Origin of the sequence: Rheinheimera texasensis DSM 17496 (assembly GCF_000711985.1) — a bacterium.
Classification (GTDB): Bacteria; Pseudomonadota; Gammaproteobacteria; order Enterobacterales; family Alteromonadaceae; genus Pararheinheimera; species Pararheinheimera texasensis.
Genome location: NZ_KL544006.1, coordinates 1 through 230,686, shown reverse-complemented (window position 1 = coordinate 230,686; position 230,686 = coordinate 1). Strand labels below are relative to the sequence as shown.

Annotated in this window: 189 protein-coding genes, 1 tRNA gene, 1 rRNA gene, 1 pseudogene and 1 riboswitch (1 of these 193 cut by a window edge); of the genes and pseudogenes, 113 read left to right on the top strand and 79 right to left on the bottom strand. The window is 52.6% G+C overall.

Going from position 1 to position 230,686, the window contains the following annotated elements; translation table 11 throughout:
- On the top strand, window positions 1-1,004 hold the 3' portion of the coding sequence (locus Q399_RS0118085) for an AI-2E family transporter (RefSeq protein ID WP_031570976.1). 46 nt of this gene lie to the left of the window's left edge; only the last 1,004 of its 1,050 coding nucleotides appear in the window; its start codon lies beyond the left edge, outside the window; the stop codon is at window positions 1,002-1,004.
- On the opposite strand, the gene Q399_RS21755 is transcribed toward Q399_RS0118085, so the two are convergent.
- The 6 genes from Q399_RS21755 to Q399_RS0118055 all read right to left on the bottom strand — a co-directional run bounded on the left by Q399_RS21755 (window position 943) and on the right by Q399_RS0118055 (window position 6,682).
- The gene (locus Q399_RS21755) at window positions 943-1,782 is read right to left on the bottom strand and encodes a substrate-binding periplasmic protein (RefSeq protein ID WP_157836344.1); all 840 of its coding nucleotides are present in this window, start codon (window positions 1,780-1,782) and stop codon (window positions 943-945) included. The genes Q399_RS0118085 and Q399_RS21755 overlap by 62 nt on opposite strands.
- A gap of 80 nt (window positions 1,783-1,862) precedes the next feature.
- Entirely contained in the window at window positions 1,863-3,890 is a 2,028-nt protein-coding gene (locus Q399_RS0118075) for a TonB-dependent receptor family protein (RefSeq protein ID WP_051686159.1), read from the bottom strand.
- A 4-nt stretch (window positions 3,891-3,894) separates the two neighbouring features.
- Complete coding sequence (locus Q399_RS0118070; protein ID WP_031570973.1) at window positions 3,895-4,998, bottom strand: PQQ-dependent sugar dehydrogenase; 1,104 nt, start codon at window positions 4,996-4,998, stop codon at window positions 3,895-3,897.
- 10 nt (window positions 4,999-5,008) lie between these two features.
- The gene (gene gstA, locus Q399_RS0118065) at window positions 5,009-5,617 is read right to left on the bottom strand and encodes a glutathione transferase GstA (RefSeq protein WP_031570972.1); all 609 of its coding nucleotides are present in this window, start codon (window positions 5,615-5,617) and stop codon (window positions 5,009-5,011) included.
- Window positions 5,618-5,669: 52 nt separating this feature from the next.
- The gene (bcp, locus tag Q399_RS0118060) at window positions 5,670-6,131 is read right to left on the bottom strand and encodes a thioredoxin-dependent thiol peroxidase (RefSeq protein ID WP_031570971.1); all 462 of its coding nucleotides are present in this window, start codon (window positions 6,129-6,131) and stop codon (window positions 5,670-5,672) included.
- Window positions 6,132-6,154: 23 nt separating this feature from the next.
- A complete protein-coding gene (locus Q399_RS0118055; RefSeq protein WP_037046631.1) occupies window positions 6,155-6,682 on the bottom strand; it encodes a glycine cleavage system transcriptional repressor in 528 nt (175 codons plus the stop codon).
- A gap of 142 nt (window positions 6,683-6,824) precedes the next feature.
- Here Q399_RS0118055 and dapA point away from each other — a divergent pair, with 142 nt between their 5' ends.
- The 14 genes from dapA (at window position 6,825) to Q399_RS0117985 (ending at window position 23,617) form a co-directional block, all read left to right on the top strand.
- The gene (dapA, locus tag Q399_RS0118050) at window positions 6,825-7,700 is read left to right on the top strand and encodes a 4-hydroxy-tetrahydrodipicolinate synthase (RefSeq protein WP_031570969.1); all 876 of its coding nucleotides are present in this window, start codon (window positions 6,825-6,827) and stop codon (window positions 7,698-7,700) included.
- Window positions 7,701-7,738: 38 nt separating this feature from the next.
- Entirely contained in the window at window positions 7,739-8,797 is a 1,059-nt protein-coding gene (gene bamC, locus Q399_RS0118045; RefSeq protein ID WP_031570968.1) for an outer membrane protein assembly factor BamC, read from the top strand.
- Window positions 8,798-8,981: 184 nt separating this feature from the next.
- On the top strand, window positions 8,982-10,271 hold the full coding sequence (locus Q399_RS0118040) for a DUF2066 domain-containing protein (RefSeq protein ID WP_031570967.1): 1,290 nt from the start codon (window positions 8,982-8,984) through the stop codon (window positions 10,269-10,271).
- Window positions 10,272-10,282: 11 nt separating this feature from the next.
- The gene (gene hda / locus Q399_RS0118035; protein WP_031570966.1) at window positions 10,283-11,017 is read left to right on the top strand and encodes a DnaA regulatory inactivator Hda; all 735 of its coding nucleotides are present in this window, start codon (window positions 10,283-10,285) and stop codon (window positions 11,015-11,017) included.
- 114 nt (window positions 11,018-11,131) lie between these two features.
- Window positions 11,132-12,112 (top strand): phenylalanine--tRNA ligase subunit alpha, encoded by a 981-nt coding sequence (gene pheS / locus Q399_RS0118030; RefSeq protein ID WP_031570964.1) that lies wholly within the window; start codon window positions 11,132-11,134, stop codon window positions 12,110-12,112.
- Window positions 12,113-12,126: 14 nt separating this feature from the next.
- Complete coding sequence (pheT, locus tag Q399_RS0118025) at window positions 12,127-14,514, top strand: phenylalanine--tRNA ligase subunit beta (protein WP_031570962.1); 2,388 nt, start codon at window positions 12,127-12,129, stop codon at window positions 14,512-14,514.
- 2 nt (window positions 14,515-14,516) lie between these two features.
- Window positions 14,517-14,813 (top strand): integration host factor subunit alpha, encoded by a 297-nt coding sequence (ihfA, locus tag Q399_RS0118020; RefSeq protein ID WP_031570961.1) that lies wholly within the window; start codon window positions 14,517-14,519, stop codon window positions 14,811-14,813.
- Window positions 14,814-14,946: 133 nt separating this feature from the next.
- Window positions 14,947-15,921 (top strand): YbgA family protein, encoded by a 975-nt coding sequence (locus Q399_RS0118015; protein WP_245612929.1) that lies wholly within the window; start codon window positions 14,947-14,949, stop codon window positions 15,919-15,921.
- Window positions 15,918-17,384 carry a deoxyribodipyrimidine photo-lyase gene (phrB, locus tag Q399_RS0118010; protein ID WP_051686158.1) on the top strand — a complete coding sequence of 489 codons (1,467 nt, stop codon included), beginning with the start codon at window positions 15,918-15,920 and terminating at the stop codon, window positions 17,382-17,384. Before Q399_RS0118015 ends, phrB begins: the two co-directional genes overlap by 4 nt.
- Before the next feature lie 3 nt (window positions 17,385-17,387).
- Complete coding sequence (locus Q399_RS0118005; protein WP_031570955.1) at window positions 17,388-17,861, top strand: nuclear transport factor 2 family protein; 474 nt, start codon at window positions 17,388-17,390, stop codon at window positions 17,859-17,861.
- Between the two features lie 41 nt (window positions 17,862-17,902).
- A complete protein-coding gene (locus tag Q399_RS0118000) occupies window positions 17,903-19,156 on the top strand; it encodes an NAD(P)/FAD-dependent oxidoreductase (protein ID WP_031570953.1) in 1,254 nt (417 codons plus the stop codon).
- Window positions 19,156-19,914: a DUF1365 domain-containing protein gene (locus Q399_RS0117995; protein ID WP_031570951.1), complete on the top strand. Its 759-nt coding sequence runs from the start codon at window positions 19,156-19,158 to the stop codon at window positions 19,912-19,914. The genes Q399_RS0118000 and Q399_RS0117995 overlap by 1 nt, the downstream gene beginning before the upstream one ends.
- A complete protein-coding gene (locus Q399_RS0117990) occupies window positions 19,911-21,155 on the top strand; it encodes an SAM-dependent methyltransferase (protein WP_031570949.1) in 1,245 nt (414 codons plus the stop codon). Before Q399_RS0117995 ends, Q399_RS0117990 begins: the two co-directional genes overlap by 4 nt.
- A gap of 62 nt (window positions 21,156-21,217) precedes the next feature.
- Window positions 21,218-23,617 carry a bifunctional diguanylate cyclase/phosphodiesterase gene (locus Q399_RS0117985; RefSeq protein ID WP_031570947.1) on the top strand — a complete coding sequence of 800 codons (2,400 nt, stop codon included), beginning with the start codon at window positions 21,218-21,220 and terminating at the stop codon, window positions 23,615-23,617.
- 39 nt (window positions 23,618-23,656) lie between these two features.
- Here Q399_RS0117985 and Q399_RS0117980 read toward each other — a convergent pair whose 3' ends face one another.
- The 5 genes from Q399_RS0117980 to Q399_RS0117960 form a co-directional block, all read right to left on the bottom strand.
- Window positions 23,657-24,481, bottom strand: coding sequence for a CvfB family protein (locus Q399_RS0117980; RefSeq protein WP_245612928.1), 825 nt, complete (start codon window positions 24,479-24,481; stop codon window positions 23,657-23,659).
- Entirely contained in the window at window positions 24,481-25,050 is a 570-nt protein-coding gene (locus tag Q399_RS0117975) for a YaeQ family protein (protein WP_031571416.1), read from the bottom strand. The genes Q399_RS0117980 and Q399_RS0117975 overlap by 1 nt, the downstream gene beginning before the upstream one ends.
- Before the next feature lie 85 nt (window positions 25,051-25,135).
- Window positions 25,136-25,333 carry a DUF2061 domain-containing protein gene (locus tag Q399_RS0117970; protein WP_031570943.1) on the bottom strand — a complete coding sequence of 66 codons (198 nt, stop codon included), beginning with the start codon at window positions 25,331-25,333 and terminating at the stop codon, window positions 25,136-25,138.
- 120 nt (window positions 25,334-25,453) lie between these two features.
- Entirely contained in the window at window positions 25,454-26,974 is a 1,521-nt protein-coding gene (locus Q399_RS0117965; RefSeq protein ID WP_031570941.1) for a DUF3413 domain-containing protein, read from the bottom strand.
- Window positions 26,975-26,977: 3 nt separating this feature from the next.
- Window positions 26,978-27,202 (bottom strand): YejL family protein, encoded by a 225-nt coding sequence (locus Q399_RS0117960; RefSeq protein ID WP_031570939.1) that lies wholly within the window; start codon window positions 27,200-27,202, stop codon window positions 26,978-26,980.
- Window positions 27,203-27,271: 69 nt separating this feature from the next.
- Between Q399_RS0117960 and yejK the strand changes: the two genes are divergently transcribed.
- Window positions 27,272-28,309: a nucleoid-associated protein YejK gene (yejK, locus tag Q399_RS0117955; RefSeq protein ID WP_031570937.1), complete on the top strand. Its 1,038-nt coding sequence runs from the start codon at window positions 27,272-27,274 to the stop codon at window positions 28,307-28,309.
- 31 nt (window positions 28,310-28,340) lie between these two features.
- Here yejK and Q399_RS0117950 read toward each other — a convergent pair whose 3' ends face one another.
- From Q399_RS0117950 to Q399_RS0117930, 5 genes are read right to left on the bottom strand one after another with little or no spacing between them, the layout of a single operon-like run.
- Window positions 28,341-28,595 (bottom strand): hypothetical protein, encoded by a 255-nt coding sequence (locus Q399_RS0117950; RefSeq protein ID WP_031570935.1) that lies wholly within the window; start codon window positions 28,593-28,595, stop codon window positions 28,341-28,343.
- Window positions 28,588-29,283 carry a M15 family metallopeptidase gene (locus Q399_RS0117945; RefSeq protein WP_031570933.1) on the bottom strand — a complete coding sequence of 232 codons (696 nt, stop codon included), beginning with the start codon at window positions 29,281-29,283 and terminating at the stop codon, window positions 28,588-28,590. Before Q399_RS0117945 ends, Q399_RS0117950 begins: the two co-directional genes overlap by 8 nt.
- On the bottom strand, window positions 29,265-30,419 hold the full coding sequence (gene dapE, locus Q399_RS0117940) for a succinyl-diaminopimelate desuccinylase (RefSeq protein WP_031570930.1): 1,155 nt from the start codon (window positions 30,417-30,419) through the stop codon (window positions 29,265-29,267). The genes Q399_RS0117945 and dapE overlap by 19 nt, the downstream gene beginning before the upstream one ends.
- A 7-nt stretch (window positions 30,420-30,426) precedes the next feature.
- Entirely contained in the window at window positions 30,427-30,777 is a 351-nt protein-coding gene (locus Q399_RS0117935; protein ID WP_037046628.1) for an ArsC family reductase, read from the bottom strand.
- A 27-nt stretch (window positions 30,778-30,804) separates the two neighbouring features.
- Window positions 30,805-31,326: a PTS glucose transporter subunit IIA gene (locus Q399_RS0117930; RefSeq protein WP_157836343.1), complete on the bottom strand. Its 522-nt coding sequence runs from the start codon at window positions 31,324-31,326 to the stop codon at window positions 30,805-30,807.
- Window positions 31,327-31,828: 502 nt separating this feature from the next.
- Here Q399_RS0117930 and yfbV point away from each other — a divergent pair.
- Window positions 31,829-32,278, top strand: a complete 450-nt coding sequence (gene yfbV / locus Q399_RS0117920) for a terminus macrodomain insulation protein YfbV (protein ID WP_031570924.1) — start codon at window positions 31,829-31,831, stop codon at window positions 32,276-32,278.
- Between the two features lie 22 nt (window positions 32,279-32,300).
- Here yfbV and Q399_RS0117915 read toward each other — a convergent pair whose 3' ends face one another.
- Entirely contained in the window at window positions 32,301-32,927 is a 627-nt protein-coding gene (locus tag Q399_RS0117915; protein ID WP_031570921.1) for an energy-coupling factor ABC transporter permease, read from the bottom strand.
- A 4-nt stretch (window positions 32,928-32,931) separates the two neighbouring features.
- A complete protein-coding gene (gene xthA, locus Q399_RS0117910) occupies window positions 32,932-33,744 on the bottom strand; it encodes an exodeoxyribonuclease III (RefSeq protein ID WP_031570919.1) in 813 nt (270 codons plus the stop codon).
- A gap of 147 nt (window positions 33,745-33,891) precedes the next feature.
- Between xthA and Q399_RS0117905 the strand changes: the two genes are divergently transcribed.
- Together Q399_RS0117905 and deoC are read left to right on the top strand one after the other, a co-directional pair.
- Complete coding sequence (locus Q399_RS0117905) at window positions 33,892-34,605, top strand: M48 family metallopeptidase (RefSeq protein WP_031570917.1); 714 nt, start codon at window positions 33,892-33,894, stop codon at window positions 34,603-34,605.
- A 145-nt stretch (window positions 34,606-34,750) separates the two neighbouring features.
- Window positions 34,751-35,485 carry a deoxyribose-phosphate aldolase gene (gene deoC / locus Q399_RS0117900; RefSeq protein ID WP_031570915.1) on the top strand — a complete coding sequence of 245 codons (735 nt, stop codon included), beginning with the start codon at window positions 34,751-34,753 and terminating at the stop codon, window positions 35,483-35,485.
- Between the two features lie 236 nt (window positions 35,486-35,721).
- Here deoC and Q399_RS0117895 read toward each other — a convergent pair.
- Window positions 35,722-35,806: transfer RNA gene (locus tag Q399_RS0117895), tRNA-Tyr, on the bottom strand.
- Window positions 35,807-35,926: 120 nt separating this feature from the next.
- Between Q399_RS0117895 and Q399_RS0117890 the strand changes: the two genes are divergently transcribed.
- Complete coding sequence (locus Q399_RS0117890) at window positions 35,927-36,397, top strand: VC2046/SO_2500 family protein (protein ID WP_031570914.1); 471 nt, start codon at window positions 35,927-35,929, stop codon at window positions 36,395-36,397.
- Window positions 36,398-36,490: 93 nt separating this feature from the next.
- On the opposite strand, the gene Q399_RS0117885 is transcribed toward Q399_RS0117890, so the two are convergent.
- Window positions 36,491-37,072, bottom strand: a complete 582-nt coding sequence (locus Q399_RS0117885; RefSeq protein ID WP_084164501.1) for a YchJ family protein — start codon at window positions 37,070-37,072, stop codon at window positions 36,491-36,493.
- 144 nt (window positions 37,073-37,216) lie between these two features.
- On the bottom strand, window positions 37,217-37,645 hold the full coding sequence (locus tag Q399_RS0117880; protein ID WP_031570910.1) for a SulA-like leucine-rich domain-containing protein: 429 nt from the start codon (window positions 37,643-37,645) through the stop codon (window positions 37,217-37,219).
- Between the two features lie 199 nt (window positions 37,646-37,844).
- On the opposite strand from Q399_RS0117880, the gene Q399_RS0117875 reads away from it, so the two are divergent.
- The 7 genes from Q399_RS0117875 (at window position 37,845) to recD (ending at window position 51,298) form a co-directional block, all read left to right on the top strand.
- Window positions 37,845-38,555, top strand: coding sequence for a DUF3581 family protein (locus Q399_RS0117875; protein ID WP_031570908.1), 711 nt, complete (start codon window positions 37,845-37,847; stop codon window positions 38,553-38,555).
- A 204-nt stretch (window positions 38,556-38,759) separates the two neighbouring features.
- Window positions 38,760-39,059: a YciI family protein gene (locus Q399_RS0117870; RefSeq protein ID WP_031570907.1), complete on the top strand. Its 300-nt coding sequence runs from the start codon at window positions 38,760-38,762 to the stop codon at window positions 39,057-39,059.
- 9 nt (window positions 39,060-39,068) lie between these two features.
- Complete coding sequence (gene galE, locus Q399_RS0117865) at window positions 39,069-40,088, top strand: UDP-glucose 4-epimerase GalE (protein WP_031570905.1); 1,020 nt, start codon at window positions 39,069-39,071, stop codon at window positions 40,086-40,088.
- A 17-nt stretch (window positions 40,089-40,105) separates the two neighbouring features.
- A complete protein-coding gene (locus Q399_RS0117860) occupies window positions 40,106-41,989 on the top strand; it encodes a tetratricopeptide repeat-containing diguanylate cyclase (RefSeq protein ID WP_031570903.1) in 1,884 nt (627 codons plus the stop codon).
- Between the two features lie 20 nt (window positions 41,990-42,009).
- A complete protein-coding gene (gene recC, locus Q399_RS0117855; protein WP_157836342.1) occupies window positions 42,010-45,540 on the top strand; it encodes an exodeoxyribonuclease V subunit gamma in 3,531 nt (1,176 codons plus the stop codon).
- On the top strand, window positions 45,540-49,325 hold the full coding sequence (gene recB / locus Q399_RS0117850; protein WP_051686155.1) for an exodeoxyribonuclease V subunit beta: 3,786 nt from the start codon (window positions 45,540-45,542) through the stop codon (window positions 49,323-49,325). Before recC ends, recB begins: the two co-directional genes overlap by 1 nt.
- Window positions 49,325-51,298 carry an exodeoxyribonuclease V subunit alpha gene (gene recD / locus Q399_RS0117845; protein ID WP_031570899.1) on the top strand — a complete coding sequence of 658 codons (1,974 nt, stop codon included), beginning with the start codon at window positions 49,325-49,327 and terminating at the stop codon, window positions 51,296-51,298. The genes recB and recD overlap by 1 nt, the downstream gene beginning before the upstream one ends.
- Here the strand turns inward: recD and Q399_RS0117840 are convergent.
- The gene (locus Q399_RS0117840) at window positions 51,284-52,210 is read right to left on the bottom strand and encodes a LysR substrate-binding domain-containing protein (protein ID WP_051686154.1); all 927 of its coding nucleotides are present in this window, start codon (window positions 52,208-52,210) and stop codon (window positions 51,284-51,286) included. The two genes, recD and Q399_RS0117840, sit on opposite strands and share 15 nt — an antisense overlap.
- Before the next feature lie 117 nt (window positions 52,211-52,327).
- Here Q399_RS0117840 and Q399_RS0117835 point away from each other — a divergent pair, with 117 nt between their 5' ends.
- Together Q399_RS0117835 and Q399_RS0117830 are read left to right on the top strand one after the other, a co-directional pair.
- Window positions 52,328-53,572, top strand: coding sequence for a M24 family metallopeptidase (locus Q399_RS0117835; protein ID WP_031570895.1), 1,245 nt, complete (start codon window positions 52,328-52,330; stop codon window positions 53,570-53,572).
- Between the two features lie 91 nt (window positions 53,573-53,663).
- Window positions 53,664-54,488 carry an undecaprenyl-diphosphate phosphatase gene (locus Q399_RS0117830; RefSeq protein ID WP_031570893.1) on the top strand — a complete coding sequence of 275 codons (825 nt, stop codon included), beginning with the start codon at window positions 53,664-53,666 and terminating at the stop codon, window positions 54,486-54,488.
- A gap of 88 nt (window positions 54,489-54,576) precedes the next feature.
- Here Q399_RS0117830 and Q399_RS0117825 read toward each other — a convergent pair whose 3' ends face one another.
- Window positions 54,577-55,893, bottom strand: coding sequence for a flippase (locus tag Q399_RS0117825; protein WP_245612927.1), 1,317 nt, complete (start codon window positions 55,891-55,893; stop codon window positions 54,577-54,579).
- Window positions 55,844-56,923 carry a UDP-N-acetylglucosamine--undecaprenyl-phosphate N-acetylglucosaminephosphotransferase gene (gene wecA, locus Q399_RS0117820; protein ID WP_031570889.1) on the bottom strand — a complete coding sequence of 360 codons (1,080 nt, stop codon included), beginning with the start codon at window positions 56,921-56,923 and terminating at the stop codon, window positions 55,844-55,846. The genes Q399_RS0117825 and wecA overlap by 50 nt, the downstream gene beginning before the upstream one ends.
- A 219-nt stretch (window positions 56,924-57,142) precedes the next feature.
- Between wecA and Q399_RS0117810 the strand changes: the two genes are divergently transcribed.
- The 6 genes from Q399_RS0117810 to Q399_RS0117785 are packed head-to-tail and all read left to right on the top strand — an operon-like array spanning window position 57,143 to window position 63,257.
- Window positions 57,143-58,207: a glycosyltransferase family 4 protein gene (locus Q399_RS0117810; RefSeq protein WP_031570887.1), complete on the top strand. Its 1,065-nt coding sequence runs from the start codon at window positions 57,143-57,145 to the stop codon at window positions 58,205-58,207.
- Between the two features lie 5 nt (window positions 58,208-58,212).
- On the top strand, window positions 58,213-58,935 hold the full coding sequence (locus tag Q399_RS0117805; protein WP_031570885.1) for a WecB/TagA/CpsF family glycosyltransferase: 723 nt from the start codon (window positions 58,213-58,215) through the stop codon (window positions 58,933-58,935).
- Between the two features lie 33 nt (window positions 58,936-58,968).
- Entirely contained in the window at window positions 58,969-59,910 is a 942-nt protein-coding gene (locus Q399_RS0117800; protein ID WP_479691993.1) for a glycosyltransferase, read from the top strand.
- Window positions 59,907-60,704: a hypothetical protein gene (locus Q399_RS0117795; protein WP_031570881.1), complete on the top strand. Its 798-nt coding sequence runs from the start codon at window positions 59,907-59,909 to the stop codon at window positions 60,702-60,704. Before Q399_RS0117800 ends, Q399_RS0117795 begins: the two co-directional genes overlap by 4 nt.
- Window positions 60,701-62,026 carry an O-antigen ligase family protein gene (locus tag Q399_RS0117790; RefSeq protein WP_031570880.1) on the top strand — a complete coding sequence of 442 codons (1,326 nt, stop codon included), beginning with the start codon at window positions 60,701-60,703 and terminating at the stop codon, window positions 62,024-62,026. The genes Q399_RS0117795 and Q399_RS0117790 overlap by 4 nt, the downstream gene beginning before the upstream one ends.
- Window positions 62,013-63,257: a lipopolysaccharide biosynthesis protein gene (locus Q399_RS0117785; RefSeq protein ID WP_031570879.1), complete on the top strand. Its 1,245-nt coding sequence runs from the start codon at window positions 62,013-62,015 to the stop codon at window positions 63,255-63,257. The genes Q399_RS0117790 and Q399_RS0117785 overlap by 14 nt, the downstream gene beginning before the upstream one ends.
- A gap of 84 nt (window positions 63,258-63,341) precedes the next feature.
- Here Q399_RS0117785 and wecC read toward each other — a convergent pair whose 3' ends face one another.
- Window positions 63,342-64,559: a UDP-N-acetyl-D-mannosamine dehydrogenase gene (gene wecC / locus Q399_RS0117780; RefSeq protein ID WP_031570878.1), complete on the bottom strand. Its 1,218-nt coding sequence runs from the start codon at window positions 64,557-64,559 to the stop codon at window positions 63,342-63,344.
- A 167-nt stretch (window positions 64,560-64,726) separates the two neighbouring features.
- On the opposite strand from wecC, the gene Q399_RS0117775 reads away from it, so the two are divergent.
- Window positions 64,727-65,437, top strand: a complete 711-nt coding sequence (locus Q399_RS0117775; protein WP_031570877.1) for a YdcF family protein — start codon at window positions 64,727-64,729, stop codon at window positions 65,435-65,437.
- Window positions 65,438-65,526: 89 nt separating this feature from the next.
- Here Q399_RS0117775 and Q399_RS0117770 read toward each other — a convergent pair whose 3' ends face one another.
- A complete protein-coding gene (locus Q399_RS0117770; protein WP_031570876.1) occupies window positions 65,527-66,570 on the bottom strand; it encodes a Leu/Phe/Val dehydrogenase in 1,044 nt (347 codons plus the stop codon).
- Between the two features lie 209 nt (window positions 66,571-66,779).
- On the opposite strand from Q399_RS0117770, the gene Q399_RS0117765 reads away from it, so the two are divergent.
- From Q399_RS0117765 to Q399_RS0117730, 8 genes are all read left to right on the top strand, one after another.
- Complete coding sequence (locus Q399_RS0117765; RefSeq protein WP_031570873.1) at window positions 66,780-67,211, top strand: DUF4826 family protein; 432 nt, start codon at window positions 66,780-66,782, stop codon at window positions 67,209-67,211.
- Between the two features lie 64 nt (window positions 67,212-67,275).
- Entirely contained in the window at window positions 67,276-67,578 is a 303-nt protein-coding gene (locus Q399_RS0117760; RefSeq protein WP_031570871.1) for a hypothetical protein, read from the top strand.
- Between the two features lie 123 nt (window positions 67,579-67,701).
- A complete protein-coding gene (locus Q399_RS0117755; RefSeq protein WP_245612926.1) occupies window positions 67,702-69,795 on the top strand; it encodes a S9 family peptidase in 2,094 nt (697 codons plus the stop codon).
- Window positions 69,796-69,943: 148 nt separating this feature from the next.
- The gene (locus Q399_RS0117750) at window positions 69,944-71,209 is read left to right on the top strand and encodes an MgtC/SapB family protein (protein ID WP_031570867.1); all 1,266 of its coding nucleotides are present in this window, start codon (window positions 69,944-69,946) and stop codon (window positions 71,207-71,209) included.
- A 68-nt stretch (window positions 71,210-71,277) separates the two neighbouring features.
- Entirely contained in the window at window positions 71,278-72,186 is a 909-nt protein-coding gene (locus tag Q399_RS0117745) for a pseudouridine synthase (protein WP_031570865.1), read from the top strand.
- Window positions 72,187-72,338: 152 nt separating this feature from the next.
- Window positions 72,339-72,953 carry a DUF2238 domain-containing protein gene (locus Q399_RS0117740; protein ID WP_031570863.1) on the top strand — a complete coding sequence of 205 codons (615 nt, stop codon included), beginning with the start codon at window positions 72,339-72,341 and terminating at the stop codon, window positions 72,951-72,953.
- Between the two features lie 51 nt (window positions 72,954-73,004).
- On the top strand, window positions 73,005-74,402 hold the full coding sequence (locus tag Q399_RS0117735; RefSeq protein ID WP_031570861.1) for a hypothetical protein: 1,398 nt from the start codon (window positions 73,005-73,007) through the stop codon (window positions 74,400-74,402).
- A 90-nt stretch (window positions 74,403-74,492) separates the two neighbouring features.
- Window positions 74,493-76,466, top strand: a complete 1,974-nt coding sequence (locus tag Q399_RS0117730) for a sulfatase-like hydrolase/transferase (RefSeq protein WP_031570859.1) — start codon at window positions 74,493-74,495, stop codon at window positions 76,464-76,466.
- A gap of 5 nt (window positions 76,467-76,471) precedes the next feature.
- On the opposite strand, the gene Q399_RS0117725 is transcribed toward Q399_RS0117730, so the two are convergent.
- A complete protein-coding gene (locus Q399_RS0117725) occupies window positions 76,472-77,071 on the bottom strand; it encodes a DUF2799 domain-containing protein (RefSeq protein ID WP_031570857.1) in 600 nt (199 codons plus the stop codon).
- A gap of 176 nt (window positions 77,072-77,247) precedes the next feature.
- On the opposite strand from Q399_RS0117725, the gene Q399_RS0117720 reads away from it, so the two are divergent.
- From Q399_RS0117720 to Q399_RS0117685, 8 genes are all read left to right on the top strand, one after another.
- Window positions 77,248-78,159 (top strand): type 2 periplasmic-binding domain-containing protein, encoded by a 912-nt coding sequence (locus tag Q399_RS0117720; protein WP_031570856.1) that lies wholly within the window; start codon window positions 77,248-77,250, stop codon window positions 78,157-78,159.
- 50 nt (window positions 78,160-78,209) lie between these two features.
- Window positions 78,210-79,445 (top strand): class I SAM-dependent methyltransferase, encoded by a 1,236-nt coding sequence (locus tag Q399_RS0117715; protein WP_051686152.1) that lies wholly within the window; start codon window positions 78,210-78,212, stop codon window positions 79,443-79,445.
- A gap of 12 nt (window positions 79,446-79,457) precedes the next feature.
- Window positions 79,458-79,862 (top strand): acyl-CoA thioesterase, encoded by a 405-nt coding sequence (locus Q399_RS0117710; protein ID WP_031570852.1) that lies wholly within the window; start codon window positions 79,458-79,460, stop codon window positions 79,860-79,862.
- A 20-nt stretch (window positions 79,863-79,882) separates the two neighbouring features.
- The gene (locus tag Q399_RS21750; protein ID WP_051686151.1) at window positions 79,883-80,668 is read left to right on the top strand and encodes a substrate-binding periplasmic protein; all 786 of its coding nucleotides are present in this window, start codon (window positions 79,883-79,885) and stop codon (window positions 80,666-80,668) included.
- 461 nt (window positions 80,669-81,129) lie between these two features.
- Complete coding sequence (locus Q399_RS0117700) at window positions 81,130-84,051, top strand: TonB-dependent receptor (protein WP_031570848.1); 2,922 nt, start codon at window positions 81,130-81,132, stop codon at window positions 84,049-84,051.
- 129 nt (window positions 84,052-84,180) lie between these two features.
- The gene (locus Q399_RS0117695; RefSeq protein ID WP_031570846.1) at window positions 84,181-85,698 is read left to right on the top strand and encodes a tryptophan halogenase family protein; all 1,518 of its coding nucleotides are present in this window, start codon (window positions 84,181-84,183) and stop codon (window positions 85,696-85,698) included.
- 3 nt (window positions 85,699-85,701) lie between these two features.
- Window positions 85,702-87,261, top strand: a complete 1,560-nt coding sequence (locus Q399_RS0117690) for a tryptophan halogenase family protein (RefSeq protein ID WP_037046621.1) — start codon at window positions 85,702-85,704, stop codon at window positions 87,259-87,261.
- A 46-nt stretch (window positions 87,262-87,307) separates the two neighbouring features.
- Window positions 87,308-89,389, top strand: coding sequence for a glycoside hydrolase family 97 protein (locus Q399_RS0117685; protein WP_031570842.1), 2,082 nt, complete (start codon window positions 87,308-87,310; stop codon window positions 89,387-89,389).
- On the opposite strand, the gene Q399_RS0117680 is transcribed toward Q399_RS0117685, so the two are convergent.
- Together Q399_RS0117680 and Q399_RS0117675 are read right to left on the bottom strand one after the other, a co-directional pair.
- Complete coding sequence (locus Q399_RS0117680) at window positions 89,376-90,497, bottom strand: Gfo/Idh/MocA family oxidoreductase (protein ID WP_031570840.1); 1,122 nt, start codon at window positions 90,495-90,497, stop codon at window positions 89,376-89,378. The two genes, Q399_RS0117685 and Q399_RS0117680, sit on opposite strands and share 14 nt — an antisense overlap.
- Before the next feature lie 148 nt (window positions 90,498-90,645).
- Window positions 90,646-92,565, bottom strand: a complete 1,920-nt coding sequence (locus tag Q399_RS0117675; protein ID WP_031570838.1) for an amylosucrase — start codon at window positions 92,563-92,565, stop codon at window positions 90,646-90,648.
- A 415-nt stretch (window positions 92,566-92,980) separates the two neighbouring features.
- Between Q399_RS0117675 and Q399_RS21975 the strand changes: the two genes are divergently transcribed.
- From Q399_RS21975 to Q399_RS0117645, 6 genes are all read left to right on the top strand, one after another.
- Complete coding sequence (locus Q399_RS21975) at window positions 92,981-93,157, top strand: PspC domain-containing protein (protein ID WP_211253399.1); 177 nt, start codon at window positions 92,981-92,983, stop codon at window positions 93,155-93,157.
- A gap of 80 nt (window positions 93,158-93,237) precedes the next feature.
- Window positions 93,238-94,809, top strand: coding sequence for a M20/M25/M40 family metallo-hydrolase (locus tag Q399_RS0117670; protein ID WP_084164495.1), 1,572 nt, complete (start codon window positions 93,238-93,240; stop codon window positions 94,807-94,809).
- Window positions 94,810-95,173: 364 nt separating this feature from the next.
- Window positions 95,174-96,499 (top strand): tetratricopeptide repeat protein, encoded by a 1,326-nt coding sequence (locus tag Q399_RS0117660; RefSeq protein WP_031570835.1) that lies wholly within the window; start codon window positions 95,174-95,176, stop codon window positions 96,497-96,499.
- Window positions 96,489-97,730 (top strand): FecR family protein, encoded by a 1,242-nt coding sequence (locus Q399_RS0117655; RefSeq protein ID WP_031570833.1) that lies wholly within the window; start codon window positions 96,489-96,491, stop codon window positions 97,728-97,730. Before Q399_RS0117660 ends, Q399_RS0117655 begins: the two co-directional genes overlap by 11 nt.
- 11 nt (window positions 97,731-97,741) lie before the next feature.
- Entirely contained in the window at window positions 97,742-100,348 is a 2,607-nt protein-coding gene (locus tag Q399_RS0117650) for an Ig-like domain-containing protein (protein ID WP_031570831.1), read from the top strand.
- Between the two features lie 30 nt (window positions 100,349-100,378).
- Window positions 100,379-102,607, top strand: coding sequence for a CHASE2 domain-containing protein (locus Q399_RS0117645; RefSeq protein WP_031570829.1), 2,229 nt, complete (start codon window positions 100,379-100,381; stop codon window positions 102,605-102,607).
- A 588-nt stretch (window positions 102,608-103,195) separates the two neighbouring features.
- Here Q399_RS0117645 and Q399_RS0117635 read toward each other — a convergent pair.
- Window positions 103,196-106,144, bottom strand: coding sequence for an FG-GAP repeat domain-containing protein (locus tag Q399_RS0117635; RefSeq protein WP_031570824.1), 2,949 nt, complete (start codon window positions 106,142-106,144; stop codon window positions 103,196-103,198).
- A gap of 582 nt (window positions 106,145-106,726) precedes the next feature.
- Here Q399_RS0117635 and katG point away from each other — a divergent pair.
- The gene (gene katG, locus Q399_RS0117630; protein ID WP_031570822.1) at window positions 106,727-108,913 is read left to right on the top strand and encodes a catalase/peroxidase HPI; all 2,187 of its coding nucleotides are present in this window, start codon (window positions 106,727-106,729) and stop codon (window positions 108,911-108,913) included.
- A gap of 50 nt (window positions 108,914-108,963) precedes the next feature.
- On the opposite strand, the gene Q399_RS0117625 is transcribed toward katG, so the two are convergent.
- The 5 genes from Q399_RS0117625 to Q399_RS0117605 form a co-directional block, all read right to left on the bottom strand.
- Window positions 108,964-110,988, bottom strand: coding sequence for a tetratricopeptide repeat protein (locus tag Q399_RS0117625; protein ID WP_031570820.1), 2,025 nt, complete (start codon window positions 110,986-110,988; stop codon window positions 108,964-108,966).
- A 101-nt stretch (window positions 110,989-111,089) separates the two neighbouring features.
- Entirely contained in the window at window positions 111,090-111,530 is a 441-nt protein-coding gene (locus tag Q399_RS0117620) for a DUF3617 domain-containing protein (RefSeq protein ID WP_031570818.1), read from the bottom strand.
- Between the two features lie 71 nt (window positions 111,531-111,601).
- Window positions 111,602-112,489 carry an EamA family transporter gene (locus tag Q399_RS0117615; RefSeq protein WP_031570816.1) on the bottom strand — a complete coding sequence of 296 codons (888 nt, stop codon included), beginning with the start codon at window positions 112,487-112,489 and terminating at the stop codon, window positions 111,602-111,604.
- Between the two features lie 147 nt (window positions 112,490-112,636).
- A complete protein-coding gene (locus Q399_RS0117610) occupies window positions 112,637-113,563 on the bottom strand; it encodes a dioxygenase family protein (protein WP_031570814.1) in 927 nt (308 codons plus the stop codon).
- A gap of 285 nt (window positions 113,564-113,848) precedes the next feature.
- Window positions 113,849-115,456, bottom strand: a complete 1,608-nt coding sequence (locus Q399_RS0117605; RefSeq protein WP_245612925.1) for an amidohydrolase family protein — start codon at window positions 115,454-115,456, stop codon at window positions 113,849-113,851.
- A gap of 285 nt (window positions 115,457-115,741) precedes the next feature.
- On the opposite strand from Q399_RS0117605, the gene Q399_RS0117600 reads away from it, so the two are divergent.
- Window positions 115,742-116,035: a helix-hairpin-helix domain-containing protein gene (locus tag Q399_RS0117600; RefSeq protein ID WP_031570810.1), complete on the top strand. Its 294-nt coding sequence runs from the start codon at window positions 115,742-115,744 to the stop codon at window positions 116,033-116,035.
- A gap of 37 nt (window positions 116,036-116,072) precedes the next feature.
- Here Q399_RS0117600 and Q399_RS0117595 read toward each other — a convergent pair whose 3' ends face one another.
- The gene (locus Q399_RS0117595; protein ID WP_051686150.1) at window positions 116,073-117,722 is read right to left on the bottom strand and encodes a M28 family metallopeptidase; all 1,650 of its coding nucleotides are present in this window, start codon (window positions 117,720-117,722) and stop codon (window positions 116,073-116,075) included.
- Between the two features lie 129 nt (window positions 117,723-117,851).
- Window positions 117,852-118,595 (bottom strand): class I SAM-dependent DNA methyltransferase, encoded by a 744-nt coding sequence (locus Q399_RS0117590; protein ID WP_031570806.1) that lies wholly within the window; start codon window positions 118,593-118,595, stop codon window positions 117,852-117,854.
- A 158-nt stretch (window positions 118,596-118,753) separates the two neighbouring features.
- Here Q399_RS0117590 and Q399_RS22180 point away from each other — a divergent pair, with 158 nt between their 5' ends.
- The 4 genes from Q399_RS22180 (at window position 118,754) to Q399_RS0117565 (ending at window position 121,200) form a co-directional block, all read left to right on the top strand.
- Window positions 118,754-118,930 (top strand): hypothetical protein, encoded by a 177-nt coding sequence (locus Q399_RS22180; RefSeq protein WP_157836341.1) that lies wholly within the window; start codon window positions 118,754-118,756, stop codon window positions 118,928-118,930.
- 88 nt (window positions 118,931-119,018) lie between these two features.
- Entirely contained in the window at window positions 119,019-119,909 is an 891-nt protein-coding gene (locus Q399_RS0117575) for a 3-keto-disaccharide hydrolase (protein WP_245612924.1), read from the top strand.
- Window positions 119,910-119,972: 63 nt separating this feature from the next.
- Entirely contained in the window at window positions 119,973-120,725 is a 753-nt protein-coding gene (locus Q399_RS0117570; RefSeq protein WP_031570804.1) for an SDR family oxidoreductase, read from the top strand.
- A complete protein-coding gene (locus tag Q399_RS0117565) occupies window positions 120,673-121,200 on the top strand; it encodes a cupin domain-containing protein (RefSeq protein ID WP_245612923.1) in 528 nt (175 codons plus the stop codon). The genes Q399_RS0117570 and Q399_RS0117565 overlap by 53 nt, the downstream gene beginning before the upstream one ends.
- Window positions 121,201-121,209: 9 nt before the next feature.
- Here the strand turns inward: Q399_RS0117565 and Q399_RS0117560 are convergent, their stop codons facing one another.
- Window positions 121,210-122,340, bottom strand: coding sequence for a helix-turn-helix domain-containing protein (locus tag Q399_RS0117560; protein ID WP_031570799.1), 1,131 nt, complete (start codon window positions 122,338-122,340; stop codon window positions 121,210-121,212).
- 154 nt (window positions 122,341-122,494) lie between these two features.
- Between Q399_RS0117560 and Q399_RS0117555 the strand changes: the two genes are divergently transcribed.
- Window positions 122,495-123,616, top strand: a complete 1,122-nt coding sequence (locus Q399_RS0117555) for an alpha/beta fold hydrolase (RefSeq protein WP_051686149.1) — start codon at window positions 122,495-122,497, stop codon at window positions 123,614-123,616.
- A 24-nt stretch (window positions 123,617-123,640) separates the two neighbouring features.
- Here the strand turns inward: Q399_RS0117555 and Q399_RS0117550 are convergent, their stop codons facing one another.
- Window positions 123,641-124,888, bottom strand: a complete 1,248-nt coding sequence (locus tag Q399_RS0117550) for an MFS transporter (RefSeq protein WP_037046618.1) — start codon at window positions 124,886-124,888, stop codon at window positions 123,641-123,643.
- A gap of 142 nt (window positions 124,889-125,030) precedes the next feature.
- On the opposite strand from Q399_RS0117550, the gene Q399_RS0117540 reads away from it, so the two are divergent.
- The 8 genes from Q399_RS0117540 to Q399_RS0117505 all read left to right on the top strand — a co-directional run bounded on the left by Q399_RS0117540 (window position 125,031) and on the right by Q399_RS0117505 (window position 131,135).
- Entirely contained in the window at window positions 125,031-125,396 is a 366-nt protein-coding gene (locus Q399_RS0117540) for a GFA family protein (protein WP_031570793.1), read from the top strand.
- 72 nt (window positions 125,397-125,468) lie between these two features.
- The gene (locus Q399_RS0117535; RefSeq protein ID WP_031570791.1) at window positions 125,469-125,963 is read left to right on the top strand and encodes a GNAT family N-acetyltransferase; all 495 of its coding nucleotides are present in this window, start codon (window positions 125,469-125,471) and stop codon (window positions 125,961-125,963) included.
- 115 nt (window positions 125,964-126,078) lie between these two features.
- The gene (locus tag Q399_RS0117530) at window positions 126,079-126,675 is read left to right on the top strand and encodes an HD domain-containing protein (protein ID WP_031570789.1); all 597 of its coding nucleotides are present in this window, start codon (window positions 126,079-126,081) and stop codon (window positions 126,673-126,675) included.
- Window positions 126,676-126,749: 74 nt separating this feature from the next.
- Window positions 126,750-127,151 carry a DUF1761 domain-containing protein gene (locus Q399_RS0117525; protein WP_051686147.1) on the top strand — a complete coding sequence of 134 codons (402 nt, stop codon included), beginning with the start codon at window positions 126,750-126,752 and terminating at the stop codon, window positions 127,149-127,151.
- 25 nt (window positions 127,152-127,176) lie between these two features.
- Window positions 127,177-127,677, top strand: a complete 501-nt coding sequence (locus Q399_RS0117520; protein WP_031570784.1) for an LURP-one-related/scramblase family protein — start codon at window positions 127,177-127,179, stop codon at window positions 127,675-127,677.
- Window positions 127,678-127,694: 17 nt separating this feature from the next.
- Window positions 127,695-128,489 carry a lysozyme inhibitor LprI family protein gene (locus tag Q399_RS0117515; protein WP_157836340.1) on the top strand — a complete coding sequence of 265 codons (795 nt, stop codon included), beginning with the start codon at window positions 127,695-127,697 and terminating at the stop codon, window positions 128,487-128,489.
- Between the two features lie 149 nt (window positions 128,490-128,638).
- A complete protein-coding gene (locus tag Q399_RS0117510) occupies window positions 128,639-129,121 on the top strand; it encodes a GNAT family N-acetyltransferase (RefSeq protein WP_031570780.1) in 483 nt (160 codons plus the stop codon).
- A gap of 127 nt (window positions 129,122-129,248) precedes the next feature.
- Window positions 129,249-131,135, top strand: a complete 1,887-nt coding sequence (locus Q399_RS0117505) for a DUF885 domain-containing protein (RefSeq protein ID WP_031570778.1) — start codon at window positions 129,249-129,251, stop codon at window positions 131,133-131,135.
- Between the two features lie 115 nt (window positions 131,136-131,250).
- Here the strand turns inward: Q399_RS0117505 and Q399_RS0117495 are convergent, their stop codons facing one another.
- From Q399_RS0117495 to Q399_RS22535, 5 genes and pseudogenes are all read right to left on the bottom strand, one after another.
- Entirely contained in the window at window positions 131,251-132,408 is a 1,158-nt protein-coding gene (locus tag Q399_RS0117495) for a ribosomal protein uL16 3-hydroxylase (protein WP_031570776.1), read from the bottom strand.
- A gap of 45 nt (window positions 132,409-132,453) precedes the next feature.
- Entirely contained in the window at window positions 132,454-133,824 is a 1,371-nt protein-coding gene (gene purB / locus Q399_RS0117490; protein ID WP_031570774.1) for an adenylosuccinate lyase, read from the bottom strand.
- 10 nt (window positions 133,825-133,834) lie between these two features.
- Window positions 133,835-134,461 (bottom strand): high frequency lysogenization protein HflD, encoded by a 627-nt coding sequence (hflD, locus tag Q399_RS0117485; protein WP_031570772.1) that lies wholly within the window; start codon window positions 134,459-134,461, stop codon window positions 133,835-133,837.
- Complete coding sequence (mnmA, locus tag Q399_RS0117480) at window positions 134,461-135,561, bottom strand: tRNA 2-thiouridine(34) synthase MnmA (RefSeq protein WP_031570771.1); 1,101 nt, start codon at window positions 135,559-135,561, stop codon at window positions 134,461-134,463. Before mnmA ends, hflD begins: the two co-directional genes overlap by 1 nt.
- Window positions 135,562-135,803: 242 nt before the next feature.
- Window positions 135,804-136,043 (bottom strand): annotated as a pseudogene (locus Q399_RS22535) (NUDIX domain-containing protein); the annotation flags it as partial.
- Between the two features lie 368 nt (window positions 136,044-136,411).
- Between Q399_RS22535 and Q399_RS0117465 the strand changes: the two are divergent.
- Entirely contained in the window at window positions 136,412-138,640 is a 2,229-nt protein-coding gene (locus Q399_RS0117465; protein WP_031570769.1) for an NADP-dependent isocitrate dehydrogenase, read from the top strand.
- 260 nt (window positions 138,641-138,900) lie between these two features.
- On the opposite strand, the gene cspD is transcribed toward Q399_RS0117465, so the two are convergent.
- Window positions 138,901-139,122, bottom strand: a complete 222-nt coding sequence (gene cspD, locus Q399_RS0117455; RefSeq protein WP_031570768.1) for a cold shock domain-containing protein CspD — start codon at window positions 139,120-139,122, stop codon at window positions 138,901-138,903.
- Window positions 139,123-139,316: 194 nt separating this feature from the next.
- Here cspD and clpS point away from each other — a divergent pair, with 194 nt between their 5' ends.
- Both clpS and clpA read left to right on the top strand, forming a co-directional pair.
- Window positions 139,317-139,637 (top strand): ATP-dependent Clp protease adapter ClpS, encoded by a 321-nt coding sequence (gene clpS, locus Q399_RS0117450; protein ID WP_031570766.1) that lies wholly within the window; start codon window positions 139,317-139,319, stop codon window positions 139,635-139,637.
- A gap of 48 nt (window positions 139,638-139,685) precedes the next feature.
- A complete protein-coding gene (gene clpA, locus Q399_RS0117445; protein ID WP_031570765.1) occupies window positions 139,686-141,944 on the top strand; it encodes an ATP-dependent Clp protease ATP-binding subunit ClpA in 2,259 nt (752 codons plus the stop codon).
- Window positions 141,945-142,019: 75 nt separating this feature from the next.
- Here the strand turns inward: clpA and infA are convergent, their stop codons facing one another.
- The 4 genes from infA to trxB form a co-directional block, all read right to left on the bottom strand.
- On the bottom strand, window positions 142,020-142,238 hold the full coding sequence (infA, locus tag Q399_RS0117440) for a translation initiation factor IF-1 (RefSeq protein ID WP_008610216.1): 219 nt from the start codon (window positions 142,236-142,238) through the stop codon (window positions 142,020-142,022).
- 96 nt (window positions 142,239-142,334) lie between these two features.
- Entirely contained in the window at window positions 142,335-143,039 is a 705-nt protein-coding gene (locus tag Q399_RS0117435) for an arginyltransferase (protein ID WP_031570758.1), read from the bottom strand.
- Window positions 143,036-143,761, bottom strand: a complete 726-nt coding sequence (gene aat / locus Q399_RS0117430; RefSeq protein WP_245612922.1) for a leucyl/phenylalanyl-tRNA--protein transferase — start codon at window positions 143,759-143,761, stop codon at window positions 143,036-143,038. Before aat ends, Q399_RS0117435 begins: the two co-directional genes overlap by 4 nt.
- Window positions 143,762-143,766: 5 nt before the next feature.
- Window positions 143,767-144,723 carry a thioredoxin-disulfide reductase gene (trxB, locus tag Q399_RS0117425; RefSeq protein ID WP_031570754.1) on the bottom strand — a complete coding sequence of 319 codons (957 nt, stop codon included), beginning with the start codon at window positions 144,721-144,723 and terminating at the stop codon, window positions 143,767-143,769.
- A 224-nt stretch (window positions 144,724-144,947) separates the two neighbouring features.
- Between trxB and Q399_RS0117420 the strand changes: the two genes are divergently transcribed.
- On the top strand, window positions 144,948-148,211 hold the full coding sequence (locus Q399_RS0117420; protein WP_031570753.1) for a sensor histidine kinase: 3,264 nt from the start codon (window positions 144,948-144,950) through the stop codon (window positions 148,209-148,211).
- A 41-nt stretch (window positions 148,212-148,252) separates the two neighbouring features.
- On the opposite strand, the gene trhA is transcribed toward Q399_RS0117420, so the two are convergent.
- Entirely contained in the window at window positions 148,253-148,882 is a 630-nt protein-coding gene (trhA, locus tag Q399_RS0117415) for a PAQR family membrane homeostasis protein TrhA (protein WP_245612921.1), read from the bottom strand.
- A 123-nt stretch (window positions 148,883-149,005) separates the two neighbouring features.
- On the opposite strand from trhA, the gene Q399_RS0117410 reads away from it, so the two are divergent.
- Window positions 149,006-150,271, top strand: coding sequence for a glycosyltransferase (locus Q399_RS0117410; protein ID WP_031570751.1), 1,266 nt, complete (start codon window positions 149,006-149,008; stop codon window positions 150,269-150,271).
- The gene (locus tag Q399_RS0117405; protein WP_031570750.1) at window positions 150,258-151,016 is read left to right on the top strand and encodes a Nif3-like dinuclear metal center hexameric protein; all 759 of its coding nucleotides are present in this window, start codon (window positions 150,258-150,260) and stop codon (window positions 151,014-151,016) included. Before Q399_RS0117410 ends, Q399_RS0117405 begins: the two co-directional genes overlap by 14 nt.
- 18 nt (window positions 151,017-151,034) lie before the next feature.
- Here the strand turns inward: Q399_RS0117405 and Q399_RS0117400 are convergent, their stop codons facing one another.
- Window positions 151,035-151,790 (bottom strand): YdcF family protein, encoded by a 756-nt coding sequence (locus Q399_RS0117400; RefSeq protein WP_031570749.1) that lies wholly within the window; start codon window positions 151,788-151,790, stop codon window positions 151,035-151,037.
- A 6-nt stretch (window positions 151,791-151,796) separates the two neighbouring features.
- Here Q399_RS0117400 and Q399_RS0117395 point away from each other — a divergent pair, with 6 nt between their 5' ends.
- Entirely contained in the window at window positions 151,797-152,582 is a 786-nt protein-coding gene (locus tag Q399_RS0117395; RefSeq protein WP_031570748.1) for a methyltransferase domain-containing protein, read from the top strand.
- 43 nt (window positions 152,583-152,625) lie between these two features.
- Here the strand turns inward: Q399_RS0117395 and tamB are convergent, their stop codons facing one another.
- The 5 genes from tamB to Q399_RS0117370 form a co-directional block, all read right to left on the bottom strand.
- Window positions 152,626-156,447 (bottom strand): autotransporter assembly complex protein TamB, encoded by a 3,822-nt coding sequence (gene tamB, locus Q399_RS0117390; protein ID WP_031570747.1) that lies wholly within the window; start codon window positions 156,445-156,447, stop codon window positions 152,626-152,628.
- Window positions 156,444-158,195 carry an autotransporter assembly complex protein TamA gene (gene tamA, locus Q399_RS0117385; RefSeq protein WP_106389008.1) on the bottom strand — a complete coding sequence of 584 codons (1,752 nt, stop codon included), beginning with the start codon at window positions 158,193-158,195 and terminating at the stop codon, window positions 156,444-156,446. Before tamA ends, tamB begins: the two co-directional genes overlap by 4 nt.
- Window positions 158,196-158,291: 96 nt before the next feature.
- Window positions 158,292-161,156 (bottom strand): coiled-coil domain-containing protein, encoded by a 2,865-nt coding sequence (locus Q399_RS0117380; RefSeq protein ID WP_051686145.1) that lies wholly within the window; start codon window positions 161,154-161,156, stop codon window positions 158,292-158,294.
- On the bottom strand, window positions 161,149-161,697 hold the full coding sequence (locus Q399_RS0117375) for a condensin complex protein MksE (RefSeq protein ID WP_031570744.1): 549 nt from the start codon (window positions 161,695-161,697) through the stop codon (window positions 161,149-161,151). Before Q399_RS0117375 ends, Q399_RS0117380 begins: the two co-directional genes overlap by 8 nt.
- A gap of 3 nt (window positions 161,698-161,700) precedes the next feature.
- Window positions 161,701-162,945 carry a hypothetical protein gene (locus Q399_RS0117370; protein WP_031570743.1) on the bottom strand — a complete coding sequence of 415 codons (1,245 nt, stop codon included), beginning with the start codon at window positions 162,943-162,945 and terminating at the stop codon, window positions 161,701-161,703.
- A gap of 140 nt (window positions 162,946-163,085) precedes the next feature.
- On the opposite strand from Q399_RS0117370, the gene nhaD reads away from it, so the two are divergent.
- Both nhaD and lysC read left to right on the top strand, forming a co-directional pair.
- Entirely contained in the window at window positions 163,086-164,330 is a 1,245-nt protein-coding gene (gene nhaD, locus Q399_RS0117365; protein ID WP_031570742.1) for a sodium:proton antiporter NhaD, read from the top strand.
- Window positions 164,331-164,525: 195 nt separating this feature from the next.
- Window positions 164,526-164,698: riboswitch (Lysine riboswitch) on the top strand.
- A gap of 115 nt (window positions 164,699-164,813) precedes the next feature.
- Window positions 164,814-166,163, top strand: coding sequence for a lysine-sensitive aspartokinase 3 (gene lysC / locus Q399_RS0117360; RefSeq protein ID WP_031570741.1), 1,350 nt, complete (start codon window positions 164,814-164,816; stop codon window positions 166,161-166,163).
- Window positions 166,164-166,284: 121 nt separating this feature from the next.
- Here lysC and Q399_RS0117355 read toward each other — a convergent pair whose 3' ends face one another.
- The 8 genes from Q399_RS0117355 to Q399_RS0117315 form a co-directional block, all read right to left on the bottom strand.
- On the bottom strand, window positions 166,285-167,127 hold the full coding sequence (locus Q399_RS0117355) for an HDOD domain-containing protein (protein WP_031570740.1): 843 nt from the start codon (window positions 167,125-167,127) through the stop codon (window positions 166,285-166,287).
- A gap of 191 nt (window positions 167,128-167,318) precedes the next feature.
- Entirely contained in the window at window positions 167,319-167,825 is a 507-nt protein-coding gene (locus tag Q399_RS0117345) for a DUF3087 family protein (RefSeq protein WP_031570739.1), read from the bottom strand.
- Between the two features lie 22 nt (window positions 167,826-167,847).
- The gene (locus tag Q399_RS0117340; protein ID WP_031570737.1) at window positions 167,848-168,480 is read right to left on the bottom strand and encodes a glutathione S-transferase family protein; all 633 of its coding nucleotides are present in this window, start codon (window positions 168,478-168,480) and stop codon (window positions 167,848-167,850) included.
- A 124-nt stretch (window positions 168,481-168,604) separates the two neighbouring features.
- Complete coding sequence (gene radD / locus Q399_RS0117335; protein ID WP_245612920.1) at window positions 168,605-170,458, bottom strand: DNA repair helicase RadD; 1,854 nt, start codon at window positions 170,456-170,458, stop codon at window positions 168,605-168,607.
- A 3-nt stretch (window positions 170,459-170,461) separates the two neighbouring features.
- Window positions 170,462-170,710 carry a lipoprotein gene (locus Q399_RS0117330; protein WP_031570734.1) on the bottom strand — a complete coding sequence of 83 codons (249 nt, stop codon included), beginning with the start codon at window positions 170,708-170,710 and terminating at the stop codon, window positions 170,462-170,464.
- Window positions 170,707-171,876, bottom strand: a complete 1,170-nt coding sequence (locus Q399_RS0117325; protein ID WP_031570732.1) for a CsiV family protein — start codon at window positions 171,874-171,876, stop codon at window positions 170,707-170,709. The genes Q399_RS0117330 and Q399_RS0117325 overlap by 4 nt, the downstream gene beginning before the upstream one ends.
- A gap of 8 nt (window positions 171,877-171,884) precedes the next feature.
- Window positions 171,885-175,364, bottom strand: coding sequence for a transcription-repair coupling factor (gene mfd / locus Q399_RS0117320; protein ID WP_031570730.1), 3,480 nt, complete (start codon window positions 175,362-175,364; stop codon window positions 171,885-171,887).
- A 90-nt stretch (window positions 175,365-175,454) separates the two neighbouring features.
- On the bottom strand, window positions 175,455-176,054 hold the full coding sequence (locus Q399_RS0117315; protein WP_031570728.1) for a PilZ domain-containing protein: 600 nt from the start codon (window positions 176,052-176,054) through the stop codon (window positions 175,455-175,457).
- Between the two features lie 85 nt (window positions 176,055-176,139).
- Here Q399_RS0117315 and Q399_RS0117310 point away from each other — a divergent pair, with 85 nt between their 5' ends.
- The 3 genes from Q399_RS0117310 to Q399_RS0117300 are packed head-to-tail and all read left to right on the top strand — an operon-like array spanning window position 176,140 to window position 179,293.
- Window positions 176,140-177,330 (top strand): lipoprotein-releasing ABC transporter permease subunit, encoded by a 1,191-nt coding sequence (locus Q399_RS0117310; RefSeq protein WP_031570726.1) that lies wholly within the window; start codon window positions 176,140-176,142, stop codon window positions 177,328-177,330.
- A 54-nt stretch (window positions 177,331-177,384) separates the two neighbouring features.
- Complete coding sequence (gene lolD / locus Q399_RS0117305) at window positions 177,385-178,062, top strand: lipoprotein-releasing ABC transporter ATP-binding protein LolD (protein ID WP_031570725.1); 678 nt, start codon at window positions 177,385-177,387, stop codon at window positions 178,060-178,062.
- On the top strand, window positions 178,055-179,293 hold the full coding sequence (locus Q399_RS0117300; RefSeq protein WP_031570722.1) for a lipoprotein-releasing ABC transporter permease subunit: 1,239 nt from the start codon (window positions 178,055-178,057) through the stop codon (window positions 179,291-179,293). Before lolD ends, Q399_RS0117300 begins: the two co-directional genes overlap by 8 nt.
- Here the strand turns inward: Q399_RS0117300 and Q399_RS0117295 are convergent.
- Together Q399_RS0117295 and Q399_RS0117290 are read right to left on the bottom strand one after the other, a co-directional pair.
- The gene (locus Q399_RS0117295) at window positions 179,290-179,811 is read right to left on the bottom strand and encodes a DUF2062 domain-containing protein (RefSeq protein WP_037046614.1); all 522 of its coding nucleotides are present in this window, start codon (window positions 179,809-179,811) and stop codon (window positions 179,290-179,292) included. The genes Q399_RS0117300 and Q399_RS0117295 overlap by 4 nt on opposite strands.
- An 8-nt stretch (window positions 179,812-179,819) precedes the next feature.
- The gene (locus tag Q399_RS0117290; RefSeq protein WP_031570720.1) at window positions 179,820-180,344 is read right to left on the bottom strand and encodes a DUF2062 domain-containing protein; all 525 of its coding nucleotides are present in this window, start codon (window positions 180,342-180,344) and stop codon (window positions 179,820-179,822) included.
- Between the two features lie 25 nt (window positions 180,345-180,369).
- On the opposite strand from Q399_RS0117290, the gene Q399_RS0117285 reads away from it, so the two are divergent.
- The 7 genes from Q399_RS0117285 to tcdA all read left to right on the top strand — a co-directional run bounded on the left by Q399_RS0117285 (window position 180,370) and on the right by tcdA (window position 188,047).
- Entirely contained in the window at window positions 180,370-182,670 is a 2,301-nt protein-coding gene (locus Q399_RS0117285; protein ID WP_031570719.1) for a DNA internalization-related competence protein ComEC/Rec2, read from the top strand.
- 72 nt (window positions 182,671-182,742) lie between these two features.
- The gene (msbA, locus tag Q399_RS0117280; protein WP_031570718.1) at window positions 182,743-184,494 is read left to right on the top strand and encodes a lipid A export permease/ATP-binding protein MsbA; all 1,752 of its coding nucleotides are present in this window, start codon (window positions 182,743-182,745) and stop codon (window positions 184,492-184,494) included.
- The gene (gene lpxK, locus Q399_RS0117275; protein ID WP_031570716.1) at window positions 184,491-185,468 is read left to right on the top strand and encodes a tetraacyldisaccharide 4'-kinase; all 978 of its coding nucleotides are present in this window, start codon (window positions 184,491-184,493) and stop codon (window positions 185,466-185,468) included. Before msbA ends, lpxK begins: the two co-directional genes overlap by 4 nt.
- A gap of 33 nt (window positions 185,469-185,501) precedes the next feature.
- Window positions 185,502-185,699 (top strand): Trm112 family protein, encoded by a 198-nt coding sequence (locus Q399_RS0117270; RefSeq protein ID WP_031570714.1) that lies wholly within the window; start codon window positions 185,502-185,504, stop codon window positions 185,697-185,699.
- A complete protein-coding gene (gene kdsB, locus Q399_RS0117265; RefSeq protein ID WP_031570712.1) occupies window positions 185,687-186,442 on the top strand; it encodes a 3-deoxy-manno-octulosonate cytidylyltransferase in 756 nt (251 codons plus the stop codon). The genes Q399_RS0117270 and kdsB overlap by 13 nt, the downstream gene beginning before the upstream one ends.
- A gap of 2 nt (window positions 186,443-186,444) precedes the next feature.
- A complete protein-coding gene (locus tag Q399_RS0117260; RefSeq protein WP_084164491.1) occupies window positions 186,445-187,239 on the top strand; it encodes a TIGR01621 family pseudouridine synthase in 795 nt (264 codons plus the stop codon).
- Window positions 187,232-188,047, top strand: a complete 816-nt coding sequence (gene tcdA / locus Q399_RS0117255; protein WP_051686143.1) for a tRNA cyclic N6-threonylcarbamoyladenosine(37) synthase TcdA — start codon at window positions 187,232-187,234, stop codon at window positions 188,045-188,047. Before Q399_RS0117260 ends, tcdA begins: the two co-directional genes overlap by 8 nt.
- A 12-nt stretch (window positions 188,048-188,059) precedes the next feature.
- On the opposite strand, the gene Q399_RS0117250 is transcribed toward tcdA, so the two are convergent.
- The 3 genes from Q399_RS0117250 to Q399_RS0117235 all read right to left on the bottom strand — a co-directional run bounded on the left by Q399_RS0117250 (window position 188,060) and on the right by Q399_RS0117235 (window position 191,109).
- The gene (locus Q399_RS0117250; RefSeq protein ID WP_037046612.1) at window positions 188,060-188,473 is read right to left on the bottom strand and encodes a SufE family protein; all 414 of its coding nucleotides are present in this window, start codon (window positions 188,471-188,473) and stop codon (window positions 188,060-188,062) included.
- A complete protein-coding gene (locus Q399_RS0117245) occupies window positions 188,473-189,678 on the bottom strand; it encodes an aminotransferase class V-fold PLP-dependent enzyme (protein WP_031570704.1) in 1,206 nt (401 codons plus the stop codon). The genes Q399_RS0117250 and Q399_RS0117245 overlap by 1 nt, the downstream gene beginning before the upstream one ends.
- A gap of 141 nt (window positions 189,679-189,819) precedes the next feature.
- Complete coding sequence (locus Q399_RS0117235) at window positions 189,820-191,109, bottom strand: citrate synthase (RefSeq protein ID WP_031570702.1); 1,290 nt, start codon at window positions 191,107-191,109, stop codon at window positions 189,820-189,822.
- 326 nt (window positions 191,110-191,435) lie between these two features.
- Between Q399_RS0117235 and sdhC the strand changes: the two genes are divergently transcribed.
- The 8 genes from sdhC to sucD all read left to right on the top strand — a co-directional run bounded on the left by sdhC (window position 191,436) and on the right by sucD (window position 201,187).
- The gene (gene sdhC / locus Q399_RS0117230) at window positions 191,436-191,855 is read left to right on the top strand and encodes a succinate dehydrogenase, cytochrome b556 subunit (RefSeq protein ID WP_084164489.1); all 420 of its coding nucleotides are present in this window, start codon (window positions 191,436-191,438) and stop codon (window positions 191,853-191,855) included.
- Window positions 191,846-192,193: a succinate dehydrogenase, hydrophobic membrane anchor protein gene (sdhD, locus tag Q399_RS0117225; protein ID WP_031570698.1), complete on the top strand. Its 348-nt coding sequence runs from the start codon at window positions 191,846-191,848 to the stop codon at window positions 192,191-192,193. Before sdhC ends, sdhD begins: the two co-directional genes overlap by 10 nt.
- Window positions 192,194-193,966: a succinate dehydrogenase flavoprotein subunit gene (gene sdhA, locus Q399_RS0117220; RefSeq protein ID WP_031570696.1), complete on the top strand. Its 1,773-nt coding sequence runs from the start codon at window positions 192,194-192,196 to the stop codon at window positions 193,964-193,966.
- A 12-nt stretch (window positions 193,967-193,978) separates the two neighbouring features.
- Window positions 193,979-194,698, top strand: coding sequence for a succinate dehydrogenase iron-sulfur subunit (locus Q399_RS0117215; protein WP_031570693.1), 720 nt, complete (start codon window positions 193,979-193,981; stop codon window positions 194,696-194,698).
- A 214-nt stretch (window positions 194,699-194,912) separates the two neighbouring features.
- Window positions 194,913-197,717, top strand: coding sequence for a 2-oxoglutarate dehydrogenase E1 component (locus tag Q399_RS0117205; RefSeq protein ID WP_031570690.1), 2,805 nt, complete (start codon window positions 194,913-194,915; stop codon window positions 197,715-197,717).
- A gap of 118 nt (window positions 197,718-197,835) precedes the next feature.
- Window positions 197,836-199,023 carry a 2-oxoglutarate dehydrogenase complex dihydrolipoyllysine-residue succinyltransferase gene (odhB, locus tag Q399_RS0117200; protein ID WP_031570688.1) on the top strand — a complete coding sequence of 396 codons (1,188 nt, stop codon included), beginning with the start codon at window positions 197,836-197,838 and terminating at the stop codon, window positions 199,021-199,023.
- Window positions 199,024-199,148: 125 nt separating this feature from the next.
- Window positions 199,149-200,315: an ADP-forming succinate--CoA ligase subunit beta gene (gene sucC / locus Q399_RS0117195; protein ID WP_031570686.1), complete on the top strand. Its 1,167-nt coding sequence runs from the start codon at window positions 199,149-199,151 to the stop codon at window positions 200,313-200,315.
- Window positions 200,315-201,187, top strand: a complete 873-nt coding sequence (sucD, locus tag Q399_RS0117190; RefSeq protein ID WP_031570684.1) for a succinate--CoA ligase subunit alpha — start codon at window positions 200,315-200,317, stop codon at window positions 201,185-201,187. Before sucC ends, sucD begins: the two co-directional genes overlap by 1 nt.
- Before the next feature lie 74 nt (window positions 201,188-201,261).
- Here sucD and Q399_RS0117185 read toward each other — a convergent pair whose 3' ends face one another.
- A complete protein-coding gene (locus tag Q399_RS0117185) occupies window positions 201,262-203,313 on the bottom strand; it encodes a tetratricopeptide repeat-containing sensor histidine kinase (RefSeq protein WP_169739329.1) in 2,052 nt (683 codons plus the stop codon).
- A 223-nt stretch (window positions 203,314-203,536) separates the two neighbouring features.
- Between Q399_RS0117185 and Q399_RS0117180 the strand changes: the two genes are divergently transcribed.
- The 3 genes from Q399_RS0117180 to Q399_RS0117170 all read left to right on the top strand — a co-directional run bounded on the left by Q399_RS0117180 (window position 203,537) and on the right by Q399_RS0117170 (window position 207,803).
- Window positions 203,537-205,066: a S10 family peptidase gene (locus tag Q399_RS0117180; RefSeq protein WP_031570678.1), complete on the top strand. Its 1,530-nt coding sequence runs from the start codon at window positions 203,537-203,539 to the stop codon at window positions 205,064-205,066.
- A 144-nt stretch (window positions 205,067-205,210) separates the two neighbouring features.
- Window positions 205,211-206,872 (top strand): glutamine--tRNA ligase, encoded by a 1,662-nt coding sequence (gene glnS, locus Q399_RS0117175; RefSeq protein ID WP_031570676.1) that lies wholly within the window; start codon window positions 205,211-205,213, stop codon window positions 206,870-206,872.
- Window positions 206,873-206,972: 100 nt separating this feature from the next.
- Window positions 206,973-207,803 carry a transporter substrate-binding domain-containing protein gene (locus Q399_RS0117170; RefSeq protein WP_031570674.1) on the top strand — a complete coding sequence of 277 codons (831 nt, stop codon included), beginning with the start codon at window positions 206,973-206,975 and terminating at the stop codon, window positions 207,801-207,803.
- 9 nt (window positions 207,804-207,812) lie between these two features.
- On the opposite strand, the gene Q399_RS0117165 is transcribed toward Q399_RS0117170, so the two are convergent.
- Genes Q399_RS0117165 through Q399_RS0117155 form a run of 3 tightly spaced genes read right to left on the bottom strand, consistent with a single transcriptional unit; the run spans window position 207,813 to window position 211,499 of the window.
- Entirely contained in the window at window positions 207,813-208,301 is a 489-nt protein-coding gene (locus tag Q399_RS0117165) for a YfiR family protein (RefSeq protein ID WP_031570672.1), read from the bottom strand.
- Window positions 208,295-210,256, bottom strand: a complete 1,962-nt coding sequence (locus tag Q399_RS0117160; RefSeq protein WP_051686142.1) for a TonB-dependent receptor plug domain-containing protein — start codon at window positions 210,254-210,256, stop codon at window positions 208,295-208,297. Before Q399_RS0117160 ends, Q399_RS0117165 begins: the two co-directional genes overlap by 7 nt.
- Window positions 210,243-211,499, bottom strand: coding sequence for a sensor domain-containing diguanylate cyclase (locus Q399_RS0117155; RefSeq protein WP_051686141.1), 1,257 nt, complete (start codon window positions 211,497-211,499; stop codon window positions 210,243-210,245). Before Q399_RS0117155 ends, Q399_RS0117160 begins: the two co-directional genes overlap by 14 nt.
- Window positions 211,500-211,609: 110 nt before the next feature.
- On the opposite strand from Q399_RS0117155, the gene Q399_RS0117150 reads away from it, so the two are divergent.
- The 4 genes from Q399_RS0117150 to efp are packed head-to-tail and all read left to right on the top strand — an operon-like array spanning window position 211,610 to window position 214,306.
- Window positions 211,610-212,116 (top strand): hypothetical protein, encoded by a 507-nt coding sequence (locus Q399_RS0117150; RefSeq protein WP_031570666.1) that lies wholly within the window; start codon window positions 211,610-211,612, stop codon window positions 212,114-212,116.
- Window positions 212,116-212,490, top strand: coding sequence for a hypothetical protein (locus tag Q399_RS0117145; RefSeq protein ID WP_031570664.1), 375 nt, complete (start codon window positions 212,116-212,118; stop codon window positions 212,488-212,490). The genes Q399_RS0117150 and Q399_RS0117145 overlap by 1 nt, the downstream gene beginning before the upstream one ends.
- Before the next feature lie 19 nt (window positions 212,491-212,509).
- Window positions 212,510-213,727, top strand: coding sequence for an elongation factor P maturation arginine rhamnosyltransferase EarP (earP, locus tag Q399_RS0117140; protein WP_245612918.1), 1,218 nt, complete (start codon window positions 212,510-212,512; stop codon window positions 213,725-213,727).
- An 18-nt stretch (window positions 213,728-213,745) separates the two neighbouring features.
- A complete protein-coding gene (gene efp, locus Q399_RS0117135) occupies window positions 213,746-214,306 on the top strand; it encodes an elongation factor P (protein ID WP_479691992.1) in 561 nt (186 codons plus the stop codon).
- A 104-nt stretch (window positions 214,307-214,410) separates the two neighbouring features.
- Here the strand turns inward: efp and Q399_RS0117125 are convergent, their stop codons facing one another.
- From Q399_RS0117125 to Q399_RS0117110, 4 genes are all read right to left on the bottom strand, one after another.
- Entirely contained in the window at window positions 214,411-215,082 is a 672-nt protein-coding gene (locus Q399_RS0117125; RefSeq protein ID WP_051686140.1) for a 3'-5' exonuclease, read from the bottom strand.
- Between the two features lie 2 nt (window positions 215,083-215,084).
- Window positions 215,085-216,890: a putative nucleotidyltransferase substrate binding domain-containing protein gene (locus Q399_RS0117120; protein WP_031570657.1), complete on the bottom strand. Its 1,806-nt coding sequence runs from the start codon at window positions 216,888-216,890 to the stop codon at window positions 215,085-215,087.
- Between the two features lie 74 nt (window positions 216,891-216,964).
- The gene (locus Q399_RS0117115; protein WP_031570655.1) at window positions 216,965-218,677 is read right to left on the bottom strand and encodes a sodium:solute symporter family protein; all 1,713 of its coding nucleotides are present in this window, start codon (window positions 218,675-218,677) and stop codon (window positions 216,965-216,967) included.
- A gap of 10 nt (window positions 218,678-218,687) precedes the next feature.
- Window positions 218,688-218,954 carry a DUF4212 domain-containing protein gene (locus Q399_RS0117110; RefSeq protein WP_031570653.1) on the bottom strand — a complete coding sequence of 89 codons (267 nt, stop codon included), beginning with the start codon at window positions 218,952-218,954 and terminating at the stop codon, window positions 218,688-218,690.
- 276 nt (window positions 218,955-219,230) lie between these two features.
- Here Q399_RS0117110 and Q399_RS0117100 point away from each other — a divergent pair, with 276 nt between their 5' ends.
- The 3 genes from Q399_RS0117100 (at window position 219,231) to Q399_RS0117090 (ending at window position 225,559) form a co-directional block, all read left to right on the top strand.
- Window positions 219,231-222,746, top strand: a complete 3,516-nt coding sequence (locus tag Q399_RS0117100) for a PAS domain-containing hybrid sensor histidine kinase/response regulator (RefSeq protein ID WP_211253398.1) — start codon at window positions 219,231-219,233, stop codon at window positions 222,744-222,746.
- Between the two features lie 34 nt (window positions 222,747-222,780).
- Entirely contained in the window at window positions 222,781-223,833 is a 1,053-nt protein-coding gene (locus Q399_RS0117095) for an AI-2E family transporter (protein WP_031570649.1), read from the top strand.
- Window positions 223,834-224,002: 169 nt separating this feature from the next.
- Window positions 224,003-225,559, top strand: a complete 1,557-nt coding sequence (locus Q399_RS0117090; protein ID WP_031570647.1) for an HD-GYP domain-containing protein — start codon at window positions 224,003-224,005, stop codon at window positions 225,557-225,559.
- Here the strand turns inward: Q399_RS0117090 and Q399_RS0117085 are convergent.
- Window positions 225,556-226,233 (bottom strand): LuxR C-terminal-related transcriptional regulator, encoded by a 678-nt coding sequence (locus Q399_RS0117085; RefSeq protein ID WP_031570645.1) that lies wholly within the window; start codon window positions 226,231-226,233, stop codon window positions 225,556-225,558. The genes Q399_RS0117090 and Q399_RS0117085 overlap by 4 nt on opposite strands.
- 113 nt (window positions 226,234-226,346) lie before the next feature.
- A complete protein-coding gene (gene acs / locus Q399_RS0117080) occupies window positions 226,347-228,296 on the bottom strand; it encodes an acetate--CoA ligase (protein ID WP_031570643.1) in 1,950 nt (649 codons plus the stop codon).
- A gap of 208 nt (window positions 228,297-228,504) precedes the next feature.
- Here acs and Q399_RS0117075 point away from each other — a divergent pair, with 208 nt between their 5' ends.
- The 3 genes from Q399_RS0117075 to Q399_RS0117065 form a co-directional block, all read left to right on the top strand.
- Window positions 228,505-229,704 carry a DcaP family trimeric outer membrane transporter gene (locus Q399_RS0117075; protein ID WP_245612917.1) on the top strand — a complete coding sequence of 400 codons (1,200 nt, stop codon included), beginning with the start codon at window positions 228,505-228,507 and terminating at the stop codon, window positions 229,702-229,704.
- 73 nt (window positions 229,705-229,777) lie between these two features.
- Entirely contained in the window at window positions 229,778-230,065 is a 288-nt protein-coding gene (locus tag Q399_RS0117070) for a DUF6482 family protein (RefSeq protein WP_031570639.1), read from the top strand.
- A 525-nt stretch (window positions 230,066-230,590) separates the two neighbouring features.
- A 16S ribosomal RNA gene (locus tag Q399_RS0117065) occupies window positions 230,591-230,686 on the top strand; the annotation flags it as partial.

Below are 230,686 nucleotides of genomic sequence, written 5' to 3'. Positions count from 1 at the left end.
CGCCGTTTATGCTGCTACTTAACCTCTCGGTGTTGCTTGGGATCACGCTGTATTTCGCGGATGTCTTAATGCCGGTGTTTCTGGCGCTGGGTGCTGCTTATCTGCTGGATAGGCCGGTTTCGTGGCTACAGCGGCTGCCCATGCGCAGGGTTGATGCAGTGGCCCTGACCATGTTGGCCTTGATTGCATTGATGTGGTGGTTGATAGCCACACTGTTTCCACTGGTATGGCAACAAGCACAGGCGTTTTGGCAGGCTTTGCCCGAACTCACGGCGATCGGACAACAGTATCTGGACCAGCTGGGTTCGGCACAGCCTGGCTGGCTCAGCGAACGTCAGCTCGCTTTGTTGTTGCAGCGGCTGGAAGGGCAGAGCCTGAATTTCCTCAATACACTGCTGACTTCGTCGCTGACCGGTGTGGCCGGCGTGTTTTACCTGCTGGTGTATCTGGTGTTATTACCGATGATGATGTTTTTTCTGCTGAAAGACAAAACAGCATTGCTCACTGGTCTGCAGCGCCAGTTTCCAGCCAGCAGTGCGATATTAACACCGGTCTGGCGGCAGTTGGACCATCAGCTGCTTGGCTACATTCAGGGGAAATTACTGGAGCTGGTGTTGCTGGCGTGTTGTTGTTATTTGCTGTTCAGCCTGTTTGCGCTGCCATATGCCTTGCTACTGGCGTTGTTGGTGGGCTTGTCGGTGTTTATTCCTTACCTCGGCATCGCCGTGGTCACTGTCCCCGTAGTGCTGGTGACTATCGGTCAGTGGGGACTCAGCAGCACCAGCAGCTGGATTTTATTCTGCTATCTGTTGTTGCAAGTGCTTGATGCATATTTGCTGGTGCCCTGGTTATTTGGCCGTGTGGTCGATATTAACCCGTTTTATATTATGTTGGCTGTATTGGTATTTGGTGGTTTGTTCGGCTTTTGGGGTGTGGTGTTGGCTATTCCGCTGGCGTCGCTATTAAAGGTGTTGTTGCAGACTTTTGCGTCTGAGTCGGGATAGCCGGCAAGTGGTATTTTTGCCACAGCAGGTGAAACATACCGGCACGATATTGCTGTTCCAGCATTTGTTCCAGTTTAGCCGCTAACTGAAAATTGGGGGATTGGCGGGAAAATGCCAGATAACCGCGAATATGCTGATTCACATGATAAGGCTGGCGTTTTAAATCGGCGAGTGTAAGGCCAGCTTCCACAAATGAACCGGCGGCGGTTTGTTCGATGGTAATCGCATAGTCAGCCCGGCCTTTATAGACCAGTTCCAGTGCTTTTGCTTCAGAATTAACCGGAACCCTTTGAAAATCAGCGGCTTGGTCAAAAGCCGGGAAATAAGCAGCATCGCGCATAACGGTCACGCTGCGACCGGTCAGGTCTTTAACCGAATGGATGTCATGGCTTTGACTGTGCCGGCTGTAAAACACAAAAGAAGAGACAAAATTCATCATCGCCGGCTGGATAAAATGCAGGTAGCTTTCGCGCTCATCGGTTCTGATCAGGCCAGCCACAATATCAACTTCACCCTGTTCCGCCAGTTTCAGACAGCGTGGAAAAGGGCAAGTGACAATTTCAATCCGCAGGCCAAGCTGGCGCGCCGCCGGTTTCAGTAAATCGATCGACAAACCATAAGGCTCGGCAACGTTTTCGGTAAAGTAATAAGGTGGGCTGTGGTACATCGCAAGCTTGAGCACCGGCATGTCTGCCCGCAGTGGCGGTGCTGCGAACAGCGGCGTCAGCGCTGATGGCAGGATCCAGAGCAGCAGGACCAACAAGCATTGTTTTAACATAGTGAGCATCCGCATCTTACTTCTGAGTGGCCGCTGACTGTGTCTTGATCCTTGCGGAAATCTGTCCTGTGAAAAGGTGTTTAGGGTAACTGAAAACTGAGCTGGATTCCAGCACTCAGTTGGCGCGGTATTCCAGGCTCAAAGCTGCGGCCCGAACTCTGGTTCACCACCACGGCGCCGACATACTGCTCATCGGTCAGATTCTGCGCAGACAAATCAACACGCCATTGCAAAGCGCCGGCCTGACCTGACCAGCCGGTCTGCAGATCAAACAGGCCATAACCCGGTGCAAACTGTGCATGGCGGTCATCGACAGCAACCCGACTAAGCCGACGATAACCGGCCGCCGCAAACCAGTGCTCACCTGGTGCGAAACTAAGCCGCAGCGCGTGTTGGTTACTGGCAACACCGGGCAGTTGCAAGCCGTGGCTGGGATCAGACGGATTGTCATAAACCGCATCCAGATAGCTGAAACTATATTCGGCTTGCCAGCCAGATGCCCAGTGCCGTTGCAAAGTCAATTCTGTACCTTGGCGTCTGGTCCCCGCCGCATTTTTAAACACAGTACGGCCGCCGCTGCTGATGTCTACGACCAATTCATTGCTGCTGGTAAGAAAAAAGGTATCGAACTGGAGCAGGCTGCGTTCACCGTTGTGTTCCTGCCGCAGCCATTTCAGACCACTGTCCCATTGCCGGTTCTGCGCCGGTGCTAATTGCAGATTGAGGCCACTGCCATTGCGCTGATAGGCCATTTCGGTCAGGGTTGGGCTTTCAAAACCACGGCCTGTACTGGCGTGCCAGGATAATTCGTCGGTCAGTGCATAGGAAAAGCCAAGTGCATGGGCATGGCCTTGCTGGCTTTTGTCGCCACTGTCATCCGGATTGCCCGGCACAACAAAATAGTCCTGACTGGAAAATTTTAAAAACGCCAGTCGGCCTCCGGCGAATAAAGACAACGACGGTGTCAACGCATAACTCAGCCGCAGCGTCGCATCCTGACTTCGGCTGTCGCTGCGATCGTCGCGGCGTAGTGCGCCGGCCTGACCGAACTGATTGACATACCCCTGACGCTCATCACGGCTTTGTTCATGGCTCAATCCCCACTGCCAGGCCAATTCTTGCCATTGGTGTTGCTGTTGCCATTGCAAGCCGGCCATTTGCCGAGATAGCTGCACAATACCACCGCTGCTACTGATAGCTTCGCCGCTTTGCGTTAGCAACTGATTGATTTGCCGCGAAGTCAGATAACTGCTGAACTGCCAGTCGCTGCTTTGCACACTGATACCAGCCTGATGCTGACGGGTGCTTTTGTGGCTGTCAAACCGGCTGGCAAGCGCTGAAGTCTGCAAGGGGTTCGTTTGCCATTCGGTCAGCGTTAAAGCGCCGGGGTCATCGAGGCGTGGGTCGCGGCTCCAGTCGAAGCGGGCGTTTAGCCGGATATCATCCCCAAGCTGCCACTGATGTTTCCAAAGTGCGGCCTGACGTTCAGCACGGTTATGCGGGCGTATCCCCTGAAAGTCGGTCTGTTGCAGCATCAGGCTGCCAAAGTCGCTGTCCGCGCGCAGCAGTTGCTGACGCATGGTGCTGCTATGTTGTTGCTGCAGCTGCAGCAGACCCGGCTCGGTCGGTTTACTGTCAAAAGCCACCACACCACCGGCGGCATTGCCGTACAAAGCGGCAAAAGGGCCTTTGAGCACAGACACTGCGGCGAGATCGGCAGTGAATAAGGCACTGGGTTGGGTTTGCCCATCCGGCGTCGTCAACGGAATGCCGTCCAGCGTCATGCGCAGGCCTCTGACACCAAAGCTGCTGCGGCTGCCAAAACCACGCAGGCTGAGGCGGCTGTCCTGCGCCAGATTAGAGCGCACATCCACCTGCAAACCGGCGATACCCTGCAATAAGGCTAGTGCGTCGGTTTGCAGCGTTGGATTAAGCGGTTGCACACTGAGCGCGGCCGGGCTTTGCAGCCAGCTGACCGGCAAAGGGCCGGTAGACACGGCGATGCGCTCAATGGACTCAGGCGCAGCAGAGGCTGGTGGAGCCAGGCTGCCAGGCAATGCCAGATTGCCAAGCAAAGTCATACCGCCAACGGGTAACCACAGCAGCATGCAATCAGCCGGCTGGGGTCAGGCGTAACACGGCGCCTTTGTCTTCGTCAGTCAGTAAATATACGGAACCGTCCGGCGCGACTTCAACGTCCCGAACGCGGGCACCAATACGGATGCGTTCCTCGTGTGTGACTTTATCGTCTTTAATTTCAAGCCGCACCAGCTGACCGAATTTCAGCGAGCCAACCAACAGGTTATTCTGCCATTTACTGAACATCGCACCGCGATAAAACAACATGCCACTCGGCGCAATCGACGGCACCCAATAGTGCAGCGGTTGTTCCAGCCCGGTCTGGCTGGTTTTGCCAATCACACCACCGCCGTATTCTTCGCCGTACGTAATCAGCGGCCAGCCATAGTTTTTACCGGCAACAGTGATATTGATTTCATCACCGCCCTGTGGGCCGTGTTCGTGGGTCCAGAGCCGGCCATTATCATCCAGGGTAGCGCCCTGAATATTGCGGTGGCCATAGGACCAAATCAGCGGTTGGGCTTTTTTCTGTTCAGCAAGTATGTTGCCGGGGGCTGCAGCGCCATCTGGCGTGATGTGCGCGACTTTGCCTACTAAGGTTGACAAGTCCTGCACCAGTTCGCGTTGATTGCCGCGATCGCCCATAGTGACAAACAGGTTACCATCAGCTTGTTGTACCAGGCGGCCGCCGAAGTGATATTTGCTGTCAACTTTTGGTGTCTGGCTAAAAATGACTTTGAAATTCTTCAGCGTCTGGCCATCGAGCGTCGCGCGGGCGACAGCGGTGCTGTTGGTGTTATTGGCACCAGGTTCGGCGTAGCTTAAATAGATAGTCTGATTGCTGGCGAAATCTTTGTCGGTCAGTACATCGAGCAAACCGCCCTGGCCGGCCACGACAATGGCCGGCAGGCCAGTGATCGGCGCGCTGATCTGACCGCTTTTATCGATATAACGCAACCGACCGTCGCGCTCGGTTACCAGTAAACGGCCATCCGGCAGCACACTGATGCCCCAGGGATGCGCCAGGTCAGTAGCGACAGTATCAATTCGTAAATTGCCTTGCTGGCTCTGTATAAAAGCCGGGTCTGCGACAACGGCGCTACTCAGCATGGCCATTGCCAGTAAAGATATACGCATCAAGATCTCCTTAAACTTTCAGGCCTTCAACCAGCATTGCCCGTTGCACCGCGGGGCGGGCTTGTACGCGCTGCTGAAACTGTTGCAGCTGTGGATAGGGGGTCAGGTCAACCTGCACCATCCGCGCCCAGCCTAACACCGTAAACAAATAGGCATCTGCGACGGTGAAATAATCGCCGAGCAGAAAGTTTTGTGCGCCCAGTTGCGCTTCAGCCTGGCTCAGGCGTAGCGACAGCCGCTGACGGGCCGCATCCTTGGTGACATCTGCTGCAGTTGGGTCGAATAAAGGTGAGAAATTTTTATGCAGTTCAGTGGCGATAAAATTCAGCAGGGACTGCAGACGATAACGGCCAAAGCTGCCATTGGCCGGTGCCAGATTGGTCGCTGGCGCCTGGTCAGCAATGTATTGCAACAGGGCAGGGCCTTCGGTTAGCAGTTCGCCGTTTTTCACCTGTAAAGCCGGCACATAACCCTGCGGACAAATCTGGCGATAATCAGTACCATCGGGCAGGGTTTTGCTGCGCAGGTCGACCCGGATGGTTTCATGTTTAAGTCCGGCCTCTTCCAGCGCAATATGGGAAGCCAGCGAACAGGCGGCAGGGGCAAAATATAACTTCATAACATGGCTCCTGAGCCGGTGGCGGGCCACCGGGATAATAATGTAACAACGCTTACAGCGCCTTCAGCACCACCTCATGATGGTTGCTGGTTTTGAAGGTATCAAATACCTGGCTGATCACACCATTCTGCTCGATCAGAAAACTGATGCGGTGAATGCCATCATAGATTTTACCCATAAACTTCTTCTCACCCCAGACGCCAAAAGCCTCAGCCAGCTGGTGCTCCGGGTCGGATAACAGCATAAAATTCAGTTGGTCGCGCTCGACAAACTTCGCCAGGCTTTTCACCGGATCTGTACTGACACCGACCGCCACGACATTTTTCGCTAACAGTTCCGCCTTGATATCGCGCAGGCCACAAGCCTGCACAGTACAGCCCGGCGTCATGGCTTTTGGATAGAAATATAACAGCACCCGATGATTGGCCAGCAGGCTTTTCAGGGTCACTTGCTCACCAGACTGATTCAGTAAAGAGAATTCCGGTGCGCTCTGACCGGCAGTTAAAGTTTGCATAAACACTCCTGTGTGTAAGGCGCTTAGCTTTGCAGCTCAAAGCGACCCTGCAGTTGCATCTGATTGAATTTGGCCTGCAACAAGCGTTTGATTTTGTCACTGTCGAGGCCTTGCGGTAACTGCACTGTCATCACGGTATGCGTTTGTGGCGGCTTGGCCGGGTCTGGTTGCAGCGTCTGAGATTTCAGTGCGCCGATATAGACCTGATGTTCTGCCAGCAAACTCGAGATAGCGCCTAAAGTGCCGACGCGATCAATACCTGTGTATTCGACGATATAAGGTGCCGACAAGGTCGGCAATGTGCAGGCGCTGGTACGTTTGGACATCGTCAGCAGATCAAGCTCAAAGGCCGAGCTTGGCAGCAGATATTCGATTTTGCTGATCGCAGCGGCGTCACCGGACAACAGCATGATAAAGGTAAATTCATTGCCAAAAATCGCCATCCGGCTGTCGACAATGTTGCAGTTGCAGTCAGTGACCAGCCGGGCCAGCTGACTGACAATCCCTGTGCGGTCTGTACCGATGGCTGTAACGACCAGTTGTTGCGGCATGAGCGTGCATAAATCCGAAATCAAGAAGGCCCGGAGTGTAACATAATCCCTTGAAATTTCATCAGGAGCGGAACGTGCGCTTGTGTTAAGACCCCGCCGTCATTAATATGAGCAGCCTGATTTTTATGGAGCTGTAGTTAAAATGTTCAGTGGTAGTCACGTCGCCCTAATTACCCCGATGTTTGAAGATGGACAAGTGGATTACCCAAGCCTCAAGCGGTTGCTGGATTATCAGTTAAATAACGGCACCGATGGCCTGATCATCATGGGGACTACCGGCGAAGCTGCCACTATTGATTTCGCTGAACAGTTAACTGTACTGCAGTTTGTTATTGACCACGTCGCTGGCAATTGCCAGATCATCGCCGGCAACGGTTCTAACAGTACGGCCGAAGCGGTCGAAAAAACCAAAGCGCTGGATAAAATGGCGATTGATGGTTTCCTGACTGTCACGCCTTATTACAACAAACCGACACAAAAAGGCATGCTGGCGCATTTCAGCGCAGTAGCCGCCGCCACCGACAAACCGGTGCTGCTGTATAACGTGCCGGGCCGAACCGGCGTTGATTTACTGCCGGCGACTGTGGCGGAACTGGCCAAAATCAGCAATATCACCGGCGTTAAAGAAGCCACCGGCAGTCTCACGCGCTTACGCGACATCCAGGCGTTGGTCGGGTCGGATTTTGCGCTTTTGAGCGGTGATGATGCCAGTGCCTGTGATTTCTTGCTGCAGGGGGGCCATGGCGTGATTTCTGTCACCACCAACGTGGCACCAAAAGCCATGTCCGCGATGATCCGTGCAGCCCGCGTCGGTGACAGTGCTACAGCGAAAAGCGTTGACAGCACTTTGCAACCGCTGCACCGTGACCTCTTTATAGAAAGTAACCCGATCCCGGCCAAATGGGCGCTGCTGCGCTTAGGGCTGATTTCGTCGGATTTTGCCCGTTTACCTTTGACGCAACTGGAACCAATTCACCAGAGCGTAATCGAACAAGCGCTGCAGGCAGCGCAGCTGTAACCGATTTTTTTGACAATTTCTTCAGTAGGAGTGCTTAGGTGCATTATTGGATCCCTGGCGCAGTAGCAGCCACTTTGTTGTTATCTGGCTGTTCTTTGTGGCCCGCCACAGAAAAAACTGCTGTCAATGAACAGCGTATCGCCGAATTAAAAATTCCGGCCGGCTTAAAGGCGCCTAAAAAACCAGGTCAATACGATTTACCGCCAAAAGTAGCAGCGGGCGTAGCGCCTGAGCAAATGGACCTGCGGGCACCGATGCAGGTGCTGGCAGTAGCGACCAATGCACGGGTGGAAGAAGAAGAAAAAGAAGCCAGGGTCTGGTTTGAACGCTCAGAGTTCACCGGCGACCTGATGCCGTACTTACAGACCAACATCAGCGGTTATTTCACGAAAAATACCATTGAAGTCAGCCAGCCAAAACAGCTGGAATGGCAAACCGGCTGGGTCAGCGAATATCAGGAAACCGGCTGGTGGTTATGGAAAGGGCAGGAATTAACCCAGCAAAGTAAATTCAGCGTGCAATTAGAGCCGCGCAGCCACGGCCGCACTATCGCAGTGCAGGTTAAACTGCTGGAACATAAATACACTGACGAGACGCAAAAACTGACTCCAATTAGCCAACGCCGCGAAGAAGTGCATTTTCTAAACCGCATCATTGACCACATAGCAACTGTGGAACTGGCTGCCATTCGTGAAGCCAAAGCCAAACTGCCGGATGTTCTGCTGACTCGCGCCGTCAACGACAAACAGGAACCAGTAATGCTGACCACTCAGCCAATTGATGTGGCCTGGTCGCAGCTTGAACTGCTGCTGGAAAAAGTAGGTCTTGAAGTGACAGATCTTAACCAGTCGGATTATGTCTATTACGTTAAATACGTCAAAGCCGAACAAGGCTTCTGGGACAGCATCTGGGGCGATGAAGATCTGCCAGAGTTGCCGCTCACTGCCGGTGAATATCAGTTATCGCTGAGCAAAACTGACAAAGGCACAGCGATTAAGATCAAAGACAAAGATGGCAAAGTGTTGGATCAAACCACCTTAGATGCCGTGTATGAAGTCTTTGCTGCGGCGATCCGCCAGGGCAAACTGGAACTCTGATCTGAAGTTCCGGTAACAAAAAAAGCGCGAAGTCTCTGACTTTGCGCTTTGTTTTTTGGCAAAACCAAAGGTTTTTGCGGCACAATATATGTTGTTTGTTACAGCTGGTCGCCTTAGTTTGCAGGTAATTGACCAGCCCCGAGCTGAGCGCTGCTCACTGGACTGATTCAGCGGAGTTTTTATCATGCCATCCTTAAAATTGCCGCGTTATTTTCAACGTCTGACGCCTGCTGTGCTTCTGGTTTCTGCGTTTTTGATTACAGTATCAAATGCGGCAGAGCTGACAGATTTGTATCAGGCCAGAGTCGCAGCCGGGCAAAGCCAGCCGCAGTGGCAAAAGCAGGCGCTGCAGGACGTGTTAGTCAAATTGACCGGTGGTGAGGCAGTATTCGCTCAGCCAGGCATTGCGGATGCGCTGAAGAATAGCGGTCAGTTTGTCGTGCAGTTTCAGCAAGTGCAGCAGGACGGTCAGCCGCAGTTATTAGTGACGCTGGACGGCCAGAAAATAACCCGTCTGCTGCAAAGTCTGCAAATCCCGGTGTGGGGGCCACGCCGGCCTGATGTGCTGTTATGGCTGACCGAGCGTCCGGTCGAGACACCGCAGTTTGTGATAAGTCCTGAGCATCCGCTGCGAAAAGCCTTGTTACAGCAAGCTGGCCGTTATGGCCTCAGTCTGCAATTTCCGTTATACGATGAAACCGACAGTGCGCTGGTCAACGAAGCTGCCAGCTGGGGCGGTGACTGGGCATTACTGCAACAGGCGTCCGGCCGGTATCAGGCCACTGAAGTGTATAACCTGTTGTTTGATCAGCTGACCGATGCCAGCGGCTTAGTGCAATTCCGTCTGACCTGGCAGCAGCTGGTGGATGGTGGCGTGCAAAGCAAAGAGCTGCTGAATGCTGACGCCATGGCGCTGGCGCAGCAGTTTTGTGCCGAACTGGCTGCGGCGCAGGCGTCCCGTTATGCAGTGCGGATAAGTGCCAGTGGTGACACCGCCGCAGGTAGCCTGCAACTGACCTTTGACGGGGTCAGCAGCTTGAGCGACTTGGTGGCGCTACGGCAATTGTTCAGCAGTATGCTGACCGTGCGTGACCATCAACTCACGCAATATCAGGCAGGTCAGGCTGTGTTGCAACTGCAGCTTGCGGCTAGTCCCGATGAATTTTACCGTGCTTTGAGTCTGGTCAAAGAACTGACGCCACAACCAGATGCTGTTGCGCCTGAAGCTGTCTCAGCTGATACCGGCACCGGTGAACCAGCAACAGAAGCGCCTGCTGCGGAAAACCCTGTAACGTCACCTGTGCAGAGCTCAGGCGAACTGACCGATGCTGAAGCGGCGATGGAAGCCGCCTTGGCGGGCGGACAAACTGATCCGGCGGTCGCGGCAGAATCGACATTACCACTGTCCGCCGGACAGAACTCTGCCAGTGCAGCGCTGGTGATCAGCAGCCGTTATTTGTTCCGTCGCCAATAATGCAAACGCCGATGCAGCCGACGCAATTTACGCTGGCAGTGACTTTGCCAGACGACGAAACTTTGCATAGTTTTTATGGCGCGGATAGCAGTCCGGCTGTGGCTTTTATCCACCAGTACCTGCAGCCTGAAACGGCAAATACCGGCAAGCCGCAACCGCCGGTATTTGTGTTTGGCGCATCGGGCAGTGGGAAGTCGCACTTGTTATATGCTGCCTGTGTGCAGGCACAAGAATTAGGCCTCACCAGTCAATTACTGGCGCTGGATGAATTTGCTCAGTACAGCCCACGAATGCTGGATAATCTGGAGCAGCTCGACTTGGTGTGTCTGGATAATATCGGCGCGGTAGCCGGCGATTCGCACTGGCAGGTGGCGCTGTTTGATTTGTATAACCGTCTGGCCGAACATGGCAAAAAACTGATTATCGTCGCCGACGACCAGCCGACCGCACTTGGCTTTACCTTGCCGGATTTAGTCTCGCGCTTACAGGCTTGTACTGTGTTTCAATTGCGGCTGCTCAGCGATGACGACAAACAAAAACTGCTGCAGCAAAAAGCCCGGGTGCGCGGCTTAGATTTGCCCGACGAAGTCGCACGTTATCTGCTAAACCGCCAGCAACGGGATATCCGCGCGCTGGTTGATACGCTGGATGTACTCGACAAAGCCTCGATGGTGCACCAGCGCCGGCTGACCATTCCTTTTGTCAAAGACGTGCTGGCTGCGACTTTCCCCGCCACAGAGCTCTGATTTGCTGGTTTTTCCGGCAATTTGCTAAAATTTTCCTCGCCTTAGCGCGCCCAAAAGCGGCGAAATTGTTGTAAAATCACCGGTTTTAGCAAACTGGCTGGTCTGAGGAAAATCATGAACCTATCTGCCATCTTAGACAGCGCATTACAGGCGGTTGCCAACGCCGCAGATGTGAATGCACTGGAAGACGTCCGCGTTGAGTATTTCGGCAAAAAAGGCAGCATCACCGAGCTGTTAAAATCCTTAGGCGCGATGGACGCCGAAGCCCGCAAAGTTGCGGGTGCACAAATCAATGAACTGAAACAACAAGTACAAGACGCGTTAAACGCTCGCCGTGATGGCATGCAGGCTGCAGTGCTGGCGCAAAAACTGGCGTCTGAGCAAATCGACGTCACGCTGCCGGGGCGCAGCATCGAACAGGGTGGATTGCACCCGGTGACGCGCACGATTCGCCGCATTGAAACGTTCTTTGGCGAACTGGGTTTTGAAGTCAAACATGGCCCTGAGATCGAAGATGATTTCCACAACTTTGATGCACTGAATATCCCTGAGCATCACCCGGCCCGTGCTGATCACGACACATTCTATTTTAATCCTAAGCTGATGCTGCGTACTCAGACTTCCGGCGTGCAAATCCGCACCATGGAAACTGAACAGCCGCCGCTTCGGATCATCTCGCCAGGCCGCGTTTATCGTAACGACTACGACATGACGCACACGCCGATGTTCCACCAGGTCGAAGGCCTGATGGTCGACAAAAATGTCAGCTTCACCGAGCTTAAAGGCATTCTGCACGATTTCCTGAACAACTATTTTGAAGAAGACCTGCAAATCCGCTTCCGTCCATCATTTTTCCCGTTTACTGAGCCTTCGGCCGAAGTGGACGTGATGGGCAAAAACGGTAAATGGCTGGAAGTATTAGGCTGCGGTATGGTGCACCCGAACGTGCTGCGTTCGGTCGGTATTGACCCGGAAGTCTACAGCGGTTTTGCCTTTGGCATGGGCGTGGAGCGTCTGACCATGCTGCGCTACGGCGTTACCGACTTGCGTTCATTCTTCGAGAATGACCTGCGTTTCTTAAAACAATTTAAATAAGCCGGAGCAAAACAATGAAATTCAGTGAATCCTGGTTACGGGAATGGGTCAACCCGGCGTTATCGACGCAGGAACTGGCCGAACAGATTTCAATGGCCGGCCTGGAAGTCGACGGTATTGATGCTATCGCAGGTGAATTCAGCGGTGTGGTCGTTGGCCATGTGGTTGAATGTGGCCGTCATCCTGAAGCGGACAAATTACAGGTTACCAAAGTGGACATCGGCAGCGGTGAGCTGCTCGACATCGTCTGTGGCGCAGCCAACTGCCGCCAGGGCTTAAAGGTCGCAGTGGCCACTGTTGGCGCTGTGTTGCCGGGTGATTTTAAAATCAAAGCGGCCAAGTTACGCGGTCAGCCGTCGAACGGCATGTTGTGTTCATTGTCTGAACTTGGCATGGCCGAAAGCTCAGAAGGTATTATCGAACTGCCGGCGGATGCACCGCTTGGTAAAAACATCCGCGATTATCTGCAGCTTGATGACAATGCCATCGAAGTCGACCTGACGCCAAACCGTGCAGACTGTCTCGGCATGCTGGGCCTCGCCCGTGAAGTCGGTGTGCTGAATAAACTGGACGTGACACAACCGGTTATTGCTGCAGTGACTCCTTCTATTGACGAGACGCGCACTATCACGTTACAGGCGCCAAAAAGCTGCCCGCGTTATTTAGGCCGGGTGATCCGCAACATCAATGTTGGCGCTCAAACGCCACTCTGGATGGTAGAGAAATTACGTCGTAGTGGTATTCGTTCTATCGACCCGGTCGTAGACGTCACCAACTATGTACTGGTGGAACTGGGTCATCCGATGCATGCCTTTGATTTGGCGAAAATCGACGGCGGCATTGTGGTGCGTCTGGCCAAACCGGAAGAAAAACTGGTACTGCTGGATGAAAGCGAAGTGACGCTGAATCCACAGACTTTAGTCATCGCTGATGAGCAAAAAGCCTTAGCGATGGCTGGTATTTTTGGTGGCCTGCACAGTGGCGTGACGAAAGACAGCCGCGACATTTTCCTCGAAAGTGCGTTTTTCGCACCAACAGAGATGGCTGGCCGCGCCCGTCAATATGGCTTGCACACCGACGCCTCGCACCGCTATGAACGTGGTGTAGACCCTGAACTGCAACGCACCGCGATGGAGCGGGCGACCTCGCTGTTACTGGACATCGTCGGTGGCGAAGCTGGCCCAATTGTTGAAGCCAAGTCCGATGAATATCTGCCAAAAGCGGCACAAATCACGCTGAGCCGGCAGAAACTGGACCGCATTCTCGGTATTCATATCGACACCGCGACCGTCAGCGAGATTTTCACGCGGTTAGGTTTTGCCGTGAACGAGCAAGCGGACAGCTGGCAGGTCACAGTGCCGACCTATCGCTTCGATATTTCAATCAGCGAAGACCTGATTGAAGAAGTGGCGCGGGTATACGGCTACAACAGCATTCCAAACGTAGCACCAGTGGCATCGCTGGCGATGCGTGACCACCGCGAAGCGGATATTTCGGTGCATAGCCTGCGTGACTTACTGGTCGACCGCGGTTATCAGGAAGCCATCACGTATTCTTTCGTTGACCCGAAAGTGCAGCAAGTGCTGTTTCCAGGCGTCGAAGCATTAGTGCTGCCAAACCCAATATCTGCCGATATGTCCGCCATGCGCTTAAACCTGTGGCCAGGTTTATTGCAGGCTGTTCAGTACAACCAAAACCGCCAGCAAAACCGGATCCGCCTGTTTGAATACGGCCTGAAATTTATCCCGGATGCCACCGCGGAAGGCGGTGTACGGCAAGTGCCGGTGATTGGCGGTATTATCGTGGGCTCTTATGGCAACGAGCACTGGACTATCGCTGAGCGCGCGGTAGATTTCTATGATGTCAAAGGCGATGTGGAAGCACTGCTGAGCAAAACCTCAGCTGCTGATGAATTCAGTTTTGCAAAAGGCGAGCACAGCGCATTACATCCGGGCCAGACGGCTGCGCTGCTGCGTAACGGTCAGCCAGTTGGTTTATTAGGAGCGCTGCATCCGGAAGCTGAACGTAAGCTCGGTATTAAAGGTAAAGCCTTCCTGTTTGAATTGGAGCTTGCAGCCTTTGGTGACAAGCACATTGTTTCTGCACAGGAAATCTCAAAATATCCGGCAAACCGCCGCGATTTGGCAATTGTAGTGAAATCTGATGTGCGTTTTTCAGATATCCTTGCTACTATAAGAAAAGTTGGCGGAAATCAACTAGTTGACCTAAAGTTGTTTGACGTGTACACAGGTCAGGGCGTGGCAGACGGCATGAAGTCTTTGGCTATCGCTTTGACCCTGCAGGACAAGACGCGGACCCTGGAAGATAAAGACATCCAACAAGTGGTGACTTCCGTGGTGCAGGCCCTTGGAGATGAGTTCAACGCAACGTTGAGGGATTGAGAATGGCGCTTACCAAAGCCGATTTAGCAGAACGTTTATTTACTAAGTTTGGCATCAGCAAACGCGACGCCAAAATGATAGTAGAGGCATTTTTTGAAGAGATCCGGCTCGCCCTTGAAACCGGCGATCAGGTCAAACTGTCAGGCTTTGGTAACTTTGACCTGCGGGTGAAAAATCAGCGGCCGGGTCGCAACCCTAAAACTGGTGAAGACATTCCAATTTCTGCCCGCTGTGTTGTGACGTTCCGTCCAGGCCAGAAATTAAAAAGCCGGGTTGAAGTCGGCACTGCCAAAAAATAACGGCAGATACTGCAGCAAAAAAAGCGCAATGGCTATGCCAGTGCGCTTTTTTTTTGCCGGAAGATGGGCGGCAACTCGCTGATCTGCTTAAATATTTCTGAACTTAGTGATCCAATAGCCCGGTACGATTGTAATGAACTCATCTTCTGAATTGCTCCACGTGACTATGAAACTGAAAATTGGTATCAGTGCCTGCGTACTCGGCCAGAAAGTCCGCTTTGACGGTGGCCATAAACAATCCGAATTTTGTACTGCAACTTTATTACCTTTCGCCGATTTTGTGCCGTTTTGTCCGGAGCAGGCGCTGGGTATGGGTGTGCCCCGTCCGGCGATCCGGCTAATGAAAAACGCTGCTGAACAAATCCGTTTGGTTAATAACAAAGACGCCAGCATTGACCATACTGATGCCATGCAGGCGCTCTGTGCAGAACGGCTACCGCAAATGGCGGATTTTTGCGGTTATATTGTCTGCGCTAAATCACCCAGTTGCGGCATGGAGCGCGTGCGCTTGGTTGATGAAAAAGGAGCACAGCTTGGCAAAGTCGCGGTCGGGCTATTTACCCGCGAACTGATGCAGCGTTATCCCTGGTTACCGGTGGAAGAAGACGGCCGGTTGCTCGATGCCGGCATCCGCGAAAGTTTTGTCACACGGATTTACGCTCTGGCTCACTGGCAGCAGCTGATGGCGGATGGCTTTAGCATTGGTAAGCTGGTGAAGTATCACAGCCAATATAAGTTTGTGTTATTGGCGCATCACCCTGTGGCGTATCGCGAATTAGGCCGTTTAGTTGCGCAAGGAAAGCTGTTTGCGCCAGAGGAGTTGGCAAACCGCTATCTGGTCGCAATGCAGCAGGCGCTGGCACAACCAACGACGCGGAAAAATCACGCCAATGTGCTGATGCACCTGCAAGGTTTCTTTAAAAAAGTGTTGTCGAGCGAGGCCAAGGCTGAGCTGCTGCAGCTTATTCATCAATACCGGTTGGGGCATATTCCGCTGTTGGCGCCACTGACATTATTAAAACATCATCTGCGGCTGCATCCGGACGATTACGTGGCTTGTCAGCGCTATTTACAGCCATTCCCGACTGAACTTGGAGTGCGGGTATGAATGCTTTCCAGCTGGTTTGGCTGCGCAACGACCTGCGTCATTATGATAACGCAGCACTTTTTGCTGCCGCACAAACCGGGTTGCCGGTTGTGGCTGTTTTTGTAGCCACGCCACAGACCTGGCAGCAACATGATATGGCGCCGATCAAGCAGGATTTAATTCGCCGCCGGGTACTGGCGCTCAAAAATGAACTGGCCACGCTGGGCATCCAACTGCTTGCTATTGAAGCGCAGCGTTACAGCGACTGTGCCGCTATTTTGCAAAAACTTGCCGTGCAAGGTGCGGCCGGGCTTTATGCCCAAACCGAATACGAACTTCGCGAGCAACATCGTGATCAGACGGTCACCCAGGCGATGAATGGCATCGGTGTGTCTTGTTTCTGGTATGACAGCCAATGCGTGATGCCGCCGGGTTCCGTGCGCAGTAAAACCGGCGACATTTATAAAGTCTTTACCCCTTTTAAGAAAACGTGGCTGGCACAGCTGCAACACAAAGGTTTACAGGTGCTGGGCAAACCTGTTGTTAAAAGCAGCATTCAACTGGATGACAGTGGCTTGCCCCAGATGCATCCTGGTGACAACAGCTCAGCAGCCTGGCCGGTAGCAGAACAGCAAGTGCTGGATTTATTGCGCAGTTTTTGCCGAGAGCGCGTACAGGACTACCAGCAGGCGCGTGATTTCCCGGCGATAAACGGCACTTCAACGTTGTCGCCGTATTTTGCTATTGGCGTGATTTCAGCGCAGCAGGCGGTGGCTCGCTTGCAGGCAGAAGCCAATACAACGATGTTGCAAGACGGCAGCGGCGCTGCGGTCTGGCTGTCCGAGCTTATCTGGCGCGAATTTTATAAACACATTCTGATAGCGTATCCGCAGCTGATTAAACATCGGGCCTTCCAGGCGGACACTGAAGCTATTGTCTGGGGCAATAACGAAGCATGGTTTGCCGCATGGTGTGAAGGCCGTACCGGTTATCCGATAGTCGACGCAGCAATGCGTCAGCTGAATCAAACCGGCTGGATGCACAACCGGCTGAGGATGATCACGGCCAGTTTCCTGGTGAAAGATTTACAAATCGACTGGCGCTGGGGCGAGCGTTATTTTATGTCAAAGCTGATTGATGGCGAATTTGCCGCCAATAACGGTGGCTGGCAGTGGGCCGCTTCCACAGGCACAGATGCCGCGCCTTATTTCCGTATTTTTAATCCTGTGACACAAAGCGAAAAATTCGACCCTAAAGGTATTTTCCTGCAAAAGTATCTGCCAGAGCTGAAGGGGCTTAGCAGCAAACAACTGCATTGGCCGCACCCGTTACCGATGTCGGTGCAGTATTTCCGGCCTGTGGTTGATCATGCCAAGGCCCGGCTGCGTACATTAGCAATGTTCAAAGCTGCGCGCGGTGAATCAGCAGATAGTTTGCCTGACGAACCCGCTCAGCTGGCACTGGGCTCTTCGGACGGACTTTGAATAATGCAAACTGAATCATCAACAGTATTGGAGCCTCAGCCGTCGGCATCAGAGCGGCTGGCGCTTTTTGTTGATTTCTACAATCAACTGAATTTCGACAATCTCATCACTTTAAAAAATTTGTATGCCGATAACGTCGAGTTTATCGACCCTGTGCATCACATTTCGGGTCTGGTAGCGCTCGAACAGTATTTCGCTCATGCCTACCAAAACCTGCAGCAATGCGAGTTTGAAATGGGTGCGCACGGGGTGGGGCCGCATTGGGGCTTTGTCAGCTGGCAGATGCGGTTTCGTCATCCGGCTATAGGTGCCGGTGAGTTGATAGTCGTCGATGGCAGCACTGAGCTCACCTATGACGCCAATGGCAAAATTGTGCGGCATCGTGACTATTACGATTTGACCCAAATGGTTTATCAGCATTTGCCGGTGATTGGCTGGCTGACCGGGAAGGTTCGCAGCCGGATGGCACAGGCCTGATCTCAGGCCTTTTCACCGACTTTATTTCAAGGAAAAACTACATGCGTATTGCAGTGATTGGCGGTGGCATCGCCGGCATGATGAGCTGGTATTTATTGAGGCAGCAACATCAGGTCACTTTATTCGAAGCTGGTAATTACCTGGGCGGCCATACTGCAACTGTTGATGTCAGTGTGAATGGCCGTCAGTATGCCGTCGACACGGGTTTTATTGTGTTTAACAACTGGACTTATCCGCTGTTTAACCGATTTATCGCTGAGCTTGGTGTACCTTTTCAGAATACAACCATGAGTTTTGCGGTGACAGACAGAGCTGCCGATTTTGAATACAACGGGAATAACCTGTGGAGCCTGTTTGCACAAAAGCGCAATCTGCTGCGGCCATCGTTTTGGCGCATGCTGCGTGACATTGTGCGTTTTAACAAAATCGCCAAGCAGGCGGTGGCCGATAACAGTGCGGATTTAGATTTGCCTATCGATGCCTTTTTGCAGAAACATCAGCTTGGCACCGACATGCGCGACAAATATCTGTTGCCGATGGGGGCGGCGATTTGGTCGGCTGGTTTAACTGCAATGCCAGATTTTCCGCTGCGATTTTTCCTGCAATTCTGCAATAACCACGGTCTGCTCAACATCAACGACAGGCCGCAGTGGGCGGTGATCAAAGGTGGCTCGCGTGAATATGTCACAGCCATGCTGGCCAAATGTGGCAGTGACGGTATCCGGTTGAACAGTCCTGTGGCCAAGGTGCGTCGTTTTGACGAGTCGGTTGAAATTGCTTTAGCGGATGGCAGCACTGAACATTTTGATCAGGTGGTGTTTGCCTGCCACAGCGATCAGGCGCTTAAAATGTTGGCCGATGCAACACCGGCTGAGCAGCAGGTATTAGGTGGTATTGCCTATCAGGATAATGATGTGGTGCTGCATACCGACATCCGGCTGTTACCCAAACGCAAAGCGGCCTGGGCGGCCTGGAATTATCTGTTAGGCGAAGATGCAGCCAAGCGCGCCACGCTGAGCTACAACATGAATATGCTGCAGGGTATTCATAGCGATACCACTTTTGTGGTGAGCTTAAATGCCAGCGATCGCATCGCGCCGGAGCAAGTGCTGCGGCGTTTTACCTATGCCCATCCCGTTTACAATCAGAGCACAATGCAATCACAGGCACGGCGTGGTGAAATCAACGGCCAGAACCGTAGTTATTTTTGTGGCGCTTATTGGTATAACGGTTTCCATGAGGACGGGGTGCGCAGCGCTGTCGATGTTGCAGCCATGCTTGGGGTGAAGTTCTAATGTCGACACATGCTATCTATCGGGGCCGGGTGGGGCATCAGCGCCTCAAACCGAAACCGCATGGGCTGCATTATGATATTCAGTATTTCTGGCTCGACTTATGTGCGCTTACTGAGTTGCCTGCGCAAATTCAGCGCGAGGCCTTTGGGGCTTTTTCCCTGCGCCGCCGCGATTATTTTAAAGGCTGCGCTGCGGTCACCGGCATTGACGATTTAGCAGAAGCCGCTCTGGCGCGTGCTGCACAGCTTGGCGCGGATGTCAGCGGTATTGATCAGGTGTTTTTGTTATCGCCGCTCGCCAACTGGGGCGTCTATTTCAGCCCGCTGACACAGTATTATTTATATCAACAGGGCCAACCGCGTTATCTTTTGGCAGAAGTCAGTAATACACCCTGGAACGAACGCCATCATTATTTGGTGCCGCTTGAAGCGGATGGCGTGACTGAATTCAGTCACGCGAAGAATTTTCATGTCTCGCCATTTAACCCTTTAGATATGCAATATCACTGGCGTATTGAAGCGCCCACGACACAATTTAACCTGTTGCTGCAAAACAGCCGGCAAGGCGAAAAAGTGTTCTCGGCCTGGTTTCGCTTGCAGCGCGAGGCGTTAAACAAAAACAGCATTCGCCAGATGCTGATCCGCCAGCCATGGCAAAACGTACAGGTTGTAATACGCATTTATTGGCAAGCGTTGCAGTTGTTAGTCAAAGGTTTGCCATTTTATTCTCATCAAAAGCCAAAGGATCAATCGGTATGACATTAGCACTCAGTCAATCAGGTGATTATGCAGAGCCAGGGCTGCTGGACCGGATTTGCCGTCGTCTGGTACAGGGATATCTCGCCGGTCTGCAACATGGCTGTATTGAACTGGTTGATCATAAAGATGAGCTGATCCTCGGCGACGCCCATGCCGATCTGCGCGTGCGGCTGGAAGTGCGCGACCCGCGCTTCTATCAGAAGCTGGTATTGGAAGGCTCGGTTGGCGCTGGTGAAGCTTACATGGACGGCTGGTGGCATACCGACCAGTTGACGGCATTAGTGCGCATTTTTGCCCGCAATATGGCGTTGTTGGATTCACTGGAAAGCGCCTGGGCGCGGTTAAGTAAACCGGCGCTGAAGTTACTGGACTGGAAAAACCGTAATACGCTGGGCCAGTCGCGCAAAAACATCGCTGCACATTATGACTTAGGGAATGCCTTATATCGCTTGTTTCTGGACGACAGCATGATGTACTCAAGTGCGGTGTATCCGGCGCCGGATAGCACACTGGAGCAGGCGCAGCAGCACAAACTACATTTACTCTGTGAAAAGCTGCAGCTGAAGCCGGGTGATCACTTATTGGAAATTGGCACCGGCTGGGGCAGCCTGGCGATTTATGCGGCCACTCACTATGGCGTGAAAGTCACTACCACCACTATTTCCAGAGAACAATATGACTACGCGGCTGAGCGCATTGCCGCCGCAGGTCTTACCGACCAAATTACATTGTTATTTGAGGACTATCGTTTACTGAGCGGTCAATACGACAAGCTGGTATCGGTTGAAATGATAGAAGCTGTCGGCAAAGAGTATCTCGACAGCTATTTTGCCAAATGCAGTAGCCTGCTCAAAGCTAATGGTTTGATGGTGCTACAGGCCATTACCATTGCAGATCAGCGCTTCGAGCATTACAGCAAAGAAGTCGATTTTATTCAGAAGTTTATTTTCCCCGGCGGCTTTTTGCCGTCGGTCACCAAAATGGCCAGTGCGGTTTGTAACCACACGGATTTGGTGATCCGTCAGCTCAGCGACATTGGTCTCGACTATGCCCGCACGCTGGCCGACTGGTTTGAGCGCTTTGAACAGCAAAAAGAGCAGGTGCTGGCGCTTGGCTATGATCAACGTTTTATCCGTATGTGGCAGTTTTATTTATGTTACTGCGAAGGTGGATTTTTAGAGCGCGCTACCAGCACTGTCCATCTGGTACTGGCAAAACCGGGATTTAAACAGCCGGTCTGACAATTTACTAAAAATCTGACATTGTGTTATAACTTTCAAAAAGTTATCAAAAGTCAGGTGACATGGAACCGCAGTTCAATCAGCAAGATGGTGGCGAAGCCGCGGTAGTTGCTGCCGGCGAACAGTCTGAGATCAGGCAACTGCGTCAGGAAGTTGCCACCCTGCGTACTCTGAACACGCTGGCGCTGGATCTGCAAAGTGTCGCCACAGATCAGGCGGTATACCAGCAGGTGGTACAGCTGGTCAGCGAAGCGCTTGGATTTGCCGATTGCAGTTTGTTTGTGCCGGATGCGACCGGATTGCTGCGGCGTGTCGCTGCTTGCGGCTTAAGGGCCTTGGATTTACCACCGCCGCTTTATCTGGATAGCGACAGTCTGATTGCAACGGCGGCCCGCCAGCAACAAATTATCTGTGTGGCGGATACCTCACAAGACCCACGGTACGTTTCTGGCAATAGTCAGTTTGCCTCAGAGTTAGCTGTGCCGGTGCTGTGTGCAGGTAAACTAATGGCTGTGCTGGACTGTGAACATCCGCAGCAAGGTTTTTTCGCCGATAAAATCGCCCTATTGACTCAGGTTGCTGAGGTGCTCGCCCGCAAAATGGAGCAGCTGGCCGGGCTTGCCCATATTCAGCATTCAGTGACTCAGCTGGAATACGCCAGCCGTTTGCAGAAAGTGTTATTTAATATCGCCTCACTGCAATATGACGGAGAAGCACCGGGCCAGTTTTATCAGCAGCTGCATCAGAATGTGAACTCGCTGATTTATGCTGAGAATTTTTTTATCGCGTTGTATGACAGCGATACAGAAGTGCTGCATTTCCCTTATTTCGCCGACTCGCATGAGCACATTAGTCCGGACCAGTTTTATCCCAAAGAAATTCTCAACCATAGTCTGACCGGTTATGTGTTTCGCACCGACAAACCTTTGTTAGCGGATAAGGCCATGCTGGCAGAGCTTGACCGTGAGAATGTCGTCAAAGCCTATGGCGAGCAACCGGAATATTGGCTCGGAGTGCCGTTTAAGTCGGAAGATCGGGTACAGGGTGTAGTGGTGGTACAAAGTTATGATGTCACCCGGCATTACCAGCAAACCGATTTAGATTTATTGCTATTTGTCAGCCAGCATATTTGCAGTGCATTGGAACGGGTTTTTGTGCAGCAGCGTCTGTTGCATCAGGCTCTGCACGATGCGCTGACCAATTTACCGAACCGCGTGTTGTTTTTGGATCGGGTGCGGCAAGGCTTTAAACGCCGCCGCCGCTATCCAAACCATGTTGTTGCCGTCGCTTATCTGGATTTAGACCGCTTTAAGATGGTGAATGACACTCTGGGTCATCAGATTGGCGATGAGTTTCTGGTGGCTGTCGCTCAATTGTTACGCCGTTGTCTGCGCCAGAATGACACGCTTGCGCGGCTTGGTGGTGACGAGTTTGCGATTTTACTCGATGACGTGCATACGGAATCTGATGTCGCGGAAGTGATGCAACGCATTAGCCTGCAGCTGAGTCAGCCTATCCTGCTGAAGCAACATAAGCTGCAGACATCGGCCAGTATAGGGGTGGCACTGGCTGATCCGCACACAGTGCTGGACGACACCGACGAGTTGATCCGGCGTGCCGATATTGCCATGTACCAGGCCAAACAAGATGGCCGAGGCGTTTGCCGGTTTTTTTCTGCTGAAATGGACCAACGTGCGGTGCAGCATTATCAACTGGAAATGGAGATCCAGGCTGCGCTCAGCACGCAGCAGTTTGAGTTGCACTACCAGCCGGTGGTGAATTTGGACAATGACGACACTGTCGGTTTTGAAGCTCTTATCCGCTGGCAGCATCCAGAGCGCGGTTTTATCCCGCCCAATGATTTTATCCCACTGGCAGAAGAACTTGGGTTGCTGGGTGATATCGACCGTTATGTCGTGCGCCAGGCGGTCAGCCAAATTAATTTGTGGTGGCAGAACTACGCCACGCCGTTTTATATCAGCGTCAATATTTCCGGGCGCAGCTTTTCGCAGGCTGATTTCGCAGATGTCGTGTTGCAACAACTGGCCGACGCACAGGTTCCGGCCCGTTATCTGGCGATTGAAATAACCGAGCGGGCGCTGATTGATAAAATTGATCAGGCCAAAACTACTATTGCTCAGCTCAGATCGGCGGGCATTCGGGTGTTTCTGGATGATTTCGGCACTGGTTATTCCAGCCTGAGTTATCTGCATGAATTTCAGCTCGATGTACTGAAAATCGACCGTAGTTTTATCGCCGGGATCCGGCCGCGTATTCAGGAAAATGCCGTGGTCAATACCATCATCACCTTAGCGAAGACGCTGAAATTACAAGTAATTGCCGAAGGTATTGAAAATAGCCTGCAACGGAAGATTTTGTCTGAGCTGGGTTGTGAGTCGGGACAGGGTTATTGGTTTGCTGCAGCTTTACCGCCGCGTCAGGCGGTGGAGTGGCTGAGATAAGCCCGGCCTTGAGGGATTTAAGGCCGGGTGAAGTGGCTGTTACTTCAGCTCGATCTTGCTGTCGCTGATATTGATTTTGCCTTCCTTAAACAAAGCGCCAATCGCCTGTTTATAGACTTTTTTGCTGACGCCAAACAGCGCGTAAATAGCTTCCGGTGAGCTTTTATCCGATAACATCAACACGCCGTCATTTTCATTGAGTTTTTGCAGGATCTGGCCGGTTAAATCCAGGGTTTTGCCATAACCCGGTTTATCCAGCAACAGGTCAATTTTGCCGTCGCTACGCAGTTTATTGACATAAGCTTTGCATTGGTAACCGCGGCGCAATTGCTTAAAGACCTGATCTTTATATAAAAGCCCCCAATGTTCGTTATTTACCACCACTTTAAAACCTAAATCGGTTGGTTCAGCGACGACAATGGACACTTCATCACCAGCTTTGAGTTGTGGTGTGGTTTTACCAATAAATTTATCCAGCTTGCTGGACGCCACGATGCGGTTACTTTTATCAACAAAACAGTACACCAGGTAGCTGTAATCCTGCTGCATCGGCACCGCCTGTTCGGCAAATGGCACCAGCAAATCTTTTTTCAGCCCCCAGTTTAAAAAAGCGCCGACTTTGGTGACGGCGACGACACGCATCTGTGCCACTTCACCGACTTTGATCAGCGGGCGCTCGGTGGTTGCGATCAGCTGATCTTCAGAATCCAGATACAAAAAGACGTCAATGCTGCTGCCGATATCGGCAGTTGCCGGCACATAGCGTTTTGGTAACAGAATATCGCCCCATTCTTTGCCATCGAGATAGACACCAAAATCCACCCGTCTTTTCAGCACCAGCCGATTGGTTTTTCCGAGAAACATTATGACTCCAGTTGAAACAGGGGAGGATTGCTCTGCTGCAGCAGGCGCGGATTCAGTACGACCGAGTGATTTGAATCGGCAAACCACAGCTGGCCTTCCTGAATTGTACATTGTAGCTGCATGGTGCGCTGGCACAACTCAGCCAGGGCTTGTGACTCGGCGGCATCAATAGCAACCACGGTCAGATTAGATAATTCGCGGGCAGTTTTTTGTGCGTCTTTCCACCATTTATCGATGACAGTGCCGCCATAAGCCAGCACCATGCCTTGCTGCGCGCGGTGCGCGGCGCGGCGTAGTAGTTTGTCATCCGGCAAACCCAGTTCAATCCAGAGTTCGATATTGCCGCCATAATCGTGTTGCCACAGATCCGGTTCTGCGTCTTCCGAAATGCCTTTGCCGAAGATCAGGCGTTCGTGCGCGCACAGGGTAAATGCCACCAGACGAAGCATCATGCGTTCAATCGTTTCAGAAGGATGCTGTGCCAGCGTCAGACTGTGCGTCTGATAATAGTGCCGCGTCATATCGGCAATGGCCAGTTCAGCTTTATAAATGGTGGCTTTGAGCGCCATGGAAGATACCAGAGAAAAAACGGGGCGCCAGTGTAACGGTTTTTGCCGTTGAATGCGACAGTCACCCTGCGCTGCTGTCTTGTACTCAGGCCAGCAGTTGACTGGCTTGCTGGCGATGTTGCAACCGTTGCCAGACTTTTTCGTGAATGATGTAACCGACAGTATTCACTGCCGGTTCGACCATGGCAACCAGACCGCCGACCAGTAAATCACCGGTCAGCAGGTAAGCCACAGTAAAGGCGATACTAAAATGCATAGTGGTAAAGCTTAAGGTTTTTAACATGATGGTTTCCTTCAATCTGGTGCTGTCGCGCATAGAACCAGCTTAAAGGTGTTTATTCATCAGTTAAAACAAATAAAAATGCGAAGGATGTTCGATAAAAGAGATGAGAACCGACGGCGCCTAACGCGCCGTCGCCGCAATCGCCAGCCGGTTTAATGCATCGGTCAACAAGGGTAAATCAGGTTTCTGTTCCAGCGGCACAAAAGTACCGGCGGACCAGACGCTGTATTGGCCGTCCGCCTGTACCAGTAGCATTTTGTCTTTGCGAAAGGCGTAAATTTCATTGCCAATCACGTTCAGCCGGGCGTTTTGACTGGATGCTAACCAGTTTTCACCGACCCAGGCTTGCTGGTTGTAACAGCCGGCATAGCCTAATAAAGTAGGCATTAAATCCAGATGCTGACTGACCTGGTTGTAACGTTGTTGTCTGAGTGCCGGCCAGTGAAAAAAGATCTGCGCCGGGCCCAGTGCAAAACGTTCACCTTTACCTGCCAATTCAATCACCAGCAGTTGCTGGTCGGCTGACCGTTGTTTCAGTACTGCCGTCAGCAGGCTTTGGTCCTGTTGCAGGTGAATGCGCACTGCAGCTTGAGCCGGTTTTTGTGTCGCAAGCCAGGGCAGTTGTTGTTGCCAGTGACTGTCGGCGTCAATTTGCAGGTAACCGGCAGGCAACTGTTTAAACCAATCCGGTGCTTGTGTCAGTGGCATTTGCGCCAGCTGTGCGTGCAATAAATTTGTCAGCGCCAGTGTGGTATCACGCGGTGCCAGATGTTGTGGCAGCGTTTTGAAATTCTGTAATTGCAATAACTGCAGCTGTTCAGCACTGAGCTGTTCGACCAGCCAGACGTCCAGCGGCGCAGCTTGCGGTGCTGCACTGCAGGATAAATGCACGGGCTGTGGAATCGTTGTCGCCTGTTGCAGCCAACTAAGTTGTTGGGCATCAGTGCTTGGCGTGCTGATAATCTGATAGCGGTTCAGTACAGTGCGCGCCGTTGCCGGGTAGCTAAGCGGCAAGGTGTTGTCCTGGCGGGTGATGCTGCTCACTTCCGTCGCGTCTGCCCAGATATGCAGCAGATGGCTGCTGATAAAACTACCTAACAATACAAATAGTGCGGGCGCACCGATACCGGACCTTTTCAGCCGTTCGATTTTTTTCCAGCAAAAATTGCTGCACAGCAGCTCAATCGCCAGCAACAGCAAACCGACCGATGCTGTGATTAGAATAAAATTGCGTAAATTAGTGACGACCTGCTGGCGTAATAAATCGACAGTTTGCTCCCACGACGCACTGCCGGCGTGATATCCGAGGCTGTGATAAACATAAGCATCAAAAATCAGTACGACCAGGCCACAGCTGGCCAGCAAGGCGGCCACACCGCGCACATGACGCTGCGATGGAAAAATCAGGCTGACCGGAAAAATGGTCACAATAAAAAACAATAAGCAGATAAAAGCGGTGTGACCCAGCCAGTTCAGTACCAGATAAATCCAGCCGGCGGCATCGGGCGGCAAAGGATCTGCGAGGAAAAAACTCAAGGTAACAGGTAAAGCGAGCAGCACATTAAAAAAAGTAAACCAATGGCCCCAGCGCAGCAGCCGGTTGACTTTATTGACAAGCGACAGGTCTTGCTCGAGAACCATAACTCAGTGCGACTTCGCCGAAATGGAATCAACCAGCACCTGGGCGAAGGATTTGGCTACATCTTTTTGCTGCGCCGCTGGCACATGCGTCTGGATAATATGGCTGATGGTATTGCCAAGGCACATCAGGCTCAGTTCGGTATTGGCGTCCTGCTCACGCAGCGTGTCGAGCAGCTGGTTCATGATAGTTTCAATCTGGGCGGTGCTGTACTTGGACTGGATCGGCATGAATTACTCTGAAATGAAGGCTGTAAAACAGGTAGAATGGTAACAGAATTCGGTTAAACAGGAAAATTTATGTCTGTTGATGTTCATGCGCTGGCGATTAATTTTATCGAAGCCAACGAGTCTGCGCAGTTAACCGCGCATTTCCGTCAGGACCTGCTTAGTATCACACCGCATGTCGCTTTATTACTGGAGCAATTGCATCTGGCTTACAACGGCAAACCGGCCAAAGGTTATGCCAGTTTCCACAGCGACAAAGTGGAGCAAATGCTGGAACCAATGGGGCAATGGCAACACGGCGAAAAATCATTTTTAAGCCTGGCTGAGCACGCCACAGCGGCTCTGGTGGTGGAACTGACTAAACACCAAATCCCGGAAACCGGTTATCTGATGTTGTGTCATTACCGTTATCTGGCCAACGAATATCTTTTTGTCGCTTTGCTGGGCAGTAAAGAACATTTCAGCCTGACGTCGGACTTGCAGCTCGCCAGCAGTAAACATCTGGATATTGCCCGGATGCAGCTGGCGGCGCGGATTGATTTGACAGAACTGGCCAGTGCGCCGGAGCAGGGCAAATATATCTCTTTCATTCGTGGCCGTGCGGGTCGCAAAGTAGCGGATTTTTTCCTCGACTTTTTAGGCGCTGCCGAAGGGGTGGACCCTAAAGCCAGCAGTAAAGTGGTGTTGGCGTCGGTTGAAGAGTATTTAAGTGCATCCGATTATGACGCCGGCGAAAAAAATGACGTGCGTAAGCAGGTATACCAATACTGTGAAGAGCGGGCCAAGCAAGGCCAGGACGTGCGGCTCGATGAATTATCCGCCACCGTCGACAGCTCGGATGACAATGCTTTTATCCGTTATTGTCAGGAACAGGATATCGCTGTGGCCGAAGAATTTCCGGTCGACGTCAAGGAGCTGAAAACGCTGGTGAAATTCTCCGGTGCCGGTGCCGGTCTTAGCCTGAGTTTTGAGCAAAAACTGCTCGGGGAGCGTGTGCAATATGATGCCGAGCGCGATGTGCTGATCATCAAAGGCACACCGCCGAATCTACGTGACCAGTTGCAGAAATTTATCCGCGGATATTCCAGTTTCGACAGAAAAGGCGAATAAGCGGCACTGAGTGACGCTAAAGCGGTGCTGTCTAGTCAGCGCCGCCATCGCTATCGCCAGATGCATCGGAAGTGGATTTACTGGTGGGCGTATCGACCTGATTTTTCTCACTTGCTGTGACCACAACCGGACTGGTTTGTACTGCGGCGGCCGTTTGTGCCGGCTGTACCGTGCGGCTGACCGTGGTTTTGCGTTTGAGCTGTTGTTTACTATTGCGTTTGAGCAGCCATAAATTACCTATCAGCAGCGCTATCACCAGCACTACCATCCCCCATAAATCAGTCATCATTTTCTCCATCGATATTACAGATATAACGTTGATACAGCTCGGGCAGCATGGCGGCAATCTCGTCAGGCTCCGCGAGTTCACTTTGTAAAATGGCAGCTTGCAGCACCGGCAGACTGAGTTGTTGCAGATACAGGCTGGCGAGCGGCCGGTAACTTAAATGCCAGGGCTCAACAGCCACACCGCCACGAAAACTGCGATAAGGCCGGAAAAAACCAAAGCGGCCGGCATGCTGACTTAACCAGACGGAAAGTCGGGCAAAAGGCCCGTCTGGTGCATATTCGGCTGCGCTTAGCTGCAACACATAATCGGCCGGCACCGCGGCTTGATCCCATACATCAAGATCCGTGCCCCAGTGATGGCGGCTGGCTCCCGGCAAAGCGGAATACAGCATAATGGCGTGTAATTTGGCTGCCAGTGACATTCCAGCCAGCGTTACCGCTTGTTGTGCTGCGTCGTACACCGGGCGCTCTCCATTAAGTTTCGCCTTGAAAATCGCTTGCTGGCGCGAAAAGTCGCGCCAGCCGGATGCGATGCGAAGCGTGATGCCGTCGGCAGCCGCAGCCTGTTGCATGGCCTGATAGGCCGCAGCCACTGCGGGCTGCAAAAAGCGGCCTGGTTCAGCTTCTACCAATCCTGGCGCATCAAGACCGGTCAGTTGGCGGGCGGTCAGGTCAACAAGTGCCACAAAATGGCCTCATACATGTCAGTCAGCAGCTCTAAATCGGCGACCCGCACATGTTCGTTAATTTTATGAATAGTGCCGTTACAGGGGCCAAGTTCCACCACCTGAGCACCGGTTGGTGCAATAAAACGTCCGTCTGAGGTGCCGCCGGTAGTTTCCAGCGACGTTTCAAAGCCTTGTACCTGACGCACTGCTTTCACCGCAGCCTCGACCAGTGGGCCGCGATCGGTCAGAAACGGCAGACCGTTCAGCACCCACTCAATATCGTATTGCAGCTTATGCTGATCTAATAACGCCAGTACCCGCTGTTGCAGCTGTTCAGCAGTCACTTCAGTGCTGTAGCGGAAGTTAAAGGTCAGGCTAAGCTCGCCCGGCACGACGTTGGTGGCACCGGTTCCGGCATGAATATTGGAAATCTGAAAACTGGTGGCCGGGAAAAATGCATTGCCATGGTCCCAGACTTCAGTACTGAGTGCGGCGAGTGCCGGTGCCGCTTTGTGAATAGGGTTGTCAACCAGATGCGGGTAGGCCACATGGCCCTGCACACCTTTAATTTTCAGATAACCGGTCAGACTGCCGCGCCGGCCATTTTTAATCACATCGCCGACTTGCTGGGTACTGGACGGCTCACCGACCAGACACCAGCTGATTTTTTCCTGACGCGCTTCCAGCGTTTCGATGACTCTTTTGGTGCCATTGATAAATGGGCCTTCTTCATCGCTGGTGATTAAAAAGGCGATATCACCGGTAAGCAGCGGATTTTTCGCTAAAAAGCGTTCAGTCGCGACGATCATCGCCGCCAGGCTGCCTTTCATGTCCGCAGTACCACGGCCGTATAACAAACCGTCGCGGATCTGTGGTTCAAATGGCGGGCTATGCCATTGCTCGAGCGGGCCCGTCGGCACCACATCGGTATGACCGGCAAAACAAAACAACGGTTTACCCCGGCCACGCCGTGCCCATAAATTCAGGGTATCCTCAAAAAACATCGATTCGATGTCAAAGCCAAGCGCGGCAAGGCGGTCAGCCATTAATTGCTGGCAGCCCTCGTCCAGTGGTGTGACGGACGGGCGACGGATCAGTGCTTCGGTCAGTGCCAGCACGGCAGATTTTTCAGGCGTTACAGATTGTTCAGACATAAGAGACTCAGAGACAAAATTGCTGATAGAGGCCGGCGTCAAAGCCAAGCAGGAATTGATCGCCACGTTGCAGTAACGGGCGTTTGATCACGGCCGGATGCTGTTGCATCAGCGTTAATGCTGCTTCGGCGTCGACAATATTTTTTTCGCTATCTGGCAACGCGCGCCAGGTAGTACCACGTTGATTGATGAGCTTCTCATAGCCAAGGACTGCCATCGCCTGGCGCAGCACGTCAACCGGCACGCCGTCCACCCGGTAATCATGAAACTTCACTTTAACCGGCATCTGCTCCAGCAAACTGCGGGCCTTTTTCATCGTGTCACAATTTTTGATGCCGTAGATCACACAAGATGTCACGAAAACTTACTCCTGTCAGAACGGGGTTTAGCTGGCTACCGCCGGGGTAAATTCCAGCCAGAACAAAGGGTCCACACCGGCGGCTACATAACCGCTTTTACTATGAATACGTTGAATTTTTGGATGGTCAGACAGTGCCAGAATACAATACAGCGGCTGACACCATGGGGTCAGGCGGGCGGCGTCAAACTGCAATAACGGCTGGCCGGCGCTGACTTTGCTGCGTGTTGCAACCAGCCAGCGAAAGCCCAGAGTTTGCTGTGCTGCTAGTGGCGGGAAAGCAATTTCCAGTTTCAGTCCATTTGGATGATGCAACAGGATGCGATGGCCGCCGCGATCCAGACTCGTAACGACGCCACTAAAAGGCGCTACCAGCTGGTGCCCCTGCAACTGCACCTGGACCGCATCCGGCATTAGTCCGGACTGGTAAACCGGCCCGGCTAGTTTATCTGGTGTATTCACCAGACCGCTAACGGGGCTGCGGATCTCTATGCCGCGTCCGGGATGCTGGTCTGTGTGCATGGTCAGTTTACTGAATGCCGAAGTCATATCTGCGATTTCCTGCGTGGTCGCTTGCACTGATAGTAACAAACTCCTTGTCTGCACTGCAGCGCTTCAGTGAAAAAAGCGCTGAAAAAAAGTTGGAGAAGAAAAGTGGTAAAAACGAAGGCTAGGTAAGAATTAATTGCACAAGCTGGTGTTTTTATTAGTTATGTTTAGGATGAAAACGCTGCGATCCGTTTGTTTTATGTCTTAAGGTTGTCCACAGATTCTGTGGATAACTTTGTGGGTTGTTCTGTTTATCTGCTTTATCTGTATGAAAGTATTAAATTAATTCAAATGGCACAAATTTTGTTACCATGTGACACTTCGATGAATCCTATCAAAGCTTCGAAAATCTATGTTTGCTGGCTCTGTCCGCATATATGCAGTATTTTCTTTCAACTGTACTATGCGGCAGCCGGCTGTCAGGTTTTTTTGTTGCCGCACAGACCCGCGCACCGGCACTTTATGCTAGTGTTGCCATAGATAGCTTGTTCGGAGTTAAGTCATGCGTACAGATGTCGGCCATACCCTGCAGTTGGGCGTTGTCTATAGTCAGACCTGGCCAAGATTGCAGGAACTTAATCTGATGTTTCCGGAGAACCGGGTGATCCGTCTGACGCTGCTGTTAAAAATGTGGATGCCGCCGTTGGCTGTACTGTCTGTCTGTGTGCAGTTGCAGTACTTTGGCAGCAGTTATTTGTGGTCGGCCTTAGCCTGTGGGCTGTTTATGCTGGCGCTGCCGTTGCAGGGTTATTTCTGGTTGGGGGTGCGTTCGCAAAGCCAGTTGCCGCCGGCGATTAGTCATTGGTATCAGGATATCCGGGCTCAGATGCAGCAAGCCGGTGTGCAAGTCCCTCAGGCTGCAACCGGTAAACCCTGTTACAGCGACCTCGCTAATGTGTTGCAGTCAGCACTTCGGCAGCTGGATAAGGCGTTTTTCCATCATTGGTTTTGAAACCAGGCAAATTGCACGGTTGTCATGTCTGGCGATACGCCGCAACCCAATGTGGTTTGTACACCAACAACAACGTCAGAGCCATGCCATTTAATAGTGCTTCCGGCATGGCCAACAGTGGCATCACCAGCAGGAAGTCGCTGATCTGACTGCTTTCCCCAACAGCCAGCACGCCAAAAAAGCCTAGCGCCAGCAAGGCAACAAAGGTCAGGGCACTCAATAAACCATTCAGAAATCCGCTGACAAAAATGGCTACAAACATATGTTGTGGCAACTTATGGCTGGCGAGCAGGTAACAGCCATAACTTTGTAATGCAACCAGCGTCAGCGCGGTCCACTGCAACAGGATGGCGTTGAGTTCTGCCACAGGCTGGTGCAGCAGCAATGCAGCCAGTTGCGGTAACAACAGCGCCATTGGGATCACCAATATCGTCAGCCGCAGACCCAGTAACAGCGCGACTGTGGTGATGCCGAGAAAATGTACTGGTGGTAAATCCGGCAGTTGTGCTTTGAGTTGCCACAGCACACAAAGCGCTAGCAGAGCGCCGACGCACAGTGCCTGTAATAGCGGCTGACGCAACAAGTGCCAGACTTTGCGGTCCAGCACCAGGTAGTACACCAGCATTAACAGCGCGCAAAACCACCACATGGGATCAGGCCAGTTTGAATTCCGACCAGACCGGCGCGTGATCTGAAGGCCGCTCCATAGCGCGGATGTCATAATCGACATCACTTGCAGCACATAAAGCCGCCAGCGGCGCGGTTGCCATTACTACATCAATGCGCAGGCCACGGTTATCATCAAAACCTTTTGAGCGGTAATCAAACCAGCTGTAGCGTTCAGTCCGATCCGGGTAGAGCTGGCGGAAGGTATCAATCAGGCCCCAGTCTTTGATGGTTTGCAGCATGTCGCGCTCTTCCGGTAAAAATGAACATTTGCCATCTTTTAACCAGCGTTTGCGGTTGGGTTCGCCAATGCCGATGTCCAGATCGAGCGGAGAAATATTGATATCACCAATCACGGCGATGTAGTCGTCCGGCGTATGGTGCTGCTGCAAATAGTTCAGCAGGTCGGCGTAAAAGCGTTGTTTCGCCGGGAACTTGACCGGATGGTCACGGCTTTCACCTTGTGGAAAATAGCCGTTTAGTAAAGTGAATTTTTTGCCGTTGGCCAAAGTCCACTGGCCGATTAACATGCGGCGCTGCGCGTCTTCGGCATCGCCGGGAAAACCATATAACATCTGGTCGGCCGGGGTTTTACTTAAAATCGCCACGCCGTAATGGCCTTTCTGACCAAAATGATAAGTGTGATAACCAAGCGGTTGCACTTCGTCATGTGGAAATTCATCATCGTGGACTTTAATTTCCTGCAGGCCGATAAAGTCCGGCTGATGCTGCGTGACCAAAGCTTGCAGTTGATGAGGTCTTGCACGCAGGCCATTGATATTAAATGAAATGATTTTCATAGCTAAAGCCGTATCCTTGAAAATGCCGCAATTGCAGAAGATGGCCATCATAGCATCGACCAGCGGCGACTGTCTAAAGCGGACTTGCAGCCGGCGGCTGGCCTTGGGTATGCTGCGCCGGCTTTTTTTAGTTAACCGGAGCAGGCAGTGAACGAAGTCTGTCAGTTCAGCAGTATTCCATATCAGTTAAAACGCTCGAGCCGCCGGCGCACACTGGCGTTGCAGGTCGGACAAAAAGGTCTGACTGTGCTGGCGCCTTTATATCTGGAAAAAAACCAGATTGACGCATTTATCGCTAAAAAAGCGTCCTGGATAGAGCAGCATTTACAGCAGCAACAGCAAAGACCACAGCAAGGTTATCCGGTCAGTGGTGAACAACTGATACTGCGGGAACAAGTGCTCAGATTAAGGGTGGTCGAGGATGCGGTGTCAGCAGTAACGCTGGAAGGCCCGACGCTTTGGGTGCAGTTATCGCGTCGGATCAAAACAGAAAACCGGCAAAAACATTTGCTGGGCTTGCTGGAAGACTGGTACCAACAGGAAGCGCAGCGTTACTTCAATCAGCGGCTGAGTTTTTGGAGCCAGCGGATGGACTTATCCTGGCGGCAACTTTTAATCAAAGGCTGGCAAACGAAATGGGGTAGTTGTCACAGTGACGGCACTATTTGTCTGAACTGGCGTTTGTTACTGGCGCCGGATTGGGTCAGTGATTATGTCATCGTGCATGAGTTGGCACATTTGCGGCAGATGAATCATTCACCGGCATTCTGGACTTTGGTTGCTGAGTTCTATCCGCGCTGGCAAGAGGCCAAACTTTATCTGAAACAGCATCAACAGCAAATGACGCTGTCGATAGACTGAGTGGACGCTGCGAAGTTGCTGTTGTTGTATGCCACTTTGCAACGGCCACGCTTTCTGTTTTAATCCGCCGGCATCAGAGCCCGCATCTTAGCCGGTATTAAACTTAGAAGAGTGCTCAAACGCACCAGCAACAGGAATCAATAACATGACCAGTCCCCTGCGATTACACCAATTACTGCGTTTACTGGATTTAACCCGCCTGACCGAACAGGACACGCCGGCAGATATGGCGCAGTGGCTACAACAAACCGCCCGCCCAGACGCGATGCCGGCGGCTTTTTGTGTCTATCCGCAATTTATTCAGCAAACTCTGCATCATCTGGCACAGCAGCAGATGCTGGTTCCTGTCGCAACAGTGGTGAATTTCCCCTCTGGTGATTTGGCCGTGGATACTGTAGTGCAGGAAATTGAAACTGCGCTGTCTGCGGGTGCCGGCGAAATCGATGCTGTGCTTCCTTACAAAGCACTGCTAGCCGGCGATTATGGCCGGGTGAAGCATTTTATGTATGACGTCCGGCAAGCCTGTGGCGGTACGCCGTTAAAAATTATTATCGAGTCTGGCGAGTTATTGACCGCACAACAAATTTGCAAGGCAACTGAGCTTGCCATTGAAGGCGGTGCAGACTTTGTTAAAACTTCGACGGGTAAAGTACCTGTGGGCGTGACCCTTGAAGCTGCCCGCATCATGCTGACAGCCATTGCCGGTGCCGGCCGGCCTGTTGGCTTTAAAGCCTCCGGTGGCGTCAGGACTGTCGCTCAGGCGCTGGAACTGATGCAGCTGTATGAAGACATCACCGGCGAGTTGGCCAATCCGGCGGGGATGCGGATTGGTGCCAGTGCGTTACTAACTGAATTACTGCCACTATTGCAGCAAGCCTGATACCCATAATGCTGGCGGAGGCTTGGAAGGCCTCTGCTGCACAAACACTTTTTCAGCACTGCAGACCAGCGAAACTGGTTTAAGTGAGCCTGGTGCGGCACCATTTCTCGTAAAAATGTTGAGTCAGAGGTGCTGATAACGTGGCTGCAAATAGAAGGTTATTGCCAACGTAATAAAATATTGAATTTAGATTTAACTAGTCAGATACCGCAAGGGCGTCGAAGGAAAGGCGAAGATGGTGGAGGGGGAAGGATTCGAACCTTCGAAGGCAGTGCCGGCAGATTTACAGTCTGATCCCTTTGGCCACTCGGGAACCCCTCCACGTGGCGGGCATATTATCAAAAAAAGTGCTGTTGTAAAGCAAATATCTCAAGTTTGCTGACTGACTGCCGATAATCTCAGCAATTCTGTGTCTGGACTCCTCACCAGTAAGCGACTGACATGCTGATCAATGAATGGCAATTGGGTAATGAACTGAACCGGTCTGTGCAGCAGCATTTGCATGCTGATTTCCGTTTATGGTTAGCATTTTTATCACCGGCAATTGAAGAACAAGCCGGATTTTGTCTGGCCGACCCACAAGCCACTCCTCAAACGACCGATCTGCGTCAGCAACTGCAACTCGTGCCACATCGTGGCTATGGTTTGCAACCCGATGAACTGCCGGCATTACAGCGACATACTGAGCTGATGCAACAAGGCGGCTTTGCCGCGATGCGGCTTGGTATGCTGCTGCAACCGCCGCCGCTGGTGGTACGGCACGATGCGAAAAAACTCAGTGCAGATTTAACAGACAATTTATCTCTGCATTGTCAGCGCCATCTGGCCAAACAGCAGGTGCCAGAGCAGAGCACTGATGCCACCTTACTTTACGACGTCCTCGAACAATTACATACCGCGGCAGCCGCCTGAACAAGGTTTATGGATTGGCTAGCGGCAGTCGCTTTATTGCCGGGTCTGCGTCATGAAGCCGATGCTGTGCCTGTGCTTGCCTCTGTTTTCCGATCAGCGCGGGGGCGAGGCTGGTGCCGGTTGATGGTTCAACCAGTGCGGGCGGCAGGCTTTAAACTTTTTACCACTGCCGCACGGACACAGATCATTGCGACCGATTTTCAGCACCGGGTGCGGTAACAACACTCCATCGACGTAACCCCAGTGTCCATCTATCCGGACAAAACGCGAATGTTCTTCCAGCAGATGCAATTTATCCGCGATGAGGAACCATACCTTAAAATGTACGTAACTCAGTGCCGGTTGTGCTGCTAACAAGTCATTTACTGCTGATAAATTTACCGCCGGTGGGAAAGCCGGGAACTGGCCAAGATCTATAGCTGGCGAGTCGCCAAATGCCAGGACCTGCAGTGCCAGAAAGTGTGCATCACCCGCAAAGGCTGCAATTTCGGCAATGGCGTCTGCCGATTGCACAGCCGGGTAATACGTTTCTGCAATATAGGGCACCAATTGCAATACATAAGCACTGAACCTGGAGCGCATCAATTGCTCTGCAGTCTTTGCCGGACCAAGCCCGGAGTGACAGGGCTGACAGCAATCCTGATAACGTTTTGGTTGCCCGCAGAAACAATTCATTTAATCATCCGACCCATCAGCGAAAGAACGCGATTGTACCGAATGCTTCCCGGCAAAGGTACTGTTACCTTCGCGAGGGCTGTGTCGCCAGTTGTCGCCAGCGGCGGCGGTGCTTGTTACAGGCGTCCGATCTTATCAACAGGTTTAGTGGGTCTTCACTTCGCGGGTATTGTGATTAATCAGCTGTGTCTGATATTTGTTAGCCAGATACTGATAATCGACCAGTTCTGCACAGTCGGCTGGCAAAAAACTCACCACGGCGCTGCAGGTAGAGCAGGTCAGCGCATCCCGCATCAAATTGTCGTAACGGTGAACTTGTTTGTGACTGATCAACAGCAGGCGCTGACAATCAATCTGACACTGCTCAAGCACTTGTTTACTCAGGTGCAGTTGCGGTGCCAGCACCAGTATCCAGCCTTGTTGCTGCCCACCGGCGGAGGTCAAGGCAGCCAAAGTCTGGCAAACCGCCGCTAGGTGTGCCTCACCGACTTCGCGGAAATAGCTTGATTGCTGTAATTTCAGCTGCGGTTGCAGAGGACGGACGGCTGATGATGTCAAAGCATATTGGCGCATAAAAACCTCGGGTACTGGTGATGCATACAGTGTATGTTCATACAGTAGTCAGCTTCCGGATAAAAAGCAAGCATTAACTGTGTGGATATACAGTATTTTTGCTGTGCTGGTTTTAGCGCAGAGATCATACTGGTTATACCATCCAAACCACCGGATTCGGTTAGACTGCAGGGCTAATTGCTGCGTTTATGGGTTCCAGATGTTTCTTGATGCTTTTGTCAGCCGCCAGGGCGAACAATTCGTTTTCAGTGCCGAGCAGGCTAGTCAGTTTGCCAAAAATGTGGCTGAAGATTTTAATCCTATCCACGATGCCGACAGTAAGAGGTTCTGCGTGCCGGGCGATTTGTTGTTTGCTTATCTACTGAGCCGCTATGGACTGTCCGCTGAGCTCAGTTGCCGTTTTGAAGGTATGGTGGGCGCCGATGTGTTACTGCACTGTGTGGAGCAGGGCGATGAAGTACAAATTCAGGACCAGAACGGTAAAGTCTATTTGTCGCTGACTCAGTCGGGCGAGCGTCAGCAGCAATGCCACTTTATTGAACAACTGGTGCGGGACTATGTCCGTTTTTCCGGCCAGAATTTCCCACATATTTTGCAGCCGTTGATGCAGCAGCATGATGTGATGATCAACCCGCAGCGGCCACTGGTGATTTACCAGAGCATGGCTTTGCATTTCAGCCGTTTTAGTCAGCAATGCCCGAGCCTGCGTTTAGTCGAATCGACTTTAACCCAAGAGGGTAAACGCGCTCAGGTAGTGTTACGCTTTGAGCTCTGTGATGGCGATGAAGTCATTGGCGTGGGCGAAAAACGTCTGGTGCTGGGCAGTCTGGTGCCATACGACGCAGAACAGATGCAACAGATGGTCGATTTTTACAATCAGCGCAAACAGACCTTGGGGCACGCCGCCTGAGTCTTTTGTGTTGTTGCGAACTGTTTGAAAAACGCCCGCCCGGGCGTTTTTTTGATCTGATGTTCGGCTGAAAAAGTGCTTCTGAGCAGGCACTGGTCCAGAATTGTGCAACCAGCTTTTGGCCGCACTGCCGTTGAAAAATCAATATGCTATCTGTTATCTTCGCCAACAATTCCCGCCTTCTCTGCAGCAAGTGAGCCTGACATGTATTACATGATTTATTCTGAAGATATTGCCAACAGCCTGACCTTACGCTTACAGCACAGGCCCGCCCATTTGGCCCGTTTGCAGGTACTTGCCGAAGCAGGCCGGTTGCTAATTGCAGGCCCGACACCGGCGATAGACAATAACGATCCAGGCGATGCCGGCTTCAGCGGCTCTTTGGTCGTCGCAGAATTTGCTTCATTAGCCGAAGCACAACAGTGGGCTGCACAGGACCCGTTTATTCTCAATGGCGTCTACGCCCGCAGTACCGTCAAACCTTTTAAGAAAGTATTGCCATAAGGATGTGATATGTCATTGATTTTATTAACGGGTGGCGCCGGCTATATCGGTAGCCATACCGCTATCGTGCTGCAACAGGCAGGTTTTGATGTTATTGCGCTGGATAACTTGTGTAACTCGTCAGCTGAATCATTGCGCCGAGTCGCCCAAATCACTGGCAAAGCAGTACCACTGATAGAAGCTGATATCCGCGATGAAGCTGCGTTACGCCGGGTATTTGCCGAGTATCCGATCACAGCTGTGGTGCATTTTGCCGGGTTAAAAGCGGTTGGGGAGTCCACCCAATTGCCGTTGAAGTACTATGACTATAATGTGGCGGGCACTGTGACTTTGTGCCGCGTGATGGCTGATGCCGGCGTGAAGCAGCTGGTGTTCAGCTCGTCGGCAACTGTCTATGGCGCAGCTGCAGAAGTGCCGATCACTGAAACTTCGGCGCGCTCAGCGACCAATCCTTATGGTCAGAGCAAGCTGATGATTGAATATATTTTGCAGGATCTGGCGGCGGCCGACGCAGAATGGCGCATTACGTTGCTGCGGTATTTTAACCCGGTCGGCGCACATCCGAGTGGCCTTATTGGTGAAGATCCAAATGGCATTCCGAACAATCTGATGCCGTTTATTTCTCAGGTCGCCGTTGGCAAACGTGCACATTTGTCGGTATTTGGCAGTGATTATCCAACAACAGACGGCACCGGCGTGCGGGACTACATCCATGTGATGGATTTGGCGCGCGGCCATTTGCAGGCACTAAAGTACCTGCAACAGCATCAAGGCATCGAAGCGGTAAATTTAGGCACAGGTCAGGGTTACAGTGTGTTACAGATGGTCGAGGCTTTTGCCCGGGAAAACAACGTGGCAGTGCCTTATCAACTGGTCGACCGTCGTCCCGGTGACGTCGCAGTCTGCTACGCTGAACCGGCTAAGGCCGCCCGTCTACTGGACTGGCGTGCTGAACATTCGCTGGCAGACATGGTACGGGATGCCTGGCGCTGGCAACAACAAAATCCGGATGGCTATCACCAGCGCTGAGCTGGCACGGAGGTTTGATGCGGCAAATTGCGCGGGCTTTGCTTGGCAGTGTGTTGTGGCTTGGTTGTTGCGGTACGGCTGCTGCCGCCGATGCTGACGCCTTTGACGAGTTGGTGCGTCAGCTCGAACATGGCGAACAGGTGTTTTATGACGCCAAAGCCGCCAATGCTTTTCTCAGCCAGTTAAAGCAACAATTGCCGCCAAACGATGAGCCGCGGCTGCGCCGGTATCAACGCGAAGCTTGTGCTATCGAGTTTGCTGAAGATCCCAAAGCCGGTATTGCGTATTCGGAGCGATTTATTACTGATCCGGCATATGCATCCGACTACTTAACGCTCAGTTATTTTTACTTATGCCGTGCTTCTTTTTTCGGCATCACCGGCGACTCGGCGCGACAGGAGGCCGATCTATCACAAGCGCTGGCGCTCGCCAACAGCAGTGAAGATGTGCTGGCGCAGGCTAATGTATTATCCGCACAGGCAGACCTGCATTCCACCCGCGGTGAACATGCCGAGGCCTTAATTCAGTTGTTTAAGGCTTATGAGTTATATCAGAAAACGGCTAACCGCCAGGGCCTTGGGTTAGCGCTGGAAAATATCGCTACCGCTTTTCGTCGTATGGCGGAATACGACAAGGCGTTGGAGTATCTGGAAACTAGTGAGCGAGAATACATTGCGCCAAACGACAGTTACCGGCAGGCTTTTGTTCTGACGCAAAAAGCTTTTATCTTCGCCGAAATGGGGAAAACACCACAGGCCAGAGCTGTCCTGCAGCAAGTGCAGAAAATCTATCAGGACATTAATGATGAACGTTACGCCGTCGCTGCTGGCATTGAGCTGTTATGGATCAGTAATCTCGAACAGAAATTTACCCAATCGCTGGAACTGATTGCTGCGCTCGAACAACAGATCCGGCGAATTCAGGCCAAAGATCCGGACTTTCTGCCCTACAACAACACTTTGTATCAGCTGTATCAGGCCGAGGCGCTGGCAGAAACAGGAAAGTCCGCACCGGCTGCGCTGAAATTTGCTGCTGCTGATGCCTTGTTGGCCCAGCAAAATAATCCACGTTACATGTTGATGTTACGTCAGGCCTGGTCGCGGGCAGAGGCGAAAGCCGGGCGTTATGAACACGCCTATCAATTGCAGACCGAGGCGGTGGTGCTGCAGGACCAATTAAATTCCCAGGCCAAACTGCAGCGCGAAGCGCTATTAAAGTTCCAGTTTGACAGCGAATTGCAAACGCAAAAAAATTCGCAGTTGCAAGCCGAAAATCGGCTGACCGGCCAGCAGCTGGCCGTGCTTGAAGCGGCACAACGCTGGCAATATACCGCTATTGGTTTGTTTGTGGTGTTGGCGCTGATCGCATTGTTTTATGCGATTTCGCAAATTCAGCGCAACAGGCGTCTGCATAAACTGGCGATGACCGACGAACTGACACAGGTTGGCAATCGCCGCGCTATTCTGGAGCAATGCAACCGTGTCCAGGAGCAGGCCAGACACAGTCAGCAGGCCTGGAGCCTGATGATTGCGGACATTGACCACTTCAAACAATGTAACGATTTATATGGCCATGATGCCGGTGACGAGGTACTGCGCGGCGTGGCGCAGGCGATGCAAAGTGTTTTAAGAACACAGGACCGGATAGGCCGCAGCGGTGGTGAAGAATTCTTACTGGTGCTGCCTGACACCACAGAGCTCCAGGCGACCGCGATTGCGGAGCAATTACGTCAGGCCGTAGCTGCGCTGCGTTTTGCTGCTTATTCTGAGCTTCGCATCAGTATCAGTATCGGTCTGACGCAGGCTGGCCGGCATGAGCAGGTGCGTGAAGTCATCACCCGCGCCGACAGTGCTTTGTATCAGGCGAAAAATCGCGGACGTAACCAGGTGGTCAGCTGCTGACACCAAGCAAGGATGTAGTTGTGTTTATATCGAATCCCACACCATTGACCCCGGGCTTTATGGTGGTCCATGCCAATTTGCCGGAACAACTGCGCGCCTTGTGTACTGCCTGGATGGCGGCGTATCCGCTGGATGTGTTTGAATCTGAAACCATTCTGGTACAAAGCAACGGTATCGCGCAGTGGCTGAAACTGGCGTTGGCGGCGGAACCCAAGCCTGACGGCAGTGGCGGCCTGGGTATTGCCGCCGGTTTATCGCTGACGATGCCACACCGTTTTGTCTGGCAGCTGTACCGCTGGCTGTTACCCGATCTGCATATTCCACAACACTGTGCTTTTGACAAAGAGCAGCTGCACTGGCGCTTGCTGCGGTTATTGCCTGAATTAGTGCAACAACCCGATTTTGCCACACTGGCTTCATATCTGGCAGACGACACGCAGCAGCGCAAAACCGACCAGCTGGCGCTGAAGCTGGCGGATTTATTTGACCAGTATCAGGTATATCGCGCCGACTGGCTGCTGTTATGGCAACAGCAGCTGGATTTGCTGACGGACGCTCAGGGCCAGCAGCGGCCGTTACCAGAAGATTTCCGCTGGCAAAGTGCCTTGTGGCGCGCCATTCTGGCCGACCTGCAACCTGAGGAGCGCCAGTTTAGCCGTGCTTCTCTGCACAAGACGTTTTTGCAGCGCGCAGCTACATATTCGCAGGTGAAGCGGCCAGTGCAGCTGCCACGCCGCGTGATGTTATTTGGCATCAGCAGCATGTCGCAGCAAAGCCTCGAAGCGCTGGCTGCGATTGCACCTTATACGCAGATTTTGCTGGCCGTGCACAATCCCTGTCAGCATTACTGGGCGGACATTATCGCCGACAAAGATTTGTACCCGCAGTCGCAGGGGGGCCGGACTCGCCAGCAGGTCAAATCCGGTGCGGCCGGTCATCCATTGCTGGCAGCCTGGGGTAAACAGGGACGTGACTATATCCGGCTGCTTGATCAGTTTGACCAGACCGAGCAATTTCGCCAGCTGTTTCGCGGCGAGCGCATTGATCTATTCAGCGACTATGATACGTCGCACTTACTCGGACAATTGCAGCAGGACATACTCGATCTGCGTGATGTACCAGACAGCCGCCAGCACTGGCCGGCGCTGGATCTAACCGCTGCCCGCTCGTTATGTTTCGCCCGTTGTCACAGTGTCGTGCGTGAACTTGAAGTGTTGCATGATGACCTGCTGGCGCAGCTGCAGGCCGACCCGACACTGAACTTCAGTGATTTTATGGTGATGGTGCCGGATATTAACGAATATGCCGCGGCGATTCATGCGGTGTTTGGCCGTTACCGCCGTGACGATGACCGTTATTTGCCGTTTACCATCGCCGATCAGGCCGCTACTGTGCAGCAACCGCTGCTGCAGGCGCTGCATTATCTTCTGAATATCCGCCAGCAGCGCTTTTATGTCAGCGACATCATCGACTTATTACAGGTGCCTGAACTGGCAGCCAAATTTGCGCTGGATGCGCAAGCAGTGGAGCGGCTTAGCAGCTGGTTGACGCAGGCTGGCGCGCATTGGGGGCTGCACAGCGAACAGCGGCAGAGCCTGGGCATTCGCTTTGATTATCAACAATTTAGTCTGATGCATGCTTTAAAACGCATGTTGCTGGGCTACGCCTGTGGCGACGCAGCGTCGCTTTCGGACTTTGGCGCCGATGCGGTTGCACCGCTTAGCGCTGTGCAGGGACTGGAGGCGGAATTTGCCGGTCAGCTGGCATTGTTACTGCAACAGCTGGATGACTGGTGGCAGTTAAGTGCCGGTGCGAAAACGCCTGAACAGTGGTATCAGACCTTATTGCAGCTGCTGGAAGATTTTTTTGCCGCCGATACCGAACAGGGCCTGCTACTGCGCCGTCAGCTCACAGAAGAACTGGTCAGCTGGTTGCAGGCTTGCCAGAACGGTCGGCTCGACACGCCGCTGGCGCTGCCGGTGGTCGCCAGTGCCTGGCTTGGCCAGTTTGAAAAAAACAGCCTGCAGCAGCGCTTTTTATCCGGCGCAGTGAATTTTGCTTCTTTATTACCGATGCGGGCTATTCCATTTCGCCAGGTACATTTACTCGGCATGCAGGATGGTGCTTTCCCGCGCGTGCAGCGGCGGCAGGATTTTGATTTGATGGCGCTGCAGCACAGGCCTGGCGACCGTTCGCGGCGTGACGATGACCGTTACCTATTGCTCGAAGCTTTGTTGTCGGCCCGCGAGCGGCTGCGGATCAGTTGGCTCGGGCGCAGCATTCATGACAACAGCGAACGCGAACCCAGTGTGTTAGTGGCCCAATTACGCGCCCATCTGGCCCGCGGCTGGCGGCTTGCCGATGACAGCGATTTGCTGGCGGCGCTGACCGAAGATTTTCCGTTAAAACCTTACAGCGAGCGTTACCGGCGTGGCGATCTACGCAGCTGGCAGCGTGAGTGGCGCAGTTTTTATCAGCCGGCACCAGAGGTTCAGGACCACAGTCCCTTGCCATTGCAAGTGCCGGAGCAACCGCTGGACCTGACACAGCTGCATGATTTTTTGCGCGATCCGGTGCGCTGTTTTTTTCAGCAGCGGCTGAAAGTGACTTTCCGTGCTGTGGCTGAAACGCAAAGCGACGATGAAGCTTTTGTGCTCGATGCTTTGGCGCACTGGCAGCTGCAGCAGCAAGTGTTTGGCAATCTGGCGCAGCAGCTGCGTGAACAACAGCTTCCCTCCGGTGACGACTGGAGTTTGCTTATCCGTCAGCAGCTGCAACAGGCCGATGCCGCCGGTTTATTGCCGGTTGGTGCGGCCGGGGTCTTGGTCAGCGACGCACTGGTACAGCAACTACCGGAACAATTGCAGCGCTTTAGCAGGCAACTGGCAACAACCTCGGCATTGCCGCGGGATTTCCAATTGCTACGTTATCGTTGTGGCCTGATCTTGCCAGCGCATCACATGGAGGAGCCGGCGGAAGGCGCAGTTGTTGCCACCGTTGTTATTGAATGTACGGTGCAGGACTGGCTCAAACAACTGCGACAAGCGCCGGATGGCAGCCTGTGGCAATTGCATCTGCACAGCGAAGCCTTACAACGCGACGGTGAATGGCGGCTTGGGCCATTGCTATTGCCCTGGCTGATGGCGTTGCTGTCAGCCGCTGCCGGCCAGCCGGTGCGTCAGCATATAGTGGCACCGGATGGCGACTTAGTGTTGCCGCCACTGAACGCCCAAGACGCCGCAGCGCTGTTGCAGCGTTTGCTTGGCCGTTATCTGCAAGGCATGCAACAGCCGCTGCCTTTTGTGCTGAAACTGGCAGGTGCCTGGCTGCAAAGCAAAATGGATGATAAACAGCTGCAAAAACTGCAGCAGATGTACGACGGCACAGGTTTTACCGCGGGTTTGGTGCAGCACAATCCGTATTTGCGCCGTGCCTATGCTGATTTCTCCCTGTTCTGGCACCGCGAATTATCGCCGGCGTTGGCCGAGGATTTATTACAACCGCTGCTGCAGGCTTTAGGTGCAGCGCCGTTGAATGCAGGAGCCGTCTGATGCAGCCACTGAATTTTATGCATCTGCCGTTACAGGGTACTTCGCTGATTGAAGCCAGTGCCGGTACCGGCAAAACTTATACTATTGCTGCACTGTATTTGCGCCTGGTGCTGGGACACGGCCTGACGGCGCCATTGCGGCCGGACGAAATTCTGGTTGTTACTTTTACTGAAGCCGCCACTGCTGAACTCAAAGGCCGGATCCAGCAACGGTTAAGCGATGCTGCACTGGTGTTTGCCGGTGAATTGCCGGCAGAAGACGCGGCGCTTCAAGCCTTGCTGGCGGCTTTTACGCCGGAGCAACACGCAGCATGCGCCCGGCAGCTCGACTTAGCGGCGCAGTGGATGGATGAAGCGGCAGTCGCGACAATTCACGGCTGGGCCAAGCGCATGCTCAGTGAACACGCTTTTGCCTGTGGCAGTCAGTTTGAACACGAGCTGGTGACCGACCAGAGCAGCTTGCAGCAACAAGTGGTGATGGACTACTGGCGCTCAGAAATTTATCCGTTGCCGCTGCCGTTATTTGTGCGTTATCAGCAGAGTTTTGCCAGTCCCGAGCAGTTGTGGCAGGCGTTGTTGCCGCTGTGGCAGGAAGCGCTGGTCGCGCCGTCTTTGCCTTTGGACACGCTGCTGGAGCAGGAAATTACTCAGCGCCGCGAGCAGCTCGCTGCGTTAAAAGCGCCATGGCGTGGCTGGCTGCCGGAACTTGGCGCGCTGATTGAACAGGGCCGGGCGGCGGGTCTTACCAACAACACCAAACTACGCGCCGATTATGTGGCGAAATGGCTACAGGGGCTGACGGATTGGTGTGATAACGCTGAATTGGTTTGGCCTGAGATAGGCAAAGGCCTGGAGCGGCTGACGCCGGACGGCATGGCTGAAGCCTGGAAAAGTGCGCCGCCACAGCACCCGGCTTTTGATGCCATGGCGCGCTTACCACAGGCGTTAACCGATTTGCCTGATGTCAGCTTCACGCTGCGCCTGCATGCGCTGGCGCAGGTGCGTCAGCAGTTTGAGTTATTAAAACAGCAACGCGCTGAGCTTGGTTTTGATGATTTACTCAGCCAGCTTGATAACGCTTTGCAAGGCGACAATGGCGACGCGCTGGCGGCGATTATCCGTCAGCAATTCCCGTTAGCGCTGATTGACGAATTTCAGGACACAGATCCGCTGCAGTGGCGTATTTTCAGCCGGATTTATCAGCCAGAAGCACAGCGCGATGATTGTGGTTTATTGCTGATTGGCGACCCGAAACAGGCGATTTATGGTTTTCGTGGCGCTGATATTTACACTTATCTCGCCGCCAAACAGCAAACACAAGGCCGGCATTTTTCGCTCGGTACTAACTTTCGTTCCACTGCAGCTATGGTCGAATCGGTCAATCAGTTGTTCCAGCAAGCCGAACAGCGCGACAGTGGTAAAGGCGCGTTTTTATTCCGCGACCAGCCGGATTTACTGCCGTTTTTGCCAGTCAACGCCAAAGGCCGGGCTGAGCAGCTGGTGCTGGATGCAAAGCCGTTGCCGGCGCTGCAATGGCTCGTGCTCGACAGCAGCGAAAAACCACTCAGTAAAGCCGCGTATTTGAGTCAAAGTGCCCGCTACTGCGCCTGGCAAATCGTCAGTTTATTGCAGGCGGCCCGCGAGCAGCGCTGTGGTTTTTTAGCGCCGGACGGTGTCTTGACCCCGCTGCAGCCTGCCGATATTGCCGTGCTGGTGAACAATCAGCAGGAAGCGGATGTTATTCGCGCGGAATTGGCGGCGCTCGACGTGCGGGCCGTGTATTTGTCGGACAAAGGCTCGGTGTTTGACAGTGTACTCGCCGGCGAATTGTATTTATGGCTGAGCGCCTGCGCTGAACCCCGCCATGTCGGCAAACTCAGAGCGGCATTGGCGACCCCGGCGATGGGCTGGACTTATACGCAATTGCTGGCGCTACAACAGGATGACTGGGCGCTGGAGCAAATGCAGCTGCGGTTTATCGGCTATCAACAAATCTGGCGTAGTCAGGGCGTGCTGGCGCTGGTGCATCGCTTGCTGCAAGACTTTGCATTGGTGCAGCAACTGGCGCGCCGGCCTGATGCCGAGCGTCAGCTCACTGATTTATTCCATTTGGCGGAACTGCTGCAGCAAGCGGCCCGTCAGCTCGATGGCGAAGCGGCATTGCTGCGCTATCTGCAACATCATTTGCAGGGCGAGGGTGAATTAGGCGCCGATGCACTGAAACTGCGGCTGGAATCCGATGAAGCTTTACTGAAAATTGTCACTATCCACAAATCCAAAGGCCTGGAATACCCGCTGGTATTTTTGCCGTTTTTACTGGCCGCGCGGGAGCTGGATTCGAAAAAACTGCCTTATAGCTGGCACCGGCCCGATGGCACCCGCGAGCTCGCGACCCGGTTTGACGAGCAAAGTTTTGCCCGGGCAGAGCAGGAGCGGCTTGGTGAAGATCTGCGAAAACTTTATGTAGCGCTGACACGGGCGCGCCACGGCTGCGTGGTCACATTGGCGCCGCTGAAAGAGCGCAGTGCGCTAGGTTACCTGCTGTGCGCGGACGGCGTGCTGGCGCCACAAACACAGTGGCTGCCTGAGACGCTAACTGCTGCGCCAGCTTTTGGGCTTGGTACTTTACAGACTGAAGCGCCGCCGCGATATATCGCTGCTTCGCAGCAAAACGCGGCTGCGGATGGATTTGAGTTGCAGGGCATAGCGCCAAGGCCGGCCTGGGTCATCAGCAGCTACAGCGCGCTGGCAGCGCCCGGCACTCAGGCAACTCATCCGCAAACAAATAGCCAGCAAGTCAGTAACTCACCAACCAGCAGCCCGGATGACAGCGCCAGTGGCGGTAAAATTGCTGAGTTGATGGTGGGGGCTGCTGAGGCGACTGCCTTTAGCCCAAGTACAGATCAAACCGGCTTTGCCCAACAATTTGTCCGCGGCGCGGGTCCCGGTACTTTTTTACACGCGCAGCTGGAATGGGCCGCAGCGCAGGGCTTTGCTACTGTTGTCGCCGAGCCGGCATTGTTGCTGGAGCAACTCGTCGCTGCGGCAGCGCAGGAGGGATTGATCCGACGCCAGCATGATGGCCGCTGGCAGCGGCTGATGCTGCAAAGTGACAAAGAGCAGCCGGTGTTATTTGCCGATGCGGCACAGGCTGTGGCGGAGCTCGCAAGCTGGTTAATGACGCTGTTGCAACAACCATTACCGGTTGCAGAAAATGCGTCGCTGGCGACAGTGCCGGCTTGTATCGCCGAACTGGAGTTTCTGCTGCCGGCAGCGCGGGTGGATATCCGCTTGCTGGACGCTTTAGTGCAGCAGCAGTTATGGCCTGGTATGGCACGGCCTGAACTGCAGCCGCGGCTGCTGAACGGCATGTTAAAAGGCTTTATCGACCTGACGCTGTTTGATGGTGAGCGTTATTATGTCGCTGATTTTAAAAGTAACTATCGCGAAGATGGCCGCTACTATGCCAAAGAGCTGCAACAGATGATGCTCGAAGCGCGTTACGATTTACAGGCCGCTCTATACGGCCTGGCGCTGCACCGCTTATTGTCGGCCCGTCTTGTGGGCTACGAACCGGCGCAGCATATAGGCCCGGCTCTGTATTGGTTTTTACGCGGCAGTGCTGTACCACAAGAGCAGGGCCAAGGGGTGCTGGCAGTGCCCTTTGCTGCCGAATTTATCCACGCTTTGGATGCATTGTTTCTTGGCGACACCAAGCCGGCACGCCTGTTACTGCAAGGCTCAGATCTTCACACCGGTGTCAGTGCTGCAGAGGGAGTTGGCTGATGTTACTGCGTTTTTCTGCTGAATTTGAATTACAGCTGAGCTTGTGGCAACAGGCAAAGTTACTGCGACCGCTTGATGTCGCGCTGCTGCGGGCTTTACCGCAGGCAGCGACTTTACCTGAGCCGCTGCTGCTGTACCTGATGCTGGCAAGCAGCCAGCTGGCGCAAGGCCACTTGTGTTTAGACTTACAAAGCGCAGCTACTGAGCCTTTGCAACTATTGCCGTTGGCGCTGCGGGAGCGCCGTCAGAGTCAGTTGCTGCTGCAGTTCTGCTTTGAGCATCCGCCAAGTCAGGTTGCTGCTGCGCTGGCGCAGTATCCAGCATTAATTGCCAACGATACTTGTGCAGGCGAGCAGCCTTTTGTACTGAAAGGCCAGCGCCTCTATTTACGCCGTTATGCACAGGACGAAGCCGTCATCGCTGATTTTATCGCCAGCCGGCGCGAGGCCGATAAGGCTTTGCGCCAGCAACTTGACCCTGGCAGTGTGCGCCAGATGTTGGCGATGCTGTTTCCAGCTTCAAACGATGACATCGACTGGCAGCAACAAGCCTGTGCTTTGGCTGCCAGTAGTTATTTTGCGGTGATCACCGGTGGCCCCGGCACCGGCAAAACCACCACAGTGCTGAAATTACTGCTGTTGTTGTTGCAACAAGCGGCTGATGGCTTACACATAGTGCTGGCGGCGCCGACCGGTAAAGCTGCCGCGCGCTTAACAGAGTCACTTGCACAGTCCAGGCCAAAGCTTGCGGCCGCGTTGCCGCAACTGGCCAATCTTTTGCCGCAGTTGCCGCAGCGCGCCCAGACTGTCCACCGCTTGCTCGCGCCCAAACCGGATGGCAGTGGCTTTCGGTATCACGCCGGTCAGCCGCTGCCGGCTGATGTGGTGATTGTCGATGAAGCCTCAATGCTTGACGTCAGTTTATTTGCCGCGCTGGTGCGCGCTTTGCCGCCGCAATGCCGGCTGATCTTACTCGGCGACAAAGACCAGCTGGCATCGGTTGAAGCCGGCGCTGTGCTGGCTGAGATTTGCCGTCATGCCGAAGCTGGCGGATACAGCGCAGACAGCGCACAGTGGCTCGAGGCGTTAACCTCTCAGGTATTGCCGCCGGCATTCCTCTCGTCCCGGCCAGACCCACTGGATCAGCAGGTGGTGATGCTGCGTCACAGCCATCGTTTTGGCGCCGACAGCGGCATTGGTCAGCTGGCGCGGGCAGTAAATAACGGCGCCCCTCAGACACTGCCGTGGTTACAACAATTATCCGCCAACGTAGACCAACAACATGATGTCGCAGTGCAGCTGCTGAGCACGCAGCAGCCTGGCCCCGGCGTTTGTGCCAGCCTCAGGCCATGGCTGAACCCATACCTGGATTTATTGCAAATACCGGTTGACGCAGCAGAAGCCGACCAGCAGGCGCTGTTGCTACATCAGCAGCTGACACAAGTTCAGCTGCTGTGCGCAGTGCGGCAAGGGCCGGCCGGCGTGGAGACGATGAATCAGGCGCTGGAGCAGTATCTGGCCCAGCAGCATCTCATTAAGCGGCAAGGCGGCTGGTACCATGGCCGGCCTGTGATAGTGCTGCAAAATGATTACAGCACAGGTCTGATGAATGGCGATATCGGCATTTGTCTGTCGGTACAAGGTGCTGCTCAGAGCGGGCAGACTGAACTACGCGTGGCGTTTTTGCAGCCCGATGAGCAACAGGGTTATAAAGTCCGCTGGTTTTTACCGGGCAGGTTGCCGCCGCTGGAAAGCGCGTTTGCCCTGACGGTGCATAAATCACAAGGTTCGGAATTTCAGCATGCCATTTTGCTGTTGCCACCCAGCGACAGCCCGGTGCTGACGCGTGAACTGATTTATACCGCCATCACCCGGGCGAAAAGCCGCTTCAGTTTATATCTGACCGACTGGCAGGTACTCGGCGCGGCTATTGGGCGCCAAATTGTCCGCAATGGTGGTTTACGGCTGGATTAGCGGCGTAGGAGCGCTGCCATCGGCTGCCAATAAATCACTGTGTTGCATCTGCGTACAAAACCACTGGATAAACTGATTAATCTGTTGCTGCTGCTGGCCACCGGGCCGGTAGTGCAGCTGATATTGGCCCCAGGGTAGCTGATACCGCCACTGCAGCAGTGCTTTTAGCGTCCCGGCGCGCACCGCATCACCGGCGATCCAGCTGTTGCTGAGCGCAATGCCTTCACCACTGCTGACAGCTTTGGTCGCCAATAATGCCAGACTCACTTGCCGTTGCTGCAGTGTTGCCGGGGCACTCAGCTGCATCTGCTGACGCCACAGTTGCCAGTCCTGGCCTTGTTCTGAGCTGTACAGCACAACCTGAAACACCGACGCCGGGTCCTGCAAATCAAGCTGCTGATACTGCGCCGGGCTACAGACCGGAAACCACCATTCTGGCCTGAGCGCGACTGTGGCAAAACCAGACGGGCAGGGCCAGGTGCCGAGAATTAAATCAAATTGGCCCGCGTCCAGACTGGCGGCGTTGGATTCCATGTGTAACAGCGTTTCGATATGTGGAAAAGCGCTGCGAAAGGCGTTGAGCCGCGGCGCCAGAAATTCCACCGCAATTGAGGTCTGCGCTGCAATGGCCAGACGCCGGCCTGGTTGCTGCACTAAATGCTGACAAACCGAACGCATGCGGAAAAAACTTTCCTGTAATACCGAGAACAAAGTAGCTCCTTGTTCAGTCAGCGCCAGCGGTTGCTGTTTGCGGTTAATCAACACGCAGCCGAGTTGTTGTTCCAGCAGCCGGACCTGGTGTGAAATCGCACTCTGGCTGACATACAGCTCCTGAGCGGCGGCGCTAAAGCTATGTAAGCGCGCGGTGGCTTCAAAGGCCTGCAGCGCTTTGAGTGGTGGCAGTGCTTGCATTGGTATGAATCCAGCTCATGGTGTGGTGAAATCATATCATTTAAATTCATGTTGTGCGCTTGGCATACTGACAATCACGAAGCGGTTTTATTGAATTTTCCAAAGGAGTTTTTGTAAATGTCGCAAGCATCGATACCAAATGCCAGCCTTCAGATTGGCGGCGCCGACCCGGCACAGGTGTTAGCAAGTCTGACCGATATGCGCGCAGGCGTCAGCCCCATTGCGTTACCGGAATATCAGGCCAGGATGCAGCGCGCCTGTGCGCTGATGCGGGAGCAAAATATCGCGGCCTTGTATTTAAATGCCGGCAGCAGTTTGTTGTATTTTACCGGCACCGCCTGGTACGCCAGCGAACGGCTGGTCGGCGCCATTCTAACCGCAGACGGCGTGCTGAAATACATAGCTCCCGTATTTGAGATTGGGACATTGTCGGAGTACCAGCAAATCAAAGCCGAAGTGGTCGGCTGGGAAGAAGACGAAAACCCTTATCAGTTACTGCTCGCGACCTTAGCTAATTTGGGTGTAGCCGCAGATGCGAGGGTTGGCCTTGATGAAAGCTGTGCCTTTTTTATTGTTGATGCACTGCAGCAACTCGCGCCATCCATGCAGTTTATTAATGCCGCCGCAGTAACGGCTGCGTGCCGGCGGCAGAAATCCGCAGCGGAGATTGCCATTATGCAGCGGGCGATGGACATGACGCTGACGGTGCACCAGGCGGTGGCACAAATTTTAAAACCCGGCATCAGCACGCTGGAAGTCGAAGCTTTTATCAACGAAGCACACCGCCGCGTTGGCGCCACGGGCTCGTATTTTTGTATTGTGCTGTTTGGTGAAGCCACAGCATACCCGCATGGTGTCAAAGATCCGCAGTATCTGCAGCGCGGCGATATGGTGCTGATCGATACCGGTTGCCGGCTGCATCACTATGTTTCCGACATTACACGCAGTTATGTGTTTGGCGAGCCAAGCGAGCGCCAGCGCGAAATCTGGAACCTGGAAAAACAAGCGCAGGCGGCGGCTTTTGCCGCAGCTCAGCCCGGAGTGCCTTGTGGTGCGGTTGACGATGCAGCCCGTGCTGTACTCACTGCTGCGGGTTTAGGCCCGGACTACCGGCTGCCAGGGCTGCCGCACCGCACCGGTCATGGCATAGGCCTAGACATCCACGAGTGGCCTTATCTGGTGCGGGGTAATACACTGCCGCTGGCCGAGGGCATGTGTTTTTCTAATGAACCGATGATTTGTATTCCGGGCGAATTTGGCGTGCGGTTGGAGGATCATTTTTACATGACGCAAAGCGGGCCGCGCTGGTTCACTGAACCGGCATTTTCCGTCACAGATCCGTTTGGCTGGCAGCAGGCTTAACAGCTTCAGCAGAGAAAGGCCGGAAAGTAGTTGGACGGACAGGGAAAAGTCCGGATAATAACCACCAGTTTCAGTATTGATTGGAGTCAACATGGATTGGTGGTTGTTAATTCAGGCCTTTATTCTCGGTATCGTCGAAGGTCTGACCGAATTTTTGCCGGTCTCCAGTACCGGCCATTTAATTGTCGTCGGCGATTTAATCGGTTTTCACAATGATGGCCGCGTGTTTGAAATCGCCATTCAGCTCGGCGCTATTCTGGCCATAGTGTTTGAATACCGGCAGCGTTTTATCGGCGTCGCGACCGGCATCGTCAGCGAACCCAAAGCGCAGCGTTTTGTGCTGAATCTGCTGGTGGCTTTTTTACCCGCCGCCATTATCGGTCTGATGTTTATCAAAACTATCAAGTATTACCTGTTTAACCCGGTGTCGGTTGCCATCATGCTGATTGTCGGTGGCCTGATTATCCTCTGGGCTGAACGGCGTACTCATCAGGTGCGGGTACATGATGTTGACGATATGAGTCTGCTGGATGCGTTTAAAGTCGGCTGCGCTCAGGTTGTGGCGATGATCCCGGGGACTTCGCGTTCCGGCGCCACTATTATCGGTGGGTTGTTTATTGGCCTGGACCGTAAAGTTGCCGCCGAATTTTCGTTTTTCCTCGCGGTACCAACGATGTTTGCTGCGACTTTCTATGACATTTATAAACACCGTGATTTATTGCATCTGGACGACGCACCTATGTTTGCCGTCGGTTTTGTCACAGCTTTTATCAGCGCATTACTGGCGGTTCGGACTTTGGTTCGTTATGTTGCAAATCATAGTTATGAGATTTTCGCCTGGTACCGCATAGCATTTGGTGGCTTGATTTTATTGTCCTGGCAGCAGGGATGGGTAAACTGGGAACTGCCGTCTTAAGTGCCGCTATAAAAAAGCCTGACAGACAAAAAAGCCGCCCCAATTCGTCGCAACGAGAGGGCGGCTTTTTTATTTATGCTTTGGCTAATCAGGTTTTTAACTTCAGCATTTCAAAGAAATGTGCCCGGGTCTTTTTCGAGAAGAAGATAAAGAAAAACGAAGCATAGGCATAAGAAATCAGTGTGGCCCAGGCCGCACCTTCAATGCCCATGCGCGGAATCAGCAGAAAGTTCAGACCGACGTTTAATACGGCGCCGACCAGATTGCTGGATAAACTCAGTGGCTCCATCCCCGCAATGATCAGATGCTGGCTGATTAACGCCCGCACAAACACAAAACAACCGGCCCAGACATGGATTTGCAGCACCGGGGTTGAGGCCGTGAAATTCGCGCCATAGGCCAGTAACATGATCCAGTAGGCGCAGATCGTCATCATGACTGCAATAGCGGTCGCCAGCAGGAAAAACTGCAGGCCACGCCGGCGCAAAATAAGCAGATATCCGGTCCAGCTCTGCTCAAAGGCTTTTAACATGTCCGGGTAATAACGGGCCGCTAAAGTAGTTGGGATCACGTACCAAAGCTCTGAGATCCGCGCCACTGCGGTGTATTGGCCGGTAGCCGCATCCCCCAGCATACTGGCAATCATCACCGTATCTATCTTCAGATAAATCACCGAAATAATGCCCGACAGCCAGAGCCAGGAAGAGCGTTGTAATAGTTGTCTGGCGGTCGGCCAGTCAAAAAACTGCCAGTGCCAGCGTGGGGAATCGGCGGCATAACGACGATACCAATAATATTGCAAAGCACCGGTCAGTAAGAATTCTACACCGACAATAAACAGCAAAAAGCTCACGCCGGCGCCATTTAACAACCCGACGACCCGGGCCGTCAGTGTCAGTGCCGATACGATAATTTTACCCAGGGCTACTGCGCGGAAATGGCCCAGATAGTTCTGTTGGTATTCAAACAGAATCAATGCAAAAAAGGTCTGTAGCAGAAACAATGTAGAGATTTGCCAGGGCGCACTGGCGAAGTACTGCGGAAAAAACCAGGCGAAACCAAGAGTCATTAGCCCGCCCATCACAACGCCGGCAATAACACGCAGCCAGACGGCGGTTTGCAGAAATTGCGTGGCCTTGACGGGGTCGTCCTGACTACTTGCCAACTTCTGCACCAGATTATTCATGCCAAGATTGGTCAGTGGTGCCAGAAATGCCACCCAAACCATGACAAAACCATAAACACCCAGTGCGGCGTCACCCAGCATTCTGGCAACCATAAAGGTCACAACTGCGCCGGCGCCTAACCGGAAAAAGCGTTCAATCAATAAGATGATTGAACGCGCGGCTAATAATTTACGGATTTTGTTTAGCACGTTGTCTGGCTTTATAACGTTTGATGGCACGGGTGATCCGCCAGATGTATTGCAATGACAGCGAGTACAGTGCAAAAATCAGCAGGAATAACAGCAACATAATGAGGTCTGGCACCATCAGATACTCACCGACCACACCGATAGTGGCAAGCATCGCCGCCAGTGTGGTGATGACCACCAACGCCTGACGTGAATTGAGGCCAAGCCGCAAAAAGATATGATGCAAATGTTCGCGGTCAGCCATAAATGGCGATTGCCCTTTGCGGATGCGGCGGATCATGATCGCCACCATATCCATCAGCGGTACCGCAATCACCCATAACGCTGTGACAGGTCTGAAGCTGGCGCTGTCGCTTTGACTGCCGATGATCAGTAGCCAAATCACCGACAGACCGATTAGCATACTGCCGGCATCGCCCATAAAGATTTTGCCTTTGCCTTTGCCGACTAAATCGAGGTTAAACATCAGATAAGGAATGAGCGCAAACACCAGCACCATCGGTAACACTGCGTGTTCCAGCTGACCGCCGATGCCCATCATCAGTGTCAGCGAAACAAAACTAACACCGCTCAGCATGCCGGCCAGACCGTCGATGCCATCAATCATGTTAAAAGCGTTGATGGCGGCGATGACCGCTATCACAGTAAAAGGAATGCCGATATAACCGAGACTGACGGCGCCAAGGCCAAATAAATCACCCAAATCGGCGACATACAGCTTGAGGCCGTACATCATCACCAGCGCAATGAGCACCTGCGCAACCAGCCGTAATTTCACACTTAAATCGAGGAAATCGTCGAACACACCCAGTATGACGATAGTGCCGCCGCACAGCAGGTAATACCAATGGGTGTCGCCCGGCAGACCAAAATAACTTAAGGTCAGCGCCACACCGGTGAAGACTGAAATACCGCCAATCAGCGGGATAGCGCCGACATGCTGTTTGCGGCCATGAGGTTTGTCGACCAGACCAATCCGGTTGGCGACCGGGATCAGGATAAAAATGGCCAAGAGGGTTAACACAAATGTGGTGATAAATAACACCATATGTTCGCGCATAAGCAGATCCCGCAATGACATTGTTGTTCTTGTTTTGTTATCGGGCGATTATAGGCGAACAACCGGATGCTTACTATCAGGGGTATGTGAAATCAGCAGCTTAACTGCGCTTTATTTCAGCACTTGGGGTAAATGCATGGCAGCATGCCGGCATATTGGTTGTGGCAACAGCCGGTTTGCCAGTATGATCATTGTACTGACCGACTTGCAGGATCATTGATGTTACAGCGTCTGTTAATTCTCACGAATATGGGCCCGAAACCTTCGGCGCCATTTCAGGGCGTGTTTGTCCGTAATCAGGTCGATGCACTGGCATCGTTAAAGCCCGCTTATTTTCAGATGGAATGGCAAAGTGATCGGATGCCTTGGCGATTGTTGCGATATCCGATTTTTTGGCTGCAATTTGTCTGGCGTTTTGTGTTCAGCCAGCAAAAATTCGATGTCCTGCATGTACATTTTTTCTACCCAACCATCTGGTTGGCACTGACTTACCGCTACCTGCGAAATCCCAGGGCAAAAATAGTGGTGACCTGTCATGGTTCTGATGTCTATGCCTACGACCCTCCATCGCGCTGGTACCAAAGGGCTGCGGCCCAGGTCGACCAGTGGATTTTTGTCAGCGAACAACTGCATCAGCGGTTTTTTCGCCAGGACATCAAGGCTGAAGTGCTGCCGGCTGGCATTCATGCCGTGTTCGGTCAAGTACCGGCGCTGGCACACGACAAAAAAGATATTGACCTGCTGTATGTCGGCACGCTCGATTTGAACAAGGGCATGGACCGGCTGATTGCTTTATTGCCGGCATTGGCTGGTAAAAAGGTCGTAGTGATAGGCCATGGGCCCTGGCATGACAAACTGCAGGCCGCTGCCAGCCAATACCCGCAATTGCAGCTGGTTGCGGCGCAGGGCGCTGAGCAGTTAAAAGGCTATTATCAACGCAGTCGTGTCTTTGCCAGTTTATCCCGCAATGAATCTTTTGGTCTGGTGATGACCGAGGCCATGGCCTGTGGCACGCCGGTCGTCGCCACCAAAACCGACGGTTCAGTCATGCAGGTACGCGATGGCGAAAATGGCTATCTGGTCAGTGCTGACACAGAGCAGGCACTGGTGAGCGGCCTGGCAGAGAAAATTCAGTGGTTGTTAAGTTTGCCGGCAGCAGATTATCAGCGACTGCAGCAGTCTTGTCAGACCAGTGCAGAGCCCTATCTGCTCGACAAGATCGCAGACCGATTAACTGCAATATATCAGCGGCTGGAGACAGCCGAATTCGCAAGCCCGGAGTGATGAAGATGCAACAACCTGAAGTGGTGAATGTCGGAGGTCTGGATGTGATGGCGTTTGCCAGCATGCAGCAACTGGTGGAATTTATTGTGCATGACGATGGTACTGTCTTCGCCGGTTCTGCCATCGCCATCAATCCGGAAAAAGTGATGAAAGCGCGCGAAGATGCCGCGCTGAAAACCATGCTGAATCAGGCCGAGATCCGCTATGCCGATGGTATGGGGGTGGTCAAAGTGATGCGAAAGAAATTAGGTCGTCACGTCGAACGGGTGCCGGGCTGCGAAACCTGGGAAGCCATTATGTATCGCGCGGCCAGTAAACAAGTGCCGGTATTTCTGGTGGGGGCCAAACCGGAAGTGTTGCAACAAACCCGCGATAAGTTGGTGGCAGCCGGCGTCAATGTAGTTGGCGCGCAGGATGGTTATTTTAAAGACGAAGCCGCGCTGTTGACTCAAATCCAGCAAAGCGGTGCCCGCATTGTCACTATCGCCATGGGCTCGCCGAAGCAGGAATTGCTGATTGAACGGGCGAAAAAAGTCATTCCGGATGCTTATTTTATGGGCGTGGGTGGCACTTATGACGTGTTTACCGGCAATGTGAAACGGGCGCCTGAACTGTGGTGCAAACTGAATCTGGAATGGGCGTATCGTCTGCTGAGCCAGCCAAGCCGCATCAAACGACAGTGGAGTCTGGTGGAATACCTGTGGCTTTATCTGACCGGCAAGTTATAGAATCACGTTTATAAAAAGCCTCCTGCCAACCCATTGACTGAGAGCGATATTTTGACAGCTGCAACGCCTGAATCTGCTGGACATCCAGCGCCGCTGATAAGCGTATATATGCCAACCTACAACCGCAGTGAGATGATGCAGCGCGCCGTCAACTCAGTGTTGGCGCAGGATTACCCGAATTTTGAATTGCTGATCGTCGATGATTGTTCACCGGACAATACCTGGCAGGTGTTGAATGACTTGTATGGCGAACATCCGCAGATCCGCTTGTTCCGCCAGGAAAAAGGTCAGGGCGCCTGCGCTGCCCGCAATATGGCGATCAAAGCAGCCTCCGGTGAGTTTGTTACTGGCATTGATGATGACGACGAATTTCTGCCAAACCGCCTGTCCAGCATGATGGCTGCTTATGACGATCAATATTCCTGTGTGGTGACCGGCTATTTCTGGGACTATGGCTCAGTACGTAAAGCCTTATACACCGAACAAAAAATTGTCCGTTTACCGGAAGTGCTGGACGCGCATTGTTTGTCGAATCAGGCGCTGGTGCGTACCAGCCGGATGCTGGCGCAAGGTGGTTTTGATGAAACTCTGGCCGCTTTTCAGGACTATGATATGTGGCTGCGGATGGTCGCGGCATATGGTCCGGCGTTGCGGCTGGCGGAGCCGACCTATGTGGTGCATGTTGGTCATGAACTGGGCCGCATCACGACATCGCCGAAGCGCCTTAATGCACAAGCACAGTTTGTCGAAAAACACCGCCACCTCATGAACGAGCGCAATCTGCATAATCAGGCGTTTTACCGCCGCACTATGCAGCAGGAGCCGTTGTCGATCGGTGAATTACTCAGTTCCTGTCGCTATGGCCTGGTGGAAACCAAGGTGCGTTATTACCTGAAACACCGCATGCTGTGGCTGATAAAAGTCAGAAAGCAGCTGTTATCCAAAGGCATTAAAGGCTTATTCGGACCCAAATGATGTTCAAAACCGAAGTTGAATTCAGTGGCCAATTATATCTGGTCATGCGCCGGCTGAAATGGTGGCTGTTAGTCGTCGCTGCTGCCTGTGCTTTAGGCGGGGCTTTTTATGCCAAGCAACACCGGCTGTCGGCCAGCAGTCAGGGCCATTTTTCTTTATCTGAGACCCGGGTCAGTTTGCTGGCGTCAGATTATCGCGCCATCGCTGCCAATACTCAGCTGTTTATCGGCGCGCTGGAAGTGGACGAGCTGGCCCGTTTTAGTTTGTTGATGGACAGCAGTGCCGTCTGGTCGCAGTTGTGGCAGAATGCGGACTGGTGTCAGTCTCAGCCGAAGCTCTGCGCCCGCAGCGCCGATGAAGCGTTGGCCCTGACCAAACTGTGGCAACCGGCTTTCTCACAGGAACATAAACGGCGTGGTAACTTGTTGTTTTTCCGGTTAAAAGCACCAGAATCAGCCCTGGCGGAAGCTGTGCTGAACCAGTTGATTGCTCAGGCGGAAGCGCTGGACCAGCAAATAAGGCTGCAGCGATTGCAGCAACAGCAACAGCAATTGCAGCAGGCGATGGAGCAGGCGGGCACCGTGGGTGAACGCTCATTGTTGGCACAGCAGCTGGACCAAAATCTTGCAGCGCAGAATTTGTGGCGTCAGGGTTATTATCCGGCATTAAAGCCGGTTGCTGCTTTGCAAACTCAAGCTGCTAAATCACCTTCATTGCTGCTAAGTGCTGTCGCGACCGCGCTGCTGGGCACTTTACTGGCCCTGACGCTCGCTTTGCTATTCCTACGCCGATGAACCAAGTCTCCGGCCAAAGCGCCCCGCAAAGCCTGTTTCTACCGCAGGTCCGCACGTTGGATTTGCTGATCCTGATGCTGGTAAAAACCTACTTGCTGATTGATGCACTGCAAGGCTTTTTGCAGCAGCAATTGGCGCTGAATCTGCCGTTGTCTGCCGGCTATAAATCAGCGCTGATGCTGTTAATGCTGCTGAGTTGTGGCCTGACGATGGGGCGTCGTATCGCGTTACTACCGGCGTTGCTGCTGTTGTTGCTGCTTGGCCCGGTGTGGAGTTTTTTTAGTCTCGGGCATAGCCCCGGTTTGTCATATGATATAGGTATGGCACTGAAGCTGGTGGCGCCGCTGCTGGCAGCCTGGTATTGCTATGGTTTGTGTCAGCGCGACGCAGCGCTGGCCCGCCAAAATCTGCATCAGCTGATGTGGATTGGTTTTGTGATTATTGTCATTAACTTAATTCTTGGACGGCTCGGCTTTGGTCTGTCCGCTTATTTGCCGAGCGACTATTTCCCCGATCAGCTTTTGGGATCAAAAGGCTTCTTTAAAGCCACTAACGAGTTGTCTGCTCTTCTGCTGGTGTTTAGCGCCTATCTGTTCGCCTGGTACTGGCCGCGGCAAAAAATCATTTTTGCTGCAGTACTGGGGTTAAGTTTATTTTGCAGCAGCACTTTGCTCACCAAAACCGGCAACGCCGGCGTGTTGCTATTGGCTATTTTTATTCCATTGTTACAGGCAAGAGCGCATTGGCTGCCGTACCGTCGTTTGATCCAGCTGGCACTGTTGGCTGGTGTCTCGGTGTTATTGCTGCTGGCCTGGCAGTTATCCGCGGTTCTGCCTTATTTGCCGCTGTCAGAGAAACAACAGCTTGTGCTGGCGCAGCAAGGCGCTATCGGCATTGTGCTGTCAAACCGGGACTTGTTTGTTACTGAGAACTGGTTTTATGTCGCGCGTTATTTTCCGGATTGGCAGCAGCTAATTGGTGTTGGCAACGCAGGACTGGCTTTATATAGCAGTAAACCTCTGGCCGAAATTGACCCGGCCGATTTGTTTATCTGGTTTGGGGTAGCCGGGCTTGGCTGGTATGCGCTGTGGTTTGCCGGCGTGATCCGGCTGGCACTGCAGGCCTGGCGTCAGGCACCGCAATCGGTCGCTGCCGGTGTATTACTGCTGAATTTGTTGTTGCTGGTCGTTGCATCGATGGCCGGTCATGTGCTGACCTCCGGCATGCTCTGGATCCCCTGGGGCATGCTCAACGGCGCTTTTTTACTGTGGCAAACTGCTGCGGACACAGCATCGCCGGAGGCTAGTCATGCTGCGCAGTGATTTTGTCCGCAAGCTGATGAGTAACAGCGTGGCGCAGGGCTTGAATTTCGGCTCCCGCTGGTTACTGAATCTGGCGCTGGCCCGGCATTTACTTGAACAGGAATTTGGTGTGTTCAGCTTTATCTATATGCTGGCCAACCTGTTTTTCCCTGCGATTGCCTTTGGTGCCAATTTTTATCTTATTCATCATGCCGCGCAGCAGCGCAATATCAGTCAGTTGCTGCAAAGCCTGCGCATCAGTCTGTTGGTGTTTGTGGTCTTAACCATCTGCAGTGCTTTGTTGCTGTGGTGGACGGACGCGACTCTGTCCTGGACTCTATATTTGCTGAGCTTGTTGATTGGGCTCAGCTGGGCGCTGAATCAGGCCTGTTTCAGCTATTTAAAAGGCGCGCAGCAGTTTGCACTGGAAGTGCGCAGCCAGCTTGTCAGTGTTGCGCTGACACTGTTGCTGGTGATCGCAATCTTTGCCGGATGTTTCAGTCAAACTGCGCCGGTATTGTTACTGATTTTGTTGATCAGCTTGTTTCCACTGATGACTGCGCTGCGGGCTCTACTGCCTGAGTACCGGCACTGGCAGGGTGATTTACAGGAAAACACGCCAGGCTTGTGGCAACAGCTTAAACAGCGCTTTAGCTATGCCTGGCATGATGTGTTTGCTATTTACCTGACCAATATTCCTTTTGTCTTTCTGGCGCTGTTCAGCAGCTTGTTGGCGCTTGGCCAATTTCGTAAAGCCTTTGTGTTGTTTATGCCGGTGACTTTATTGCCGGTGGTGTTTTCGCAGGTGTTGCTGGCGAAACTCAGTCACCAGCCTTTGCTGGATGACAAAATCCGTTTATTTAAGCGGGTATTTTTGTATAGTTTTCCGTTGCTGAGCCTGCCGTATTTTGTGTTGTTGTTGGCGTGCCCCTGGCTGTATCCCTGGTTGTTAGCAGAGCCATTAAGCGCACAGGCGCAACTGATTTGTACTCTGGTACTACTGACTTTATGGCTGACTTTGCTGAAAACTTATTTTGAAGTCTGGATCACTGCGCTGGGTTTGAATAAATGGCGCGCAGTCAGTGTCACCGTGGTGGCGCTGCTGGGTTCTGCGGCTTATTTAGTGGCGAACAAACAGCTCAGTGCTGAAGTTGCTGCCTGGATCTTCTTCTCAACGAATGCGCTTGCCGTTTTATCGCTGATGGGGCTGAGCCTGCCTGCGGTGCAGCAATACCGGCGTCGTCAGCCATAAAACAGCACAGGTTAAGACATCAGGTGGCCGAAAGAAAAAGGCGGGTGAAACCCGCCTTTTGCATCTTTCTGCATAAAACAGCTGTTATTGACCGACCACGTTAATGATGGTTTTTCCGCTGAAATCACAGTCAGCAAAAGCTTTATGTTTCACCAGGATCACGATGATATCTGCTGCGAGGCCTTGTTCAATCGACACCAGCTGCGCTTTGCTGTTCAGCTTATTGGTGCTTTCCACATTCGGCTCCACCGCCAGCACTTTGCCTTCGTAGGCATCAGCCAGTTTGTTGACAATGTGTAGTGCCGGGCTTTCGCGCAGGTCGTCAATATCCGGCTTAAATGCCAGACCAAAGCAGGCGACTGATGGTTTATTCAAAGAGTGGTTTGCAACTGTGGTCATCACTTTTTGCAGCACCCATTCCGGTTTGAAGTCGTTCACTTCCCGTGCGGTACGAATGATGCGCGCCTGCTCTGGCGCTGAGTGCACGATGAACCATGGGTCGACCGCGATACAGTGACCGCCAACGCCGGCGCCCGGGGTCAGGATGTTGACGCGTGGGTGGCGGTTGGCCATCCGGATCAATTCCCACACATTGATGTTTAACTTGTCACAGATCAGCGACAGTTCGTTGGCGAAAGCAATGTTGACATCACGGAATGAGTTTTCCGTCAGTTTTGACATCTCGGCCGTGCGCGCATCTGTTTCCAGCAGTTCACCGGCGACGAAGGTACGGTACAGCTGCTTGGCCATTTCAGAACAGGCTGGCGTCAGGCCACCGACGATACGGTCATTGGAGATCAGTTCCTGTACCACTTTGCCTGGTAACACCCGCTCCGGGCAGTAAGCAACGTGGATATCCGGGCTGTTTGAATCTGTTGGTAAGGTCAAATCAGGGCGGACTTCTTTAATCCATTTGCACATGAGTTCAGTGGTACCAACCGGGCTGGTGGATTCCAGCACGACCAGATTGCCTTTTTGCAGCACTGGTGCAATCGATTTGGCTGCCGCTTCGACATAAGACAAATCCGGAGATAAATCGTCGAAAAACGGCGTTGGTACTGCAATCATAAAAGCGTCTGCTGCAGCAGGTTTAGTCTGCGCTGACAGATAACCACCGGTGACGGCCGCGTTAACCAACAAATCCAGATCAGGTTCAATAATGTGGATTTTGCCCTGATTGATAGTGTCAACTGCGTGTTGATTGACATCAACACCGATAACCCGCAGTTTGCGTGAGGCCAGCATGGCCGCTGTAGGCAAACCGATATAACCCAAACCGATGACTGAAACAGTCTTTAACATAGCGTCACTCCGATTGTTTGCTATTTTTCGCTTATGGTATCACAGCTTAACGCTGGCGCACCTTGCTTCGCCAGCCCTGACCGGCATTTTTTCTGCGTAATTCCTGCTTGTTTCTGCAAAGGGGCAACTTCATACTAATGCCGCTAATTGGGCAGACGGAGTGGCTGGTGAAAGACCTGATTGAACCTTTTTTATATCCGCATAATCTGTTTTTTTGGGGCTTAGTGATCGCAACTATCCGTTACCGGAAATGGGGCTTGTGGCTGTTGCTCGGCTGGTTTTATCTGTTTGGCAATGGCTGGGTGGCCAATCAGGTGCGGTACTGGTACAACGCCGAAGTGGCTTCGACAGCTTTTCCTGTCGATTTTAGCGGTAACTTTGTGTTGCCTGGCTGTGGCGGGGATGAGCAAAATATCCCGGATTGTGCCAAAGCCCGGCTGACGCAGTTGGCAGAACTGGTGAATCAGACCTCGCATCAGGCACCGCTCATTCATATCACGACTTTGCATTGCCAGCCTTATCTGGATTATCTGCAGCCGCTACTCAACCGCGAGACCCGGCTGGATTGTTTCCACGGCGGTGCCACTACTTACCATGAGTTTTATACGCTGAACAGCCGACTGGACCATCAGGTGCCGTTGTGGTTTGTCACCAGCGACTATCACGCTTACCGCGTGCATCAGCTGGCATTACAATATGGTTTTCATGCCAAAGTTTATGCCGCTCCCAGTTCAACGTTTCGCCCGGTGAATTGTGGTGCAGTGTGTTTTCTGACGGTCAATCTGTCGAATTTCGATTTGTTTGCCAAACTCAGCGCGGAGATGTCGAGCTTTTATGTTTACCGGCTGACCAAGGGGTTTACTGACTGGTCTAAATGAAAGAACAAATATTAGACCCGGCACTTTGTGCAGGCAGAAAAAATCCACCGCATTGCGGTGGATTTTTTTTAGCAAAACAGCGTCGAGGCTTAGTTTTTGCCGCGGGCAATAATTTCCTGCGCCATCTGGTCCGCCACCAGATTGGTTGGCTGACCGTTTTGTTCGGCACGGCTGAAGATGGTCAGCAGCGTGTCGTAAATCGCCAGCACTTGTTTGGTGGACTGGGCTTCATCGTAGCCCTCAGGGCGGATCTCCATCGACACGTTGATAATACCGCCGGCGTTGATGACGTAATCCGGCGCATACAAAATGCCTTTTTGCCGCAGTAGCTCGCCGTGGCGGGCTTCTTTGAGCTGGTTATTGGCACAACCAGCGACAATAGCGCACTGCAGGCGTGACAGCGTGTCGTCGTTGATGGTCGCACCCAGTGCGCATGGGGCATACACGTCACATTCGACGTCATAAATGGCATCAAGACCTACAGCTGTGGCGCCAAACTGGCTGACAGCACGGTCCACTGCGGCCTGATTAATGTCGGTGACAATCAGCTTCACGCCTTCTTTGTGTAAATGTTCACACAGATAAAAACCGACGCTGCCAAGGCCTTGTACTGCAACAGTACGGCCTTTAAGGTCATCGCTGCCAAACTTATGTTTCACAGCGGCTTTGATGCCGCGGTAAGTGCCAAGGGCGGTAAATGGCCCCGGGTTGCCGCTTTTGCCTTCCAGACCGGCGACATAAGGCGTTTCCTGGTTAACGACAGAAATATCCGCGGTGGTGATATTGACATCTTCGGCGCTGATGTAGCGGCCACTTAATGAGTGCACATATTGACCAAATTTACGGAACAGCGCTTCAGATTTGATGGTTTTGGCATTGCCGATAATGACTGCTTTGCCGCCGCCAAGTGCGAGGCCTGCCATGGCGTTTTTATAGGTCATGCCGCGGGATAACCGCAACACGTCGACCAGTGCTTCGTCATCAGATACGTAATCCCACATGCGGCAACCGCCACAGGCGGGGCCTAATGCAGTGCTGTGGACGGCGATAATTGCTTTGAGACCCGTTACCGGATCACTGCAAAATACGACTTGTTCATGGTTGTCAAACTCAGGGTGGTTAAATACTGCCACTTACTTATGCTCCGATTTATGCCAGCTGTGCGCTGGGGTAGGGCCGGTTTTTTCGCGGCGGAATTTATCATTTCGGCAAGGCTTGTGCTATCAAATCCAAATTAATTCATCTGGTCATTCCAGTGGATTGTCGACAATTTTTGTTGAAGGTTGCGTAATCCAGCTTGCTGACATAAAGTGCGGTTTCAGATTTTTTGCAGGTAAGTAGTATGGACAAGCAACAACAAGCTGCCGAGCCAATGACCGAGCAGCAAACCAGCGAATGGGTCCGCGCCCAGTTTCAGAAAGCCAATTTATTTTTAGCCGAGCAGGGCGTGGTGATGGATACGGTCGCAGTGCAGGACTCGCGTTATTTGCCACCGTTCGTCGCCATCTGGAAAATCAACGGCATCGATCGGAAAAGTTACTGGGCCATTACCGGTGATTTGCCGACAGACGTGATGGCGTTCAGTGGCGCTGCCAATGCCCGGGATGCACTGCGTGCCTTTTCGTTCCGCTGGCAAATGCAGGCGCAGCAGCTGATGGAAGCTGGTGTGCAGGACCAGACTGGTGCCGATTACGTTAAGTTGCTCGTCAACAGAGCCGAACAACTGTATCAGCTGTTTGAAGCCGACGATTTCTGGAATCAGCAACCGGCTTAAATCAATCACCAAACCCCGGTATTACACCGGGGTTTGTGTTTGTGGCTGGCGGCACGGAGGTGCTGTGGATCTTTTATTTGGTTTTCTGCTTGGCTGCAGTTTACTCGGTGGCGGCACTTTATATTGGCATTTGCTCAGCCGCAGCTTAGCGCCGCGGCACAGTTATCCGCTGTGGTTGTCGGTGCCGGTGCATCAGTTGTTGACGCTCGCTGTAGTTGTTGGTCTTGGCGTGACGCCGGCGCAAGGTTGGTTTAGTTTTACGCTGTTTTGTGTGCTTGTTGCGCTGCTACTGGGGCTGCTGTTGTTACCCATCTTGATGTTTCTGCGTTACGTCGAACGCTGCCGGCCGCTGCAGGACAAAATCTGAACGCGCTTTAACCGGCAAAATCAGCTGTTGGACTGGCATTGCCGACAATCTGCTTGTCAGGCGCAACGCGCTCTTTTAGTGTGGACCTCTGAAAATTCTGTCAAAAAACCCAGAGGTTTATTCGTGTTGACTACCAAACCCAATAAGGCCAATGTCTGGTTATTGCTTACTGGTCTGAGTGTCGCTGTCAGTGCTACAGCCAGCGCAGCGCCCTCAGCCGCCCCAACGCAGGCCGCGCCGCTAGTGAACCCGTCTTATTTTGAATCGGCCGATATTTTTGCGCTGGAATGGGCCAGCGATCCGCAGTTATCACCCGATGGCCGCACTATTGTTTATGTGCGTAACAGCAACGACATTATGACCGATCGCGCCCGTACGGCGCTTTGGCAAATCGACGTGGCAACCGGCCAACATACACCTCTGTATGCGGACAAATTTAATTACAGCCAACCGCGCTGGGCGCCGGATGGCGGCCGGCTGGCGTTTATCTCTGACCAAAGCGGCAAAGCGCAAATTCACCTGCATTGGGTCAAAACTGCACAAAACACTCAGCTGAGTGCTTTGGAAAAAAGCCCGTCTAATCTGGCCTGGTCACCGGATGGCAAACAGCTGGCCTTCACCATGAATCTGCCTGCGGCGCCGTCGAAGCTGTCGACGCTGGTCAAAATGCCGAAAAAACCTAAAGATGCTAACTGGTCTGAGCCGGTGATTGTGATTGACCGGGCGCAGTATCAGGCTGACGGGCAGGGTTTTCTGAAATCTGAATACCGGCATTTATTTTTACTCAGCAGTGACGGCGGCACTGCCCGCCAGCTCACCAGCGGCGATCGCAGTTATGGCGACGGCCTGACCTTCAGTCCGGATGGCAAAGCGCTGGTGTTTTCGGCCAATCTGGCGCCGGACTGGGAGTATCAGCCGCGTGACAGCGATTTGTATCAGCTGGATCTGCAGTCCGGCGCACTGAAACAGTTGACTTCAGTGCCAGGTCAGGAAACCAGCCCGGTGTTTTCACCCGATGGCAAGAAACTGGCGTATCTGTGGGGCAGCAATGCCAAATTGCCTTTTGCCAACAGCAAACTGAAAGTGCTGGATGTCTCGTCGGGGAAAAGCCGTGATATCGGCGCTGCGCTGGATTTGGATCTGAACGCGCCAGACTGGTGGTCCAATGACGAACTGACGGTGCAATATGATGAAAAGGGCCTGCGTAAAGTCGCGCTACTGGATTTAGACGGGGAGTTGAAAGTACTAACCGACCAGTTATCCGGCACAGGTTTGCCGCAGCCGTATTTAAGCGGTGAATATCAGCAAAGTGCCGAAAAACTGGTGTTTACCAAAGGGGATGCGTCACGCCCGGCCGATGTTGCGTTGTGGCAGGATGGCAAAGTGCGGCAGCTTACGCAGCTGAATGAAGACTTGCTGGGCCATAAAAAGCTCGGGCAGGTGCATGAAATCAACTACAAATCGTCGTTTGACGGTGAACCTATCCAAGGCTGGTACATCACACCACCGGATTTTGACCCGAATAAAAAATATCCGATGATGCTGGAAATTCACGGCGGCCCGCATCTGGCCTATGGCCCACATTTCAGTGCTGAAATGCAGCGCTTTGCCCGTGAAGGTTACGTGGTGTTTTACGACAATCACCGTGGCAGCACCGGTTATGGTGAACGCTTTGCACTGTTGTTACACAACAAATACAGTTCGCCGGAAGATTATGCTGACCATGATTCCGGTGTGAACGCGATGATTGCCAAAGGTTTTGTTGATGCAGACAACGTCTATATCGCCGGTGGCTCAGCCGGCGGCATCGCCACCGCTTATGCCATTGGTCTGACCGACCGCTACCGCGCCGCTGCGGTGATCAAACCTATTATCAACTGGGTCAGTAAAGTGCTGACCGGGGATAGTTATTTGTATCAGACCTATCATCAGTTCCCGGGTGTGCCATGGGATAATCTGCAGCACTACTGGCAGCGCTCACCTATTGCCAATGCCGGTAAAATCAAAACCCCGACGCTGATCATGACCGGCGAAGCTGACCGGCGCACGCCAATCAGTGAATCCGAACAGCTGTATCAGGCGCTGCAATTGCAGCATGTGCCGACTGCGCTGGTGCGGGTACCGGGCGCGCCGCATGGCATTGCCGGCCGGCCGAGCCGGATGATTGCCAAAATCGAACATACGCTGGCCTGGTTCGAACTTCACAAAAAGCAATAAGCTCTGCTGGTACAAAAAAGGCGCTGCGGCGCCTTTTTTGTCTGCGCCAGATAGCGACACCGGTTAAAAATATTGCGCCAGCTCATGGCCTTAGCACCAGAATAATGCTGAAATCAACGAATAGTCCTGAAAAGCCACGTAGGTGTTGATGCAAACCGAGCTGACCATCCTGCAAAACTTCGCCTATGCCCTCGCTATTGGGGTTTTAGTCGGGATTGAGCGTGAAAAACACAAAGTAAATAATCTCAGCAGCTTTGGCGGCGTGCGAACTTTTATGTTACTGGCGCTGCTGGGGGCTGTTGGTGCCTGGCTTGGTCTGCAGCTGCAACAGCCCTTATTGGAGCTGGCGGTGCTGGCGCTGATTTCGACGCTGGTGCTGGCCGCCTATAAGCGCAAACAACGCGAAGAGCCGCAAATGCCGGGGTTGACCACAGAGCTCAGCGCGATGCTGGTGTTTCTGCTCGGTGGTGCTGTCATGCACGGCTATGCGGGTATTGCAGTCGCGCTGGCGATCATCACTTCAGCCATTCTGGCGTTTAAACAGCCGCTGCACGGATTAGTCGACAAAATCGGCAATGAGGATTTGTATGCTGGTCTGAAGTTATTGATTGCGACTTTTATCGTGTTACCGCTGTTGCCAAATCATGCTCTGGACCCCTGGCAGGCCTTTAATCCCTATAAAATCTGGTTACTGGTGATCCTGATCTCGATGCTCTCTCTGGTTGGTTATGTCGCAACCCGCTTGCTGGGGCCGGCGCGCGGCACTGCGGTCGCGGGTCTGGCTGGTGGTCTGGTGTCGTCCACTGCGGTGAGCCTGAGTTTTGCCCGGCTGAGCCGGCAGCAACAAGGGGGAGAAAATCAGGATGATGCACTGGCCTGTGGCATTCTGCTGGCTTGGGCGGTGATGTCTTTGCGGGTGCTGCTGATGGTCGGTATTGTTTGCCTGCCGTTGCTGGCGCCGTTGTGGCCGGTGATCAGTGCGATGGCATTAGTAACGCTGGTAATGGCGGCATACTTCTACCGGCGGGCCCCGTTGCTGCAGGCCAATTCCGCGACCAGCATCAGTAATCCGTTCAGTTTATGGGCCGCCAGCCAGTTTGGTTTGATGTTTGCGCTGGTGCTGCTGGTGGTGAAACTGACCGAGCATTTTGCACCGGCCGAGGGGCTCTATCTGGTTTCAGCCATCGCCGGTACGACGGATGTGGATGCGATCACACTGTCAATGGCGCAATACGCGCAGCAAGCCGGTCGCGAACAATTGGCGGCAACCGCGCTGGTCATTGCCGTGATCAGCAATACCTTAGTGAAAACGGCGCTGGTTAGTGTGGTGGGCAGCGCCGGACTGCGCCGGCGGTTGTTTGGCGTCAGTGCGCTGGTCATCATCATTGCTGCATTGTTGCTGTGGGCGCTGTAGCCTTAATTTGCTAAGATGCGTGACCACGAGCACTGCGGCATACGCCGCTGCTGTTGTCAGGAGTCATGATGTCAAAAGCGGCGCGGCCTTCCGAAATTACTTTACCGCCGGTCAACCAGGGCTGGGACAATCTGTACCAGTTTCTCTGTGCACAGTTTCCCCGTATTGCGCCACAGATTTGGGCCGCGCGCCTTGCTGAGGGCAAAGTGCATTGGCACAGCGGCGAAATCGTCAGTATGCAGACGCCTTTTCTGCCAAGCCGGCGTTTATGTTATTACCGCGAGGTCGTAGCAGAGCCGGTCGTGGCTGCCGCTCATCAGATCATCTATCAGGATGCGCATATTCTGCTGGCCTGCAAACCGCACGGCCTGCCGGTCATTCCGGGTGGCGAATTTGTCAATGAATGTCTGCTCGAGCGGTTGCGGCGTGACACCGGGCTTGATGATATCGCGCCGGTGCACCGGCTGGACCGCGACACTGCAGGGCTGGTAATGTTTTCGCTCAATCCACAGAGCCGTCCGGCTTATTATCAACTGTTTGCACAAGGTCGAATTGAAAAGACTTATCAGGCGGTTGCCCACTTGCCGGAACAGCTGCAGCAGGCGTCTTTACCGCAAGAATTCACAATGCAAAACCGGCTGGAAAAATCCCAGCCCAGGTTTTTAATGCAGCAGGTTGATGGGGAGCCAAATACGCACTCTACGTTGCGTTTAGTGCAGCGGCAACAGCAGCTTGGTTTGTTTGCCCTGACGCCTCATACCGGTAAAACCCACCAGTTGCGGTTACATATGCAGGCGATAGGTTGCCCAATTTTATTTGACCCTTATTATCCGGCACTGCTGCCGAAAACCCAGACGCTGGCCGGGCCTTTGCAGTTGCTGGCGCAACAACTGCGGTTTGTTGATCCGATCAATGGCCAGCCGCAGCATTTTTGTTCCTCCCGGCAATTGAGCAGCTGGTCGGCGTCAGTCTGCTGAATGCTGCCGCGTCTTATCAGCTTTGCATCATAAAAAACTTAATATTTATCCATTATTTATCCATTATTTAACCCGGTTTACCTGAAAGCAGGCTTTACCTCGGCCTTGTAACTGCTTACATTGGTTCAGTAACTGCTGATATTGGTGAACCCATGCTGTTAAACCAACATTTTTATACCGGGTCTGCGGCGCTGCTGCTGCTGTTGCTGTGGTCTGCAATTGCGCCTTTTGACCGCACCACCTGGTTACTGGAAGTTTTTCCGGTGTTACTGGCCTGGCCGCTGTTGTGGCGGACCCGCCAATCCTATCCGTTAACGCCTTTGTTGTATGGTTTGATTTTTTGTCATGCGCTGGTGTTGATCCTTGGTGGCGCATATAGCTACGCCCGGGTTCCGCTGGGGTTTTGGTTGATGGACTGGTTCGCGTTAGACCGCAATCCATATGACAAAATCGGCCATCTGATGCAGGGCTTTGTGCCGGTGCTGGTGGCGAGGGAAATTCTGCTGCGTGGTGCATACATTCAAGGCCGGCGGATGTTGCAGTTTATCCTGCTCTGTATCGTGCTCGCGATCAGTGCGGCATATGAGCTGATTGAATGGGCTGCGGCCGTGATGCTCGGGCAGGGCGCTGATGAATTTCTCGGTACTCAGGGCTATGCCTGGGATACACAGGCAGATATGGGTTTTGCGCTATTGGGGGCCATTCTTGCGCTGCTGTTGCTAAGCCGCTGGCATGATCGCCAGTTAGTGCAGCTTGCAGCAGCATAAAATTACCTATATGTTAACCAGATGTGTTTGTTTTGTGGGAAAGGATGCCGAATGAAGTTGCCGCAATTATGCGCCTTTTTTTTAGCCTGCCAGCTGCCCGTGCTGCATGCTGAATCACTGGCTCCGCTGGTCGACTTGTTACCGGAGTGTAAGCAAGCCGAAGTGGTGCCACTGAAAACTGTGCTGAAAGTGCGCAACCATAACTTGTGGCGTTTTGCCTTGTTAAGAGATGTGCCTGAGGTTGCACGTTATCTGCAACAGATCCGTGAAAATGCCACGGCGCGGCGTTTTGATGCTGTACTGGTGCAAAAAATCAAACAAAGCGAACATAAACTGCCCGGTAATTATTCCGAAGTATTGGTTCAGCTGGAATTGTTCCGTTTCTGTGAAGGTAATAATGCGTTGTCGGATAAAAGTGCCGACATCAGCGCGGCCCGCCAGATCAAAATTGATTTAGGCAGTACGCAAATCAGGACTGCAGTGACCACAGTGATTAAACGGCAGGATACCGAGGAATATCGGGTGATAGTGCCGCCAAATCATCATCTGTCGTTACAGGGGGGGGCCTTTGGTCTGAAGCTGAAGATGACCGCAGAGCAGGTCTTTACCCTTTGGGGCTCGCCCTCTGCCGATTTAACTTTAACGGATGGCGCCCGTTTATTAGGTTATGGCCGCCGGTTGTGGGTTTACCTGGATCCGCTGGTCAAAGCCGTGTTTACCGACAGTGAAATCCTCAGCGGCGTTGGCCGGAATTTACTGGAGTTCCATCCCGAATTTGATGACAAACCCTGGCTGGTCGAAGGTAAAGTAGCCTACAAAACAGATATGGCACAGGCTGCCGGGAAACTAGGCTCCTGGCACAAAGTAACCCCACTGATCTGGCGTAAACAGCAGCCTGGTCAACAACTGAAACTGCAGTTTGAAGAATTTAACCCGGAATCTGTACATCAGACCACAGCCATGTTAACCGGTTTTTACTACAGCAGTGCTGCGACTTTGCCGGCACAGATGATTCTGCAGCAACAACCGTGGCAGGATGTGCTGGCTTTCGCTGAAAGTGTCAGCGTACGCAATCTGCAGCAACAACCTGCTGCCAGTTTGTTTCCGCCACATTTGCGTCTGCATCAACTGGTGCAGCGGCGCAATCAGGGTTGGTGGCTACCAACCAGTCAGCTGCATGTGATGGTGGTGAAAGACGAGATCCGCCGGATTAAGCTGACCGCTCCGGTGATGCGAAAGTCCGATCAGCCGAATCAAATCCCGGCGCTGCTCAAGGCCTTGCAAATCCCTGTCACCAAAGCCGGTCTGCGGCTGGCTTTTCCGGATATGCAGGATATTGGTGATCGTTTTCAGCTGTATCGTGATGATTACGACATTTTGATTGAATTCAGTTCGGATGAGGAGCAGGCTGAAATTGAGGAGCTGGAGATCATGTATCACTTCACCTGAGTTCTCTGCCCGGATTGCAGCGCGGCTGCCGGCAGGGCATACTGCCTCACCTTAGATATTTCCGAACTTTGCTGACACAAGGTAGTGCCGTTGTTGCCTCGTCCTGATCGCCGTTCCCTGCTGCTTGTGATTGCGCTGAGTCTGTTCTGTTCAGTGTTTGATGCTGTGGTGTTTCAACACAAATATCAGCTTTTCACTGGCGGTGGTTTTCTGCAACCCCATACTTTTCTGCTTTTTTCCGAACGACTGCTTTATGTTATGGCCGGCTGGCTCGCCGACCTGACGGCGGTAACCTGTGCTTTTATGCTATACAACCTGATTTGCCGGTTGCGGACCAGCAGCCGCAGCCACTTATGGTTTGCGCTGATGGTGGTGCTGCTCCAGCTTGGTCATGGCTGGGTTGGCGGCGAGTTGTACCAGTATTTTGGTGACAATCTGGACTGGCAGGTATTGGCGAATTTGGGCGGCGGCAGTGTGCTGGCGGCCATCAGCATGGTGTTGACTGAGCTCAGTTTGCATCTGTTGCCGGTATTGGTGGCGCTGGCGACCGGTCTGATGTTGTTATATTGCGTGCATCTGGCTTTTCGGCGTTACCGCAGCTCGGTGGCCGATGGCGCCCGCTGGTGGCCCTACAGCGCTTTGTTGATGCTGTTGTTATTTCCTTTGCAATGGCAACTGCTTGCAACAGAGCAGCCATATCGGTTTGGACTGGAGAAAAAACTGTCGCAGCAGCTGATGACCGGGCTGTTAAATCGGCTGACTGATCTTGATCTCGACGGTTACGGCGCGCTGGGGGGGCAGGCAGACACCGCGCCTTTTCATGCCGCTTTATACCCCGGCGCCATGGATATTCCGGCCAATGGCATGGATGAAGACGGGCTCGGTGGTGATTTGCCGCCTTTGCCAGTTGGCGAGCCGGACGCGCTGAAGAATTTACCCCTTCGCGCCGGCCAGCATATTTTTCTGATAGTACTGGAAAGTGTGCGCGCTGATGTCTTGTTTGCAAAGCAAGACGGCAAAGCCGTGATGCCGCATCTGGCGGCATTGGCACAGCAGGGCAGTTATAGTGACAACGCCTATAGTCATACCGGTTTTACCACCAGTTCACTCAAAGCACTGTTTAACCGCAGCCTGAGTTATCACCCGCCACAACAAAATTTACTGGATGCGCTGCAGGCGCGGGGGTATCAGCTCAATGTATTGTCAGCGCAGGCGGAACGTTTTGGCGATGTGTTAAGCAGCACCCGATTAAAACGGCCTGGCCAGTATTATTTTGATGCCGACTCCGCGCTGGCTGACCGGCTGGATCCGTCGCTAAACGCCGGCTCTCTGCGGATCAGTGAACAGCGCCTGTTGCGTCAGTTGCAACAACGTTTTGCCGAAGTCGACTGGGCGCAGCCGCAGTTTTTTTATCTGAACATTCAGGCGGCGCATTACCCTTATCACCACAAAGAGATGTTGCCACTGCTGACCCGTCAGGCAATCAGCCGCCAGCAAATGCAACCGGCAAATAAAGATTTGCTAAAGCTCAGTTATCTGAACGCGGTGGCCAATGCGGACTGGTTGGTGGGTCAGCTGCAGCAGCTGCTCGACAGCTATCAGCTCACCGGACACAGTACTCAGCTGTTTACCTCAGATCACGGCGAATCTTTATTTGATGATGGTTTTCTCGGCCATGGTCATCAGCTCAATGACACCCAAACCAAAGTGCTGATGGTCAGCAACCGCCGGATCGCTTTTCCGCCGGTGCTTGGTCACGCTGACGTGGCGCCGTTGTTGCTGGCAACAGCGCAGGGCGCGCCATTGCCACCGCCACCGCCAGCAGTATTACAAGTGGTGGGGCTGGTGCGTGCGCCACAACAAATCGCCCGTATCGATGTTCATGGACGTTTGTTATATGACTTCCGGCAACGGCATTTTCGCGCCAGTGATGGTGCGGCCTGGGCAGACTTCACGCAGTTGTCGGTCGCCGACCAGGCCAGAGCGTTACAACTGGTGCAGAGCTGGGGCATGCTGCGGTATCAGCAATCAGAGCTGTACCAGCAGCAGTTGCAGCAACACTGAACGTTTTAGCGGTTTAGCGGGGCGAAATTGGCTTCAGCTTGCGCCAGTCGGATCTGCAGCCGCCCAATCTCCTGATTGTATCCTTCCATCTGGTAGCGCAGCCGGTCGGCTTGGTTGAGCAACGCGGCACGGGCTGAAGCGTTTTGCTCCACAGCGATGCGCTGATTAATGGCGTAAATATCTTCACGCAGATTCAGATTGCGGTTTTGTAAGTCGGCGATAGCCGCGGCAATATCATCGACAACTTTTTTGGCTTTATACCAGCGTTGACCTTGCTGGAAACCTTGCCGGAATGAAGGCTCGAGTTTACCGGTACAGGCTGTGTTGTAATCTTTACCGGCGCGGCCCCAGGCTTCGCCATGCTGGAAATCACAGAAAAATACCAGGCCCTGGCTATGGCCCTGCTGATAAGTTTTAAAATCCGGCATCACGCCATGGTCGGCGCAGTCTTTCTGATATTCGCGGAATTTACTGCTGAGTTCGCCGGCTTTACCGTCATTGACACCAAGGCTATACCAGTCGCCCTGCAAACATTCATCTTTACTGATACTGGAACAAGCAGCTAATTGTGAGAGCAAAATCACCATCAACATCCGGCGTAACATAAGGATCCTTTTTTTCAGAATGTTTCTGCAGTGTTGAGCACCGCAACGTTGCTGCATGCTAATCGTCGGTTATTGCTTTGTAAAGCCAGCTACGAATTGCAAAGATGACGCTGCTTGCTGTGGTGCAGCCAAGTCCACTATAGTGAGCAAAAACTACTGACAGAGCGGGGACACGGATGCGGCTGTTGACTGGATTATTGCTGTGCTTTGGCGTCTGGAGTTTCAATGTACTGTCAGAACAACCACAGCATATCCGTGTGTTGGGACTGCAATCGCCGGGTGAAGCCAGTGTCAGTTATTATCAGGACCTGCTGCAACTGGTATTGAACCGGACCAAAGCCGATTATGGGGCTGCCCGGGTTCAACTACTGCAACCACCGCCTTTGGGCGACTACCGTTATCTGCTGATGAAACAGAATTTTATCGATGTTCATCATTTTGGTACCTCGTCGGAACTGGAGCAGGACTTATTTCCAATACGGGTTCCGCTGTTGGGCGGCGGTTTGGGTTGGCGTGGTTTTATCATCCGCAAAACTGACCGGCAGGCGTTCAGCCAAATCCGCCTGCTCAGTGAATTAAAGCGCCTGACCGCTTGTCAGGGCGAGCTATGGCCGGACAGCGATATTATGCGCGCTGCAGGTCTGAAAGTGATGACTGCAGAGCGCCACGACCAGATGCTGGAGTTATTACGCCGCAAACGCTGTGATTATTTTCCGCGGAGTATTTTCGAAGGACCGGTAGAGCAAAAAGCCTTTGCCGCGGCTTATCCGGATTTGGAATACAACACCAGTGTGCTGCTGCACTACCCATTTGCTATGTACTATTTTGTGAATAAAAACAATAAGGTATTGGCTGAACGGCTGTTCCGGGGGCTGGACAAGCTGGCGCGCAGTGGCGAGTTACAGGCTTTTTTGCAGGCTCATCCAATAGCGCAGCAGGTGTTTCCGCTCAGTCAGTTCAGTAAATCCGTGGTGTTTCAGCTGGAAAACCCGTTATTACCGGCCGAAACGCCGCTACAACAGCAGGAATACTGGCTGAAAGTACCAGTGGAGCTAGCCGTGGTATCCAGTGCACGGCAGCCGGAATAACCCCATTCTGATATACTGCGCGCCAGAACCTTTAGCCCTCGGACTGATTGATGAGCCAAGCCGAAATAGCTGTACCACTGGCCGGTTTTATCCGGCAATTTCACGATGCTTTTAGCCAAAACCAATTGCTGCGGCTGGTGTTGTCGCGTTATGCCGGCAACCAAAGCGAACTAAATCGCATCCAAATCCGGCCGATTTTGCTGAAAACCGGCACCCAGCTTAGTGTGTTATTTGAAAACAAAACCTTTGATCAAACCAAAAACTTCAGCCCGGACGAACTGACGCCGCTGTTAACGCAATGGCTGACCACCGACTTTAGAGCCGCGTTGCTGGAATGCAACGGCAGCGAAACTCAGCTGACGGTATCGAAAAAAGGCAAAGTGCTGCTCAATACGCGTAAAACCGCCACCGCTGCTTTGGCGCCGGCGCAAAGCCATAACCGGGAAAAACAACGTTTTATCGATAGTCAGGCGCCATTTTTACGCGAGCTTGGTATTGCCGGTAGTGATGGTCAGATTGCGCCCACCATGCAGAAAAAATGGAAGCAAATCAATAAGTTCATCGAGATTTTTGCCAGGGCGCTGAAAGAGGCTGGTTTGCTGGAACGCGGCAATTTGACCATCGCTGATTTTGGTTCCGGCAAAGCGTACCTGACCTTTGCCGTGGCGCATTATCTGCAACAACTCGCGTTGCCAGCCGAGGTTATTGGCGTCGAGTTGCGCCAGAGTCTGGTGGACTTGTGTAATACCACCGCGGCACGGCTCAACCAACCGGGCATTCGCTTTGAGCAAGGTGACGTGCAGCATTATCAAAGCACAGGCCTTGATGTGATGATCGCTTTGCATGCCTGTGATACGGCAACCGACCATGCCATCCATATGGGCATTCGCGCCGGTGCCAGTGTGATTATGTGTTCGCCCTGTTGCCACAAAGAGATCCGTCCGCAGTTACAAAGCCCGGCGGTATTATCGCCATTATTACAGCATGGGATTCATCTCGGCCAGGAAGCGGAAATGCTGACCGATGGCATCCGTGCTTTGCTGTTGGAGGCGCATGGTTATGATACGCAGGTGTTTGAATTTATCGCGCTGGAACATACCAGTAAAAACAAAATGATTCTGGCGGTTAAAAGAGAAGGCTCAGTGGTTGCTGCGCGGCAACAAGCGGTTCTGGCACAGATCAGCGCGCTGAAGCAGTTTTATGGTATCCGACAACACTGTCTGGAAGCGTTACTGGTGCAGGGATCTCTCTCGCCAGCAAGTTTGTCTCCACCTGAGGCGATATAAAAAGGACAAAACATGACTGAGTTGTTTTCTGTTGATTTTAAAGTGCGCGACTACGAATGCGATATGCAGGGCATCGTCAATAACGCGGTGTATTTCCATTATCTGGAGCACGCGCGACACGAATACCTGCTGGCCTGTGGTCTGGATTTTGCCAAACTGACGCGGGAAAAAATTCATCTGGTCGTGGTACGTTCTGAGATGGATTACAAAGCGTCATTGCAAAGCGGTGACAAGTTCTTTGTCACAGTACAATATCAAAGTGTGTCTAAATTGCGTTTTGGCTTTCGCCAGCAGGTACGGCGCAGCGCTGATGGCAAACTGATGCTGGATGCTCTCATTACGGGCACCGCGCTCAATGCACAGGGTAAACCATTTGTTCCCGATTTTATTAGCGCTTTGGCGGCTGTGGCAGGTTAGCGTATTGGCAGGTGAGTGACATGGTACAGATGCACAAACTCCGGCTCTGGTTTGCAATATTCACTTGCCTGGCGCTGCCGGCACAGGCCGCCGCGCTGCGTATCTGCGTGCAAAATATCGATTATTATCCGCATTATGATTTCAGTCAGTTGCCAGGCCGTGGTTTTGCCGCCGATTTGTTTGCCTTGTTTAGCGCAAAAACAGGTCAGCACATCAAACTGATACCGCTACCGGTGAAGCGTCTGCAGGACAATCCGGATTGCCAGCTGGTGTACCCGGATAATCCGCAATGGCACAGTGCCAAAGGTGAAACCGAACCGTTATTTTTCAGTCAGCCGCTGACCGGCATTATCGGTTCGACTTTGGTACGGCAGGGTGATGCACAGCTTGAACTTGCTGAAGTGCGGGCTATTGCAGTGCCGCGCGGTTTTACCCCAGATCATTTATTGGCTGTCCAAAAAGGCTATAATTTTGAACTGGTTGAGACTACAGATGCTACGGCAGCAATTCAAATGTTGTTAAAGCAGAGGGTTGATGCGGCTGATGTGGAATGGCATGTTGCCAGACATTTGCTACAGAAGCTCGGCCAACCACAAGGGGCGGAGATCGGGCGACAGTTACCGCTTGCCAGTGTCGGGTTTCATTTGTCCAGTCGGGATCACGGTGAAATGCTGCGCCGCTTCGACCGGTTTTTACTGCAGTATCACGCTGAAGTCATCAAGCTCAAAGCACGCTATCAGTTGCAGAGTCCAGCAGATCTGCAGTTGGAGGCGACAGTGCCCGTAGCCGACACATCACACCCCTAAAGCCCTTGTCGATTTTTCCACAGCGCTGAAACGCAGTGCCGGCAGCTAAACTGGCTGATTCGGTACAGAGATCCGATCTGTGCTTCAGGCCACAGCAATCAACGGCCTGTTTGAAAAAGTTCAAAACTTTATCGATTATTTTACGCGCAATGCTTGACGGCGAAATCGAGATCATCTAAAACGATTAAGTTAAGAGGCGTTAATTTTCTTCACCCATCACAACAACATCCGGAGATACCGAGTATGTTGTTTTTTTGGTAAAGAAACTTAAACGATTAAGATCTCAATAGAAGCTAACATTCAACGTGATTCGATACACAAGTCGAAATATTTGTCTCCAAAAATGCTGCAGAGACAGATGGAGCGACTAGCCTGATACAGGTCTGCCGAACCCCATTGGATGTCAGCTTCAGGCAAGACAACACACAAATAAGCAACACCAATCGACAAGGGATAACCAAATGAGAACACAATTATTTAAACCCGCGTTACTGTCACTCGCAGTCTCGTCAGCCATCTGGTCGGTGGCGGCAACAGCAGCAGAGCAGCAGGCTGCAGGCACTGCGGCAAAATCAGGTGAAGAAGTCGAAGTGATCGCCGTACGAGGTATCCGCGGCTCCTTGATTCGTTCTCAGGCGGAAAAAATGGATAACTCGTCCATTGTCGAAGCCATCTCTGCCGAAGACATCGGTAAATTACCAGACTCTTCAATAGCAGAATCTTTATCACGTTTACCAGGTCTTGCCGGTGAGCGCGTCGGTGGCCGTACTTCGGGCATTTCGGTGCGTGGTTTTAAAGAAGATTTCACCGGCACCTCGTTAAATGGCCGGGAGCTGATTGGTATCGGTGACAACCGTGGTGTTGAATACGACCTGTACCCATCAGAAATCATGACCGGCGCCACCATCTACAAAACCACAGATGCCACGCTGATGGTGCAGGGCATTGGCGGTACTGTCGATTTACGCACAGTACGCCCGCTGCAGGCGAAAGAAACTCTGACGGTCAACGGCAACTATGAATCGAACAGCCGTGATTCTGATAACCCGGAATTTGACAACAAAGGCAAACGTTATGCACTGTCTTTTGTTGAGAAATTCGCCGATGACACTCTAGGCCTGGCCGTTGCGCTGGCATCAACTGAATCGCCGAACAACCAGCGTAAATATGGTGTCTGGGGTTACAGCGCCAATTCTGCTGGTCAGGTGTTGCCAACCGGTTTAGATATTGCGTCTATCAGCACTAAGCTTGAACGCGACACTATTTCTACCGTGCTGCAGTATCAGCCGAACGACAAACTGAACATCGTGTTTGACGTGCTGGATATCGATTATTCTGATTCCGGCGTATTACGCGGTTTTATTGAACCGTTCTCTTCTGCCAATGTCACCGGCAGTGGCACCAGCACCACTGGTACTCAGGTGGGCGCCAACCCGGTACTGCGCACCGACCCGCTGAAAAAAGACGGTGACTTACAGACCTTTGGCCTGAATGTCGAATATCAGCTGAACGATGACTGGCAGGTTGAATTAGACGTTGCCAGCAGCGAATCGAGCAAACGTGATTTACGCGGCGAATCCTATGCAGGTTTGGCCCGCTCTGGCGCGCTGAATTCATCGCAGTTGGGCTCACGTGAATTTACCATGAGCCCGGATGGGGTGTTTTTCACCAAACTGACCGGCCTTGGTGCGTTTTCTGATGCCAAAGCGCTGCAGCTGACAGGTCCGCAAGTATGGGGGGGCGGTATGGCCAACATTGCCAGCCAGTTTGTTACCAATGTGAAACAAGCCAACGGCGACCCGTACAGCTATTTTAACGCGCAGGACGGTTTCCTGAACTACGCCGATTTCAGTGAAGAACTGAAGACCTACCGCTTAGAAGCAGTCGGCAATATCGAATACAGCATCTTTAACAAACTGACGGTGGGCGTGAATTATTCTGATCGCTTCAAAGATAAAGACAATAAAGGCTTCTTTGCCACTGCGACGTCTTATCCGTTCTCAACCGCTATTCCAACCCAGTACCTGTATGGCGGCCTGGCGGATTTAACCTGGGCAGGTCTTGGCCAGGTGGTTGCTTATGATGGTTTTGCGCCATACAACGATGGGACTTACAAACTGAATGACGCCGGTTTGTTAGAGCCGGACCGTCTGGGTGATACTTACGATGTGAACGAGGAAGTGACCACGCTGTATTTCAAAACAGATTTTGAAACCCAGCTGGCTGATTTCCCGGTCACCGGTAATATCGGCATGCAGTATGTCAAAACTGACCAATCTTCCAGTGGTTTCATTGGTATTGTCGGTGCTAACTTTGCGGTTTGCGATGATAACAGCGACAAACAAGTGGATGCCGACTGTATTACCGAGCAAGGCGACAGCTACAGCCATGTGCTGCCAAGCCTGAACCTGAGCATGGAAGTGTCGGACAATAACTTTGTGCGTTTTGCTGCCAACAAAACCATCAGCCGCGCCCGTATCGACCAAATGAAAGCGTCCGGTTTTGTTAAGTTCGACCAAAACATCGACCTGATTGCGATCCCAAATACCACTGCCGCAGTAGAAACTTATGGTTCACCCTGGTCGAAATTTGCCGGTAACCCGCTGTTAAAACCGCTGGAGGCCAATAACTTCGATTTAGCTTTTGAAAGTTACTTCGAGGAAGAAGGTTATTTGTCGGTCACCGCTTTCTACAAGGATTTAGTCAACTGGACCCGCGACGGTAACAAGCTGATTAACTTCACCAATGATGAAACCAACAGTGGCGCCAACTATTTTATCCCTGGCTTCCACGACCGTATCATCGACCAGGCTGGTACTTATGGCCCGGCTGATATCTTCTACGCTGCTGGCGCTAAGGTCACGCCACCAAATTACGGCTACTTCTCATACTTCGAAGACGGTCTGACTGGCCGTGTGCACGGGGTAGAAGTGACTGCCAACGTGCCGTTCAGTAAGTTCTCTGATGTGCTGGAAGGCTTTGGTGTCGCCACATCGGGCACTTTGATTGACGCCAAACTCAATGACGGCAGCCGTATTCCAGGCCAGTCCGACAAAGTGTTCTCGTTAACAGCTTATTACGAGCGAAATGGCTTCGAAGTGCGGGTTGCCGGCACGGACCGTTCGGACTTCCTGACTTATGAGCGTGGCGGTTCGAACAAAATTTCGACCGCCAGCCGTAACGGCGTAACGCTGGTCGATGCGCAAATCAGTTATGACTTCTCTGAAAGTAACTTCACGTCGTTGCATGGCCTGCGAGTTTCCTTGCAGGGCACCAACCTGACCGATGTTGATGAAGAAACCGTCAACGACGACGGCATCGTCACCACGCGCCGGCAGTTTGGCCCGACTTACATGCTGAACGTGAACTACGCGTTCTATTAAGAAGTAAACCGACCCGGTGTAAAGGCCTCAATAAGTTCTTGGTATTGAGGCCTTTTTTTCTGTATTGGTGTAGGCTTTTTTGTAGCGTAGAGAGTCCAGACCCATACTTTGTTCTGCAAGGGAGTTGTTATGCATCAGCCATCTGAGTCTGTTGTTGCCGGTAAACCAATTCGCAAAGTCGTGATCGCCGGTGGTGGCACCGCCGGCTGGATGACCGCAGCTCTGCTGAAAAAAGTGCTGGCAGACAGCGTAGAGATTGAACTGGTGGAGTCGGACGATATTGGCATTGTCGGTGTCGGCGAAGCGACCATTCCGCCTATTCAGATTTTTAATCAGTATTTGGGCCTGGATGAAAAGGCGTTTTTGCGTGACACCCACGCCACGATGAAACTGGCGATCAAATTTGAAAACTGGCGTAAACCCGGCGAGAGCTATTACCACACCTTCGGTGCGCCCGGTGCGAGCCTGGGTTTTTGTAACTTCCAGCATTATTGGTTACGCGCGAAGCAAGCCGGTTTAGCGCAATCCTTGTGGGATTACGATTTAAATTATCTGTGCTGCGAAGCCGGCAAATTTAACATCATCAAAACGCCAAATCCGGTCTATGAAATGCCGTACGCTTATCATTTTGATTCGGCGTTGTATGGTCAGTTTTTGCGTAAAATCGCTGAAAACGCCGGCGTCAAACGCACCGAAGGTATGATTGAAACAGTGCAGCAACATGGTATTTCTGGCCATATCGAAGCGCTGCAGTTAAAAGATGGCCGCAAAATTCACGGCGATTTATTTGTCGACTGCACCGGTTTACGCGCCTTGCTGATCCGTAAAACTTTGGGTGTGGCCTATGAATCCTGGTCCAAATACCTGCCAGCCAACAGCGCTTTGGCGGTGCCAAGTGAGCGTTTTGAGAAAACCTTGCCATACACCCGCAGTATTGCGCACAAAGCCGGCTGGCAATGGCGCATTCCGCTGACCCATCGTAACGGCAATGGGATTGTCTACAGCTCGGATTATTTAAGTGATGACGAAGCCCATAGCACTTTGATGGGGAATCTGGACAGCAAAGCGCTGGCCGATCCACGCAAAATCAGTTTTGAAACCGGCCGCACCAGCACGCAGTGGGCAAAAAATGTGGTGGCGATAGGCCTGTCCAGTGGTTTCCTCGAACCATTGGAATCAACCAGTATTCACCTGATACAGTCTGGCATTGTCCGCCTGCTCAAAGTGTTCCCGAATCAAGGCATCACAGACGCAGTAGTCGATTATTACAACGCTGATTCCAAACAAGAATTTGAAACTATCCGCGATTTTATCATCCTGCATTACCACGCCAATGAGCGCGATGATTCTGCGTTCTGGCGCGATATGCGCAACATGGCAATACCAGAGCGGCTTCGCGACAAAATGGCGTTATTTCGGCAGTCGGCACAGGTATTTAATGACCACAACGATATTTTTCGCGACGCCAGCTGGATCCAGGTGATGCTAGGGCAAGGCATTGTGCCGCAGGATTATCATCCGGCGGCCAAAGTGCCAACTGAGACAGAGCTGCTGGCGACGCTGGCCAAAGTGCAAGACGCCAAACAGCAGCCGCTGGCGCAGATGTTGTCGCATGATGAATTTTTAAGCCGCTACAGCAAGGTCTGAACCATGACTGCCTCTTTGGGTTCGACAGCACAGCCGTTTCATTTTGTTATTCTCGGTGGCGGCACCGCCGGCTGGATGGCGGCATTATTGTTTGCCGACAAATGGCTTAAACCTGCCGCAGCGAATCAGCGCGCGGTAACAATCACGCTGATTGAAGCGCCGGATATCGGCATTATTGGCGTCGGCGAAGGTTCGACGCCATCTCTAAAACGTTTTTTCCAAAAACTTGGTATCCCTGACTGCGAATGGATGCCGGCTTGTCAGGCCACATACAAGACCAATATTCGTTTTGTGAACTGGAGCCCAGCAGCCCAGGCGATGGGGCTTGGCGCTGATTACAGCCATCCTTTTATCTCACAGCCGGATTTGCACAGCGAAACAGCGTTTTACAGCAATTGTTTTAAGCGCCGGCTGGGGCTTGCGGTCGAAACTGCGCCGGAAAAATTTCTGCTCAACGGTTATCTGGAGGCAGACAAGCTGGCACCGTTGCCAAGTGCCAATTTTCCGTTTCGTATCGAATATGGCTATCACTTCGACTCGGGGTTGTTGGGCCAGTTTTTAAAGCAAAAAGCGCTGGCGCTTGGTGTGCAATATCAGGCGATGACAGTGACGCAAGTCAATCAGTTACCAGATGGCCGCATTGCTAGCCTGGTTGGCGAAACGCCAAACGTTGAGGGCAAAATCATGCAGTCAATCAGCGCTGATTTTTTTGTCGATTGCACGGGCTTTCGCTCCAGCCTGCTGCAGCAGACGTTGCAGGTGCCTTTTGAGTCTTTTGCCAGCAATCTGTTTAATGATGCCGCTGTGGTGCTGCCGACCGATGCTCTTGCCATACCGCCGGTGGAAACCCGCGCCACCGCGCTATCAAATGGCTGGGCCTGGCAAATTCCGCTTCGGCATCGCACCGGTAATGGCTATGTCTATAGCTCCGCCTTTATTTCCAAAGACGCCGCCGAGCTGGAATTGCGCCAGCACCTGGGGTTGCTCGATGACAGCATCAGCGCCCGCCATCTGCAGATGAAAGTTGGTCAGGTCAGCCGAAGCTGGGAGAAAAACTGTCTGGCGCTTGGTTTATCACAGGGTTTTATTGAGCCATTGGAGGCCACAGCGCTGCATCTGGTGCAAAGTTCGATTGAGCAGTTTATCGACGCTTTTGCCGATTTTTCTCATGAAGGGCAAGCCGAATTTAACCGCCAGGTGCATCAGCGCTTTGAGGCGGTGCGCGATTACATCGTCGCGCATTACAAACTGAGCAGTCGCAGTGACAGCCATTATTGGCGCGCCAATAGTGCCAATCTGCAGCTGTCTGAATCACTGCGGCAAATTCTGGATGTCTGGTTTCGCCAGGGGGACCTGGCGAGCGAACTCTCTCGCCAGCAAATCGACAGTCACTTTGGCGCCACGTCCTGGCATTGCCTGCTGGCAGGGTACGGCGTATTTCCGCCACTGCGCCAACCGCAGCCGGCTGGTGTCAGTGACGCCTTTGTGGAGCTGCAACTGGCGGCGTTTTTTCAAGGTTGCAGCTTGAATTTCCAGCCGCAGCATTTGCTGTGGCGCAGTTAAAAATCCAAGGGAACAATCCAATCCGATGAACATAAATGGAGCAGCTATGGCGTTTTATCATCACATCGGCCGCGTGTTGTCTTTGAGTGTATTGCTGCTGATTGGCGTAGTACAGGCCGAAGAGCAGCTCACAACACCGCAAAAGTGGCAGTTGTTATCGCCGGACCAGCAGATTAGCGTGGAGCTGGTGTTATCTGCTGAAGCCCTGACTTATCAGGTCAGTTATCGCGGCAAATCGGTGTTAAAACCGTCAGTGCTGGGGCTGGTATTCAAAGGCCAGCCGCCGCTAAAAAGCGGCTTGTTGGCGGACAAAATCAGCAACCGGAGTCAGGATACAAGCTGGCAGCCGGTCTGGGGCCAACGCAGTAATATTCGTGATCATTTTAATGAGTTGACGCTACACCTGCGAGAGTCCAAAGTGCCAGGCCGCCAGTTCACTGTGGTGTTCCGCAGTTACGATGACGGTGTGGCGTTTCGTTACCTGTTGCCGGCGCAACCTGCGTTGGCGGGCGATTTAGTCATTACCGATGAGCTGACTGAGTTTGCTTTTGCCCGTAACTTCTCCACCTGGTGGATTGAGGCCTACCGCAACTTAAGTTTTGAATATCAATATATGAATTCGGCGTTATCGACGGTGTCGGTCGCCCATACACCGTTGACGCTGACCGATGATGGGATTGCGGTGGCGGTGCATGAAGCAGCGCTGGTCGATTACAGCTCGATGACGTTGCGCAACATCACTGATAACCACATCACGCTTAAAGCCGATCTGATGCCCTGGGCCGGTGCCAATTCTGGTAATGATACTGCAGCACAGGTCGAACGCGTTTATACCAAAGCACCGTTCCAAAGCCCGTGGCGCACGATTCAAATCGCACCGACCGAAGCGGCACTACTGAATTCCAGCCTGATTTTAAACCTCAACGAGCCGATGGCCGCAGGTACTGACACCAGCTACATCAAACCCGGCAAATATATGGGCATCTGGTGGGAGATGCATATTGGTGAAAAAGACTGGTCGCCGGGCCCACTACAAGGTGCAACGACAGCACGTGCGCTGCAATATATTGATTTTGCCAGCCAACATGACATCGACGGTTTGTTGGTCGAAGGCTGGAACCAAGGCTGGGAAGGGCAGTGGTGGCAGCGGCCACCGACCTTTAGTTTCACCAAACCGGTGAAAGGTTTTGATATCGATAAAGTCGCCGCTTATGCCAAAGCCAAAGGCGTTGGCCTGATTGGCCATCATGAAACAGCTGCTGGCATCAGCTATTACGAACAACAAATGGCCGATGCGTTTAAATACTATCAACGCCTGGGTATCCATAGCGTCAAGATGGGCTATGTCGGTAAACGGCTGGACGGACGCGAGTGGCATGACGGCCAGTACATGGTGCAGCACTTTAAAAAAGTGGTCGATACTGCAGCGGCGCATCAGGTGATGGTCAATGCGCATGAAACGGTCAAAGACACTGGTTTAAGCCGCACTTACCCCAATCTGATGACGCGTGAATCGGTGCGCGGCATGGAATATAACGGCGGCAGCCCTGATACCGGCAATGCGCCGAATCACACGGTGATTATTCCATTCACCCGCGGTTTGTCCGGGCCTATCGATTTCACGCCGGGCATTTTTAACTTTAACTACCAAAAACACCGGCCGAATAACCGAGTGCCGAGCACTTTAGTCAATCAGCTGGCGCTTTATGTCACACTGTATAGCCCGCTGCAGATGGTGGCGGATTTGCCGGAAAATTATGCGCCGGGCGGTAAGGTGCATCCGGCTTTTGCTTTTATTGACGCGGTGCCGACTGACTGGCAGCAAAGTATTGCACTTGACGGCAAAATTGGTCAGTACCTGGTGGTCGCGCGCCAGGACAAACACTCTGAGCGCTGGTTTGTTGGTGCCACCAGCAATGAGCAGGCACGAACACTGCAATTGCCGCTGCAGTTTTTGCAACAAAACCGCAGTTACGACGCTGTGTGGTATCAGGACGCCGCCGATGCGGATTGGCAAACCAATCCGATGGCCTATCAAATCAAACGCCGCACAGTAAGCAGCAAAGACGTGCTTGAACTGAAGCTGGCGCCGGGCGGTGGGGCGGCTATCGAGTTTATACCGCGGTAACTTCGGCTGCTTTTGCCGCAGACAGCGCCAAAGTGCGTTGTTCGCGGCTGCTCTGCAGCGCCAGCTCCATCAACTGAAGACCTAAAACAGCGTCTGCCAGTGGTACCGGAGCCGCTCCCCTGTCATGAAGAAAAAGCCCCAGTTGTTGATAAAAACCAGCGTAATCGCTCTGTGGCATGGCAATGGATCGGCAGCCTGCGGCATCACAGATTTTGCCGCGACGTGCCTGCTGACGTTGCTGCCAGCGGGCTGACGTGAAAACTGCGGTCGGTTTGGCCGGACTTTGCTGCAGCGCATCACGCAGGATTTGTTCCTGCGGGTCCAACCCTGAACTGATAAAACTCCCGCCACTGCCATGTAGCTCAAAACGGGGGGCCGGGTGGGCGCAGTAAGGTGACGAGCTTAAGACGAGCTGACGCGGCGGTTGTGCCGCCTTACCAGGCGATGCCGCTGTGGGCAGATAATCCAGCCGCAGCTGAAAATAATCGACAGCACCGGCGCTGCCACCGTCGCGTAAACTCTGGCACGAGGCAGTGATTTGATCCGGAGCGCCAAACAGCGCAATCGCCTGATCCAACAGATGCGGTGCTAAATCGTATAACACGCCATTGCCTGGCTCCGCCGACTCTTTCCAGCGCTGCTGCACTTGCGGCCGGAAGCGGTCAAAACGCGAGTACATTAGCTGCACAGTGCCAAGCCGGCCTGACTGCAGCAGTTGTTGCAACGCGACAAAATCGTCGTCAAACCGGCGGTTATGATACACCGCCAATTTGCGCTGCTGCTGCGTTGCCAGCTGTTGCAGTTCATTAGCTTCGGTCACAGTAACGGCCAGCGGTTTTTCCACCAACACATCTTTGCCGGCAAGCAAAGCAGCTTTGGCGAGGCTAAAGTGTGCGCGGTTTGGCGCCGTGATCACAATCAGACTGGCGTCAGTATGCTCAATGAGGCTGGCGGCATCGGCGTAAATCTGTACGTCTGGCCAACACTCAGCAGCTTCCTGCTGTGAGGTACTGATGCCGACCAGCTTAAAATCGGTATTGCTGGCGATAAAAGGCAGGTGGAACACCCGGGCGGACAGGCCAAAGCCAATCACTGCAGTTTTGATCATCAGGCACTCCGGCAGATCTGTTACAAATGCTGCAGATCATACTGTGCTGATAGGGACTTGTCCCTTTAATTCCAGTCAGGTTTTACCAACAACATCGCCGGCGCGTTTTCGCACTGCTATCCGGGCCGGCGCTTTAGCTGAACCACCGTTAGTTTGTCAGCCACAACACCTGATAAGCGCTGAGCGCAACAGCGCCTGCCTGTAGCTGCTTGCCGGTCAGAGCATCGGTGAAGCTGCCACTGCTGTCGCTGTGCCAGTATTGCGGGTGTTCACTGAAATTCACCACGACCTGCAGCTGCTCGCCGTTCAGTTCCCGTTGATAACAGAACAGGTGCGGATTTGTACTGTGCAGGATGCTTGTAGTGCCATTACCAAGCACCGGTAGTCCAGCCCTGGTTTTGATCAAATGCTGTAGTTGCTGGTAGATGCGGCCGGATAAAGTACCGGGCTCTGTTGCATGAGCCAGTTGCGATTCAGTAACCGCGACACGGTTGACCCAGCGGCTGTCGTTTTTTTTTGCCGGATCTTGCAGATAGCTGTGATCGTTGCGAAGACCCAGTTCATCGCCCATATACAGCAGTGGCAGGCCACCAATACTGAGGATGACGCTGTTCAGCAGATAGATCCTTGCCAGCGCGTGTTCAAGATGTTGCTGGTTTTGTTCAGCCTCAGCTTTGTCGACGCCGGCGAGGGACGCCAGCATGCCGGCGACGCGGCAGTCGCCGGTGACCGGGTTTTGCTGAAAGGGCACACCGCTGGCAAAACTGCCAGGGAACTGGCCGGTATAAAAATGATTAAGGAACTGACGGTGATGATCCGGATTAATGCCAAGCTGCCAGGCGATAGTGTCGTCAAAGGTCCAGCCAATATCGTCATGGCAGCGGATGTAATTGACCCAGCTGCAGTGTGGATCAATGGCAAAACGCCGCTGCAGCGATTCAGTCAGCAACCGGGTTTTGCGCGTGGCTAATGAGTTCCACAGCAGAGCCATCAGCAGCGGGTTATAAGACAGCTGACATTCATTCGGCGCAATGTATTTCACCACTTCGTCCGGGTGGACGATCGCTTCGGATTTAAACTGCAGCGCCGGTGCTGCAATGCGCGCTACGGCATTAAAAGCTTTGATCAGTAAGTGCGCCTTTGGCAGGTTTTCGCAATTGGTACCAGCTTCTTTCCAGACAAAGGCCAGCGCGTCGAGTCGCAACACCGCGGCGCCCTGATTGGCCAAAAATAACATCTCTTCGGCCATGGCAGTGAAAACCGCTGGGTTGGCGTAGTTTAAATCCCATTGAAAGCTGTTAAACGTCGTCCATACCCAAAGGCCAGAGCTTTTGTCCTGGGTAAAACAACCGCGACGGATCTCTGGGAATATTTCACGTAAGGTGGGCGCATAGCGGTCGCGCTCGGCTTCAGTGAAAAAGAAATAATAATCTCGATATGCCGGGTCGCCGGCCTTGGCTTTTTCTGCCCAGCGGTGTTCGTCGGAAGTATGGTTAAAGACAAAATCCAGTACAGGCCGGATGCCTTGCTGATGTAGTTCCCGCATCAGGCCGGACAATTCGGCCATAGTACCGAGAGAGGGCATAGTGCTGCGGTAATCCGACACGGCATAGCCGCCGTCACTGTTGGGCTCTGGCGCTTTGAACAGTGGCATCAGGTGCAGGTAATTAATACCGGTTTGTTTTAAATACGGAATACGCTGTTTTAAGCCGTCGAAATTGCCGGCAAATAAATCGACATAGCAGGCAGAGCCAAGCGCCTGATGGCTTTTGTGCCAGGTTTGCGGCGCTGCATCTTCGGCCTGCAGATAATCCGGCCGCTGTGCCGCGCTTTTGGCTAACAACTTCAGCAGCTGTTCCAATTGATGATAACAGTCAAACAAATCGCCATAGAGCTGCAGATAAAGCCCTAGCAATTCCGGCAGTACTTGGGCTAAACGCGGTTGCAGCGCAGGCCAGCTGTTTTTAGCAGCGGTTTTTAAACTGGCGCTGTGGCGCTTGAGGATAGTTTCCGCTTCGCGCTGCAGGAGTGCCGGCTCAGCCAGCAACTGGGCAATAGTGTTTGGCATATCGTCTGGTCCGGGTTTGGCCTGGTCGGCACTGTTTTTTTATCTGTTTTGAGATCGCAGCTGCAAAGGCAGCAGATGCTTGATCTTCAGTTTTACACAGGTGTAAGCCCCGTGCATAGCAGAATCTTAATCGATTTAGATAAAAACACAAGAGGGAGCGATACAAAGCCAAATACAACAGGTTGTGGCCTCTTGGGCGAATGAGTGCACAAAGTCCACTGGGCGGGAGGATCAACAGGTGAAACTTGGATTAGCCAGCTCTGGCACGATGTGCCGGGCTTGTCTGATCTGACATGCGTTTATGCGGGGTGGTCACTGCGAATATGGTTGTCGCAGATAAACTTATATTATTTAAAATTGTGTTAATGTGCTTCTTTTCGGTAATTTGAGAACCTGAATGCACGGAAATCGTAAATTGACTCTGTCAACTGATCGGGTACTGGCCGGGGTTTGTGGTGGTATTGCCGATTTTATCGGCTGGGAGCCGCGCGCAGTCAGGCTGCTTTGGCTGGGACTCAGTTTTGTCTCCTGCGGGTTGGGATTTGGGGTTTATACGGTGCTGGCTATTGCGATGCCAAGGCCAGAACGTTAATGCGAACAATCGACTAGCCAAGTCTCGGTGGAACAATCCCTGAACATATAAAACTTCAACTCTGAAGTCGGGATAAAACAATGTATAAAAACCATTTTCAGCAAATATTCTTCAGCCTCGCCGTTGCTACATTTTGTGCCAGTGGCCATGTACAGGCCCAAACCAATCCAGCCTCTGACCCGACTCAGGTTTCTGGTGCCGCGTTTCCCGCAGATATACAAGTGTTGCAAGCGGCGCAGCATAGTTTTACCGAGTATTTTCAGCTACTGGCGTTGCCCAACGATGCGGTGAATGCGGCTGATATCCGCAGCAATGCTGACTGGCTGAGCGCTGCTTTTCAGCGCCGGGGGTTTCAAACGCAGCAGTTAGCTAATCAGGGCAAACCTTTGGTGTTTGCCCATTACCACAGCGCACAAAAAGATGCCGCGACTTTGTTATTGTATCTACATTTTGATGGTCAGCCGGTCATGCCAAAGCAATGGGCGCAGTCTAGTCCCTGGCAAGCGGTGGTGAAGAAACGCGACGCGGGTGGTCAATGGCAGACAGTGGACGCGGCATTACTACAGCAGAACCCTCTGGATGCCGAATTACGTGTATTTGCTCGGGCAGCGGCTGACGACAAAGGCCCCATTATGATGCTGCTGGCGGCTTTTGATGCGTTAAAAGCTGCGGGTCAGTCGCCGGCTTTCCATGTCAAAGTGTTGCTCGACAGTGAAGAAGAAAAGGGCTCTCCGACCATAAATGCGATAGCAAAAACCAATGCAAAGCTGCTGCACAGCGATGGCTTAATTATCCTCGACGGGCCGCAGCACCCGAGTAATCAACCAACACTGGTTTTTGGCAACCGTGGCGCGACCAGTCTGACACTGACCGTCTATGGACCCAAAACGCCACTTCACAGCGGTCATTATGGCAATTACGTGCCAAATCCGGCGCAGCGGCTGGCAACCTTGCTGGCCAGTATGAAAGACGATGATGGCCGGGTTACTGTGGCCGGCTATTACGATACTGTAAAGCTGAGCGCGGCCGAACGTCTGGCACTCTCGGAAGTACCGGATGATGACGCCGCGCTGCGTCAGCGCACCGGCATCGCCCGACCAGACGCTGTAGGCCACAGTTATCAGGAAGCGCTGCAATATCCGTCGTTAAACATCCGCGGCATGCAAGCGGCTGCGGTCGGTGACAAAGCTGCCAATATTATTCCGCATCAGGCGGTTGCAGAGCTGGACCTGCGCACCACGCCCGAGGCTGATTCTGCTTATCTCACAGGCTTACTGGAGCGTCATATCAAAGCGCAGGGCTGGTATTTGAGCCAGGGCGAGCCGACGGCTGACGAGCGCGCCAAATACCCAAAAATCGCCTCATTAACAGCGGGTGCTGGCGGCGATGCGGCGCGCACACCAATGGATTCAAAGCTCGGTAACTGGGTGTACGCAGTGCTGCAACAAGATGGCCGTCAAGTCGTGCGGATCCGCATGATGGGCGGCAGTCTGCCAACCGCGCAGCTGGTCAGTGCGCTGGAGATACCCTTTGTGATTCTGCCGCTGGTGAATGCTGACAATAACCAGCACAGTTTCGACGAAAACCTGCGGATTGGCCACTATGTTGATGGTGTTCAAACTTTGGTGCGGCTGCTGCGCACAGCATACTAAGCCTACCTTTGTTCAGCCATACCACTCAGATGTCATAGGTCAAAGCCTGTCTGACTGTATAAAAGTGCTGCAGCAGCAAAATTTATCTGATGAATTTCAGCTGGTTGTTTCAGACCTGTGCAAGTCAATGTGATAGTACAATTTGTCAGAACTGCACTGATTTTGCTGCTGTTACATCAGCACACCGCTGTCTGCAGACTCACGCGGTTGTGCCTGCAAAAAGCGCCTGCAATGTGCTGTGCGGCAGTTGCCTGCCGCGGTCCCACCAGCTAAACATGGCCGAACAGTTTTTTTGACTGAACATTCCTCATCCTGCACTTCGTGACTAGACTAAAACAACCTCACCACTTACCCGGTCATCTATATGCCCAATACTGGTCTGAAATCCCAGCTCTGTGGCGGTCTGATGTTGCTGTTGTTATCTCCCTTCGCTGTCGCGCACCCGCCAGGCTCTGATCTATCTGTCGATAGCCTTGAAAGGCTGTTGCAAAAACAAGACAAAGTCGCCTGGCAGCTTGCCGCTGCGTTGCAGGCAACACATGAAGGTGAACCACGCTTTGATTATCTGTATGCGTTAGCGGCTAGGCAGGCAGGTCAGCTGCATCAGGCGGTCTTTGCCTTAGAACGAGCGGTGCAATCTGTACCGCAGGCCGCAGATTTGCGAATACTACTGGGTGTAACATATTTTGAGTTGGGCAATTTACCCGCCGCAGAACAGGAGTTTCTCGCGCTACAACAAGCCAGACTACCGGAGCGGGAAACGGAACTCGTTCAAAGCTATCTGTCGCGAATAAGTAAGGTGCGGGACCCGTCACAGGGCTACTGGCAAAATTGGCTGCAACTGAGCAGTGGGTCGGACAGTAATCCAAATAGCGGCATTGATGATGAATTTGTCTTTGTCCCTTTGCTCGGTCAGGTGCGGTTATTTGCGCAGAATCTCGAGCAACGCAGCAGTTTTCAGGAAGTGCAGGCTCAGCTGAACTATGTCTTACCGCGCAATCAACACTCTGCATTTTACGCATCGGCTGGCTGGTTAAACAGCAATTACCGGCATGATGCTGTGTACAGCCGCTCTTATCTCAGTGTGTTGGCGGGCTATCAGTCACGCTGGCGCAGCATGCAATGGTCGGCAGAGATTTTTTACCGGCCTGTGGAGTTGGACAGCAACAGTTACCTTGATTATCAGGGGATTAAAACTGCCGTCAGCCGGGATTTTGGCGAAAGTATCAGCATGGGGCTGGACCTGACCTGGGCTGATTTTGCTTATGCCAATCTGCCGACTTTAGATAAACAACAATGGCTGCTCGAAAGCTGGATGGCGGTGCAGGCCGGCGCTGCCGAGCATCGTCTGATGCTGCGGTATGGTCAGGAAAGCAGCGATTTGCAGCGCAGTGAATTTAACAGCCGTGATATTCGTGGCGTCGGATATCGCTGGCTGCAGCCGCTGACTGCACAATGGCACAGTAGTCTGCAGCTGGACTATTCGATGGGGGACTATCAGGACATCCATCCTTTGTTCGCTGCCGAACGTCAGGACCGCTATTTGCGTGCTGAACTGGAGTTCACCTACACCATCAGTGCGCAATGGCGTCTGCTGACCAGTCTCAGTCATCTGCGTAACACCAGCAATCTGGCGTTATATCAATACCGGCGCAACCGTGCCTGGGTAGGAGTCCGTTATGCATTCTGAACAGTTAGTCCGGCGGTTAACAGTGACGCTGGCCGGTGCTTTGCTGCTGGCTGCCTGTATCGCCATGCCGCTGTTGGCCCAGCCGGTTGCCGCCGGCAAAACCATTATGGCCCGCGGCACCGTTGAGGCGCTGGCTGAACAGCAGCGGCGCGCGCTGCAAAGGCAATCGCCGGTGTATGCCGTGGATCTGGTCACAACGGGACCGGTGAGCGCCAGCCAGTTGCGGATGAGCGATGGCGGTTTGCTGTCGTTGCAGGCCGACACTGAGCTGGCGATCCGCGACTACCGGTCAGATCCGGCTCAGGGTAACAGTCAGGTCAGTCTGGAACTGGTCAAAGGTGGTTTGCGCACTATCACCGGTGTTTTACCGACTGAGCAAAAAAACTACCGGCTTAAAACGCCGGTGGCCACTATCGGGGTCCGCGGCACCCACTATGAAGCGGTGCTGAAAGACGGTGATTTGTATCTGGCTGGCTGGGATGGTGTGATTGATGTCGCAGTGACAGTGCCTGGCGTCAGTAATGGATTTTCGCTGGGGCCGACTGAGGCTTATCGGTTTGCAATTGTCCGGGCCAATGGTCAGGTGGAGCTGGTATTGCGTCCACCATTTGTTTTTAGCGGTACTCCGGCACAGCCTCTGTTAGACAACACCAATTTGCAGACGGACATTACGGCCGGCACAGCAGCGGCATTGTCCGGGTCTATGCGAACCTCTGGCGGGTTTTTCAGCGCCGTGGATTGGATAGTTGGCCAAGACCACTGGGCGGCAACACGACGAGGTCTCAATGTGGATGCCGGTGGCATGAGTTTTTATGGCATTGGTGAGCTCAGTGCCAACTGGAGTTTACAGGGCATGGATAGCGTCGGACGCAGCGGCACCGTCAGTTTTGACTTCATCAACAACCATAGTCTGGTAAGCAGCAGTGGCCTGATCACGGACCTCTCGATGTCGATGTTGATTGACTTTGACGGGGCCTGGGTGCCGGAAGGCCAGTTGTCATTCACCGATAATGGCGGCGAGTGGTTTGCAGTGTTCAACGGACTGATCAGCGGCGCGACATTGGATCTGCAAATCAATTTTGCCAGTCATGGTAATAACCTGGCGCAGGGCAGTATCAGCGGCCTGTTACTGGATGATGCCAGCCGGGTGCTTGGTAACCTGCAGCTGACCGAGCTGGATGATCCGGCCGTGCGTATCGATGGTGGTTTTGAATTAACCGAACAACCCTGAGGAATTGCAGCATGCAACCAAGATCCTTGTGGCATGTCATCCGGCGTTTCAGCCAGAAATGTTGCCCGCAGTTTGCCGCGCTGTTGTTGTTCCTGGCATCGTTGCCGGGTCTGGTTCTGGCTGCTGACAGCAGTGGCCGCTTTATTCAGCCGTTAGCTGGCAGTACCGCCAACGGTAATCTCTTTTTGGCCATCGAAGGGAGCGATGCCGATGGGATAGCCAAAGTCCACCTCAGTCTGAACCAAAATGCTGAACTGGTGTTGTGTCAGGGCGAAATTGCTTGTGGCGGTACGCAATTTTCAAAACAGATCAGCAATTTAGATCCTGGGACATTCCAACAGGTTCCAGGGGCGTTGCAGCTGCAGCTCTGGCTGACCGACCGTCTGGCGAATACAACCAGTATCGCAACTGTCAGCCTGAGCTGGCAGCCACCGCAACCCGGTGATCTGCAAACGGAGCGCAGTGCCGATGGTAAGCAGCTGACAGTTAAGTGGGAAGCCAGTCCAACAGCACTGCGTTATAACCTGTATCTGGCCAGTGTCTCTGGCGTCAATCGCAGTAATTACCGGCAGCTGACCGACGGTCGGGCATTACTGGCACAGAAACAGACCACAGCTCAATTTAACGGATTGGATCCGTTAAAACCTTATTATCTGCTGTTGACGGCATTGACCGGTGCCGGCGAGACGGCGCTGGCACCTGAAATAAATATTGATTCTCCGCTGGCAAATCAGCCGCCGGTAGCAGTGAATGACAGTTATTCATTGCAGAATAATCAGACGCTGACGGTCAGCGCCGCTCAGGGCCTGCTGGCCAATGATATCGACGCCGACGGCGACTCTCTGACAGTCAATCTCACTCCACTGACTCAGGTTCAGTCCGGTACCTTGCAATTATCGGCTAACGGCAGTTTCAGCTATGTGCCGAATGCTGGTTTTAGTGGCACTGACAGTTTTGTTTATCAAATCAGCGATAATCGTGGCGGTTTGGCGCAGGCCAGCGTGCAGCTAACGGTCCTGCCAACCATCAGCGGATTGGCCGGTGACTCACTGAGTATCAGTGGAGAATTTAATTATCTTGGCCAGGGTGAAGAGCCGGCCGGCAGTCAGCTGGGGACAGGTCTGTACCGGATTGGTGATTGCATCCGGCTGGTGGATACCCGTTGTTCAGTGCAGGGCCGTTATGTTGAATCGGCGCAAAGTGGTCATGTGCCGGGACAACAAGGCAATTATGCGCTGATACTGACTTATCCTGGCATCGGTCCTTCACCTGTAGTGGCAAGGTCCGTCACAGCGAACAGCAACAGTGTGCAGTTTATTCGTCTCGGCCAGGCTCGCTTTGATTTAAGCTTATTTCCGGATAGTGGCGGACAGTACAACGGCACTTTTCCGGCCGTGCCTTTTGCCGACTCCATTGGCTTTGGTGCATTTATCGGTACAAGCGCCAGTTGCAGTGGTTTAGCAAGCAATCAAAGTTGCACAGTGGGACAAGTCGGGCAGGTCCCTGGCGCAGAAATGTGGGCACCGCTGGACCGGCTCAGTTTCAGTATACCGGGGAGCGCACTGATCCCGCCACAGAATGCGGCCCCGACCGCGAATAACGACCAGTACCAGGCAAGCAGCAGCCAGAGTCTTGGCGTGGCTGCGCCCGGCGTGCTGGCCAATGATACAGAAGCCAGGGCTTTGTTGCAGGGCGACAGCCTGAACCTGCGGCATCGGTATAATCCCGGCTTAGGGTCACTGGTTGCACTTGCCGCCAATGAATACCAGCAGCTGTTATATCTATATCCGTCATTTGGCAGCGACATTCACCGGATTGACCGCAGCGGAGCGATCTTTGGACTTCTCCCTCGCCAGGGTGAAGCGGCCAATGACGCTGACCTTGATATCGCCGCGCAGTCGTTCCAGCTCAAAGATGTGCGGGTACCGCAGGGTAGCCTGTTAATGTTTAATGGCGAAACTAATACGACTGAAATTTATGCACTGGATCCGCACAGCGGAGTTTTGTTGAGCCGGTTAGATGCAGCCTTTGGCAGCAGCCACGTGGTTGGTGGCGCTTATAATGCTAAAACCGGCACTTTGTGGTTGTTGCAGGACAATGTGCCGGCCAGTGGGGTTGGTGATAAAGTCGCTCAGCTCGACCCGGTAACAGGACAAGTTATCAGCAGCTTTAATCTGGTGACCGCGGCACATTCTTTTTCCGTTAGTTTTGGCGATTTACATGTAAATCCGCTCAATGGCAACTTACTGATCGCCAGCAGTATTCAGGGCGCAGTCGCTGAGTTCAGTCAAAGTGGTACGCTGCTCAGGCAATTCGCATTGCCGGCCGGCGTCGGCAACATCAGTGGCATGGCGCTCAGTGCTGATGGCAAAACCTTGTGGCTGGCTTCCACGTCCGGTGAAGTGGCTGAGTTGGGTTTTGCCAATCAGGGGCTCTGGCCCAGTCTGACAGCCACTCTGCTGCAGCCGCCGGTGCATGGCACTGTAGATCTGAAGCCGGACGGTAGTTTTATCTATCGGCCAAATGCTGGTTACACCGGTCCGGATAGTTTCACTTATCAGCTGAGCGGCGCCTTTGGCGGCGTCAGTACAGGGACAGTGCAGCTCGATGTGCGTTAAAGTTGGTGCTGCATTGGCATTGGAGCATCGATGCGCCTGAAATTGCGGTCGATGCGCCAGTCCTTACATTTGTTACCGCTGGCGATATTGTTGTTGCTGACGTGGCTACAGTTGTCACCACCGTCAGCATTGCAACCGCATCTGGAACGGTTGGAAGCGGTTTTTTATGACGCCAGATTACAGTTTCTGCCGCCCTGGCCAAACAGCGTCAGTAACATTCAAATCGTTGATATCGATGAAGCGAGCCTGGCGGCAATAGGCCGGATGCCATGGGATCGCCGCCATTTTACCCGTCTGACCCAGCAACTGCAGCAGGCGGGGGCAGTGCTGGTTGTTTACGATGTGTTATTTGCCGAACCGCAGCCCAATGTGCTGCTCAGCAGTCTGGTGCAATGGCCGGATTGGCAGAAAGTCCCGGAGGCTGTCCGGCAGAACTGGCAAGACTATGCGGAGCAGCAAGATCAGGATCGGCAATTTGCTGAAGTCATGCAGCAAGGCGAAGTGGTGCTGGCAAATTTACTCCATCATCACCCCGGCCCGCTGCCGGATGATAGGGTGCCGTCATCGTCAGTAAAACAGCATGATCAGGCTGAAGGCATTAGCTTGTCGTCGTTCCGGGGTATAACAGGCCCTGTTGCTGCGTTGGCCGATGCCGCTGCAGGTCAGGGTTTTATCAATGCTGAGGCTGATGCCGACGGGTTGGTGCGCCGCACCGCTTTGGTCCAGCAATTTGACGGTAAGCTATATCCGGCGCTGGCATTGGAAGCGTTCCGTGTTTACAGCCTGATTGAACAGATTGAAACTGACTGGATTTTGCAGGGACAGCGGGCCACGCTGCAGGGGGTGCTGTTGGGGAATCAGCTGATCCGCACTGACGACGTGGGGCGGATCTTGCTGCCATTTCGCGGGGCGGCCCGTCATTATCCTTATACGTCCGCCGCACAGGTGATCGCAGGCGATTTTGCCGCGGCACAGTTCAGTGAAGCTGTGGTGTTTGTCGGCACTTCGGCGGCAGGCCTGACGGATGTGCGGGCAACACCGACGGATAGGTATATGCCTGGTGTTGAGATACATGCCACGGTGTTTGAAGCACTAATGGCACCGGCCTATATTCCATACCGGCCTGACTGGTGGCGTGGCGCCCAGGTCCTGCAACTATTACTGCTCGGTGGCCTTGCCATTGGCTTGTTGCCGAGGCTCGGAGCGGTCGGCAGTATTGTGGTCAGTGTAGCGGGGCTGGCAGGTGTATTGGCGGCTAATTTCTGGTTCTGGACGACAAAGGTCATCGACTTACCGCTGCTATTGCCTTGTCTGCTGTTGCTGGTGCTGGCGGCCTATTATCTCAGTGCCGGCTTCTGGCTGGAGAGCCGTCGCCGCACGCAGATGAAAGCAGTATTTGATCAGTATTTGCCGCCTGCGCATATCGAACGCCTGTTGCATGACCCTGATTCGGTCAGCCTGGACGGTGAACGCAAGCTGCTCACCGTGTTGTTTTGCGATATCCGGGGTTTTACCGCCATCTCTGAAACGATGACTCCGCAGCAATTAAAACGCTGGCTGAATCGGGTACTGACGGCACTCACCGCTGAGATCCAGAAATACGATGGCACCATCGATAAATATGTCGGCGATATGGTGATGGCATTTTGGGGCGCACCGCTGCCTGATGCAGATCATGGTCAAAAGGCGGTACAGGCAGCGCTGGGTATGCAGCTGGCGCTGGATGATTTGAACCAACAGTTTGCCAGCGAGGGCCTGCCATTAGTGCAAGCTGGTATTGGTATCAACAGCGGCGAGATGAACGTTGGTGATATGGGATCAGATTTCCGGCGCAGCTATACCGTGATTGGTGATGCGGTCAATTTAGCTGCCCGACAGGAAGCTTTGACAGCTTATTACGGCGTACCGATACTGGTTAGTGAATCAACTAAAGCGCTGGCAGACCAGTTGCAGTATCTGCTGGTGGATAAGGTGCAGGTAAAGGGTAAACAGCAGGCGGTCCGGATCTACTTACCATTGTCACCCACATTAGCGCCAGATGATATGGCCAGGTTCGTCCAATTTAGTCAGGCACTGGATCGCTACTATTGCCGAGATTTCCCAGAGGCGCTACAACGCATGCGGGCGCTGCAGCAAGAGACGGCAGATAAAGTGCTCAAACATTTGATTTTGTTATATATGCTTCGAATCGAAGCGCTGGTCAAACAAACTCTGCCCCCTGATTGGGATGGCAGTTTCCGACATCAGACAAAATCCTGATGAGTGGATTTTGCCGTGGAAAAACCGGATCACACCAATCAGGCTGCAAAATTAACCAGTGGTCTCAGTCCGGCTCGTTGCCGATGCGCACATCTGCCACTGTGATTTTTTGTGTTTAGTCAAAGTAGTAGCTGTAGCCAGCAACAGCATGGTCTGCAGCATGATGAACTAAAACTTCTACCCATGTGTGGCTTTGGTTCCTCGGTCGATTTCGCCAAACTCCGGGGTTTTGTACAATATCTCTGTGTGTAGAAACTAATGCAAAACCCGTTTTATAGCGAGTTCTGGTCAATGCAGACGGTTGACCATTTGATGGTAAGCCGCAAACTGACAGTACCGGCCATGCTGTTTGTGGGCCAACGAGATCTGGAAGATTCTTATGGGGCTCCGGCAGTGTTCAGCAATGAGTCTGCTGCTGGTCAGTCAGTAAGCGCTGCTACAACACATAAACCTGTGTAAGTCGCTGGTTTATGAGCGTTTTCTGCCAATAGTGGCGAACAGAAATAGATAGCTACCTGAAAAAAAGCCCGCAGTATCTTGATCCTGCGGGCATTTTGACCTGAGTAGTATGACGATTAGCAGACGTCGTTACGACAGTGACCGCCTGCGAGCCATTGCCATAACCAACAACATCGAACTGAAAATAAATGCAAAATTGCCACCTGATTTCGATTCAACCGGTTTTGGTTTCCCTTTTACCTGAATGCTGACGGTCTGGCTCTCTGAGGTCGCAAACTTATCTTTGACCTGATAACTGAAGTTGATTTGCTGATCAGTATCGCCGGACGGTGTATACACAAAGAGGCCGGTTTTAGCATCAACAGTCACAGTGCCCGCAGCAGGTTGGCTGGCAAGACTGTAAGTCAGTTCATCACTATCATCATCCGCGCCCTTTAACGCACCATTCACCGGCGTTTCATAGGATGTGACATAACTTATCTGCGTCGCTTTGGGCGTCGTGTTAGTCAACGAGATCACCACATTTTTGGTTTCAGATGTCGCCAGCGTATCTTTCGCATGGAAACTAAAACTCACCGGGCTGAGAGTCGCGGCAGATGGTGTGTACGATACGTTCTCAGACGTACCGTCCATCAACACTGTACCTTGCTCCGGCTGGCTCAAAATATAGAACTTCAGGGTCTCACCATCATCATCTTTCGCCGGCAACTTAAAGCTTACAGCCTTATTCCAGTGTGTACTGATATTCAGATTACTCGCTACAGGTGCCTGATTCGTTACATCAACGGTCAGACTGGCAGCTTCAGAAAATGCAGTCCCTTTGACTGCATAAAAGCTGATACTTTCTTTGCCGACATTCCCTGACGGAACATAACTAAAAGTACCGGCCTTGCGGTCCTCGACATTAAACTTGCCGAACTGTGGTGTGCCTTTTAACACAAAATAATCAGCATCACCGTCCACTTTTAAAGTACCGGTGACTTTTTTCTGTACATGTGTTGTTAATGCGACCGGAGCCGGTGTCGGTAAGACCTGCTGCGCGCCAGACTGTAAAACTGACACTTTATTGCCCGGGACTATATAAAAATCTTTCTGCTGATGTCTGACGACCACTGGCGCGGCACTGATGTCACCACCGACATAATGCCGGAAAATTTCTTCCTTTGTGTCCAGATTATATTCGACAATTTCACCTGAGCAGCCGTAAACCAAACGCGCCGGCCCTGCAGTGTTGAGACCCTGGACTGAAGAATTACATAACTTGCCTATGCTTGTGATGGTGCCGGAGTCATTAATCCGCACCAGCTGGTTGTTGTCTGCGATTGCAAACAAAGCCGGCTCTCCCTGAGTTGTGGCGGCGGTCAACCCTGACAGGTTCGTTTGCGCCCCTACTTTCTTAATAGCATTAGTTGTGAAACTGTATTGATAGAGTGCGCCATCTTGCAGTCCGAACACTTCATCTTGTCGTCCGGTAAAACTAAAGGCCGTCAATGAATGCATGCCATTCCAGCTAAAATCGACCACTGGTGAGGTTTTCAGCTTTTTGCCATCAACAGGGCTATGCACGGTCAGAACAGTGCCGACAGAGCCAGTGTGCTGCGCACCGGTACTATAGATGATTTCTTCAAGACCATCGCTGTTAACATCTGCGAAGGTCATACCGCTGATTTTGTCACCATCACCCAAGGTTTGCTTGGCTTTAAGGCTGCCATCTTTGCCGTTATACAGCCACATGGTCGCGGTATAAATTTCAGATGCGCCAACAGCAATATCTGTTTTTCCGTCTTTGTCAAAATCGCCGGTCCGGAACTGGATGGTCCGGCTCCAGTTGTTTGGCGCAGCGCTGATTTGCCACAGCATTTTTTTGCTTGTCAAATCATAAGCCAGCATTTGGGCACCGTCGTAGCCGCTACTGCTTGAAGCCGTTGCATACAATGCGTCTAAATCGCCGTCATTATCAACGTCTGCCAGCTGGACAGCCTGCGCCGGGAAATCAAGAGATGGGCTTGTCCATTTAACAGCCCTGGTTTTCACATCATGGATATAATAATAATCACCACCGCTGGAGGAATAGCCACCGCCCCAACCAATATCCAGCGATTTGTCATTGTCTAAGTCGGCGACGACAATCCCGGTCACGCCATGATTTGGATTGCTGATGGTCCAGAATGTTTCAGTGGTTTGCATATTAAACGCATGCAGCGCCCCCCACTGACCATCGCCATACACAACGTCTGTCTTACCGTCCTGGTCAGCATCTGCCAGGATTAGCGTGGAAATATCGTGACTGGTGGATTTAGTCCAGAGCACACTATCGCTGTTCAGATCTAATGCAGCAATACGGTTCCAGCCATAAGACAGGATCAGGTCATCGAGCCCGTCTGTATTGACATCAAATTTTTGCGCCTGGTAACCCATACCAGTACTGAGCTTTTTTTCTAACTTCGCAGTGTTATCTTCAAGCCGGTAAATACTGCCATCCTGTAATACCAGTTCAGATTTGCCTTTTGCGGTGAAACTACCCGCGGCGACAAATTTGCTGTTTATTCCGGACAAGCTCGTCAGCTGTTTCATCGCAACAGGGTCATATACTTTTACCGCGCCGCTATTGGTATGCACCAACAGTTCTGGCGTGTCCAGACCGTTAAACTGTGCCAGTATCAGGCTGTCTGCACCTGCTACAGTTTCGATGGCTTCAATTTGCCGGGTAACAAGGTTTAATTTAAACACGTTGTTGCCGGTGATAAAAAAGAGATAGTCGTTGTCCGTACCGGCGTCATGGAATTGCACCAGGCTTTGCATCCCATTAGGAAAATTTAGTTGTGTGATTGGCGTGAATTGTTTATCCCGGAACTCCACCACACTGATACTGGTCGGGCCCGCCAACACCAGTTCTGTGATGCCATCGTCGTTGTAGTCACCGCTAAAAGCCCCATTAATACCAATACCATTGCCCAAATCAAAAAGTTCAAGCACTGAGGTCAGTTTGTTTTCAGCTGCAGCCTGGAGGTCTGACTGACTGAATAGTTTTTCAGGATCCGTAACGAGGGAAGTTGAAGGCACAAATCCTGTTGACATGTCCTTTCCGGTGAAATAGTCCTCAGGATAGTTGATCTTCTCAGCGTGACTGAGGATTGGATCTTTAAATTGATTTTGCAATTCAGTTTGTGGTGCTGCCTGAGATTCTATGCAAACTAGACTCAGTGCCAGCAACGAGAGCGGGAATGATTTCATCCTGAGGGACATCCTTTTTTAGTCAATAAAAAAATCCGGCCAATGCCGGATCCATCGAAATGGTACCTATAAAAACTATTAGGGTAAATTAGTTTGTTTGCTTTTTGTGTTTATGTAAATTTTAATTATCTAAGATATACACATGGTGACACATTTTGCTATGAACGGTTATTTGAATTGCGCTCGAGTTATCGGGCATCAATAAACTGCGGCGTCAGTTCTGATGAGGAGCTGGGCAGGCTTAACCCTGAAATCGCAAATAGCGGTCGGCCATTCGCGATTAATCAATAAAAGTGATGAAGTCGACTAATTTAAGTCAGTTTCCTAAATAGCAATTCGCGACTACCTTTATTCCAACTGAACAAGAGCAGCCTGCTGCTTCGTCATTTAACCCGCGAATTGAACCCAAAAAGAAGGAACATTCAGATGGATAGCAATAAAACCACAGGCGGCAAATGCCCGGTGATGCACGGCGCGAATACCACGGCATCCAATGCCACTATGAACTGGTGGCCCAACGCACTGAACCTCGACATCCTGCACCAGCATGACAGCAAAACCAATCCAATGGACCCGGGCTTTAATTACGCCGAAGCCTTCAAAACGCTGGATTTGGCAGCTGTTAAAACCGATTTAAAAGCCTTAATGACCGACTCGCAAGACTGGTGGCCGGCCGACTGGGGCCATTATGGTGGCCTGATGATCCGCATGGCCTGGCACTCCGCCGGCACTTACCGCATTGCCGACGGTCGTGGTGGTGGTGGCACCGGCAGTCAGCGGTTTGCGCCACTGAACAGCTGGCCGGATAACGGCAACCTCGATAAAGCGCGGCGTTTGCTGTGGCCAATTAAACGCAAATACGGCAATAAAATTTCCTGGGCGGATTTAATGATCTTGGCCGGTAATATGGCATATGAATCGATGGGTCTGAAAACCTTTGGTTTTGCCGGTGGCCGCGAAGACATCTGGCATCCGGAAAAAGACATTTACTGGGGCTCGGAAAAACAATGGCTGCAAAAATCCGGCGGTGAGGGTAGCCGTTACAGCGGTGAACGCGATTTAGACAATCCGCTGGCGGCTGTGATGATGGGCCTGATTTATGTCAATCCGGAAGGCGTGGATGGCAACCCGGACCCGCTGAAAACGGCGCAGGACATGCGGGTGACTTTTGCCCGCATGGCGATGGATGACGAAGAAACGGTCGCGCTGACCGCTGGTGGTCATACCGTTGGTAAAGCGCATGGCAACGGCAATGCCGAACACCTCGGGCCGGCACCGGAAGGCGAAGACATTCATGCGCAGGGCTTTGGCTGGCTCAACACCAAAGGCCGTGGTATTGGCCGCGATACCGTGACCAGCGGCATCGAAGGTGCCTGGACCACCAACCCGACACAGTGGGACAACGACTATTTCCGCTTATTGTTCAGCTACGACTGGGCACTGACCAAAAGCCCGGCCGGCGCCTGGCAATGGGAGCCGGTGAATATCAAAGAGGAAGACAAACCGGTGGACGTGGAAGACCCGTCTGTCCGCAAAAATCCGATCATGACAGACGCTGACATGGCGCTGAAAATGGACCCGGCATATCGCAAAATTTCCGAGAAGTTTTATACCGATCCGGCTTATTTTGCCGATGTGTTCGCCCGCGCCTGGTTTAAATTAACCCACCGCGATTTAGGGCCAAAAAGCCGGTACTTAGGGCCTGACGTGCCGGCAGAAGATTTGATTTGGCAAGACCCGATCCCGACGGTGGATTATTGTCTGACCGACGCCGAAATTGCTGAATTAAAAGCGAAGACGCTGGCGCTCGGTATTCCGGCGCAGGATTTGATTGCGACCGCCTGGGACAGTGCCCGCACTTTCCGCGGCTCAGATTATCGCGGTGGCGCCAACGGTGCCCGTATCCGGTTAGCGCCGCAAAAAGACTGGGAGGCCAATGAACCGGCACGCTTAGCCAAAGTGCTGGCAGCGCTGGAAACTATGCAGCAAAGCCTCAGCAAAAAAATCAGCATCGCCGATTTGATTGTGCTGGCAGGCAGTGCGGCGGTTGAGCAGGCTGCCAAAGCAGCAGGTGTCGATGTAACTGTGCCTTTTGCACCGGGCCGCGGTGACGCATCAGCTGAGCAAACCGATGTCGAATCTTTTGCGGTGCTTGAGCCATTGCACGATGCGTTCAGAAATTATCTGAAAAAAGACTACAGCGTTGCGCCGGAAGAAATGATGCTGGACCGGGCGCAGCTGATGGGGCTGACTGCCAACGAGATGACGGTGTTAATCGGTGGCATGCGGGTCTTAGGCACCAACTTCGGCGGCAGCTCGCACGGTGTGTTCACCAACAGAGTTGGTGTATTAAGCAACGATTTCTTTGTCGCGCTGACCGATATGGCCTTTAGCTGGAAGCCGGTTGGCAAAAACAAATACGAAATCATCCGCCGCAAAGATGGTCAGGTGCAATGGACCGCTACCCGGGTTGATCTGGTGTTTGGCTCCAACTCAGTACTGCGTGCTTATGCCGAAGTGTATGCGCAGGATGACGGTCAGCACAAATTTGTGCATGACTTCGTCAAAGCCTGGGTCAAAGTGATGAATGCTGATCGGTATGACCTGAAATAGCCAGCTCTTTCATCAACGGAAAACGCCGGCAGCAGCCGGCGTTTTTTTGTTTACAGCACAGCGCCACTGAGACTACTGCCGCTGTCGCCGCTATAACCTGCATTCCAGCTCCAACTACTGCTGCTTGAGGTCTCCAGTGAAGCTTTCCCAGCTTCGACAGCGTCTGTTTTTACTGCGGTGCCGCTGGCCTTGATGCTTCCTTCAGCATCGACGCGGACATCAGTCACACCACTGCGGTCAAATTCCACAGTACCGCTGACTTCAACACCTACGCCGATTTCCAGCGGCCCACGGCCTTCGCTGACGCCGGTACCACCACTCACACTGATCCCACCGCTGCTCCAGCCGTCTTCGGCAAACTCGCTGTGGCCTGAAACTGTGACACCATCGATACTAATAGCAGCAGTTGCCTGTACCAACGCTGTTTCGCCGCCCCGGCCGGTATCCCGGCTGGTCCATCTGGCGGATACCGGCATCAATGCAGGTTCAAATTCATAGGTGACTTTATTGCAGTGAATGGTCATTAGCGCGAAACCGGGCAGACCGAAACGACCCGCCTCTTCGCAATGGGTATCCTCGTAGTCGCTGAGGCTAAATGGTTTCTCATCGGTGTTTTTTGCCTCGGTTTTTGGCCAGCAGGCTAACTGTCGTTGCTCTACCACACCTGAGACTGCATTGCTCAGCCCACGCGCACCATCTGGATCCCGAATTAAACCAGCTTGCAGCATCAGTTGCGTTCTCTGCAGTTCGTGATCTGTCATCCGGTACTGCGCTATGTTGATTTGTTGGCGGGCCTGCTGGATTTGCAGATCGGAGAGCTTTATCTCCGCGGCGCGATACGCATGCAAATGTGCACTCAGAAAGCCACTGATGGCCGCTTTCACTTCCTTACAGCTGTAATTAAACTGATAGCCGCCCGGGATACTCTGATATTTTTTCTCACCAGCCCGGTCTATTGCAGCAATTTGTTCACTCAGTTGCTGCGCAGAAGCGCCTACTTGACGCAGCACAGCAGCCAGTTGTTGCTCCCCATCGTCGAGCTGACGCTTCAGCAGTTCGGTCTCACCCTGGCTCAGCAACTCAGCTTGCGCTGAAAAGGGCATCCGGCTGATTTGCTGCAAATCAGCCATAGTAGGCGGTGGAATTGCGCTTGCGCGTTGTGCCAGTTGTTGCCGCTGCTTTGCGCGTTCGTCACGCAGCTGTTTAGTTTTTGCAAAGAGTTCCGGCAGAGCTTCAACATCTTCCGGGTACAAAGTGGGGGTGGCAGCATCGAGCCGGAAGCTATGCTGAGACCGTGGTCTGGACCAGCGCACATCCTGCGCATCCGGCTTGCCGCCTGACCTGCGTAGCTGTTCAGTTTTACTGTTGCTGTAGCCGTGCCGGAGCGCAACTCTGGCTGATTGCTGCGCACCGGCTTCATCGCCCTCTGCCAATTGTTGGATAGAACGTGTCATATTGGCTTGTGGATGGGTAGGGCTACGATGGAGGGCGGCCAGCAGAAATGTTTTTGCCTGCTTGGTATCGCCAGCCTGATAGTAGGCCTGACCCAGATTGTTCAGGATAGTTGAATTATTCGGGTAGCGGGCATTTAAGGTATGTAGCAGAGGCAGTGCAGCGGGCTCTGCTTGTTGCATTACCAGAAAAGCAGCCAGATTACTGATATCCTGCGCCCCGCCACTGGCGAGGGCAACTTCCGCCTGAAGTGCTGTCGCTTCTTCCCAGGCTCCAATGGTCGCAAGCGTTTGTGCGGCCGCTCGTCGTTGCGAGGTGTTCGTTAGTAGAGCCTGTAGTGTTTGTAGTCGTTGACGGCTCGGAGCGGCGAGTGCCGCTGGAATACTGGCGCTAAGCTTGGTCAAATAAGCTTTTAGCTCGTTGCCTGTCATCGGGTTAGTATTAATCGCAGCCAGTGACGAGCTTTTATCAGCTGGTGTGCTGTGTACAGAGGCTGCCGGTGTTTTTGGCACAGCTTGCATCATCTGCTCAAGTTGGGCTTTGGCGGCAGGGTCAAGATTGTTCAGGATCTGCTGTGCATCCTGCATCCCTTGCTGCATTTCTTTGAGCTCTTCAGCACTCAATGGCGGTGTTTGCTGGGCCTAAACCGACAAAGATGCCAGCACCAAAAGCAACCAGAGCGGGTTGGATCGTGTTTGCATTTCGCCTCCATGCACGTTGCTGATTACTGTTGACCGCGCTTTTTCATGGCTTCAACGGATTGTCCGTCGATGGTGGTGCCTTCGGCCGGGTCACAAGACGGACCTTTGGTCGCTTGGATCGTGACAGTACCGCTTCCGTCTGCTGTTTCCAGACTGTAGCTGCCGGTACGACTGTTTTCTGTGGTCGTAAACTGGCCAGTTCCCTTTGCGGCATCCTCGCCGACACAGACAAATTCAAACTTCGTGGTATTTCCTGAAGTCGTTATCTGCTCGTAACGACAGTCACCATCCATCGGCGGTGTTGGACTCACCTGAGCGGTCTCACATTGAGTCACTGGCTTCATTGCCAGTTTCATCCCCATCATGTCGAGTTCAGACAAATAGGTCCAACGCACACCGGTCAGTTCGGTCGCAGCAATGGCAAAGGAACAGCAGCATAAAATGCTGAGCAGGCTTTTTTTCATCTGAGATTTCCTAGGCAAAATGAGATTCAGATGATGAGCATAGAAGAGCCTCCGGCAGATGCAACTGCGTATCAGTCAGCAGTGTTAGTGGCGGCAGTTTTGTTCGCATGATTGTCTTGATTTGTGCTGGCCGCGAGCCACAGCGACAGCATGATCAAGCCGGAACCGGTCGAAAAGGTCCACCAATTCACTGCATGTTGCCAGAACACAAAATTCACCAGCAGGCCGGCCGGGATCAGCACATTGTTCATCACGGCCAGCTGGTTGGCACTGACCTGCCGCGCGCCGGCGTTCCACAGCCAATAACCAAGGCCTGAAGCGACGAGACCCAGCCACAGCAAAATGCCATATTCAAGCGGGGTATCGGGTTGGCGCTGCCAGTTGGCGAATAGGGCTGTGGCGAACAGGCTGACGATAGTAGCCCCGACAAAAAACCAACCGAAGTGTTGTTTTTGTGAACCAACATTGCCTACAGCCAGTCGGCGGTAGGCGACCTGACCAAAGGCAAAACACAGATTCGCGCCTTGTATGAGCAACAGCCCAAGCCGGAAATCACTGCTTAGTTGCTGGTAGCGCATCACCAGTGCGCCAGCGACGGCCAAGAGCGCCGGACCCAGCCAGCGCCAATGCAACTTTTTGAAGCGCCAGTAATAGTCCAGTATTGAGATATACACCGGCGTCAGAATGGTGAATAACAACACCTCCGCCACGCTTAAATACAAAAAACTGTGATATAGCAGCAAATACATCAGGCCAAGCTGCACTGCACCAATGCCGGCAAGTTGCAGCGCCAGTTTTGGTGCCGTGCGGTATTTCAGTAAAAACGGGCTGAATAACAACAGCGCCAGCAACATCCGGCTGCTGACCGCTAAATAAGGGTCGACCGTTGCAGCGAGAAACTCACCGATCAAGGAAAAACTAAAGGCCCAGATAGCTGTCACCAGCCAGAGTAAACGCATGCCGAATTCCTGACAAACCGAAAAACCGCCGCAGCATAGCGGTTGAACGGCCGGCGCGCAAATGTAGTGAAAGTAGCGAAAATGTGCGGCGTGATGAAGTAGTAGGCACGGCAAGCGCAGCGTCGCCGTGCGTCCAAAACGACAGTGTTAACTGAGCCGGATAGTTTTCCACGCTAACAACGAGCCGTCGCTGTTTTGTTGCGTGCTGAAGATAAAATCAGTGGCGTTGCTGCCAAATACCGTATCCCGGCCGGCGGCCAGCGTGGTGTCCTGCACACCGCGACTGCTGTAATTTGCGTGCGTGGTGCAAATTTCCTGCGTCAGGGCATCGGTAAAACAAAACTGCGACACGACCTGGTCATTGTTGTTATTGCGCACGCGAAAATGGATATGAATAGTGCGTCCCGAATACCAACCCGGGAAACAGGTTTTAAAGTTGACCCGGCCGTTGCTGTCAGTGACTTGCGTGCCACGATACCATTTTGCTTTCAGTGCGTTGGCGTTGTTACTGGTACAGAAAGACGAGTTAAACCCGGAACTGTCACTGCTGCCACTGGTATCCCCGGAATAGAGACCGGCGACATCACAGTGCCAGACTTCCACTTCAAGGCCAGACAATGGTTTACAGCTGCTGTCGACCACCCGCAGACACAACTGCATCGGCAAGCCGACCTGACTTTCGGAGATATCATCGCGATTGGTCACCGTGAAGTAACAAGGCCCTTCGGTCAGCGCTTTGGTCAAAGCCAGGCTACAGCTGGTGCCCAAATCGAACAAACTATCGGCCGGGAAATTCGCGGTCAGCGCGGCAGTGCCGCCGGTGGCCCAGGACCCCGAACTGCCAGTACTGCCACCAGTACTTCCGCCGGTGCTTCCGCCGGTGCTACCTGTGCTGGTATCTGTGGAGCTGGTCGAAGTTTCAGTGCTACCACCGCCACAGGCGACAATGCCCACCAGCGGCGCTGCAGCCAGCGCAAAGCCCATGTGTTTAATAAAATTGCGGCGGCTTTGGGCTGGTGCTGCTGGTGACTCTGTGATTTGTGATGGAGTTAAGGGGGAGTTTGGTTTGGTCATCATGCGGTTCCTGCGTCTGCTTCAATGGACAATCTGTTAATTCTGAGCGCAAAAACGGATGGAGGTTTCAATCTGTACAATACTTTACCCAGCCTGGGTGGGTGAAATCACATAGATAGGTTTAATTCTTTAATTAATCAGTGTGTTACGGAGTTTTTTCTTGTATGCAATTGTTTCTGAAACGATACAGATTGCAGCGGAATTAGCAAAACTTTACTGTTAGCGAACGCTTCTTGAGTCCATCGCCGACCATGCGCAGCATGATGCCGCGCATGGCGTCACAGCCTAGCGGGGGACCGCCGTAGCAGATTTGGCGTTACTGACCATGGTTCGGACATCGCTGAGCAATTGCTGCGCATCGTAGACCACACCATCTTTGATGGTATAACGCACGCCTTTGGTTCGTTCCGGCTGATTCTGATCGTTTAATTGATAATGGCCGTTGCCGTATAACACTTTAAAGTTCGCCAGCGGGTTTTCCGCAACGATGACCATGTCGGCTTTTTTGCCCGGCACCAGACTGCCGATGTCTTTATCAAGACCTAATGCTATGGCGCCATTGAGTGTGGCGGCCTGGATCACTTCCAGCGGGTTAAAACCGGCTTCACGCAGTAATTCCAGTTCCTGAATGTAAGCAAAACCATAAATTTTGTAGATATAACCGGCGTCAGATCCAGCAGTGACGCGGCCACCGTGATTTTTATAGTCGTTTAAAAATTGCATCCAAATCCGGTAGTTTTCGCGCCAGGCAATTTCCTGCTCTGTGGTCCAGTTAAACCAGAAAGAGCCATGCGCGTAGCGGTTGGGTTTGAAAAATTCGGTCAGGACCGGCATGGTGTAATCGGCGTGCCAGGGAGCATTGCGCTGTGCTTCGGCATTGCGGGTGGCTTCATAAATGGTCAGCGTCGGATTGATGGTGAAATTGAGGCTAATTAGTTCATCCCTTACAGCGTTCCACTTTTCCGAGCCAGGTGCTGCAGCCTGTTGCCATAATTTGCCGGCTTCGCCGAAGCGATCCTGTTCGTTCTGGTAGTTGTAATCGGCTTTGTAGTTCTGTACCACTTGATTAGTGAATAAGGCCTCAGGTAAACCGTACCAATGTTCCATTGAAGTGAGGCCAAGCCGGGCACTGTCCAGCGCATTCATCCGCATCACATTCAGCTGGGCATGGTGCATCATAGTGCCGAGCTGTTGTTTTTTCGCTTCATCAAGTGCTGCCGCCATAATGGCTGGCGGTGCACCAAAAAACTTAATGCCGGCAGCTCCGGCTTTTTTAATGTTTTGCACCCATTCCCGTGCTTGTTGCGGGCTGAACACCGGTTTGCTTAAACCCTGACCAAAACCGACATAAGGCACGATGCGCGGTGCGACGATTTTGTGCGCGTTGGAGGCTTTGGCATGTTTTAATGTCCAGTCGAGGCCATTAAAACTGCCCGGTTCGCGCACTGTGGTGATGCCGTGCGCCAGCCAGAGTTTAAACACGTACTCGGCCGGCGTGCCGTTGGCAGAGCCGCCGATATGGCCATGCATATCGATAAACCCCGGCAGGATATACATGCCGCTGACGTCCATTTCTTTGTCACCGGCTTTGGCTTTAGGCCGGCCTTCCGGCAGTACTGGCACTCCGGGATTGCCGACAGCGGTAATTTCACTGATGCGGTCATTTTCGATGACGATATCTACCGGACCAACCGGCGGTGCACCTTCACCACTGATAAAAGTGCCACCACGTAAAATCAGCCGGCTGTAAGGGCCTTCGCCCTGATCGGCTGCGGGGGCTGATGGCGTGCGTTCAGTCGCGGCAGCCAGTGCTGTGTGCGGCATGCTGGCGGCGACACTCAATGCCAGCAGCGCGGCAGGCAGCATCAATCGGGTCTTGGGTTGAAATTGCATAGTTGTTCCCGGGATGTTGTGGATCAGGCTTTGCTAATCCTCATTGTTTTTGTTTGTTTTTTATCGTTTTGCCAGGGTGGTTTTTAACCGGCTCAGTGCAGTGTGGCAACAGGGAACGCGCGTCGCAAGCGGATCCGATTAACTCACACGCAGCTGCGACAACAAGCGATGACAAAAAGTAGTACGGGAATTGGTAACAGTTAAGAGAAAAGCACTGATTGTGCCAGCACAAGCTGGCTTTTATAGTGGGTTCACCACATCGTCAGCTAAATCAGGGAGTACCGCATGCATCCGGATAAAGTAAACCGCAACCATCTGAAGAAATTTACCGACCTGCCCAATATCGGTCCGGCCGGCGCCAAAGACTATCAGCTGCTGGGTTATCAACACCCGCTGCAGCTGGCTGGGGTTTCCGCATTACATTTATATCAGCGACTGTGTGAAATCACCGGTCAGCAACATGATCCCTGCGTGTTAGATGTGCTGTTGTCAGTTGAACGCTTTTTGGCCGGCGATGCGCCGCAGGTTTGGTGGGCTTACACCGCCGAGCGCCAGCAGTTGCTGGCGGCTGCGGTTTGATGGAGCCTGGCAGCATAGGCCGGGCCATCTTGTATTGTTATTGCTTGCGCGACAAATCCCGCGCCGCTTTAAACTCTTTACCCTCGTACCAGTTTGGCCAGAGTACGGAGTTAGCCAGTTCATTGCCTACGGAATAGAACAACCATAAATCCTGCTGTGAACCGCGTAAATCCCAGGCCGGATTGAATTCGTCGTTGACCTTGTGATAGTAATTCGCCGTGTAATCACGCCGCTGTGCCAGCCCCCAGTCTTTGCCATGCTGGACGCTGTCGACACCACCGCGGGCATACAACATCGGTACGCCATGACGCGCCAGCTGGAAATGGTCTGAGCGGTAATAAAAACCATCTTCCGGTGTCGGCTCCGGCGCAATATAGCGGCTTTGCGCCTTGGCGTATTTGTCGAGCATGGGTTCGAGTTCGGATGAACCATAACCAAACACCTGCACATCCCGCATCGGACCATACACGTTCATTACGTCCATATTGATGCCGGCGACTGTTTTACTCAGTGGAAACAGTGGGTGAGCCGCATACCAGCGTGAACCTAACATACCGCGCTCTTCAGCGGTCACCGCAATAAACACCACAGAACGTTCTGGTGGCGGTTGCTGTTTATAATGTTCGGCCAGCGCGATTAAGCCGGCAATGCCACCGGCATTGTCCTGCGCACCATTAAAGATTTTGTCCTCTTTACGGCTGAAATCAAGGCCAAAGTGGTCCCAGTGCGCCATGTACAGCACGGCTTCATCCGGTTTTTTTGTGCCCGGAATATAACCAATGACGTTGCTGGAATCGATTTCGCGCAGCTGGTTTTTGATGCTGATAGAGGCGGTGCCACCAAGCGGGAACGCCTGAAAATTTTTCGCCAGCGCTTTTTGCCGCAGGCTCTGGATGCTCTGGCCTGAGGCCGCGAACAGCTGTTCGGCACTATCGCGGGTTAGCCAGCCTTCGACGGCGGCTTTATGTTGATTTTTATTTTTATCCGCCAATTCAAAGCGAATTGGGCTGGTGCCGGACACCACATTCCAGCCATAAGCGGCGGCGTCGGTTTCGTGCACAATCAGCGCCATAGCTGCACCCTGACGTGCGGCCTCTTCGAATTTATAAGTCCAGCGGCCGTAGTAAGTCATGGCTTTGCCGGTGAAAAGTTTGCTATCGCCGGAGGCAAAACCCGGGTCATTGACAAACATCACCACAGTTTTGCCTTTGACATCGACGTTTTTATAGTCGTTCCAGCCATATTCCGGCGCGACTATGCCGTAACCAACAAACACCAGTTCGCTGTTTTTGACGTCAACCTGCGGCTGCATCCGCGTCGACCACGCCATCATGTCGGTTTTATACGCCAGACTTTTGGGCAGTTTGTCTCCGCTGAGACTCAGCGCTGACACCGCCACCGGGTCGATTTGCACCACAGGCACGGCCTGGCGGTAGCTGTCTTTGGCAAATGGTGTTAAGCCAAGCCGCTGAAACTGCTGTTCGATATAACTCACGGTGCGTTCTTCGCCGATGGTCGCGGGGGCGCGGCCCTGAAGCTCGTCGGAGGCAACTTCGGCGAAGTAGCGGCCAAAGGACGGGTTAAATTCGGTTTGTGGCAGCGGTGGATTGTCAGCGGCCAATGCGCTGCTACTCAGCAGTACAGCGCAAAGCGGAAGAAACAGGGAACTGCGATGCAATTTTGTCATAAGCAACTCTCAAGGTGACGTGCAGGCCTTCAGCTGGCGAACGTCGGGAAGTGGAGTCGTTATGTTGCCACGCCGTCGGGTTTCACGCCTGTCTTTTTCGTTTAAGCTGCTAAGCCGAAAGATAAATGGTCAGGCTTTGACACAAACAAACAGTGCATTACCAGAATGGCCATCCCAAGCCACGAGCTTGTCGTAGTCGTGTTGCAGCATCTGGACGTCGAAATAGGGCGCCAGTAGCTGGTGCAATTCAGCAAAAGTGACAGCGACCATCGGATGCGCGTCCTGCCAAATCTCGGTGCGGTCCTGTTCAGTTTTTTCAATGCGCAGGCGTAGGAGTTGCTGCTCACCCTGGCCTGAATAAAACCAGCCGGAGCTGAACTGAAACAAGCTGTTGGCCTGACGGGCCTGATGTGACACGGCGGTGTTGTTGTCGATTTGGCTTTTGTCGACCGCATTAAAACAAAACACACCGCCCGGATTCAGCGCCTGATGCGCCTGACGAATACAGGCTTTGAGGCCTGCGATGGTTTGACTGTAATGCAGTGAGTATAAAAAACAGGTGATGAGGTCTACCGGCGCATTAACCTCAAATTCGCACATATTCTGACAGGAAAAACTGGCTTCCGGGCAGCGTTGCTGCGCCAGGTTCAGCATCGGCTGATTGAGGTCGAGGCCGGCGCTCTGATAACCTAAATCCAATAAATAACGGATATGTGGGCCTGTGCCGCAGGCTAAATCCAGATGGCGTTTACCACCGTTACCAAAAAACTGGTCGATGCGGTGCACTGTCGCGCTTTGCGCCTGATAATTGATGTCCGCGCACATCAAATCATAATAACCGGACAAATCGGTGTAGAGGGCAGTGGCAGTCATGGTTGGTCCGGTTGGCGCAGGAAGAACGGCGCGCACAATAGCATAAATCGCTGCCTGCTGCGACCTGTCTCATGCACCGCTGCCATGGCCGGTTTTGTCGCAAAACTGCCGGTCGCGGTTGTCATCATTCTTGACCACAACTACGTGAGGGGGCTGCTGTGAGAATCAAACTAATACTGACGCAATTGCTGTTATGGGCGCTGGCAATTGGTGCTGCGGTGTTAACCGGAGCGCCGGATTTTTATGCGTTGCTACTATTGCCAGTCATTGCCACCATCGCCATGGTGGCCTTATGGCGTGGCACTGCGCCCAAAACCGACTGTTGTAATTCATAATCTCTGCAGCAGATCTGATAAATGTAAGCGCTTTACAAATGAAAGGCAGGCTGGTAACTATCTGAGTAACTGATAAAAGGAATCTCAGATGATGAACAAACTTTACCGAAGCGCTGCGCTGTTGATGACGGGCCTGCTGGCCGGTTTTACCACGTTGCCGCTGGCTGCCAGTCCCGCGGTTTCATTGCTGGACCCGACGCTGAGCCAATGGGAAACTTATCTGAGCTACCGCCATCAGGAAAATTATAATGGCAGCCAGCCAACTGATGCGGCAGGGAAACCGCTGACGCCGCTCGGAGTTTTTCCGGGGCTGGACCCGCATGGCGTGTTCACGCTGCTGCAACAGGATGGGGAGACGGTGCTGCGCGTCAGCGGTGAGATCTATGGCGCTTTGACCTCGAAGCAATCCTTTCGCAATTATCACCTGACGCTGCAATATCGTTTTGGTGAGAAAAAATGGCCACCGCGGCTGCAAAAACTCAAAGACAGCGGCATTTTGTATCACGCCAACGGGCCGCATGGGCAAGAGTACTTTCGCTCCTGGATGCTGTCGCAGGAATTTCAGATCATGCAGGGCCATACCGGCGACTATTGGCAGCAGGCTGATTCAGCCATTGATATCCGCGCTTTTCAGCCAGAGGGCGAAATGAACGCAGTGGCAGATGTGACGCAGCCGTTCCTGAAAACCGGCCGTGGCACCGGCGGCCCGGGCTTTGTGCTGCGTCAGCGCAATGCCGAAAAACCCGGTAACCAATGGAATACGGTGGAACTGATTTGTTTTGAAGGCCAAAGTCTGCACATTGTGAACGGTCAGGTGGTGATGGTGCTGAAGAACTCCCGTTATCATCGGGACGGCCGTGATGTCGAGATGTGGCAAGGCAAAATTCAGCTGCAAAGTGAGGCAGCTGAAGTGTTTTACAAGGATATCCGCCTGCAGCCACTGGATGCGCTGCCGGCGCAATATCGCGGCTATTTCTGAGCAGCTATTGTGCCTGACAAAGATCAGGTATAAATCGGCTCTGGGTCTTGAACTGGAGTTTGTATGTCTGCATCTGCTATAGCGCTTATCACCGGAGCCAGTCGTGGCATCGGTGCTGCAACCGCGCGGCTGTTTGCCCGGCAAGGATATGCGCTTGGGCTGAATTATTTGCAGGACCACGCCGCCGCAGCCGCGCTCGCCAGCGAGCTTCGTGCCATTGGTTGCCGTTGCATTCTGCTGCAGGCGGATATAGGCAACGAAGCACAAGTACTGGCGATGTTTCAACGGTTGGATGCTGAACTCGGCCCTTTGTCGGTGCTCGTCAATAACGCTGCCATTTTAAAGCCGCAAAGCCCCATCCGCGGTATTAACGCGACGCGTTTTGCTGCCATTTTACAAACCAATGTGATCGGCACCTTTTTGTGCTGCCAGCAGGCAGTGCTGCGCATGAGTACGGATTCAGGCGGGCGGGGCGGCGTTATAGTGAACGTCTCTTCAGGCGCAGCCAAAAGCGGTTCACCCAACGAATATATTGATTATGCTGCCTCTAAAGGCGCGGTGGACACCCTGACCCGGGGCCTGGCGCTGGAAGTGGCGGCGCAGGGCATTCGCGTCAACGCAGTGCGGCCGGGTTTTATCTATACCGACATGCACGCCACTGGTGGCGAACCGGGCCGGGTCGACCGGCTGAAAAGCCGCATTCCACTGGGGCGTGGTGGTGAAGCAAGCGAGGTGGCGCAGGCGATCGCCTGGCTGGCATCAGATGCCGCCAGTTTTACCACCGGCAGTTTTATTGATGTTTGTGGTGGTGTTTAGCCTGCTGAATTTATTAAGGACTGTAACGATGTTACCACGCGGAATATTTTTGCTGGCCTGCATGTGCATGTTGGCGCCGGTACAAGCCATAGAACAAACCAAAGCGGTTAAAGTCACAACTATGCTGAAAACTCAAACCAGCTGGGATGGCCAGCCGCTGCAATATCCGGCAGGCCAGGCTGAAGTCACCGGCATGTTGATTGAAATCGCACCCGGTGGTGAAACCGGCTGGCATCTGCATCCGGTACCTTCATTTGGTATGGTGCTTGAGGGTGAACTTGAGGTGACGCTAAAAGACGGACGGAAAAACCGCTTAAAAACCGGCGACGCTTTGGCTGAAGTCGTGAACACCGCACATAACGGCCGTAATGTCGGCCCTATGCCGGTCAAGCTGGTGGTGTTTTACGCCGGCAGCAAAGGCCAGCCGTTGTCACAGAAAACGGGCTCAGAGCCTGCGGCCGCGATAAAGCACTGAGCGTCAATATCAGTCAGGCTGCGCCGGCGTAATTGACCGGTAAGCGCTTGGCGTCATCCCGGTCACGCGGGCAAACTCTTTGTGGAAATTCGATTTAGTGGCAAAACCGGCTTGATACATCACCTCGGTGACCGGCAATGGCGGGCTTTGCAGTAACAGCTGTTTGGCTTTTTCGATCCGTTTGTCATTTAGCAACACAGAAAAACTGGCGCCATAACATTGATTGACCGCCTGCGACAATTGCCGTGCCGGTACTTGTAGTTTGCGCGCGGCTTGCGCCAGCGTAATACCAAATTCAAGCTGGTACAGCTGTTGCTGCTCGAGCAGAGCCAGCCAGCGTTGATACACTTCCTGCAATTTTTCAGCGACAGCCGGTGTTTCGTCAGCAAGCGGTGCCGGCCCTTCGACAGGGAGAAACGAGCCCTGGCTTTTGGAAACTTGCGCTTGTAACTGTGGTTTCTGGTCACTGCGTTGATACAACCATTCCAGCAAAGGGCTGCGCTGCAGCGCGAATAACAGGGTCAACAGGTGTAAGAGCAGAAAAAGTGCTGCAGCCGGCAGCAGCATGGCCGATTGCGAGGGACTGCCGCCTTGTTGCAGTTCCAGATAAAGCGCAGCTTCTATCAGCAGATTGCTGCCCAGCAAAGCCCCCTGCAGTTGCAAATAACGTCTGGCCACCGGGGCCGCATCCCCCAGCGGAGCCAGCAGCGCCGAGGACCGTATCAGCTTGAGCGCGACGGCAGTTAAATACGCGGCGTAACTTAGCAGTAAAAACAGGTCGAGATAATCCAGTAAGGCGGAGCCGCTCAGTAACAAAAAAAACGTCAGGGCGGCCGGGACCAGATGCCAGAGGTCGTGCCAGCGCAGCTTCGCATTGGGCCGCTGCAACAGCTGAAAAAAACACCAGAATAAAGGCGCCAGCAGCAGAGCGCCGATGGGCCTTAATATGGTTTGCCCGGCAAATAATTCAATATGCAGCATTGCGAGCACTAACCAAAGGCTTTGGCTGCCATAAAGCAAATAAGTCGCACCAGTGAGACGCGCTGGCCACGGGCGACCTTGAGCACTCAGCAGAAAATGCAGCCCCAGCAGCAGGCACAACAATGCGATAGCGCTGTGCAGCATAACTAATTCATTCATCAGAAATATCAGTGTCGTCGAACCCGCAAAACAGCAGTGTAACGCGCTCACGCAGGCGGCAACAGGCGAATTTAACGTCCTCAAGCGTGTTTCAGGACGCCACTACGCGGGAAAATGCTTAGTCTGGCTGCAGTCAAACTAATGAGGAATTCTGATGCACACAACATCACAACAAGCCCGCAGCTGGATGCTGGCGCTATCAATCCTGCTTTGCTGGCTGTTCGCACTTCTCGTCCATGCGACAAATCAGGCGCAAGCCGGTGAACTGCTGTTTGGCGGCACGCGCACAGCGCAATGTAAAACACCGGCTACGATGGACCAGCAGGGTTATGTTCGGCTTGGTGGTATAGAGCAGTGGGTCAGTATCAAAACCAGCAACTGCACTTTTCCGCTGATCCTGTTTTTACACGGTGGGCCTGCAAATCCAATCAGCCCTTTTGCCGATGCAATTTACGCCGGCTGGGAGCAGCAGTTTACGCTGGTGCAATGGGACCAGCGCGCCAGCGGCAAAACCTGGCTACGCAATCAACCGGCGGCGGGCGAGCGCCTGACGCTTGAGCAAATGACGCAGGATGGTCTGGAGCTGGTGCAGTATCTGCAACAAATCCTGGGCAACAGACCGCTGATTTTGATGGGTAGCTCCTGGGGCTCGGCGCTCGGAGTCAACATGGTGCAGCAACAACCCAAGTGGTTTGCCGCCTATGTTGGCAGTTCGCAGCTGGTCAGTGGGTTGCAAAACCAATTGGCGAGTTATCAGGCAGTTTTGACACTGGCCACTGCAGCACAGGATCAGACCGCTTTGGCTCAACTGAGTAAACTCGGCCCGCCGCCTTATGCCAAGCCAAACGGTATTTTGCGTCGTCTGACCAGTCAGTATGAAGCAAAAATGGCCACACCAGCCCCTGCGCATTGGTGGCAAGCTGCGCCTGCTTTTGCCCTAGAAAAACAGGCGCCGGCCTATGAAGCAGCAGAAGAATATTCGTTTTTGCAGTTTATGGGGTTTGATGCAGACACGGGCCAAACAACAAGTGGCATGTTCCACGACATTGAATTGCAACGCGATGCGACTGTGCTGCAGCTGCCGGTATATTTTATTCAGGGCGAAGCCGACCTCGTCACTGTACCAGCAATGACCCGCGCTTATTTTAATGCTATTCAGGCGCCATATAAGGAACTGATTATGGTGGCCAGAGCCGGGCATGGTCCGAATGCGCAGAGTATTGCCGCTGAGTGGCAACTGCTACAGCGCATCCGTGCGCAGCTTGTTAGTCAATAGGAAATCATGCCACCAGTTGCCGGATCAGCCCGGCAACTTCAGTACAGAAAAATCTGGCCGGCGGAGACGGGGCGTGGCGGCGTAACAGCCCAGCACCAGCGCACAAAGGCCGGCACTGATAGCAAAGAGCGCCGGTCCACCGAGGGCGTCGATAATCAAGCCGCCAATAAAGGGTGACAAGCTAAAACCAATGGCATACAGGCTGGCAGCGCCAAAATAACTGCCGCGTAGCGCCGGGTGCGCTAGTTGGTCCAGGTGCACATTCATATTGGCAAAAAGCACCGCTTCGCCAATGCTGAGTACCGCCATTGCCCCAAGCCAGCCCCAGAACCAGTCGACCGGATTCAAAGCAAACCAGATTTGTGACAACCCCAATAACACCACGCCCAGATAAATGCGTTTGATCACCGGCCAATGGCCCAGCAGGCGAAGCAACGGAAATTGGCAAGTGACAATAATCAGCGAATTCACCATCACCAGACTGGAAATAAGCGTCACCAGCTGTGGGAAATCGGCCCGGGTCAAATATTGGATCAGGCTTGAATCAGCGTGGGCGTAGATAAAATTAATCAGAATATTGGCCAGGATAATCACAGCAAACAGCTGGTCTTGCCGAAGCAACTGCAAAATAGCCGCGAAGTTCAGCGTATGAGATGGCCGGTCATTCGCTGTGTTGCTGGCAAGTTTGCCCGGACGATATAACCACAACAGGCCTAAGCCTAAGGCACCGTATGATGCCGCAGTAATAAAAAAACCATGTGGATTGCCGCTGAGGCCCGCCCATAACCCCAATACCGGGCCACAGGCCGCGCCGGCGTTCACCATAAAATACAGGCCCTGCAGCGCCAGCTCGCGGTCTTTGCTGTCGGGCAATAAATCGCCGAGCCAGGCTTTGCTGGGTGCGTCCCATAAGGCGCGGGGCAGGGTCGCAAGAAATATACAGCAAAGCATCATTGGCAAGGTGTCAGCCAGTGCTAGCGCTGAAAACGCGAGCACGCCGCTGCCGGCGCCGGCCAGCATCAACGGCTTGCGACCAAAACGGTCAGACAAATGGCCGGCATAAAAACCGGCGACCACGGCAGTCAGCGCCGCCGCGGTCAGCCAAAAACCAGTTTCGGTCGCGCTGAGTGCGTAACGCTGGTACAAAATCACTGCCAGAAAAGGCCAGACCATAAAATAGCTGCCGCGGACAAAAAAATTGCCCCACAGCAACAGCCAAACCGGTGCCGGCAGCTGTTTCACCCGCTGCCACGACAACACTTGCGCGGACATTGTGCCTCCTGCATATTGAAGCTCATCAGCATGCCGAAAAAGCAGCGTGCAAACCAGTATCTAATTCTGCAGATTCAGAAAAGCTTTGTTTCCAAAGGTAACGTGATTGCGGCGTGATGCTGCCGCAAGCTTGGGAGGCGGTATGTATCAGGGCAGTTGTTTATGTGGTGCCGTGGTCTATCAACTGCACGGCGAGCCGCGACGGGTGTCACATTGTCATTGCCGGATGTGTCAGAAACAGCATGGTGCGGCTTTTGCAACCTATCTGAGCCTGCCGGCGGCGGAATTGCAGTATACGCAGGGGGCGGATACCATCAGTCGTTACCAGTCTTCGGCGACGGTCACCCGCGGCTTTTGCCGGCATTGTGGTTCAACGCTGGAATGGCGGGACGCCGTCGAAGCGGACGGTTATGTTGCGCTGACAGTGGCTACACTGGACACGCCCATTCAGCTGTCGGATATTCCGCATATCTGCACGGAAAGCAAAAGCAGCTGGTGCCCCTGCTGAACTCCGCTTATGCCTCAGATCAGTTTTTTTGCAGAGTCAGAAGTCCGAAGTGACTTCATCAGGGAGGAACTTTTGTCTTATCGCATTCGTGTCGCGGCGGCCTCAGACCATCAGGCCATCAGCGCGCTGCTATTACCACTGGTTGAAAAATTCATTGCGCCGGATTGTTCGGCTGACGGCACTGCGCTACTGCTTGGGTCGATGCAACCGCAGGCGATTCTCGGGTATCTGCACGGTGATTATCGGTATTGGTTAGCAGAAGACGCAGAAGGCCTGGGGGGCGTCATTGCCGTGAAGGGCAGCAACCATCTGTATCATTTATTTGTGGCAGAGCGGGCGCAGGGGCAGGGACTGGCACGGCAGTTGTGGTCGCACATGCTGGCGGAGTGTCAGGACCAGGATGAGTTTACCGTGAATGCTTCCTTATATGCCTTGCCCGTATACCTGCATTTGGGGTTTGTCGCTGAACAAGGTCCGCGCGAGCGGATGGGTATTGTAGATGTGCCGATGCGGCTCATCCTGCGGTCGCGCTTTGCGGGAGATAACGCCCTTGCGAACTTGGGTTAGTTTATCTGGCGCGGCTGGTTGAAAAACCGCTAAAGCGACTTCTGGCTGCGATCGTCGGGCACGACCAGCCTGTGGCCTTTTGTTATGCTGCGTTTTTTCTGCAACCGGAGCCTTTATGCAGTCTGTGATAGATTTTGTACTGGAGCTCGACAAGCTCAAAACCGTCACCCGTAAAACTAAAACCCTGCATAGCGATCGCTATGAAAATTCGGCCGAACACAGCTGGCAAATTGCCATGCTGGCCTGGTCACTGGCGCCTTATGCGCCAGCCAATACCGATATCAACCAGGTGATTAAACTGCTGCTGGTGCATGATATTGGCGAAATTGATACCGGCGATACCATTGTTTACGCCAATGCCGACTGGGATGCGCTCAAGGCGGAAGAATTAGCGGCGGCACAGCGGATTTTTGGTTTGTTGCCTGCCGGCGCGTCGGCAGAACTGTTAGCGTTATGGCAGGAGTTTGAGGACGGCGAGACCGTCGAAGCACAATTTGCCCATGCTTGCGACCGTGCAATGCCGGTGTTGCTGAATCTGGCCAACAACGGCCAGAGCTGGCGCGAAAACGGCATCAGTTATCAACGCGTCGTGGCACGGATTGAAGCACCGATTTCGCAGGGGTGTCCGGCGCTGTGGCAGTACCTATCCGGGCAGTTGGCTGCTGCACAACAGGCAGGTTGGTTTGGCAGCGAAGATGCAATAAAGATGTAATTTTACTCAGGTTGCGCAGCGTCGGCAGAACGCCTAAGCTGGAAGTTACATCTTTGAAATTCCGGTGATTAATCATGGGTATAGGTTCTCAAATTGGCATGATCGCTGCGATGGCGCTGTCGGTCTTTGTCATTGGCGGCTTGTGGTACTCAAAGCTTTTGTTCGGTGCACGCTGGTGTGTTTACGCTGGTATCGATATGGATAAACCGCAGGGCCATCCGGCACGGGTGTTTGGTGTCAGCCTGTTGTTGTCGGCGCTGGCCGCCTTTGGATTTGTGTTTTTATTCGGCGAGCCGGCGTCATTGCATTTATCGTTGCACAATGGGCTGATGGTCGGTTTCTTTTTTGTCTTTACCAGCTTTGGTATCAATTATCAGTTCGCCAACCGGCCCTGGCCTATGTTGCTGATTGACGGTGGTTATCATTTGCTGCAGTTTACAGCCTATGGCTTGATCGTTGGTTTGTGGCCACGCTGACAGCACTCAATCAGAGGGATCTGTGATGAAATTTCGGATAGAACAAAAAATACTCAGCCTGACCGACAGCTTTGATATCGACGACGAAGACGGCAGATTGGCGTTTACCGTCAAAGGTAAATTCTTCAGTATTTCCAGCAGCCAGACCATGTACGACCTGCGCGATCGAGAAGTGCTGAAAATCAAACGAAAATACCTGAGCATTCTGCCAGCATGCCGGCTGGTGGCACCTTCCGGGGAAGAATGGCTGGTGCGAAAAAAGTTCTGGCCATTCTGGCGCGCGGCTTTTTCAGTGCAAACGCCGCAGGGTACTTTAGAGATTGACGGCAATCTGTGGCAACGCGAATACCGCATCACACAAAACGAGCAATTAGTGGCGCGGGTGTCCAAAGCCTGGTTCAGCTGGTCTGACAGCTACGGCATAGAGATTTACCGGCCCGAATGGGCAGTACCTTTGCTTGGTGCTGTCATAGTCATTGACCGCATCCAGCATGCCGGAACTAATTCAGTGTTAAGCGACGATTGATTATTTCGGTGGCCACGATGCGCAATGCTCAAAGATGCCTGTTATTTACTGCCAGTGTAGTGCTGAGTATGGTGGCCGCGGTCAGCAGAGCCACCACAGAATTGTGTGGCCCGGGTTGGGTTGAAGCGACAGAAGCAACGCTGGCTGTCACTGATGGTGCCGGTCATGGTCCGGATCTTGGCTCGGCAGAGTGGGCCGCTGCACTAACCCGACGTCTCGGTGGCCATCAACAACCCGGCACTCAGGCCTGGTGTGACTGGGTCAGCCAGCAATTGCAGCGAAAAAATAGCGGGCCGGCGTTTGATTGTAAGCAAGTGCCAGCCAATAGCGCTGAGGCGTTGATCTGTCAGAACCCTCGTTTAAGTCAACTCGACCAGCAGCTCGCGCAGGTATTTGCCAAAGCTTCTACGTTGGCTGCCAATGAACATCCGCCGCAACTAAAAGCTGAACAACGTGGCTGGTTGAAAGGGCGCGATGAATGCTGGAAAGATGCCGCTCAAATCCCCTGTATGCAAGATGCCTATCAGCGTCGAATTGCCGAATTACAGGCGCGCTATCGGTTAGTCTCAATGCGTGGTCCGTTGATTTATCAATGTGGCGTCACACCGGCGGATGACCTGGTCCTGAGTTATTTTGCTACTGAGCCCGCCACAGTGATTGCCGAACGTGGCGACAGCGTCAGCCTGATGTTCCTGCAGCGAAAAGGTGGCTACTATATTGGCCGTAATGAGACCTTGTGGCCGCAGCAAGACGGCGTCCGTTTGCAGTGGGGCTATGAAGCACCTGTCTTCAGCTGTCGTCCGGTACCCTAAGCAGTCTGCGAGGCTTTGCATTTTGCAGTCAGTCTCCTGCATTTCGTCGCAACTTTGAGGTTGCTGGTCGCTGTCTGGCGCAGTAGCAGTCCCACCGGCTGATATAAACAGCCCATCAGACTGAACAGCCTATTCTCGCAGGAACGACCATGTTTATTATTCGCCGGGACGATCTACAAGGCCCGGAAATTGCTGCCTTACTGACCGCACATATGGCGGATATGCAAGCCACTTCACCACCGGAAAGTGTCCATGCTCTGGATTTGGCCGCACTGCGACGAAAGGATATCCAGTTCTGGACTTTATGGCATCAGCCAGATATCACTACGCCTGCGTTACTGGCCGGATGTATCGCATTGAAGCTACTGGATGACCAGCATGGCGAAATTAAATCAACCCGGGTGGCCGATGCTTTTCGCGGCCGGGGCTGTGGCCGGCGGTTAGTCGAGCATTTACTGGCTGAGGCCCGGCAGCACGGTTTGCTGCGTGTCAGCTTAGAAACCGGCTCCATGGCTTTTTTTCAGCCAGCCCGCTCGCTGTATCAAAAATTCGGTTTCATTGAATGTCCGCCTTTTGCGGATTACCAGCAAGATCCGAACAGCGTTTTTATGACGCTGGCGCTTCGACAGTAAGTTCTGTTTACAATTTACCTTTCGACGCTGAAAACATTTAAGCTTAATTTAGCGCAACGTGCCGCAGGCACTTCGCAACAAAAAATGAGAACCGGCCTATCCGGACCCAACACAGAGGAACACGCCAGTGCGACATACTATATTAGCCCTTTCTATCGCTGCCATTCTGACCGGTTGTAATCCGGCACCGGAAAGCAAAGACAGTACCACCACGACACCGGCGCAGACTGAAGCGGCCAAACCAGCGGAAACCGCTGCAGTGCAGCAATCAGAATCCGAACGGATTAATCAGTGGTTTGAACAGAAATACGAAGAACAATTGCAGATGAGCCCGCTGCAGATGACCTTTCAGGGCCGCAAAGACAAAAACGACCAGATTGATGATGTGACCGAAGCCGGCGAAGACAAAATGTTGGCCTGGTACGCCGCCACTGTGGAAGAACTGAAGAGCAAGTTTGATTACAGCAAACTCGATACCGAAGCCAAAACGTCATACGATTTATGGATTTACCAATACGAAGAAGTACGTGACGCCGCACCGTTCCGCGTCAATCAATATGTGTTTAACCAGATGCAGGGCATCCATGCGCTGTTGCCGCAAGTCATGATCAACTTCCACAAAGTGGAAGAAGTCAAAGACATGGAAGCTTATATCACTCGCCTCGGCGGCATCGCCAAAGCCATCGCCGAGCTGCAGCAGCGGGCAAAAAAATATGCTGAGGCTGGCGTGCGGCCACCACGATTTGCTTATGAAGGTGTGATTGAGCAGGTTAATAATCTGATTGCCGGCGCACCTTTTACCGAATCTGACAAAGAGTCGCCGCTGTGGAGCGACGCTAAAGGTAAAATTGAAGCGCTGAAAAAAGCCGACAAGCTGGACGACGCTACGGCACAGAAACTGACTGATGATGTCAAAAACGCGCTGACCAGCCAGTTCTTACCGGCTTATCAGAATCTGGCGGCCTTCCTGACCAGCGAACTGGATAAAACCGTAGTGAACCCGACCGGTGTGTCAACGCAACCGAACGGTGTGGCCTATTACAATCTGCGGCTGAAGCAGTCGACTACGACAGATTTAACCGCTGACCAAATCCATCAGATTGGCCTCGATGAAGTGGCGCGTCTGACCAAAGAGATGAACACCATCAAAGAGCAGGTAGGTTTTAAAGGATCGCTGCAGGAATTCTTTAAGTTTATCAAAACCGACAAGCAGTTCTTCTACGAAGACACCGACGAAGGTCGTCAGGCGTATTTAAAAGACTCTGAAGCCTTTATCCGTGAAATTGAAGCCAAGTTACCGCAATACTTCGGCATCCTGCCAAAAGCGCCTTTGATCATTAAACGGGTGGAACCGTTCCGTGAACAGCCTGGCGCGGCGCAGCATTATTTCCCGGGCACGCCGGATGGTCAGCGCCCTGGCATTTATTACGCGCATTTATCCGACATGAAAGCGATGCCAAAAAATGAAATGGAAGCCATTGCCTATCACGAAGGCAGCCCGGGCCACCATATGCAAATTTCGATTGCACAAGAGCTGACTGGCGTGCCGAAATTCCGTACCCAGGCCGGTTTTACCGCCTATCAGGAAGGCTGGGCGCTTTATACTGAAACTCTGGCCAAAGAAATGGGCCAGTATAAAAACCCGTACAACGATTTTGGCCGCCTGATCACGGAGATGTGGCGGGCGATCCGGCTGGTTGTGGACACCGGGATGCATGCCAAGGGCTGGACCGAACAGCAAGGTGTTGAGTATATGATGGCCAACTCGCCGGTCGCCGAAGGTGCTGTGAAATCTGAAATACGCCGTTATCTGGTATGGCCGGGTCAGGCTACATCTTACAAAATAGGCATGCTGAAAATTTTAGAGCTGCGCGCCAAAGCCAAAGCCGATTTAGGCGACAAGTTTGATATCCGTGGTTTCCATGACACTGTGCTAAGTGGCGGGGCATTGCCGCTGAAAGTGCTGGAACAACGGGTGCAAAACTGGGTGGACACTGTGAAAAAGCAAGGCTGATGTAAAGCCAACAGCGTTGAATAACACTTTTGACGAACACCAAGAAGAAAACCCCGGCAAACGCCGGGGTTTTGTTTTTACTATGCAAAACGGCCCGTGAGGCCCTTGCTCGGTATCATTCAATAAAATACCAATAACCGAGATTAATCAGCTCAGTCATCAAGCCTGCTTTATTCGCATCAGCGGCAATCCACTGACAGGCATCTTCGTTGAGCTGCACCTGTTCCGACAATAACTGCACAAAGGGCAGTGCTTCAGCCGGCAGCGTGATGGTCAGGCCATTGATAAATAACTGGATATCAGCATCGATATGCGATTGGTGGTAACAGATCCGCAGTCCGCCTAAACGACCCAGTACTGAACCTTCAGCCAGATACTCGATGATCTCGTCGGCCGCGTAATGGGGGTCAGGTTCGCTGGCATCCAGCTCATGTTTGGCATGGCTGATGTACTGGCCGAAATAGCTCGCCAGCAGAGAGCGGTTATTGACCAAGCCGAGTAATAACTGTTGCACCTGATCCAAATCAGCGTCGCTGATGCGGCCGATATCGCTGACCGGCTGGCGATGGGGGTCGGTATAACGGGCGCCGCTCTGGTCTTGTTCAATCAGAAAATCGGCAAGGCCGGTCAGCAAATCTTTTTGGGCTGGTGCACGGAAACCGACGGAATAACTCAGGCTGGCGTCGACCGAAATGCCGTCATGCGGGCAGCCAGGCGGAATATACAAAATATCGCCAGGTTCAGTGATGACATCAATGCAATCTAAAAAAGGCGTGATTTGCAACAAACGCGGATGCGGGCAAATTTGCTGCAGGCTGGCGTCCGGCATACCGACGCGCCAGTGCCGTTTACCCATACCCTGAATGATAAACACATCATATTGGTCGAGGTGCGGGCCGACACCGCCACCGGGCGTCGAGTAGCTCACCATCAAATCGTCAATCCGCCAGTTCGGGATAAACCGAAATGGCTCAATCAGCTGCGCCGCTTCGGGGTGCCAGTGATCAACAGCCTGCACTAACAAGGTCCAGCCTTGTTCACCGAACGCGCTGTAATCTTCAAAAGGCCCGGTTTCTAACTGCCACTGGCCGTCCGCTGTTTTGGCGACGACACGGGACTCAATGTCTTCTTCAGTGGCAAGGCCAGCCAGTTCGTCCGGCGTCAGCGGATCGGCGAAATCAGCAAAGCCGCCTTTAAGCAGCACCGGTTTTTTTTGCCAGTACTGCGCCATAAATTCGGCAACCGTTAATTGGCCTAGATGCAATTGATACATAAAAAAATCCTTAAACAAAAGGGCGGTAAACCGCCCTTGTTGTGCTTATTGCAGGCTGTCGACCAGCGCGATGGCGGCACCGATATAATTATCTGGCCGCAGCTGTTTCAGTTCAGCTTTGGCAGCATCCGGCAGTGCCAGATTGTCGATAAAGACGGCCAAATCTGCCGGCGAAATCCGCTTGCCACGGGTCAATTCTTTCAGTTTTTCATATGGCTTTTCAATGCCATAACGGCGCATCACGGTTTGCACTGGCTCAGCCAGTAATTCCCAGTTCTGGTCCAGCTCAGTCAACAGATTCACTTCATTGACTTCAAGTTTGCTGATGCCTTTGAGCGTAGCGTGATAAGCAATTAAGGTGTAACCAAAACCGACGCCTAAGTTACGCAGTACGGTCGAATCCGTCAGGTCACGCTGCCAGCGCGACACTGGCAGTTTGCTTGCCAGATGCTGGAAAATGGCGTTGGCGACACCGAGGTTGCCTTCGGAATTTTCGAAATCAATCGGATTGACTTTATGTGGCATCGTCGATGAGCCGATTTCACCAGCGATAGTACGCTGCTTGAAATGGCCCAGTGCAATATAACCCCAGACGTCACGGTCAAAGTCGATCAGAATCGTGTTAAACCGCGCTACCGCATCAAACAGCTCGGCGATGTAATCATGCGGTTCAATTTGCGTGGTGAACGGGTTCCACGTCAGGCCCAGGCTGGTGACAAACTGCTCAGAGATTTGGTGCCAGTCTAAAGTCGGGTAGGCTGATAAATGCGCATTGTAGTTGCCGACAGCGCCGTTAAATTTACCGAGCATTTCAACCGCAGCCACCTGATTGCGCTGGCGCTGTAAGCGGATATAGACGTTGGCCATTTCTTTGCCAAGCGTGGTCGGCGATGCTGGCTGGCCATGGGTGCGGGCCATCATTGGAATGGTTTTGTACTGCACCGCGAGCGCTTTGATGGATGCCAGCAACTGGTCCATCAGTGGCAACAGCACCTGATCGCGCGCCGTTGTTAACATCAGGCCGTGAGATAAGTTATTGATATCTTCGGAAGTACAGGCGAAATGGATAAATTCGCTGATGGCGGCTAATTCAGCGTTGCCGGCCACTTTTTCTTTCAGCAGATATTCCACCGCTTTGACGTCATGGTTGGTGGTGCGCTCAATTTCTTTCACGCGCTCGGCATCGGCCAGGCTGAAATTGTCGACAATTGAGTTCAGCAAGGCATTGGCGCTGGCAGACAATGCCGGCACTTCGTTGATTCCAGCGATGGTCGCCATCTGCTGCAACCAGCGCACTTCAACGGTGACGCGGAATTTAATCAGGCCGAATTCACTGAAAATGTCCCGCAGTTCTGTAGTGCGGCTGCCGTAACGCCCGTCCACCGGAGAGATGGCGGTTAATGCGTTGAGTTCCATGACGACTCCCTTAAGCTAATTGTTGTAAAACCTGCTGAGTTTCGCGCAGCAAAGCTTTGCGCTGAAACAGAAAATGATAACGACGGCCACCGGCCTGACGCCACAGCACCGCCGAGCGCACTGCGGCCAATAACAGGGCACGGATTTTTTGCTGCACCGCGCTTTGTTTTAATTGCTCAGGCACGCCGGCGATCTGAATGCGGTTACCCAGTGGACTGATATGTTCGACATAAATATCGGCAATGCTGGCGATGATATTGTCATCAGTAACCTGAAAATGCTGCAGCTGTTGCTGCAGTCGTTCGATACGTTTACCGACGGCGCCTAAGCTGTCTTTTGACTTATTCAGCAAACGTTCCAGCACCAGCACCGCCATCACATAACGGGTCAGTTCCAGATCTTTACGTGGCTGATCGCCGAGCTGCGCCGCCAGAATATGGTAACCGCCGGCCAGATTCGTCAGTTTGCCGCCATAGATATCGACTGCTTCAGCCGGACTTTGCTCGGCAATACTTTGCAACAGAGTTTGCAGCACGCCGGATTCCAGTGCTTCACCACGGGCAATTTGCTGTACTGCGCGCACAGCCAGACAAATCGCGGACAGTGCCAGCACTTGCGTAGAAATTGATTGATTCATCACTGTAAAGCCTCATCAATGATGCCGCCGCCAAGGCAGATTTCATTCAGGTAAAACACCGCGGACTGGCCCGGCGTCACCGCTTTTTGCGGTTCATCAAACAGCACTTCCAGCCGGTCCGCACCGAGGCGGCGTAAGGTGCAGGGAATATCCTGCTGGCGGTAACGGGTTTTGACGGTGCAGCGCAGCGTTTCAGACGGGCCTTGCCGGTCGACCCAATGCAGTTGAGTTGCTGTCAGGCCTTTGGAGAGCAGACTAGGGTGGTCGTGACCCTGTGCCACAATCAGCTGATTGTTAATTAAATCTTTACTGACCACATACCAGGGCTCTTCGCCACCGTCTTTGGTGCCGCCAATACCAAGGCCTTTGCGCTGACCAAGGGTGTGATACATCAGGCCTTCGTGGCGGCCAATTTTTTCACCATCAACGGTGATGATGTCGCCTGGCTGTGCCGGCAGGTATTTTTGCAGGAAATCTTTAAATTTACGCTCGCCGATAAAACAAATGCCGGTGGAATCTTTTTTGTTGTGCGTGATCAGGCCCTGTTGTTCGGCGATGGCGCGAACAGCTGGTTTTTCCAGATGACCGACCGGGAACAGCGTCTGGGCAACGTGTTGTTCGCCGATGGTGTAGAGGAAATAACTCTGGTCTTTGTTGGTATCGAGGCCGCGCAGTAACTGCCAGTGGCCATCCACTTCGCGGCGCTGCACATAATGGCCGGTTGCGATATAGTCGGCGCCAAGCGCTTCGGCAGCAAATTCAAGGAAAGCTTTAAACTTAATTTCCTTGTTACACATGATGTCCGGATTGGGCGTGCGGCCGGCTTTGTATTCGGCGAGGAAATACTCAAACACATTGTCCCAGTATTCGGCGGCAAAGTTGACTTTGTGCAGCTTGATGCCGAGGGTGTCGCACACTTGCTGCGCGTCTTTTAAATCTTCTGCTGCAGCGCAGTATTCGTCATTATCATCTTCTTCCCAGTTCTTCATAAACAGGCCTTCGACCTGATAGCCCTGCTGGATTAACAAGTAGGCTGAGACTGAGGAATCAACGCCGCCGGACATGCCGACAATGACTTTTTTGCTGCTGTTTTCTGACATAACCTGCGCTTTGTGGAAAAAATGAGGCGCGGATTATAGCATCATTTCATGGCCAACACAGCCCGTGCGCAGCATGCAAAAGCTCAGTGCGGATCTGTCATTGGCTGCAAGGCATGAAGCGGCAAGCGGATGCCTTGTTGGTAAGCGTCGATCGCTGCAGTCACTAGCTTGCTGCGCACCGGCAATGCTGCCTCTGCCAGTTCATCGACGCTGAACCAGTGCAGCGCCAGGATATCCGGGTCCTGTGGCGCATAGCGGGTTGGTAATGAGACCGGTTCAAAAATAAAATTCACCCGATAATAAAAATGACCGTTGGCGGCACGTAACTGCGAGATGCCAAGCCAGCCAGTCGGCGTTAATTCCAGGCCGGTTTCTTCGCGCAGCTCCCGGCGCATCGCATCAACTAAGTCTTCGCCGTGCTCAACGTGGCCAGCCGGCTGGTTCAGTACCAAAGCGCCGCTGTGTTTGTCGCGCTCTTCCACCAATAAATAACGCTGCTGATAACAGACCACCGCGGCCACTGTCAGATGTAAAGTTGAACGATCCGGCACCGGATGCCTCCTGTAGACTTTTATTTGTTATACGGATTCTGCACAGGTCAGTCCAGAAAAGGTTTTGCCGTGCGCTTGAAAAGCGTACACTGAGACGCCATTGCCTGAATTCTGCAGCAGCCGCTGTAGCAACAGGGTTGGTCGCTGCGGGCACTTCTGCTGCGCGGCCTGTTGCTGATACACTGTGACTGATGTTTCGGACCCATTTTAATATTTACCGGTGTTTCGCTGCGATGTACCGCTGGATGTACGTTGTGGTTGGGATAACGGTGCTTGTCGAAAGCTAGCCAGGACCTGATATGACCACTGAAATTTCTAAAATCATCTACACCAAAACCGACGAAGCGCCAGCGCTTGCTACTTATTCTTTTCTGCCGATAGTCCAGACTTTTGCCAAAGCCGCTGATGTAGTGGTGGAGACTCGCGACATTTCGCTGGCAGGCCGCATTATTGCAGTATTCCCTGAATTCTTAAAACCTGAACAGCAACAATCCGATGCGCTGGCAGAATTAGGCGAATTGGCGACCAAACCTGAAGCCAATATCATTAAATTGCCTAACATCAGTGCTTCAGTCCCGCAATTAAAAGCGGCCATTAAAGAACTGCAGGCGCAGGGTTATGCACTGCCGGATTATCCGGAAGAAGCGCAAACCGAACAGGAAAAAGACATCAAAGCGCGTTACGACAAAATCAAAGGCAGTGCGGTAAACCCGGTACTGCGGGAAGGCAACTCTGACCGTCGTGCACCATTGTCAGTCAAGCAATACGCGCGGAAAAACCCGCATTCAATGGGCGCCTGGTCAAAAGATTCCAAATCCCATGTTGCACACATGACACACGGTGATTTCTATGGCAGCGAGCAATCGGTGACTGTCGCCGCTGCCGGCCCGGTAAAAATCCAGCTGGTGCAAGCTGATGGTACTGTCAAGATACTGAAAGAAAAGACCAATCTGTCTGCCGGTGAAATTATTGATGCCGCAGTATTAAGTAAAGCGGCTTTGCGTGATTTCCTGGCTGCTGAAATTGCAGATGCTAAAGCTAAAGGTGTGCTGTTCTCCGTGCACCTGAAAGCCACCATGATGAAAGTGTCTGATCCAATTATGTTCGGCCATGTCGTCACTGTGTTCTTCAAGTCAGTGTTTGATAAACACGCGGCCTTGTTTGCCAAACTGGGTGTCGATGTTAACAACGGTCTGGGTGATTTACTGGCGAAGATCCAGCAATTGCCAGAAGCACAGCGTGCTGAAGTCGAAGCTGATCTGCAGGCTGCTTATGCCGCGCAGCCAGGTGTTGCGATGGTCAACTCAGACAAAGGCATCACCAATCTGCACGTACCAAGCGATGTGATTATCGATGCTTCTATGCCTGCTGCAATTCGCAGTTCTGGTCAGATGTGGAATGCTGCCGGTAAGCTGCAGGACACCAAATTTGTCATTCCGGACCGTTGCTACGCCGGTGTTTATCAGGAAACTATTAATTTCTGCAGAGAAAACGGCGCTTTTGACCCACGCACTATGGGCTCGGTACCAAACGTCGGTCTGATGGCGCAAAAAGCCGAAGAGTATGGTTCACATGACAAAACCTTTGAAATCCCAGCCGCTGGCACTGTGCAGGTATTGGATGCTGCCGGTACTGTGCTGATGAGCCATGTGGTGGAAGCCGGTGATATCTGGCGCATGTGTCAAACTAAAGATGCGCCAATTCAGGATTGGGTAAAACTTGCGGTTAGCCGTGCGCGCTTATCGAATACTCCGGCAGTATTCTGGCTGGATGCCAAACGTGCCCACGATGCGCAGGTGATTGCCAAAGTTGAAACTTATCTGAAAAACCACGACACCACTGGCCTGGATATTCAGATCATGTCACCGGAAGCGGCGACCCGTTTCAGTCTGGAGCGGATCAAGCAGGGTCTGGACACTATTTCAGTGACCGGCAACGTGCTGCGTGATTATCTGACCGACTTGTTCCCAATTCTCGAGCTGGGTACCAGCGCCAAGATGCTGTCGATTGTGCCACTGATGAACGGTGGTGGTTTATTCGAAACCGGCGCCGGTGGTTCTGCGCCTAAGCACGTCGAACAGTTTGTCGAAGAGAATCACTTACGCTGGGACTCGCTGGGTGAATTCCTGGCACTCGCCGCATCGCTGGAGCATTTAAGCCAGGTGTCCGGCAATGCCCGCGCGCAAGTACTGGCCGAAACTCTGGATGCAGCGACAGCCAAGTTCCTCGACAACGACAAATCGCCTACGCGTAAACTGGGCCAGCTGGATAACCGCGGCAGCCATTTCTATCTGGCGCTGTATTGGGCTCAGGCTGTGGCAGCACAAAGTAAAGACGCTGCGCTGGCCGCTCGTTTTGCACCACTTGCGAAAACTTTAAGTGAGCAGGAAGCGGCTATTGTGGCCGAATTGAACACAGTGCAGGGTAAAGCAGTGGACATCGGCGGCTATTACCGTCCGGATGATGCCAAAGCGAGCGCTGCGCTGCGGCCAAGCGCTTTGTTTAATGCGGCTTTAGCGGCTGTTTAAGCTGTTTTATGACTTGATGCAAAGGCACCTGCGGGTGCCTTTTTCTATGCGGCGAACTCAACTGGCGAAATGGCTCAGCGATCCAGCTGAAAAATAAGTGGCCATCAATGAAAAGGCAGCATTTGAAAGATTTTTAGCATGTTGCAGAAAAACAAAAACGGCCGTGATATCGGGGGTATCACTGACCGCTTTGACAGGCATTTCGCCTGGAACCGCACCCTTGGAGTCTGACGCCCTGCATCGTCAGCAGTTGGGTGGGTTTATTCAGGTTTTTCACCTTCTGGCAGTGCAATATTCACTGCGTGCAGGCCTTTTGGCCCTTCTGACAGTTCAAACGTTACGTCCTGACCCGCTTTGAGAGTCCGGTACCCATCCATGCTGATGGTGGAGTAGTGGGCGAAAATGTCTTCGTCACGACCCTCTTCACGGATAAAGCCAAAACCTTTGGCGTTGTTGAACCATTTTACTTTACCGGTAGCCATACTACTTACTTCCTTCTCTTCGTTAGCTAAAATCTGTATTCTAGGTCCAGAGCATTTGCTGTGCGCAAAGCTCCAAAAAATACTGTAGATAAATTGTCCAACTAGTCAAGTTTTTTAGAAAAGTACGACCACTTGAAATACGGCAGAATCAACACAACATCCTTTGATGGAAGCAACAGGCGTGACTATAGTCTATGAGCAACACTAAATTTGGTGACGGACAATCCGAAGGGCTGGCGGAACTGATACGACAGAAAGTCGAACCTCCGCCGATGTATAAAGTGGTGCTGCACAATGATGATTACACCCCGATGGATTTTGTTATTGATGTGCTGACCCGGTTTTTTAATATGCAGTACGAAAAAGCCAGCGAAGTGATGTTACAGGTTCATTACGAAGGTAAAGCGGTCTGCGGTGTGTTCACTGCAGGAATTGCCGAAACCAAAGTTCAGCAGGTCAGTGAATATGCCAGAGAACATGAACATCCGTTACTTTGCACTATGGAGCGTGCCTGACAGCAGTCTCTCAGCTTTTTATAACTCAGGTGGATTGGGAGTTGTCTTATGTTAAATAAAGATCTTGAGTTAACGCTGAACCTGGCGTTTCGCTTTGCCAGAGAGCGCCGCCACGAATATATGACCGTCGAGCATCTGCTGCTCGCACTACTGGATAATCCGGCCGCCGGCGATGCATTAAAATCCTGCGGTGCCAATATTGAACGCCTGCGCCTTGAGCTGGCGAATTTTATCGATTCCACCACGCCACTGATCCCGGATGGCGATTTAGAACGTGATACCCAACCAACACTTGGGTTTCAGCGAGTTTTACAACGTGCTGTTTTTCACGTGCAATCCTCTGGCAAGTCTGAAGTTACCGGGGCTAATGTGCTGGTCGCTATTTTCAGTGAGCAGGAATCACAAGCCGTTTATCTGTTGAAAAAGACTGACATTAGCCGGCTGGATATCGTCAATTTCATCTCTCATGGCGTGATTAAGTCTGAAAAGCTTGATCAGTCAGACGAGCAGCAGCAGGATGAAAACGGCGAAATCACTGTCGAAGACAATAAATACCTGGAAAATTTCACCGCCAATCTGAATGTCTTGGCCAAAAATGGCCAAATTGACCCGCTGGTGGGTCGTGATCTGGAACTGGAACGCACCATACAGGTGTTGTGCCGTCGCAAGAAAAATAATCCGTTGCTGGTTGGCGAAGCCGGGGTTGGTAAAACTGCAATTGCCGAAGGGTTGGCCTTCCGTATTGTGCAGAATCAGGTTCCGGAAGTTATCGCCAACGCCACTATTTATTCGCTCGACATGGGCGCTTTGCTGGCAGGCACCAAGTATCGCGGTGATTTTGAAAAACGGCTGAAGTCGTTATTAAAAGAAATTGAACGCGAAAAAGACGCCATTTTATTTATCGATGAAATCCATACGGTCATAGGTGCCGGTGCTGCCAGCGGCGGCGTGATGGATGCCTCAAATCTGATCAAACCATTACTGTCCAGTGGTCGCCTGCGGTGTATCGGCTCGACCACTTATCAGGAATTTAAAAGTATCTTTGAAAAAGATACTGCGCTGGTCCGGCGTTTCCAAAAAATTGATATCACAGAGCCCAGCGTTGATGACACCACGCAAATCCTGCTGGGGCTGAAAGAACGCTATGAGCAGCATCACGGCGTGCGTTATACGCAAAAAGCGCTGCGTGCTGCCGCAGAGCTGTCGGCGAAATATATTAATGAACGGCATTTGCCGGATAAAGCCATTGATGTGATCGACGAAGCTGGCGCCAGTCAGCGTATGTTACCGGCGTCAAAGCGCAAGAAAGTAATCAATGTACCGGAAATCGAGCATATCATTGCCAAAATGGCGCGCATTCCGGAAAAATCGGTGTCCGCATCAGACAAAGATGTGTTGGCCAATCTGGATCGCAATCTGAAATTGGTGGTGTTTGGTCAGGATGCACCGATTGAAGCCCTGACTTCTGCCATCCGGTTATCGCGTTCAGGCTTAGGCAATGAAGAAAAACCCATTGGTAGTTTTCTGTTTGCCGGTCCGACCGGTGTCGGCAAAACCGAAGTTACTAAACAGCTGGCCCGCATTATGGGCGTCGAGCTGCTGCGTTTTGACATGTCAGAGTATATGGAACGGCATGCGGTCAGCCGTCTGATTGGCGCGCCGCCGGGTTATGTCGGTTTTGAACAGGGTGGCCTGCTCACAGATGCGGTGTCCAAACATCCGTATTCTGTAGTGTTGCTCGATGAAATCGAAAAAGCTCACAGTGATATCTACAATATTTTGTTGCAGGTCATGGACCATGGCACTTTAACTGACAACAATGGTCGCAAAATTGATTTTCGCAATGTTGTGCTGGTAATGACTACCAATGCCGGCGTGCAGGAAACCGTGCGCAAAACCATCGGCTTTAAGCAGCAGGACCACAGTCATGATGCGCTGGCGGAAATCAACCGGACTTTCAGTCCTGAATTCCGCAACCGCCTGGATGGCATTATCTGGTTCCAGCATTTAAGCCGTGACATTATTCTGCAAATCGTCGACAAGTTTGTCTGTGATCTACAGGTGCAGCTGGACAAAAAACAGGTGCAGTTGGAACTCAGTCCGACCGCGCGGCAGTGGCTGGCGGATAAAGGGTACGACCAGGCGATGGGCGCGCGGCCGATGGGGCGCGTGGTGCAGGAACAGCTGAAAAAACCTTTGGCCAACGAAATTTTGTTTGGCCGACTGAGCCAGGGTGGCGAAGTGCGCATTGATCTGCAAGGTGATGAGCTGTCGTTTGATTATCATGAAGATGAGGTACCGGCCTGATCGCCGGTACGCGCATAAAACAAAACCCGGGAAACCGGGTTTTGTTTTTACTGGATGCTTGGAGCCTGGCTGCGATTAGCGCTGACGGAAAACAATCCGGCCCTTGGTTAAATCATAAGGCGTCAGTTCAACCGTCACTTTGTCACCGGTCAGGATACGGATATAGTTTTTGCGCATTTTGCCTGAAATATGCGCAATCACCACGTGGCCGTTTTCGAGTTCGACTTTGAACATGGTATTTGGCAATGTATCAAGGATGGTGCCTTGCATTTCAATCACGTCTTCTTTCGCCATTCAGCGTACGAGCCCCTTCGGATTTAATTTTAAACAGAAAAAAACAGCGCAGATTTTGCCTAAAAGCCGGCGATAAGTAAAGCGACAAGCCGTTATTTAGCAAAATGATTGCCATTGGTCGAGGATCAGCCGTTGTTGCGGCCGAAATTGGCTCTTATAACGCATTTTCTCCGACTCGCTGACCAGATAACCCAGGTAGAAATAGGGGAGTTGTTGCTGAGTGCACAATTCAGTACCTGCCAGTACCGCAAGAATTCCCAGCGCCAGTTTGTGGTCAGGCTGATAAAAACTGTAAACCGCTGACAAGCCCTGCGGTAAATGGTCCAGCACCAGCACGCCAACCAGCTGGTCGTCCACATACTGTTCGAGCGTAGTGACCTGCAGCCAGCTGCAACTGAGCAACTGTTGCAGATGTTCTGGCTCGGGCGGGTACATGACGCCATCGGCATGGCGCTTACTGATATAGGCCTGATAAAGCGGAAAGTAATTTTGCTGCAGTGGTTGCTGTTGCCAGCGCCAGTGCCAGTTCAGCTGATGGGCCTGCTGTTGTAACCGCCGCTGACTGCGGCTCAGCTGTAAAGTACTGACATCGAGCCTTACTGCCTGACAGGCCTGACATTGCAGGCAATAGGGCCGGTACAGCTGTTCACCGCTACGGCGAAAATTATGGTCCGTCAACCATTGGTACACTTCGGCGGAGAGCGGTTGCTCCGGCAGGCTAAAAAGCAACCGTTCTTGCTGGTCCGGCAGGTAACTACAGGGATGAAGCGGACTGACGCCTAATAAGAATTTGTCACTCATCGGTTTTTAATCAGGGCGGGTAACGGACCTGCTTGCCATAAATCTGCAGGCACAGGTAAGGCTGCTAAAGCTTGCAGCAGTTGCAGGTAATCGGGTCTTGGCATTTTTTGCGCGCCACATTGCAGTAAAAATGGATTAGGCAACTGGCAGTCGATCCAGCCGAGGTCAAAACTCTGCAGGTATTGTTGTAACTGCACTAAGGCAAGCTTGGCAGCATTCGGCACACGGTTAAACATCGACTCACCGCAAAATAAACGGCCAATCTGCAGGCCGTAGAGGCCGCCGACTAATTGGTCTTGCTGCCAGACTTCAATACTGTGTGCGATCCCTTGTTGATGCAGCTGATGGTAAGCCGCGCGAATGTCGGCGCTAATCCAGGTGCCTGGTTGATTGGGCCTCGGTGCTGCGCAGCCGGCGACCACTTCAGCAAAGGCCAAATCACAGCTGAAATGATATTGGTGTTTTTGCCAATCTTTGCACAAACTACGACCCGCTTTGAGACTGCCGGGCGCAAACACCGCCCGGATTGCCGGAGACCACCATAACAGCGGGTCGTCTTCGCTGAACCAGGGAAAAATACCCTGATGATAAGCTGCAGTTAACCGCTGAGGCGATAAATCACCGCCAAATGCCAGTAATCCATCTGGTTCGGACAGCGCCGAGGCCGGCGCCGGGAACCAGTCTGGATCTGTGCTCAGTTCAGGTAACCACAGCACAGTCACAGCGTTTATTTGTCCAGCGCGTCGAGGTAACGCTCGGCATCTAACGCAGCCATACAACCTGTACCGGCTGAGGTGATCGCCTGACGGTAAATGTGATCGCTGACATCGCCAGCGGCAAAAACGCCCGGAATACTGGTTTGGGTGGCATTGCCATGTAAACCGCTTTGTACGACCAGGTAACCACCGTTCATATCCAGCTGACCTGCGAAAATATCCGTATTTGGTTTATGACCAATGGCAATAAATACGCCCTGTAAATCAATTTGCTCGTCAGCCTGACCTGCAGTTGATGACAGCCGGACACCGGTAACGCCGGCATCATCACCTAATACTTCAGCAAGTTCGCGGTGGGTGTGCAATACGATGTTGCCGGATGCCACTTTGGCATTTAAACGGTCGACCAGAATTTTTTCGGCTTTAAAGCTGTCACGCCGGTGGATCAAATGCACCTCGGATGCGATGTTTGAGAGGTACAAAGCCTCTTCAACAGCAGTATTACCACCGCCCACCACGGCAACTTTTTGATTGCGGAAAAAGAAGCCATCGCAGGTCGCACAGGCCGATACACCACGGCCACTGAATTTGGTTTCAGACTCCAAGCCCAGGTACTTGGCTGAAGCGCCTGTGGCGATGATAAGCGCGTCACAGCTGTATTGACCATTGTCGCCTGTCAGCAGAAATGGCCGTTGTTGCAGATTAACGGTGTGGATATGGTCAAACACAATCTCAGTGTTAAAAGTTTCGGCATGCTCACGCATGCGCTCCATCAGCGCCGGGCCAGTCAGACCGTGCGGGTCACCTGGCCAGTTTTCGACTTCAGTCGTCGTGGTTAATTGTCCGCCTTGCTGCATGCCGGTTAACAAAACTGGCTTGAGGTTGGCGCGGGCAGCGTAAACAGCGGCGGTGTAGCCGGCTGGGCCTGAACCCAGAATAAGCAGGCGGCTGTGTTTTGGATTTGACATGAATTTCCCCGGAAATGCTCTACAGAAATAAGCGTTGTCTGTACGTGGGGCCGATTCTATTGGATTGCAACCCGAACGCAAAGTCGGGTACTAAAATTATTTCTGCCGCAATGTAAAGTCGGCGGTGCTGTGCTAATTTAGCCACAAACAGACTGCGTGAATTGCAGCACACGTCAACACGCATTTCCTGCGCGGAGGTTTACCTGAAACTGTTGGTTTTCCTGATGTTCATTTGGTTATGGTTGCCCTTTGCGCAGGCCAATGACGCTTTTTTCAAACGGATTGGTGTCGATGACGGTTTGCCAAATGCAACTATTTACAGCGTGTCACAAGATTCCGACGGCTTTATCTGGTTGAGTTCAACCAATTCAGGGTTACTGCGTTACGACGGCTATCAGTTTGCTGAATTTCAGGTGCTGACCGCAGAAGAGCAAAATACTTTGGGGTCGCAGGACGTTGGCAGCCTGCTGATTGACCGCAAACAAAACATTTGGGCAGGGACCTGGGGTTATGGCCTCAGCCGGATTGATGCAAAAACCGGTGAACTACGCCGGTTTAAAACTGATGCCGGAGATGTAAACAGCCTGGCCAGTATGCAGGTTCAGGTGTTGTTTGAAGACAAACAACAAAATATCTGGATCGGCACCACGGGCGGCCTGAACCGGATGAGCGCTGACGGACAATGGCAACGCTTACAGTTTTCTGATCGTCAGCTGGCTCATAACCGGATTTGGAGCCTGAGTCAGACTCAGGATAACACCCTGTGGATTGGCACCTCGGCTGGTTTGCATGCCTGGCGGGAAGACAGTGGTTTGTCAGAAGTGCTATTGCCATTCCCGCAAGGCAGCGGCCGTGATAACGAGATCCGCGCTTTGTTCAGCAGCGGCGACAAACTCTGGGTTGGCACGCGGCAGGGGTTGTTTGTGTTAGATCCGGCCACTCGCAGTTTCCGGCAGGCAGAGTTTTTCACTGGGCGCCATACACCAATCATCAACGTCATCTCCGCCGATCAAAATGGCATGCTGCTGGTTGGCTCTTATAATGGCTTGTTCCGCGTCCATCCGCAGTTGCAGCAGTTTGTGAAGTTCCGCGAGCAGGAGTCATTGTTACCAACAGTCAATATCCGCTCTTTGTTTCTCGACCGCACCGGCGTACTTTGGCTGGGATCACGGGAAAATGGTCTGTATTACACCCGGCATAGTAAGTCGGCTTTTGCATCCTTACATGAACTGGCGCCACATACCAATCCTGCACAGTTCCGTTTCACGGTCACTGCAGTATTCGCAGACCCTGAATCGATTTGGTTAGGCAGCGCTGAGCATCTGCATCGGTTTGTCCGGCGCACCGGTGCGATGACCAGTTTTTTAACCGGTGGCAGGGTCAATGCGATCCGGCGCGATCCGTCCGGTCAAATTTACACCGCTACGGATGTGGGTTTGTTTAAAGTGACGCCGGATATGAAAAAGTTGCTGCCTGTGGCTGAGCCATTTCAGCAAAACCCACAGGTCGCAGCCAATATCCGTGATTTGAGTATTCAGTCCGATGGTAGTTTCTGGATTGGCCTTTGGGGCGATGGTGTGATCCATTGGGACCCGGTGCAGCAAGTTTCAACGACCTATCTGCAGCCCGAGATCCGGCATAAAACCGGGGATGCTGTGCAAGCGATGCTGGTGGATGATGATTATACCTGGGTCGGCACCCGATACTCCGGTGTGTTTCGCATCAGGCACGGCAGTGGTGAAGTCGAGCATTTCAGTCAGGCTGATTCAAATGGGCTGGAACTGCCCAGTCAGGATGTGCAGTGTCTGGAAAAGGGCCCAGCCGGCAGCTTGCTGATTTGTACCCAACTGGGTTTAGTGTTGTACGACGTGCAGCAAGACAGCCAGTATTTGCTGGACGTCCGCAGCGGTTTACCCAGTAGTAATATTATTGGCGCCTATGCCGATCAGCAGCAAAATATCTGGTTATTGTCGGCCAAAGGCCTGAGCCTGAAACACAGTGACAGTCAGCGCTTAATCACATTTACAAAGCAAGACGGGATGGTCGCGACAGAACAGGTGTTTAAGTCGTTTTTTGACGACCAGCAAGGTACGTTTTACATCGGCTCCATCGATGGTTTGACTGTGATGGAGCCGGCCTTGATTTGGATTAACCAGATTGAACCCAAAGTGGCCGTATCACGCATTCTGGTAAACAACACGCCGCTGCCGCTGCAGGCAAACACAGCCCGTTGGGCAGAAATTGTACTAAAACCGACTGATACCAGTCTGGAGTTTGAGTTTGCCAGCCTGGACTTTCATGATCCCTCGCGTAACCAATATCAATACAAACTAACTGGTTTTGATCCGGACTGGATTTTGCAGCCGGGCCGGCGCAGTGCCTATTATTCAAATCTGCCGGCCGGTGAGTATGAGTTGGAATTAAAAGGCTCCAATAACCATGGTTTGTATAATCAAGTGCCGGAACGTGTCCGTGTCCGTGTATTGCCGGCCTGGTGGCAGCAAAGCTCTGTACAGGTGTTGGGCTTTATCCTGACCATGTTGTTGATCCTGACTTTTCACCAATATCGGTTACGCCATATTCAGCAGATCAATAAACTGCTGCAGAACTCGGTCCAGGAAAGAGCCAAAGCACAGTTAATTCTGGAAACCAAAGTGACAGAGCGGACCCGGGCACTGGAAGAGAGCTCAATGACCTTGTCTTTGCGTACCCGTCAGCTGGAAAAGAGCCTGACTGAAATTGCCAAAGCCAACAAAGAGCTGAAGCGGCTGGATAAACTTAAAGATGAGTTTATTTCCACTGTTTCGCACGAACTGCGAACCCCATTAACGTCAATTCGCGGCGCCATAGGCCTAGTGGCGCAGAATGTAGTGCCTTTGGGCTCAGATGCCTACCGCCAGCTGGTGGAGACCGCATTACAAAACTGCGAGCGGCTGTCGCAGCTGATTAACGATTTACTGGATGTACAAAAATTTGAAGCAGGTAAATTTGCGCTACAGCTGAAGCCGGTTGAGCTCAACGAATTATGCCGCCAGGCGGTTGACGGTATTCAAAGTTATGCGCTGCGCTATCAGGTGACTGTCGAGTTGCTCCTGCCGGCAGACCCGGCCGTGCTGACTCAGGCGGATCCTCTGCGCCTGCGTCAGGTGCTGGATAATCTGTTGTCAAATGCAGTGAAGTTTTCTGCGCCGCAACAGTCGGTGGTCCTGCGTCTGGTGACTCAGTCCGAAGCGATCCGTCTGGAGGTGATTGATCAGGGGCAGGGCATCCCGGAACAATTTAAGTCGCGGATTTTTGAAAAGTTTTCGCAGGCCGATGCGTCAGACAGCCGCTCAAAAGAAGGCACCGGGCTGGGGCTGACCATTTGTAAGCGTATTATTGAAAGCCACGGCGGCCAAATTGGCTTCGACAGCACTGAGCATGTCGGCACCACATTCTGGATCCGTTTAAACCGTCTATCGAACGTGTTGCCGCTGGAGTCTGCCTGATATTACTTTGCGATGCACTGCAAGGCTCAAACCAGCCAGACTTATAATACATAGCGATAGACTGACCAAAAGTGACAAGCACTGCCGGCCATGACAAAACAGTGCCAAATCAGGTGATGAAAGCGCAGACGGTGCCACAGGTAAAACACCACACCGCCTGAGTAACACAGGCCACCGGCCAGCAACCACCACAAGCCACCTGATGGGACGTGTTCAAGCATCGGCTGTGCGGCGATGACCACCAGCCAGCCCATTACCAGATATAACATCAGGCTGAGTTTTTTAAATTTCAGATGGGCGATGAATTCCAACGCGACGCCAAGCAGGGCTATACCCCAGATCACCAAAACCAGATAAAAACCCCAGCTGTCTTTGAGGCTAATCAGTGTAAAGGGCGTGTAGGTTCCAGCGATTAGCAGATAGATTGCACTGTGGTCCAGTTTGCGCCAAAAAGCTTTTTGGCGGGCGTCGGTACAGGCGTGATACAGCGCCGAGCAGCTGTACAACAAAATCAGACTGGTACCAAATGCGATAACAGCGCCGAGAGTCGCCGGGGCCTCTGCCGGCACCAGCTGCAACATCAGCCACAGCCCAATCACGCTTAGCAACGCACCTGTGGCATGGCTGAGTGCATGGAAGAACTCGTCATGCCCCTGATATCTTAAGTCCATCGAAATCATTCTTATTCAGTATCTGGTCTGCTCAGTTTACCACAGTTCTGCTATGTCACGACAAGCCGGCGGATTGCTCCTGCAGCCAAAACGGTTACAATGCGCGGCAAAAGGAGAACATCTATGCCGTTATTGCTGGTGCTGGGCTATGTCTGGCCAGAACCAAATTCTTCTGCCGCCGGCTGGCGCATGGTGAGTTTGTTGCAGTTGTTCCAGCGTCAGGGCTGGCAGGTGGTGTTTGCCAGTGCTGCCGACAAATCACCACATCGGCTTGATTTAAACCAGTTCGGCATCGAAGAAGTCACCATTGCGCTGAACTGTGACAGTTTCGCCGAGCAGCTGCAGCAATGGCAGCCGGCGGCTGTGCTGTTTGACCGCTTTATGCTCGAAGAGCAGTTTGGCTGGTGGGTCGATGAGATTTGTCCACAAGCGCTGAAACTGCTCGACAGCGAGGATCTGCATTGTTTACGGGCGGCCCGTCAGCAGGCGTTTAATGAACAGCGCGAGGTAGATCACGCCGATTTGACTGGTGAACTGGCGCTCAGAGAAATCGCCGCCATTCATCGTTGTGACCTGACCCTGACTATCTCCCGCGCTGAGCTGCAGCTGCTGACTAATGTTTATCAGGTACCGGCTGCGCAGTTACTGTATTGCCCGTTTTTTATCGAAAACTGTCAGGTGGATACCAGCACCGGGTTTAGTGAACGCCAGCATTTCAGTTTTATTGGTAATTTTCGCCACGAACCCAACTGGCAGGCGGTTCTGCGCTTAAAACAGCTGTGGCCGCAACTGCGCAAACAGCTGCCGCAGGCAGAATTACATATCTATGGTGCTTATCCACCGCCTAAAGCTACGCAGTTACATGCGCCCAAACAGGGCTTTTATATCAAAGGCTGGGCGGCAAATGCGGCTGATGCCTTTGTGAACTACCGGGTTTGTCTGGCGCCGCTGAGTTTTGGCGCGGGCTTAAAAGGCAAGGTTATCGATGCGATGCGTTTTGGCACGCCGGTGGTTACGACAGAGATCGGCGCTGAAGGCATCAGCCATCAAGCAGATTTTCTCGACTTCCCCGGTATTGTAGCCATCGACGATCAAGCGCTGATTGACGCGGCGGTGGCGTTATATCAGGACTCTTCGCTGTGGCTCAAGGCCCGGCATAAAGCCGCTGCCTGTCTTGAGCAATTTGATGCGGCGCTCCTGATGCCGCAGGTCTGGCAGCAACTGAGCGCCGTGCAACAACAGCTGGCGCAACACCGTCAGCAAAGTTTTACCGGTCGCATGTTAAAGTATCATCATCATCGCAGTACCAAATTTATGGCGCAGTGGATTAACGCAAAAAACAAACTGGCCGCGTTACAACCAAAGGAGTCTTCAGATGGCGCATCGTGACGAGCTGCTGCAGTTAATGAATAGCAAATTAGAGTCAAGCAGGGTGCGTGATTATTGCCCAAACGGTTTGCAGGTTGAAGGCAAGGCCAAGGTCCGGAAAATTCTGACCGGAGTTACCGCATCTCAGGCTTTGCTGGACCGGGCTGTGGCCGAGCAAGCTGACGCAATTCTGGTGCACCATGGCTATTTCTGGAAAAACGAGGCCAGCGAAATTACCGGTATGAAAAAACGCCGGCTGCAGACCTTGTTACAGCATGATATCAACTTGTTCGCCTATCACTTGCCGCTGGATATTCATCCGGACCTGGGCAATAACGCGCAGCTCGGCGCCTTATTAGGTTTTGGTGATATCAGTGCCTTAGCTAGTGTCGAACCCATCGGTGTGGTGCGGCAAACGCAGCTGAGCGCTGCAGTACAGCTCACTGACATGGTGGCGTTATTGCAGCAAAAACTGGAGCGGTCAGTATTTGTCCATGACGCTGGCATCGGCGAGATCCGTCATATTGCCTGGTGTACCGGCGGTGGTCAGGGCTACATTGATGCGGCCGCAGCGGCCGGTGCCCAGCTTTTTATCAGCGGTGAAGTGTCGGAACAGACCATCCACAGCGCCAATGAGCTGGGCATTCATTTTATCGCGGCCGGCCATCATGCAACGGAGCGATATGGTGTCAAAGCGCTGGGTGAGTGGCTGGCAACGCAGACGGATGTCGAGGTGGTGTTTGCCGATATCTATAATCCGGCTTGAGCAGGGACTAGCAAAGTGCTAACTGTCAGGACGCCTTGATAGCCTGAACCACTGCTCCAATAAGCCAGCGTATTCGTACCAGGCGTCGCCCAGGGTGTCTGTTGCTCTCAGCTGTGGCACCCAGACCGGCCATTGGCTGTCGGCATAGGAACGACGAATACGAAAATCAGTCGGAGCAGGGAGCGGAAAACGCTGCTGAGCGCCAAACCAGCGCATGGCCCGCGGCATATGCATCGCATTAGTGACCAACGCCATCGGCTCTCTGGCATCGATAGCCCGAACCAACAGCGCCACCTCACCCTCGGTGTCGGTAGCAGCAGGGTGCTGACGAATGGCCTGTGCCGGAACGCCCAGAGCCTGCAAAAATTGTTGTTCTAGTTCGGTGTGAGCAACCTGACTATCCGCGATGCTGCCGCTTAAATGAATGATAGCTGCAGGTTGGGCGTGCCATATCTGCGCGGCTTCGACCAAACGCGCGAGACTGCAGGGTTCAGGTTGACTGCTCAGCGGCAGAAAAGCCGCGTCAGAATGACGGCAGCCAAGTACTGCGATATGCTGCACCTGTTGTCCGGCAAAAGCCGGATAAGCGAATTCTAATGGTGTGGCCAGCCAGTCTGCCAGGGGGCGGCAGGTGATTAGGGCTAAAAACAACAGGGGTGTTGCCAGTAACCTGACTGAAACCTGCCGGCGGCGCCATGTCAACAGGGCACAGAACAAGCCAATCAGCATCAGTTGTACCATAGGTGTTAACAACAGTTTTATCAGCAGATCCATAGATTTATGACCAAAAAAAATCCAGCGAAGACCAAATCAGATCGCAATTTTGACAGCATCGCAGCTAAATTCCAGCAGAATATCTATAACACCACTAAAGGCCGGTTACGTCAGCTGGTGCTGCAGCGTGATTTGCTGGAACTGCCGCAGCTACAGCAGCCAGGGGGCCGGGTGTTAGATGTCGGCGGCGGTCAGGGTCAGCTGGCGTTGTGGCTGGCTGGTTTAGGGCATCAGGTGCTGTTGACCGACTTATCCGGCGAAATGCTGGCATTGGCGCAGCAGGCGGCCAAAGAGCAGCAGCTTAGTCTGCAAATTCAGCAGTGGTCGCTGCAACAGCTGGCAGAGCAACAGCAGAGCGCACCATTGGTGCTTTGTCATGCCGTGCTGGAATGGTTAGCAGAGCCAGCCGAAGCTATCCGCCAGTTGTATCAGCTGGTCGAGCCGGGCGGTGTGTTGAGTCTGATGTTCTATAACGTCGACGCCAAACGCTTTTCCAATATTGTGTATGGCAATTTTAACTATGTGCTGCGCGATTTGGCCTACAAGAAAAAAGTCAGCCTGAGCCCGCAAAACCCGCTGGACCCACGCGCTGTCGCCGACTGGTGTCAGCAGGCTGGTTTTATCCAGCTCAGTAAAACCGGCGTGCGTTGTTTCCATGACTATCTGCGTGACCGCTCTGAACAGGAAACTGAGTTTGATAAACTGCTGGAAGTGGAACTGCGTTACAACAGAACTGAGCCCTATGCCTCGTTAGGCCGGTATCAGCATTTACTCCTAAAAAAACCAGCATGAGGATGCAGAGGCCGCATAAGGCAGCCGTGGCGGTTTTGTCATCTTAATCAAATTCCATTTTATACAACAGGTCTACTGAGGTAGCGATGCCTTGCACCGCCTCCAGGTAAACCTGCTGCATCAGCCGGTAGCGCAGGGTAAATTCACCAAACTGACTGAAGATGCCTACGCCATATTTCACCTGCAATCGCGGCGACAAATAGCCACTGACCGTAACTTTGGATTTATCGCCGCTGCCGGCAGTATCGAGGCTCAGATCCGAGATGCCAAAGGCTTCACCAATAGCGCCGACCAGCTGGCCTGAGTTGGCAATGCCTATGCCAATCAGGCCGGTAGTCACAGCGCCATCGCCGGCACTGCTGCCGATATCCCGGCCCATCAGCAAATAAGCCAGTGCATTGGCCTGTGGTTTAGAGGGTTCACTGAACACTTCGATTAAGGGGCTGTCGGCCAGCCCATTGACGCGCAGACCGGCAATGACGTTATCTTCGGTTTTCTCCGGATTGCGGATAGCTTCAATTGCCAGCAACGGCTGAGTGGCCGGGCCATTAAAAGTCAGCCGGCCTTTACGTAGTTTTAGATCCTGACCATAAGCCCGGAAGCTGCCGTCTTTAAGCTGAACCTGGCCATGCAGCGTCGGCACCAGCCCCTGCTGGCGGACACGCAAATCGCCCTGCAGACGGGTTTTCAGGCCAAAAGCCGACAACCGCACCTGCTCGCCAATCTTCAGGCGGATATCAGAGCTCAAGGCCCAAGTGGACTTCGCGCTGGTGCTGCTGGTTTTACTCAGGATGACTTCATCGTCACTGACCCGCACCGCATCTTCCGGCAGACTGTTAAAGCGGATAGAGCCGGCCGGCACGTCAATAACGCCGGTGATTTGACCGGAATGCGGACTGGCAGTCATTTTCAGCTGTGGACTGACGGTGAGGTCGGCATCCATCAGTTGTAACTGCAGTTTGTCGCCTTTGACTTCCAGCTGGCTGAACCAAGCGTCCGGCGTCAGCCAGTTGGCATCACCGGTCACATTGAGCCGGCCTTCCGGCGTTTGCCAGTCGCTGTTGAGGCTGGCGGCAAAACCACGGAAGCTGGCGAGCAGGCTGGCTTTGGTCAGCTCAAGCGGCGCCTGCTGGCCGGTCAGCTGCAGCGCGTCCACCGCCAGATTGCCATAAATAGCCGGGTTAGTCAGGGCACCTTCTGCCCGCAGGTTAGTGCTGAGCAGGCCGTCAAACTTACTGAATTCATTAAACACCGGTTGCAGGAAGGCCAGCGATAACGGCGCCAGCTGCAGGTTGGCTTTCAGCTGCGGCGCTTTGGTATTGAGCTGACTGATCTCGACATTGGCAGCAATGGCACTGTCGCTGGCAAGTGTCGCCTGTAGTTGCGTGCTGAGTTGATAATTTTGCAGGCCACCTTTTAAGCTCAGGTCGTGCCAGGGCAGTTCCAGCACTGTGGTCAGCTGATGGCGCAGCAGCCCCTGATTACTGTTGAGGTCCCAGTTCAGTGCCGCTAACCGGCCTTGTTGCCAGTTCAGAACCAGCTGGCCACTGCCATCGCCGTCCATGCTGAATTTACCGGGCAGCAACGGGTCCAGACTGCTGAGCGGCAGTTGCTGCAGTGCTATCGCGAGCGCACCTTGTCTGGCACTTAACACCCTGGTTTTGCTCAGGCAAATCGATGCAGCGGCCTGCTGCAGGCAGGCGGCGCCAAGTTCTGCCTGTTGTTTGCCAACATCCAGCACCACTTGCCAGGGTTGCTGCAATTGCCAGTCGCCCATATCCGATTGCAGCCGCAGCTCCTGCACATCCGTCTGCCAGCGTTGTTTGTTCATGCCAGCCTGCATCGCCAGCACAGCTTTGAGCTGATGACTATCCAGTGTCAGGTGCGTTTGATGTGCGCTGACAGTGCCTTCTGACTGCCAGTCCAGCTGTTGCAGCTGCCAGCCAGGGGCCTGGCCATTTTTTAAGTTCAGACTGATCTGACTGGATTTTGAACCCAAGGCCGGCAACGAGGCGCTGGCCGTCAGCTCGGTCAGTGCGTAGTCATCCAGATAATTGACATTGTGGGCGTTCAGATTGAGCTGCACATCAGGCTGTTGTACATCACCGCGCAGCTGAACACTGCCATCGATTTGCCCTTCAGCCAGCGCCAGCGAATAAGAGAGGTCAGCGATATGCAGCTGCGCGTCCAGTGTCAGCTGCTCGGCGAGAGCGCCGTTCATTTGAAGCTGATTCGGGCCGTGCTTCAGGGTCAGGCCTGGCGTTTTTAGTTGCAGCAGACCAGTGACAGGTTGTTCAAGCGCCAGCTCGCCGGCCAAAGTAAGCGGCTGATTGCGCAGCTCACCATAAAAATTCAAGCCTTTTGCCAGCACTTGCCAATGCCGCTTGGTATCGGCGCTGAAATTGCCGCTGAGCTGCATTTCGCCATTAAGTTCACCCGGGTAATCTGCCCAATATAAACCTGGCTGCATACCATCGAGTTCGAGCTCAGCATTGAGATCAAGCGTTTTCAGGTTCAACTCACCGCTGACTTCAGCCGTGCCGTTTAAACTCTGCAACGCCAGCTGCTGCACAGTGATTTTGTTCGCTTGCTGACGGGCTTTGAGTTGCCAGTCTGCTTGCGGTAACTGTGAATGCTGGCTGGTGACCTGCAAGCTAAGTTGCTGTTGTTGCAAATCGCCATTGAATTCTGCCTGAATTTTTTGCAGCAAAAGCTGCTGCGGTGATGTTGCAGATGGCGCAGTGAGCGGCCAGCGCAGTTCATCCCCTTGCAAAGTAGCCTGAAAGGCTATATCCGGGCTGACTAAGTTAGCCTGAAGTTTTAACTGCAAGGGCCAAAGGCTTAGACTTTCGGCCTGTAATTGCCAGGCGGAAAGGAGCCCGGAACCGTTTAACTTCAGCTCGATAGGTTGGGGCAGGTCGGCGCTGCGTGCGCTGAGCTGAAGCTGTAGCAAAAGATTTTGGCTCTGCGGTTGCAGCGCCATCTCGCCCTGTAGCGTTAAGGCTGGCTGTTGCAGCTGCACCCGGGTGTCCCTCATTTGCCACTGGTCGGTTTGCAGGCTGAGATTAGTGCTGAGAGATTGCAGCGCCAGTAGTTGCTGCTTCCCTTGCCGGACATCGAGATCTGTCACTTGCAGTGTGTTCAGCACCAACTGGAACGGTAGCTGCAGTTTAAGCAGATCCGGCAGTGGATTTTCGCTGCTACCGGCGCTGGTTGCTGCGCTCAATTCGATAAGACTTTGCTTTAACGTCGGCTGTTGTAATGATAAAAGATCAGCGTTGAGTGCGACGCCGGTATGCAGGCTGGCGATGCGAACGCGCTGGCCAGGCAGTTGCAGCCGGATATCCTGCAAAATCAGTTGGTTGATCTGCAGGTCAAATGGCAATAGCGCTATGGTCTGCTGTTGTGCAGCTGTTTCAGCTGTTTCAGCTGTTGCCGTGGCTTCGGCTGGTACAACGTCCGTGGCTGCAGTGCTGTTTGCCTGTTGCACCACATTCAACCCTTGCAGTTGCAACAGGGGTAAACACAGTTGCTGACGCCACAGACAGGCTAACTCCAGCCGAATTTGTAGTTCAGACACTTTGACGTCAAGGCCCGGCTGCTGGTAACTCAGATCTCGCAGCGTGATGCCTTGCCAGATATCACCTTGCAGTTGTTGGATTTGTAACGCCGGCAGTAGTTGCGGTTGCAGTAGCCACAGCAATTGCAGGCCGGCGTTACTGCCAACCAAAGCCAGCGTCGATGCCAATAACAGCAGCGTACTCAGCAGACAAAGCCGCAGCCAGAGCCAAACCGAGCGGGGCTGACGTGGCGTTTTAGCGACGGCAGGTGAAACCTGTGCCTGATCCACTTCAGCTCCACTCATAATTCTGGCCCCAGCGTGAAATGCAGCCGAAAGCGGCCATTGGGTTCATGATCGAGGCCATAAGCAACATCCAGCCGGATCGGGCCCACTGGTGAAGCCCAACGTGCGCCGATACCGACACTGCGTTTCCATTCCGGGGTGTCGTTCCAGGCACTGCCGTAATCGGTAAACAGCGCCAGCCACCAATCGCCTTTAACGCGGTGTTGATATTCCAGATTCATTGTCGCCAGGTGCAGGCCGCCAATCAGCTCCTGTTTGGCATTTAATGGCGCAATAGTTTGATAGCCATAACCGCGCAAACTGCTGTCGCCGCCGGCAAAAAAGCGCAAGGTTGGCGGGATATTACTGATTTGTTCCTGCAAAATTGTGCCGGCATCGAGCCGCACCAGCCAACGCTTATCTGCACTGAAACTGCCGATCCAGCCGGCCCGGCCATAGAGCCGGATGAAATCTGTATCTGAGCCCCAGGCGGTATTGGCCGCTTCGACTGTTAACAGATAGTTGTCGGCATCCAGTGGCATACTGCCGCCAGAATCGCGATTTCGGTTAAATGTAATGCCGGGTAATACCAGATTGGCAGTGTCGCGTTGGTCGCCCTGCACATAATCTTCAAACAGCCAGCGCAGCGACAAGGTGCGTTGCCACTGATTGCTCAATAACCAATGCCGCTCACCTTTTAGGTTGTAGCTGGTACTGTCGGTGTTCAGCACATCGGTATTTTTATAGCCAAACGACAGCTGGTAGTAGTCATTGGCAACATCCCGCAGCGGAAACTTATAGGCCGTTTCCAGATTTTGCTCACGCTGTGATAACGCTAAATCAGCACTGAGGCTATGACCGCGATCATTGACCCACGGTTTAAACCAGTTGGTTTTAATTCTTGCGCCCACATCAGTCGCATAACCAATACCGGTTTCAACAGTGTTGCGGGTGGCCGGTTGCAGTTCGATGGTCAGCGGTAACAAACCGTCTTTGCGGTTATCCGGATCAGCGATGAGATCGACGCTGCCAAACCACAGCGTATTAGCCAGGTTCTGACTGAGCTTGGCCAGCAGCGCGGCAGAATAATAATCACCGGATTTAAACGGCAACAGGCTGCGCAGTCGGGCCTCACGGATTTGACCACCCTGAAAAGTGATGTCACCAAACCGATAACGTGGGCCACTTTCAAAGTGCAGATGCATTTTGCCACGCCGGTCGCCAGGCGTGACCACCAGTTCAGCCCGGCTGAATCTGGCATCAAAATAACCTTTGCGGTGTGACAGGTTCAGCAGCGCTTTTTTATAGGCTTCATAGTGGCCATGGTGCATACGGTCGCCTTGCTTGGGCGCTTTTTGCTGTTGCAGCGCCAGAAACTCGGGGTCACGAATGGCTTCACCAGTGATTTGTAAATCAGCCACATCAATAAACACCGAACGCCCCGCGATTATACGAGCTTTGAGCACATAATCGGCGCCGTCTGTGGCGTCCTCAAACACCACGCGCACCTGATAATAACCATGGCCGCGCAGCGCTTGTTTGATTTCATTGGCGACCCGATTTTTAAAGCGGGCAGATTTGTTGATTTGTGCTGGGGTAAACACCGACAGATATAACGCGATATTGTCTTTCCGCTCTTCGGTGGCGCCGGTAAATTCAATGCGGTTGGCGGCATATAGCGCATCAGGTTGGCACAGCAGTGCCAGTAAGAATGCAGCATAAACCAGCGGCCGGGCCCGAAATAAAGCAAAAGTAGGCAGGATCAGCACTCCATGTCTGCGGCGATTTTGTCAGTCTAGCTGGCAGCCGTTGAATTGCCTATTCAGATGCGACTGCCGGCCGGAAGTTCCGGCCGGCGTTCGCAATTACTGTGCAACTGGCTGATTTTCATCCGGTTGCTCTGTGGTTTCAGGCTGAACTTCCGGCAACATTTCCGGTATCACGTCCTGAGTCAGCTGTTCACAGATGATCCAGTCTTTTTCATCAACCCAGTTTTGCGCGCCATTTTTGACGGTGCGGATTGGCACAATATAGCGGCAGCTGGTTTGTGGTTTCACCGAAGCAAAAATTGGCACAAAACCAAAATTCAGCGCCGTTTCAATCAGTGCCTGCTGGTTGTGCGGGTCGATATCGGCCGCTTCGTCGATATAAATCGGGATGCGGTATTTGCCACGTTCGCGCTCGGCCAGTAGCTGACGAATAAACAACATGCCACACAGCAGTTTGATGGTGATCCGCGTACCGTTGGAGCCTGCCGAATCGATTTTGTCGAAAAATTCCACTTCGCCGGCGCGGTTCACTACTTTAAAGCGAATATCAAATAAATCCGACAGCGTCAGACCGCCTTTTTCGCTGGCGGCCTGAATGAGATAGTCCTTCGCTGAATTGATGTCGCGTTCAGCACTGGTCACGCCTGGCGCTAATAAGTCCAGCGTATCACCTTGCTGATAGGCATCAGACGTGGTCAGGATGGTATCGATATGGCCGACCAGGATTTTACGGTCGACAATTTCAATTTTAAAATCCTGCAGGTTGGAGATCTGATGACGCCAGATGCCACGGTTAAAGCTGTTCAATTCACGGTGCAGCCGGTCTAAATCTGAGCGCAGACCTTTTAGCGTACTGGCGACTTCAGTTAACGCCACCCGGGCGCGCCGCTCAATGGCTTCACGTTCTTTATCCAAATGGTGGAAGGCACTGATCAGCTTCTGATACTTGGCTTCTTCATCGGTTTCGGCTTCAAACTTGCTGATGCCGGCATTAAAAATAAACAGATAGGTATTTTTAATGTTGATTTCCAGCAGCTTCAGTTCCTGACAGTGTTTGTTGTAGCTGCGCAGTTCGTCGGCCAGATTGTCGTATTCCAGATTAATTTCAATCGGATAGGGCGTGACGCGGCCAGAATAGAAATCGAGCTGGAAATCAATCCGGTCTTTTTTCTCGTGTTCAATGCGCTCGAGCTGGCGTTTCAGCTGGTCTTGTTTGTTGGTGATGAGGTTCCGCCGGTCCGACAGGCTGCTGGCTTTTTGCTGCACCTGCGCCAGCTGCTCGTGCACAATCTCTTCTTCCTGCGTAAGTTGTTCGGATAACAGCTGCTGCTCGTCCAGTAACTGCGCCATTTCGCTGTAACGGGCGAAGCGCTTTAGGTCTTCCTCCGCCTGCAGCATATCCTGATACAAACGCTCTTTTTCCCTGCTTTTCCCAGCAAAATCGACAGCAACTTCAGCCTGTTGATCGAGTGTGGCTAATGTGAGCTGCAGCGCTTCGATTTGTTCTTTCAGCGCGACTTTGCCTTCACTGCCGGCCATATCCGGTGCTGTTAAATGGCTTAAATCGATAGTGGCGCCAGCCAGATGCAGTTTGCCGCCTTTAAAGGCGTCGGCGATTTGGCCGAGTTGCTCAGCAAAAGCGTCATCGTCGCTAATCACCACATCGCCACCACTGGCGGTCGACAGTGACAACAAATCCGGGTTCAGCAGTTTAGTCAGCTGCTGCACTTCGCCTAACGACAAATCTTCGCGCAGCCGCGAATACAGGTTGTATTCGAGGTTTTTCAGCTGCAGTTTCAGGCTTTTTAACTGTTTCTGCGTCTGCGCCTGCTGATGCGCCAGTGTCGCCGGATTTAAATTCGCCGCACCCTGCAGGCTGTGGCTCAGACTCTCGTATTGGGCACGGATATTAGCGAGGTTTGACTGCAGCGTTGGCAGGTTGGTCAGGCCAAAACGCTGGGCGAGGGCATCATGTTCGTCAAACCAGCTTTTCAGGCCCAACTGTTTACTCGACAGCTCTTTAATCTGGCCGACATATAAGCGCTGTTTGTCTTCCAGCTGATGTTTTTCCTGCGCCAGCGCTTCGAGCTGCTCGCCAAGCTCCTGCTGCTGTTCGTCCAGATAACTCTGAAACTCAATCAGCGCTTTATCCAGCTTCGGTGCATAAGCAGCGAGGCGGCCTTTTAATACAGCGCGGTTATCAATCAGGTTTTCCAGGGCTTCAACGGCCTGCTGCTGATTTTCCAGCGCTTTGAGTTCACGCCGGTCGCGATTCACTTTTTCAAAAGCGTTGTGCCAGACCGTGTAAAAATCGACTTTTGGGTCACTTAAATGACGGGCAAACACCGGTAATAACAGCCGTTTCACGTCCTGCGCAGTCAGGCGGTGCAGGTTCAGAATACGACGGAAAATATCTTTGTACACCGGCGCGTCGCTGACGTTGGTCAGCGGGATCATCCGCAGATTGATTTTGCTGTCGTACGGCGTGGCACCGCCGGTCAGCATCGCGTTGAGTTCCGATGGTTTTAACTCCAACGGTTCAAAGCCTAAATTGCGTAAATGGTGGTCCAGCTTGTTGTAGCGGATGATGCTGTTTTCACTGACGTAATGCGTGAGGTCTAACTTGCCGCGATAACAAAAATACTGGAATTGATAGCCGGCGATTTTGCCAAGACCGGCCACACCAATCACCACCGGGCCTTCCGGTAGATTGGCTTCAAGCAGGATATAACTCTGATCAGTACCGAAATAGAATTTACGCGTTTCATCAAGATCATGGCCGTCCCATTCGGTCAGGCGTAAATCGTTAATGAGTGGAAATTGCAGAGCGTTAATCACCGAGCTTTTACCGGTGTTATTCGGTGCGCAAATCGACGCTGCGTCATCCAGTGGAATGACACACTTGGCGTAGCCGGCGGTGTTCAGCAGCGCGAGTTTGGTTAAGCCATAAAGTTCAGACATCGGTATGGCCCTCATCCGCCTGTAAAGAATCTACTGCGACTAAAGCATCGAGAAAACGATACAAAGGTGGCAGCAGTTTAAAATTATCGCCCTGGGTTTTGGCAAATCCATACCGCAGCATGCGGTTACCGACTTCGCGTTTTAAATCGGTCGCAGAGTAAATTTCCAGCTGCTCAAACAAGTGGTATTGCTGCTGCAGAATGCTGGATAAAATCTCGTGATTGATTTCGGTTTCGAATAGCGCGCGCAGCGGGTCCTGGCCCTGATCGGCAAAAAACTCAACGAGCGCGTAGGTGGTCAGCGCAAACAGTCGGGAGATTTTGCCCATATTGACGGTGGCGTCGTCGACATCAAAATAAAAGAAACCACGGCTGTCACGTTTCAGCTGATTGCCAAGCGCGCCAAATAACGCACTGTAGGCATCTTCATTACCGTCCAGTTCAGTCCAGAGCGCGAAATCCTGCTCGCTGATGTGGTAGCCGGTGGTCAGGCGTTTGTGAATGTCTGCCAGATTGGGCAGTTTTTCGAGATCGATGTGCATGGGTTATGTCCTGTCGGCCGGGCGGGTGACAAAAGGATGCAGACGCAGGCGGAAGCCATTGACTTCCATTTCGCTGACGCTGTCCTGATGTTCCAGTTTTAGCGCCGGGGCGCGACTTAATTCCTGATACAAAAATAATAATTCGTCGACCGGCAACTGCGGATAACTGCGCGCCAGCCATTGCGATAAGTCAGTATTGGTCTTTTGTGTGCGGGCCGATTTCAATACATCTTGCAGATCCGGTACACGGATATTGGCGCCGGGCTGGCTGTCAACCGAGTCGGGCAGCTGATAGTTATCATCCTGATAATCCACCAGTTCTGCCATGTAGCTGGTAATTTGGTTGGCACTGCCAAGGCTGAACTTTTGGTGGTCCGAACTGAATTTCGGTACCAGCTGTTCCATGGTCGGTTCAAAGCCCTGTTTACGTAAGGTCGCGAGCACCAGGCTGGCGTTACGAGAAATCAGCGTGTTTTTGCGCAGTTCTTCCCTAAGCGGCATCAACACGTCGGTGCTGCGCGTCAGCGATTCGCGGCCAATCTGGTTCATATCCAGCAAACGGGTGCGCAGCTGCACTAAAGGTTCTTTGTCACCGGACATAAAACCGGTGTCTTCGATAAACTGCACTAAATCCGACAGGCAATGTTCCAGCGTTTCGATGCTGGTCTGGAATGGCCCATTGATATCAATCATCTGCAGCACAGGTTCGATATACTCGTCAAAAGCTTCCATTACCGCAGCGTAACGGCGCGCCAGCGACAGATTGCTGTCGTCGGCTTTGGCTTTGTCGACCAGATGTAAAATGGCGCTTTCGTTTTTACGGAAGTGTTTGACCACCTCGCGCACCCGTTCATCCATCAACCGGACAAAACGGCGCATCTCATGCACATCTTTTTGCCGCACTGCAGTATCGAGGCGGGCACGTAGGCGATCTAATTCATCAATGCGGCTTTGAATATCGCCAACAGTACCGAGATTGTGTTCCTGCGTCAGAAACTGAATAAATTCCAGCACCGAACGGTTCAACTCGAGCTGACTGGATTTAGCCTGTGGGATTAAAATTTCCTGCGCGAGCAGTTTTTGTGCTTCACGAAATACCTGCTCGCTGGAAAGTTGCGGGAAATAACGGCTGAACAGCGCCTGTACGTCCTGAAAACTAAAACTGTACAGCTGGCTGCGGTTGGCCAGTGCTTCGAGTACCGGCCAGTCGTCGTCCAGGCACTTCAGTATTTTTTTGGCTGATAACATGTGGGGATAGTTTTCATCCGGTGATTATTTGATTCATTGGAGTTATACGACCAATTTCCAGTAGAGCACGACGAACCGCGGTGCTAGAATGCCGCCCCGACAATATTTCATAATTTATTAATAATTGCGGGTGATCATTTATGCTAACGGGTATTTTACTGGGCTTGGTCGCACTTGCCTTTGTGCTGATCGTTATAGAGGATATTATCCACGTAAACAAGGCAAAAACGACACTTTTTTTCGGTACTCTTTGCTGGATTTTATTGTTTATTTTTGCAGAAGGTGATGCCTCCCGCGAGCATGTTCAGCATCAGCTGGAACACAATTTGTTAGAAATCGCCACCTTGTGGCTATTTTTAATGTCAACTATGACTTTTGTCGCCTATTTAAACAGCAAAGGTTTTATCGCCCAAATCGTACAACGTGCGCTGCCGTCGCAGCTGTCCGAGCGAAAACTGATGTTTATCGTCGCTAGTTTTGCTTTTGTGTTTTCGTCTTTTGCCGACAACGTCACGGCCACGCTGGTATCCATCGCGGTGATCTCCAGTGTAAAGCTGGAAGCGGCGAAAAAAATCCGCTACGGCACATTAATTATTTTCGCGGTCAACAGTGGTGGAGTGTCGCTGATCACCGGTGATGTGACGACGCTGATGTTCTTCCTGGCGGATAAAGTGACGATCGCCAATTTGCTGCTGTTAGTCGTGCCGGCATTTTTCTCTGTGGCTGTGCTGGCGCTGTTTTTGTCGCGTGGACTGGATCAACAGCTGGTCGTAGAGAAAAGCAAAAAGCCGATCGCCAAAACCGATATTACGGTGGCAGGCATTTTTGTCCTGACCATCACCGGCACTTTGCTGCTAAACGTGTTGTACGCCATTCCGCCGGTATTAACCTTTTTATTTGGCCTCGCCGTGATGTTCCTGATCGCACAGTTCCTGATGCGCAATAAAGCTGCGCAAAGCGTGATTAACTACGTGCGGGAAGTTGAATTTGAGACGCTGTTGTTTTTCTTAGGTGTGCTGTTGTTGGTTGGTGTATTAAAAGAAGTGAATTTCCTGAAGAATTTCACTGATTTATATGCCATGTTGCCACCGCTGCAGGCCAATTATCTGATGGGCTTGTCGTCAGCTTTGATTGATAACGTACCGCTGACCGCTGCATTGCTCAAAGCAGATTTGGTGATGACGCCGGGTGAATGGTTGCTGCTGACTTATGCGACTGGTGTCGGTGGCTCTTTGCTGATTATCGGTTCTGCTGCAGGCATTATTGCCATGAGCAAATTAAAGGAACTGACCTTTGGTACTTATCTGAAAATGGGTGGTTACCTGTTGTTCTGTTACAGCTTAGGTTATGCCGGTGTGTATCTGTTTGGCCAGTTTGCCAGCTGATAACTTTTGACTCAGAAAACGGCGCTGTGGCGCCGTTTTTTTTTTGCTATCTGCCGCAAAGACTGCAGCAGACCATGAGCTGTCTCAGTGCTACCCAGGGAAACTTAGCTTTTCCTGTAATTTTATTACAGACGTCTAAAAGGCTGTTGCCTTTTTAGCGCAACCAAGGTAAGGTAGCGGCGTCAATCATTCTGATAGACCAGAAGAGGAGCGTTCACCAGGTAATTCAGTTCAGGTGGCTATACACCGCAGACTGAAGGAGGGGGATGAACGCCGAGGAAAACCTGTCATAGCAGCTGGTTTTTCGGTTGTCAGGGCTGAATCCCTGCGACTGTCACCTGAAACTTCGGTGGAGAGCTTCTGGCCTTTGTTGTGTCTGCAAGTAGACAACAACACCGCGCTCTGGCGTCCGGGGTTTGTTGTATCTGATTGTTGCTCTGCAAATGCCATGCTCTGCTTATTTTGTTTATAAGGAGAGACACCTTGTCTAATCAATTCATCGTCGCCAAATTTGGCGGAACCTCAGTTGCTGATTTCACGGCCATGTCGCGTTGCGCGGATATTGTGCTCGCCGATCCAGCCATTCGACTAGTCGTCGTCAGCGCCAGCTCCGGCGTGACCAACTTGCTTGTTGCCATCACCAAAGAAGACATTATCGAAGGGCGTTTTGCTCATTACGCCGGTATTGAGCGCATTACTTATGCCGTGCTGGAAAAACTGCAGCAACAAGCTGCAGTAGGCGCTGCCATTGAACAGCTGCTGCTTGAACTGAAAACTCTGATCGGCCGCACAGTGGCGTTCACGGATGCTGAAAAAGACCTGGTGCAATCTTTTGGCGAACGGTTAAGTTCGGTGTTGTTTGCACAGGTGCTGGCTGAGCGCGGTGCGGCGGTCAGCAGTTTTGATGTGCGCCAGGTGCTGCGGACGGATTCGCGTTTTGGCAAAGGCGAGCCACAAATCGAACAGGTTGCGGCGCTCACTGCACGGTATCTGACACCGTTGCTGCAGTCCCAAATTATCGTGACTCAGGGTTTTATCGGTGCGGATAGTGCCAATCAGACCACCACACTTGGTCGTGGCGGTTCTGATTACAGCGCGGCTATTCTGGGCGAAGCCATCGGCGCCAAAGTAGTACAAATCTGGACTGACGTAGTCGGTATCTTCACCACAGACCCACGCCTGACGCCGGATGCCCGCTGTATTCCGGAAATCAGCTTTGACGAAGCGGCCGAGATGGCCACTTTTGGTGCCAAAGTGCTGCACCCGGCCACGCTTATCCCGGCGATGCGGCAGAATATTCCGGTGTTTGTTGGTTCCAGCCGCGAGCCGGAAGCTGGCGGTACCTGGATCTCAAAACAAGTTGATGCACGGCCGTCGTACCGAGCTATTGCGCTTAGGAAAAACCAGACGCTCATCACAGTGAAAAGCCCGGCAATGTTACACGCCGCTGGCTTTTTAACCCGGGTTTTTGCCATTTTAAGCCAACATCAGATTTCGGTGGATTTAGTCACTACTTCAGAAATCAGCGTCGCTTTAACGCTCGACGATGCGCCGGGCAGTGCTTTTGGTACTGCGATTGAACCAGCTCTGGCGGCTTTACGAGAATTCTCCGAAGTCACAGTCGAGCAGGGCCTGAGTCTTGTTGCTGTCATCGGTAATCACCTGCACAGCACCCGTGGTATCACCGGATCTTTATTCCAGGCGCTGGAACAAATCAATATGCGGTTGATTTGCCACGGTGCCAGCCGGCACAATCTTTGTTTCCTGGTGCAGGATGGCGAAGCGCCAGGAGTTGTGAAGGAATTGCATCAGGCGCTGTTTCAGGCGGCTTAAAAAAACGTGCAGCAAAAAGCCAGCATGAATGCTGGCTTTTTATTATCTTTCAAACGGCTGGCAGCGACGCTCACTTTTAGGTAGAAGGCTGCCGGGGTGTTTCAGGTTGCCATGACAGGCATTAAACAAACAACTGTTTGATCTCGTTGAATGACGCTACAAACTCAGGCGCACGGTAGAATTCATTTGATGGGATCAATCCGAGTTCGACATAAGGTGTCAGCAATTCCGCAGTTTCTCCAGCGGCATGATAGCGGCCTTGTTTAATTGCGGCGATACGGATGAAATCGACATAAGACGGGTGTTTCGGTTGATAATCAGCGTGATCCCAATGTTCAGCTACTTCAATCAGCTCGTCCGGGAAACCCCATGAGCGCAGAATGGTGGAGCCTATCGGGCCGGCAATTGATGCCGTAGCTTGTTTGACAAATTCTTCATTGCCAAACACATCCAGCTGTTTTTCAGCTTCAGTTAAAACCGGCAAGGCTCCAATGTTGTGCACCAGACCTGCCAGAGTCATGGTATCGAAATTGACTGCAGTATATTTGTAGTTAGCATTGTATTGCTGCATCGTGGCCAGCGCGAAAGCAGTCAGATCCAGTGTTTCAGCCCAGACTTGATCCATGAACTTTTTAATCATCGGACTTTTCGACACAAACAATTGTTCCATCGCCATCGCTGTCACCACGTTTTTGATGTAACGCAGGCCGATGCGGGTCGTTGCCTGTTGCAGTGTATTTACATGAACGCCACGGCCAACAAACGCACTGTTGGCTATTTTCATGATGCGGGCTGAAAGGGCCGGATCATGGGAAATCATCTCAGCCATTTTGCTTAAATTGACGTTTGGATCTTCCGCCAGTTTACGGATTTTCAACGCAATTTCAGGCAAACTTGGTAAAACCAGCGTATCGGTGCGGACTTTTTCAATCAGAATAGTTAATAAGGCATTTTGAACTGTCATAAATAAGAACCTTGTAACGAATGTACACAGAAGATGTGGGACGCGAATAAGATGATTATTGACTAACTCAACGCGCTTTCACAGCCGGAAAATGAAAAAAATAAAAAATAATTAAACTTCTCTGAATTAAAAACAGCTGCCAGATCATCTGCTTAGACAGGCTTTGTCTGCGCGGCTTATCTTGGCAAACGTCAAAACTTATCAAGTAGCCGGCGATGATACTGGTTAGCATCCAGTGTCAGGCCACAAGCGCGGATTTTATGTTCCAGCTGAATAAGTTCCAGTTCCAGTTCTTGTAAATTCAGTAGGTTATCATCGAGTTGCCACAGTTGCTTTGAACCTTGCAGGTTATATAACATCACCAGCATTGCATCGGGGTCCTGCGCTTCAACGGCTTTTTTCAGCACCGCCAGTTTTCGGTTGATGAGATTGAGTTCCTGCTTTAAATCCCAGACATAGGCCACTTCATAAAAATATTGCGTGCCCTTCAGACGGTGCAGACACCAGGCCGCGATGGCTCCTCCAGTGCAGACACCCAGCAAATTCAAATAGAAATTTTGGCCCTGTGCTGCGCCGAACCAATAGACCAATGCAGCGGAAATGCCCACACCTAAGGCTGAAAACACAGCTACAGCACAGACAATCACTATATTGAGGTGACTTCTGTAGGTATTTTTGTCGATATCAACCAGTTGCATTGCGCTCACGAATTCCTGTTCATTAAAAGCCTGCCCATTCAGTCAATTGTTCCTGCTTATACAATTGCCGCCAGCTCGGTCTGGAGCGGACCAAATCTGCCAGTCGCTGCAACGCCGGCCATGCCAGCGCCGTTTTCGGCATATTGCGCGACCAGCGCATATACATGGTCAACATTAAATCGGCAGCACTGAAAGTATCACCCAGCAGATAAGGGCCGCGCTGGCTCAACTGGTCATCAAGCTGCTGCCACACCGCCGAGATATTTTGTTGTAACTGCTGGCGCAACTCAGCCGGATATTGCTCGATACCAAGGTCAGCCGGATAAAACCACAAGCGAAATTGCGGAGCCAGATTATTGGTTAAAAACATAATATGTTGTAAAAACAAGCCGCGGTCACTACTTCCTGGGAGAGGCGCCAGTTGCTGATGTTTCTCTGTCAGATAAAGCAAAATGGCTGCAGATTCATACAAAGTCACTGCGCCGTCGACTAAGACCGGCACCCGGCCTTGTTGATTCAATCGCAGAAACTCAGCTGATTTTTGTTGATTGGTGGCAAAGTCGAGCAGGATAAGTTCAACCGGTTGGTTGAGCTCAATAAGTAACTGATGGATGACCATACTGGCAGTGCCAGGCGCGTAAAACAGTTTATACATGGTCAAGGCTTCCATAGCAGTCGATGAGTCTATTCTTGCCGAAGCCAATCTTAATGTAAAGCCGCTGATAAGATTTTAAATCAGCAATTATAAGTAATTGAATTTAAATAATTATGATCTGATTTTAGTTGAATTTATTAATTTCGAATAATTTGTCACGAATTTTCCAGAATCGACCGTCTTTTTGTGCGATCACCACGGCCGGTGGCTGTAAGCGGTGTAACAGGGCATCCAGTTGCGGCACTGTGTTTGCTTTAAAGGGCCTGTGACGGTCAGCGATAAAGGGAGGCAGCACCTGAGCGCACAGTCGTTGGATCTGGCTGCGACTGTTGATACGAAAAAATTCCTGTAAATGCTGACCTTCAGCATCCAGATACCGCAGTCGCAGCCTTGGCTGGCCTTGAGCATCGGATTCGGTTTCTGCTTCAAGCCGGTTCGGATATAAAATCAGCGCATCTTTGAGCTTCAGCGCATCCTGCAGTTTTTTGTCCGGATCGACCAATACCAGGCCACAGGCGCTGCAACTGCGTGCGGCGATATCATGTTCAGTGCCACATTCCGGGCAGAAGCGGGCTTTAAATCGAAAACCGCAGGGCACTGGCTGTTTTTGCTCGTCCAGACGCATGCCCTGACATTGCCGGCCATAGTGTTCCAGCACCAGCCCGTCCGGGTTTTGTTTACCCCAGAACTGATTCGGATACTGGCATAGTGGGCAAGGCACTGTCACTTGTACTGATTGGCTGTCCGGCGGCGGTGGTCCAGGGTCATTGCTGTATAAATCGTATAAATTACCTGCGTAATCCAGCACCAGGCAATCAGTTTTGCCCGGGGATAGACGCAGACCACGACCAACAATTTGCTGGTATAGGCTTAAAGACTCGGTAGGCCGTAAAATTGCGATGAGGTCAACATGTGGCGCATCAAAACCAGTGGTTAGCACTGCGACATTGACCAGATACTTCAGCTGCTGTTGCTTGAATCGCTCCAGCAAGGCTGCACGCTCAGTCGACGGCGTGGCTGAAAGAATCAATGCACTTTCAGCGGGCGGTAATAATGCTAGGATCTCCCGGGCATGCGCGCTGGTCGCGGCAAAAATCATCACGCCACGGCGGTTTTGGGCGTATTGCTGCACTTGCGCGATGATTTGCGGCGTCACTCTTTTGTAGTGATTAATCACCTGATTGAGTTCTGCCTCGCGAAAATGGCCGTTGTTGGCAGGTTTCAGGCCGGTAAAATCGTAGCTCAGCACCGCGCAGTCGAGCCGGTTTGGCGGTGTCAGATACTGGCGCTGCAGCAGGACCCGAATGGACAGTTCAAAAATGCACCAGCGGAAAAAGCAGTCTGCATCACCGCGCACGGTGCCCTGATAATGAAACTGATAAATAAAACCTTGCCCAAGCCGGTAAGGTGTAGCGGTGAGTCCGAGCACTTTTAAACCGGCATTTTGTAGTTGCAGGTGGCTAATCACAGTGCGGTAACTGCTATCTGCTGAGAGCGGCACACGATGACATTCGTCGATAATCAGTAAACTGAACTCATCACAAAAATCAGCGAGATTGCGGCTGACGGATTGTACTGAGGCGAAAATCACCTGCTGGCTGGTTTGTTTCAGGCCAAGTCCGGCCGCATAGATGCCACCCTCAAGACCATAACTTTGGTATTTCTGCTGATTTTGGCTGACCAGTTCTTTGACATGGGTCAGTACCAGCACCCGGCCACGCGCGAGCCGCGCCAGTTCTGCAATGACCAGACTTTTTCCTGCGCCGGTCGGTAGTACCAACACGGCCGGGTCGGACAGCCGGCGGAAATACTGCAGTACGGCAGTCACGGCCTGCTGCTGATAGTCGCGAAGCTGAAAGCGTAACGCCGGGCGGAGAGTTTTCCCAGCAGGCGCGACCGGCACAGACGTCGTCTGTGCGGGCCCGGCTGTTTCTGACATGGCTGCAGCGCGGGCTGCGCTGTTGTTCTGATCGGTCACAAATTAATTCAGGCCTTTGTGGCTGAACGCAATGGCTTTGTCGGCAACAAATCCGGCTTTAATACCTTTTTGCTCGTCACCCCAGACACAACTGCGGGTTCCAATGACTTCTTCACAGCTGTTGGCGTCACCGATAATGGCGGTCACTTCCTGATAACTCATGCCGACTTTGAGCTGGTTATAATTTTCCATCGACAATTTGCCGCAGGCGGCTAATAACAATAGCGCGGCTAACGGAATTAATTTCTTCATGGACTGACTCCTTCGCCTGCAGCAGGCGTAGCGGGTGGGGTAAAACGGCGGATTTGCAAAATCAGACCAAAACGCGGATGGTCGAGATAATGAATTTCGCCGAGTAATAAACGCACACTATCTTTGACATAAAAAGTGTTCAGACGCTCAATGTTATTGGCATCTGTGACCAGCTGTCGCAGATTAAATTCAGTATCTGCAAACAGCATACGCTCATTGTATGGCTGAATGATGCCGTCTAACTGCCAGACCTGCTGCGGCAAACCGTGCACGGCCAGTGCCTGCTCGTCGCGGCTGAGCTGCTGTGCCTGCTGCAATTGTTGATAGGTTTGCTCAATGGCGGCTTGCAGATTCGGCGTCGCCGCAAGGATATCGCTTTGTTCGGTCTTCAACAGTCCCTGATAGTTAAATTTCGGGCTGAAACGCTGGCCGGCAAAAAAACGCAGGCTGGTACTGCGGCGTTTCACGCCCAGCGACTGACGCCAGGCGGTATGTAATAACAATTTATGGCCTGCTCTGTGGCCAAGTTGCCAGGCCAGGTCTTTGAGCTGAAATGTGGTGTCGTCCAGCAGATAAGGCGTTGCCTGGTGCTGCTGCGGTACATTTGGTTGCGGTACAGTTGGCTGCGGTATCACCGGTAAAAGGCTAGGGCCGTCGACCTGACTGTCCTCATCTGTAGCCAATAGATGTGGGCCTTTGACGGTGACAACTTGTGGCTGGTTGCGGCGGCAGCTGAGCGGCCATTGCAGCAAGGGTTCGGCCGGGAATACACCAACGTATTGTTGTAGCTGTTGCTCAGCCAATTGAATTTCATCAAACCAGGGCTGCGGCTCCAAACCGGCCAAACGGTCTTCTGCCGCCAGCAAGCTTTCGCTTTTTTCCTGACAAGCAGGCAAAGCGCTTTGCAGTGCGCGGATATCCGGCTGATACAGAGGCTTCAGTAAATCCAGGCTGCGATGCACCGGGATAGCGACGACGCGTTGCTCAAATTTTTCCAGGGTGCTGCTTAATGTTCCGCGTTCAAAGGCTATCAGCTCAATCTCAAACCAAGGATCACTGTTAGCCTGACTGAGGCTGGTTTGTGCCTGTGCAGAGATTGCTGCACAAAAACCAAGGCCAGCCAAAGTAAAACTGACAACAAGGCGACTTAACAAAGTTCTGTTCATGGTCCACTTCACTGACTGTTGGCCTGAAAATCGGCCAGCATCGTTTTTAATAAGGCCAGCCGCTCAGTGCTGCCCGGGGTTTCAATATTAAAGCGCAGCTTCTGGCCGCCTTCGAGTTTATAAATGCGCGACTGCGTCTGAATGAGCCGGATAATATAAGCCGGTGCCACTTTGGTACGCTCAGCAAATTCAACTAAGCCGCCTTTGGCATTCATCTCAATGCGCCGGATACCAAGCTGCTGCGCGACCTGCCGCGCCTGGGTCAGCGCGACCAGATGTTTGGCAGCGTCCGGTAACAGGCCAAAACGGTCAATCAGTTCAACTTGAATTTCATCCAGTTCCTGCGCATCTTTGCAACTGGCGAGGCGTTTGTAAAAGGATAAGCGCAGGCTGACGTCCGGAATAAACTTATCGGGTAGCAGCGCCGGAATTTTTAAATCCAGTTCGGTTTGCTGGCTCAGCATCATGTCGAGACTCGGCTCACGGCCTTCTTTGAGCGCCTGCACGGCTTCTTCCAGCATTTCCATATATAGCGTAAAACCAACCGATTCAATCTGACCGCTTTGGTCATCGCCGAGCAGTTCGCCGGCACCGCGGATCTCTAAATCGTGACTGGCAAGAGCAAAACCAGCCCCCAAATCTTCCAGACTTGAAATGGCTTCGAGGCGTTTTTGCGCGTCCACCGTTAACCGTTTCGGTGGTGGCGTCAGCAAATAGGCATAGGCCTGATGGTGTGAACGGCCGACGCGGCCACGCAGCTGGTGCAGCTGAGCCAGACCAAAATTATCAGCACGGTTGATAATGATGGTGTTCGCGGTCGGCACGTCAATACCGGTTTCAATGATGGTGGAACACAATAGCAGGTTAAAGCGCTGATGGTAAAAATCGGCCATCACCCGTTCCAGTTCGCGCTCCGGCATCTGGCCATGGGCAATGCCAATGATGGCTTCCGGCACCAGGGTTTGTAAGTCCGTAGCGGTTTTTTCAATACTGGCGACGTCGTTGTGCAGAAAATACACCTGACCGCCGCGCAGAATTTCCCTGAGCACCGCTTCGCGCACCAGACCGTTTTCATATTCACGGACAAAGGTTTTGACCGCGAGCCGCCGCGCTGGTGGTGTGGCGATGATGGATAAATCCCGCATGCCGGATAACGACATATTCAGCGTGCGCGGAATAGGGGTGGCGGTTAAGGTCAGAATGTCGATATTGGCGCGCAGTGCTTTGATTTTCTCTTTCTGCCGCACACCAAACCGGTGTTCTTCGTCGACGATTAAAAGCCCGAGTTCACGGAATTTAATATCGTCCTGCAGCAATTTATGCGTGCCAATCAGGATATCGACTTTACCGGCTTCGGCGTCGGCCAGAATGGCTTTTTGCTCTTTGGCACTGATAAAGCGTGATAACACTTCCACCCGTACTGGCCAGTTGGCGAAACGGTCGCGGAAATTTTCAAAATGTTGCTGCGCAAGCAGCGTGGTAGGCACCAGAATGGCGACCTGATGGCCGTCGTCGACCGCTACAAAGGCAGCGCGCATCGCGACTTCTGTTTTACCGAAGCCGACATCGCCACAGACCAGCCGGTCCATCGCACGAGGTGCCTGCATGTCGCTGAGCACTGCATTAATCGCATCGAGCTGGTCGGCGGTTTCTTCAAAGGGGAAACCATCGGCAAAACGAGAATAAGACTCGGCATTAATCTTAAAGCCATAGCCTTTTTGACTGGCGCGCAGCGCATAGACATCGAGCAATTCGGCCGCAACATCGCGGACTTTTTCTGCGGCTTTGCGCCGTGCTTTGTCCCAGGCGTCGTGACCGAGTTTGTGCAGCGGTGCATGTTCTGGCTCAGTGCCGGAATAACGGCTTAATAGATGCAGCGCCGACACCGGCACATACAGTTTGCTGCCGCCGGCATATTCGATAGTGACAAACTCCGCGACAATGCCGGCCGCTTCTAATACCTGTAAACCCAGATAACGCCCAACGCCATGCTGCAAATGCACAATCGGCTGACCAATAGATAACTCGGCCAGGCTGCGGATAATGGTTTCGCTGGAGATTTGCTGGCTGTGTTTACGCCGCCGGCGTTGACTGACTTTCTGGCCAAACAGTTCGTTTTCGCTGATGAGCGCCAGCGGCGCCGGTAAGCGCAACTCGACGCCTTGTTCCAGTGCGCCGACTGTGATGGCGACATCGGCGTCGCTGTGAAGCACCGCATGTAAATCCGGCAGTTGCGTTAACCGGATGCCGCTTTTGTTGAGTAGTTGCAGCAGGCTTTCGCGCCGGCCTTCGGATTCCACTAAAAAGACCGCACGGCCTTGTTGTTGTTTGATAGTGCCGAGATATTGTCTGAGCGCGCCCAGCGGCTCAGCCAGTTGATGATTGACGGTTAAATCCGGTAATTCAGTTGCTGGCGCATTGCTGCTGCCGGCTTTGACCGGCAACTCGGCGCGCGACAAACGGATGCGGCTATAGGCTTTTTGCAGGCCAAATAGCTCATCGACACTGAAATACAGCTCTTTTGGCTGCAGGATCGGCCGTAACAGGTCAATAGATCTGTCCTGATAGCGGTTTTGTACATCTTGCCAGAAGCGCTGCGCGCTGGCTTCCAAATCACCAAAAGCCAGAATGCGGGTGGCCGGGGGCAGATAAGAGAATAACGAGCCGGTATTTTCAGCAAACAGCGGCAGATAATATTCGATACCCGCGGGCAGCGCGCCACTGCTGACCTGCTGATACAGCGATTCTTTTTCATTGCGTTGCTGAAAACGTTCGCGGTAGCGGCTGCGAAAACGTTCGATGGCGGTTTTATCCAGCGGAAACTCATGCGCCGGTAATAGCTCGATGTGCTCCACTTGCGCCACAGTGCGTTGATTGTCCGGGTCAAAAGTGCGCAGACCGTCAATTTCATCGTCAAAAAAATCAATGCGATATGGCAGGGCGCTCCCCATCGGGTATAAGTCGAGCAAGGAACCACGCACTGAAAATTCGCCGTGTTGCATTACTTGTTCGACGGCGCGATAACCGGCCTGCACCAGCTGTGTGCGCAGGCTGCTTAAGTCCAGGCGCTGGCCTTTTTTCAGTAATAAACTTTGTTGCTGTAAATGATCAGGCGCGGTTAAGCGCAGCATCAGCGTACTGACTGGCACCAGTACCAGGCCATGACTGACGGTTGGCAATTGATACAAAGTGCGCAGGCGCTGCGAAATAATATCCTGATGCGGCGAAAACTGGTCGTACGGCAGGGTTTCCCAGTCGGGGAAGCTATGGACAGGAACCGACTGGCCTGATTTAGAGGCGGTAAAAAACACCGCCAGTTCCTGTTCCAGCCGCAGTGCCGTTGGTGTGTCCGGTACAATCAGCAGATACAACGCCGGTTGCTGTTGCACCAGTTCGCTGATCGCCATTGGCAATGCTGCACCGGTCAAATTGCCCCAGTGTAATAAATCGGTCGGTTGTTTAATTTGTGGCAGCGTTAACAAAGCCATCGGTGCAGGTTTCCGTGTCAAACATCTAAACTAGCGCCAGCGGTTGGGCTGGCAAATCACAAATGCCGGCATGAGCCGGTACGTTTCTGCTCAGGCCTGGCCTTGCTGCTGGCGCAGTTCCGCTTTGCGCTTGAGCTGACGCGACTGCTGATGCAGGCTGGCGCGCACTATCAGCTCACGGTCTTGTTCGCGGATGCGGGTGTAAGTGGTGCGGATACGGAATTTATCGCCGACAGGTTCAACCCCAATCACCCGCACCAGCGCAAAAACCGCGCCGTCACTATTGTCCATAAACATTTTCACTTCGAGCAGCGTGCCTTCGGTAAAAGCGGTTTCGTGATCAAAACACAGGGCAGAGCCGCCATAACTGTGACTGAAGTGGCGGCATTGCGGGTCATCCTGCTGCATCAAAATATATCGCATCATGCTGTCGATTTTGCGCGCCTGAATGCGCAGATAAACGGCCAGCTCTTCTGCCAGCTCACCGAGCCGGTTCAATGATTTCAGTGCTGATTGCTCTAACAAAACCTGTTCGCCAGCCATCAGAAAGGGTTCCGGGATCAGTCGTTCAAACTGCTGTTCATCCGGCTCTTCGCCAGCGAAAGGTTTTACGTTGATGCGAATGTCGTGTTCAATAATGAAATAATCGTTGTATTGCTCTTTCAACAGGTTCAGTTGTGTGGAGTCCATGCTGCACCGCGCTTGTAAGCGCCCCCGTTTATCTCTATGATTCCGCTACTTTATCACTTTGTATGGCTGAAGTCCTGAGAAAAGGATGCAAGTTCCTGTTTCATTATTCATAGGGTTACGTTACAGCCAGAGCCGTAAAGGTAATGCCTTCCTGTCGTTTATCACCTTGTTTTCAGTGGCCGGGATTTTTCTCGGTGTGCTGGCATTGACCGTGGTCAGTTCGGTGATGAATGGCTTTGAGGGCGAGCTGAAAAAACGTATTTTGGGTGTGATCCCGCATCTCATCGTGCAAAGCGCCGACACCACGCTGCCACAGCGTTTGTCACAGCAATTTCCGGCTATTGCCCAGGTCAGCCCGTTTTTGCAAAGCGAAGCGCTGATCCAATCCAGTAAAGACTTAACCGGTGCTATGTTGCAGGGCGTTGACGTCAATGCCTTGCCGACGTTTTTGCAGCAGTCGCTGCAGCAAGGCGACTGGCAGGAATTCGCCGCAAGCCGTTATCAGGTGGTGCTTGGCAGTGCACTTGCTGACAAACTGCGGGTGCGGCTCGGCCAGCAAATTCGTTTAATTTTACCAAACGGCGGCAGCTATACGCCGCTTGGCTGGATGCCGCGTCAGCGCAATTTTACTGTTGCCGGCATTTTTGATACCGGATCAGAGGTGGACAAAGTGGTGGTGCTCCTGCGTTTGCAGGACCTGCAGAAACTGACCGGCAACAAAGAAACTGCCTGGCGTATTAGCCTTAACGACGCGTTTTTAGCACCAGAGTTACAAACGGAGCTGAGTAAGCTGGATGGCATCAACGCCGTCACCGACTGGCGGCAAAGCCATGGCAAACTGTTTTCCGCCGTGGCGATGGAAAAAGCCATGATGTGGCTGATGTTGTTGCTGATCGTCGCGGTTGCCGCCTTTAACATCGTTTCCGCGCTGGTAATGATGGTGACTGAGAAACAACGCGAAGTGGCCATCTTAAAAACTCAGGGCATGACCAATCAGCAGCTGTTTTATGTGTTCGCAGCCCAGGGCATGAGCCACGGCGTGACCGGAGCATTGACAGGTGCTGTTGCCGGCGTGTTGTTAACGCTTAGCTTAAATGACTTGTTGGCACTGTTGGGCTTACAGCTGGTGCAGGGCCTGGCATTACCGGTCATTTTGCAGTGGAGCGATGTACTGCTGATCATGTTGTCAGCGGTGTTGCTAACGGCTCTGGCCGTGATATACCCGGCCTGGCGCGCAGTTCAGGTAGAACCTGCTGCAGTGCTGCGTGATGAATAAGTGCTGCATGACGAATAAGCGCTACACGATGACTAAAAGACAGGCAAAAAAATCATGATGTTACGCTGTGAGAATCTCTGTAAAAGTTACCGCGATGGCGCCCATGTCACGCCGGTGCTGCATCAGATCAATTTGCAGGTGCCGGCTGGCCAGATGGTGGCGATTGTCGGCAGCTCGGGTTCAGGTAAAAGTACCTTATTGCATATTCTCGGGACTTTAGACCAGGCCGATAGTGGTGAACTAATTCTCGCAGGCCAGAAAATTTCTGCATTAAATCCAACGCAAAAAGCGCAGCTGCGTAACCAGCAACTTGGGTTTATTTATCAGTTCCACCATCTGTTGATGGATTTTACCGCCGAAGAAAACGTCGCGATGCCGCTACTTATTCGCGGTGTGGCGCAAAGCGATGCGCTGAACAAAGCTCGCCAGATGTTAGAGCGGGTCGGTTTGGGGCATCGCCTGACCCACCGGCCTTCGGAATTGAGTGGCGGCGAGCGCCAGCGCGTCGCCATTGCCCGCGCTGTCGTGGGAGAGCCTTCGCTGATTCTGGCTGATGAACCGACCGGTAACCTCGACCACCAAACCGCGGAAAGCATCTATCAGCTGATGCGTGAACTTAATCGTGATTTGGGCACCAGCTTTATTGTGGTGACGCATGACCCGGACCTGGCGGCAAAACTCGACCGTCAGCTGTATATGCGTGATGGCAAATTAGGAGAGCTGCATGGCTAGCCTGTCCTGGCAGCTGGCACAGCGTTATCGCCATACCCGTTCCAGCAGCGCATTTATCCGTTTTATTGCCGCGTCTTCAACCTGGGGCATTGGTCTTGGCGTGGCTATTCTGATTTTGGCGTTGTCGGTGATGAATGGCTTTGAACAAGCACTGGAGCAAAAACTGCTCAATGTCATTCCGCATGTCGAGCTGCAGGCAGTGGATAAACCTATCGCCAACTGGCCGGCGAAATTACAGCATTTGAGCAATCAGCCCGGCGTTGTCGCCGCTGCGCCATATATCCGCACCGATGGTTTGCTGCGCGCTCAGGGTAAAGTTAAAGCCATTGCGGTCCGCGGCATCGATTTGGCTTATGAAAGCGGCATCAGTCAGCTCGACCAGTTTGTCAAAAGTGGTGTGTTGAGCGACCCCACAGCGCAGCAGGTGATTTTAGGCGAGGGCGTGGCGAAAGAACTCGGCGTCAAAGTCGGCGAACAAGTGCAGTTGATGCTGCCGGAGCTGACCGAACAGGGCGATTTAGCCGGCCAGAAAAACGTGCTGCTTGAAGTGATTGCCATCGTCGGTATCGGCGGACAGCTCGATTATCAGCAAATCTGGGTACAGCTTGATGCACTGGGTGACTGGCTGACCATGCCTCCTGGCTCTGTGCAGGGTTTTGCTTTTAAAATTCAGGATATTTTTCAGGCCGGAAATATGGCGCGGGAGCTTGGAAGTCAGGCCACTGACTATGTTTATATGCTGGACTGGTTCCGCACTCAGGGCCATCTGTATCAGGATATCCAGATGGTGCGCAGCATCTTATATCTGGTGTTGGCGCTGGTGATCTCTGTGGCCTGTTTTAACATCGTCGCGACGTTGGTGATGGCTGTGCGGGAAAAAGAAGCGGATATCGCCATTTTACTGACCATGGGTACAAAGCCTGCGGTGCTGGTACGCGCTTTTATCTGGCTGGGCTGGCTAAATGGGGTCAAAGGCACATTGTGGGGCGCACTGGCTGGACTTGTATTGGCCTGGCAGATTGAGAATGTATTTGGTCTGGTCTCCACACTGCTCGGGCGCAGTTTACTCGACCCTACCATCTATTTCATTGACACTTTGCCTGCGCAAATTCAGTGGCCGGATCTGGTGTTGACGGTGACTGTGGCACTGGTACTGAGCCTGCTGGCCACTATTTATCCGGCGCGCCGCGCCGCCCGGGTTGAGCCGGCACAAGTGCTGGGGCAGTATTAACTGCGTTTTGCAGCTTTGGCGCGGCGTTGGCGTATATGGAAATGCCAAATCCGCGCTGACAAAGGCCAGCTCAGAAGTGCCGATAACAGGCCCAACACCACAGAGCCGGTCAGCAGCGGCACCCCGACCTGATGCAATGAAGCGGCCAGCCATTGCCAGCTGGCTTCAAACTCAAAATCCAGCGCCGGCATCTGCAAAATCATCACACCAGCCTGATAACCGGCCACAATCAACAGCGGTAACGTCAGCGGATTATTCAACCACACCAGCCCAAGCGCCAGTGGCAGATGCGCTCCAAAGCGGATAGCCAGAGCCGCTGCCAGTAACATCTGGATGGGTAACGGCAGCCAGGCACAAAACAACCCGACAGCACAGGCGCGCTGTAAAGAACGGCGTCGCAGGCGCCATAACGCCGGCGAGTTTAATTTCGGGCCAAATTTTTGTAACCAGGCTTGCTGACGCAGTGTTTCTGCATCAGGCAGCTGCCAGAAACGGCGGGAAGCGGGTTTTACTTTCATCGGCCAGATTAAACCGCAGGTTTGTGCCGTTCGGCTCTTTTGCGCCAGGCACGGCGCACCGCAATGATCCAAAACCAGTCGATTAAAAACCACGCCGCAGTGGACACCATTGCGGCGAAAATCAGACTACCGACCAAAAACGGTTTACCCACCGAGTCGATACTGGCGATCAGCCACTCAAAAGTGGCGTGAAACTCCACATTTAACGGCGGCATGCCAAGCACCCAGGTACCGATGTTGTAGCAAATGTAAAAAATTGGTGCCATGGTGAAGGGGTTGGTCAGCCAGCATAATGCCACGGCGATCGGAATATTACAGCGAAAAATAATGGCGAGTGCGGCAGCTAAGACCGTCTGGCCCGGCATCGGCATCAAGGCGGCGAACAGGCCTGCAGCGAAAGCGCCGCGGGCAGATCGGCGGTGCAGATGCCACAGATTGCCGTCGTGCAGGAATTTGCCAAATATCTGCATCGATTTATGATTTCTGATCAGATCTGGATCTGGCAGGTATTTTTTAATAAAGTTCTTAGCCATTACATCTCATTAACCAAATTGAAACATGGAACGTTTTAGCTTTGGTGTGCTGGCCGCAGCGTTGCTGGCGTTGTGGCTGGAGCAATTACCGCCGTTACGTCCGCTGGCTTTGGTCTGCCTGCTTGCACTCTTGGTCGCGCCGCTGCTGCCGGCTTGGCTGCGGCGTTATCATGCCTGTATATGCGGCGCTCTGACTTATCTGCTTTGCCTGAGCTGGCAGCTGCAACAACATCAACACATTAGTACACAAGTTGTGGCCGAGCATACCACAGAAGTTTGTGGCCGAGTGGTCAGTCTGCCGCGTCAATTCGTCGAAAATAGTCGTTTTGTCTTGCAGTTCAGTGACGACTGCGCAGAAAAACCGCAAGTCGCCGCCGGCCGGTTGATCGAAGTGCGTTGGTACGCCGAAGCCGGCCAAACGCTTCCAGTTGTCAAAGCTGGCCAGCAGTGGCGTTTGCCGGTGAAATTCAAAGCCGTGCGTGGCCTCGCCAATCCGGGTAGTCCGTGGCGGGAAGCCAATGCGCTGGTCGATGGCGTCATAGCGGTTGCGACCTTACAAAGCCGCGCAACTGCAGTGCTGCTAACGGATACACCCAGTCTGCGTCAGCAGCTGGCCGACCGATTCGCCGCTTGCTGTCAGCAATATAAGGCTTATCCGCTATGGCTGGCGCTGACCATAGGTGACAGGCCGTTCAGTGATGAATTATGGCTTGGCGTGCAGCATGCGGGCATGGCGCACTTGCTGTCGATCTCCGGCATGCATATCGCGTTGTTATTTGGTTTGTGTTTACTGACGAAGCCGCTGTGGGCATGGCTTGGGTTGCCGCAGCCCTGGCGCAGCGCGACATTATGGGCCTTTGCCTTGTCAGTTGCCTGGGGTTACGCCATGCTGGCCGGCTTTGCTATTCCGACGCTACGCTCTGTGCTGACCTTGTCGTTGCTGGTATTGCTGCGACTGTGCTGGCGAAGGGTTTCGTTGTGGCAGCTCAGCTGGGTGCTCAGTGCAGTGTTACTGCTGATTTGGCCATTCTGGTTATTCAGTTTTAGTTTCTGGCTGTCGGCGCTGGCACTGGCGTTGTTGGCATTATTGGAATGGCAGCAACCACTCAGACCCGGCTTTTGGCCGCTGTGCCGGCGTTTTGCCAGCTTTCAGCTCGGTTTTAGCCTGTTGCTGTTGCCCGTGAGCTTATTGCTGTTTCAGGGCGCAGCGCCTTTTGCATTCTGGCTGAATTTATTATTGTTACCGCTGATGACGCTGTTGGGCATCCCAATCTTGTTAATGCTGTTTGGCTGGTTATGCCTGACTGATGCGGTGCCACTATTTGCTTGGCAATGGCTGGATTTGTTGTACTGGCCACTGCTGCAGGCGTTGCAATGGGCGGCTTTGGCTGATGGTTGGTGGAGTCTGCCGGCGCTGCCCTGGTATGGCGCTTTGTTGCTGATGCCGCCTTTGCTGCTAGGCTGGTTTTGCCGCGGCCGATGGCAGTGGGCGGCGCTGCCGCTGTTGTTGCCTATATTGCCGCTATTGTTTAGTGCCAGTGAGTCTGCCTCAGCAAAGGGGCTATTGTCAGAACAACCGCTGTATTTTCATCTGCTGGATGTCGGCCAGGGCAGCAGCGCACTGTTGCAACAGGGCGACCACGCGATTTTATTTGATCTTGGGCCTGCCTATGGTGCCGTCAGTGCCACCCGTCAGGTGGTGTTGCCATTTTTGCGCTACCTCGGTATCCGTCAGCTCGACTACGTGGTGGTGAGCCATGACGACAGCGACCACAGTGGCGACTGGCCGCTGTTGCGTTCACGATATCCAAAAGCCGTGCTGGTCAGCGATATCCGCCGGCTGGCTCCCAGATTTCACTGCATGGATTTGCCGCCGTTTTGGCGCGGTGTGCGGTTACAGGCGTTCAGAGCCAGTGCTTATCAGCCCGAGCCAGGCAACGAGGATTCCTGTGCTGTGCTGATTGATACCGGCCGCTACCGGTTGCTATTACCGGGGGATTTAGGCCGGCGCGAAATGACAGTTGCGAGTGCGATCACCCGGCAGTTTGCCGGCATCGATGTGCTGGTGCTTGGTCATCACGGTAGTAAAACTGCCAGTAGTCTGGCTTTTCTGCAGGCGTTACAGCCTAGGCTGGCAGTGGCCAGCAGTGGTTTTCAGAATCAGTTTGGTCATCCCGCAGCAGACACTCAGGCACGGCTGAGTCTGCTGCAAATTCCGCTACTCAACACCGCCGAAAGTGGCGCTGTGCGGCTGCATCTGAGTGCTCAGGCATTACAATATGAGCAATACCGGCCGCGGCGGTTTGCGCGCTGGCTGGAAAAATAGCCGGGCAGATGCTGAAACCCGTTCATTAAACAGGTAGAATGCCGGGGTTTTGTTATTGTCAGGAAAGCTATTTTGACTGCTCCCCAGCCATCGACGACCGCTACATTCCGCCGCCTTATGCGATATATGAAACCGTATCGTGGCGGTTTTATCCTGGCGACTTTTGGCATGATTGGTTATGCCTTAATTGATGCCCTGTTTATTGCCAAATTTGGTGATTTTATTGACCGCGGCATCGCCGAAAAAGACTACGACTACCTTGCCATGATCCCACTGGCGTTGATCCTGATGTTTACCATCCGCGGGATCTTGAATTTTATCGCTACTTATTGCCTGCACTGGGCCGGCACCCATGTGGTGAAAGATTTGCGCCAGCAGTTGTTTGAACACATGATCAAGCTGCCGGTCAGCTACCATGACCAACACAGCACCGGCGAACTGATTTCCCGCATCACCTACGACGCCGAACAAATTAAACAGGCATCGAGTAAAGCACTGGCGGCTTTGCTGCACGAGGGTGCTCTGGTGATAGGTCTGGTTGCCGTGATGTTTTACAAAAGCTGGCAATTGTCGGCAATTTTCCTAATTATCACGCCGCTGATTGCCGTCATCGTCGCGGCCGTTTCCAGACGTTTCCGTGACATCAGCAAACGCATGCAATCCTCCATGGGCAATGTGACCAGCAGCTCTGAACAGATGCTCAATGGTCACAAAGTTATTCTGGCATTTGGCGGTGAGCAGCTGGAATCCGACCGTTTCGCCGGCGTCAATAACCAGAACCGGCAGCTTGATGTCAAACTCGAGTCCACCCGCGCTATGTCGGTATCGCTTATTCAGGTTATTGCCTCTTTTGCCGTGGCTTTTGTCGTCTATATGGCGAGTTTTCCTGAAATGCTTGAACAACTGACGCCGGGCATTTTTACTACCATCATCGTGTCGATGACGATGCTGTTAAAACCACTGAAGCAACTGACCACCATCAACGGCGAGTTCCAAAAAGGCATGGCGGCTGCGCAGTCGGTGTTTGCAGTGCTTGATCAACAACCGGAGCAAGACCATGGCACTGTGGAACTGGAAAACGTTCGGGGTGCTTTATCAGTTCAGAATCTGAATTTTCAGTACCCTGGCCATGAACAGCTGGTATTAAAAGACATCAATTTTGACGTCGAGCCAGGTCAGACGGTGGCGCTGGTGGGACGTTCCGGCAGCGGTAAAACGACTATTTCCAGTCTATTACCGCGTTTTTATGAAATCAGTCAGGGCGAGATCCTGCTCGATGGCCATCGGGTGCAGGACTGCAGGCTGAGTAGTTTACGACGGCAGATTGCGGTGGTATCACAGCAGGTGGTGCTGTTTAATGACACTATCGCCAACAATATTGCTTATGCCTACCGCGGTGAACTGAGCCGCGAACAGCTGGAACTTGTGGCTGAAAAAGCCCATGTGCTGGAATTTGCCCGTCAGTTGCCAGATGGGCTCGATACCATGATTGGTGAAAATGGCGTGATGTTATCCGGTGGCCAGCGCCAGCGTATCGCCATTGCCCGGGCCTTGTTAAAACAAGCGCCGGTATTGATTCTGGATGAAGCCACATCAGCTTTAGATACTGAATCTGAACGTAAAATTCAGGCTGCATTGGATGAATTGCTGAAAAACCGCACCAGCATCGTCATCGCGCACCGGCTGTCGACCATTGAAAAAGCGGATTTAATTCTGGTGATGGATCAGGGCCGCATTGTCGAGCGTGGTACCCATCAAAGCCTGCTGGCGCAAGACGGCTATTATGCCAGTTTGTATAAAATGCAGTTTGGGGACAGTGCTTGAACGCATTAGAGCGCAGCTGGTATCAAAAATTCGGCTGGAGCTGGTTGTTACTGCCGCTTAGTCTGTTGTTTGGATTCCTCAGCGCCGCTCGCCGGTTGGTCTTTCGCTTAGGCCTAAAAACGCCGCAGCGTTTGCGGGTGCCGGTGGTGGTGGTCGGCAATATCAGCGTCGGCGGCACTGGCAAAACGCCGGTCACCCTGCGCTTGTGCGAATTGTTGCAGGCGCATGGCTGGCGGCCCGGCATTATCAGCCGGGGTTATGGTGTAAAACTGAATGCTCCGCGCCTGGTCAAGCCGGACGACAGCCCAAGCCAGTGCGGTGACGAACCTGTGTTGCTGGCGCGGCGCTCTGGATGTCCTGTGGTGATTTTTCCGGACCGGGTGCAAGGTGGTGAATTTTTGCTGGCCACGACGGATTGCAATATCGTCATCTGCGACGATGGTCTGCAGCATTATGCGCTGGAACGTGACCTTGAAATTATCCTGATTGACGCCAGTCGTGGCATTGGTAATGGGTTGCTGTTGCCCGCCGGGCCATTACGGGAGGGCGCCTGGCGGCTGGCGCAGGCTGATGTGGTGCTCAGCAACGGTGGGCAGGACGCGCCATTGTCTGGCCAGGTTCGTGGCAATTTTCATTTGCAACCCGGTGTGCCAAAGCCGCTGCAACATGCTGACGCGGCGCTTGATAGCACCGCATCGCTGCAGTTGGTCAGCGGTATTGGTAATCCGCAGCGTTTTGCGGCGACAGTGCAAAAAGCCGGCTTTCAGCTGGCAGGGCAACACTGGTTTGCCGACCATCATGCGTTTACAGCGGCTGACCTGGCATCTATCCCAACACCGTTACTGATGACTGAAAAAGACGCGGTGAAGTGTCAGGCTTTTGCCAAACCGGGCTGGTTTTATCTGCCGGTGCAGGCGGTACTGCCAGCTGATGTGGAACATTATATTCTTGAGCGTCTGCGCAAGACGCATTAATCCGGCAGCGAACGGCTGTCGTGGGGAGATTTGATGGCATTTAATATTGCGTTACTGGACATCATTGCCTGTCCTTTGTGTAAAGGCCGGCTGAAGCTGGATAAAGAGCAGCAGCGGCTGATTTGTACTTTTGACCGGCTGGCGTATCCGGTGAAGCAGGATATTCCGGTATTGCTGGCCACTGAATCGACTGAACTGAGCGCAGATGAGGCTGAACTATGGCGTTCGTAGTGGTGATCCCGGCGCGCTACGCCAGTAGCCGCTTGCCCGGCAAGCCGCTGGCTGACATCGCCGGTAAAACCATGATTGAACGGGTCTGGAGACAAGCCTGTTTAAGTGGTGCCAGCCGGGTGGTGATTGCCACCGACGATGCGCGGGTTGAAGCGGCGGCGACAGCTTTTGGCGCTGAAGTGGTGATGACCTCAACAAACCACAATTCCGGCACCGAACGTCTGGCCGAAGTGGTCCAATTATTAGCGCTGACACCCGGGCAGGTGGTGGTCAATGTGCAGGGTGATGAGCCCTTTATTCCGCCGGCCATTATTGCGCAAGTTGCGCAGAATCTGGCAGGGCAGCATAAAGCGCGGATGGCGACCTTGTCAGTGCCGCTTGAACATCAGGACGATGTCAGCAATCCCAATGTGGTGAAAGTGGTATGTGACAAAGACGGTTATGCGCTGTATTTCAGCCGCGCCACTGTGCCATATGACCGCGATGGCGCTTTTAGCGCGGACTTTAGCCGTATCTATCGCCGTCACATCGGCATTTATGCTTACCGCGCTGGTTTTATTCAGGATTATGTACGTTGGCCGGTTTCTGAACTGGAACAGATTGAATGTTTAGAGCAGCTGCGGGTGCTGTGGCAGGGCGAAGCCATTCATGTTGATACGGCACTGGAAATCCCTGCGCTTGGCGTGGATACGCCAGCTGATTTAGAAAAAGCCCGTACTGTCGCGCTTGCGGCCGGCGTTTAAGCATGTCGATGCCCGTGACGCAAAGTTTTCATCTGCTATTTCGCCACGCCGATTTTGTGCTGGTCGACAAAGCGGCCGGCGTCAGCTTTCACTCCGAAGATGGCCCGGGTCTGGTCGTTGCGGTCGAACAAGCGCTGGGGCAAAAGCTTTATGCAGTGCACCGGCTGGATAAAGTCACTTCGGGCTTGTTGCTGCTGGCAACTTCATCAGCAGCTGCCGCGCGTTTTACTACGCTGTTTAGCGAACGTTTGATAGATAAATATTATCTGGCGTTGTCGCTTACCAGACCCAAGCAAAAACAGGGCTGGGTCAAAGGCGATATGCAACCGGCACGGCGCGGTGCTTATAAACTTTGTGCAAGCGTGACAGATCCGGCGCTGACTTATTTCATGTCTGCAGGGTTTGACGGCGCGAATACCGGTTTACCTGAAGGTGCCAGGGCGTTTCTGTTAAAGCCTTACAGCGGTAAAACTCATCAATTACGCGTCGCGCTGAAATCGCAGGGCGCCGCTATCGCCGGCGATGCTTTGTATCAGGGGGCGCCGGCCGATCGGGTGTATTTACACGCTTATGCGCTACGTTTTGACTGGTTGGGCGAGAGTTATCAGTTTGTTTGTCCTCCGACTCAAGGTGACTGGTTTGTGGCCGCGGCGCTGCAACAAAAAATCGTGACTGACTGGGCAGCGCCCTGGATGCTTGCTTTCCCGCAGCTCAAGCAGCAGTCGCAAAAACTCAAGTTAAATGAAAAGGATGCGTCTGTCGAAGCGCCTCCTGCGCAAGAGATATACGATGTCTGATTATCAATTAAGGTTTGCCGGTATTGGCCGGCTCTACGGCGCAGTCGCACTGGAAGCGTTTGCCAAAGCCCATGTTTGTGTGGTCGGCATCGGTGGTGTTGGCAGTTGGGTAGCCGAAGCGCTGGCGCGCTCCGGCATTGGCACATTGACTTTGATTGATTTGGACGATGTCTGTATCAGCAATACCAACCGGCAAATTCATGCGTTAAAAAGTACCGTTGGCCAGGACAAAGTTGCAGTGATGGCCGCACGTATCCGCGATATTAATCCGGAATGTGTGGTGCATCAGGTAGAAGATTTCGTCGCCGCGGATAATTTATTCACCCTGATGCGGCCTGAATTTAGCTATGTGGTCGATTGTATTGATTCGATTAAAGCCAAAACCAGCCTCATCGCGCACTGCAAACGCAATAAAATCCCGTTAGTGACTATTGGGGGCGCTGGTGGCCAGCTCGACCCGACGCAAGTGCAGCTAACTGACTTAAGCCAAACTATCAATGACCCGTTGTTGGCCAAAGTGCGGAATAACTTGCGCCGTGACTACAACTACAGCCGCACACCGAAACGAAAATTTGGCATTGATGCGGTGTATTCCACTGAGCAGCTGCGTTATCCCAAGCCCGATGGCACTGTGTGTCAGGCGAAGCAAGCCAGTGACGGTGCAATGCGGTTGGACTGTAGCGGTGGTTTTGGTGCTGTGACAGTGGTCACAGGTACTTTTGCTTTTGTTGCAGCCGGCAGGGTGCTGAAAAAACTGGCTGAGCGCGCGGACCTGGCTGAAAAGACACGGCAACAAGCTAACGCGTAGCCGGCAGCCGGCTTATAACACTTGTTTGATTTGTCTGATGACTGCCGCCACGCCGTTATTGCGTGACGGCGATAAGCCTTGTGCCAGCCCCAGCTGCTGGTAAAGCGCCTCGAACTCAACATCCCGTAATTGCACCTGCGACAGGCCATTCAGTTGACTGAGCAGCGCTGCGATAACGCCTTTAATGATGCGGGCATCGCTGTCAAAACCCCAATAATGCTGACCGTCCTGCTGTTGATGACAAAGCCAGGCGGCAGATTCACAGCCAGCAACCAGCAATTCATCGCGTTTCAACGCGTCTGGCAGTGGCGGCAACGTTTTACCCAGCTGCATCAGCAAGCGGTATTTTTGTTGCCAGTCGCGGCTTTGGCAGATGTCGGCATAGATACTGGCCTGACTTTGCATAAATTCAATTTGCTGCTGCATCAGAATAACTCCACGGCTTGTGTCAGCGCCGCAAGCGCCAGGTCCACCTCATCTTCTGTGTTGTAAGCGGCCAGCGATAAACGCACGGCGCCGCTTTGCTGCAGGGCGGCAAACAGCGGCATGGCGCAATGGCTGCCGGCGCGCACGGCGATTTTTTGCTGGTCGAGCAGGGTGGCAAGGTCGGCCGGATGCTCGCCCGGCAACACCAGACTGACAATGCCGGCATTGTCCTCAAGGCCTGATAACAGCTGCAGGCCGGGAATTTGCTGGCAACCCAGATATAAACGCTTGAGCAGATGTTGTTTATACTGTTGCAGCGTCACTAAATCAAAGCGCTGTAAAAACTCCACCGCTGCGGCAAGACCCAAGGCGCCGGCGATGTTCGGCGTGCCGGCTTCTAAGCGATATGGCAGGTCATTCAGCTCTGTGCCGGTGAAACTGACTTTTTTAATCATTTCACCACCGTACAGCAGCGGCCGCAGCAGTTCGAGCGCGGCTGTTTTGCCATATAAAGCGCCAATGCCAGTTGGGCCATAGAGTTTATGGCCGGAAAACAGATAAAAATCACAATCGATTTGTGCCAGATTAACCGGCCCCATGCTCACGCCCTGGGCGCCGTCAACAACAGTCAGCGCACCGATAGCCTTTGCCGCGGCAACCATGACTTCAACCGGCTGAATATGGCCAAGACCATTGCTGACATGGCTGAGACTCACCACCTTAGGTTTTTTCTCAAGTAACTGATGAAATGTGACAAGATCAAGCCGGTGTTCGCTATCGAGCGGCACAACATCAATAAACACGCCGAAGCGTTCACAATGAAATTGCCAGGGTACTATGTTGGCGTGATGTTCGAGCGCGCTCAGCAAGATACGGTCACCCGGTTGCAGCACAGTACCCATCAAGCCAAAAGCCAGTTGATTCAGGCCTGCAGTGGTACCGGAGGTCCAGATCAGCTGGCTGTTTGCGGCAGGCCGCAGAAATTGGTGCACTGTGGTACGAGCTTGTTCAAAAGCACTGGTCGCTTGTTGTGCGAGTCCATGCGCCGCCCGGTGCACATTGCTGTTTTCTTGCTGATAAAACGCCAATTCTCTTGCGATGACCGCCTTTGGCTTGTGCGTGGTGGCGGCATTATCCAGATAGACCCAATCCGGATGAGCGGCAAAAAACGGGAAATGGGCGCGAAAATCTGCGGCAGTTAACATCCAAGGCACCATAAAGTCTGAACCATTGCGCCAGTATCAGCGCTGGCGCGGGATTTTGCCCTGTTTTATCAGCAGCAGCAATTCACCCAATAAAAAAAGCGCCGGGCTGGCGCTTTTTTCCTGTGAACAAGCCTGGCGGTATTAAGAACGCAGCGCTTTTTTCACATAATCGCGTTGGGTGTAACCGGTGTACAGCTGACGTGGACGGCCGATTTTGTGGCCTTTATCGGACAGCATTTCGTCCCAGTGTGAGATCCAGCCAACAGTGCGTGACATGGCGAAAATCACCGTGAACATGCTGGTTGGAATGCCAATGGCCTTCAGGATAATACCTGAGTAGAAATCGACGTTCGGGTACAGTTTCTTCTCGATGAAGTACGGGTCTGACAGCGCGATACGCTCCAGCTCCATTGCCACGTCCAGCAGTGGGTCTTTGATGTTCAGCTCTTTTAACACTTCATGGCAGGTCTCACGCATCACTTTGGCGCGCGGGTCAAAGTTTTTATAGACGCGGTGACCAAAGCCCATCAGGCGGAACGAGTCGTTTTTGTCTTTCGCGCGAGCAACGAATTCAGGGATACGCTCGACTGAACCAATTTCCTGCAACATCACCAGACAAGCTTCGTTGGCGCCACCGTGTGCCGGGCCCCACAGTGAAGCAATACCGGCCGCGATACAGGCATAAGGGTTGGCACCTGAGGAGCCAGCCAGACGCACTGTTGAAGTTGAAGCGTTTTGCTCGTGGTCCGCGTGCAGCATAAAAATGCGGTCCATCGCTTTGGCGACGATTGGGCTCACTTTGTATTCTTCTGCCGGCACTGAGAACATCATATGCAGGAAGTTTTCTGCGTAGCTCAGTTCATTGCGAGGATAAACGAACGGCTGACCGATAGTGTATTTGTAAGCCATAGCTGCAATAGTTGGCAGCTTGGCGATCAGGCGGTGGGCAGAACGTTTACGCTGCTCCGGGTCATTGACGTTCAAATCTGAGTGGTAGAACGAAGACATAGCGCCAACCACACCACACAGCATTGCCATTGGGTGAGCATCGACACGGAAGCCCTGGAAGAAAGACGCCAGTTTTTCATGCACCATAGTATGACGGGTGATGACATGGCGGAAATGTTTGTATTGCTCGGCGGAAGGCAGCTCGCCTTCCAGTAACAGGTAACAGGTTTCTAAATAATCAGATTCAACGGCCAGCTGTTCAATCGGGTAGCCGCGGTGCAACAATACACCGTTGTCGCCGTCGATATAAGTGATTTTTGATTCACAAGAGCCAGTCGACATAAAACCCGGGTCAAATGTGAAATAACCTTGTTGACCCAAAGCACGCACGTCGATCACATCAGTTCCCGCAGTGCCGGCGTAGATAGGCAACTCAAACGGCGCCAGACCTTCGATGTGCACGACAGCTTTTTTATCGGCCATTGGATTTCTCCTGTGTTGTTATTGGTTTAAATCTGCTGCGAATTCTTATTCTACCCGTAACTAGGGCACCAAAGTCAATTTTAATGCGCTGGCGGTTAATAAGTATTCGACTCTAGTCGTATTGTGTTCAGCGCGCGAACCGTTAATGTAGTGGCCGCAGAATTTCTTCAGTAAAAAGAAACATAAATTGTAATCCGGGGTTGTGAAATATATACTGTCGCGGGTTCGAAATCAGTTCACCGATAGATAGAAAAATAAAAGGCTGAACCACTTAGGGTGAAGGCCAGTATATCCGTTGGGTGTTGACTGTTTATGCAGCAACGATAATGACAACAAAGCCCGCAAAGGGCGTTCATGGGCAAGAAACTGTGAAAAAGCAAAGACCTGTAAATCTCGATCTAACCACTATATCCATGCCTCCTACGGCGAAAGCCTCCATCCTGCATCGTGTCACCGGCGTTGCCATGTTCTTCGCACTGGTGTTTGTGATTTGGGCTTGGGCCGTTTCTTTATCTTCACCTGAAGGTTTTGCCACTGTGAAAGAAGTGATGACATCATTCATCGCTAAATTCATCGCCTGGGGCACGCTGACAGTGTTGTCTTACCATATCATCGGCGGTATTCGTCACCTGATCATGGATATGGGTCACTGGGAAGAATTAGAGTCTGGCAACGCCAGTGCCAAAGCGGCCATTGGCCTGTGGCTGGTTGTTGCAGTATTAGCTGGAGTCTGGTTATGGTTCTGAATCAAGCATCTTTAAAGCGTGATGGTGTGCAGGATTATGTGTCTCTGCGCGCAACCGCGATTATCCTGACGTTATACACGTTATTTATTCTTGGCTTTTTCCTGATCACGCCTGAAGTGACTTACGATGTCTGGAAAGCATTGTTTTCTAATCTGTTAGTCAAAGCATTCACCTTACTGGCGCTGGTTTGTATCGCAGTTCACACCAAAATTGGTCTGTGGCAGGTGCTGACCGACTATGTCAAATGCGCCCGTACCCGCGCTGTGCTGCAATTCTTTCTGTACACGCTGGCATTTGGTTATGTGGCTGTTGGCCTGTTTGTTATGTGGGGTGCTTAATTGAATATTCCAGTTCGCGAATTTGATGCCGTGGTGATCGGCGCTGGTGGTGCCGGTATGCGCGCCGCTCTGCAAATCACTGAATCAGGCCTGACCTGTGCTTTATTATCCAAAGTGTTCCCAACCCGTTCGCACACTGTATCTGCTCAGGGCGGTATCACAGTAGCGCTGGGGAACTCACACCCGGACAACTGGGAATGGCACATGTTTGATACCGTCAAAGGTTCCGACTATATCGGTGACCAGGACGCGATTGAATACATGTGTAAAACCGGCCCTGAAGCCATTACAGAGCTGGAAAACATGGGTTTACCATTCTCACGTTTTGAGAATGGCCGTGTTTATCAGCGTCCGTTTGGTGGTCAGTCGAAGAATTTCGGTGGCGAGCAAGCCGCCCGTACTGCAGCTGCTGCCGACCGTACCGGTCACGCTTTATTGCACCTGCTGTATCAGCAAAACGTCAAAAACAAAACTCAGGTTTTCTCTGAGTGGTATGCGCTGGATCTGGTGAAAAACCAGGACGGTGCAGTGGTGGGTTGTACCGCGATTGATATCGAAAGCGGCGAAGTGGTCTACTTCAAATCACGCGCTGTAGTATTAGCCACTGGTGGCGCCGGCCGTATTTTCGCATCTACGACTAATGCCCACATCAATACCGGTGACGGTGTTGGTATGGCGCTGCGTGCTGGCGTGCCAATGCAAGATATGGAAATGTGGCAGTTCCACCCAACCGGTATCGCCGGTGCCGGTGTACTGGTTACAGAAGGCTGTCGTGGCGAAGGCGGTTACCTGCTGAATAAAGACGGTGAACGTTTCATGGAACGTTATGCACCTAACGCCAAAGATTTAGCCGGTCGTGACGTCGTTGCCCGTTCAATGATGACGGAAATCCGCGAAGGCCGTGGCTGTGATGGTCCGTGGGGCCCGCACATCAAGCTGAAATTGGACCACCTCGGTGAAGAAGTGCTGGAAAGCCGCTTACCAGGCATCTGTGAACTGTCGCGCACCTTCGCGCACGTTGATCCGGTGAAAGAACCTATTCCGGTTATTCCTACCTGTCACTACATGATGGGTGGCGTGCCAACCAACGTCCACGGTCAGGCGTTACGTCCGACTGCTGATGGTCGCGAAGAAGTGATCCCGGGCTTATTTGCCTGTGGTGAAATCGCTTGTGTATCTGTACACGGCGCGAACCGCTTAGGCGGTAACTCATTGTTAGACTTAGTTGTATTTGGCCGCGCAACCGGCCTGCATCTGGGTGAAGCCCTGGCTGCCACTGCTGAGTATCGTCAGGCGTCTGATTCTGATCTGGAAGCATCGTTATCCCGTTTTAACCGGTGGGAAAGCTCGAAACCAGGTCAGGGTGAAGACCCAGTGCAAATCAAAAAAGACCTGCAGCAATGCATGCAGCTGAACTTCTCGGTATTCCGTGAAGGTGCGGCGATGGCTGAAGGCTTAGAACAGTTAAAAGTGATCCGTGAGCGGCTGAAGTATGCCCGTCTGGACGACAAGAGCGCTGAGTTCAACACTCAACGTATCGAATGTCTGGAACTGGACAACCTGATGGAAACCGCATTCTCGACTGCAGTTGCTGCCAACTACAGAACCGAGAGCCGTGGTGCCCACGCTCGCTTTGACTTCCCGGACCGTGACGATGAAAACTGGTTATGCCACAGCGTCTACTCGCCGGAGACTGAGTCTATGTTTAAGCGGAAAGTGAATATGGAAACAAAATTCCGTCCGGCTTTCCCTCCTAAAGCCCGTACTTACTAAGAGGGATACAGAATGAAGAAGTTAGAATTCTCTATCTACCGCTACAACCCGGACGTCGATACCGCGCCACGGATGCAGGACTATGTTCTGGACAATCCGGAAGGCCGCGACATGATGGTGTTGGACGCGCTGTTGAAATTAAAAGAGCAAGACCCAACCTTATCGTTCCGTCGCAGCTGCCGTGAAGGTGTTTGCGGTTCAGACGGTCTGAACATGAATGGTAAAAACGGGCTGGCTTGTATCACGCCATTGTCTGCCTTAGGCAAAGGCAAAGGTGGCAAGCTGGTGATCCGTCCTTTACCGGGTCTGCCGGTGGTGCGTGACTTAGTCGTCGACATGTCACAGTTCTACACCCAGTACGAAAAAGTGAAGCCGTACCTGATCAACGACGATCTGCCGCCTGCCGGTGAATACCTGCAGTCGCCTGAACAACGCGAAAAGCTGGACGGCCTGTACGAGTGCATTCTGTGTGCTTGTTGTTCAACGTCATGCCCGTCGTTCTGGTGGAACCCGGACAAGTTCATCGGCCCGGCCGGTCTGTTGCACGCTTACCGTTTCCTGGCGGACAGTCGTGATACCGCGACTGAGCAGCGTCTGAACGACCTGGACGATGCATTCAGCGTATTCCGCTGCCACGGCATCATGAACTGTGTCAACGTATGTCCAAAAGGCCTGAATCCGACCAAAGCTATCGGTCAGATCAAGTCTATGCTGTTAAACCGGGCGCTGTAAGCGCCCGTCTGTTATCCGGCATTTGCTGTATTTTTCAGCAAATTGACGGAAAAGCTGAAAATATACCAACAGCCCGCTTGCGGGCTGTTTCTGTGAGTATAAAATACAGCCCGCTTTGGCGACTGGCTGTGCCCAGGAAAAAATAGTCATAAAGCCTGTAACCTGATTATTTTTTTGCTACTTTTTCCAGGTGCTTCGAGATAAGGGAACGTAAATGCACGAAGGTGTAATGAAGGCGTGGTTAGAGTCTTCTCATCTTGGCGGTGGCAACATGGCCTACGTTGATGAGCTCTATGAATCCTACTTAGCTGAACCAACCAGCGTTGGTGATGAATGGCGTGAGTTTTTCGCGAAGTTACCCCGTGTTGAGGGTGTCGAACTGGAATCCCGTCACTCGGATATCCGCCAACAGTTCGCCGAACTCGCCAAAAATAAACATCGTGAAGTAGTTGCCGTCCAGGGCAGCGGCGACAGCCGTCAGGTCAAAGTCCTGCAACTGATCAATGCATACCGCTTCCGCGGTCATCAGCATGCCAAGCTCGACCCGCTTGAACTGTGGAAACGCCCACGGGTTCGTGATCTCGAATTATCCTACCATGACTTAAGTCAGGCAGATTTTGATACTGAGTTTAATGTCGGCTCTTTTGTCGCCGGCAGCGAAACAATGAAACTCGGTGATTTAGTGCAGGCGCTGGAAACCACTTACTGTGGTTCTATCGGTGCTGAATATATGCACATTGTGTCTACTGACGAAAAACGCTGGATCCAGCAACGCCTTGAAGGCGTGCGTTCTACGCCGAATTATGACAAAGCCACCAAAGCGCAGATTTTAAAAGGTCTGGTTGCTGCTGATGGTCTTGAGCGTTATTTATCCGCCAAATTCCCGGGCGCCAAACGGTTTGGCCTGGAAGGCGGCGACGCCATGGTGCCAATGCTCAAAGCAATGATCCACCGCGCCGGTGAACAGGGCGCCAAAGACTGTGTGATTGGGATGGCCCACCGCGGTCGTCTGAATACACTGGTGAACGTCTTAGGCAAAAACCCTAGCAAATTGTTTGATGAATTTGCCGGTAAATACGAAGTCGTCGGTGCCGGTGACGTGAAATACCACATGGGTTTCTCGTCAGACTTTGCGACTCAGGGCGGTAACGTTCACCTGGCGCTGGCTTTTAACCCTTCGCATCTTGAAATCGTTAACCCGGTGGTGATGGGCTCAGTGCGCGCCCGTCTGGACCGTCGCGGTTGCACCGATGGCTCGCTGGCGCTGCCAATCACCATTCACGGTGACTCAGCCTTTGCTGGTCAGGGTGTAGTGGCTGAAACCTTCAATATCTCTCAGACCCGCGCCTTTAAGGTAGGTGGTTCTATCCGTCTGGTAATTAACAACCAGGTTGGTTTTACCACGTCGAACCCTGAAGATACCCGTTCTACTGAATACTGTACTGACATCGCCAAAATGGTGCAGGCGCCGATTTTCCACGTTAATGGTGATGACCCTGAAGCTGTAGTCTTCGTAGCGCAACTGGCTGTGGATTACCGCAACACCTTCAAACGGGACGTGGTGATTGACTTGGTTTGTTACCGTCGTAATGGTCACAACGAAGCGGACGAGCCGAATGCAACGCAGCCGCTGATGTACCAGAAAATCAAAAAACATCCGACACCACGTGAGTTGTATGCCGACAAACTGATCAAAGCCGGTCAGTTCAGCGCTGAAGAAGTGCAGGCTCTGGTTGACGGTTACCGCAACGCGCTGGACAACGGCGAGTGTGTGGTTGAAGAGTGGCGCCAGATGACTGAAGTTGCCGTCGACTGGACACCATACATCGGCCACGACTGGAATGCAGCCTACGATGCTTCGATGTCAGTTGCTGATTTAGTCGCGCTTGGCGAACAAGCCATTAAAGTGCCGGCTGAGCACGCTCTGCAACGTCAGGTAGGTAAGGTCTATGAAGATCGCGCGCTGATGCTCAAAGGCGAGAAGAAAATCGACTGGGGCTTTGCTGAAATTCTGGCGTACGCCTCTATCGTCGGCAACGGTTCACGCATTCGTATCGTTGGTCAGGATTCTGGCCGTGGTACTTTCTTCCACCGTCACGCCGTTTTACACAACCAAAACGATGCATCAACTTATACGCCACTGGAAAATATGAGCCCGAATCAGGGACCGTTCCAGGTGTATGACTCTGCATTATCAGAAGAAGCGGTGTTGGCATTTGAATACGGTTATGCGACGACAGAACCTCGCGCCTTAGTGATTTGGGAAGGTCAGTTCGGCGATTTCGCCAACGGCGCTCAGGTGGTGATCGACCAGTTCTTGAGTTCTGGTGAACAGAAGTGGGGCCGTCTCTGTGGTCTGACGCTGTTGTTACCACATGGCTACGAAGGTCAGGGCCCGGAACACTCTTCCGCCCGCCTGGAGCGTTTCCTGCAGCTGTGTGCCGATCACAACATGCAAGTGGTTGTACCAACCACGCCGGCGCAGGTCTACGCGATGATCCGTCGTCAGATGGTGCGTCCGGTGCGTCGTCCGCTGATTGTGATGTCGCCGAAATCATTACTGCGTCATCCGCTGGCGACTTCAACACTGGAAGAACTGGCCTCCGGTCACTTCCACAACGTCATCGGCGAAGTGGATGCACTGAACCCGGCAGACGTCAGCCGTGTGGTGTGCTGTAGCGGCAAGGTCTATTACGACCTGCTGGAAGAGCGCCGTAAACGCGACATTAAATCTATTGCCATTGTGCGTGTGGAGCAGCTGTACCCGTTCCCGCAGGAAGAGATGGCTGCAGTTCTTGCACAGTACCAACACGTGAAAGATTTTGTCTGGTGTCAGGAAGAACCACAGAATCAGGGCGCGTGGTATTGCAGTCAGCATAACTTCTGGGCCGCCATTCCGGCCGGCGCCAAGCTGACTTATGCCGGTCGTGAGGCGTCATCGTCTCCGGCAGTTGGCTACCTGTCAGTGCACAACAAGCAGCAACAGGCTTTGGTCAACGCTGCGTTAACGCTGGCATAAAACATCACCCGCAGCTTCGGTTGCGGGTCAATTTTTTTTGGGTCAGCGCAGGGTTCTGTGCTGACTTTGGTTTTCCAAGATAAGACAGACATAAACCAATCTGTAAAAAGGTGACAAAGTGGAAATTAAAGTCCCGGTACTTCCAGAATCAGTTGCAGATGCAACAATCGCCACCTGGCATGTAAAAACAGGTGAAGCCGTCAGCCGTGATCAGGTATTGGTCGATATCGAAACTGACAAAGTGGTGTTAGAAGTCGTGGCGCAAGCTGACGGCGTGATGGGCGAAATCGTGCATGCTGAAGGTGCAACTGTACTGGCTGAGCAAGTCATCGGTCACCTGAACGCCGGTGCAACAGCTGCCGCAGCTCCTGCAGCAGCTGCCGCGCCAACTGCTGCTCCAGCCACTGATGCCGGCGACGACGTGCTGACACCTTCAGTACGCCGCCTGATCGCAGAAAAAGGCTTAGATGCTGCCAAAATCCAGGGTTCTGGTAAAAATGGCCGTGTCACCAAAGAAGACGTTGAAAAATTCCTGGCCGGCGCACCAGCTGCTCCAGCCAAAGCGGCTGCAGCCCCAGTAGCTGTAGCACCAGTAGTTTCAGGTGACCGTTCACAGAAACGTGTACCGATGACGCGTCTGCGTAAAACAATCGCCAACCGCCTGCTGGAAGCGAAAAACTCTACGGCTATGCTGACCACGTTCAATGAAGTCAACATGAAGCCAATCATGGACCTGCGTAAGCAATATGCTGACGTGTTCGAGAAAAAACACGGTATCCGTTTAGGTTTCATGTCGTTCTACGTCAAAGCGGTAACCGAAGCGCTGAAGCGTTTCCCTGAAGTCAATGCCGCAATCGATGGCGATGATATCGTTTATCACAACTACTTCGACGTCAGCATTGCGGTGTCGACGCCGCGTGGTCTGGTGACGCCGGTACTGCGTGACTGTGACAAGATGAACCTGGCTGAAATCGAAAAAGCGATTAAAGACCTGGCGCTGAAAGGCCGCGACGGCAAGCTGTCAATCGACGACCTGACCGGCGGTAATTTCACCATCACCAACGGTGGTGTGTTTGGTTCGCTGATGTCGACACCAATCATCAACCCACCACAATCAGCCATTCTGGGTATGCATAAGATCCAGGATCGCGTGATGGTTGTCGACGGCAAGATGGAAATCCTGCCAATGATGTATCTGGCCCTGTCTTATGACCACCGCATCATCGATGGTAAAGAATCTGTTGGCTTCCTGGTCACAGTGAAAGAGTTGTTAGAAGATCCAACCCGTATTCTGTTGGACATTTAAGCAAGAAACCGGAGGTAGTGGCTATTTGGCCGCTACCTCTAAATCATCTGGGCAAGTGACACACTTCGCTCAATGGGTCAGGCCGGTTGTCCCGGTCACAAACTAAAGAAAAACGGAAATAAGCCATGAATTTGCACGAGTATCAGGCAAAACAGCTGTTTCGCGAATACGGTTTACCTGTATCTGAAGGCTATGCGGAAGAAACTCCACAAGCCGCCGCAGAAGCAGCGGATCGTATTGGTGGTAACAAGTGGGTAGTGAAAGCTCAGGTTCACGCTGGTGGTCGCGGTAAAGCGGGCGGTGTGAAATTAGTTACTTCTAAAGAAGAGATCCGTAACTTTGCCCAAAACTGGCTGGGCAAGAACCTGGTGACCTATCAGACTGACGAAAAAGGTCAGCCTGTCAGCAAGATCCTGGTTGAAACCTGTACAGATATCGAAAAAGAACTGTATTTAGGTGCTGTTGTTGACCGTTCAAGCCGTCGTATCGTGTTCATGGCCTCTACAGAAGGCGGTGTGGACATCGAGAAAGTTGCGGAAGAAACGCCAGAAAAAATCATCAAGATGGCGATTGACCCGCTGGTTGGCGCTCAGCCATTCCAGGCGCGTGAAATCGGCTTCAAACTGGGCTTAAACGCCACGCAAATCAAACAGTTCACTAACATCTACTTAGGCCTCGCCAAGATGTTCGTTGACCTGGACATTGCGCTGATCGAAGTGAACCCGCTGGTTATCACTACTGCAGGCAACCTGCACTGTTTAGATGCCAAACTGGTTGCTGACAGCAATGCACTGTACCGCCAGCCAAAACTGCGCGCTTTCCATGATCCATCACAAGAAGACGAGCGTGAAGCCCGTGCTGCTCAGTGGGAACTGAACTATGTTGCTTTAGAAGGTAACATCGGTTGTATGGTCAACGGTGCCGGTTTAGCTATGGGTACTATGGACATCGTGAAATTAAGCGGTGGCCAGCCAGCAAACTTCCTGGACGTTGGTGGTGGCGCGACCAAAGAGCGCGTAACCGAAGCATTCAAAATCATCCTGTCTGACTCAGCTGTGAAAGCAGTATTCGTCAACATCTTCGGTGGTATCGTTCGTTGCGACATGATCGCCGAAGGTATTATCGGTGCTGTTGAAGAAGTCGGTGTAAGCGTACCGGTAGTTGTGCGTTTAGAAGGTAACAACGCTGAATTAGGCGCACAGAAACTGCAAAGTTCTGGCCTGAACATCATCGCTGCGACTTCATTGTCAGAAGCTGCTAAAGCTGTTGTGAAAGCCGCGGAGGGCAAATAATGTCTATTATCATCAACAAAGACACTAAGGTCATCTGCCAGGGTTTCACCGGTAGCCAAGGTACTTTCCACTCAACTCAGGCGCTGGAATACGGCACTAAAATGGTTGGTGGTGTAAGCCCGGGTAAAGGCGGCACGACGCACATTGGTTTACCAGTGTTCAACACAGTGAAAGAAGCTGTGGCTGCGACTGGCGCTACTGCTACTGTGATTTACGTTCCGGCTCCATTCTGTAAAGACGCTATCATCGAAGCGGCTGATGCAGGTCTGGAACTGATCGTTTGTATCACTGAAGGTATCCCGACTATCGACATGCTGTTCGCCAAAGAATACGTTGATCGTAAAGGCGTTCGCATGATCGGCCCTAACTGCCCGGGCGTGATCACGCCAGGTGAATGCAAAATCGGTATCATGCCAGGCCATATCCACAAGCCGGGTAAAGTTGGTATCGTATCGCGTTCAGGTACACTGACTTATGAAGCTGTGAAACAAACCACAGACGAAGGTTTTGGTCAGTCTACTTGTGTTGGTATCGGTGGTGACCCAATCCCAGGTTCTAACTTCATCGACATCCTGAAATTATTCCAGGAAGATCCACAGACTGAAGCGATCATCATGATCGGTGAGATCGGTGGTACTGCTGAAGAAGAAGCGGCTGCTTATATCAAAGCCCACGTGACGAAGCCTGTTGTGTCTTACATCGCCGGTGTGACTGCACCAGCTGGTAAGCGCATGGGCCACGCCGGCGCCATCATTTCTGGTGGTAAAGGTACAGCTGATGACAAATTCCGCGCGCTGGAAGATGCAGGCGTTAAAACTGTGCGTTCACTGGCCGACATCGGTAAAGCACTGCGTGAACTGACTGGCTGGTAATAGCTGGTTCGTTTTGAAGTGTTGAAAAACCCGTCCTTGTGACGGGTTTTTTATTTTTGTGTTGTGCAGGATACTCAATGGGGCTGTGTCGCCAGCCAGCGGTTTGGCAGCCGGCAACATAAGGCAAATCCCTGGCTGACCGGTAACGCCTTGATCTCACCCTGTAAGGCCACTGTCACCAGGTTATACACCAGATTTAGCCCAAGCCCGGTGTGGCCACTACTTCGACTGGTGGTAAAAAAGGGCTCAAACACTTTATCCGGTTGCCCGTACGCAAAGCCGACGCCATCGTCCTGATAAAGCAGCTCAAAGTGAGTTTCACCCGGGCGGATACGAAGTTCGATGCAGCCGCTGTCCCTGCCGTCAAAGGCATGCAACACAGCATTATTCAGCAGTTCAATCAGCAGCAACTGAAAATGTTGCACATCGGCATGCAGCATCACAGCGGTGTCGGCATAGTTAAGCTGGATTTTTTGTTGCTGTAGTTTTGTGCCGAGCAAAGTGCTGATATCGCCAATCAACAGCTGTAAATTAAAGTCGGTTAATGCATCACTGTGACCGACCGCCAGCTGTTTAAAATTCTGCACCAGTGCCGCACAGCGTTCAATGTTATTAGCGGCCAATGCTGTGACTTCGCTGCTTGTGGCCAGATATTGCTGCAAATCCTGCCGGGTCAGGCCATGTTGCAGCTTGGTCTGAAACTCAGCGGTTTTCTCCTGCGCCAGACTCACAGCAGTGGTCAGAATACCGAGTGGGGTGTTCAGCTCATGCGCCAGGCCCGCCACCATGCCTGCTATTGCCGCCATTTTCTCCGAAGTCACCAGTTCCTGCTGGGTTTGCTGTAGCTGCTGATAAGAGCTGGCAAGCCGGGCAGACAGCAATTCGGCTTGTGCTCTTTTGCGCTGTTGTAGTCGGGTTAAGGCCAGCAACAGCAGAATCACGGTGCCGGTGGCAATACCGATAGTCCAGCTGACCTTGGTTTGATGCGCGCTTTTTAACGCATTGAGTTCGACTTTTTGCCTTAGGTCTGATAAATCCTGCTCGTGCTGCAGGCTGTCGATCTGCGCACGCAGCGCTAAGGCCTGATCTTGTGCTTCTTCGTTATGATAAGCCTTATAGTAGGTCAGATGCTGCTGCAGCGAAGCCAGTGCCGCTGCAGTTTGCCCTGCTTTTTGCTGTAACCGGCTTTGTAATAAATAGCCATCGGACAGCTGTTGATTCAGATGATGTTTATTGGCGAGGTTCAGCGCATTGGCCAGATATTGCTGCGTAGCTGGTTGTTGTTGCTGAAAAGCGATTTGCGCCAGCATCAGATACACCGCGCTGAGGTAAAAAGGGTCATCACGTTGCTGATAACCTTCGAGCGCTTCCTGCGCATAAGGTAAAGCTTGTGTATATTGCTGCATGGCGACATAACAGCGCGCCAGATTCATCCGTACATACAGTAAATCTGCGCTCTGGAAGGCCGGATCAGTCAGAGCCGACTGTAAGATGGGCAGGGCGTCGGCGGGCTGTCCCATATCGAGATAAAGTGTGCTGAGGTTGTTGGTGATGTTCACACGCAGATAAGCAAACTGTTGTTTTTCATTCAGTTCACGCGCCTTCAGCAGCAGCGGTAGGGCTGTCTCATATTGACTGGTATACATGGCCTGCATGGCGGTATAAATGCGGGTGGTGATCTGGCGCTCTGGTTGGTTTAGGTCTGTTGCCTGTTGTAAGGCCTGCTTCAGCATAGTGCTGGCTTTGGCGTGTTCGCCGCGGCGCATCGCGATATAGCCGCTGAGTTCCAGCGATCTGGTCGTGCGCGCCGGTGAAATAGCTTGCATCTCGTCCCGCCAGGATTGTAGCATCTGCTCGGCGCTGCTGTGCTCTGACAGAATAATCAGGTTGTAGGCTTTCGTGTTAATCAGTTGCTCACGCAGGTCCAGCTCGGTCGGGCTGAGCTCAGTCAGCCACTGGTCAATCAGGATGTTTGCTTCTCGTGGTTGTGACTTACTTTGCGCCTGTAGCTGCGCCAATTTTGTCTGCCAGGCGGGTGCAGCCTGCAGCGCAAAAGCCAGACAAAACAAAACCCAGATCACGCCTGTTCGCGAATGGCGATAGAAAAAAACTGAACTTTCGTGCATTCGTCCGCTGCCTTTTGTCAGCATTCCGCTTGCCTGATACTGCGCCTCAATATCCACAGAGGTCGACTGATGCTCAAAACATAGCGGATCTTTGCGGTTCTGGCCGTTCTGCGGCGCACTTAACCTGTATTTTGGTTATTGGTCTCAGTCTGACTATATTTCTTTGCGCCTCCCGCAGTTTAATCAGAGCAGTGATGTTTTTTCTTTAATGAAGAGTGCCCAAATGAAACAGAAAGTCTTTTTGCTGTCAGCCTTGTTGCTAAGTATGCCGCTACTGACGGTGCAGGCCGCTGAGCCGGCGCCAGCCAGCCATAACCGTCAAATAGACGTGGATTCAGTGGTGGTGACCAAACACCAGGCTGAAGTGAATAATGTCAGTTTCCCATATACCGCCGAAACCGGCACTCAGCCGGTGTGGGACGAAGAGGGCAATCCGACTGCTACTTTGTTTTATACCTATTACGAGCGCTCTGATGTCAAAGATAAATCCAAGCGGCCTTTGTTAATTTCCTTTAATGGCGGTCCTGGCTCAGCGTCGGTCTGGATGCAGATTGCTTACACCGGGCCGCGCGCGCTGAATGTCGATAGTGAAGGTTATCCGCTGCAGCCCTATGGCACTAAAGACAACCCGTATTCAGTGCTGGATACCGCTGACATTGTGTTTGTAAATCCGGTCAATACTGCTTACTCGCGCGTGCTGCCAGGCAAAGATGGCAAAATGCCATCGCGCGAGGCGCAGCAAAAAATGTTTTTTGGCGTCAATGAAGATGTGAATTACCTGTCGTCCTGGATTGAGACTTTTGTCAGCCGCCATCAGCGCTGGCCGTCACCGAAGTTTTTAATTGGCGAAAGTTATGGCACGACACGAGTGTCGGGCCTGGCTCTCGCGCTGCAAAATAAAGAGTGGATGTATTTAAACGGCGTGATTTTGGTGTCACCCACTGAACTGGGTATTAAACGCGAAGGCCCGGTCGATGTGGCGAACCGCCTGCCGTATTACACTGCAACCGCCTGGTATCACAAGAAATTATCGCCAGAGCTGCAGCAGCTGGACCTGATGGACGTGCTGGCGCAGTCCGAGCAATTTACGCTGAACAGCTACTTGCCGCATTTGGCGAAAGGCTCTTTTGTTGAAGTGGCTGACCGCCAGCAAATCGCTGAGCAAGTGGCGAAATTCTCTGGGTTATCGGTGCAGGCGGTGCTTGCCAATAATCTGGATATTCCAACCGATTATTTTTGGAAAGAATTATTGCGTGACCGCGGTCAGACCGTCGGCCGGCTGGATTCTCGTTATCTCGGCATCGACCGTAAAGAAGCTGGCGCAGAGCCGGATTACAATGCCGAGCTGACCTCCTGGTTACATTCATTCACGCCGGCGATTAATCATTACCTGCGCACCAGCCTGAATTACAAAACCGACATCAAATACAACATGTTTGGCCCGGTGCATCCATGGAACCGCGACGGCGACCAGACCGGTGAGAATCTGCGTCAGGCGATGGCACAAAACCCGTACCTGAACGTGATGATCCAGTCCGGTTATTACGACGGCGCGACGAACTATTTTGATGCCAAGTACAGCATGTGGCAGCTGGACCCCAGCGGCAAAATGAAATCACGTTTGAGTTTTAAAGGCTATCGCAGCGGTCATATGATGTATCTGCGCTACGAAGACTTAAAGCAGTCGAATGACGACTTGCGCGAATTTATCAAAGCAGCACTGCCCAAAGAGGGGCAGGCGGCGAAATACTGATCGGCGTTATTCCGAAGAGAAGCGGCTTCGGCCGCTTTTTTGCTTATTGCCAGCAGAGCACGCTGCAGCCACTGGTCAGCGCGCACGCCGGTGTTATAATGCGCCCCAGCATTCAGCATTTATTCCAACAAGGATCTGATTTATATGGCGGACATCGAGACACGCCCCACCAATTTTATCCGGCAAATCATTGATGCCGATTTAGCTTCCGGTAAGCACAATGCGGTACAAACCCGTTTTCCGCCTGAACCAAATGGTTACCTGCACATTGGTCACGCCAAATCTATCTGTCTGAATTTCGGTATCGCCCAGGATTATCAGGGCAAGTGCAATCTGCGGTTTGATGACACCAACCCGGAAAAAGAAAACATCGATTTCGTCAATTCCATTCAGCAGGACGTGCAGTGGCTGGGTTTCCAGTGGGACGGCAATGTGCGTTATTCGTCGGATTATTTTGACGCGCTGTATGGTTATGCGGTTGAACTCATCAACAAAGGCCTGGCCTATGTCTGTTTCTTAAACGCCGAAGAGATGCGTGAATACCGCGGCAGCCTGACGCAACCGGGCAAACCGAGTCCGACCCGTGACACTTCACCGGCGGAAAACCTGGCGCTGTTTGAAAAAATGCGCGCTGGTGGTTTTAAAGAAGGTGAGTGCTCTCTGCGCGCCAAAATCGACATGTCGTCGTCTTTTATCTGTATGCGCGACCCGGTGATTTACCGCGTGAAATTTGCCCATCACCATCAGACCGGTGACAAATGGTGCATCTACCCGATGTACGATTTTACTCACTGTATTTCGGACGCGCTCGAAGGCATCACGCATTCGCTTTGTACATTGGAATTCCAGGACAACCGCCGGTTGTACGACTGGATCCTCGATAACATCACTATTCCTTGTCACCCGCAGCAAATCGAGTTTTCGCGGCTGAACCTGGAATACCAGGTGATGAGTAAACGTAAATTACATCAGCTGGTTGAAGGCAACCATGTCTCCGGTTGGGATGACCCGCGGATGCCGACGATTGCCGGTCTGCGCCGTCGCGGTTATACACCAGCGTCGTTACGTGAATTCGCTAAACGCATCGGCATCACCAAACAAGACAACGTCATCGAGATGAGCGCACTGGAAGCCTGTATCCGCGAAGATTTGGATGCACACGCTCCGCGCGCCATGGCCGTACTGGACCCGCTGAAAGTCACTATCAGCAATTTCAACGCTGACGTGGAATGGCTGGACGTGGCCAATCATCCAAAAGATGAAAGCATGGGCAGCCGTAAAGTGCCATTTGGCAAAGTGCTGTACATCGACCGGGCGGATTTCCGCGAAGAAGCCAACAAGCATTACAAGCGCATGGTCACTGGTGGTGAAGTGCGGCTGCGTGGTGCTTATGTCATTCGCGCTGACGAAGTCATCAAAGATGCAGATGGCAACATTCTGGAGCTGATTTGTAGCTATGACCCTGAAACGCTTGGCAAAAACCCGGCCGATGGCCGTAAAGTACGTGGCGTGATCCATTGGGTTGAAGCCTCACAAGCCAAAACTGCTGAGTTCCGGGTTTATGACCGCTTGTTCAGTGTGCCTAATCCGGCTGCCGAAGATGACTTTATCCAGGTGATCAACCCGGCGTCGCTGCAAGTTAAACACGGTTTTGTTGAGCCAAGCCTTACACAAGCAGCACCAGAACTGGCCTTCCAGTTTGAACGTGAAGGGTATTATTGCGCAGACAACCGCGACAGCAGCCCCGAGGCACTGGTGTTTAACCGCACAGTCGGTTTGCGCGACAGCTTCGCTGCCGAAGCCTGATAAAATCAAACCAGCCTGCGGGCTGGTTTTTTTATGTCCTTTACAACTCTATACTGACCAAAGCCGGTTGATAGTATCAGTGGAGACAGCAGGTGCAAGGATGCAGGTGACAATGTTGCGGGTATTGATAACTATCATCTGGTGGCTATGTTCGCCGGTGCTGGCGGCTCCGGCGGTGGTGCGTTACCCACAGCCTCAGAACGCGCAGGATCATCGTTCTGATTATGCCATCGCGTTATTAGCTGCGGCGCTGTCCCGTAGCTCACCTCAGACGCAGGTACAGCCTTCACGCCATATATTTTCCCGCAGCCGGGCGCTTGAAGAGTTGGCGCCTGGTGGCGGAGTAGATGTAGTCTGGACTTTAACCTCGGTGGATCGTGAACAAAAATACCTGCCGGTTCGCATTCCTATTTATTTCGGTTATGGCGGATATCGGGTTCTGCTAATTCATCAACAGCAAGCCAGCCGTTTTGCCGCACTGCGCACCGGTGCGCAGTGGCGCGAACTGCGCTTTGCCCAGGTGCATGACTGGCTGGATACCGGCTTGCTGCGCCAGCACGGCTGGCAGGTGCAGGGCGTATCGCAATATGCCAATTTATTTCCGTTGTTGCTGAAAAATCGCGTCGATGCGGTGCCACGCGGTGTGCTCGAAGTGAGTGACGAAGCGGCCCAGTGGCAGGCTGATGGGCTTATCATCGAAAGCCAGTGGCTGTTGAAATATCCTTCGGCTGAGTATTTTTTTGTCAGCCAGCAAAATCCACAACTGGCGCTGTTGCTTCAGCAAGGGTTACAGCAAATGCAGCAGGATGGCAGCTTGCAGCGGCTGTTTGATCAACATTTCGCCGCCAAGCTCAAGGCATTAGATTTGCCTAAACGGCGTGTGATCGCTATTCAGAACCCATATCTGCCGGTGCGGCCGCACAACTTATAAGTATTCTGTTTAATCCACCCGGCGCGCCAGTTTCAGCAGTTGTGAACCCAATTTAATCTGATGGGCGGCAGCGCGTTGCAGGTTGACCTGAAAACTGATGCCATCAGGTGAAGTAACCAGTTGAATAGTGCCAAGCTGGCGGTATGCCTCGTTATTATCGGTGACTATTAACAACGGCGTGCCGGCGAGGTCGGCTTGCCACTGCGCCAGCAGCTGGCGGTCTGACAATCCCAGCATTAAGACATCACATTGGTTCAGCAGTTTTTTGCTGCTGAGGTCTTTCACATCTACAGGTAGACTGAGCCTGCTAAACGCCTCCAACAAAGCAGGATGACCAAGCAGGCAGAAGCGGATTTGCCCCCGTGGAGGTGGCGGCCATTCGGTAAACTGAGCAAAGCGGTATAAAAAGGTGGCTTTGAGGCTGAATTCATCGGCAGCCTGAAGCGGCAAGGATAACCCCAGGCTGCAAACCAGTATCAGCAGCATAGATTTCACCATAATTGCCAGCTCCAGCTCAGACCGAATAGCCGGCCCGGTTGCATGCTTGGAGGATTCAACAGCATAGGTCTGTCGTACACCACTTTATCCAGCAGGTTGTAGAGCTGCAGCTGCAACTGATGCCGCTCGTGCAGCTGGAAATGCAGGCCGGCATTGATCAGGCCGTATCCGGGTAACATGCTGTCACCGACCTGACGCCGGCTCAGCGCCAGCACCTGCAGGCTCAGCTCAGTGCTCAGCATGGGAAGTGGTTGCAATAGCTGTAGTTTCAGCAGATGTTGTGGCGAGTTCTGCAGCGGGTAACCGCTGACATCACGGCCCCTTTGCCAGGACCATGCTGCAGTCAGCATCTGCCCACTATCCAGACGCCAATCCAGATCCAGATTCAGACCATGTTGTTGGATACGTTGGGCATTACTGAACACAGCTGCATCCGGTGTCATCCGGATCAGCCGCCGCATGCCGGCATCAAACCAGGCCAGGCGATAACTGAAGCGGGTTGACAACCGCTGCTCATAACTGATTTCTGCCGAATTGATGACTTCATCTTCAGGCACCGGCTGGTCAAAACTGAAGTTAGTGGCAAATTCGTACAGATTTGCTGCGCGATACGCGGATCCATACAGCAGTTTGATTTGCTGCGTGTCTGACCATTGCCAGATCCAGCCCAGCCTGGGACTGATGCGATGCCCGCTGACTCTGGTGTCGTCATAACGCGCACCCAGCAGCAGGCTTTGTGTTGCACTGTACTGCCACTGGTCCTGCAGAAAAAACGAGCGACGCTGGTTATGGCCGTAGTAACCCTGCAACAATTCTGCATCGTGGTGAAAACGCACTTCAATTTGTTGCCGGACATCGTCCTGAAATTCCACGCCAGCCAGTAAGTCGTGTGCGGCCAGACCCTGATACTGCAGCAGTAAGTCGCCGCTGTACCACCGGCCCAGCTGGTCGCTGTCTAAGCTGGTCAGGCCCCACTCCGGATGAAATAACGGCGCAGCACGCTGATACTCGCTGCTGTTGTAATTCAGATGTCCGCTGAGGCTGAGATCGTCCCGTAGTTCATGCTGATGCGCCAGTGACAGCAGCAGGTTATCATTTTGATCCTGTACCGGTGCTGTCAGCCAGCCTTGTGGCGTTGGCAGCAAATCCGGTGAATTGCGCCGCTGCGTTGACCAAAGTGCCTGAAATCGTAAGCCCTGATGTTTGCCGCCCAACCGCAGCCGGGTTAAATGCTCGTTGTTTAATTGCTCAAACTGGTCGGCAAAACGCTGCGGTGCAGGAAAGGCCAGTGGCATTTGCGGATGTTGCTGATGGCCGGCACTGAACCACCATTCGCTGCCTTGCTCCAGCCGATTTGCGGTATGGATAAAATATTTGTTGGCACCATCAGATTGCAGAGACAGTTTAACTCCGGCACCGCGCAGTTGCTGGGCGGTTTTGGTCAGGATATTCACCACACCAAAAAACGCATTGTTACCATAAACAGCAGCGCCGGGCCCGGCAGCAAATTCAACCCGATCTATGTTTTCCACATCTATCAAAGCGTCACTGCCGAGCAAGCCGGCGTCATAGATGTTTTCGTTAATCCTTACGCCATCGAGCAGAAATAACAACCTCGAATTAAAGTCTCCGGGTTGGCCTAAGCCCCGTACACCGACATATTGAAAGGCGCCGTCAATGCTGACATAAATGCCGGGCAGGCTCTGTAGAATTTGCGCCAGCGTTTGATACTGAAACTGTACGATATCATTTGCGGTCACCACGTACGTCAGATTCGCGCTTTGGGCGCTGGACTGGGTAAAACGTGATGCGGTGCTCACTTCAATCTGTGTTGGGATCTCCGTCAGTGGCGTGTTTAACAGTTGCTCCAGGCTGGGAGTTTCCTGGCTCTGCCCAAAAGCTGGCCACAGGATTAGTAACAGTGAAGCGGGCCGGGCGGCTTTAGCTGGCAGCAAGGTACCTCCTGAAGGTGTTTTTGCCGGCACGTTTGGCCTGATACATCGCTTCGTCTGCTTGTTGCAGCAATTGGTGGGCATCGCTGCTGTTATTCGGACATAACGCCAGACCAACAGTTGCGCCGACCGGCATCAGTGCCGCTTTTACCCACATGGGTTCCCGAATGGACTGGATGATACGATCGGCCAGCAGCTCCGCGCGTTCGGGCTGGACAATATCGGCCAACAGGACCGCAAACTCGTCGCCGCCGAGACGAAACACCAGATCACTCTGGCGAAGCTGCGACACCATACGCTTGGCAACTATCTGCAGCACTTCATCTCCGGCATCGTGGCCCCATTGGTCATTCACAGTTTTAAAGTTGTCGAGATCGATAAATAACAAAGCGAGGTGCTGTCCGTTTTGCAGAGTCTGTTCGACAGCGCGGGGCAGTTCAGCCTCAAAATAAAGCCGGTTGGCAAGACCGGTCAGATGGTCATAGTGGGCCAGCTTGTCCAGTTGCTGGCTGGCTTGTTTTTGCGCCTGCAGTTGTTGTTGCAGATCTTGCTGCCAGATCTCTGTACGTTTGAATAGTTCATTGAGCCGCTCACCCAGCCGGCCAACCTCGTCGCGTCGGCGAATTCGGGCGCGAATACTGTAGTCCTGATGCCTGGCGGCAAATTCTGCCAGCTCCGCCAGTTCCAGTACCGGTGCCAGTGCCCGGCGCTGTACCCAGCGTAGCAGACGGCTGGCGAGCAGCAGCGCCAGTATCATGATGCCGAAAAACAGCGCCAGCATTGATAGCAGGCTTTGCTGCAAACTGTACAGGTTCTCAGTGACCACGACGGCGCCGACAGTCTCGTTCTCGAGTCGGATTGGCCTTTTGATTTGCATCTGTTGTAACTGTTGCAGCTCGTAGGACGGACTGTCTTGCCAAAGCGCTGGTGCCTGTTCTGGAGCAAACAACTGCATGTTGGCATCAAAGACCAGCACCGATTGCACATCAGGGCGCTGGGTATACGCTGTGATTTCGCGCTGTGCGGCCGCTTTATCCTGAAATACCAGGCTTGACGCCAGATTCAGCGCCAATTGTTCTGTATTAGCGACGGCAACCGCTAAATGGCGAGCCCGTGCTGAATGCCAGGTCACGGCGGCAAGGATAGCAACGGTCAGAAAAATCGTACCGGCGAGGATCAGCAGATTCAGCCGCGTTAACCGGCTAACTAATGAAAGCGCGCGGGGTTGCGCTGGTTTTTCAGACACAAATTCCTCGGCATCGAGTCAGAACTGCCCTGTGGATTACTATAGATGCCATGCAGAAAACTGCAGTAGAATCAGAACTGTTTATTCATAGGCTAAGTGGGTTTATATAGGTGGTTGCGGAAAAGATCCGGTTAGAACACGAGGCGGCCCGTCTGTTTATGCGGCTTTATCAGCGCCGTTTTGGCGTGTCGATGCGGCATATCTGGCATAACGAGCCGGCAAAACCGGATGTGTCCTGTTACCTGGAGCAGCAGCGGCTGGATTTGGAGATCGCACATTTATACGGCAGCGAAGCGGAGGCGATGTTGCTGCTGGGGCGTGAACTCAGCCCACAAACCCGTGATGCATTAACAGCGCTGCAGCAAGTGCCGGTGCAGGAGCGGATGCTGGCTGCGCTAGACCGGCTGATCCGGCAAAAAGCTCACAAACGGTATGACAGTGAGCGGGTATGGCTGGTGATCAGAAATACCCACCCGGTATGGCACCCTGAACAATTGCAGCCATTTCGGCAAAGTATCAATTTGCCGCAGGCGCAGCCGTTTGAACAAATCTGGCTGGTGACCGATTATCGCGGTGAGCATGGCATTGCCGCCGTTTATCCACCGGAACTGGCCTGATGCGCCAGTTCTGGCAACGCTACCAACAAATCCTGCAGCGCTGTTGTCTCCGGTGTTCACCGCGGCAGTTGCAGTTATTCGCCTTACTTTGCCTGACTGCGACGGTGCTGTTGTTTCTGCAACCGCAGCGCAGCGAATGGCTGTTATTGCCGCTGCTGTTGTTATTGTGGTGCCTGTTGCTGTTGTTCGCGCGGCAAATGTTTGTACATCCGCCCGTCTTGCCGGGCACTGCAGGGTTTCTTGCCCGTTGCCGCTATTGGCTGCACCTTGGCTGGTACCAGCTGATGTTGCTGCTGTTTTTACTGCTCTGTGGCGTGGCGCTGGCGTTTAGCCTGAAACTAGCCGGTGTTATACTGCGCGCTTTGCTGGCCTGAATCCTTGCCATGGAGCCTGATGTTGACTGATTTGTCTGTTGCAAATTCTGCCCAAAGCTCTGCCATGTCGGTCGTGATCTTCTGTTCTGTGGTCGACAATTTTGGCGATATCGGCATTTGCTGGCGTTTAGCGCGCCAACTGGTGGCGGAGCAGAGCTGTCAGGTGCAGCTGTTTGTCGATGACCTCAATAGTTTTGCCAGAATTTGCCCTGAGCTGGACCCACAGCAAAGCCGCCAGCACATCGCTGGCGTTACAGTGCTGCACTGGCAAAGCGCAGTTGCACCGCAAAGCCAGTTACATCCGGTTGAACTTGAGCTGACGTCATTATGTATCGAAGCTCTGGCCTGTACTATTCCGGCTGAGTTTTTAAATGCGCTGGCGGTGGCAAACCCGCAGGCAATTTGGCTCAATCTGGAATATCTGACAGCAGAGGTTTGGGCTGCCGGCTGCCATGGTTTACCGTCGCCGCAGCAAGGCGTGAAGCTTAAAAAGTATTTTTTCTTCCCCGGTTTTACTGCCGACGTCGGAGGCTTGTTGCGTGAACTGCATGTGATTGCGCAGGCGCGGGCACTGCAGCACAGTGAGTCGCTGCAGCAACAAGCCTGGCATAAGCTTGGGTTAAATCCGCCGGCGCCCGGCAGCCGTGTGATGTCGTTATTTGCATACAGCCAAGCCGGGATCGCGAGCTGGCTGCAGATGCTCACACTGGATGTCAGACCCAATTTATTATTGGTCGCTGAAGGTGTTTTGGCACAGTCGTTGCGCCTGCAATACCCGGATTTGGCGAATACCGGCTCTTTGCAGCAAGGCAGTCTGACCCTGCAAATTTTGCCGTTTGTGCCGCAACCGGACTACGACTTACTGCTGGCACTGTGTGATATCAATTTTGTCCGGGGTGAAGATTCGGTGATCCGCGCCCATTGGGCCGGAAAGCCATTTATCTGGCAGATTTATCGTCAGGCCGAACAGGCGCATCTGGATAAATTACAGGCATTTTTACAGCTGATGCTGGCGGACGCTCCGGCTGAATTGGCAGCACTGGTGACTGCGCTGCATCTGGCCTGGGAGCAAGAGCAAGATTTTGCCGCCCTATGGTCGGAATTTGTTCAGAATTATGATGCAATACAGAAGCTTACACTTGATTGGCAAAGCAAATTACTGGCTCAGCAAGATCTTGCCAGCAACCTCGTGCGTTTTGTGCAAAACCATCATATAATGTCGCGCAATTTTTCCTAACGAGAAGATAAAACTATCATGATGAAGACTGCTCAAGAAGTACGTGCCGGCAATGTGATCATGGTCGATAACGAGCCAATGGTTGTTCAGAAAGCTGAATTCAACAAATCAGGCCGTAACGCCGCCGTGGTTAAAATGAAATTAAAAGGTCTGCTGTCTGGTCAGGGCACAGAGACAGTGTACCGCGCGGACGACAAGTTCGAGCAGGTAATGCTGGATACCAAAGAAGTAACATACTCTTACTTCGCTGACCCAATGTACGTATTCATGGATGCTGAGTACAACCAGTACGAAATCGAAGCAGAAAACATGACTGACGCACTGAAATATCTGGTCCCGGAAATGGGCTGTTCAGTGGTGTTCTACGGTGAGCGCGCTATCTCTGTTGACCTGCCAACTATCGTGGTACGTGAAGTGACTTACACTGAGCCAGCGGCTCGTGGTGATACTTCAGGTAAAGTGATGAAAATCGCCAAAATCGAAACTGGTTTTGAACTGCAAGTGCCAGCTTTCGTGGAGATCGGTGACAAAATCGAAATCGACACCCGCACTGACGAATACCGCAGCCGCGCCAAGTAATTGGTGTTCTGCAAAAAAACCGCCGTTTGGCGGTTTTTTTTTGCCTGTAACAGGCTGTACCTGAGCAAAAACTGCATTTGGCAGCCGAGTCTGCTGCGATAGTGTTATGGCGAATGCGGATTTAGTAAGGCGTTCACAGTCAGATCCTTGCTGCGTTGTTTGATTTGACTGAGCAACAACAAAGCGCAGCCATAGGCATCTTCCAGCGCGTTATGCGCGCGGATTTGCGGCAATCCATGTCGTTTCAGGCAATAATTCAGACTCAACTCGTTGTTTTTGACCACAGAACCTTGCCGCTGCAATCGTTGCTGCTCCAGTGCCAGCGTGTCGACAAAGCGCAATTGCGGGCTTTGTGAATAATGTCGCAAAAAAGCTTGCTGAAAAAACCGGCTTTCTATCGCGCTGTGATGACACACCAGTACCCGGCCGGCTGCGGCCTGCATAAATTCAGTCAGCAGCTCCGCTTCGGTCAATCCCGAAGCCAAATCAGCCTGATGCAAACCATGGATCACCGCACTTTGGCCTAATATGACATCTTCAGCCGGACGCACAGTACAATAAAAACTAGCGTTTAACTTAAGTTGCAGCTGGTCAACACAGACCCAGCCGGCACTGACCATATGGTGTTGCCTGGCGTCGAGGCCTGACGTTTCCACATCCAGCACCAGAAAATTCGCCTGTAGCGCCTGCAGCTGGCCGGATACGGGCTGCATGTCTGCAAACGCATGTTGTGGCGCTTTGCCCGCCAAACGCCGGAGCCAGTGTTGCCATTTCATCGCTAAAGCTCCCGGCAGTATCGCTGCGCCACAATTTGCTGATGCTGACTAATTACCGCAAAGGCATCTTTCAGTTGATGGCGCTGTAACACATTAAGCTCGGCCGGGTCCTGCAGATTACTGAAACTGCCGCCTTGCTGTAATGCAGCATATTGCAGTTGCCAGCGCAGCTGGTGCAGCAGTTCAAAAGCCGCGATCAGGTCACGCGCCTGGCTGTCCGTCAGCACCTGGTGACTGACCAGCGCCGAGAGCCGCGCCGGTGTGCTGACTGCGTTAACACCATGTGCCAGCGCATGCACCCGCACCAAATCATGAATAAGGGCAATCCCGCGTTTTTTTAAATCCAGACCGCGCCGCTTGGCGCCGTCTTGTTCCAGAATAAAGTGTTTAAAAAAGCCCAGCGGCGGTTGATGCGACAGGGCATTTTTCGCCAGCTGCCAGATAAACAGCTGTTGATGACTGGCGCTCAGAATGTCCGACTGTAATGCACTAAAAAGCGCCTGACTGCCGGCGACGACGCGGGCATCAAAATAGATACTGCTGTCGAGCAGCGCCTGTGGCGTTGGGGTCTGGATCATGCCTGCAAAACGCGCCGACCACCCAGCCAGACTCAGGCGTAATTTTTCGTTGGTTGCCATCACATGGCCCGGACATAACATCTGGCCGGAACTCGCCAGGCCATCGCAGACAAAACGGGCGAGGGCACTGAAATATCGTGCGATCTCGCCAACCGGTTCTTTTTCCAGCAGCAATGCATTGTCCTGATCGGCACTTAACAGCATATCCTGACGCGCCTGCGAGCCAAAACACAACCAGCTGAAAGCGCAGGGAGCCGGGCCTAAATGTTGCTGTGCCAGCTTCAGCCAGCTTTGCGCCAGCGCATCGTACAAAGTACTTAAAATCTGACTGATTTCGGTGGACGGCAATTGTTGCTGGCCGAGCTGGCGCGTCAGCTCAAGGATTTTGTTGGAACAATCACTTAAGCCAGTGCTGTCGTGCTGGCGATGAATGTGACTGATCAGAAACAGCGGGTGTTCCTGGGTACTGCGTACCAGATCGCTGGTGGTCAGCACGCCACAGACCACACCGGCCTTCTCCACGGGTAGGTGGTGGATATTATGCTGACTCATCAGCTGCAGCGCTTCAAAGGCAAATGCGTCAGCGTGGATCCGATAGGGGTTGCGTGTCATCACCTCAGCAACCGGGGTTAACGCCGATTTCCCCTCAGCCAGTACTTTACTGCGCAGGTCGCGGTCGGTCAGGATGCCGCTGAGCTGTTGCGCATCCATCACCAGCAATGAAGAGATACGTTGCTGGGTCATCAATTGTGCTGCTTGTTGGATAGTAGCCTGACTTTGGATACTGATGACTTTCGGCGCGCATAAATCGCCAACGCGGCGGTTGTCTGTGGCATTTTGCTGATGTAAATGCAGTGATCGGCCAAGCAGACGTTGGAAATACAAGGCGAAGTTTTTGAATTGTTGCTGATACTGCACAAACACTGGCTGTGGGACCAAGTACACCAGACCGTCTTCCTGGCAATGCAGTTGCTCGTTTTGGTCCTGTTGCGTCAATAACTGCCGGTAACCCCAGCAATCACCGCTTTGCAGCGGGTAAAGCTGTTGCTGTTGTTGCATCAAAAATAAGCCGGTCCGCACCAGCACCAACTGATTGGCAAATGGCAGTTGTTCAGCCTGGACGGCGTAATAAATCGTGATCTGCTGGCTTAAGGCGGTGAGATCAGCCGCCGGTAAATCGGCAAAAGGGGGAACCTGCGTTAAAAACTGCACTACTTCCTGAATCTGCATCACAAGCTCCTGCATAAAAAAGGTCAGCGCCGGGACGCTGACCTGTATTTCGGGATCATACCGCCATCGTCAGCTTAGTGCGTTGATGCAGCACCAGCCCCTTTCGGGAAACGGATAGACTCGACGATATCCTGTACTTCCGCTGGCACTTCTTTGGTCACTTTGCTCACTGCAAAAGCGACGATAAAGTTCACCAGCATACCCACGGTACCGATACCCTCAGGCGAGATCCCCAGGAACCAGTTGGCTGGTACGTTGGCAGCCATTGGCGTGATGAAAATGCCTTTGAAGTACACAATGTAGCCAATGGTGAATACCATACCTGCTAACATACCGGCGACTGCCCCTTCTTTGTTCATTTTCTTGTAGAAAATGCCAAGGATAATCGCCGGGAAGAAGCTGGCTGCGGCCAGACCAAAGGCGAAGGCGACCACTTCTGCCACAAAGCCTGGTGGGTTAATACCGAGGTAGCCGGCGACCATGATGGCAACCGCTGCCGCGCCGCGGGCATAACGCAATTCCATTTTATCGGAGATGTTCGGCATCAGGTTTCGCTTCAGTAAGTCATGCGAAATTGACGTCGAGATCACCAGTAACAAACCCGCCGCAGTGGATAATGCTGCTGCGATAGCGCCGGCAGCGACCAGTGCAATCACCCAGTTTGGTAACTGTGCGATTTCCGGATTAGCCAATACCATGATGTCGCGGTCAATAGTCATTTCATTGCGCGCATCGCCTGAGTAAAACATCCGGCCGTCACCGTTTTTGTCTTCATGTTTGATTAAACCGGTTTTTTCCCAGTTTTTCACCCACTGCGGTGCTTCGCTGACCAGCGTGCCCTGATGATCAGGACCATTTAAAGTATTGATCATGTTGTAGCGGGCGAAGGCGCCAATTGATGGTGCTGTGGTGTACAGGATCATGATGAAAATCAGTGCCCAGCCTGCAGAGATGCGTGCATCTTTGACGCGTGGTACTGTGAAGAAACGTACAATGACGTGCGGCAGACCAGCAGTACCCACCATCAATGCGGCAGTGATGGCAAACACGTCCATCATTGACTTGGTGCCGTCGGTATACAGTGCAAAACCGAGTTCAGTAGACAACCCATCAAGTTTGTCGAGCAGATAAGTGTCAGTCCCTTCAATAGTGCTGCCAAAACCAAATTGTGGAATTGGATTGCCGGTGATCATCAGAGAGATAAAGATTGCTGGCACCAGATAGGCAAAAATTAACACGCAGTATTGTGCGACCTGGGTGTAAGTGATGCCTTTCATGCCGCCTAATACCGCGTAGAAGAACACCACGGCCATACCAACCACGACGCCGGTTTCAATATCCACTTCAAGGAAGCGGCTGAATACGACGCCTACACCACGCATTTGCCCTGCAACGTAAACGAAAGAGACCAGAATGGCGCAGACTACGGCCACAGTACGGGCGGTTTGTGAGTAATAGCGGTCACCGATGAAATCCGGCACGGTAAATTTACCGAATTTACGCAGGTAGGGGGCGAGGCACAGTGCCAACAGCACATATCCACCGGTCCAGCCCATCAGGTAGACAGAACCATCGTAGCCCATAAAAGAAATCAAACCAGCCATCGAAATAAATGACGCAGCAGACATCCAGTCAGCTGCAGTTGCCATACCGTTGGCCAATGGGGAAACGCCACCACCGGCGACATAGAATTCGTGGGTAGAGCCTGCGCGGGCCCAGACTGCAATACCGATGTACAGCAGAAAGGTCGCACCGACGATGATATAAGTGAGTGTCTGTAAATCCATGGCGCGCCCCTTACTCTTCGTGGACGTTATATTTCTGGTCTAACTGATTCATCTTCACCACGTAGACGAAAATCAGCAGCACAAAAACGTAGATTGAACCTTGTTGCGCAAACCAGAAACCGAGCTTAAAGCCGAAAAACTGGACTGCGTTCAGCACGTCGACAAATAAAATGCCGGCCCCAAATGAAACTGCGAACCAAATCGCCAGCAGTTTCAGCATCAGACTGACATTTTCGCGCCAATAGGCACTGGCTTGTTCAGAGCTTTGAAACGCCATAACGTCTCTCCTCGTTGTGTTTTGTTTATTGTTATAACCTGTTGTGAGCTGGCAACTGCCGCTCTTCACACAATAGCCGGTGCTGGCAAAACGCCTAGCCCGACTTTAGTCGAAGCTGTTGACGCCGCTGGTTTTTTGCTTTGGCTCAGCATTGACAGCGCCGTTAAATTCCCCAAGACTGGCGCATCGACTCCGCGCAGCGTCATCGCAATGCTGCGAGCTAACTTATTGAATTAAAATGAGGTATTGGCGGTGACTGCTGGCTGGATCATTCTGATGGCAATTGCCTACATCGGTGGGCTCTTTGCAATTGCAAACTGGGCAGACAGGCCGCGGCATGACCCACTACTACAAAAGTATGGGGGGGCGATTTATAGCCTGGCGTTGGCAGTGTATTGCACCTCCTGGACCTATTATGGTGCCGTTGGGTCAGCCGTCAGTTCCGGCTGGGATTATTTGCCGATTTATCTCGGACCTGTGTTGCTGTATCTGTTTGGTCATCGCTTGCTGCGCAAACTATTGTTTGTCGCGAAAAAACATAACGTCACGTCGCTGACCGATTTTATCAGCGCCCGCTATGGCAAACGTCAGGCCATTGCGGCGCTTACCGCATTATTGTGTCTGGTTGTGGTGGTGCCTTATATCGCACTGCAACTCAAAGCAGTGACCAACTCCTATCAGGTACTGGCTGGAATACCAGCTGCGGGCAGCACCACCGTCTGGCAGGATTCTGCGCTGTGGAGCGCGGTGACTATGGCGATTTTTGCTATTCTGTTCGGCACCCGCAAATTGCACCTGACTGAGCAAAATCGCGGTGTGATGGCGGCCATTGCCTTTGAATCTGTGGTGAAACTTGGTGCATTGTTGATGCTGGCGGGAGCTGTAGTGTATTGGGTGGTGCCTGAGCCGGCAAACCTGTTACAGCAATTTCAGCAACACAGCGACGCCCAGGCTGCCGCTCAGTTCAGCCTGACTAGTTTTCTGACTAAAACTCTGCTGGCGGTCACTGCGGTCTTTTTATTACCGCGACAGTTTCATGTCACTTTTGTTGAAAACACCGACCCTGCGCACCTGCATCAGGCGCGGCGCTGGTTTGTCTGGTATTTGCTGTTAGTGACTCTTGTCGTGGTGCCGGTTGCCATCGCGGGTATACAACTATTTCCACAACAATTAGCACATGCTGACAGTTTTGTACTGTTAATTCCGGCCAGTCAGGGTTGGGATTTATTAAGCGCTTTGGTATTTATTGGTGGTTTCTCAGCCGCAACCTCGATGATTGTTATCGCCACGCTGGCGCTTGGCACCATGATCAGTAACGACGTGGTGATGCCGGCTTTATTGCGTCGGCAGCAGCTACACCGGCAACAACGAGACTACAGCGTGTTGATCCTGCGGGTGCGACGGCTGATGATTTTGTTGGTGATGGCATTGTCCTGGGGTTATTACCGCTGGTTTGCCCGCAATTACGAACTGGCTGAAACCGGTCTTTTGGCTTTTGCACTGATCATTCAGCTGGCACCGGCGGTGATCGGTGGGCTGTACTGGAAACGCGGCCACGCCTGGGGCGTCTATGCCGGCGTCTCGGTCGGTTTTGTGCTGTGGTTTTATTGTCTGATGCTGCCTCAGCTGGTCAGCGCCGGTGTGATGTCGGCAATAGTGCTGGAGCAAGGCGCTTTTGGTCTTGGCTGGTTAAAACCGACGGCCTTGTTTGGCCTGGATCTTGACGCTTTAAGTCATGGTGTGTTCTGGTCTTTGGGACTCAATACGCTTGCATATGTGCTGATGTCATTGCTGCACAAGGCGGATTTAAACGATCGTTTGCAGGCTGTGGCTTTTGTCAAACCCAATCTGCCGTTGCCGGATGATGGCAAAACCTTGTTAAGGCGCAATTTAGTCACCTCAGCCGATATTCTGACCTTGCTCGAGCGATTTGTCGGCGCCCACCGGGTGCGTGAATCGCTGGATGAATTTGAACAGCGCCATGGTTACCGGCCATCGACGGACGATGTGCTACAGGTACAGTTACTGCGCCATGTCGAGCGTGAACTGGCTGGTGTGATTGGCTCATCGAGCGCAGCAGCCATGGTCAAAGCCGTGCTGGAAGGCCGCTCCTTTGCCTTCGAAGATGTCGTGACCATGTTTGACGACACGCGTGAAGCCATTCAGTTTTCCCGCAAGATTTTGTTCTCGACGCTGGAGAACTTAAGCCAGGGCGTTAGTGTGGTCGACCGCGATTTACAGCTGGTTGCCTGGAATAAAAAATATCTGGAGATGTTTGATTATCCGGCCGGTATGATTCGGGTTGGCCGTGCTGTGGCGGACATAGTGCGTTTTAACGCCGAACGCGGTTTGTGTGGGCCAGGCGCTGCCGATGAGCACGTGGCAAAGCGGATCAGCCATTTGCAAAATGGCACCGCTCACGTGTTTCAGCGTGTCCGGCCGGATGGCTCAGTCATCGAAATTCGCGGCAATCCGATTCCGGGCGGTGGTTTTGTTACCAGTTTTACCGACATCACCGAGCATGTGAGAGCGGTACAGGCTTTAGCGGCGGCGAAGGAACATTTGGAACAGCGCGTGTCTGAACGTACAGCACAAATCAGCCAGATGAACAGCGAATTACTGGCGGAGGTGGAACTACGCCGCACTACAGAACAACAGTTGCTGCATGCCAAAGCCGAGGCCGAGGCGGCCAACGCATCAAAAACGCGCTTTTTAGCACTGGCGAGCCATGACATTCTGCAGCCGCTCAATGCCGCCCGCTTGTTCGCTGCGGCGCTGGACGATCAGCAGTTAAACAGTAAAGGCCGGCAAATGTTGGGGCAGCTGGATAATTCGCTGAAAGCCACCGAAGAGCTGATGGCGACCTTGCTGGATATTGCCCGGCTTGATGAAGGCAAGCTGGAGTTTCCGGTCAGCTCCGTCGATTTACGCGCGATGTTGCTGCAACTTGCGGATGAAAGTCAGTTGCTGGTGGCGCAAAAACAGCTGCAGTTACACGTTCGAGCCGGGCATTTTCAGGTCAGCAGTCATCCGACTTATTTGCGCCGCATCATCCAGAATATCCTCAGCAATGCTATTAAATATACTCAGTCCGGCAAAGTGCTGATGGGCTGTCGCCGTCGTGGTGATCTGGTCTGGATTGAGGTGTGGGACACCGGGCCGGGCCTTGCCGAGCAAGACCTGCAGCAGATTTTCACCGACTTTTACCGGGTGCAGGCCACAGCGCGGGGACAGCAAGGCGTCGGGCTTGGGTTAGGCGTGGTGCAACGGATGGCTCGCAGTCTGGGGCATCCGCTGGAGGTGCATTCGGTGCCGGGTAAAGGCAGTTGTTTCCGCCTGGCGGTGCCGGTTATTGCCGAAGCTGCGCCACAGCAGGTGTCGGGTACTGACGTTCAGGTGCCTCCCACGCAGGCGGTGGCAGGCGCAGTCAATATTTTGTGTATCGATGATGATAACTCCAATCTTGCCGCATTGCAGCAGCTGTTAACGCAGTGGCAGCTCGGCAATGTCGCGTGCCTCGATGATGCCGAAAAAGTACTACATCTGCAGCAACCGGTAGATATTGTCATAGCGGATTATCAGTTGGGCCAGCCACCGGATGGCTTACAGCTGTTTGTTGAGTTAAAACAGCGCTGGCCGGAACTGCGCGGCATTCTGGTTTCTGCGGCGCCTGATCCGGGCTTGCCGGAGCGCGCCAAATCGGCCGGGATGTTGTTTTTACCCAAGCCTATCAAAGCGGCGGCCTTGCGCGCTGCACTGAATTCACTGAAACTGCAGGGCCGCGGAAGCTGAAATCACTTCCATCTGTACTGACAAGGAGAACTGCATGCGGGCAGAACTGGAACGCCGATTTTTTTTGTGGATGTTAGTTGCTGTTACTTTGTTGTTTGGCTGGGTGTTAGAGCCGTTTTGGGGCGCGGTGTTCTGGGCTTGCGCGCTCAGTGTGATTTTTTATCCGTTGCAGCAATGGTTATTAGCACATCTGTCACCTCGGCGCGGGCGTATGGCACTTTTGACTTTATGCTGTTCGGTGCTGGTTGTGGTGTTACCGCTGCTGGCGATTGGCGCGTCCTTTGCGCAGGAAGGCATCAATTTTTATTCACGGTTACAAAGCGGGGAAGTGGACCCGGCTAAAATGATCGATGCAATCAAATCAGCCTTTCCGGCCGCAGTGTCAACCATGCAGGATTTTGGCATCGACACCGACAATTTGCGGATAAAGCTGACCGAATTTGCTATGGGCACCAGTAAAGTACTGGCCGGTGAGATGCTGGCGATAGGCCAGAATGCCGCTGGTTTGTTCCTTAATATTGCGCTGATGTTATATCTGGCGTTTTTCCTGCTGCGTGATGGCCCGAAACTGCTGCATTTACTGGTAGAAGCCTTGCCGCTTGGCGATGAGCGTGAACATCTGCTGCTGGCCAAATTTGCCGAAGTGACCCGCGCCACTGTCAAAGGCAATCTGGTGGTTGCTGTGGTGCAGGGCACTTTGGGCGGCATTATTTTTTTCCTGCTCGACATTCCCGCACCGATTTTGTGGGGCGTGGTGATGACCTTCCTGAGCCTGTTGCCAGCCGTTGGTGCTGCGCTGGTCTGGTTACCGGTTTCCTTGTATCTGTATGCGACTGGTCAGTGGGTGCCGGCGACTGTGCTTATCGCCTACGGCGCGCTGGTCATTGGCCTCGCTGATAACATCCTGCGGCCATTATTAGTCGGCCGCGATACCAAGTTGCCGGACTATGTGGTGTTGTTCTCGACACTCGGTGGTATCAGTCTGTTTGGTATTAATGGTTTTGTGTTAGGGCCGCTGGTCGCGGCACTATTTATGGTGTTCTGGCAGATTTTTATGACCGAGTTTGGTCACAATCCAGAGACCTAATCCCATAGTTGAGCTGTGAGCCCGAAGTCGGGCTCGCTAGCTAAACTACGCCGGCATTGCTCATTGCTTTTGCCATATATTTTTAAACCTTTCGCTGCCCAAATCCAAAAATTCTCTGACTATACTCAGCGGTAATCATATCTCACGATCAAGCGCAAGGACCAATGCAGTGGGAAATCTTGAGCAATTAGAGCACTTTGTAAATATTGGCCTGGCTTTGGCCAGACAAACTGATCGGACTGTTTTACTGGAACAGATCCTGCAGAGTGCGCAGCATATCAGTCAGGCCGACGGTGGGACAATTTACCGGCTGACCAGCGACAACCATCTCGAATTTGCCACTTTATTTAACCGCAGTCTTGGTCTGCATCAGGGGGGCACATCCGGCCTGCAGCCGGCGCAACATTCGATCCCACTCTATAAAGACGGTCAACCGAATGACAGTGCAGTGGTGGCCGTTGCCGCTTTGCAGAAGCAGCCAATTATCATCGACGATGTTTACTTCAGCCCGCTGGTGAATCAGGAGCGGGCCCGCCAATTTGATCAGCAACATGGTTATCGCACACAATCCATGCTGACGGTGCCGTTGCTTGACCATCAGGGGGATGTCACTGGGGTGCTGCAATTAGTGAATTGCCTCGACAGCTCAGGGAAAGTTCAGCCATTCTCTGCCCAAACACAGCGTCTGGTCATAGCGCTATCGTCGATGGCCGCCATGGTGCTGACCAATAAGCAGTTAGTGCATGATTTAGAGGAATTGTTCGGCGCTTTAAGTCGGTTATTAGCCAAAGCAATTGACGAAAAATCGCCTTACACCGGTGGTCACTGTAAAAGAGTACCGGCTATCACTATGCTGCTGGCTCAAGCCTGTAGTGAAACAACAGAAGGACCGCTGGCCGATTTCTCGATGAATGAAGCTGACGTGCACGAACTGTCTGTCGCGGCCTGGTTGCATGATTGCGGTAAAATTGCGACCCCAGAATACATCATGGACAAAGCGACTAAACTGCATGGCCTGCACGACAATATCGCGCTGGTTGAGGCTCGCTTTGAAATTGCCCGGCGCGATATTCTGCTGGACCAGAGTCTTGATCAGACCAGCCGGGAAGATTTGCTGGACCAGCTGCGGGTCGATTTGAAATTCCTGCAAGCCAGTAATATCGGCGGGGAATTTATGTCATGGGAGTTGCAAAAGCGCGTGCGCGATATTGCTGCGCGCTACCACATTGTGATTGCCGGCGTCGAACAATCGGTTTTAACGCCAGCCGAAGTCAGCAATTTGTGTGTGGAACGCGGCACCCTAAACCCGGAGGAGCGCCGGGTGATCAACCGCCACATCGATATCACCATCGAAATGCTTGAATCATTGCCATTCCCGAAACATCTGCGCAATGTGCCGGAATATGCCGGCGGTCATCACGAGAAAATGGATGGCACCGGTTATCCGCGAGGATTGAAAAAAGAGCAAATGTCTGTACAGGCACGAATTATGGCAATTGCCGATATTTTTGAAGCTTTAACTGCGTCGGATCGGCCTTATAAAAAAGCCAAGACGCTGTCAGAATCGTTGCGGATTTTAGGGTTTATGGCCAAAGAGCAGCACATCGATGCCGATTTATTCCGTATTTTTGTCGAGAAAAAGGTATATCTGGAATTTGCCCGGCAATTTTTGTCAGCCGAGCAAATTGATGAGGTCGACCATAGCAGCTTGCCGGGCTTACATTAACTCGGTTGCCTCGCTAAATCACGGTCAACCGGCGCTTCGAGTTGCAGGCGTTGCGCCTGGATCACCACCTGCGTGCGGTTGGTGACGCCGAGTTTACGGAAAATAGCGGTCATATGGGCTTTGACTGTCGCTTCAGAGATATGTAAATCGTAAGCGATTTGTTTATTGAGCCAGCCCTCGGTTAGGTAATACAACACTTTGTATTGTTGTTGGGTCAGTTGCGCGATGCGTGCCGCGAGGTCTAAGTCTTCATGTTGCTGCGGGTTCGTCCGCAACAGGTGCTGATATTTTTCAGGCAACCAAATCTCGCCAGCCATCACAGCGTGCAAGGCATTGGCAATTTCTGTCGGATGCGCTGATTTTGGCACATAAGCGGAGGCACCAAAATTCATCACGCGACGGATCACGTCCTGATCATCACTGGCTGAGATCACGACAATCGGCATGGTCGGGAAAGTTTTGCGCAGCTGGATTAAGCCCAGAAAACCGCAATTGCCTGGCATGTGCAAATCCAGTAACAGCAAGTCAGCATCAGGATGCTGTTCCAGCGCTTGTACTGTCGCATCAAAACAGTCGGTTTCAACCGTTGCTGTCGTGGCAAAAATATTGCTGATAGCACTGATGAGGGCATTGCGAAACAGAGGATGATCGTCTGCGACTATAAGTTTTGCCATGGCTGATCTCCGGGTAAAATTTTATCAACACAGCACAGCTTAATCATCCGTCACTGATCTGTCTATGGAAGAAAGACCATAAGCCTTTGATAGACTTATGGTCTTTTATCGACTTATTTATTCAGGCGGTTATTGATCAGATGCTCAACGACTGACGGATCTGCCAGTGTTGAGATATCGCCCAAAGAGTCGTGCTCGTTGGCGGCAATTTTGCGCAAGATACGCCGCATAATTTTGCCGGAGCGGGTTTTTGGTAAACCCGGTGCCCACTGAATTAAATCCGGTGAAGCGATTGGTGAAATCTCACGGCGTACCCAATCACGCACCGCTTTGGTCAGTTCATCACTGGGCTCGACACCAACACGTGGCGCGATAAACACATAAATACCCTGACCTTTCAGGTCATGCGGATAACCAACTACAGCAGCTTCAGCAATCGCTTCGTGCGCAACCAGACAACTTTCGATTTCTGCTGTGCCTAAACGGTGGCCAGAGACGTTTAATACGTCATCGACGCGGCCGGTCAGCCAGTAATAACCATCTTCATCACGCTTGGCACCGTCACCGGTAAAATACATGCCTTTATATGTGGAGAAGTAGGTCTGCTCAAACCGCTCATGGTCACCATAGACCGAGCGCATCTGACCCGGCCAGCTGTCGAGCAGTACCAGGTTACCTTCACAGGTGCCGTCAAGTAAGTTGCCTTCGTTGTCAACGATAGCGGGCTGGACGCCAAAAAACGGCCGGGTGGCAGAACCTGGTTTTAAAGCAGTCGCGCCAGGTAATGGCGTGATCAGAATGCCACCGGTTTCTGTTTGCCACCAGGTGTCGACGACAGGGCAACGGCCTTTACCGACATTGTCATGGTACCAGTGCCAGGCTTCCGGATTAATCGGTTCGCCAACGCTGCCAAGTACTTTTAGTGAGGTTAATGCGCTGCCTTCGACCGGTGCGGTACCATGTGCCATCAGCGCACGAATAGCGGTCGGTGCGGTGTAGAGAATGTTGACCTGATATTTATCCACAATCTGCGCAATTCGCTTGACGCTCGGATAAGTCGGCACCCCTTCAAACATCACGCTGGTCGCGCCGTTGGCGAGCGGACCATACACTATATATGTGTGACCGGTAACCCAGCCGACGTCAGCGGCACACCAATAGACGTCGCCCGGGTGATAATCAAACACATATTGATGCGTCATCGATGCCCAGACCATGTAACCGCCAGTGGTGTGTAATACACCTTTTGGTTTACCGGTAGAGCCTGAGGTGTAAAGGATAAACAGCGGGTCTTCCGCATTCATTACTTCCGGCTCGCAGTGTTTTGGCTGGGCGGCCAATAATTCGTGATACCAGATATCACGGCCCGGATGTTCGTCAATGTTCTGGCCAACCTGTTTGACCACAATGACATGCTTTACCGGGTTGGCTTTGCCCAAATGCGCTAATGCCTGATCTGTGTTGTCTTTGAGTGCGGTTAGCCGCGCACCGCGCAGAGCCTGGTCAGCAGTGATAACCAACTTAGAATCACAATCGACAATGCGGCTGCCCAGCGCATCCGGAGAGAATCCGGCGAAAACAACGGAATGAATAGCACCAATCCGCGCACAGGCTAACAAAGCCACGGCGGCCTGCGGGATCATCGGCAGATAAACAGTGACCCGGTCGCCTTTACCGACACCTAAAGCACGCATACCGTTGGCCAGCTGACAAACCTCGTCATACAGTTCCTGATAAGTGACTGCTTTTTGCACGCCGGGCTCATCACCTTCCCAATAATAGGCCACTTGATTGGCTTTTTCCGGCAGATGCCGATCCAGGCAGTTGTAGCTGGCGTTCAGGGTCCCGTCACTGAACCAGTTCACATGCACATCACCGAGCGCAAAGCTGGTGTCTTTAACCTGAGTGAAAGGCTTAAACCAATCAATCCGTTTGCCGTGTTCTGCCCAAAATGCCGTAGGGTTGTCCAGCGATGCCTGGTACATTTGTAAGTATGTATCGTTGTCCACCCAGGTCCGTTCCTGTGCTGCTGGCGGGACTGGATATACAGATTGATGTGTCATGGTTCGTCTTCCCCGTATGGCGTTTTCCGCCTGATGTTCTCTGATAATGCAGTTCTACCGAAAGCGCCCTTGAGGGCAAATTAGACATTAGTCTAGACCAGGGCCCAGCTACGACTAATGGCTAATTGAGCAAATGGTCGCCGTCTACCAGATTTGCAATGGCAATAAAACCACAACAGATCAACAGACAAGGTAGCGGAGTACAACTATGCAACAAATTCTGCCCACACAAGGTCACACCAGCCGGCTTTTTATAACGCGCACTGCCATGGCGGTCGCATTATGTATGGCGGCATACAGTCAAAGCGCAGTCGCCGGCTTCAAAGTCGGAGACACTACAGAAATTAATATTGGTGGTTACGTCAAACTGGATGCCATGCTGACTGATACATCCGATGGTCAAATCGCCACTGGCATCGGCCGTGAATTCTATGTGCCGAGCCTGACGCCGGTTGGCGGTACTGGCGAATCCGCGACATGGGACATGCATGCGCGCCAGTCACGTTTTTTTATCAGCAGCGACACCATGCTGGAAAACGGCAAAAAGGTCAGCGGTCGTTTTGAGTTTGACATGATGGCAACCACTGGCACCGGCGACCAGCGGGTCAGTAACGGTTATTCGCCTGAGATCCGTCACGCTTTTATCAGCTACGATGGTTGGCTGTTTGGTCAGACCTGGACCACCTTTATGGATACCAACGCCCTGCCGGATAGTCTGGACTTCGTAGGCACCACAGATGGTACTGTGTTCGTGCGTCAGGCGCAGGTGCGATACACCATGGGCGGTTGGCAATTCGCGGTCGAAAACCCGGAGACCACTGTGACACCGAATGGCGGTGGTACCCGGGTGGTAACGGACGACAATTCAATGCCGGATTTGGTTGTGCGATACAATCATACGGCAGATTGGGGCGGATTGACAGTGTCTGCGTTAAGTCGGCAACTATCGATGCAACAAGGACTGATTGACGATTCGGTACAAGGGTATGGTTTGTCTTTCAGCGGCAAGATTAATGTCTCGAAAACCGATGATATCCGCTTCGCCGTGACTTATGGCGATGGTCTGGGACGTTACCTTAGCTTGAATACCGGCAATGATGCCGTTTTGACAAAAGCCGGGTCTTTAGAAGCTATCAGCAGTGTCGGCTATACATTAGCTTACAAGCATTCGTGGAATGACAAGCTGCGTTCCAGCTTCTTTTATTCTGCACAGCAAATTGATAATCCAACTGACCTGACGGGTATGGCGCAAACCGAAAGTACAGAGAGCTACAGCGCTAACCTGATTTATCAGCTGGCCAGTAAAATCTCAGTCGGGGTCGAAGTACGGCACGCAACGCGGGTACTTGAATCGGATTTAGATGGTGACCTGAACCGGATCCAGTTCTCAGCGAAATACGATTTCTAAAGCAAGGCTGAAACAAACAGATCTATTTAAAGCGTGTCGCCGTACAGATCGCTGTGATTCACAGGAGGTCTGTATGGCGCATCGTTTAGAACACCTAAACTTTCAAGACGTAGTGATAGATAAACTAACAGTTCATTCGTTTGAGATGGGGCTTTATCTGGCAGAAGTCGACTTTGATGGCCGTAATGGTTACATCATTGGCGACAATAACAGACCCCGGCCTTTTTACAGTGTCAGTCAGGTCAGACAGGAACTGGCGGCTGCTACTATTAAAGAGGCGTATCTGGTGCATGCCTCTGCTTACGATGAAATGATCGGGCAAGGCGAGAAGACTGACAACAGATTGATAGTCCCGATTTAAGCGTTTTTGCTGTTCGCTGCAACTCGATTAGCAGAAATAACAAGCGGATCGTTTGAAAAGTCGTCGAACGATCCGCTTTTCGCTGTTTTTCTGCTTCCAACACTTGCGTAAGTTTCGTGACGGCCTATAATGCGCGCCATGCCGACGGGGTGAAGCGAAACGCGAAACGCCGGGTGAGTTTGAAAAGTGAAAAATAGTCGATAAAAAGACGCTTGACACGAATTGAAAACTGACTAAAATGGCCGCCTCGCAGTGAGGTTGGGGTGAAAGCCTCGAAATTGCAAGCAAGGCAAGTGAGTAGGTTGAGCAGAGTAGTTTATTTAAATAGTAAATTTCTCTGCTTGACTTAAAATCTGGGAAGTGTAAGATACGCCTCCCGCTTCGAATTCGAAGCACGCTCTTTAACAATTAGCAATCAATCATCTGTGTGGGCACTCGTTGGAGATGATTCGCGTAATACGAATAAATCTTCAGTTGAGTGACTATATAGTCAATTTATTTAGTCAGTAAACTGAGCAAAACTTTTAATTGAAGAGTTTGATCATGGCTCAGATTGAACGCTGGCGGCAGGCCTAACACATGCAAGTCGAGCGGGGTTTTCGGACCTAGCGGCGGACGGGT

Coding starts and splice junctions, on each gene's coding strand:
- Q399_RS21755 (WP_157836344.1), bottom strand. CDS start 1,782: ATGTTAAAACAATGCTTGTTGGTCCTGCTGCTCTGGATCCTGCCATCA.
- Q399_RS0118075 (WP_051686159.1), bottom strand. CDS start 3,890: ATGCTGCTGTGGTTACCCGTTGGCGGTATGACTTTGCTTGGCAATCTG.
- Q399_RS0118070 (WP_031570973.1), bottom strand. CDS start 4,998: ATGCGTATATCTTTACTGGCAATGGCCATGCTGAGTAGCGCCGTTGTC.
- gstA (WP_031570972.1), bottom strand. CDS start 5,617: ATGAAGTTATATTTTGCCCCTGCCGCCTGTTCGCTGGCTTCCCATATT.
- bcp (WP_031570971.1), bottom strand. CDS start 6,131: ATGCAAACTTTAACTGCCGGTCAGAGCGCACCGGAATTCTCTTTACTG.
- Q399_RS0118055 (WP_037046631.1), bottom strand. CDS start 6,682: ATGCCGCAACAACTGGTCGTTACAGCCATCGGTACAGACCGCACAGGG.
- dapA (WP_031570969.1), top strand. CDS start 6,825: ATGTTCAGTGGTAGTCACGTCGCCCTAATTACCCCGATGTTTGAAGAT.
- Q399_RS0118040 (WP_031570967.1), top strand. CDS start 8,982: ATGCCATCCTTAAAATTGCCGCGTTATTTTCAACGTCTGACGCCTGCT.
- hda (WP_031570966.1), top strand. CDS start 10,283: ATGCAGCCGACGCAATTTACGCTGGCAGTGACTTTGCCAGACGACGAA.
- pheS (WP_031570964.1), top strand. CDS start 11,132: ATGAACCTATCTGCCATCTTAGACAGCGCATTACAGGCGGTTGCCAAC.
- pheT (WP_031570962.1), top strand. CDS start 12,127: ATGAAATTCAGTGAATCCTGGTTACGGGAATGGGTCAACCCGGCGTTA.
- ihfA (WP_031570961.1), top strand. CDS start 14,517: ATGGCGCTTACCAAAGCCGATTTAGCAGAACGTTTATTTACTAAGTTT.
- Q399_RS0118015 (WP_245612929.1), top strand. CDS start 14,947: ATGAACTCATCTTCTGAATTGCTCCACGTGACTATGAAACTGAAAATT.
- phrB (WP_051686158.1), top strand. CDS start 15,918: ATGAATGCTTTCCAGCTGGTTTGGCTGCGCAACGACCTGCGTCATTAT.
- Q399_RS0118005 (WP_031570955.1), top strand. CDS start 17,388: ATGCAAACTGAATCATCAACAGTATTGGAGCCTCAGCCGTCGGCATCA.
- Q399_RS0118000 (WP_031570953.1), top strand. CDS start 17,903: ATGCGTATTGCAGTGATTGGCGGTGGCATCGCCGGCATGATGAGCTGG.
- Q399_RS0117995 (WP_031570951.1), top strand. CDS start 19,156: ATGTCGACACATGCTATCTATCGGGGCCGGGTGGGGCATCAGCGCCTC.
- Q399_RS0117990 (WP_031570949.1), top strand. CDS start 19,911: ATGACATTAGCACTCAGTCAATCAGGTGATTATGCAGAGCCAGGGCTG.
- Q399_RS0117985 (WP_031570947.1), top strand. CDS start 21,218: ATGGAACCGCAGTTCAATCAGCAAGATGGTGGCGAAGCCGCGGTAGTT.
- Q399_RS0117980 (WP_245612928.1), bottom strand. CDS start 24,481: ATGTTTCTCGGAAAAACCAATCGGCTGGTGCTGAAAAGACGGGTGGAT.
- Q399_RS0117975 (WP_031571416.1), bottom strand. CDS start 25,050: ATGGCGCTCAAAGCCACCATTTATAAAGCTGAACTGGCCATTGCCGAT.
- Q399_RS0117970 (WP_031570943.1), bottom strand. CDS start 25,333: ATGTTAAAAACCTTAAGCTTTACCACTATGCATTTTAGTATCGCCTTT.
- Q399_RS0117965 (WP_031570941.1), bottom strand. CDS start 26,974: ATGGTTCTCGAGCAAGACCTGTCGCTTGTCAATAAAGTCAACCGGCTG.
- Q399_RS0117960 (WP_031570939.1), bottom strand. CDS start 27,202: ATGCCGATCCAGTCCAAGTACAGCACCGCCCAGATTGAAACTATCATG.
- yejK (WP_031570937.1), top strand. CDS start 27,272: ATGTCTGTTGATGTTCATGCGCTGGCGATTAATTTTATCGAAGCCAAC.
- Q399_RS0117950 (WP_031570935.1), bottom strand. CDS start 28,595: ATGACTGATTTATGGGGGATGGTAGTGCTGGTGATAGCGCTGCTGATA.
- dapE (WP_031570930.1), bottom strand. CDS start 30,419: ATGTCTGAACAATCTGTAACGCCTGAAAAATCTGCCGTGCTGGCACTG.
- Q399_RS0117930 (WP_157836343.1), bottom strand. CDS start 31,326: ATGACTTCGGCATTCAGTAAACTGACCATGCACACAGACCAGCATCCC.
- yfbV (WP_031570924.1), top strand. CDS start 31,829: ATGCGTACAGATGTCGGCCATACCCTGCAGTTGGGCGTTGTCTATAGT.
- Q399_RS0117915 (WP_031570921.1), bottom strand. CDS start 32,927: ATGTGGTGGTTTTGCGCGCTGTTAATGCTGGTGTACTACCTGGTGCTG.
- xthA (WP_031570919.1), bottom strand. CDS start 33,744: ATGAAAATCATTTCATTTAATATCAATGGCCTGCGTGCAAGACCTCAT.
- deoC (WP_031570915.1), top strand. CDS start 34,751: ATGACCAGTCCCCTGCGATTACACCAATTACTGCGTTTACTGGATTTA.
- Q399_RS0117890 (WP_031570914.1), top strand. CDS start 35,927: ATGCTGATCAATGAATGGCAATTGGGTAATGAACTGAACCGGTCTGTG.
- Q399_RS0117885 (WP_084164501.1), bottom strand. CDS start 37,072: ATGAATTGTTTCTGCGGGCAACCAAAACGTTATCAGGATTGCTGTCAG.
- Q399_RS0117880 (WP_031570910.1), bottom strand. CDS start 37,645: ATGCGCCAATATGCTTTGACATCATCAGCCGTCCGTCCTCTGCAACCG.
- Q399_RS0117875 (WP_031570908.1), top strand. CDS start 37,845: ATGTTTCTTGATGCTTTTGTCAGCCGCCAGGGCGAACAATTCGTTTTC.
- Q399_RS0117870 (WP_031570907.1), top strand. CDS start 38,760: ATGTATTACATGATTTATTCTGAAGATATTGCCAACAGCCTGACCTTA.
- galE (WP_031570905.1), top strand. CDS start 39,069: ATGTCATTGATTTTATTAACGGGTGGCGCCGGCTATATCGGTAGCCAT.
- Q399_RS0117860 (WP_031570903.1), top strand. CDS start 40,106: ATGCGGCAAATTGCGCGGGCTTTGCTTGGCAGTGTGTTGTGGCTTGGT.
- recB (WP_051686155.1), top strand. CDS start 45,540: ATGCAGCCACTGAATTTTATGCATCTGCCGTTACAGGGTACTTCGCTG.
- recD (WP_031570899.1), top strand. CDS start 49,325: ATGTTACTGCGTTTTTCTGCTGAATTTGAATTACAGCTGAGCTTGTGG.
- Q399_RS0117840 (WP_051686154.1), bottom strand. CDS start 52,210: ATGCAAGCACTGCCACCACTCAAAGCGCTGCAGGCCTTTGAAGCCACC.
- Q399_RS0117835 (WP_031570895.1), top strand. CDS start 52,328: ATGTCGCAAGCATCGATACCAAATGCCAGCCTTCAGATTGGCGGCGCC.
- Q399_RS0117830 (WP_031570893.1), top strand. CDS start 53,664: ATGGATTGGTGGTTGTTAATTCAGGCCTTTATTCTCGGTATCGTCGAA.
- wecA (WP_031570889.1), bottom strand. CDS start 56,923: ATGCGCGAACATATGGTGTTATTTATCACCACATTTGTGTTAACCCTC.
- Q399_RS0117810 (WP_031570887.1), top strand. CDS start 57,143: ATGTTACAGCGTCTGTTAATTCTCACGAATATGGGCCCGAAACCTTCG.
- Q399_RS0117805 (WP_031570885.1), top strand. CDS start 58,213: ATGCAACAACCTGAAGTGGTGAATGTCGGAGGTCTGGATGTGATGGCG.
- Q399_RS0117795 (WP_031570881.1), top strand. CDS start 59,907: ATGATGTTCAAAACCGAAGTTGAATTCAGTGGCCAATTATATCTGGTC.
- Q399_RS0117790 (WP_031570880.1), top strand. CDS start 60,701: ATGAACCAAGTCTCCGGCCAAAGCGCCCCGCAAAGCCTGTTTCTACCG.
- Q399_RS0117785 (WP_031570879.1), top strand. CDS start 62,013: ATGCTGCGCAGTGATTTTGTCCGCAAGCTGATGAGTAACAGCGTGGCG.
- wecC (WP_031570878.1), bottom strand. CDS start 64,559: ATGTTAAAGACTGTTTCAGTCATCGGTTTGGGTTATATCGGTTTGCCT.
- Q399_RS0117765 (WP_031570873.1), top strand. CDS start 66,780: ATGGACAAGCAACAACAAGCTGCCGAGCCAATGACCGAGCAGCAAACC.
- Q399_RS0117750 (WP_031570867.1), top strand. CDS start 69,944: ATGCAAACCGAGCTGACCATCCTGCAAAACTTCGCCTATGCCCTCGCT.
- Q399_RS0117745 (WP_031570865.1), top strand. CDS start 71,278: ATGTCAAAAGCGGCGCGGCCTTCCGAAATTACTTTACCGCCGGTCAAC.
- Q399_RS0117740 (WP_031570863.1), top strand. CDS start 72,339: ATGCTGTTAAACCAACATTTTTATACCGGGTCTGCGGCGCTGCTGCTG.
- Q399_RS0117735 (WP_031570861.1), top strand. CDS start 73,005: ATGAAGTTGCCGCAATTATGCGCCTTTTTTTTAGCCTGCCAGCTGCCC.
- Q399_RS0117725 (WP_031570857.1), bottom strand. CDS start 77,071: ATGTTACGCCGGATGTTGATGGTGATTTTGCTCTCACAATTAGCTGCT.
- Q399_RS0117720 (WP_031570856.1), top strand. CDS start 77,248: ATGCGGCTGTTGACTGGATTATTGCTGTGCTTTGGCGTCTGGAGTTTC.
- Q399_RS0117715 (WP_051686152.1), top strand. CDS start 78,210: ATGAGCCAAGCCGAAATAGCTGTACCACTGGCCGGTTTTATCCGGCAA.
- Q399_RS0117710 (WP_031570852.1), top strand. CDS start 79,458: ATGACTGAGTTGTTTTCTGTTGATTTTAAAGTGCGCGACTACGAATGC.
- Q399_RS21750 (WP_051686151.1), top strand. CDS start 79,883: ATGGTACAGATGCACAAACTCCGGCTCTGGTTTGCAATATTCACTTGC.
- Q399_RS0117700 (WP_031570848.1), top strand. CDS start 81,130: ATGAGAACACAATTATTTAAACCCGCGTTACTGTCACTCGCAGTCTCG.
- Q399_RS0117695 (WP_031570846.1), top strand. CDS start 84,181: ATGCATCAGCCATCTGAGTCTGTTGTTGCCGGTAAACCAATTCGCAAA.
- Q399_RS0117690 (WP_037046621.1), top strand. CDS start 85,702: ATGACTGCCTCTTTGGGTTCGACAGCACAGCCGTTTCATTTTGTTATT.
- Q399_RS0117685 (WP_031570842.1), top strand. CDS start 87,308: ATGGCGTTTTATCATCACATCGGCCGCGTGTTGTCTTTGAGTGTATTG.
- Q399_RS0117680 (WP_031570840.1), bottom strand. CDS start 90,497: ATGATCAAAACTGCAGTGATTGGCTTTGGCCTGTCCGCCCGGGTGTTC.
- Q399_RS0117675 (WP_031570838.1), bottom strand. CDS start 92,565: ATGCCAAACACTATTGCCCAGTTGCTGGCTGAGCCGGCACTCCTGCAG.
- Q399_RS0117670 (WP_084164495.1), top strand. CDS start 93,238: ATGTATAAAAACCATTTTCAGCAAATATTCTTCAGCCTCGCCGTTGCT.
- Q399_RS0117660 (WP_031570835.1), top strand. CDS start 95,174: ATGCCCAATACTGGTCTGAAATCCCAGCTCTGTGGCGGTCTGATGTTG.
- Q399_RS0117655 (WP_031570833.1), top strand. CDS start 96,489: ATGCATTCTGAACAGTTAGTCCGGCGGTTAACAGTGACGCTGGCCGGT.
- Q399_RS0117650 (WP_031570831.1), top strand. CDS start 97,742: ATGCAACCAAGATCCTTGTGGCATGTCATCCGGCGTTTCAGCCAGAAA.
- Q399_RS0117645 (WP_031570829.1), top strand. CDS start 100,379: ATGCGCCTGAAATTGCGGTCGATGCGCCAGTCCTTACATTTGTTACCG.
- Q399_RS0117635 (WP_031570824.1), bottom strand. CDS start 106,144: ATGTCAACAGGATTTGTGCCTTCAACTTCCCTCGTTACGGATCCTGAA.
- katG (WP_031570822.1), top strand. CDS start 106,727: ATGGATAGCAATAAAACCACAGGCGGCAAATGCCCGGTGATGCACGGC.
- Q399_RS0117620 (WP_031570818.1), bottom strand. CDS start 111,530: ATGAAAAAAAGCCTGCTCAGCATTTTATGCTGCTGTTCCTTTGCCATT.
- Q399_RS0117615 (WP_031570816.1), bottom strand. CDS start 112,489: ATGCGTTTACTCTGGCTGGTGACAGCTATCTGGGCCTTTAGTTTTTCC.
- Q399_RS0117610 (WP_031570814.1), bottom strand. CDS start 113,563: ATGACCAAACCAAACTCCCCCTTAACTCCATCACAAATCACAGAGTCA.
- Q399_RS0117605 (WP_245612925.1), bottom strand. CDS start 115,456: ATGCAATTTCAACCCAAGACCCGATTGATGCTGCCTGCCGCGCTGCTG.
- Q399_RS0117600 (WP_031570810.1), top strand. CDS start 115,742: ATGCATCCGGATAAAGTAAACCGCAACCATCTGAAGAAATTTACCGAC.
- Q399_RS0117595 (WP_051686150.1), bottom strand. CDS start 117,722: ATGACAAAATTGCATCGCAGTTCCCTGTTTCTTCCGCTTTGCGCTGTA.
- Q399_RS0117590 (WP_031570806.1), bottom strand. CDS start 118,595: ATGACTGCCACTGCCCTCTACACCGATTTGTCCGGTTATTATGATTTG.
- Q399_RS0117575 (WP_245612924.1), top strand. CDS start 119,019: ATGATGAACAAACTTTACCGAAGCGCTGCGCTGTTGATGACGGGCCTG.
- Q399_RS0117570 (WP_031570804.1), top strand. CDS start 119,973: ATGTCTGCATCTGCTATAGCGCTTATCACCGGAGCCAGTCGTGGCATC.
- Q399_RS0117565 (WP_245612923.1), top strand. CDS start 120,673: ATGCCGCCAGTTTTACCACCGGCAGTTTTATTGATGTTTGTGGTGGTG.
- Q399_RS0117560 (WP_031570799.1), bottom strand. CDS start 122,340: ATGAATGAATTAGTTATGCTGCACAGCGCTATCGCATTGTTGTGCCTG.
- Q399_RS0117555 (WP_051686149.1), top strand. CDS start 122,495: ATGCACACAACATCACAACAAGCCCGCAGCTGGATGCTGGCGCTATCA.
- Q399_RS0117550 (WP_037046618.1), bottom strand. CDS start 124,888: ATGTCCGCGCAAGTGTTGTCGTGGCAGCGGGTGAAACAGCTGCCGGCA.
- Q399_RS0117540 (WP_031570793.1), top strand. CDS start 125,031: ATGTATCAGGGCAGTTGTTTATGTGGTGCCGTGGTCTATCAACTGCAC.
- Q399_RS0117530 (WP_031570789.1), top strand. CDS start 126,079: ATGCAGTCTGTGATAGATTTTGTACTGGAGCTCGACAAGCTCAAAACC.
- Q399_RS0117525 (WP_051686147.1), top strand. CDS start 126,750: ATGGGTATAGGTTCTCAAATTGGCATGATCGCTGCGATGGCGCTGTCG.
- Q399_RS0117520 (WP_031570784.1), top strand. CDS start 127,177: ATGAAATTTCGGATAGAACAAAAAATACTCAGCCTGACCGACAGCTTT.
- Q399_RS0117515 (WP_157836340.1), top strand. CDS start 127,695: ATGCGCAATGCTCAAAGATGCCTGTTATTTACTGCCAGTGTAGTGCTG.
- Q399_RS0117510 (WP_031570780.1), top strand. CDS start 128,639: ATGTTTATTATTCGCCGGGACGATCTACAAGGCCCGGAAATTGCTGCC.
- Q399_RS0117495 (WP_031570776.1), bottom strand. CDS start 132,408: ATGTATCAATTGCATCTAGGCCAATTAACGGTTGCCGAATTTATGGCG.
- purB (WP_031570774.1), bottom strand. CDS start 133,824: ATGGAACTCAACGCATTAACCGCCATCTCTCCGGTGGACGGGCGTTAC.
- hflD (WP_031570772.1), bottom strand. CDS start 134,461: ATGAATCAATCAATTTCTACGCAAGTGCTGGCACTGTCCGCGATTTGT.
- mnmA (WP_031570771.1), bottom strand. CDS start 135,561: ATGTCAGAAAACAGCAGCAAAAAAGTCATTGTCGGCATGTCCGGCGGC.
- Q399_RS0117465 (WP_031570769.1), top strand. CDS start 136,412: ATGACCACTGAAATTTCTAAAATCATCTACACCAAAACCGACGAAGCG.
- cspD (WP_031570768.1), bottom strand. CDS start 139,122: ATGGCTACCGGTAAAGTAAAATGGTTCAACAACGCCAAAGGTTTTGGC.
- clpS (WP_031570766.1), top strand. CDS start 139,317: ATGAGCAACACTAAATTTGGTGACGGACAATCCGAAGGGCTGGCGGAA.
- clpA (WP_031570765.1), top strand. CDS start 139,686: ATGTTAAATAAAGATCTTGAGTTAACGCTGAACCTGGCGTTTCGCTTT.
- infA (WP_008610216.1), bottom strand. CDS start 142,238: ATGGCGAAAGAAGACGTGATTGAAATGCAAGGCACCATCCTTGATACA.
- Q399_RS0117435 (WP_031570758.1), bottom strand. CDS start 143,039: ATGAGTGACAAATTCTTATTAGGCGTCAGTCCGCTTCATCCCTGTAGT.
- trxB (WP_031570754.1), bottom strand. CDS start 144,723: ATGTCAAATCCAAAACACAGCCGCCTGCTTATTCTGGGTTCAGGCCCA.
- Q399_RS0117420 (WP_031570753.1), top strand. CDS start 144,948: ATGTTCATTTGGTTATGGTTGCCCTTTGCGCAGGCCAATGACGCTTTT.
- trhA (WP_245612921.1), bottom strand. CDS start 148,882: ATGGACTTAAGATATCAGGGGCATGACGAGTTCTTCCATGCACTCAGC.
- Q399_RS0117410 (WP_031570751.1), top strand. CDS start 149,006: ATGCCGTTATTGCTGGTGCTGGGCTATGTCTGGCCAGAACCAAATTCT.
- Q399_RS0117405 (WP_031570750.1), top strand. CDS start 150,258: ATGGCGCATCGTGACGAGCTGCTGCAGTTAATGAATAGCAAATTAGAG.
- Q399_RS0117400 (WP_031570749.1), bottom strand. CDS start 151,790: ATGGATCTGCTGATAAAACTGTTGTTAACACCTATGGTACAACTGATG.
- Q399_RS0117395 (WP_031570748.1), top strand. CDS start 151,797: ATGACCAAAAAAAATCCAGCGAAGACCAAATCAGATCGCAATTTTGAC.
- tamB (WP_031570747.1), bottom strand. CDS start 156,447: ATGAGTGGAGCTGAAGTGGATCAGGCACAGGTTTCACCTGCCGTCGCT.
- Q399_RS0117380 (WP_051686145.1), bottom strand. CDS start 161,156: ATGTCTGAACTTTATGGCTTAACCAAACTCGCGCTGCTGAACACCGCC.
- Q399_RS0117375 (WP_031570744.1), bottom strand. CDS start 161,697: ATGCACATCGATCTCGAAAAACTGCCCAATCTGGCAGACATTCACAAA.
- Q399_RS0117370 (WP_031570743.1), bottom strand. CDS start 162,945: ATGTTATCAGCCAAAAAAATACTGAAGTGCCTGGACGACGACTGGCCG.
- nhaD (WP_031570742.1), top strand. CDS start 163,086: ATGCTAACGGGTATTTTACTGGGCTTGGTCGCACTTGCCTTTGTGCTG.
- Q399_RS0117355 (WP_031570740.1), bottom strand. CDS start 167,127: ATGACAGTTCAAAATGCCTTATTAACTATTCTGATTGAAAAAGTCCGC.
- Q399_RS0117345 (WP_031570739.1), bottom strand. CDS start 167,825: ATGCAACTGGTTGATATCGACAAAAATACCTACAGAAGTCACCTCAAT.
- Q399_RS0117340 (WP_031570737.1), bottom strand. CDS start 168,480: ATGTATAAACTGTTTTACGCGCCTGGCACTGCCAGTATGGTCATCCAT.
- Q399_RS0117330 (WP_031570734.1), bottom strand. CDS start 170,710: ATGAAGAAATTAATTCCGTTAGCCGCGCTATTGTTATTAGCCGCCTGC.
- Q399_RS0117325 (WP_031570732.1), bottom strand. CDS start 171,876: ATGAACAGAACTTTGTTAAGTCGCCTTGTTGTCAGTTTTACTTTGGCT.
- mfd (WP_031570730.1), bottom strand. CDS start 175,364: ATGGCTTTGTTAACGCTGCCACAAATTAAACAACCGACCGATTTATTA.
- Q399_RS0117315 (WP_031570728.1), bottom strand. CDS start 176,054: ATGGACTCCACACAACTGAACCTGTTGAAAGAGCAATACAACGATTAT.
- Q399_RS0117310 (WP_031570726.1), top strand. CDS start 176,140: ATGCAAGTTCCTGTTTCATTATTCATAGGGTTACGTTACAGCCAGAGC.
- lolD (WP_031570725.1), top strand. CDS start 177,385: ATGATGTTACGCTGTGAGAATCTCTGTAAAAGTTACCGCGATGGCGCC.
- Q399_RS0117300 (WP_031570722.1), top strand. CDS start 178,055: ATGGCTAGCCTGTCCTGGCAGCTGGCACAGCGTTATCGCCATACCCGT.
- Q399_RS0117295 (WP_037046614.1), bottom strand. CDS start 179,811: ATGAAAGTAAAACCCGCTTCCCGCCGTTTCTGGCAGCTGCCTGATGCA.
- Q399_RS0117290 (WP_031570720.1), bottom strand. CDS start 180,344: ATGGCTAAGAACTTTATTAAAAAATACCTGCCAGATCCAGATCTGATC.
- Q399_RS0117285 (WP_031570719.1), top strand. CDS start 180,370: ATGGAACGTTTTAGCTTTGGTGTGCTGGCCGCAGCGTTGCTGGCGTTG.
- Q399_RS0117270 (WP_031570714.1), top strand. CDS start 185,502: ATGGCATTTAATATTGCGTTACTGGACATCATTGCCTGTCCTTTGTGT.
- kdsB (WP_031570712.1), top strand. CDS start 185,687: ATGGCGTTCGTAGTGGTGATCCCGGCGCGCTACGCCAGTAGCCGCTTG.
- Q399_RS0117260 (WP_084164491.1), top strand. CDS start 186,445: ATGTCGATGCCCGTGACGCAAAGTTTTCATCTGCTATTTCGCCACGCC.
- tcdA (WP_051686143.1), top strand. CDS start 187,232: ATGTCTGATTATCAATTAAGGTTTGCCGGTATTGGCCGGCTCTACGGC.
- Q399_RS0117250 (WP_037046612.1), bottom strand. CDS start 188,473: ATGCAGCAGCAAATTGAATTTATGCAAAGTCAGGCCAGTATCTATGCC.
- Q399_RS0117245 (WP_031570704.1), bottom strand. CDS start 189,678: ATGTTAACTGCCGCAGATTTTCGCGCCCATTTCCCGTTTTTTGCCGCT.
- Q399_RS0117235 (WP_031570702.1), bottom strand. CDS start 191,109: ATGGCCGATAAAAAAGCTGTCGTGCACATCGAAGGTCTGGCGCCGTTT.
- sdhC (WP_084164489.1), top strand. CDS start 191,436: ATGACAACAAAGCCCGCAAAGGGCGTTCATGGGCAAGAAACTGTGAAA.
- sdhD (WP_031570698.1), top strand. CDS start 191,846: ATGGTTCTGAATCAAGCATCTTTAAAGCGTGATGGTGTGCAGGATTAT.
- Q399_RS0117215 (WP_031570693.1), top strand. CDS start 193,979: ATGAAGAAGTTAGAATTCTCTATCTACCGCTACAACCCGGACGTCGAT.
- Q399_RS0117205 (WP_031570690.1), top strand. CDS start 194,913: ATGCACGAAGGTGTAATGAAGGCGTGGTTAGAGTCTTCTCATCTTGGC.
- sucC (WP_031570686.1), top strand. CDS start 199,149: ATGAATTTGCACGAGTATCAGGCAAAACAGCTGTTTCGCGAATACGGT.
- sucD (WP_031570684.1), top strand. CDS start 200,315: ATGTCTATTATCATCAACAAAGACACTAAGGTCATCTGCCAGGGTTTC.
- Q399_RS0117185 (WP_169739329.1), bottom strand. CDS start 203,313: ATGCACGAAAGTTCAGTTTTTTTCTATCGCCATTCGCGAACAGGCGTG.
- Q399_RS0117180 (WP_031570678.1), top strand. CDS start 203,537: ATGAAACAGAAAGTCTTTTTGCTGTCAGCCTTGTTGCTAAGTATGCCG.
- glnS (WP_031570676.1), top strand. CDS start 205,211: ATGGCGGACATCGAGACACGCCCCACCAATTTTATCCGGCAAATCATT.
- Q399_RS0117170 (WP_031570674.1), top strand. CDS start 206,973: ATGCAGGTGACAATGTTGCGGGTATTGATAACTATCATCTGGTGGCTA.
- Q399_RS0117165 (WP_031570672.1), bottom strand. CDS start 208,301: ATGGTGAAATCTATGCTGCTGATACTGGTTTGCAGCCTGGGGTTATCC.
- Q399_RS0117145 (WP_031570664.1), top strand. CDS start 212,116: ATGCGCCAGTTCTGGCAACGCTACCAACAAATCCTGCAGCGCTGTTGT.
- earP (WP_245612918.1), top strand. CDS start 212,510: ATGTTGACTGATTTGTCTGTTGCAAATTCTGCCCAAAGCTCTGCCATG.
- efp (WP_479691992.1), top strand. CDS start 213,746: ATGATGAAGACTGCTCAAGAAGTACGTGCCGGCAATGTGATCATGGTC.
- Q399_RS0117125 (WP_051686140.1), bottom strand. CDS start 215,082: ATGAAATGGCAACACTGGCTCCGGCGTTTGGCGGGCAAAGCGCCACAA.
- Q399_RS0117120 (WP_031570657.1), bottom strand. CDS start 216,890: ATGCAGATTCAGGAAGTAGTGCAGTTTTTAACGCAGGTTCCCCCTTTT.
- Q399_RS0117115 (WP_031570655.1), bottom strand. CDS start 218,677: ATGGATTTACAGACACTCACTTATATCATCGTCGGTGCGACCTTTCTG.
- Q399_RS0117110 (WP_031570653.1), bottom strand. CDS start 218,954: ATGGCGTTTCAAAGCTCTGAACAAGCCAGTGCCTATTGGCGCGAAAAT.
- Q399_RS0117100 (WP_211253398.1), top strand. CDS start 219,231: ATGGCAATTGCCTACATCGGTGGGCTCTTTGCAATTGCAAACTGGGCA.
- Q399_RS0117095 (WP_031570649.1), top strand. CDS start 222,781: ATGCGGGCAGAACTGGAACGCCGATTTTTTTTGTGGATGTTAGTTGCT.
- Q399_RS0117085 (WP_031570645.1), bottom strand. CDS start 226,233: ATGGCAAAACTTATAGTCGCAGACGATCATCCTCTGTTTCGCAATGCC.
- acs (WP_031570643.1), bottom strand. CDS start 228,296: ATGACACATCAATCTGTATATCCAGTCCCGCCAGCAGCACAGGAACGG.
- Q399_RS0117075 (WP_245612917.1), top strand. CDS start 228,505: ATGCAACAAATTCTGCCCACACAAGGTCACACCAGCCGGCTTTTTATA.
- Q399_RS0117070 (WP_031570639.1), top strand. CDS start 229,778: ATGGCGCATCGTTTAGAACACCTAAACTTTCAAGACGTAGTGATAGAT.